The organism is Streptomyces sp. NPDC050287 (genome assembly GCF_044459385.1).
GTDB lineage: Bacteria > Actinomycetota > Actinomycetes > Streptomycetales > Streptomycetaceae > Streptomyces.
In genome coordinates, this window is record NZ_JBITIY010000002.1 from 748,691 (window position 1) to 973,054 (window position 224,364).

Annotated in this window: 209 protein-coding genes, 2 tRNA genes, 2 pseudogenes and 1 riboswitch (1 of these 214 running past the window's edge); of the genes and pseudogenes, 123 read left to right on the top strand and 90 right to left on the bottom strand. The window is 70.4% G+C overall.

Annotated elements, in window-relative coordinates:
* Positions 1 to 286: 286 nt before the first annotated feature.
* From ACIBK3_RS08750 to ACIBK3_RS08770, 5 genes are all read left to right on the top strand, one after another.
* Complete coding sequence (locus ACIBK3_RS08750; RefSeq protein WP_399363300.1) at positions 287 to 1,039, top strand: GntR family transcriptional regulator; 753 nt, start codon at positions 287 to 289, stop codon at positions 1,037 to 1,039.
* Positions 1,040 to 1,397: 358 nt separating this feature from the next.
* The gene (locus ACIBK3_RS08755; RefSeq protein ID WP_030666307.1) at positions 1,398 to 1,589 is read left to right on the top strand and encodes an SPOR domain-containing protein; all 192 of its coding nucleotides are present in this window, start codon (positions 1,398 to 1,400) and stop codon (positions 1,587 to 1,589) included.
* Positions 1,590 to 1,678: 89 nt separating this feature from the next.
* Entirely contained in the window at positions 1,679 to 2,089 is a 411-nt protein-coding gene (locus ACIBK3_RS08760; protein WP_399363302.1) for a (deoxy)nucleoside triphosphate pyrophosphohydrolase, read from the top strand.
* A 119-nt stretch (positions 2,090 to 2,208) separates the two neighbouring features.
* Positions 2,209 to 2,649: an ATP-binding protein gene (locus ACIBK3_RS08765; protein WP_399363304.1), complete on the top strand. Its 441-nt coding sequence runs from the start codon at positions 2,209 to 2,211 to the stop codon at positions 2,647 to 2,649.
* 296 nt (positions 2,650 to 2,945) lie between these two features.
* Entirely contained in the window at positions 2,946 to 5,570 is a 2,625-nt protein-coding gene (locus ACIBK3_RS08770) for a SpoIIE family protein phosphatase (protein WP_399363306.1), read from the top strand.
* Between the two features lie 41 nt (positions 5,571 to 5,611).
* On the opposite strand, the gene ACIBK3_RS08775 is transcribed toward ACIBK3_RS08770, so the two are convergent.
* Positions 5,612 to 5,833, bottom strand: a complete 222-nt coding sequence (locus ACIBK3_RS08775; RefSeq protein ID WP_399363308.1) for a DUF397 domain-containing protein — start codon at positions 5,831 to 5,833, stop codon at positions 5,612 to 5,614.
* A gap of 4 nt (positions 5,834 to 5,837) precedes the next feature.
* Entirely contained in the window at positions 5,838 to 6,689 is an 852-nt protein-coding gene (locus ACIBK3_RS08780; protein ID WP_399363310.1) for a helix-turn-helix domain-containing protein, read from the bottom strand.
* Between the two features lie 222 nt (positions 6,690 to 6,911).
* Between ACIBK3_RS08780 and ACIBK3_RS08785 the strand changes: the two genes are divergently transcribed.
* Both ACIBK3_RS08785 and ACIBK3_RS08790 read left to right on the top strand, forming a co-directional pair.
* The gene (locus ACIBK3_RS08785; protein WP_399363312.1) at positions 6,912 to 7,337 is read left to right on the top strand and encodes an ATP-binding protein; all 426 of its coding nucleotides are present in this window, start codon (positions 6,912 to 6,914) and stop codon (positions 7,335 to 7,337) included.
* Between the two features lie 71 nt (positions 7,338 to 7,408).
* Positions 7,409 to 7,882: a hypothetical protein gene (locus ACIBK3_RS08790; RefSeq protein WP_399363314.1), complete on the top strand. Its 474-nt coding sequence runs from the start codon at positions 7,409 to 7,411 to the stop codon at positions 7,880 to 7,882.
* Between the two features lie 9 nt (positions 7,883 to 7,891).
* On the opposite strand, the gene ACIBK3_RS08795 is transcribed toward ACIBK3_RS08790, so the two are convergent.
* From ACIBK3_RS08795 to ACIBK3_RS08810, 4 genes are all read right to left on the bottom strand, one after another.
* Positions 7,892 to 8,686: an immunity 49 family protein gene (locus ACIBK3_RS08795; RefSeq protein ID WP_399363315.1), complete on the bottom strand. Its 795-nt coding sequence runs from the start codon at positions 8,684 to 8,686 to the stop codon at positions 7,892 to 7,894.
* A 107-nt stretch (positions 8,687 to 8,793) separates the two neighbouring features.
* On the bottom strand, positions 8,794 to 9,651 hold the full coding sequence (locus ACIBK3_RS08800) for an immunity 49 family protein (protein WP_399363317.1): 858 nt from the start codon (positions 9,649 to 9,651) through the stop codon (positions 8,794 to 8,796).
* Between the two features lie 2 nt (positions 9,652 to 9,653).
* A complete protein-coding gene (locus ACIBK3_RS08805; RefSeq protein WP_399363983.1) occupies positions 9,654 to 12,545 on the bottom strand; it encodes a hypothetical protein in 2,892 nt (963 codons plus the stop codon).
* 169 nt (positions 12,546 to 12,714) lie between these two features.
* Positions 12,715 to 14,343 (bottom strand): hypothetical protein, encoded by a 1,629-nt coding sequence (locus ACIBK3_RS08810; RefSeq protein WP_399363319.1) that lies wholly within the window; start codon positions 14,341 to 14,343, stop codon positions 12,715 to 12,717.
* Positions 14,344 to 14,447: 104 nt separating this feature from the next.
* Between ACIBK3_RS08810 and ACIBK3_RS08815 the strand changes: the two genes are divergently transcribed.
* From ACIBK3_RS08815 to ACIBK3_RS08825, 3 genes are all read left to right on the top strand, one after another.
* A complete protein-coding gene (locus ACIBK3_RS08815; protein ID WP_399363321.1) occupies positions 14,448 to 15,617 on the top strand; it encodes a hypothetical protein in 1,170 nt (389 codons plus the stop codon).
* A gap of 170 nt (positions 15,618 to 15,787) precedes the next feature.
* Entirely contained in the window at positions 15,788 to 16,741 is a 954-nt protein-coding gene (locus tag ACIBK3_RS08820) for a class I SAM-dependent methyltransferase (protein WP_399363323.1), read from the top strand.
* 150 nt (positions 16,742 to 16,891) lie between these two features.
* The gene (locus ACIBK3_RS08825) at positions 16,892 to 17,122 is read left to right on the top strand and encodes a hypothetical protein (protein ID WP_399363324.1); all 231 of its coding nucleotides are present in this window, start codon (positions 16,892 to 16,894) and stop codon (positions 17,120 to 17,122) included.
* On the opposite strand, the gene ACIBK3_RS08830 is transcribed toward ACIBK3_RS08825, so the two are convergent.
* The 4 genes from ACIBK3_RS08830 to ACIBK3_RS08845 all read right to left on the bottom strand — a co-directional run bounded on the left by ACIBK3_RS08830 (position 17,103) and on the right by ACIBK3_RS08845 (position 21,103).
* Entirely contained in the window at positions 17,103 to 17,873 is a 771-nt protein-coding gene (locus ACIBK3_RS08830) for a succinate dehydrogenase/fumarate reductase iron-sulfur subunit (RefSeq protein ID WP_399363326.1), read from the bottom strand. The two genes, ACIBK3_RS08825 and ACIBK3_RS08830, sit on opposite strands and share 20 nt — an antisense overlap.
* The gene (locus tag ACIBK3_RS08835; RefSeq protein ID WP_399363328.1) at positions 17,870 to 19,804 is read right to left on the bottom strand and encodes a fumarate reductase/succinate dehydrogenase flavoprotein subunit; all 1,935 of its coding nucleotides are present in this window, start codon (positions 19,802 to 19,804) and stop codon (positions 17,870 to 17,872) included. The genes ACIBK3_RS08830 and ACIBK3_RS08835 overlap by 4 nt, the downstream gene beginning before the upstream one ends.
* Before the next feature lie 17 nt (positions 19,805 to 19,821).
* Positions 19,822 to 20,661, bottom strand: coding sequence for a hypothetical protein (locus ACIBK3_RS08840; protein ID WP_399363330.1), 840 nt, complete (start codon positions 20,659 to 20,661; stop codon positions 19,822 to 19,824).
* Between the two features lie 151 nt (positions 20,662 to 20,812).
* A complete protein-coding gene (locus ACIBK3_RS08845; protein ID WP_399363332.1) occupies positions 20,813 to 21,103 on the bottom strand; it encodes a hypothetical protein in 291 nt (96 codons plus the stop codon).
* Positions 21,104 to 21,473: 370 nt separating this feature from the next.
* Between ACIBK3_RS08845 and ACIBK3_RS08850 the strand changes: the two genes are divergently transcribed.
* From ACIBK3_RS08850 to ACIBK3_RS08880, 7 genes are all read left to right on the top strand, one after another.
* Positions 21,474 to 23,708: an ABC transporter family substrate-binding protein gene (locus ACIBK3_RS08850; protein WP_399363334.1), complete on the top strand. Its 2,235-nt coding sequence runs from the start codon at positions 21,474 to 21,476 to the stop codon at positions 23,706 to 23,708.
* Positions 23,709 to 24,096: 388 nt separating this feature from the next.
* Positions 24,097 to 26,004 carry a translational GTPase TypA gene (typA, locus tag ACIBK3_RS08855; RefSeq protein ID WP_399363336.1) on the top strand — a complete coding sequence of 636 codons (1,908 nt, stop codon included), beginning with the start codon at positions 24,097 to 24,099 and terminating at the stop codon, positions 26,002 to 26,004.
* 680 nt (positions 26,005 to 26,684) lie between these two features.
* Positions 26,685 to 28,310 (top strand): ABC transporter substrate-binding protein, encoded by a 1,626-nt coding sequence (locus tag ACIBK3_RS08860; protein WP_399363338.1) that lies wholly within the window; start codon positions 26,685 to 26,687, stop codon positions 28,308 to 28,310.
* 141 nt (positions 28,311 to 28,451) lie between these two features.
* Positions 28,452 to 29,384, top strand: a complete 933-nt coding sequence (locus ACIBK3_RS08865; protein WP_399363340.1) for an ABC transporter permease — start codon at positions 28,452 to 28,454, stop codon at positions 29,382 to 29,384.
* Positions 29,377 to 30,327, top strand: a complete 951-nt coding sequence (locus ACIBK3_RS08870) for an ABC transporter permease (RefSeq protein WP_399363342.1) — start codon at positions 29,377 to 29,379, stop codon at positions 30,325 to 30,327. The genes ACIBK3_RS08865 and ACIBK3_RS08870 overlap by 8 nt, the downstream gene beginning before the upstream one ends.
* 11 nt (positions 30,328 to 30,338) lie before the next feature.
* On the top strand, positions 30,339 to 31,388 hold the full coding sequence (locus tag ACIBK3_RS08875; RefSeq protein ID WP_399363344.1) for an ABC transporter ATP-binding protein: 1,050 nt from the start codon (positions 30,339 to 30,341) through the stop codon (positions 31,386 to 31,388).
* Positions 31,381 to 32,529 carry an ABC transporter ATP-binding protein gene (locus ACIBK3_RS08880; RefSeq protein WP_399363346.1) on the top strand — a complete coding sequence of 383 codons (1,149 nt, stop codon included), beginning with the start codon at positions 31,381 to 31,383 and terminating at the stop codon, positions 32,527 to 32,529. Before ACIBK3_RS08875 ends, ACIBK3_RS08880 begins: the two co-directional genes overlap by 8 nt.
* Positions 32,530 to 32,952: 423 nt before the next feature.
* Here the strand turns inward: ACIBK3_RS08880 and ACIBK3_RS08885 are convergent, their stop codons facing one another.
* Complete coding sequence (locus tag ACIBK3_RS08885; protein WP_399363348.1) at positions 32,953 to 33,249, bottom strand: DUF6247 family protein; 297 nt, start codon at positions 33,247 to 33,249, stop codon at positions 32,953 to 32,955.
* Between the two features lie 508 nt (positions 33,250 to 33,757).
* Between ACIBK3_RS08885 and ACIBK3_RS08890 the strand changes: the two genes are divergently transcribed.
* Positions 33,758 to 34,171 (top strand): VOC family protein, encoded by a 414-nt coding sequence (locus ACIBK3_RS08890; protein ID WP_399363350.1) that lies wholly within the window; start codon positions 33,758 to 33,760, stop codon positions 34,169 to 34,171.
* 132 nt (positions 34,172 to 34,303) lie between these two features.
* On the opposite strand, the gene ACIBK3_RS08895 is transcribed toward ACIBK3_RS08890, so the two are convergent.
* Together ACIBK3_RS08895 and ACIBK3_RS08900 are read right to left on the bottom strand one after the other, a co-directional pair.
* Positions 34,304 to 34,903 (bottom strand): DinB family protein, encoded by a 600-nt coding sequence (locus ACIBK3_RS08895; protein ID WP_399363985.1) that lies wholly within the window; start codon positions 34,901 to 34,903, stop codon positions 34,304 to 34,306.
* A gap of 74 nt (positions 34,904 to 34,977) precedes the next feature.
* On the bottom strand, positions 34,978 to 35,904 hold the full coding sequence (locus ACIBK3_RS08900) for a S41 family peptidase (RefSeq protein ID WP_399363987.1): 927 nt from the start codon (positions 35,902 to 35,904) through the stop codon (positions 34,978 to 34,980).
* Positions 35,905 to 36,133: 229 nt separating this feature from the next.
* On the opposite strand from ACIBK3_RS08900, the gene ACIBK3_RS08905 reads away from it, so the two are divergent.
* A complete protein-coding gene (locus ACIBK3_RS08905) occupies positions 36,134 to 37,273 on the top strand; it encodes a winged helix DNA-binding domain-containing protein (RefSeq protein ID WP_399363352.1) in 1,140 nt (379 codons plus the stop codon).
* Positions 37,274 to 37,430: 157 nt separating this feature from the next.
* Here ACIBK3_RS08905 and ACIBK3_RS08910 read toward each other — a convergent pair whose 3' ends face one another.
* Genes ACIBK3_RS08910 through ACIBK3_RS08930 form a run of 5 tightly spaced genes read right to left on the bottom strand, consistent with a single transcriptional unit; the run spans position 37,431 to position 43,257 of the window.
* Positions 37,431 to 38,426, bottom strand: coding sequence for an ABC transporter ATP-binding protein (locus ACIBK3_RS08910; protein ID WP_399363354.1), 996 nt, complete (start codon positions 38,424 to 38,426; stop codon positions 37,431 to 37,433).
* On the bottom strand, positions 38,423 to 39,421 hold the full coding sequence (locus tag ACIBK3_RS08915; protein ID WP_399363356.1) for an ABC transporter ATP-binding protein: 999 nt from the start codon (positions 39,419 to 39,421) through the stop codon (positions 38,423 to 38,425). Before ACIBK3_RS08915 ends, ACIBK3_RS08910 begins: the two co-directional genes overlap by 4 nt.
* Positions 39,418 to 40,341, bottom strand: coding sequence for an ABC transporter permease (locus tag ACIBK3_RS08920; RefSeq protein ID WP_399363358.1), 924 nt, complete (start codon positions 40,339 to 40,341; stop codon positions 39,418 to 39,420). The genes ACIBK3_RS08915 and ACIBK3_RS08920 overlap by 4 nt, the downstream gene beginning before the upstream one ends.
* Complete coding sequence (locus tag ACIBK3_RS08925) at positions 40,338 to 41,393, bottom strand: ABC transporter permease (RefSeq protein ID WP_399363360.1); 1,056 nt, start codon at positions 41,391 to 41,393, stop codon at positions 40,338 to 40,340. The genes ACIBK3_RS08920 and ACIBK3_RS08925 overlap by 4 nt, the downstream gene beginning before the upstream one ends.
* The gene (locus ACIBK3_RS08930) at positions 41,386 to 43,257 is read right to left on the bottom strand and encodes an ABC transporter substrate-binding protein (RefSeq protein ID WP_399363362.1); all 1,872 of its coding nucleotides are present in this window, start codon (positions 43,255 to 43,257) and stop codon (positions 41,386 to 41,388) included. The genes ACIBK3_RS08925 and ACIBK3_RS08930 overlap by 8 nt, the downstream gene beginning before the upstream one ends.
* 476 nt (positions 43,258 to 43,733) lie before the next feature.
* Here ACIBK3_RS08930 and ACIBK3_RS08935 point away from each other — a divergent pair, with 476 nt between their 5' ends.
* From ACIBK3_RS08935 to ACIBK3_RS08955, 5 genes are all read left to right on the top strand, one after another.
* A complete protein-coding gene (locus ACIBK3_RS08935) occupies positions 43,734 to 45,368 on the top strand; it encodes an ABC transporter substrate-binding protein (RefSeq protein ID WP_399363989.1) in 1,635 nt (544 codons plus the stop codon).
* Positions 45,369 to 45,374: 6 nt separating this feature from the next.
* Complete coding sequence (locus ACIBK3_RS08940) at positions 45,375 to 46,298, top strand: ABC transporter permease (RefSeq protein ID WP_399363364.1); 924 nt, start codon at positions 45,375 to 45,377, stop codon at positions 46,296 to 46,298.
* Positions 46,291 to 47,298, top strand: a complete 1,008-nt coding sequence (locus ACIBK3_RS08945) for an ABC transporter permease (RefSeq protein ID WP_399363366.1) — start codon at positions 46,291 to 46,293, stop codon at positions 47,296 to 47,298. The genes ACIBK3_RS08940 and ACIBK3_RS08945 overlap by 8 nt, the downstream gene beginning before the upstream one ends.
* A 137-nt stretch (positions 47,299 to 47,435) precedes the next feature.
* Complete coding sequence (locus tag ACIBK3_RS08950) at positions 47,436 to 48,437, top strand: ABC transporter ATP-binding protein (RefSeq protein ID WP_399363368.1); 1,002 nt, start codon at positions 47,436 to 47,438, stop codon at positions 48,435 to 48,437.
* Positions 48,421 to 49,464: an ABC transporter ATP-binding protein gene (locus ACIBK3_RS08955; RefSeq protein WP_399363370.1), complete on the top strand. Its 1,044-nt coding sequence runs from the start codon at positions 48,421 to 48,423 to the stop codon at positions 49,462 to 49,464. Before ACIBK3_RS08950 ends, ACIBK3_RS08955 begins: the two co-directional genes overlap by 17 nt.
* Before the next feature lie 241 nt (positions 49,465 to 49,705).
* Here ACIBK3_RS08955 and ACIBK3_RS08960 read toward each other — a convergent pair whose 3' ends face one another.
* Positions 49,706 to 51,823, bottom strand: coding sequence for a prolyl oligopeptidase family serine peptidase (locus tag ACIBK3_RS08960; RefSeq protein ID WP_399363372.1), 2,118 nt, complete (start codon positions 51,821 to 51,823; stop codon positions 49,706 to 49,708).
* A gap of 177 nt (positions 51,824 to 52,000) precedes the next feature.
* Here ACIBK3_RS08960 and ACIBK3_RS08965 point away from each other — a divergent pair, with 177 nt between their 5' ends.
* Positions 52,001 to 52,195, top strand: a complete 195-nt coding sequence (locus ACIBK3_RS08965; protein ID WP_030669123.1) for a hypothetical protein — start codon at positions 52,001 to 52,003, stop codon at positions 52,193 to 52,195.
* 26 nt (positions 52,196 to 52,221) lie between these two features.
* Here ACIBK3_RS08965 and ACIBK3_RS08970 read toward each other — a convergent pair whose 3' ends face one another.
* Both ACIBK3_RS08970 and ACIBK3_RS08975 read right to left on the bottom strand, forming a co-directional pair.
* Positions 52,222 to 52,431: a DUF397 domain-containing protein gene (locus tag ACIBK3_RS08970; protein WP_399363375.1), complete on the bottom strand. Its 210-nt coding sequence runs from the start codon at positions 52,429 to 52,431 to the stop codon at positions 52,222 to 52,224.
* Positions 52,428 to 53,306, bottom strand: coding sequence for a helix-turn-helix domain-containing protein (locus ACIBK3_RS08975; RefSeq protein WP_399363376.1), 879 nt, complete (start codon positions 53,304 to 53,306; stop codon positions 52,428 to 52,430). The genes ACIBK3_RS08970 and ACIBK3_RS08975 overlap by 4 nt, the downstream gene beginning before the upstream one ends.
* 154 nt (positions 53,307 to 53,460) lie before the next feature.
* On the opposite strand from ACIBK3_RS08975, the gene ACIBK3_RS08980 reads away from it, so the two are divergent.
* The 10 genes from ACIBK3_RS08980 to ACIBK3_RS09025 all read left to right on the top strand — a co-directional run bounded on the left by ACIBK3_RS08980 (position 53,461) and on the right by ACIBK3_RS09025 (position 63,565).
* On the top strand, positions 53,461 to 53,946 hold the full coding sequence (locus ACIBK3_RS08980) for an ATP-binding protein (protein WP_399363378.1): 486 nt from the start codon (positions 53,461 to 53,463) through the stop codon (positions 53,944 to 53,946).
* Between the two features lie 204 nt (positions 53,947 to 54,150).
* The gene (locus ACIBK3_RS08985; RefSeq protein ID WP_399363380.1) at positions 54,151 to 55,029 is read left to right on the top strand and encodes a helix-turn-helix domain-containing protein; all 879 of its coding nucleotides are present in this window, start codon (positions 54,151 to 54,153) and stop codon (positions 55,027 to 55,029) included.
* Between the two features lie 116 nt (positions 55,030 to 55,145).
* Positions 55,146 to 55,493 carry a hypothetical protein gene (locus ACIBK3_RS08990; RefSeq protein WP_399363382.1) on the top strand — a complete coding sequence of 116 codons (348 nt, stop codon included), beginning with the start codon at positions 55,146 to 55,148 and terminating at the stop codon, positions 55,491 to 55,493.
* A 163-nt stretch (positions 55,494 to 55,656) separates the two neighbouring features.
* On the top strand, positions 55,657 to 56,538 hold the full coding sequence (gene mshB, locus ACIBK3_RS08995) for an N-acetyl-1-D-myo-inositol-2-amino-2-deoxy-alpha-D-glucopyranoside deacetylase (RefSeq protein WP_399363384.1): 882 nt from the start codon (positions 55,657 to 55,659) through the stop codon (positions 56,536 to 56,538).
* Positions 56,535 to 56,948 (top strand): DUF6113 family protein, encoded by a 414-nt coding sequence (locus ACIBK3_RS09000; protein ID WP_399363386.1) that lies wholly within the window; start codon positions 56,535 to 56,537, stop codon positions 56,946 to 56,948. The genes mshB and ACIBK3_RS09000 overlap by 4 nt, the downstream gene beginning before the upstream one ends.
* 158 nt (positions 56,949 to 57,106) lie before the next feature.
* The gene (locus ACIBK3_RS09005; protein ID WP_399363388.1) at positions 57,107 to 59,926 is read left to right on the top strand and encodes a hypothetical protein; all 2,820 of its coding nucleotides are present in this window, start codon (positions 57,107 to 57,109) and stop codon (positions 59,924 to 59,926) included.
* 150 nt (positions 59,927 to 60,076) lie between these two features.
* Entirely contained in the window at positions 60,077 to 61,024 is a 948-nt protein-coding gene (locus tag ACIBK3_RS09010) for an ABC transporter ATP-binding protein (RefSeq protein WP_399363390.1), read from the top strand.
* On the top strand, positions 61,021 to 61,761 hold the full coding sequence (locus ACIBK3_RS09015) for an ABC transporter permease (RefSeq protein ID WP_399363391.1): 741 nt from the start codon (positions 61,021 to 61,023) through the stop codon (positions 61,759 to 61,761). Before ACIBK3_RS09010 ends, ACIBK3_RS09015 begins: the two co-directional genes overlap by 4 nt.
* Positions 61,762 to 61,766: 5 nt before the next feature.
* Entirely contained in the window at positions 61,767 to 62,954 is a 1,188-nt protein-coding gene (locus ACIBK3_RS09020; protein WP_399363990.1) for a sensor histidine kinase, read from the top strand.
* A complete protein-coding gene (locus ACIBK3_RS09025) occupies positions 62,951 to 63,565 on the top strand; it encodes a response regulator transcription factor (RefSeq protein WP_399363393.1) in 615 nt (204 codons plus the stop codon). The genes ACIBK3_RS09020 and ACIBK3_RS09025 overlap by 4 nt, the downstream gene beginning before the upstream one ends.
* Positions 63,566 to 63,644: 79 nt before the next feature.
* Here the strand turns inward: ACIBK3_RS09025 and ACIBK3_RS09030 are convergent, their stop codons facing one another.
* The gene (locus ACIBK3_RS09030; RefSeq protein WP_399363395.1) at positions 63,645 to 64,505 is read right to left on the bottom strand and encodes a tetratricopeptide repeat protein; all 861 of its coding nucleotides are present in this window, start codon (positions 64,503 to 64,505) and stop codon (positions 63,645 to 63,647) included.
* Between the two features lie 98 nt (positions 64,506 to 64,603).
* Positions 64,604 to 65,647, bottom strand: a complete 1,044-nt coding sequence (locus ACIBK3_RS09035) for a GNAT family N-acetyltransferase (RefSeq protein WP_399363397.1) — start codon at positions 65,645 to 65,647, stop codon at positions 64,604 to 64,606.
* A gap of 141 nt (positions 65,648 to 65,788) precedes the next feature.
* Here ACIBK3_RS09035 and fdxA point away from each other — a divergent pair, with 141 nt between their 5' ends.
* Together fdxA and ACIBK3_RS09045 are read left to right on the top strand one after the other, a co-directional pair.
* Positions 65,789 to 66,109 carry a ferredoxin gene (fdxA, locus tag ACIBK3_RS09040; protein ID WP_030669097.1) on the top strand — a complete coding sequence of 107 codons (321 nt, stop codon included), beginning with the start codon at positions 65,789 to 65,791 and terminating at the stop codon, positions 66,107 to 66,109.
* Positions 66,110 to 66,217: 108 nt separating this feature from the next.
* Positions 66,218 to 67,312: a bifunctional succinyldiaminopimelate transaminase/glutamate-prephenate aminotransferase gene (locus tag ACIBK3_RS09045; protein ID WP_399363400.1), complete on the top strand. Its 1,095-nt coding sequence runs from the start codon at positions 66,218 to 66,220 to the stop codon at positions 67,310 to 67,312.
* Positions 67,313 to 67,427: 115 nt separating this feature from the next.
* Here ACIBK3_RS09045 and ACIBK3_RS09050 read toward each other — a convergent pair whose 3' ends face one another.
* The gene (locus ACIBK3_RS09050) at positions 67,428 to 67,877 is read right to left on the bottom strand and encodes an ATP-binding protein (RefSeq protein ID WP_399363402.1); all 450 of its coding nucleotides are present in this window, start codon (positions 67,875 to 67,877) and stop codon (positions 67,428 to 67,430) included.
* A 271-nt stretch (positions 67,878 to 68,148) separates the two neighbouring features.
* Positions 68,149 to 69,168, bottom strand: coding sequence for a heavy metal transporter (locus ACIBK3_RS09055; RefSeq protein WP_399363404.1), 1,020 nt, complete (start codon positions 69,166 to 69,168; stop codon positions 68,149 to 68,151).
* A gap of 82 nt (positions 69,169 to 69,250) precedes the next feature.
* Between ACIBK3_RS09055 and dapE the strand changes: the two genes are divergently transcribed.
* Positions 69,251 to 70,330 (top strand): succinyl-diaminopimelate desuccinylase, encoded by a 1,080-nt coding sequence (dapE, locus tag ACIBK3_RS09060; protein WP_399363406.1) that lies wholly within the window; start codon positions 69,251 to 69,253, stop codon positions 70,328 to 70,330.
* Positions 70,331 to 70,452: 122 nt separating this feature from the next.
* Positions 70,453 to 71,211, top strand: a complete 759-nt coding sequence (locus tag ACIBK3_RS09065; RefSeq protein WP_399363408.1) for a TIGR00730 family Rossman fold protein — start codon at positions 70,453 to 70,455, stop codon at positions 71,209 to 71,211.
* A gap of 62 nt (positions 71,212 to 71,273) precedes the next feature.
* On the opposite strand, the gene folP is transcribed toward ACIBK3_RS09065, so the two are convergent.
* The gene (gene folP / locus ACIBK3_RS09070; RefSeq protein ID WP_399363410.1) at positions 71,274 to 72,134 is read right to left on the bottom strand and encodes a dihydropteroate synthase; all 861 of its coding nucleotides are present in this window, start codon (positions 72,132 to 72,134) and stop codon (positions 71,274 to 71,276) included.
* A gap of 123 nt (positions 72,135 to 72,257) precedes the next feature.
* Between folP and ACIBK3_RS09075 the strand changes: the two genes are divergently transcribed.
* Both ACIBK3_RS09075 and ACIBK3_RS09080 read left to right on the top strand, forming a co-directional pair.
* Positions 72,258 to 72,617, top strand: a complete 360-nt coding sequence (locus ACIBK3_RS09075) for a DivIVA domain-containing protein (protein WP_399363412.1) — start codon at positions 72,258 to 72,260, stop codon at positions 72,615 to 72,617.
* Positions 72,614 to 73,201, top strand: coding sequence for a DNA-3-methyladenine glycosylase I (locus ACIBK3_RS09080; RefSeq protein WP_399363414.1), 588 nt, complete (start codon positions 72,614 to 72,616; stop codon positions 73,199 to 73,201). Before ACIBK3_RS09075 ends, ACIBK3_RS09080 begins: the two co-directional genes overlap by 4 nt.
* Positions 73,202 to 73,237: 36 nt before the next feature.
* On the opposite strand, the gene ACIBK3_RS09085 is transcribed toward ACIBK3_RS09080, so the two are convergent.
* Entirely contained in the window at positions 73,238 to 74,041 is an 804-nt protein-coding gene (locus ACIBK3_RS09085) for an enoyl-CoA hydratase/isomerase family protein (RefSeq protein WP_399363415.1), read from the bottom strand.
* A gap of 68 nt (positions 74,042 to 74,109) precedes the next feature.
* On the opposite strand from ACIBK3_RS09085, the gene ACIBK3_RS09090 reads away from it, so the two are divergent.
* The gene (locus tag ACIBK3_RS09090) at positions 74,110 to 74,274 is read left to right on the top strand and encodes a hypothetical protein (RefSeq protein ID WP_399363417.1); all 165 of its coding nucleotides are present in this window, start codon (positions 74,110 to 74,112) and stop codon (positions 74,272 to 74,274) included.
* A gap of 146 nt (positions 74,275 to 74,420) precedes the next feature.
* Positions 74,421 to 74,588 (top strand): DUF3117 domain-containing protein, encoded by a 168-nt coding sequence (locus ACIBK3_RS09095; protein WP_003966491.1) that lies wholly within the window; start codon positions 74,421 to 74,423, stop codon positions 74,586 to 74,588.
* A gap of 284 nt (positions 74,589 to 74,872) precedes the next feature.
* Here ACIBK3_RS09095 and ACIBK3_RS09100 read toward each other — a convergent pair whose 3' ends face one another.
* The gene (locus ACIBK3_RS09100; protein ID WP_399363992.1) at positions 74,873 to 75,571 is read right to left on the bottom strand and encodes an O-methyltransferase; all 699 of its coding nucleotides are present in this window, start codon (positions 75,569 to 75,571) and stop codon (positions 74,873 to 74,875) included.
* 163 nt (positions 75,572 to 75,734) lie between these two features.
* Here ACIBK3_RS09100 and sigE point away from each other — a divergent pair, with 163 nt between their 5' ends.
* The 5 genes from sigE (at position 75,735) to ACIBK3_RS09125 (ending at position 81,204) form a co-directional block, all read left to right on the top strand.
* Positions 75,735 to 76,508: an RNA polymerase sigma factor SigE gene (sigE, locus tag ACIBK3_RS09105; RefSeq protein WP_399363419.1), complete on the top strand. Its 774-nt coding sequence runs from the start codon at positions 75,735 to 75,737 to the stop codon at positions 76,506 to 76,508.
* Positions 76,505 to 77,470 carry an anti-sigma factor family protein gene (locus tag ACIBK3_RS09110; protein WP_399363421.1) on the top strand — a complete coding sequence of 322 codons (966 nt, stop codon included), beginning with the start codon at positions 76,505 to 76,507 and terminating at the stop codon, positions 77,468 to 77,470. Before sigE ends, ACIBK3_RS09110 begins: the two co-directional genes overlap by 4 nt.
* 221 nt (positions 77,471 to 77,691) lie before the next feature.
* Positions 77,692 to 79,695 (top strand): trypsin-like peptidase domain-containing protein, encoded by a 2,004-nt coding sequence (locus ACIBK3_RS09115; RefSeq protein ID WP_399363423.1) that lies wholly within the window; start codon positions 77,692 to 77,694, stop codon positions 79,693 to 79,695.
* Positions 79,696 to 79,850: 155 nt separating this feature from the next.
* Complete coding sequence (locus tag ACIBK3_RS09120; protein WP_399363425.1) at positions 79,851 to 80,306, top strand: sec-independent translocase; 456 nt, start codon at positions 79,851 to 79,853, stop codon at positions 80,304 to 80,306.
* A gap of 241 nt (positions 80,307 to 80,547) precedes the next feature.
* Positions 80,548 to 81,204: a hypothetical protein gene (locus ACIBK3_RS09125; RefSeq protein WP_399363427.1), complete on the top strand. Its 657-nt coding sequence runs from the start codon at positions 80,548 to 80,550 to the stop codon at positions 81,202 to 81,204.
* A gap of 140 nt (positions 81,205 to 81,344) precedes the next feature.
* Here the strand turns inward: ACIBK3_RS09125 and ACIBK3_RS09130 are convergent, their stop codons facing one another.
* The 3 genes from ACIBK3_RS09130 to ACIBK3_RS09140 are packed head-to-tail and all read right to left on the bottom strand — an operon-like array spanning position 81,345 to position 84,438.
* Positions 81,345 to 82,478, bottom strand: coding sequence for an Mrp/NBP35 family ATP-binding protein (locus tag ACIBK3_RS09130; protein WP_399363428.1), 1,134 nt, complete (start codon positions 82,476 to 82,478; stop codon positions 81,345 to 81,347).
* Between the two features lie 42 nt (positions 82,479 to 82,520).
* Positions 82,521 to 83,135 (bottom strand): DUF1003 domain-containing protein, encoded by a 615-nt coding sequence (locus ACIBK3_RS09135; protein WP_399363430.1) that lies wholly within the window; start codon positions 83,133 to 83,135, stop codon positions 82,521 to 82,523.
* A complete protein-coding gene (locus ACIBK3_RS09140; protein ID WP_399363432.1) occupies positions 83,125 to 84,438 on the bottom strand; it encodes a magnesium transporter MgtE N-terminal domain-containing protein in 1,314 nt (437 codons plus the stop codon). The genes ACIBK3_RS09135 and ACIBK3_RS09140 overlap by 11 nt, the downstream gene beginning before the upstream one ends.
* Before the next feature lie 319 nt (positions 84,439 to 84,757).
* On the opposite strand from ACIBK3_RS09140, the gene ACIBK3_RS09145 reads away from it, so the two are divergent.
* Positions 84,758 to 85,513, top strand: coding sequence for a hypothetical protein (locus tag ACIBK3_RS09145; RefSeq protein ID WP_399363434.1), 756 nt, complete (start codon positions 84,758 to 84,760; stop codon positions 85,511 to 85,513).
* Positions 85,514 to 85,530: 17 nt separating this feature from the next.
* On the opposite strand, the gene ACIBK3_RS09150 is transcribed toward ACIBK3_RS09145, so the two are convergent.
* Complete coding sequence (locus tag ACIBK3_RS09150) at positions 85,531 to 86,043, bottom strand: hypothetical protein (RefSeq protein ID WP_399363436.1); 513 nt, start codon at positions 86,041 to 86,043, stop codon at positions 85,531 to 85,533.
* Positions 86,044 to 86,066: 23 nt separating this feature from the next.
* Positions 86,067 to 87,185 carry a magnesium and cobalt transport protein CorA gene (locus ACIBK3_RS09155; RefSeq protein ID WP_399363438.1) on the bottom strand — a complete coding sequence of 373 codons (1,119 nt, stop codon included), beginning with the start codon at positions 87,183 to 87,185 and terminating at the stop codon, positions 86,067 to 86,069.
* 498 nt (positions 87,186 to 87,683) lie between these two features.
* Here ACIBK3_RS09155 and ACIBK3_RS09160 point away from each other — a divergent pair, with 498 nt between their 5' ends.
* Entirely contained in the window at positions 87,684 to 88,268 is a 585-nt protein-coding gene (locus ACIBK3_RS09160; RefSeq protein WP_399363440.1) for a suppressor of fused domain protein, read from the top strand.
* Positions 88,269 to 88,348: 80 nt separating this feature from the next.
* Here ACIBK3_RS09160 and ACIBK3_RS09165 read toward each other — a convergent pair whose 3' ends face one another.
* On the bottom strand, positions 88,349 to 89,593 hold the full coding sequence (locus tag ACIBK3_RS09165; RefSeq protein WP_399363442.1) for an MFS transporter: 1,245 nt from the start codon (positions 89,591 to 89,593) through the stop codon (positions 88,349 to 88,351).
* Between the two features lie 172 nt (positions 89,594 to 89,765).
* Here ACIBK3_RS09165 and ACIBK3_RS09170 point away from each other — a divergent pair, with 172 nt between their 5' ends.
* The 3 genes from ACIBK3_RS09170 to ACIBK3_RS09180 all read left to right on the top strand — a co-directional run bounded on the left by ACIBK3_RS09170 (position 89,766) and on the right by ACIBK3_RS09180 (position 92,189).
* Complete coding sequence (locus ACIBK3_RS09170) at positions 89,766 to 90,407, top strand: DUF6758 family protein (RefSeq protein ID WP_399363444.1); 642 nt, start codon at positions 89,766 to 89,768, stop codon at positions 90,405 to 90,407.
* 222 nt (positions 90,408 to 90,629) lie between these two features.
* Complete coding sequence (locus ACIBK3_RS09175; RefSeq protein ID WP_399363446.1) at positions 90,630 to 91,487, top strand: PHP domain-containing protein; 858 nt, start codon at positions 90,630 to 90,632, stop codon at positions 91,485 to 91,487.
* Positions 91,488 to 91,583: 96 nt separating this feature from the next.
* A complete protein-coding gene (locus tag ACIBK3_RS09180) occupies positions 91,584 to 92,189 on the top strand; it encodes a MarC family protein (protein ID WP_399363448.1) in 606 nt (201 codons plus the stop codon).
* A 105-nt stretch (positions 92,190 to 92,294) separates the two neighbouring features.
* On the opposite strand, the gene ACIBK3_RS09185 is transcribed toward ACIBK3_RS09180, so the two are convergent.
* Positions 92,295 to 92,447 (bottom strand): hypothetical protein, encoded by a 153-nt coding sequence (locus ACIBK3_RS09185; protein ID WP_107055985.1) that lies wholly within the window; start codon positions 92,445 to 92,447, stop codon positions 92,295 to 92,297.
* Between the two features lie 242 nt (positions 92,448 to 92,689).
* Between ACIBK3_RS09185 and ACIBK3_RS09190 the strand changes: the two genes are divergently transcribed.
* The gene (locus ACIBK3_RS09190) at positions 92,690 to 93,583 is read left to right on the top strand and encodes an NYN domain-containing protein (protein ID WP_399363450.1); all 894 of its coding nucleotides are present in this window, start codon (positions 92,690 to 92,692) and stop codon (positions 93,581 to 93,583) included.
* Positions 93,584 to 93,631: 48 nt separating this feature from the next.
* On the opposite strand, the gene ACIBK3_RS09195 is transcribed toward ACIBK3_RS09190, so the two are convergent.
* Both ACIBK3_RS09195 and ACIBK3_RS09200 read right to left on the bottom strand, forming a co-directional pair.
* Complete coding sequence (locus tag ACIBK3_RS09195) at positions 93,632 to 94,528, bottom strand: alpha/beta fold hydrolase (protein WP_399363452.1); 897 nt, start codon at positions 94,526 to 94,528, stop codon at positions 93,632 to 93,634.
* Between the two features lie 166 nt (positions 94,529 to 94,694).
* Positions 94,695 to 97,307: a DEAD/DEAH box helicase gene (locus ACIBK3_RS09200; protein ID WP_399363454.1), complete on the bottom strand. Its 2,613-nt coding sequence runs from the start codon at positions 97,305 to 97,307 to the stop codon at positions 94,695 to 94,697.
* Between the two features lie 468 nt (positions 97,308 to 97,775).
* Here ACIBK3_RS09200 and ACIBK3_RS09205 point away from each other — a divergent pair, with 468 nt between their 5' ends.
* Entirely contained in the window at positions 97,776 to 98,534 is a 759-nt protein-coding gene (locus ACIBK3_RS09205) for a ferritin-like fold-containing protein (RefSeq protein ID WP_399363456.1), read from the top strand.
* A 224-nt stretch (positions 98,535 to 98,758) separates the two neighbouring features.
* On the opposite strand, the gene ACIBK3_RS09210 is transcribed toward ACIBK3_RS09205, so the two are convergent.
* From ACIBK3_RS09210 to ACIBK3_RS09225, 4 genes are all read right to left on the bottom strand, one after another.
* The gene (locus tag ACIBK3_RS09210) at positions 98,759 to 99,031 is read right to left on the bottom strand and encodes a hypothetical protein (protein WP_399363458.1); all 273 of its coding nucleotides are present in this window, start codon (positions 99,029 to 99,031) and stop codon (positions 98,759 to 98,761) included.
* Between the two features lie 216 nt (positions 99,032 to 99,247).
* A complete protein-coding gene (locus ACIBK3_RS09215; RefSeq protein WP_019754243.1) occupies positions 99,248 to 99,475 on the bottom strand; it encodes a DUF3107 domain-containing protein in 228 nt (75 codons plus the stop codon).
* Between the two features lie 230 nt (positions 99,476 to 99,705).
* Positions 99,706 to 100,347, bottom strand: coding sequence for a TetR/AcrR family transcriptional regulator (locus ACIBK3_RS09220; protein ID WP_399363459.1), 642 nt, complete (start codon positions 100,345 to 100,347; stop codon positions 99,706 to 99,708).
* A 230-nt stretch (positions 100,348 to 100,577) separates the two neighbouring features.
* Positions 100,578 to 100,826: a hypothetical protein gene (locus tag ACIBK3_RS09225; RefSeq protein ID WP_399363461.1), complete on the bottom strand. Its 249-nt coding sequence runs from the start codon at positions 100,824 to 100,826 to the stop codon at positions 100,578 to 100,580.
* A 164-nt stretch (positions 100,827 to 100,990) separates the two neighbouring features.
* On the opposite strand from ACIBK3_RS09225, the gene ACIBK3_RS09230 reads away from it, so the two are divergent.
* The 12 genes from ACIBK3_RS09230 (at position 100,991) to moeZ (ending at position 115,983) form a co-directional block, all read left to right on the top strand.
* Entirely contained in the window at positions 100,991 to 102,061 is a 1,071-nt protein-coding gene (locus ACIBK3_RS09230) for an alpha/beta fold hydrolase (RefSeq protein WP_399363463.1), read from the top strand.
* Between the two features lie 8 nt (positions 102,062 to 102,069).
* Positions 102,070 to 103,605, top strand: a complete 1,536-nt coding sequence (locus ACIBK3_RS09235) for a DUF3152 domain-containing protein (RefSeq protein WP_399363465.1) — start codon at positions 102,070 to 102,072, stop codon at positions 103,603 to 103,605.
* 56 nt (positions 103,606 to 103,661) lie between these two features.
* On the top strand, positions 103,662 to 103,754 hold the full coding sequence (locus tag ACIBK3_RS09240; RefSeq protein ID WP_399363994.1) for an Ms4533A family Cys-rich leader peptide: 93 nt from the start codon (positions 103,662 to 103,664) through the stop codon (positions 103,752 to 103,754).
* A 164-nt stretch (positions 103,755 to 103,918) separates the two neighbouring features.
* Positions 103,919 to 105,637: an ABC transporter substrate-binding protein gene (locus ACIBK3_RS09245; protein WP_399363467.1), complete on the top strand. Its 1,719-nt coding sequence runs from the start codon at positions 103,919 to 103,921 to the stop codon at positions 105,635 to 105,637.
* Positions 105,638 to 105,641: 4 nt separating this feature from the next.
* Positions 105,642 to 106,718, top strand: a complete 1,077-nt coding sequence (locus ACIBK3_RS09250) for an ABC transporter permease (RefSeq protein ID WP_399363469.1) — start codon at positions 105,642 to 105,644, stop codon at positions 106,716 to 106,718.
* A complete protein-coding gene (locus ACIBK3_RS09255) occupies positions 106,715 to 107,713 on the top strand; it encodes an ABC transporter permease (protein ID WP_399363471.1) in 999 nt (332 codons plus the stop codon). Before ACIBK3_RS09250 ends, ACIBK3_RS09255 begins: the two co-directional genes overlap by 4 nt.
* An 8-nt stretch (positions 107,714 to 107,721) precedes the next feature.
* Positions 107,722 to 109,428, top strand: coding sequence for a dipeptide ABC transporter ATP-binding protein (locus tag ACIBK3_RS09260; protein WP_399363473.1), 1,707 nt, complete (start codon positions 107,722 to 107,724; stop codon positions 109,426 to 109,428).
* Positions 109,429 to 109,642: 214 nt separating this feature from the next.
* On the top strand, positions 109,643 to 111,478 hold the full coding sequence (locus ACIBK3_RS09265) for a DUF3492 domain-containing protein (protein WP_399363475.1): 1,836 nt from the start codon (positions 109,643 to 109,645) through the stop codon (positions 111,476 to 111,478).
* Positions 111,479 to 111,747: 269 nt separating this feature from the next.
* Positions 111,748 to 112,803, top strand: a complete 1,056-nt coding sequence (locus tag ACIBK3_RS09270) for a hypothetical protein (RefSeq protein ID WP_399363477.1) — start codon at positions 111,748 to 111,750, stop codon at positions 112,801 to 112,803.
* Between the two features lie 235 nt (positions 112,804 to 113,038).
* Positions 113,039 to 114,001 (top strand): NAD-dependent epimerase/dehydratase family protein, encoded by a 963-nt coding sequence (locus tag ACIBK3_RS09275; RefSeq protein WP_399363479.1) that lies wholly within the window; start codon positions 113,039 to 113,041, stop codon positions 113,999 to 114,001.
* Positions 113,989 to 114,741 (top strand): spherulation-specific family 4 protein, encoded by a 753-nt coding sequence (locus ACIBK3_RS09280; RefSeq protein ID WP_399363481.1) that lies wholly within the window; start codon positions 113,989 to 113,991, stop codon positions 114,739 to 114,741. Before ACIBK3_RS09275 ends, ACIBK3_RS09280 begins: the two co-directional genes overlap by 13 nt.
* A gap of 63 nt (positions 114,742 to 114,804) precedes the next feature.
* Positions 114,805 to 115,983, top strand: a complete 1,179-nt coding sequence (gene moeZ, locus ACIBK3_RS09285) for an adenylyltransferase/sulfurtransferase MoeZ (protein WP_399363483.1) — start codon at positions 114,805 to 114,807, stop codon at positions 115,981 to 115,983.
* Between the two features lie 303 nt (positions 115,984 to 116,286).
* Here the strand turns inward: moeZ and ACIBK3_RS09290 are convergent, their stop codons facing one another.
* Positions 116,287 to 116,889, bottom strand: coding sequence for a TetR/AcrR family transcriptional regulator (locus ACIBK3_RS09290; protein ID WP_399363485.1), 603 nt, complete (start codon positions 116,887 to 116,889; stop codon positions 116,287 to 116,289).
* Between the two features lie 109 nt (positions 116,890 to 116,998).
* On the opposite strand from ACIBK3_RS09290, the gene ACIBK3_RS09295 reads away from it, so the two are divergent.
* The gene (locus ACIBK3_RS09295; RefSeq protein ID WP_399363487.1) at positions 116,999 to 117,796 is read left to right on the top strand and encodes an SDR family NAD(P)-dependent oxidoreductase; all 798 of its coding nucleotides are present in this window, start codon (positions 116,999 to 117,001) and stop codon (positions 117,794 to 117,796) included.
* Positions 117,797 to 118,241: 445 nt separating this feature from the next.
* On the opposite strand, the pseudogene ACIBK3_RS09300 reads toward ACIBK3_RS09295, so the two are convergent.
* From ACIBK3_RS09300 to ACIBK3_RS09310, 3 genes and pseudogenes are all read right to left on the bottom strand, one after another.
* Positions 118,242 to 118,325 (bottom strand): annotated as a pseudogene (locus ACIBK3_RS09300) (alpha/beta hydrolase); the annotation flags it as partial.
* A gap of 12 nt (positions 118,326 to 118,337) precedes the next feature.
* Entirely contained in the window at positions 118,338 to 119,888 is a 1,551-nt protein-coding gene (locus ACIBK3_RS09305; RefSeq protein WP_399363489.1) for an alpha/beta hydrolase, read from the bottom strand.
* A 67-nt stretch (positions 119,889 to 119,955) separates the two neighbouring features.
* Entirely contained in the window at positions 119,956 to 122,715 is a 2,760-nt protein-coding gene (locus tag ACIBK3_RS09310) for a lysylphosphatidylglycerol synthase domain-containing protein (RefSeq protein ID WP_399363491.1), read from the bottom strand.
* Between the two features lie 188 nt (positions 122,716 to 122,903).
* Here ACIBK3_RS09310 and ACIBK3_RS09315 point away from each other — a divergent pair, with 188 nt between their 5' ends.
* From ACIBK3_RS09315 to ACIBK3_RS09340, 6 genes are all read left to right on the top strand, one after another.
* Complete coding sequence (locus ACIBK3_RS09315) at positions 122,904 to 123,290, top strand: MGMT family protein (protein WP_399363493.1); 387 nt, start codon at positions 122,904 to 122,906, stop codon at positions 123,288 to 123,290.
* A 257-nt stretch (positions 123,291 to 123,547) separates the two neighbouring features.
* Positions 123,548 to 126,874 carry an ATP-dependent helicase gene (locus ACIBK3_RS09320; protein WP_399363495.1) on the top strand — a complete coding sequence of 1,109 codons (3,327 nt, stop codon included), beginning with the start codon at positions 123,548 to 123,550 and terminating at the stop codon, positions 126,872 to 126,874.
* 106 nt (positions 126,875 to 126,980) lie between these two features.
* Positions 126,981 to 130,562 (top strand): UvrD-helicase domain-containing protein, encoded by a 3,582-nt coding sequence (locus ACIBK3_RS09325; protein WP_399363497.1) that lies wholly within the window; start codon positions 126,981 to 126,983, stop codon positions 130,560 to 130,562.
* A gap of 47 nt (positions 130,563 to 130,609) precedes the next feature.
* The gene (locus ACIBK3_RS09330; RefSeq protein ID WP_399363499.1) at positions 130,610 to 132,022 is read left to right on the top strand and encodes a dipeptidase; all 1,413 of its coding nucleotides are present in this window, start codon (positions 130,610 to 130,612) and stop codon (positions 132,020 to 132,022) included.
* A 152-nt stretch (positions 132,023 to 132,174) separates the two neighbouring features.
* Complete coding sequence (gene nudC / locus ACIBK3_RS09335; RefSeq protein WP_399363501.1) at positions 132,175 to 133,119, top strand: NAD(+) diphosphatase; 945 nt, start codon at positions 132,175 to 132,177, stop codon at positions 133,117 to 133,119.
* A 32-nt stretch (positions 133,120 to 133,151) separates the two neighbouring features.
* Entirely contained in the window at positions 133,152 to 133,760 is a 609-nt protein-coding gene (locus ACIBK3_RS09340; protein WP_399363503.1) for a class I SAM-dependent methyltransferase, read from the top strand.
* A gap of 39 nt (positions 133,761 to 133,799) precedes the next feature.
* Here ACIBK3_RS09340 and ACIBK3_RS09345 read toward each other — a convergent pair.
* Positions 133,800 to 133,904: pseudogene (locus tag ACIBK3_RS09345) on the bottom strand (NrdH-redoxin); the annotation flags it as partial.
* Between the two features lie 44 nt (positions 133,905 to 133,948).
* Between ACIBK3_RS09345 and ACIBK3_RS09350 the strand changes: the two are divergent.
* The gene (locus ACIBK3_RS09350) at positions 133,949 to 135,652 is read left to right on the top strand and encodes a recombinase family protein (protein WP_399363505.1); all 1,704 of its coding nucleotides are present in this window, start codon (positions 133,949 to 133,951) and stop codon (positions 135,650 to 135,652) included.
* 660 nt (positions 135,653 to 136,312) lie between these two features.
* On the opposite strand, the gene ACIBK3_RS09355 is transcribed toward ACIBK3_RS09350, so the two are convergent.
* Both ACIBK3_RS09355 and ACIBK3_RS09360 read right to left on the bottom strand, forming a co-directional pair.
* Positions 136,313 to 137,125 (bottom strand): phosphotransferase, encoded by an 813-nt coding sequence (locus tag ACIBK3_RS09355; RefSeq protein WP_399363507.1) that lies wholly within the window; start codon positions 137,123 to 137,125, stop codon positions 136,313 to 136,315.
* A gap of 96 nt (positions 137,126 to 137,221) precedes the next feature.
* Positions 137,222 to 137,479, bottom strand: a complete 258-nt coding sequence (locus tag ACIBK3_RS09360) for a mycoredoxin (protein ID WP_399363509.1) — start codon at positions 137,477 to 137,479, stop codon at positions 137,222 to 137,224.
* 207 nt (positions 137,480 to 137,686) lie between these two features.
* Between ACIBK3_RS09360 and ACIBK3_RS09365 the strand changes: the two genes are divergently transcribed.
* From ACIBK3_RS09365 to ACIBK3_RS09385, 5 genes are all read left to right on the top strand, one after another.
* Entirely contained in the window at positions 137,687 to 139,885 is a 2,199-nt protein-coding gene (locus ACIBK3_RS09365) for an ATP-dependent DNA helicase UvrD2 (protein ID WP_399363511.1), read from the top strand.
* Positions 139,886 to 140,049: 164 nt separating this feature from the next.
* The gene (locus ACIBK3_RS09370; RefSeq protein WP_399363513.1) at positions 140,050 to 140,367 is read left to right on the top strand and encodes a hypothetical protein; all 318 of its coding nucleotides are present in this window, start codon (positions 140,050 to 140,052) and stop codon (positions 140,365 to 140,367) included.
* A 175-nt stretch (positions 140,368 to 140,542) separates the two neighbouring features.
* The gene (locus ACIBK3_RS09375) at positions 140,543 to 140,911 is read left to right on the top strand and encodes a WhiB family transcriptional regulator (RefSeq protein WP_030668930.1); all 369 of its coding nucleotides are present in this window, start codon (positions 140,543 to 140,545) and stop codon (positions 140,909 to 140,911) included.
* Positions 140,908 to 141,231, top strand: a complete 324-nt coding sequence (locus ACIBK3_RS09380; RefSeq protein WP_399363515.1) for a hypothetical protein — start codon at positions 140,908 to 140,910, stop codon at positions 141,229 to 141,231. Before ACIBK3_RS09375 ends, ACIBK3_RS09380 begins: the two co-directional genes overlap by 4 nt.
* A gap of 136 nt (positions 141,232 to 141,367) precedes the next feature.
* Positions 141,368 to 141,577, top strand: a complete 210-nt coding sequence (locus ACIBK3_RS09385; protein ID WP_399363517.1) for a hypothetical protein — start codon at positions 141,368 to 141,370, stop codon at positions 141,575 to 141,577.
* Between the two features lie 15 nt (positions 141,578 to 141,592).
* On the opposite strand, the gene ACIBK3_RS09390 is transcribed toward ACIBK3_RS09385, so the two are convergent.
* The gene (locus ACIBK3_RS09390; protein WP_399363519.1) at positions 141,593 to 142,972 is read right to left on the bottom strand and encodes an ABC1 kinase family protein; all 1,380 of its coding nucleotides are present in this window, start codon (positions 142,970 to 142,972) and stop codon (positions 141,593 to 141,595) included.
* Positions 142,965 to 144,179 carry a TOMM precursor leader peptide-binding protein gene (locus tag ACIBK3_RS09395; RefSeq protein ID WP_399363996.1) on the bottom strand — a complete coding sequence of 405 codons (1,215 nt, stop codon included), beginning with the start codon at positions 144,177 to 144,179 and terminating at the stop codon, positions 142,965 to 142,967. Before ACIBK3_RS09395 ends, ACIBK3_RS09390 begins: the two co-directional genes overlap by 8 nt.
* 387 nt (positions 144,180 to 144,566) lie before the next feature.
* Here ACIBK3_RS09395 and ACIBK3_RS09400 point away from each other — a divergent pair, with 387 nt between their 5' ends.
* From ACIBK3_RS09400 to ACIBK3_RS09415, 4 genes are all read left to right on the top strand, one after another.
* The gene (locus ACIBK3_RS09400) at positions 144,567 to 145,163 is read left to right on the top strand and encodes a M48 family metallopeptidase (RefSeq protein ID WP_399363521.1); all 597 of its coding nucleotides are present in this window, start codon (positions 144,567 to 144,569) and stop codon (positions 145,161 to 145,163) included.
* A gap of 135 nt (positions 145,164 to 145,298) precedes the next feature.
* Positions 145,299 to 146,936 (top strand): TerD family protein, encoded by a 1,638-nt coding sequence (locus ACIBK3_RS09405; protein ID WP_399363523.1) that lies wholly within the window; start codon positions 145,299 to 145,301, stop codon positions 146,934 to 146,936.
* An 11-nt stretch (positions 146,937 to 146,947) separates the two neighbouring features.
* Positions 146,948 to 147,628 carry an AIM24 family protein gene (locus tag ACIBK3_RS09410; protein WP_399363525.1) on the top strand — a complete coding sequence of 227 codons (681 nt, stop codon included), beginning with the start codon at positions 146,948 to 146,950 and terminating at the stop codon, positions 147,626 to 147,628.
* Positions 147,629 to 147,646: 18 nt separating this feature from the next.
* A complete protein-coding gene (locus ACIBK3_RS09415) occupies positions 147,647 to 148,402 on the top strand; it encodes an AIM24 family protein (RefSeq protein ID WP_399363527.1) in 756 nt (251 codons plus the stop codon).
* Positions 148,403 to 148,465: 63 nt separating this feature from the next.
* Here ACIBK3_RS09415 and ACIBK3_RS09420 read toward each other — a convergent pair whose 3' ends face one another.
* Together ACIBK3_RS09420 and ACIBK3_RS09425 are read right to left on the bottom strand one after the other, a co-directional pair.
* Entirely contained in the window at positions 148,466 to 148,987 is a 522-nt protein-coding gene (locus tag ACIBK3_RS09420) for an NUDIX hydrolase (protein ID WP_399363529.1), read from the bottom strand.
* Entirely contained in the window at positions 148,984 to 150,432 is a 1,449-nt protein-coding gene (locus ACIBK3_RS09425; RefSeq protein WP_399363531.1) for a zinc-dependent metalloprotease, read from the bottom strand. Before ACIBK3_RS09425 ends, ACIBK3_RS09420 begins: the two co-directional genes overlap by 4 nt.
* A gap of 192 nt (positions 150,433 to 150,624) precedes the next feature.
* On the opposite strand from ACIBK3_RS09425, the gene ACIBK3_RS09430 reads away from it, so the two are divergent.
* From ACIBK3_RS09430 to ACIBK3_RS09445, 4 genes are all read left to right on the top strand, one after another.
* Positions 150,625 to 151,737 carry an SDR family oxidoreductase gene (locus ACIBK3_RS09430; protein WP_399363533.1) on the top strand — a complete coding sequence of 371 codons (1,113 nt, stop codon included), beginning with the start codon at positions 150,625 to 150,627 and terminating at the stop codon, positions 151,735 to 151,737.
* 224 nt (positions 151,738 to 151,961) lie between these two features.
* Positions 151,962 to 152,423, top strand: a complete 462-nt coding sequence (locus tag ACIBK3_RS09435) for a molybdenum cofactor biosynthesis protein MoaE (protein WP_399363535.1) — start codon at positions 151,962 to 151,964, stop codon at positions 152,421 to 152,423.
* A 149-nt stretch (positions 152,424 to 152,572) separates the two neighbouring features.
* Positions 152,573 to 152,737, top strand: a complete 165-nt coding sequence (locus ACIBK3_RS09440; protein ID WP_399363537.1) for a hypothetical protein — start codon at positions 152,573 to 152,575, stop codon at positions 152,735 to 152,737.
* Positions 152,738 to 152,790: 53 nt separating this feature from the next.
* Positions 152,791 to 153,885, top strand: a complete 1,095-nt coding sequence (locus ACIBK3_RS09445) for a PDZ domain-containing protein (RefSeq protein WP_399363539.1) — start codon at positions 152,791 to 152,793, stop codon at positions 153,883 to 153,885.
* A gap of 40 nt (positions 153,886 to 153,925) precedes the next feature.
* On the opposite strand, the gene ACIBK3_RS09450 is transcribed toward ACIBK3_RS09445, so the two are convergent.
* Positions 153,926 to 154,468 carry a PPA1309 family protein gene (locus ACIBK3_RS09450; protein WP_399363541.1) on the bottom strand — a complete coding sequence of 181 codons (543 nt, stop codon included), beginning with the start codon at positions 154,466 to 154,468 and terminating at the stop codon, positions 153,926 to 153,928.
* A 163-nt stretch (positions 154,469 to 154,631) separates the two neighbouring features.
* Between ACIBK3_RS09450 and ACIBK3_RS09455 the strand changes: the two genes are divergently transcribed.
* The 4 genes from ACIBK3_RS09455 to ACIBK3_RS09470 all read left to right on the top strand — a co-directional run bounded on the left by ACIBK3_RS09455 (position 154,632) and on the right by ACIBK3_RS09470 (position 160,167).
* Positions 154,632 to 157,568, top strand: a complete 2,937-nt coding sequence (locus ACIBK3_RS09455; protein ID WP_399363998.1) for a UPF0182 family protein — start codon at positions 154,632 to 154,634, stop codon at positions 157,566 to 157,568.
* A gap of 79 nt (positions 157,569 to 157,647) precedes the next feature.
* Positions 157,648 to 157,721, top strand: a tRNA-Met gene (locus ACIBK3_RS09460).
* Positions 157,722 to 157,950: 229 nt separating this feature from the next.
* Positions 157,951 to 159,825, top strand: coding sequence for a tetratricopeptide repeat protein (locus tag ACIBK3_RS09465; RefSeq protein ID WP_399363542.1), 1,875 nt, complete (start codon positions 157,951 to 157,953; stop codon positions 159,823 to 159,825).
* A 268-nt stretch (positions 159,826 to 160,093) separates the two neighbouring features.
* Positions 160,094 to 160,167: transfer RNA gene (locus ACIBK3_RS09470), tRNA-Met, on the top strand.
* 63 nt (positions 160,168 to 160,230) lie between these two features.
* Here the strand turns inward: ACIBK3_RS09470 and ACIBK3_RS09475 are convergent.
* The 6 genes from ACIBK3_RS09475 to hisN form a co-directional block, all read right to left on the bottom strand.
* Positions 160,231 to 161,409 carry an ABC transporter substrate-binding protein gene (locus ACIBK3_RS09475; RefSeq protein WP_399363544.1) on the bottom strand — a complete coding sequence of 393 codons (1,179 nt, stop codon included), beginning with the start codon at positions 161,407 to 161,409 and terminating at the stop codon, positions 160,231 to 160,233.
* Positions 161,406 to 162,269 (bottom strand): ABC transporter permease, encoded by an 864-nt coding sequence (locus tag ACIBK3_RS09480; RefSeq protein WP_399363546.1) that lies wholly within the window; start codon positions 162,267 to 162,269, stop codon positions 161,406 to 161,408. The genes ACIBK3_RS09475 and ACIBK3_RS09480 overlap by 4 nt, the downstream gene beginning before the upstream one ends.
* Entirely contained in the window at positions 162,266 to 163,033 is a 768-nt protein-coding gene (locus ACIBK3_RS09485; protein WP_399363548.1) for an ABC transporter ATP-binding protein, read from the bottom strand. The genes ACIBK3_RS09480 and ACIBK3_RS09485 overlap by 4 nt, the downstream gene beginning before the upstream one ends.
* 140 nt (positions 163,034 to 163,173) lie before the next feature.
* A complete protein-coding gene (locus ACIBK3_RS09490; RefSeq protein ID WP_399363550.1) occupies positions 163,174 to 163,590 on the bottom strand; it encodes a Fur family transcriptional regulator in 417 nt (138 codons plus the stop codon).
* Positions 163,591 to 163,667: 77 nt separating this feature from the next.
* The gene (locus ACIBK3_RS09495) at positions 163,668 to 164,078 is read right to left on the bottom strand and encodes a cyclic nucleotide-binding/CBS domain-containing protein (protein ID WP_399363552.1); all 411 of its coding nucleotides are present in this window, start codon (positions 164,076 to 164,078) and stop codon (positions 163,668 to 163,670) included.
* A 148-nt stretch (positions 164,079 to 164,226) separates the two neighbouring features.
* Positions 164,227 to 165,027: a histidinol-phosphatase gene (hisN, locus tag ACIBK3_RS09500; protein ID WP_399363554.1), complete on the bottom strand. Its 801-nt coding sequence runs from the start codon at positions 165,025 to 165,027 to the stop codon at positions 164,227 to 164,229.
* 202 nt (positions 165,028 to 165,229) lie between these two features.
* On the opposite strand from hisN, the gene ACIBK3_RS09505 reads away from it, so the two are divergent.
* Positions 165,230 to 165,838 carry a TetR/AcrR family transcriptional regulator gene (locus ACIBK3_RS09505; RefSeq protein WP_399363556.1) on the top strand — a complete coding sequence of 203 codons (609 nt, stop codon included), beginning with the start codon at positions 165,230 to 165,232 and terminating at the stop codon, positions 165,836 to 165,838.
* Between the two features lie 252 nt (positions 165,839 to 166,090).
* On the opposite strand, the gene ACIBK3_RS09510 is transcribed toward ACIBK3_RS09505, so the two are convergent.
* The 4 genes from ACIBK3_RS09510 to ACIBK3_RS09525 form a co-directional block, all read right to left on the bottom strand.
* Positions 166,091 to 166,414: a DMT family transporter gene (locus tag ACIBK3_RS09510; RefSeq protein ID WP_399363558.1), complete on the bottom strand. Its 324-nt coding sequence runs from the start codon at positions 166,412 to 166,414 to the stop codon at positions 166,091 to 166,093.
* 129 nt (positions 166,415 to 166,543) lie between these two features.
* On the bottom strand, positions 166,544 to 167,554 hold the full coding sequence (rsgA, locus tag ACIBK3_RS09515) for a ribosome small subunit-dependent GTPase A (protein ID WP_399363560.1): 1,011 nt from the start codon (positions 167,552 to 167,554) through the stop codon (positions 166,544 to 166,546).
* Positions 167,555 to 167,570: 16 nt separating this feature from the next.
* Positions 167,571 to 168,887 carry a 3-phosphoshikimate 1-carboxyvinyltransferase gene (aroA, locus tag ACIBK3_RS09520; RefSeq protein ID WP_399363562.1) on the bottom strand — a complete coding sequence of 439 codons (1,317 nt, stop codon included), beginning with the start codon at positions 168,885 to 168,887 and terminating at the stop codon, positions 167,571 to 167,573.
* 108 nt (positions 168,888 to 168,995) lie between these two features.
* Positions 168,996 to 169,718: a M50 family metallopeptidase gene (locus tag ACIBK3_RS09525; protein ID WP_399363564.1), complete on the bottom strand. Its 723-nt coding sequence runs from the start codon at positions 169,716 to 169,718 to the stop codon at positions 168,996 to 168,998.
* 50 nt (positions 169,719 to 169,768) lie between these two features.
* Here ACIBK3_RS09525 and ACIBK3_RS09530 point away from each other — a divergent pair, with 50 nt between their 5' ends.
* From ACIBK3_RS09530 to ACIBK3_RS09575, 10 genes are all read left to right on the top strand, one after another.
* On the top strand, positions 169,769 to 170,584 hold the full coding sequence (locus ACIBK3_RS09530) for an SOS response-associated peptidase (RefSeq protein WP_399363566.1): 816 nt from the start codon (positions 169,769 to 169,771) through the stop codon (positions 170,582 to 170,584).
* 1 nt (position 170,585) lies between these two features.
* Positions 170,586 to 171,296 carry an alpha/beta family hydrolase gene (locus tag ACIBK3_RS09535; protein ID WP_399363568.1) on the top strand — a complete coding sequence of 237 codons (711 nt, stop codon included), beginning with the start codon at positions 170,586 to 170,588 and terminating at the stop codon, positions 171,294 to 171,296.
* Between the two features lie 257 nt (positions 171,297 to 171,553).
* A complete protein-coding gene (gene sigR / locus ACIBK3_RS09540; protein WP_399363570.1) occupies positions 171,554 to 172,237 on the top strand; it encodes an RNA polymerase sigma factor SigR in 684 nt (227 codons plus the stop codon).
* Entirely contained in the window at positions 172,234 to 172,536 is a 303-nt protein-coding gene (rsrA, locus tag ACIBK3_RS09545) for a mycothiol system anti-sigma-R factor (RefSeq protein ID WP_399363572.1), read from the top strand. Before sigR ends, rsrA begins: the two co-directional genes overlap by 4 nt.
* 131 nt (positions 172,537 to 172,667) lie before the next feature.
* A complete protein-coding gene (locus ACIBK3_RS09550) occupies positions 172,668 to 173,975 on the top strand; it encodes an HD-GYP domain-containing protein (protein ID WP_399363574.1) in 1,308 nt (435 codons plus the stop codon).
* Entirely contained in the window at positions 173,972 to 175,219 is a 1,248-nt protein-coding gene (locus ACIBK3_RS09555) for an HD-GYP domain-containing protein (RefSeq protein ID WP_399363576.1), read from the top strand. The genes ACIBK3_RS09550 and ACIBK3_RS09555 overlap by 4 nt, the downstream gene beginning before the upstream one ends.
* 104 nt (positions 175,220 to 175,323) lie before the next feature.
* The gene (locus tag ACIBK3_RS09560) at positions 175,324 to 176,307 is read left to right on the top strand and encodes a tetratricopeptide repeat protein (protein ID WP_399363577.1); all 984 of its coding nucleotides are present in this window, start codon (positions 175,324 to 175,326) and stop codon (positions 176,305 to 176,307) included.
* Positions 176,308 to 176,383: 76 nt separating this feature from the next.
* The gene (gene def, locus ACIBK3_RS09565; protein WP_399363579.1) at positions 176,384 to 177,034 is read left to right on the top strand and encodes a peptide deformylase; all 651 of its coding nucleotides are present in this window, start codon (positions 176,384 to 176,386) and stop codon (positions 177,032 to 177,034) included.
* A gap of 593 nt (positions 177,035 to 177,627) precedes the next feature.
* Positions 177,628 to 178,713: an epi-isozizaene synthase gene (gene cyc1 / locus ACIBK3_RS09570; protein WP_399363581.1), complete on the top strand. Its 1,086-nt coding sequence runs from the start codon at positions 177,628 to 177,630 to the stop codon at positions 178,711 to 178,713.
* A complete protein-coding gene (locus tag ACIBK3_RS09575; RefSeq protein WP_399363583.1) occupies positions 178,710 to 180,077 on the top strand; it encodes a cytochrome P450 in 1,368 nt (455 codons plus the stop codon). The genes cyc1 and ACIBK3_RS09575 overlap by 4 nt, the downstream gene beginning before the upstream one ends.
* Before the next feature lie 9 nt (positions 180,078 to 180,086).
* Here the strand turns inward: ACIBK3_RS09575 and ACIBK3_RS09580 are convergent, their stop codons facing one another.
* The 7 genes from ACIBK3_RS09580 to ACIBK3_RS09610 all read right to left on the bottom strand — a co-directional run bounded on the left by ACIBK3_RS09580 (position 180,087) and on the right by ACIBK3_RS09610 (position 188,543).
* Positions 180,087 to 181,085, bottom strand: coding sequence for a GlxA family transcriptional regulator (locus ACIBK3_RS09580; RefSeq protein ID WP_399363585.1), 999 nt, complete (start codon positions 181,083 to 181,085; stop codon positions 180,087 to 180,089).
* 247 nt (positions 181,086 to 181,332) lie between these two features.
* Positions 181,333 to 182,346 carry a ribonucleotide-diphosphate reductase subunit beta gene (locus ACIBK3_RS09585; protein WP_399363587.1) on the bottom strand — a complete coding sequence of 338 codons (1,014 nt, stop codon included), beginning with the start codon at positions 182,344 to 182,346 and terminating at the stop codon, positions 181,333 to 181,335.
* Positions 182,346 to 184,718: a ribonucleoside-diphosphate reductase subunit alpha gene (locus ACIBK3_RS09590; RefSeq protein WP_399363589.1), complete on the bottom strand. Its 2,373-nt coding sequence runs from the start codon at positions 184,716 to 184,718 to the stop codon at positions 182,346 to 182,348. Before ACIBK3_RS09590 ends, ACIBK3_RS09585 begins: the two co-directional genes overlap by 1 nt.
* Positions 184,719 to 184,839: 121 nt before the next feature.
* A riboswitch (cobalamin riboswitch) is annotated at positions 184,840 to 185,012 on the bottom strand.
* Positions 185,013 to 185,021: 9 nt separating this feature from the next.
* Positions 185,022 to 185,528 (bottom strand): GNAT family N-acetyltransferase, encoded by a 507-nt coding sequence (locus ACIBK3_RS09595; protein ID WP_399363591.1) that lies wholly within the window; start codon positions 185,526 to 185,528, stop codon positions 185,022 to 185,024.
* Positions 185,529 to 185,617: 89 nt separating this feature from the next.
* On the bottom strand, positions 185,618 to 187,246 hold the full coding sequence (gene mctP, locus ACIBK3_RS09600; protein WP_399363592.1) for a monocarboxylate uptake permease MctP: 1,629 nt from the start codon (positions 187,244 to 187,246) through the stop codon (positions 185,618 to 185,620).
* Positions 187,243 to 187,506 carry a DUF3311 domain-containing protein gene (locus ACIBK3_RS09605; RefSeq protein WP_399363594.1) on the bottom strand — a complete coding sequence of 88 codons (264 nt, stop codon included), beginning with the start codon at positions 187,504 to 187,506 and terminating at the stop codon, positions 187,243 to 187,245. The genes mctP and ACIBK3_RS09605 overlap by 4 nt, the downstream gene beginning before the upstream one ends.
* A 272-nt stretch (positions 187,507 to 187,778) precedes the next feature.
* Positions 187,779 to 188,543 carry a GntR family transcriptional regulator gene (locus ACIBK3_RS09610; protein ID WP_030668812.1) on the bottom strand — a complete coding sequence of 255 codons (765 nt, stop codon included), beginning with the start codon at positions 188,541 to 188,543 and terminating at the stop codon, positions 187,779 to 187,781.
* 382 nt (positions 188,544 to 188,925) lie between these two features.
* Here ACIBK3_RS09610 and ACIBK3_RS09615 point away from each other — a divergent pair, with 382 nt between their 5' ends.
* From ACIBK3_RS09615 to ACIBK3_RS09630, 4 genes are all read left to right on the top strand, one after another.
* Positions 188,926 to 190,212, top strand: a complete 1,287-nt coding sequence (locus ACIBK3_RS09615; RefSeq protein WP_399363597.1) for an extracellular solute-binding protein — start codon at positions 188,926 to 188,928, stop codon at positions 190,210 to 190,212.
* Between the two features lie 145 nt (positions 190,213 to 190,357).
* Complete coding sequence (locus ACIBK3_RS09620; RefSeq protein WP_399363599.1) at positions 190,358 to 191,341, top strand: carbohydrate ABC transporter permease; 984 nt, start codon at positions 190,358 to 190,360, stop codon at positions 191,339 to 191,341.
* Positions 191,338 to 192,216, top strand: coding sequence for a carbohydrate ABC transporter permease (locus ACIBK3_RS09625; protein WP_399363601.1), 879 nt, complete (start codon positions 191,338 to 191,340; stop codon positions 192,214 to 192,216). Before ACIBK3_RS09620 ends, ACIBK3_RS09625 begins: the two co-directional genes overlap by 4 nt.
* Positions 192,217 to 192,225: 9 nt before the next feature.
* On the top strand, positions 192,226 to 193,752 hold the full coding sequence (locus ACIBK3_RS09630) for a glycoside hydrolase family 3 protein (protein ID WP_399363602.1): 1,527 nt from the start codon (positions 192,226 to 192,228) through the stop codon (positions 193,750 to 193,752).
* A gap of 98 nt (positions 193,753 to 193,850) precedes the next feature.
* Here the strand turns inward: ACIBK3_RS09630 and ACIBK3_RS09635 are convergent, their stop codons facing one another.
* Positions 193,851 to 194,066 (bottom strand): hypothetical protein, encoded by a 216-nt coding sequence (locus tag ACIBK3_RS09635; RefSeq protein ID WP_399363604.1) that lies wholly within the window; start codon positions 194,064 to 194,066, stop codon positions 193,851 to 193,853.
* Positions 194,067 to 194,130: 64 nt separating this feature from the next.
* Positions 194,131 to 194,916, bottom strand: a complete 786-nt coding sequence (gene nagB / locus ACIBK3_RS09640) for a glucosamine-6-phosphate deaminase (protein WP_399363606.1) — start codon at positions 194,914 to 194,916, stop codon at positions 194,131 to 194,133.
* Between the two features lie 580 nt (positions 194,917 to 195,496).
* Here nagB and ACIBK3_RS09645 point away from each other — a divergent pair.
* Positions 195,497 to 196,972, top strand: coding sequence for a sensor histidine kinase (locus ACIBK3_RS09645; RefSeq protein ID WP_399363608.1), 1,476 nt, complete (start codon positions 195,497 to 195,499; stop codon positions 196,970 to 196,972).
* A 206-nt stretch (positions 196,973 to 197,178) separates the two neighbouring features.
* Here the strand turns inward: ACIBK3_RS09645 and ACIBK3_RS09650 are convergent, their stop codons facing one another.
* Together ACIBK3_RS09650 and ACIBK3_RS09655 are read right to left on the bottom strand one after the other, a co-directional pair.
* Positions 197,179 to 197,436: a WhiB family transcriptional regulator gene (locus ACIBK3_RS09650; RefSeq protein WP_006142322.1), complete on the bottom strand. Its 258-nt coding sequence runs from the start codon at positions 197,434 to 197,436 to the stop codon at positions 197,179 to 197,181.
* A gap of 320 nt (positions 197,437 to 197,756) precedes the next feature.
* Positions 197,757 to 198,725: a diacylglycerol/lipid kinase family protein gene (locus ACIBK3_RS09655; protein ID WP_399363610.1), complete on the bottom strand. Its 969-nt coding sequence runs from the start codon at positions 198,723 to 198,725 to the stop codon at positions 197,757 to 197,759.
* A 278-nt stretch (positions 198,726 to 199,003) separates the two neighbouring features.
* Here ACIBK3_RS09655 and ACIBK3_RS09660 point away from each other — a divergent pair, with 278 nt between their 5' ends.
* A complete protein-coding gene (locus ACIBK3_RS09660; protein ID WP_399364000.1) occupies positions 199,004 to 199,396 on the top strand; it encodes a hypothetical protein in 393 nt (130 codons plus the stop codon).
* 8 nt (positions 199,397 to 199,404) lie between these two features.
* Here ACIBK3_RS09660 and ACIBK3_RS09665 read toward each other — a convergent pair whose 3' ends face one another.
* From ACIBK3_RS09665 to ACIBK3_RS09675, 3 genes are all read right to left on the bottom strand, one after another.
* A complete protein-coding gene (locus ACIBK3_RS09665; protein WP_399363612.1) occupies positions 199,405 to 200,508 on the bottom strand; it encodes an RNA polymerase sigma factor SigF in 1,104 nt (367 codons plus the stop codon).
* 17 nt (positions 200,509 to 200,525) lie between these two features.
* Positions 200,526 to 200,939 carry a hypothetical protein gene (locus ACIBK3_RS09670; protein WP_003992877.1) on the bottom strand — a complete coding sequence of 138 codons (414 nt, stop codon included), beginning with the start codon at positions 200,937 to 200,939 and terminating at the stop codon, positions 200,526 to 200,528.
* A 252-nt stretch (positions 200,940 to 201,191) separates the two neighbouring features.
* Complete coding sequence (locus ACIBK3_RS09675; protein ID WP_399363614.1) at positions 201,192 to 201,452, bottom strand: UBP-type zinc finger domain-containing protein; 261 nt, start codon at positions 201,450 to 201,452, stop codon at positions 201,192 to 201,194.
* A 110-nt stretch (positions 201,453 to 201,562) separates the two neighbouring features.
* On the opposite strand from ACIBK3_RS09675, the gene ACIBK3_RS09680 reads away from it, so the two are divergent.
* Positions 201,563 to 203,158, top strand: a complete 1,596-nt coding sequence (locus ACIBK3_RS09680) for a Na+/H+ antiporter (protein ID WP_399363616.1) — start codon at positions 201,563 to 201,565, stop codon at positions 203,156 to 203,158.
* An 89-nt stretch (positions 203,159 to 203,247) separates the two neighbouring features.
* Here the strand turns inward: ACIBK3_RS09680 and ACIBK3_RS09685 are convergent, their stop codons facing one another.
* Both ACIBK3_RS09685 and ACIBK3_RS09690 read right to left on the bottom strand, forming a co-directional pair.
* On the bottom strand, positions 203,248 to 204,141 hold the full coding sequence (locus ACIBK3_RS09685; RefSeq protein ID WP_399363618.1) for a 1-aminocyclopropane-1-carboxylate deaminase/D-cysteine desulfhydrase: 894 nt from the start codon (positions 204,139 to 204,141) through the stop codon (positions 203,248 to 203,250).
* A 33-nt stretch (positions 204,142 to 204,174) separates the two neighbouring features.
* On the bottom strand, positions 204,175 to 204,765 hold the full coding sequence (locus tag ACIBK3_RS09690) for an N-acetylmuramoyl-L-alanine amidase (protein WP_399363620.1): 591 nt from the start codon (positions 204,763 to 204,765) through the stop codon (positions 204,175 to 204,177).
* Between the two features lie 376 nt (positions 204,766 to 205,141).
* Between ACIBK3_RS09690 and ACIBK3_RS09695 the strand changes: the two genes are divergently transcribed.
* The 3 genes from ACIBK3_RS09695 (at position 205,142) to ACIBK3_RS09705 (ending at position 208,637) form a co-directional block, all read left to right on the top strand.
* Positions 205,142 to 206,548, top strand: coding sequence for a family 2B encapsulin nanocompartment shell protein (locus ACIBK3_RS09695; RefSeq protein ID WP_399363622.1), 1,407 nt, complete (start codon positions 205,142 to 205,144; stop codon positions 206,546 to 206,548).
* Between the two features lie 112 nt (positions 206,549 to 206,660).
* Positions 206,661 to 207,740: a family 2 encapsulin nanocompartment cargo protein polyprenyl transferase gene (locus ACIBK3_RS09700; RefSeq protein ID WP_399363624.1), complete on the top strand. Its 1,080-nt coding sequence runs from the start codon at positions 206,661 to 206,663 to the stop codon at positions 207,738 to 207,740.
* Positions 207,741 to 208,031: 291 nt separating this feature from the next.
* Positions 208,032 to 208,637 (top strand): GNAT family N-acetyltransferase, encoded by a 606-nt coding sequence (locus ACIBK3_RS09705; RefSeq protein WP_399363626.1) that lies wholly within the window; start codon positions 208,032 to 208,034, stop codon positions 208,635 to 208,637.
* A 51-nt stretch (positions 208,638 to 208,688) separates the two neighbouring features.
* On the opposite strand, the gene ACIBK3_RS09710 is transcribed toward ACIBK3_RS09705, so the two are convergent.
* Entirely contained in the window at positions 208,689 to 209,279 is a 591-nt protein-coding gene (locus ACIBK3_RS09710) for a TetR/AcrR family transcriptional regulator (RefSeq protein ID WP_399363628.1), read from the bottom strand.
* Between the two features lie 132 nt (positions 209,280 to 209,411).
* Here ACIBK3_RS09710 and ACIBK3_RS09715 point away from each other — a divergent pair, with 132 nt between their 5' ends.
* Complete coding sequence (locus tag ACIBK3_RS09715; protein ID WP_399363630.1) at positions 209,412 to 209,996, top strand: dihydrofolate reductase family protein; 585 nt, start codon at positions 209,412 to 209,414, stop codon at positions 209,994 to 209,996.
* A gap of 26 nt (positions 209,997 to 210,022) precedes the next feature.
* The gene (locus tag ACIBK3_RS09720) at positions 210,023 to 210,235 is read left to right on the top strand and encodes a hypothetical protein (RefSeq protein WP_399363631.1); all 213 of its coding nucleotides are present in this window, start codon (positions 210,023 to 210,025) and stop codon (positions 210,233 to 210,235) included.
* Between the two features lie 189 nt (positions 210,236 to 210,424).
* Here ACIBK3_RS09720 and ACIBK3_RS09725 read toward each other — a convergent pair whose 3' ends face one another.
* The 3 genes from ACIBK3_RS09725 to ACIBK3_RS09735 form a co-directional block, all read right to left on the bottom strand.
* Positions 210,425 to 211,171, bottom strand: coding sequence for a VOC family protein (locus tag ACIBK3_RS09725; protein ID WP_399363633.1), 747 nt, complete (start codon positions 211,169 to 211,171; stop codon positions 210,425 to 210,427).
* Positions 211,172 to 211,214: 43 nt separating this feature from the next.
* Positions 211,215 to 211,625 carry a VOC family protein gene (locus tag ACIBK3_RS09730; RefSeq protein ID WP_030681365.1) on the bottom strand — a complete coding sequence of 137 codons (411 nt, stop codon included), beginning with the start codon at positions 211,623 to 211,625 and terminating at the stop codon, positions 211,215 to 211,217.
* Between the two features lie 261 nt (positions 211,626 to 211,886).
* On the bottom strand, positions 211,887 to 212,300 hold the full coding sequence (locus tag ACIBK3_RS09735) for a helix-turn-helix transcriptional regulator (protein ID WP_399363636.1): 414 nt from the start codon (positions 212,298 to 212,300) through the stop codon (positions 211,887 to 211,889).
* A gap of 102 nt (positions 212,301 to 212,402) precedes the next feature.
* Here ACIBK3_RS09735 and ACIBK3_RS09740 point away from each other — a divergent pair, with 102 nt between their 5' ends.
* The gene (locus ACIBK3_RS09740) at positions 212,403 to 213,557 is read left to right on the top strand and encodes an anion permease (protein WP_399363638.1); all 1,155 of its coding nucleotides are present in this window, start codon (positions 212,403 to 212,405) and stop codon (positions 213,555 to 213,557) included.
* A gap of 89 nt (positions 213,558 to 213,646) precedes the next feature.
* Complete coding sequence (locus ACIBK3_RS09745) at positions 213,647 to 213,880, top strand: hypothetical protein (RefSeq protein ID WP_399363640.1); 234 nt, start codon at positions 213,647 to 213,649, stop codon at positions 213,878 to 213,880.
* Between the two features lie 122 nt (positions 213,881 to 214,002).
* On the opposite strand, the gene sodN is transcribed toward ACIBK3_RS09745, so the two are convergent.
* Entirely contained in the window at positions 214,003 to 214,398 is a 396-nt protein-coding gene (gene sodN, locus ACIBK3_RS09750) for a superoxide dismutase, Ni (RefSeq protein WP_003992892.1), read from the bottom strand.
* 145 nt (positions 214,399 to 214,543) lie between these two features.
* On the opposite strand from sodN, the gene sodX reads away from it, so the two are divergent.
* Positions 214,544 to 214,978, top strand: a complete 435-nt coding sequence (sodX, locus tag ACIBK3_RS09755; protein WP_399363642.1) for a nickel-type superoxide dismutase maturation protease — start codon at positions 214,544 to 214,546, stop codon at positions 214,976 to 214,978.
* On the opposite strand, the gene ACIBK3_RS09760 is transcribed toward sodX, so the two are convergent.
* Entirely contained in the window at positions 214,882 to 215,511 is a 630-nt protein-coding gene (locus tag ACIBK3_RS09760) for a CGNR zinc finger domain-containing protein (RefSeq protein WP_399363644.1), read from the bottom strand. The genes sodX and ACIBK3_RS09760 overlap by 97 nt on opposite strands.
* 101 nt (positions 215,512 to 215,612) lie before the next feature.
* On the opposite strand from ACIBK3_RS09760, the gene ACIBK3_RS09765 reads away from it, so the two are divergent.
* Positions 215,613 to 216,425, top strand: coding sequence for a class I SAM-dependent methyltransferase (locus ACIBK3_RS09765; protein WP_399363646.1), 813 nt, complete (start codon positions 215,613 to 215,615; stop codon positions 216,423 to 216,425).
* 64 nt (positions 216,426 to 216,489) lie between these two features.
* Here the strand turns inward: ACIBK3_RS09765 and ACIBK3_RS09770 are convergent, their stop codons facing one another.
* The 3 genes from ACIBK3_RS09770 to ACIBK3_RS09780 are packed head-to-tail and all read right to left on the bottom strand — an operon-like array spanning position 216,490 to position 219,217.
* The gene (locus ACIBK3_RS09770; protein WP_399364002.1) at positions 216,490 to 217,242 is read right to left on the bottom strand and encodes an amino acid ABC transporter ATP-binding protein; all 753 of its coding nucleotides are present in this window, start codon (positions 217,240 to 217,242) and stop codon (positions 216,490 to 216,492) included.
* A 50-nt stretch (positions 217,243 to 217,292) separates the two neighbouring features.
* Entirely contained in the window at positions 217,293 to 218,225 is a 933-nt protein-coding gene (locus ACIBK3_RS09775) for an amino acid ABC transporter permease (RefSeq protein WP_399363648.1), read from the bottom strand.
* A gap of 35 nt (positions 218,226 to 218,260) precedes the next feature.
* Positions 218,261 to 219,217 carry an ABC transporter substrate-binding protein gene (locus ACIBK3_RS09780; protein WP_399363650.1) on the bottom strand — a complete coding sequence of 319 codons (957 nt, stop codon included), beginning with the start codon at positions 219,215 to 219,217 and terminating at the stop codon, positions 218,261 to 218,263.
* A 582-nt stretch (positions 219,218 to 219,799) separates the two neighbouring features.
* On the opposite strand from ACIBK3_RS09780, the gene ACIBK3_RS09785 reads away from it, so the two are divergent.
* The 4 genes from ACIBK3_RS09785 (at position 219,800) to ACIBK3_RS09800 (ending at position 223,136) form a co-directional block, all read left to right on the top strand.
* Positions 219,800 to 221,023: an NADP-dependent malic enzyme gene (locus ACIBK3_RS09785; RefSeq protein ID WP_399363652.1), complete on the top strand. Its 1,224-nt coding sequence runs from the start codon at positions 219,800 to 219,802 to the stop codon at positions 221,021 to 221,023.
* Positions 221,024 to 221,247: 224 nt separating this feature from the next.
* Positions 221,248 to 222,213 (top strand): zinc-binding dehydrogenase, encoded by a 966-nt coding sequence (locus tag ACIBK3_RS09790; protein ID WP_399363654.1) that lies wholly within the window; start codon positions 221,248 to 221,250, stop codon positions 222,211 to 222,213.
* Positions 222,214 to 222,363: 150 nt separating this feature from the next.
* A complete protein-coding gene (locus tag ACIBK3_RS09795; protein WP_232026758.1) occupies positions 222,364 to 222,573 on the top strand; it encodes a helix-turn-helix domain-containing protein in 210 nt (69 codons plus the stop codon).
* Positions 222,573 to 223,136, top strand: coding sequence for a Clp protease N-terminal domain-containing protein (locus ACIBK3_RS09800; protein WP_399363657.1), 564 nt, complete (start codon positions 222,573 to 222,575; stop codon positions 223,134 to 223,136). Before ACIBK3_RS09795 ends, ACIBK3_RS09800 begins: the two co-directional genes overlap by 1 nt.
* Before the next feature lie 72 nt (positions 223,137 to 223,208).
* Here ACIBK3_RS09800 and ACIBK3_RS09805 read toward each other — a convergent pair whose 3' ends face one another.
* Together ACIBK3_RS09805 and ACIBK3_RS09810 are read right to left on the bottom strand one after the other, a co-directional pair.
* Positions 223,209 to 224,285 carry a helix-turn-helix transcriptional regulator gene (locus ACIBK3_RS09805; protein WP_399363659.1) on the bottom strand — a complete coding sequence of 359 codons (1,077 nt, stop codon included), beginning with the start codon at positions 224,283 to 224,285 and terminating at the stop codon, positions 223,209 to 223,211.
* Position 224,286: 1 nt separating this feature from the next.
* Positions 224,287 to 224,364 carry the 3' portion of a DUF4097 family beta strand repeat-containing protein gene (locus ACIBK3_RS09810; RefSeq protein ID WP_399363661.1) on the bottom strand. 831 nt of this gene lie beyond the right edge of the window, so 78 of the gene's 909 nt are visible here — the last part of the coding sequence; its start codon lies beyond the right edge, outside the window; it ends in the stop codon at positions 224,287 to 224,289.

Genomic DNA, 224,364 nt, shown 5'->3' on the forward strand with positions numbered 1-224,364 from the left:
CAAGGGCCCCGCCCTGGACGAGTCGCGGTCCGCTACGCCGGGGCGGCGGCCTTCTCGGGCTTCGCCTCGGCGGGGATACGCGGTCGGCGCGGTGGCGATCAGGGCGGTGGTGCGGGCGACGCCGGTCTCGACGTGTGGTGGGCCCCTATAGCGGGGAGAAAGTGCCTGCGTAAAGCCCCCGGCGGCCACATGTCATCACATCGAGTGATTCTCTGGCCTTTGCTTGCCTGGCGCAACCTACGGTTGCGACGCTGTTGCTGTCCGTACAACCTGATGGGAGCGGCCAGTGACATTCGGTGAGCAGCCGGCCTACCTGCGTGTCGCGGGTGATCTCCGCAAGAAGATCGTCGACGGTTCGCTGCCACCGCACACCCGCCTTCCCTCGCAGGCCAGAATCCGACAGGAGTACGGCGTCTCGGACACCGTCGCGCTGGAGGCGCGCAAGGTGCTGATGGCCGAGGGGCTGGTCGAGGGCCGCTCCGGCTCCGGCACGTATGTGCGCGAGCGCCCCGAGCCCCGCCGTATCGCCCGCTCGGGATACCGCCCGGCGGGCGGCGCCACGCCCTTCCGGCAGGAGCAGGCCGACGGTGAGGCGCGCGGCACCTGGGAGTCCCGCAGCGAGCAGGCCGAGGCGGGCGTCGCTCTGGCCGAGAGGCTCGCCATCCGGCCCGGCGACCGCGTGATGCGCACGAAGTACGTGTTCCGGGAGGCCGGCGAGGCGATGATGCTCTCCACCTCCTGGGAGCCGCTCGCCGTCACCGGCCGTACGCCCGTGATGCTGCCCGAGGAGGGCCCCCTCGGCGGCATGGGCGTGGTCGAGCGCATGGCCGCCATCGACGTCGTCGTGGACAACGTCACCGAGGAGGTGGGCGCCCGCCCCGGCCTCGCGGAGGAACTGCTCGCCCTCGGCGGGGTCCCCGGCCATGTCGTCCTGGTCGTCCGGCGCACCTACTACGCCTCGGGCCGCCCGGTGGAGACGGCCGACCTGGTGATCCCGGCCGACCGCTACCAAGTCGCCTACCACCTGCCGGTGAAGTAGCGCGCCGGGCGTGATGCGGCGCACGTTTCCCCGGGAGCGGCGCACGCCCTTCTGGCAGTTGCCCCCGGCGAAACCCCAACCGGAGCCCCGTTGCCCGGCGTTGGAATCCAGCCGTTCTCGCAGGTCGGCGCGGGCGTGTGCCGGATGCCGCTGACCCGATACATCGACGCGGACCAGGGGCGCGTTCGACTCTGTGCGCCCCCTGGTGCGGTGGTCCGTCCTGGCTGGTTGCGTACCTCTTTGTGAAATTCCGTGTTCGCTGCGTGAAGGTTGGGCGTAGGGTCGGGCATATGCGGATCGCGGTTTCCTTTACGGGTGAGGCGCGGAGCAGGCCGAGGGCGGGAGGCGGAGGGGCGCGATGAACGACAGCACGATCACTCTTCCCTGGCTCGTCATACGACAGGACGACAACGGCAACCGGTACCGCGTGGGCAGGTACGCGACCCGGGCCGAGGCCCAGAAGATCGCGGACAGCCTCGACGGCCGTGGCCACAAACAGCTCTACTGGGTCGAGCGCATCGGTCCGAACGGAACCAGTTCGGCGGACTGAGACCAGGGGCGCGTCCGGCCCCGCCCCGATTCCCGCCCTGTGCGACCCACGCCCGCGCCGGTGCGCGTACCTCCCGTAGGCTCCGGCGCATGACGGAACCGATCGTGGTGGTGGGGGCCGCCCTCTTCGACGGCGGCCGCCTCCTCGCCGCGCGCCGCAGCGCACCGCCCGCACTCGCCGGGCGCTGGGAACTGCCCGGCGGCAAGGTCGAGCCGGGAGAGACACCCGAGGCCGCCCTCGTACGCGAACTGCGTGAGGAACTCGGCGTCACGGCGGAGACCGTCGCCCGCGTGCCGGGACAGTGGCCCCTGAAGGCGCCGTACGTCCTCCAGGTGTGGACCGCTCGTCTGCTCCCCGGCTCCGCCGACCCCGAGCCCCTCCAGGATCACGACGCGTTGCGCTGGCTCACTCCCGAGGAACTGTGGGACGTGGACTGGCTGGACCAGGACGTGCCCGCCCTGCGCGCGACGCTCGCGCTCCTCGACAGCGGTGCGCGCTGATCCTCGGGACACTGCCGGTGGATGTCCCCGCACCGTTTGTGCCACAGCGCGCCGGAGAGTACGGTACCCCGCCCTCAATATCGGGTATATGCCTATTAACCCCACGAAGCCTGGCATGGGTGAGTTCGCTGGCCGGGGATGTGATCGGCGTGATCGACACCGAGGGCGGCGACTTCGCCGAGTGGACCTTCCCCGCGGAACCGGACGCCGTGCGCGCGGCCCGTGCGGCTGTCCGCGGCCGGCTGCGGGCGTGGGACCTCGACGGCCTCGCCGACCTGGCGGCCCTGCTCGTCAGCGAACTGGTCACCAACTCGCTGCAGCACGCCACCGGCCCCATCGGCGTACGGCTGGTGCGTCCCGCGCGCGCCGCGCGCCTCGACGGCGTGCTGCTGGTGGAGGTCTCCGACCCGCTCCCGGACCCGCCCCGCGCGCGCGTCGCCCGTCCCGAGGACGAGAGCGGCCGGGGCCTGCAACTGGTCGCCCGCTCCTCGCAGCGCTGGGGCACCCGGCCCGGTGCCGCGGGCAAGACGGTGTGGTTCGAACTCGCCCTCCCGGGATGATGCAACTCCCCCTGCCGGGTGATCAGAAGGTGTACGTCCGTGACCGCGCCGTCGACGGACTGGTCCAAGCCGGTGGTGGTTGTCGAGCGGTTGGTGAGCGGTTGCCGAAGGGTGTGGTTCGATGCCGTGCCCGCTGGTTAGAAGACTGGGAGTGTTGTCGCGGCCGGGACCGAAAACCGTCGGGAACGTGCTGTGATCGTGAACACCGTGTTGTGCGGCGCCGTAGTGCTGGATACTGCGGGCAGCCGCCGCCGGTGACCGGTGCCGGACGCGGTGAGCTGGAGGGGACGGTTCGCGTGAGCGAGATACCAGCGAAGGCCACGGAGTCCGAGGACCCGTCGGACGGCGCGAGGTTCAGGGCTGCGGCTGACGCCGTGGCAGAGACCGAGCCGGGCGAGTTGCTGCCCGGTGACGCCATGTGGCAGAGCAGTCCGCCCGGCTCGATCTACGACTACATCAAGGTCGCCTCGTTCTCCATCGGCCCCGACGGGCTGGTCGACCAGTGGAGCCTGCGCGCCGAGCAGATCTTCGGCATCCCGGCCGAGCACGCCGTCGGCATGGACCCCATCGAGGCGTTCATCGACCCCGAGCTGCGGGAGCGGGGCCAGCGCAAGATGGCCGAGATCCTCGACGGCCGGGAGTGGACCGGGGTGGTGCCCTTCCGGATGCCGGGCGCGGAGCCCGGGGACGCGGGCCGGCAGGGGCTCGCCGAGGTGTACGTCATGCCGACCCGCACCGAGGACGCGGAGAAGGCCGCCGTCTGCATCGTCGTCGACGTGCGCACCCTGCGCAGCATCGAGACCGACCTTGCCGCCTCGCAGTCCATTTTCGGCCAATCTCCCTTCGGTTTCCTGCTCATCGACACCGATCTGCGGGTCCGCCGCGCCAACGAGCAGTTCGCCAACACCTTCGGCGGCACGCCCGACGACCACCGCGGCAAGGGAGTCCACGACTACCTGCAGCGGTCCGAGGCCGAACGGGTTGCCGCGACCCTGCGGCGGGTGCTGGAGACCGGCAACTCCATCACGGACATGCACGTCACCGGCTTCGTGCCGGGCTCCGACGAGCGCCGCCACTGGTCCGTCAACCTGTACCGGGTGCACAGCGGTTCCGGCCGCCCCATCGGCATCGCCTGGCTCGGCCTCGACATCACCGCCCGCCGCGCCGCCGCCCGCGAGGCCGCCTCCGCCCGGCGCAATCTCGCCCTCCTGAACGAGGCCGGCGCCCGCATAGGGAACTCCCTCGACCTGGAGACCACCGCCCGCGAACTCCTCGACGTCGTCGTCCCCGGCTTCTGCGACCTCGCCACCGTCGACCTCTACCAAGGTCTGCTGGCCGGCGACGAGACTCCGCCCGGGCTCGCCGACGGCAGCGCGGAACTGCGCCGGGTCGCCTTCGCCAGCGCGGTCTCCGACGCGCCCTTCGCCGGTTCCGGCAAGTCCGTCGAGGTCGGCGCGGTCCACCACTACCCGTTCAACTCGCCCTGCGCGGACGCCCTGCGCACCGCGCGCCCGCGGATCGTCCCCGCCGAGGAGGGCGGCCTCGTCCAGTCCACGATCGCGGTGCCGATGGTCGCCCACGACACCGTGGTGGGCCTGGCGCAGTTCGCCCGGACCAAGGGCAGCGAGCCCTTCGGCGACCGGGACCGGGACCTGGCGGTCGAGTTGGCGGCGCGCGCGGCCGTGTGCATCGACAACGCCCGGCTGTACCGGCGCGAGCACGAGCGGGCGCTGATACTGCAGCGGTCCCTGCTCCCGCCCGGCGACCCGGTCGCCTCCGGCCTCGACATCGCCTGCCGCTACCTGCCCGGCAACTCCTCCGCCGACCGGCCGAGCGAGGTCGGCGGCGACTGGTTCGACGTCATCGAACTGCCGGGCCACCGTACGGCCCTGGTGGTCGGTGACGTGATGGGCCGCGGCCTCAGGGCGGCGGTCGCGATGGGCGAACTCCGCTCGGCCGTCCGCACCCTGGCCCTGCTCGACCTCGAACCGGCCGAGGTCCTCTCGGCACTGGACGAGATCGCCCGCGGACTCGGGGCACCCGGCGGCGTCCAGCAGGCCACCCGCGCCGCCCGCCGCCCCCGCGAGGCCGACCTGTCCGAGGTGTACTTGGCAACCTGCGTGTACGCGGTCTACGACTCGGTGACGCGTCGCTGCACCTTCGCCAACGCGGGCCACCTCCCGCCCGTCCTGGTCGAACCCGGCGAGTCGGCCCTGATGCTCGACGTACCGCCGGGCATGCCGCTCGGCGTCGGCGGCGAACCCTTCGAGGAGGTCGAGGTCGAACTCCCCGAGGGCGCCCTGCTCGCGCTCTACACGGATGGACTGGTCGAAAGCCGCGACCACCCCCTCGACGAGGGCCTCCAGGCGTTCGTCGGCGCCCTCACCGACCCCTCCGCCCCCCTGGAGGACGTCTGCGACCACGTCCTCAACACCCTCGACACCCACCACGGCGAGGACGACATCGCCCTGCTGATGGCCCGTGTCCAGGGCCTGCCCGCGGGCTCGGTCGGCGACTGGACCCTGCCGCGCGAACCACGCAGCGTGGGTAAGGCCCGCGAGTACGCCCGCGGCCAGCTGCTCTCGTGGGACCTCGAACCCCTGGTCGACACCACGGAGTTGCTCGTCAGCGAACTGGTGACGAACGCGCTGCGGTACGGCGAGGGCGAGATCAGGCTGCGGCTGCTCCTGGACCACACCCTGGTCTGCGAGGTCTGGGACTCCGGCCTGGTCCAGCCCCGCCGCCGCCGCGCCCGCGACACCGACGAGGGCGGCCGGGGCCTGCAACTGGTCGGCCTGCTGAGCGCGGCCTGGGGCTCCCGCCGGACGCCGCGCGGCAAGACGGTCTGGTTCGAACTGCCGCTGCCGGACGGGGAGAACGGGGTGGCGGATCCGGCGGAGGCGTTGTTGAGCCTGTTCTGAGGGGCGGCGCCCCGGGGGTGTCGGGGGGTGTCGGCGAGTGTCTATCCAGCGGCGAGCGGATCGAGGACATCCCCTGACGAGGTGGTCTTCAGGGCTTCGATGAAGGGGGTGAAGGCGCCGGTGGGGAAGGTGAGGGTGGCGCGGGCGGGGGTTTTGGAGTCGCGGATGGATATGTGGGTGGGGGAGCCGGCGATCTCGACGCAGTCGTTGCCCTCACCTCCACCGGAGTAGGACGACTTCCGCCAGATGCAGGGGGTGACCATGGGCTCACAGCTCCTTCGCCATCCTGTGTATGAAGTCTCGCGAACGGTCGGGTTCGAGTGACACCTTCTCCAGCCTACGGAAGAGCGTTCGAAAGCGGCCGAGTTGGGCTTGGGCGTCGATGAACGCTGTGCCGTGAGGGCCGTCGCGTACCACTGTGTCCAGGTGGGGGACCGGGCCGCCGGCGTACACCATGGCGCTTCCGGCTCCGGCGAAGTCATCCAGTGCGAAGGGGATGACCCGAACGGTAACGTGATCCGCCTCGGACATCTCAAGGATGCGCCTCAGCTGGGCCTGGGACGCGGCGCGTCCGGCCACCTTGATCCGAAGCGCCGCCTCGTGGATCACGGTCTCGTACGGGATGGGGTCGGGGCCCTCGATGACCACCTTCCGTTTCATCCGGTGATCCACCCGGACCCGCACCTCGCTCTCGGGGAACTCCGGGTTCATGTAGGCGAAGAGGGCCCGTGCGTACTCCTCCGTCTGGAAGAGCCCCGGCACGTGGATCACCGCCACGTCGTGGCGGAAGGTGGCGTGGTGATCCAGTTCGGCGAGGTCCAGATAGGCGGACGGGAGCACGCCCCGGTACTCCTCCCACCAACCGCGGGTCCGGTCCGTAGCCATGGCCACCAGGGCGTCGATCAACTCGTCGTCCGCGCAGGCGTAGTTGGCGGCGAGACGACGCAGTCGCTTCTCGCTCACCCCCGTGAGTGCTGCCTCGATCTGACTGATCTGCGCGGAGCTCACCCCGAGCAGCCCCGCCGCATCGCGGGTTGTGAGGCCTGCCGCGTCACGTAGCCTCCGGAGCTCGACCGCCAAGCGCATCTGACGTGCCGTCGGCTCGCTCCTCAAGACCATGATGCTCCTCCCAACGCGCCTGGAGGCGCGACTCGTTCGGGGGCCACGTTACGCGATCAGCTTGCGGGACTTAAACGAATAGGTCTACCGTCGGTGACGCGACGCACACGCTGCGGATTGCCGGGATGACCGGAAGCGCACCGCCCCGCCCTGCCATGACGGCCGCGACACTGCCACCGCCCGCCGACCCGCAACCACCCACCACGTGAACGGAGTTGACGCATGCCCGAAAACGAGTCCGAACCCTGGGAGTACTCCCTCTACATCCCGAACGACCTCCGAGCCGTCACCGTGAGCCGCCGTACCCTCCGTCTGATCCTCACCATGCACGGACTGATCAGCCTGGTCGACGTCGCGGAGCTCCTCGCCGCGGAGCTGGTCTCCAATGCCGTACGGCACACCAAGGGGCCGGCTGCCCTGCGGGTTCGCTGGTCGGCGGGCGTGCTGCGGATCGGGGCGTGGGACGCGGACCCGGAACCGCCGGAGCCACCGCGGGCGTTGGAGCGGCTGGAGCAGTTCGGCGAGTTGGAGGAGGAGGGGCGGGGGCTGGCGCTGGTGCGGGCCTGCGCCGACCTGTGGGGCTGGCACCCGCTGACCAGACACGGCAACCGGGGCAAGTATGTGTGGTGCGAGTTGGCCTCGGCCTGACGCAGTCCGGGTGGTGCCGAGCTGCTGATCATGCCGTGGCCTCGTCACAGGCAGGCGATAGCGTCGGGACCATGGCTGACACCTATGAGATCTACATAGTGCTGAACCTGCGCGAGGGCCTGCCCGACGAGGAGCTCGCGGAGCTGCGGTGGCATCTTGGCCTGGGACCCAAGCCGGAGATTCTCCGCATCGTGTCCGAGTTTCCCGTCGTGGCGTTTGACGACGCCGGCGAACCTCTCATAGAGAACCATCCTGCGCCTCTTCTGGGGCAGCATGGCGATGCCTGGAAGGTGAATGGAGCACTCACTTCGGTACTGGTGCGGCCGGAAGGCCCCACGAACGGGGCGTGGGCTCTGACTGTTCGGCAGGAGATCCACCCGGACCAATTCGACAGCGTTGCCGAACTCCTCACCTGGCTGTCCACCAAGGCGGAAGACCGGCATTGCCTCAAAGCGGAGACGGTCCACCTGGGCTGGATCAAGTTCCATGAATCGGACGAGTTCGAGCCGCTGGTCGTTCGAGACGGCGAGGTCGGGTGGCCGTAGATCACGGCCTTACGTGGGGAACTCCCCGCACCAGTTGCGCCCCAGGAGGGTGGCGGGCAGGTAATCGGACTCGACCTCGATGGGGATGCCGGCGTCGTGGGCGAAGCAAGCGATGGCGAGCGGGGCGAGGGCGACAAGGCCAGAGATCATGTCGGCTCGGCTTTCTTCGGTCCAGTACTCCTTGTGCCACTGGAGGGCGGCGGAGAGGGTTCGCTGGAAGCCGGCCTCGTCCTTGCGGACGACGCGGTGAAACATCTCCATCGGTGGATAGAGCAGCTTGCCCGCCGTCTCCCGGTCGGTGACGGTTTCCGCCTCTGTGCCGTCAACGGCGGCTACGAGCTTGGAGCCGAGGTCGGGGCCGCCGAGCCAGTAGGTCTGGAGCGTGTCGATCCAGGCGTACTCGAACTCGTCGAACTGCGCACCATTTTCCCGGAGCAGAGACAGGGGGACGCGGCAAAGGGCAGTGATCCTGTCCCGCTCCCGGCACACCACAGCCAGGTAGAAGGCAGTGAGCCAGCTACCGGGGTGCACGTACCACTGCGGTCCGGTGGCCTGGAGTGTGCGGTCCTTGTGCGCGATGCGGCACTGCACCTGCTCCTCCGTCGTGGTCGCGGCGGCGAACACGGCGGAGCCGACCTGCATCACGGTGACCCAGGCGTCCCACGTGGGGAAGAATATCGATCCCCGTGGGTCCATCAGACAGTGCGCCTGCGCCAGCGTGAGCGTGGTGCTCAGCGCATCGCCCAGATCGGCGGAGCCCGCCTCCAGTCCGTCGATCAGCGCCTGCGCGTTCTCCTCGAGCACGGCGAGGCCTTCTTCCGCGTTCCCCGTGGGAAAGGGGTGACGAGGAACGGTCGAGGACAACGCGCTTCTCCTTGAAGGATCTCGAAGCAGTTGAGCTTGCAGCGTAGTTACGTGCGGAACTCGCCGACCCAGGTGCCCTTGAGCAGGTGTTTGGGGAGGTACTCCGACTCGACCTCGATGGGGAAGCCCGCGTCATGCGCCAGGCATGCCATGGCCAAGGAACCAACGGGGACCAGCCCTCGGGCGTCGTTGGTGCGGTCCTCGTCCGCAGTCCAGTACTGCTTGTGCAGATTGAGAGCGTTGGCCAGAGACTGGTTGAAGCGTTCATGGTCGGCCGTGACGAACCGGTGGAACAGGTCCACGACCGGCCAGAGGAGTTTCGTGGTCGCCTCGGGCCCCGCGATCGAAGCCGCCTCGGGCGCAAGACCTCGTGCCGCCTCGACCAGCTTGTCGCCGAGTTCCGGTCGGCTCAGCCAGTACGCCTGCAGTGTCTCCACCCACGGGTAGACATAGGCGTCATACTCGGCGCCCGACTCCCGCAGCAATGGGAGAGGAACCTGGCACAGGGCGTCCAGTCGGTCCTTGTCGCGGCAGATCACCGACAGCATGAAAGCGGTGAGCCAGTTCCCCGCATCCACCCAGGGTTGCGGTCCGGTAGCAGGAACGGACCGCACCTCGTGGTGGATGAGGCACGCCACGCTGGGTTCGGTCGTGGTCGCCGCGGCGAACATCGCCGAACCGGACTGCATGGCGGTCACCCACACTTCCCATGTCTCCAGCCACTCCGCCGTGGGGTCCGCCGCCGCTCGCTCCTGGGCAAGGAGCAGCGAGTCGGACATGGCGTCCCTGATTGCCATCGGGGACTCCTGCAGGTCCTCCAGGGCCCAGACGATGCCCCGGCTGAGCACAGGCTCACGACCCGGGATGTCGTCCCTGCCGAAGGCGTGCCGGGGCACAGAGAGCACCACTAGCGTCCTTCCCTGTAGAGATCGAAGTAATTGAGTTCCGCTCCAGCATAGGAGCCGGTGTGCTTGTTGGCCTGGATCATTACGTATTGAACCTTTTTGCGGCGCAGGGCCCGGGCCATCTCTTCGGCGAGACCCTTGTCCGTACCGCCACGGGCCTTCATCTCCTCAAGGATCGTGTGGACGTATTCGAGCGTGCCCTGCTTGACCCTCTTTCGAGCGTGGTCACCGGCGCCCAATCGCCAGTCGAGTTCACCACCCGGTGCCTTCGCCTCAACGATGAGGAAGTCGCCTCTCCCGTTGTCGAGGCGATACAACTGGTCAAATCTCCTGGCACCGTTGCCCGTCTCCATGAGGTCCACCCACTCGGCGCTGGCGAACTCCTCCGGAATGACGTGGAGCTTCGCCGCGCCCTCGCCGAGAGCCTCGCCGACCTTGGTGTTGTTGGCAAGGTCACCCATGGCGTCGCGAGCAGCCTGGAGTGCGTCCAGGTGCTCGGTCGTGGGTGCCTTGTCGTATGCCCGCTGAGCATCACCAAGATCGAGGTACTTCTTGTGCGCGTCGGCCAGTTCATCCAGCTTGGGACCGACGTGATGCTGCACTGAGTCCAAGCCCAGAGCCTTCGGCGGCAGGCGATAGTATTCGCGGTCCGCGGAGGGCAGGCTGTCGGTGGCCACCCACCTCGGGTTGGTTCCCTCCGTCAGCTTTGGTAGGAACTGACCATCAACGATCTCGTCCGCGGTCCTTCGGTGCCCGCGTATGTCGTAGTGCTCCTTGAACCAATCAGGGTTCTCGTTGGCCAGCCGGACGTGCTCGTCATGCCACCACTTCATCTGCTCGGGAGTGCGCTGGACCCACTCCTTGCTGCCGGCACCGGACTGCAGGTCATCCGAGTGCGGGGGTTCATTCGTGGGCACGTCGTCGCTCGCCTGGGCCGTGTCGTCCAGACCATCCGGATGGCTGCCCCCCGTCGACGGGGGTTCGTGGTGGCCGCCGCCCGTGCCTGGGTCGTCGGGATGGGTGCCGCCGGTACCCGCGCCGTCCGACTGTCCAGTGCCGTTGGGATGGTCGGTGGTGGACGGGGTGTCCGGGTGGGTGCCGTTCGTGGACGGGGTGTCGCCGTGGCCGGTGCGGTGTGGGGCGTTGAGGTCGTTCGTGGGCATGTGGTCGCCCACGTGGCCGCCGGGGAGGTGGTCCGCGCTGCCGCCGGGAAGGTGGTCGGCCACTCCGCTTCCGGGGAGGTCACCCCCTGCGTGGACGGTAGGCAGGTCGCCCCCCGCGTGGGCGCCGGCGGTCGTCGGTATGTCCTCGCCGACCCGGCCCACGTCGCCGAGGTTGGTGTCGAGGCTGTTGCCGAGATTGATGTGCTGAGCCGCGTTGTCGGCGGTGTGGGTGGCCACGCCCGCCATCGCCGGTTCCCTCGTCGGAGAGGGTGTGTGCGGCACATCCGACCCCGACGCTGGGGTGCCGGTGTCGGGCTGGTCGACGACGTCGCCGGGGCCGTCGTCGACCTGTTGCAGGACGTTGCCCCTCTCGTCGAGGAGGTTGCCCTCCGGGTCGTAGTAGCGGGCCGGGGCACCGTCCTCGGTGGGGAGTCTCGTGGAGCCTTCCGGCAGGGCCGGGGTGTCGTGCGGGAGTTGGTAGTTGCCGTCCGGGAGCTTCGTCGCGCCCTCGGGGATCGCGGTGCCCTCGGGGAAGTGGACAGTGCCGTCGGGGAGTTTGACCGTGCCCTCCGGCAGCGTGATCGCGGTCTCCGGAAGCTTGGGAATCTCGATGTTCCCGACGCCCTTCAGCGCCTTGGTGATGTCTCCGATCTTCGACAGGCCCGCGCCCGCGCCCTTGGCGATGTAGGTCATCGGGTCGATGACCTTCCCCGCCTTCCCGGCAACCGACAGCACCTTGGCCACCGCGCCCGCCTTGCCCGCGCCCGCCGCCGCACCCCCCGCGCCCCCCGTGAACACGGTCGTCAGGACGTTGAAGGTGACCGCGCCGGCCGCACGGCCGGGGTTCTTGCCCCACTCGTCCCAGGCGACCAGTGCCTTGCCGGTCTCCTTCATCGCGGTGCGTGAATCACGGATCCAGGAGGGGAGTTTGTCGTCCGGCAGGGTCCAGAAGAGTGTGCTCATGCCGGGGATGGAGGAGATCGCCAGGCCGGTGGCGAGTTGGGCGAGGCCCTTCCAGGCCTGGCCCATCGCGTCCCAGCCGCCGAAGCCGACCAGCGTGCCCAGGCCCTTGATGGTGCCCCAGATGCCGTCGACGATCAGGCCGTCCCAGACGAACGACTTCACCCAGTGGCCGACCTCGTACCAGTGGTGCTTCTCCTCCACCGGGTCACCCCAGGGAAGCTTCGCGTTCTTCAGATCGTCCGCGTTGAAGCCGTACTGGTCCTTCCGGTCCGATCCGTCCCCGGCGACCATCTGGGTGCCGCCCCAGATACTGGTGATCTTGTTGTGGCAGGTCCGCTCCGCCGCCCAGAACGCCGCCACCGTCGCGGTGATGTCGTCCCGGATCTGGTTGTGCTTGTCGACCTTGTCCTCGTCGTACTCCCAGTCGTCATCGTCCTTGACCGACGCGACGAAGGTGGTGGCGTCCGCCTTCAGCTGCTCCAGCTTGTCGACCAGCGGGCGGACTTCGGTGGCGTACGACGACAGCGCGCCCGACACCGTCTCCAGGTCCGTGGCGAAATCGTCCGCCCGTTCCTTCACCGGCTTCGTCGTCGCGAAGAGCTGTTCCGCCTCCGGAGCCGTGTAGTACGCCGACAGGCCCTGGAACTGGGAATGGACGTCCTCACCGGTCTTGCGGACGTCGCCCGCGTCCTTCTTCAGGTCCGCGTTATCCGTCTCCAGCAGCGTCAAGTTCCCCGTGAACTGGGGTATTTGATCCGGCTTGATCACGCTCAACTGCCCCCGCTCGTCCGCGTCCCCAACCAGGCCATCTCATCTGAGATCGCATCATCATACAAATCGGCGTGCGGGGTCTCGCGGTGTTTGCGGGTGTCTTGCGGGGGGTGTCCTGAGGTGAAGGAAGTTCCTTATCGCGAACGGACGTTACTCAGAAGGGACGTCACTGCGAAGGGACGCTGCGGCGCGCTCGGGTGCGCGGGCCGCCGAAGCTTGGCGGTGGGCCGTCCTTCTGGGCGCCGGTGAGCAGGATGCCGCCGAGGACCGCGCCGGCGACCCCGCTCTCGTGCCGCGCCGCTCCGGAGAGCGGGGTGCCGTGCAGGCGTACGTCCCGCTCGGCCAGTTCGCGGGACTCGCGGGCCAGGGTGTCGGCCGTGAGGTGATCCGGAGGGTCGGCGGTGAGCGCCCGGCCCGCCTCCGCCAGCCGGAGGCGGGCCTCAGCGCCCACGGCACTCCGATGTGTCTCGATGAACCCGTCCGCCAGGGCGATCGCACTCCGGGCCACGAGAAACCCGGCCGCCGACAGCACCCCGGCTTGCCCCAGCGCGAGCGGCTCGGTCGCCGCCATGATGCGTCGCAGGGCGTCGAGGGGGTCGTACGGGCTGCCGCCCGTCATGGCCTCTCGTACGGCGGCCAGGATCAGGTCGGCTCGCCGGACGCGGGCGTGCAGTTCGCCCGCTGGTGTGGCCTCGTCGTCCGCTGTCCGTCCCCGCACCCCTGCCAACTCCGCCTCCGCTCCCGTCAGCGCCGCCGGTAGCAGCGTCGTCGCCGTGCTGAGCTCGGCGGCCAGTCGGTCTACGGCTGTGAGCAGGACGGTGGCCTGGGACACTGCGGCCTCGGCGGCTCGCAGGTGGTGGGCCGTGCGTTCGGGGGCGGGCCAGTCAGCCCACTGGCGGGCCTGGTTTAGGTGAGTGGTCGCGAACACCAGGCGGTCCTTGGCCTGTTCGACGTACCCGGTGACCTGGGCGGTGGCGGAGTGCGGGTAGCGCTTGGCGAGGGCCGTGAGGGTTGCCTCCGTGGCTGACGTGTGCGCGGCCAGTTCCCGGAACCAGGTCTCCGTGACCGTGAGGGCCTCGCCTGACTCCCCTTCCAGCGCGCGGAGTCGGTCGAAGGCGGGAACCTCCGCGTCCAGTCGCCGCCCTGCCTCCTGGCACCGGCCCACGATCCCCGCGCGTACGTGCCGTCGGGATGCCTCGTCCGCCGGGACGCCGGCCTCGTACTGCCGCCCTATACGGAAGGCGGCGGAGAGTTCGGACTCCGCGTCCCGTACGGCCCGGGCGAAGGGGGCGACGGCCTCGGAGCCGAACCTGGCCTCGACCAAGCCGAGTTCCTCGCGGCTGGTGCGGACCCAGTCGTCCGCCTCGGCCAGGAAGGCGCGGGACTGTTCGTCCAGTTCGGTCGGCGGGTGCGGCGGGGCGGGTGCGGTGGGCGGGGCGGCGGGGGAGCCGCCGGGCGTGGTGCGGGTCCGGGCTCGGCGGGTGCGGCGCAGGTACCCGTAACCCGCCAGTGCACCTGCGGCGACCACCGCGACGAGCGGCAGGACGAGGTCGGCGGCGGACGCGTCGCCCTCCTTCGACACGGCGGCACCCGCACTCAAGCCGGAGCCGGCGGCCCGGGTGGCGGGGGCCGAGGGGGCGGTGCGCGGCGCAACCGGGACCTCCGTGTTGATCGTCATCCCCGGCAACAACAGCCACAGAACCCCGACCGCACCGCCCAGCACGGCATGCCACACCCGTACGGATATGTGCGCGGCGGCGCGTCGCGGCCGGCCTCGGATCAAGGAAGACGTCACATTTCGGAGCGTATGAGCAGGAATGCGGGGGCGCGACCGGGGTGGGGTGGGCGAGGTACGGGCGTCAGCACGGCAGCAGCAGGACGACAGTGGAGGGGAGCGGCATGGAGCGCACCGAGGAGACGGAGCCGGGGGCAAGGGCGACGGGGCCGGAGGAGTTACCCACGGTCAAGGAAGGCACCATCGAGGAGCCCCGACAGGCCACACCTGAGCCGAGCCCGAGCCCGAACCCGAACCCGAGATCCAGTCCTCCGGGATCCAGACCCCGCCCGTGGGTCCGCTGGACCCGCCGTGTCGCCCTCGGCCTGGTACTGATCGTCGTGCTTCCCGTCCTCGCCGCCGAGATCTCGCTCCGGGTGAACTACACCGGCGACCCGGCCGACGGGACGTACACCAGGAACAAGGACGCGATCTGGCTCGGCCACGCCTGGGTCGACGGGCGGAAGAAGGACGCCGACGTCACCGCGCTGGCCCGTGAGTTGGAGACCACCGGCATCCGTGACCTGTACGTCCACAGCGGACCGCTGGAGCACGACGGCACGCTCCCCGCATCGGCCTACCCCAGGGCGCGCTGGTTCATCGACGCCGTACACCGTGCCGCGCCCGGCATCCGCGTCCAGGCCTGGCTGGGCGACGTGCTGGCCACCGAGAGCCCGGACGGCATGCGGCTGGAGCGCCCGCAGACCCGCTCGGCCGTCGTCGAGTCCACCCGGCGGATCCTGGCGACCGGCTTCGACGGCGTCCACTTCGATCTGGAGCCGCTGCACTCGGGCGACCGGAACTACCTCACCCTCCTCGACTCCCTGCGCCGCGTCACCCGCGCCCAGGACGCGCAGTTGTCGGTCGCCGCCCACCAGATCGACCCGGTCCCGGGGTTCCACTCCTTCTGGGGGACCGTCGCCGGGCACCCGAAGTGGTGGTCGCAGAAGTTCTTCGGGCAGGTCGCTCGCCGGGTCGACCAGATCGCGGTGATGTCGTACGACACGATGCAGCCGCTGGAGAGCACGTACGGCGGCTATGTCGCCCAGCAGACCTCCCTGGCCCTGGAGGTCACCCCCCGGTCCACCGACCTGCTCATGGGCCTGCCCTTCTTCCACGAGAACCGGTTCGGCCACTGGAACCACGCCGAGACCGTTCCCGCCGCCGTACGCGGCGTCCGCCTCGGCCTGTCCCGCACGGACGCCGACCGCGCGAACTTCGGCGTCGCGCTGTACGTGGACTTCGCGGCCGAGGCGGGGGACTGGAGGGCGTACCGGGAGGGCTGGGTGCGGTGACCGATAGGCCCATGGGCGGCGACCGGCCACCGCGGCACCCTCGTCGCCGGGTCCTGGAGCTGGTCGGGCGGCCGGGTTAAGTGTCCCGTGGCCCAGACGTCATGCGTGCTTCGCTTTAAGGGGCCCTTCTGTTAGTTGTGGGCGGGCTGTGGGCGTCCTAGCGTCCAGGGATGCGAGCGCTACTCACCAGCAAGGCTGCCCGGCGCACTCTGCGCCCGATAGCCGACCTCATCGACCAGCGCATAGAGCGCCAGGTCCGCCGTTCCCTCCAGAACGGCTCGCCGGCCCAGCACACCACGGCTGCCGCAAGCGCCCCCGACGCGGCACTGCGGGAGGAAGTAAACAAACTGCGCAGCCGCCTGCGCCCCCTGGAGCTGTTCTTCGACGGCACCGGGCGCGGCATGGCCCGGCTGCCGTCCGGGTCCCACCTCGACAAGGCGATCGACCAGCTGGCGCGGGTCACCGGGGACAAGGACGGCGCCGAGCGCAATGTCGCCCAGGCGTTCCGGCTGCTCATCGCGATGGAGGCGCTCGGGGTCGGCCGGATCGCCGGCGGCACGATGAACATCGTCGGCAAGCTGTCCGCGGTACCGCTGCTGGACCCGCCGAACGACGAGGTCCTGGAGATCGGCACCCTGTACGGGATGTTCGGCGCTGCCCTGATCCGGATGCTGGAGCGCGCCGGACGGGAACCGAAGCTGACGATCGTCGATCCGCTCGCGGGCACCCAGTTGCAGCCCGGCGCCAGCATGCGCGACGACGCCTCGGGCACGCCCGTGCAGGGCGCCGCGGTGCGCGTCAACCTGGCGCTCGCGGGCGCGGCCGGTGCGGCCACCCGGATCCAGCAGGGTTTCTCCGAGGACCCGGAGGTGCGCGCGCTGGTCTCCGACCGGTCCTACGGCGTGGTCATCGTCGACGGCGACCACTCCGCCGCCGGTGTCGCGGCGGACCTGGAGTGGGCCGAGCAGATCGTCGCACCCGGCGGCATCGTGGTCCTGGACGACTTCGGGCACCCCAAGTGGCCCGGCATCAAGGAGGCCTTCGACAAGCACATGGCCGGGGAGACCCGGTTCACCTTCCTCGGCCAGGTGGCGCACTCGGGATATCTGCGGGCAGCGGCCTGACGGGGGCAGCGGTCTCAGGGCGCCTCAGCCCTGGTGCGGCGACGGCCCCAGTGGGACGATGATCGTCATGCACGTGTACCTGGTGGTCGCCGGCGCGCTGGCCGTGACGCTGATGGCGGGGTTCGGTATCGCGGGCTAACGACCGGCTGGGTGCTGCCGCTGGGCCGGCACCGGATCCTGCGGCCGAAGCTGTGGGGGTACGGCCAGTTGATCGGCGCGGTCGGCGCCACCCTGTGGATGTTCCTCGGCGTGTTCCCCGCCAGGCTCGACGTGCTCCCGCTCATCGGCTGGTTCGTGTTCATGGGGAGCCTCGGCCTCCAGATGCTGGCCCAGCGTCCCGGCCGTACCCCCGTACCGCCCCCTACGAACTCCGCCTCCTGATCTTCGACCCCAGCCACACCAGCGGGTCGTACTTGCGGTCGACGGCCCGTTCCTTCAGCGGGATCAGCGCGTTGTCCGTGATCTTGATGCCTTCGGGGCAGACCTCCGTGCAGCACTTGGTGATGTTGCAGTAGCCGAGTCCGTGTTCGTCCTGGGCGGCCTTCTTGCGGTCCAGGCCGGACTCGGCGGCCGCGTCCAGGGGATGCATGTCGAGTTCCGCGACCCGCATCAGGAAGCGCGGGCCGGCGAACGCCGTCTTGTTCTCCTCGTGGTCGCGGACCACATGGCAGGTGTCCTGGCACAGGAAGCACTCGATGCACTTGCGGAACTCCTGCGAGCGGTCCACGTCCTCCTGCATCATCCGGTACTCGCCGGGGCCGAGGCCCTCAGGCGGTACGAACGCCGGGACCTCGCGTGCCTTCGTGTAGTTGAAGCCGACGTCCGTCACCAGGTCCCGTACGACCGGGAAGGCCCTCAGCGGCGTGACGGTGATCGTCTCCTCGCGGGTGAACACGGACATGCGGGTCATGCACAGCAGGCGCGGGCGGCCGTTGATCTCCGCCGAGCACGAACCGCACTTGCCCGCCTTGCAGTTCCAGCGGACGGCGAGGTCGGGGGCCTGGGTGGCCTGGAGGCGGTGGATGATGTCGAGGACGACCTCGCCGTCGTTCACCTCGACCTTGAAGTCCTCCAGGCTCCCGCCCTTCACATCACCCCGCCACACCTTGAAGTGGGCGTCGTAGCTGCTCATTCGTACAGCTCCTCATCGGCGAGGTACTTGACCAGCTCCTCCTTGTCGAAGAGGGCGAGCAGGTCGGGGCGGATGGGTTCGGTGGTCTCACGGACGAGGTCGATCTGGCCGTGCACCGGGTCGGTGGCCGCCAGTCCGCCGGTCGGGTCCGTGAGCCGGCAGAGCAGGTTGATACGGCGCCAGTCGCGGTCCATCGCGGGGTGGTCCTCGCGGGTGTGGCCGCCGCGGGACTCGGTGCGCTCCAGCGCGGCCCGGGCCACGCACTCGCTGACCAGCAGCATGTTGCGCAGGTCCAGGGCGAGGTGCCAGCCGGGGTTGAACTGGCGGTGGCCCTCGACGCCGGCCCGGCGGGCCCGTACCCGCAGGTCGGCCAGTTTCTCCAGGGCCTGCCGCATCTCCCCCTCGCGGCGGATGATGCCGACGAGGTCGTGCATGTTCTGCTGGAGTTCCTGGTGGAGGGTGTACGGGTTCTCCGGCGGCCCGCCGGCGGGTTCCAGACCCTCCGCCGAGAACGGCCGCAGCGCCTCCGCCGCCGCCGTGTCTACCTGGGCGTCGTCGACCGGAGGGCGGTCCGCCGTGAAGCCGGTCGCGTACTCGGCGGCGTGCCGGCCCGCCCGGCGCCCGAACACCAGCAGGTCGGAGAGCGAGTTGCCGCCGAGCCGGTTGGAGCCGTGCATGCCGCCGGCCACCTCACCGGCCGCGTACAACCCGGGCACCCCGCGGGCGGCCGCCGTGTCCGACTCGACCGCGATACCGCCCATCACGTAGTGACAGGTGGGACCGACCTCCATCGCCTCCGCGGTGATGTCGACGTCCGCCAGCTCCTTGAACTGGTGGTACATGGACGGCAGACGGCGCCGGATGACCTCGGCGGGCATCCGCGTCGACACGTCCAGGAAGACACCGCCGTGCGGGGAGCCGCGGCCCGCCTTCACCTCGGAGTTGATCGCGCGGGCCACCTCGTCGCGGGGCAGCAGTTCGGGCGGGCGCCGGTTGTGGTCCGGGTCCTCGTACCAGCGGTCGCCCTCCTCCTCCGACTCGGCGTACTTCTCCTTGAAGACGTCGGGGATGTAGTCGAACATGAACCGCTTGCCCTCGGAGTTCCTGAGCACCCCGCCGTCGCCGCGCACCGACTCGGTGACGAGGATGCCCTTCACCGACGGCGGCCAGACCATGCCGGTCGGGTGGAACTGCACGAACTCCATGTTGAGCAGGGGCGCGCCCGCGAGCAGGGCCAGCGCGTGGCCGTCGCCCGTGTACTCCCACGAGTTCGACGTCACCTTGAACGACTTGCCGATGCCGCCGGTCGCGATCACCACGGCCGGGGCTTCCAGGACGAAGAAACGGCCCGACTCGCGCTCGTAGCCGAAGACGCCGCTCACCCGCGAGCCCTCCTTGAGGACCCGGGTGACCGTGCATTCCTGGAACACCTTCAGCCTGGACTCGTAGTCCCCGGTCTCCTTGAAGTCCTCCTGCTGGAGCGCGACGATCTTCTGCTGGAGCGTGCGGATCAGCTCCAGGCCGGTGCGGTCGCCGACGTGCGCGAGGCGCGGGTACTCGTGGCCGCCGAAGTTGCGCTGCGAGATCCGGCCGTCCTTCGTACGGTCGAACAGGGCGCCCCAGGTCTCCAGCTCCCACACCCGGTCCGGCGCCTCCTGCGCATGCAGCTCGACCATCCGCCACTGGTTGAGGAACTTGCCGCCGCGCATGGTGTCGCGGAAGTGGACCTGCCAGTCGTCGCCGGCGTTGGCGTTGCCCATCGCCGCCGCGATGCCGCCCTCGGCCATCACGGTGTGCGCCTTGCCGAACAGCGACTTGCAGATCACCGCCGTACGGGCGCCCCGCTCGCGTGCCTCGATGGCGGCGCGCAGCCCCGCGCCGCCGGCGCCGACCACGACGACATCCCACTCCTGTCGGTCGACCACGGTCATCAGAAGGCCCCACCCATCTAGAAGAAGCGCGGATCGTCGAAGACGCCGGACGCGACGAGGTACACGTAGAAGTCGGCGAGCGCCACGCTCACCAGCGACGCCCAGGCCAGCAGCATGTGGCGGGCGTTGAGCTTCCCGACCAGCTGCCACGCCTTGTACCGCACGGGATGCTTGGAGAAGTGCTTGAGCTTGCCGCCCACGATGTGCCGGCAGGAGTGGCAGGAGATCGTGTACGCCCAGATCAGCACGATGTTGACCAGGAAGACCAGGGTGCCCAGGCCCATGTGGCCCCAGGCGTAGTGCTCGTCGCGGAACGCGAGCACGGTGTCGTAGGTCAGGATCCCGGCGACGACGATCGCGGCGTAGAAGAAGTACCGGTGGATGTTCTGCAGCACCAGCGGGAAGCGGGTCTCGCCCGTGTACTTCTGGTGCGGCTCGGCCACCGCGCAGGCCGGGGGCGAGGCCCAGAAGCCCCGGTAGTAGGCCTTGCGGTAGTAGTAGCAGGTCAGGCGGAAGCCGAGCGGGAAGATCAGGATGATGATCGCGGGGGAGATGCCCCACCAGCTGCCGAAGAGATCCCAGTTGGGGCCGTGGCGCATGGTGTCGCAGTTGTCCGCGAGGCACGGGGAGTAGAACGGCGAGACGTACGGCGCCGCGTAGTAGTCGGCGTTGGCGAACGCGCGCCAGGTCGAGTACACGACGAACGCGAGCAGACCGGCGGCCGTGCAGGCGGGGGCCAGCCACCAGCGGTCGGTCCGCAGGTGCGGGGCGTCGATCGCGGCGCGCGTACGGGTGCGTACGCCGCCGCGCGACGGGAGGGGGTCTTCGGTGGCTGGGGGTTCCGTACCAGTGGCCAATGCATGACTCCGGTCGGGTCGGACTGCGGACGGTTCGGAGGGCTGACGGGCGGCTCAGGGGCCGACGGACGGCTCAGGGGCCGGCGGGTGGCTCGGAAGCCGACGGACGCCAGGTCTGGTGGGCTCAGGGGGCGGACTCAGGGGTGCGGACTCAGGGGGCGCGGCGGTCGCGGGCGCCGAGTCCCTCGTCGTCCGTGTCGATCCACAGCGAGTCGTCGTACGGGGTGTCGGGGATGGTGACGAGATCGGGGCGCTTCGGTGTGACGGGCGTGGATGCCGCGTCACGCAGCAGCGCGACGCTCTCGCGCAGGTGGTCGGCGTCGGCGCGGACGCGGCGCATCTCGAGCCCGCCCTTGCCGATCTGCTGCTCCAGACGTCCGACCGAGCGGGCCAGATCGTCGAGGCAGCGCTGGACTGACGTCAGTTCGTCGTGCACGGACATGGCGTGACCTCACTTCCGTGGGCGTCTGTGCCCTGGGCGCCAAACGTTCATGCGCCTGCGAGTGTTGCGCGTCACACCTCGCCATGTGAAGGGATGTGCAGCGATTGGCGTATTGCGAGCCTCCCGTGCGCTCCCGTGCACGCTCTTTGCGCGCGGGGTGTCGATGCGCGGCGGCCGGGGGCCGGCGTGCGGTGCGTTACGCCGCACGGGTGGCTTCCCGCCGTCTGCCGACGTGTCGCCGTCGGCTGAAGAACCCTTTCCTCTTCAGTGTCTGCGTACATCTGAATACATCTGATCAGCTCCATATACCCCCAAACGTGATCATAACTCGCAATTCGCGGAGGGGTCGGCTACCCGGAGGTACGCAGAGATGTCCCACGACGGCGTCGGCCTGCGCGCGGTCATGCGCTCGGTCGCCTTTCTCACCGCGGGTGCGCTCGCGGTCCCCCTGCTCGCGGGTTGCGGCTCCGAGGACCCGGCGGGCAAGCCGCTCGCCGGACCGGACATCGCGCCGGCGGCCCGCGCCGACATCGCCGACGGCGGCACCCTGCGCTGGGCGGTGGACGCCGTACCGGAGACCCTGAACACGTTCCAGGCGGACGCGGACGCCGGCACCACCCGGGTCGCCCAGGCCGTCCTGCCGTCGATGTTCCGGCTGGACAAGAACGGGCGGCCGGAGCGCGACCCCGATTACCTGGAGTCCGCCAAGGTCGTCGACACCGAGCCCAAACAGGTCGTGCTGTACAAGCTGAACCAGCAGGCGGTGTGGAGCGACGGCCGGGAGATCGGCGCCGCGGACTTCGCCGCGCAGTGGCGTGCCCTGTCCGGCAAGGACACCGCGTACTGGACCGCCCGCAACGCCGGCTACGAGCGCATCGAGAAGATCGAGCGCGGGGCGAACGACCTGGAGGTCAAGGTCACCTTCGGGCTGCCGTACGCCGACTGGCAGTCGCTGTTCTCGCCGCTGTACCCGAAGGAGGTCATGGGCAGCCCGGACTCCTTCAACGACGGGGCCCGGCGGAAGCTGAAGGTCACCGCCGGGCCGTTCACCGTGAAGAAGGTGGACAGCAGGGACGACGAGGTCACCCTCACCCGCAACCCGCGCTGGTGGGGCAGGCCCGCCAAGCTGTCCGAGATCGTGCTGCGGGCCGTACCGCGCGACCAGCGGACCGCCGCGCTGGCCGCCGGGGCTGTCGACGTCGCCGAGATCGACCCCGAGGCGGCCGGGCGCATCACCCTCGCCGCGCGCGGCAGGAGCACCCCCACCCCGCTCCAAGGGGCCGGCGGCAGGAAGAGCGCGGACGAGCAGACCGGGCCCGGCGCCGACGAGAAGGCGGGCACGGAGCAGAAGGACCAGCAGGAGCGCGGGGCGAGTACGAGGACCGAGCGTCAGCAGCAGCTGCTCCAGGGTTTCGAGGTACGCAAGTCGCTGGAGCCCGCCTACACCCAGCTCGCCCTCAACGGCGCCGACGGTCCGCTCGCCGACGAGCGGGTCCGCCGGGCAGTGGCCCGCGCCCTCGACCGGGGAGCACTGGCGAAGGCCGTCCTCAAGCCGCTCGGCCTGCCCACGGTGCCGGTGGGCAGCCACCTCGCGCTGTCCGGCCAGGCCGCCTACGCCGACAACAGCTCAGCGCTCGGCGGCCAGGACACCGCGCAGGCGCAGGCTCTGCTCGCGGACGCCGGGTGGGTGCCCGGGGGCCCGGTCAAGGAGAAGAAGGGGAAGGACGCGGAGAAGGCGGCCGGGCCGGAGGGCGGGAAGACCGAGAAGACCGAGAAGACTGAGAAAGCGGAGAAGTCCAGGTCGGAGAGGGACGGGGGGTCGGCGGGCGCTGACGAGGACGGCACGTACATCGTCGGCGAGGACAACAAGGCGCACCGCGAGGCCGGCCGGGAACAGAAGCAGCACAGCGGGGAGGACTCGACGCACCTCGCCCAGGACGGCAAGCAGTACGCGAACCAGCCGCACCAAGGCAGTGCGCCCGGCGCGTACGCCCCCAGGGGCACCGCCGCCCCGGCGGGCGCCGCGGCCGCGCCGCTCGCCAAGGACGGCAAGCCGCTCACGCTTCGCTTCGTGCTCCCCTCGGGCCCCGGCTCGCAGACGCTGCGGACCGTAGCCGACCGGATCACGCGGATGCTGGAGAAGGTCGGTATCCGCACCGAGATCTCCAAGGTCGCGGACGAGAGCTACTTCAAGGACCACATCGCGTCCGGCCAGTACGACCTCGCGCTGTACTCCTGGCCCGCGTCCGCCTTCCCCGCGACCGACGCCCGCCCCATCTTCGCCAAGCCGGTCCCGGCCGCCGACGGTTCCCTGAACGTCGAGCAGAACTACACCCGCGTCGGCACCGACCAGGTCGACCAGCTCTTCGACCAGGCCGCCGGCACGCTCGACCAGGACGAGAACCACAGCCTGATCCGCAAGGCGGACTCCCGCATCTGGGCGGCCGCCGGCTCCATCCCCCTCTACCAGCGCCCCCAGCTCACGGCGGCCCGCAAGAACCTCGTCAACGTGGGCGCCTTCGGCTTCCAGACACCGGTGTACGAGGACATGGGCTACCTGAAGAAGGGGGCGAAGCCGGCGGCGGGGGCGTCGGCCGGGCGGTGACGCGCGGGCAGGGCACCACCTGATCGGGTGGGGCCCTGGGCGGGCAGAGGGCAGGCCGTGACCGGGAGACGCTTCCCCTCCGGTCACGGCCGACGAGCCGCGGTGGCGGCGACCCGGGGCCGGGCGCCGGCACGGGCGGCCTTTCCCGCGACGAGTCCCTCTGAAGAACACCCGCGCCCTCAGGGCGCCCGCCGCTCCCGCGCGGCCGGATCCGCTGCCACGAACCACGCTGAGCTGCGCCTTCCCGCCCCCGTCCTGGCCCGGCACACCCCAGTGGCCGCGGCCCCGTACCATGGGGTGAGGCCGTGGCATGTTCCGCCCGGCAGGGTCCGCGTAACACAGACGTACGCGACGGCCCCTTCCTCACACTCCGGGAGTACGCCGCAATATGGCCACGCGCCACGACATCCGCAACGTCGCCATCGTCGCCCACGTCGACCACGGCAAGACGACACTCGTCGACGCCATGCTGAAGCAGGCCGGTGCCTTCGCCGCGCACGCCGCCGAGTCGCTCGACGACCGCATGATGGACTCGAACGACTTGGAGCGTGAGAAGGGCATCACGATCCTGGCCAAGAACACGGCCGTCAAGTACCACCCGAAGGATGGCAGCGACGTCATCACCATCAACATCATCGACACCCCGGGCCACGCCGACTTCGGTGGCGAGGTCGAGCGCGGTCTGTCGATGGTGGACGCGGTGGTGCTCCTCGTCGACGCCTCCGAGGGTCCGCTGCCGCAGACCCGGTTCGTGCTGCGCAAGGCGCTGCAGGCCCGCCTGCCCGTCATCCTGTGCATCAACAAGACGGACCGCCCCGACTCGCGCATCGACGAGGTCGTCAACGAGGCCTACGACCTCTTCCTCGACCTCGACGCCGACGAGGAGCAGATCGAGTTCCCCATCGTCTACGCCTGCGCGCGTGACGGCGTCGCCTCGCTGACCAAGCCGGAGGACGGCACCGTCCCGGCCGACAGCGACAGCCTGGAGCCGTTCTTCTCCACGATCCTGTCGCACGTCCCGGCCCCCGAGTACGACGAGGCGGCTCCGCTCCAGGCGCACGTCACCAACCTGGACGCCGACAACTTCCTCGGCCGTATCGCGCTGCTCCGCGTCGAGCAGGGCGAGCTGCGCAAGGGCCAGACCGTCACGTGGATCAAGCGTGACGGCACCATGGCCAACGTGCGCATCACCGAACTGCTGATGACCGAGGCGCTCACCCGCAAGCCCGCCGAGAAGGCCGGCCCCGGTGACATCTGCGCGGTCGCCGGTATCCCGGACATCATGATCGGCGAGACCCTCGCCGACCCCGAGAACCCGATCCCGCTCCCGCTGATCACGGTCGACGAGCCCGCGATCTCCATGACCATCGGTACGAACACCTCGCCGCTGGTCGGCCGGGGCGGCACCGGCAAGGGCGCGGAGAACAAGGCCGCGGTCAAGGACCGCAAGGTCACGGCCCGTCAGGTCAAGGACCGCCTGGACCGCGAGCTGGTAGGTAACGTCTCGCTGCGGGTGCTGGACACCGAGCGCCCCGACGCCTGGGAGGTGCAGGGCCGCGGTGAGCTGGCCCTGGCGATCCTGGTCGAGCAGATGCGCCGTGAGGGCTTCGAGCTGACCATCGGCAAGCCGCAGGTGGTCACCAAACTCGTCGACGGCAAGGTCTACGAGCCGGTCGAGCGCATGACGATCGACGTACCCGAGGAGCACATGGGCGCGGTCACGCAGCTCATGGGTGTCCGCAAGGGCCGGATGGACAACATGTCCAACCACGGCTCGGGCTGGGTCCGGATGGAGTTCGTCGTCCCCTCCCGCGGTCTCATCGGGTTCCGGACCGAGTTCCTGACCGGTACGCGCGGCACGGGTATCGCCCACTCCATCCACGAGGGCCACGAGCCGTGGTTCGGCACGCTGACGACCCGTAACAACGGCTCGCTGGTCGCCGACCGCGCCGGTGCCGTCACCGCCTTCGCGATGACGAACCTCCAGGAGCGCGGTGTGCTGTTCGTCGACCCCGGCACCGAGGTGTACGAGGGCATGATCGTCGGCGAGAACTCCCGCGCCGACGACATGGACGTGAACATCACCAAGGAGAAGAAGCTCACCAACATGCGGTCGTCCTCGGCCGACTCGTTCGAGGCGATCGTCCCGCCGCGCAAGCTCTCCCTGGAGCAGTCCCTGGAGTTCTGCCGCGACGACGAGTGCGTCGAGGTGACCCCGGAGGCGGTCCGTATCCGCAAGGTGAACCTGGACGCCCGCGAGCGCGCCCGCGCGGCGAGCCGCGCCAAGCACGGCTGACACGGCTGACTCCGGTCTTTCACCGGCCGTCCGGGCACTCCCGCTTCCTCGCGGGGGTGCCCGACGCCGTTCCGGAGGTCCTAGGGAAAACCCTCGATTTGCGGTGGAGAGTCCTCAAGGGTGTGCGGTGCGCACTACCCTGCTGGTGGAGTGGCCGGTCCGCCGTCCGTGGGGCATGAGTTCGTGGACGCGTTGTGCGGTCCGCGGCGAGTGTGCTCTCCCTCACAGAAGAACGGCTGTGTCGCGACGGCGTGTTGACAGTGCGTCACCCGCCGCCTCCGCCGCGCTCTCGGTGCGCGGGGCCGCCGAAAGGGTCCAGCACGGCGGGCGGGTTGTACGCAACACGTTTTTCGCACCCGCGCGTCCGGAATGCGGACACTCGCTTCCGATAGATGTGTAACAAGTCCGTTTCGCAGGGATCTTTCGGCAAACTGTTTGTCCGGATTTTGGAAGAAGTATGCGGCAGGTGTGATCGAACCGAGACCTTAGGGATGTGGTTCGGTCATGGCGCATGGCAGATAGTTAGGCGCGTAGAGCTCGGATCAACGGGTCACGCGCTGCAGACTGCGCCGACTCACGAGCGTGGGGGCATCTGGCTTTCTCCGGCACCGGTCAAGGTGGCGGATGTGTGTCATGTGCTCCCCCTTGCGGTGAACCAATGGACTCATGAGGAGGAACCCATGCGCGGTGCCAAGAGCGCCAAGTGGGTCGCGATAGCCGCGGCTGTGGCCCTGGGCGCGACCGCCTGTGGTGGTGGCAGTGGTGACAGCGGCAGCGACAGCAAGGCCGCGGTCGACCCGAACGGAAAGTTCTCGATCGAGGTCGGCGAGCCGCAGAACCCGCTGCAGCCGGCGAACACCATGGAGTCCAACGGCAGCATCGTCACGAAGGCCCTGTTCACCGGGCTCGTCGACTACGACGCCAGCGGCAAGATCGTCATGATGAACGCCCAGTCGGTCGACAGCACGGACAACAAGACCTTCACGGTCAAGCTGAAGCCCGGCTGGAAGTTCCACGACGGCACCCCGGTGACCGCCAAGTCCTACGTCAAGGCGTGGAACTGGGCCGCCGCCCCGGCGAACAAGCAGACCAACAGCTTCTGGTTCTCGGACATCAAGGGCTACTCCGACGTCGCCCCCGAGAAGGGCAAGCCGAAGGCCACCGAGATGTCCGGCCTGAAGGTCGTCGACGACAACACCTTCACCATCACGCTGAACAGCCCGATCCCGTACTTCGTGTACAAGCTGGGCTACGAGGTCTTCTCGCCGCTGCCTGAGTCCTTCTACAAGGACCCGAAGGCCGCCGGTGAGAAGCCGGTCGGCAACGGCCCCTACAAGTTCGTCAGCTGGAACCACAAGAAGTCGATCGAGGTCGTCCGCTACGACGACTACCAGGGTCCGAACAAGGCCAAGAACGGTGGTGTGATCTTCAAGAACTACACCAACCTGGAGACCGCCTACGAGGACCTGAAGTCCGGCAACGTCGACGTCCTGCGCCAGCTCGCGCCGAAGGACCTGCCGGTCTACAAGACCGACCTCGGCGACCGCGCGGTGGACCAGTCGTACTCGGCGATCCAGAGCATCGCCGTGGCCTTCTACACCAAGCAGTGGAAGGGCATCAACCCGAAGGTCCTCCAGGGCCTGTCGATGGCGATCGACCGTCCCACCATCACCAAGACGGTGCTCCAGGGCACCCGTGAGCCCGCCACCGGCTGGGTCGCCAAGGGCGTCCTCGGCTACCAGCCGAACGCCGCCGGCGACATCACCAAGTACGACCCGGCCAAGGCCAAGGCGCTCATCACGGAGGGCGGCGGCGTCCCGGGCAACAAGATCTCCATCCAGTACAACGCGGACGGCGGTCACAAGGAGTGGGTGGAGGCGGTCTGCAACTCCATCACCAAGGCCGTCGGCGTGGCGTGCACCGGCGACTCCAAGGCGGACTTCCAGGCGGACCTCAACGCGCGTGACGCGCACGAGGTCAAGTCGCTGTACCGCTCCGGCTGGGTGCTCGACTACCCGTTCATCGCCAACTTCATCCGCGACCTGTTCGGCACCCACTCGGACGGCAACCAGGGCGGCTTCTCCAGCAAGGAGATCGACACCCTGATCACCAAGGCCGACGGCGCCAAGTCGCTGGAGGAGTCGGAGAAGCTGTACCAGCAGATCGAGAAGGCGCTCCCCAACTACATGCCGAGCATTCCGCTCTGGTACTACAAGGTCAACGCGGGCTACTCGGAGAAGGTCAGCGGCGTCAAGTACGCGCAGGACGGTGACCCGATCCTGACCGGCGTTCAGGTCAAGAAGTAACCGCAACAGCCCGTTGACGCGGGCGCGGTGCGCCCGCGCCCGTGGGACGGCAGCGGCCGGGGGGCCCTTTCCACACGCATCTTCAGGTGATGCGCGGGGGAAGGGCCCGTCGGCTGCCGCCGTGACTGACATGGAGGCACGATGGGGCGCTACGTCGCACGGCGACTGCTCCAGATGATCCCGGTGTTCATCGGGACAACCCTGCTGATCTTCCTCATGGTCTACGCCCTGCCCGGCGACCCCGTGCGCGGTCTCTTCGGCGACAAGGGCGGCAGCCCGCAGGTCATCGCAGCGCTGAGACATGAGTACGGCCTGGACCAGCCGATCCTGGTGCAGTACTGGAACTACATGAAGGACATGATCCTGCATGCCGACTTCGGCACGCAGATCGCCAGTGGCCGTCCCGTCACCGATGTCCTGGGCGACGCCTTCCCGGTGACGCTCCGTCTGGCCTCCCTGGCCTTCCTGATCGAGGTCGTCGTGGGCATCGCCCTCGGCATCGCGGCGGGCATGCGGGCCGGCCGGCTCAGCGACAACGTGATCCTGCTGGTCACGCTGCTGCTGATCTCCGTCCCGGTCTTCGTCCTCGGGTTCATCCTCAAGGTCGTCTTCGCCTTCCAGTTGAACTGGCTGCCACCGAACGTCAACGACTCGACGAACTACAACGAGTTGCTGATGCCTGCCATCGTCCTGGCGGCGGCGTCACTGGCCTATGTGACCCGCCTGACCCGGACCTCGGTCGCCGAGAACCTGCGCGCCGACTACATCCGCACCGCGATCGCCAAGGGCCTGCCCAAGCGCCGCGTCGTGGGTGTCCACCTCATGCGCAACTCGCTGATCCCCGTGATCACCTACCTGGGCACCGACATCGGTGCGCTGATGGGTGGCGCCGTCGTCACCGAGGGCCTGTTCAACATCCAGGGCGTGGGCGGCACGATCTACCAGTCCATCGTGCGCCGCGAAGGGACCACTCTGGTCGGTCTGGTGACGATCCTCGTCCTGATCTACCTCCTCGCCAACCTGCTCGTCGACCTGCTCTACGCGGTCCTTGACCCGAGGATTCGCTATGCCTGACGTGACCAAGACCGACGTGAAGACCGGTGCGGCGGACCCGGTGGGCGGTGTCCCCACGGCGACTCCCCCCGCGGCCAAACCGGAGAAGGCCCGCAGTCTGTGGGGCGACGCCTGGGCGGACCTGCGCCGCAGCTGGATCTTCCTCGTCTCCAGCTTGCTGATCCTCGCGCTGCTGCTGATCACCTTCTTCCCCGGCTGGTTCACCAGTGAGGACCCGATCCTCGGTGACCTGGCCAAGCACTACCTGCAGAAGCCGAAGCTGAGCGAAGTCGGCTCGCCCGACTGGCTCGGCTACGACCAGCAGGGCCGCAGCGTCTACGCCCGAGTCATCTACGGTGCCCGCGCCTCCATCGCCGTCGGCTTCGGCACCACGGTCGTCGTCACGGTCCTCGGTGGTCTGGTCGGCATGATCGCCGGCTACTTCGGCGGCCTCGTCGACTCGATCCTGTCCCGGCTGACGGACGTCTTCTTCGGCATCCCGTTCCTGCTCGGCACCATGGTCATCCTGAACTCCTTCGCGGACCGCACGACCTGGGTCGTCATCGGCGCGCTGGGCTTCTTCGGCTGGACGCAGGTCGCCCGTGTGATGCGAGGAGCGGTGATCACCACCAAGCAGGCCGACTACGTCCAGGCGGCCAAGGCGCTGGGCGCGGGCACGCCGCGGATCATGTTCCGGCACATCCTGCCGAACACCCTCGCTCCGGTGATCGTCGTCGCCACCATCTCGCTCGGTGTCTACATCTCCGCCGAGGCCACGCTGTCCTTCCTGGGCCTCGGCCTCAACGGCGTCTCGTGGGGCAACGACATCTCCGACGGCGGCAACCAGATCCGCGTGGCCCAGTGGATCATGCTCTATCCGTCGATCATGCTCAGCATCACGGTGCTGGCGTTCATCATGCTCGGTGAGGCCGTACGCAACGCCCTCGACCCGAAGATGCGCTGAGGGAGGCGTACGTGACAGTCATCGAAGAAGTATCCGTGCCCTCGCCGCGCGACGGCGACGGCGGACCGCTGCTCGAAGTGCGTGACCTGCACGTCGAGTTCCACACCCGCGAGGGCGTGGTCAAGGCCGTCAACGGCGTCAACTACAGCGTGGACGCGGGCGAGACGCTCGCTGTGCTGGGTGAGTCCGGGTCCGGCAAGTCCGTCACCGCGCAGGCCATCATGGGCATCCTCGACATGCCGCCGGCGAAGATCCCGCAGGGCGAGATCCTCTTCCGCGGCCAGGACATGCTGAAGATGGCCGGCGAGGAGCGCCGCAAGATCCGCGGCCGGAGGATCGCGATGATCTTCCAGGACGCGCTGAGCTCGCTCAACCCGGTGCTCAGCGTGGGCTATCAGCTCGGCGAGATGTTCCGCGTCCACCAGGGCATGTCCAAGAAGGACGCCAAGGCCAAGGCGATCGAGCTGATGGACCGGGTGAAGATCCCGGCCGCCGCGGCCCGGGTCAACGACTACCCGCACCAGTTTTCCGGCGGTATGCGCCAGCGCATCATGATCGCCATGGCGCTGGCCCTGGAGCCGGACCTGATCATCGCCGACGAGCCCACCACGGCGCTCGACGTGACGGTCCAGGCCCAGGTCATGGACCTGCTCGCGGACCTGCAGCGCGAGTACAACATGGGTCTGATCCTGATCACCCACGACCTCGGTGTGGTCGCCGACGTCGCGGACAAGATCGCGGTGATGTACGCGGGCCGGATCGTGGAGCGTGCCCCGGTCCACGAGCTGTACAAGCGTCCGGCGCACCCGTACACGCGGGGTCTGCTGGACTCGATCCCGCGCCTGGACCAGAAGGGCCAGGAGCTGTACGCGATCAAGGGCCTGCCGCCCAACCTGCTGCGCATTCCGAGCGGTTGCGCCTTCAACCCGCGCTGCCCCAAGGCCCAGGACATCTGCCGTACGGACATCCCGGACCTGTTCCCGGTCACCGAGCCGGACGGCAGCGAGCTGGTCGGCCGCGCCTCGGCGTGCCACTTCTGGAAGGAGACGATTCATGGCTGAGCTCAGCAAGAACGACGAGCCGCAGGACGCCACGCCGAACGTCTCCGACGTCGAGGTCGTGGACGCCCACTCCGAGACCGAGGCGGTCGCCGCGATCGAGGCGCCCGTCGAGCGGGGCGAGCCGATCCTGCAGGTGCGCAACCTGGTGAAGCACTTCCCGCTCACCCAGGGCATCCTGTTCCGGAAGCAGATCGGTGCCGTCAAGGCCGTCGACGGTGTCTCCTTCGACCTGTACCAGGGCGAGACCCTGGGCATCGTGGGCGAGTCCGGCTGCGGCAAGTCCACCGTGGCGAAGCTCCTGATGAACCTGGAGCAGGCCACGGCCGGCGAGATCTTCTACAAGGGCCAGGACATCACCAAGCTGTCCGGCCGCGCGCAGAAGGCGGTCCGCCGCAACATCCAGATGGTGTTCCAGGACCCGTACACCTCGCTCAACCCGCGGATGACGGTCGGCGACATCATCGGGGAGCCGTACGACATCCACCCCGAGGTGGCCCCCAAGGGCGACCGCCGCCGCAAGGTGCAGGAACTCCTCGACGTCGTCGGCCTCAACCCCGAGTACATCAACCGGTACCCGCACCAGTTCTCCGGCGGCCAGCGCCAACGCATCGGCATCGCGCGCGGCCTGGCCCTCAACCCGGAGGTCATCATCTGCGACGAGCCGGTGTCGGCCCTGGACGTGTCCGTCCAGGCGCAGGTCATCAACCTGATGGAGCGACTGCAGGACGAGTTCAACCTGTCCTACATCTTCATCGCGCACGACCTGTCGATCGTCCGGCACATCTCGGACCGGGTCGGGGTCATGTACCTCGGCAAGATCGCTGAGATCGGCAGCGACGAGCAGATCTACGACCACCCGACGCACCCCTACACACAGGCGCTGCTGTCGGCGGTCCCGGTGCCGGACCCGGACGCGCGTGAGGGCCGCGAGCGGATCATCCTCACCGGTGACGTCCCGTCGCCGGCCAACCCGCCCTCCGGCTGCCGCTTCCGCACCCGCTGCTGGAAGGCCGAGGACAAGTGTGCCCAGGAGGAGCCGCTGCTGGCGGTCCCCGAGCGCTTCAAGAGCGTGGACACCCCGGCGGCACACGAGTCTGCGTGCCACTTCGCGGAGGAGAAGGACGTCGTGCACGCGGCGTGAGGACGCAGGGCAACACACTGTGCGGGGTGCCGGGAGCCGGGGGTTCCTGGCACCCCGCACACCGTTCCGCCCCTCGGCCGCGACAGGTGAACGCCGTTCGTGTTCAGAGAGAGTCGAACGGCGGAACCAAGCGGGTCCCTACTCCGCGGAAACGCCATCGTCCGGGGTCACTGCGACGATGGCGACTGTAGGAGGCGGCGGTGCAGGCGTGTACACGTACGCCACCGCCAGTCCCGGCACATTGCCCCGGGGCTCGATCCTCGTCTTGCGGATCTCCGTGCCGTCCTGACGGGGTGGCCCGAGCAGGACCCCGAGTCTGGGCACCTGCTCCAGCTCCTGCCGCAGCGTCTCCAGTGACCGCTCGGACTCCGAGGATTTTCGCCCGCTCGGTCGCCCGCACCGTCACGGCCGCGATCACGCCACTCATCCGCCCGGTGCCTCCCGCTTCAAAAGGGACGTGAGGTCTTTGCCCTCCTGTACGGCGATGTCGAAGTCGGGATCCTGGTAGAGCCGGATCCTGCCCCGGTAATCGACGATCACCGCGGCGACAGCATTGAGATCCGTCTCCGACGATGTCTCCAGCGCGCGCTGGAGATCTGCTTCGAACGACTCCCGGTCACCGGGAAAACCATGTCCGGACCGAAGAGCGGCTCGAATGTCCCCGATGTTTCTCAACGGCAGCGCCCCAGGTCCCGGCGTCTCCGCGTGCTGTGCGCTCACGATCCTCTACTCCTTGGTATCCGTTCGTCCGACGAGGAGTGTCCTACAAGCGGTACCAGCCCCGCTTCGGAAACAGCCCGTGCGTCTTCCGGGGTGCTGCTGGGTGTGACAGAGTCGCCGGACCTCCGGAGCCGGGGTGTGTGCGGCGGCGTTGATGTGCGCTCTCCTCGGGGCGGTACGACGCTCTGCGCGTCAGCCTACAGATGTCGGCGCCGTGGCCCCAGACCGTGAAGGTGAGGGCGTCCGGCGTGTGCTCGACGTTGACGTAGGCGTCACTGGGTGAGTGGCGGTAGGCGTGGTGATCAACTCGGTGGCGAGCAGTTCGACGGTGTCGGCCCAGCCACCGATTCCACGGGCCGTACTCACCCGTGCGAGAGTGAGGACCAGGCAACCACGACGGAGACGTCCGCCACCGCCCTCGGTGCTCTGCTCCGCGTTGTCAGGGATGGCGCGATAGGCAACGCTCAGGGCTGATGCCCTGCTGTGCATGGAGGAGAGGTCGCACAGTTTGCTGCATCACATAGAACTCTGGGTCCCGGACCTTCCCCGCGCGACCCGCGAATGGGGCTGGCTCCTTGGTCGGCTCGGCTACGACCCGTACCAGGACTGGGAGCACGGCCGCAGCTGGCGCCAGGGCCCGACGTACCTCGTCGTGGAGCGGTCGCCGGCGCTGACCGAAGACCGCCACGACCGACTGCGCCCCGGCCTCAACCACCTGGCGTTCCACGCCGGAGGCCCGGACGAGGTCGACGCCCTGGTGAACGAGGCCCCTGCCCACGGCTGGACGTCCCTGTTCGCGGACCGCTATCCCCACGCGGGCGGTCCGCGGCACTACGCCGCCTATCTCGCGAACATGGACGGCTTCGAGGTCGAGTTGGTGGCCCGGGGCGAGTCCGTGTCGAACGCCGAGAGACCATTCTGATCGGACACAGCCTCGATGCGGGCTCAGAGGGCGTTTTGGGGAGCTCTTTCAGGCATGCCGCTTGCCGCTGCGTCTGGCCACTGTCCGCCGGCAGTTCAGGAACCAGGCCAGGTCGACGACAGCAGAGTGAGGTCATCCGTTACGAAATTCCCGCGCCGTACGCTCCAGTCGGCTCCGGTGGCCTTCCCACCAGGCCTGATCACCTGATGGCAGGCTGTCCTTGTCCTGCAAGAACCCGACGGATCCGTCGATGAGCTCTCGCACGATGTCGGCGTGGCCGGCGTGCCGCTGCGTATCGGAGAGCACGCGCACCAGCATGTGGTGCAGTGTCACCTCCCGGCGTTCCTCCGGCCACCACGGGACGTGACCGATCGCGTCGAGAGCCAGCGTCGCGATCGTGCGGTCGGAGTGCTCCCACGCCTGGTGATACAGCCCCACGATGTGTTCGCGCGACTCGTCCGCGGTGGCCCACATGTCCGCATTGGGTTCCGGGTCCCGCGTGTACCACCAGGTCGGCGGCTCCTCTTCGAAGAACGGCCGCCCGAACGTGTCGCCGAAGTACCCCAGTTCCACGCCGGTGACGTGCTTGACCAGCCCCAACAGGTTCGTGCCCGTGGGGGTCAGCGGGCGGCGGATGTCGTACTCGGAGAGCCCGTCGAGCTTCCACAGCAGGGCGTCACGCGCCTCTTGCAGGTATCGGAGCAGGTCCGCTTTCGGGTTCGGTTCGATCATGCCGGGCAGTCTTCCAGCCGGCACTGACAGCCGGGCTCCGCGGAACAACACGGATGAGGCTTCGGGCAGTTGCCTCACGGGCGCCGGCAGGCAGCCTGCTCGAGCAGCCAGCTCCGCGCTCTTTCCAGGACTTCGTCCTGGTTGCGTGCCACTGGGCGCGGATCCTTGACGATCTCCTCGTCCGGAGGGATCGGCGCGTCGTACGCGCGGCCCGTCCGGTCCGCGTCCTTCACTTCCGTGAGGACCAGCACGGCTCCGTCGGAAAGGCGGTAAGTCTGGTTTCCCGTGGGGACGCCGGCAGTCTGCTCACCGAAGAATCGGGTGTCCGGGCGTCCGCGGAAGGCCACCACGACCGCTTCACCCGCGCTGCGTGTTCGTTTGCCGGTCAATACCGCAACCGGGGCGGCGCTCTTGGCGACTGAAGGGCCCGCGCCCCAGCCGGCCGACTTGCCGTCCAGGGACGGGCTGCCGCGCCGAATCGACCACGCGGACTTGTCACCGTCGGCATCCACGAACATGCCGACCTTGCCCTCCCCCAGGATCGGACCCACCACAGCGAGCATCGGCCACATGCCGCCCCCCGTGTTCGAGCGCAGATCCACCACCCAGCCGCAGGCTTCACTCCGGTCCGCCCTCGCCACGGCATTTCGGCCCTGGCGTACGTACCGGTCGTACGCCTTCTGAGACCCATCCACTCCAGGGAGAGAAAGGTAACCAAGGCCGCCCTGCAGCGATCGTCCTCGCAGGCCGTCGAAGGAGACCGCGGAGGACCCGAATCGCTCCTTGGCATCGTCCGGTTCCCAGAAGCTGCTGTGCCGGTCACCGAGGTCACTCACGGCCACGTTGATCGCCCCGTAGGTGTCCGCCGGCTTCCGCGCCCCGCCTGCCCGCGAGAAGGCCTTGCTCCGTAGCTCCGCCCAGTCGATCTGGTGACGGAGGAGAGAGCGGTCCTCCATGATGCTCAGCGCTTTCGACAGATAGATCCGTGCGTCGGGCGACATGTCGCTGCCCGATGGATCAGGTGAGCGGCTCGTGCATCCAGTCGCAGCGACCAGAACTCCCAGCAGCCCGGCACAGGCCGCCATGCGCAGTGACCGCCGCCGCTCCATCCATCCCCCAAGCTCTCGATGACGAGCAACCCTAACGCTGACGATCAACTGCCGGGGGGAGTGTCCCAGGTCAGGAACAGGTTCCGGCCAGGCCTCTCGGCAGTCGTGGCATGATCCGGTCATGAGCCTCACTGCGCGACAGCTCGCCCTGGCCACCTTGGAGCGTCAGCTGTTGCTCGAACGCCGGCGCATCGAGGTGACGGAGGCGGTTCGCCGGGTGTGCGCTCTTCAGGCGCAGACAGCGGCGTCGCCGTACCTGGCGCTGTGGAACCGTGTGCAGGACTTCGCGCCCGAGGATCTCGACGTGGCGTTCGCGCACGGGCGGATCGTGAAGGCAACCCTCATGCGTATCACGCTGCACGTCGTCCATGCCGAGGACTACGAGCCCTACCACGCTGCCATGCTGAGCAGCCTGCGGGCGTCGCGGCTGTACGACCGCCGTTTCACCGCGACAGGGCTGACCCCCGCCGACGCGGACGCGCTGCTCCCGGAGCTCGCCGGGTTCCTGAAGCGGCCCCGCACCGGCGCACAGGTGGAGGACGAGGTCACGGGGAGGCACGGCGAGCACGCACACCGCGTGTGGTGGGCGCTCCGCACGTTCGCGCCCTTGCATCATGTGCCGACCGGCGGCCCGTGGTCGTTCACCCAGCCGAACACCTACCGCGCCTTCGCGGCGGCCCCTGCGGCCGCGCCACAGGAAGCCGACGCCGGGGTGCAGCGCCTGCTGTCCGCCTACCTGCGCGCGTTCGGGCCCGCGTCGGCCCAGGACTTCGCGCGATTCACCCTGCTGACACGCACGGTGATAACCAAAGCCCTGCATGAGCTCGGCGACCAGGTGGTACGGGTGCCGGGCCCCGGCCGCGCGGCGCTGTTCGACCTGGCCGACGCCACCGTGCCCGCCGAAGACACCCCGGCGCCGCCGAGGCTGCTGCCGATGTGGGACAGCACGCTGCTGGCTCACGCCGTCCCCGGGCGAGTCATGCCCGCGGAGTACCGGCCTCTGGTCGTCCGGCGCAACGGCGACATGCTGCCCTGCCTGCTCGTCGACGGGCAGGTCGCCGGAGTGTGGCGCGCAGCCGACGGCGGACTGGAACTGACCGCCTTCCGCAAGCTCGGCAAGGTTGCGTGGCAAGGCCTGACCGAGGAGGCGGAAAAGCTGTCCGCGCTGCTCGCCGACCGCGATCCAGCCGTCTACCGGCGTTACGGCCACTGGTGGGACAAGGGGTTTCCCGCAGTCGAGAGGAAGATCGTCAAGGGTTGACCGCGCCCGGCGAGCACGGCCTCTTCGGTGGCTCCGAGGGCCGAGAGGCAGCCGGCCCAGCCGGCCTGGGCGAGCGTCGCCCACTGCGCTCGGGGCGGGCGCGGACCGACACCTAGGACGCGGACAGTCCTTCCTCCGCCAGTCCCGCTTGCGCCCGTCAAGATGCCCAATGACACGCCACCTGAGCCTGACCGCCGCCGTCCAGCACCCCCGGATCCACCCCCCGGCACGCCTCCGCGACCCCCGCCCGTTCCGCCTCGCCGCTGGCCAGCACCTGGCAACGGGCGTGAAAGCGGCAGCCGGAGGGGATGCGGGACGGGTCGGGGGGTTCGCCGGTGAGGACGACCGGATCCCCGGGCGCTTCCGGCAGTACCGACAACAGGGCCTGGGTGTACGGATGCCGGGGTGCCGTCAGCACCTGTTCGACGTCCCCCGTCTCCACGATCCGGCCCAGGTACATCACCGCCACCCGGTCCGCGATGTTCCACGCCAGCCCCAGGTCGTGGGTCACCACCAGTGCGGACAGGCCGAGTTCGTCCCGCAGGCGCAGCAGCAGGGCGAGGATCTCGCCGCGTACGGAGGCGTCCAGGGAGGCCACCGGCTCGTCGGCGACGAGGAGTTCCGGTTCGAGGACCAGTGCGCCGGCGATGACCACCCGTTGGCGCTGGCCGCCGGACAGTTCGTGCGGGTAGCGCAGGAAGAAGCGCTCGGGGGGCCTCAGGCCCGCCCTGGACAGGGCCGAGGCGACCGCCGCCCGCTCGTCACCGCCGTACCCGTGGATCCGCAGCCCCTCGGCCACCGCGTCGTACACCGTGTGCCGTGGGTTCAGTGAGCCGGTCGGGTCCTGGAGGACCAGCTGCACGCGTTTGCGGTACGCCTTCAGGGACCGGGAGGAGTACTCGAGCGGCTGCCCGCCGAAGCGGACGTGGCCCCGCGTCGGCCGGACCAGTCCCAGCAGGGCGCGGGCAAGTGTCGTCTTGCCGCAGCCGGACTCGCCTACCAGGGCCACGATCTCCCCTGGCCGGACGGCGAGTTCGACGCCGTCCACCGCCCGGGCGGGCGGGCCGCCGTGCCGGCCGGTGTAGGTGACGTGCAGGCCTTCGGCGCTCAACAGCGGTCGCCGGGCAGGCGGTTGGACTGTGGCTGCCGTCATGTGCCGCTCCTCGCGTCCTCGGCCGTGCCCGCGGGCCACGGCACCGTCGCTCCCACGTGCACGCAGGCCGCCCGCCGTCCCGCGCCCGCCTCCCGCAGTTCCTGGTCGTCCACGGCGCAGCCATCCAGCGCGACCGGACAGCGGGGGTGAAAGGTGCAGCCGGAGGGGAGGGCGGCCGGGTCGGGCGGGTCGCCGGGCAGGCCGCGCGGGGCGAACCGGGAGGCCGGGTCGCCGATGCGCGGGAAGGCGGCCGACAGGGCCTTGGCGTAGGGGTGCACGGCGTCCTCGTACACCTTCCGGGCGGGGCCCTCCTCGACGACCCGGCCCGCGTACATCACCGCGAGCCGGTCGCAGGTGTCGGCGAGGACCGCCAGGTCGTGGCTGATCATGACCAGGCCCAGGTCCTGCTCGGCGACCAGCTGTTCGATCAGCCGCAGGATCTGCGCCTGGATCATCACGTCCAGGGCGGTGGTCGGCTCGTCGGCGATGACGAGGCGTGGGGCGCAGGCCAGTGCCATGGCGATCATGACGCGCTGGCGCTGTCCGCCGGACAACTCGTGCGGGTACGCCGCCGCCCGTGCCGCCGGCAGGCCCACGTGCTCCAGCAGCTCCCCGGCCTGCTTCCTCGCCGCCGCCGGGGTGGCTCCGCGGTGCAGCAGGATCGGCTCGGCGATCTGGTCGCCGACGCGGTGCACGGGGTTCAGCGAGTGCATCGCGCCCTGGAAGACGATCGAGGCGCCCGCCCAGCGGACCGCCCGGACCTGCCCCCACCGCATGGTCAGCACGTCCTCGCCGTCCAGCAGGACTTCTCCGCCGACCCTCGTCCCGGCCGGCAGCAGCCGCAGCAGCGCGAGCGCCAGCGTGGACTTGCCGCAGCCCGACTCGCCCGCGACGCCGAGCTTCTGCCCGGCCGCGAGCGACAGGTCCACGCCCCGTACGGCGGCGGCTCCGCCCGGGTAGGTCACCTCCAGGTTCCGTACCTCCAGCAGGGTCAACGGTCCACCCCCAGCCGGGGGTTGAGCACCGACTCCACCGCACGCCCGCACAGCGTGAACGCCAGCGCGACGGCCGCGATCGCGATGCCGGGCGGCACCAGGTACCACCAGTCTCCGGAACTCACCGCACCCGCCTCCCGCGCCTCCTGGAGCAGCCCGCCCCACGACACCACCGTCGGATCGCCGAGACCGAGGAAGGCCAGGGTCGCCTCGGCGAGGATCGCGGTGGAGATTCCCAGGGTCGCCTGCGCCAGCACCAGCGGCATCACGTTGGGCAGCACGTGCCGGGACATGATGTGCCAGTGGCCGCCACCGAGCGCCTTCGCGCGTTCGATGTACGGCCGTGACTCCACCGCCAGTGTCTGCGCCCGAACCAGCCGGGCGGTCGTCGGCCAGGTGGTCACGCCGATCGCCAGGACGATCGTGCCCAGCGAGCGGGACATCACGGTGGCCAGCGCGATGGCGAGCACCAGCGTCGGCATCACCAGGAACCAGTCCGTGACCCGCATCAGCACGGTCGCGTACGCGCCCTTGAAGTGCCCGGACGTGATGCCGACCAGCGTGCCGATCGTCACCGACAGCACGGCCGCCAGCAGGCCCACCAGCAGCGAGACCCGTGAGCCCCACACCAGCAGCCCCAGCAGATCCCGTCCGAACCGGTCGGTGCCCAGCCAGAACGCGCCGCTCGGGCTCTCCATCGGCTGCCCGGGCGCGTCGGTCACACCGGCCACGTCGGAGCCGACGGTCAGCGGCGCGGTGAGCGCGACCAGCGCGAACACGAGGAGCGCGGCCAGGCCGGCCAGCCCGGCCCGGTGGGTGCGGTACCGCGTCCAGAACCGTACGGCGGACCGCCGGCGGCGCTGCCGGGCGAGCTTGCGCGGACCGGTCTCGGGGACCCGGGCCGGGGTGTCGGTCGTCATCGGCCCACCCGGGGGTCGAGGAACGGATAGACCAGGTCGGCCAGCGTGTTCATGATGATCACCGTCGCGGCGAAGAAGAGGAACAGACCCTGGACCAGCGGGAGGTCCGGCACGCTCAGGGCCTGGTAGAACAGCCCGCCCAGACCCGGCCAGGAGAACACCGTCTCGACGAGGATCACGCCCGCGACCGTCCGGCCCAGGTTGACGAAGATCAGCGTCACGGTCGGCAGCATGGCGTTGGGGACCGCGTGCCGGCGCCGGACCAGGTCGTCCCTGAGGCCCTTGGCGCGGGCGGTGGTGAGGTAGTCGCTGCCCATCTCGTCGAGCAGTGCCGAGCGGGTGACCAGCAGGGTCTGGCCGTACTCCACCGCGACCAGCGTGACGACGGGGAGGATCAGATGGTGGGCCACGTCGAGGACGTACGCGAAGCCCTCCTCGCCGCCCGACTCCATGCCGCCGGTGGGGAACAGCCCGGGGATCGGGCCGACGCCGACCGCGAACACGATGATGAGCAGCAGGCCCAGCCAGAACGATGGGACCGAGAAGAGGGTCAGCGCGAGACCGGTGTTGAGCCGGTCCCCGAGCCGGCCGTTGCGCCAGGCCGCGCGGGTGCCGAGGAAGATGCCGAGCGCGGTGTAGAGGACGAAGCCGGTGCCGGTCAGCAGCAGGGTGTTCGGCAGGGCCTCGCCGATCTTGTCGACGACCGGGGCGCGGAACTGGTACGAGGTGCCGAGGTCGCCGGTGAGCGCCTTGCCGCAGTAGTCGGTGAACTGCTGCCACAGCGGCAGGTCCAGTCCGAACTCCCGCCGGTATGAGGCCAGTTGCTCGGCGGAGACCGGGCGCCCGCCGGTCATGGTCTTGACCGGGTCGCCCGGGATCAGCCGGAACAGGAAGAAGCCGGTGACCAGCACGGCGAACAGGGAGACGGCGGCGCCGCCCAGCTTCCCGGCGCCGTAGCGGACGTACGCGGCGGTGGTGCGGGCTCGCGGGGCGCGGGACCGGACCGCCGGTCCGGCGAGGACCGGAGCGGCGGTCTTCCCGGCGCTACTCACGGTCGTCGGCGGTGGACCGGCGCCGCATCGCGAAGAACACCCCGGCGCCCACCAGGACCACGGCGGCCACCGCCCCGCCGATGACGATCCCGGTCGAGCCGGAGCCGTCGGAGGATCCGCCCGAGGCGGCCGGGACCGCCGACCACCAGCTCCAGTAGCCGTCCTGGCCGTAGATGTTGCCCGCCGCGCTCGGCATGGTCCGGATCGACTTGATCTGGTCGGTCCGGTACGCCTCCACGGCGTTCGGGTACGCCATGACGTTCATGTACCCCAGGTCGTACAGCCGCGACTCCATCTGCTTGACGATCGTGGCCCGTTTGGCGGGGTCGTACTCGGCGAGCTGACGCGCGTACAGGTCGTCGTACCGCTGGTCGCAGATGAAGTTGTCGGTGGCGCCGGTGTCCTTCGGGGTCGCGGGCAGGGCCGCGCAGGTGTGGATCGACAGGACGAAGTCCGGGTCCGGGTTGACGGACCAGCCGTCGAAGGCGAGGTCGTAGGTGCCCGCGAGCCACGGGTCGGTCACGTTGTCGAGGCAGTCGAGGGTGACGCCGATGCCGAGCTTGCCCCACCACTCCGTCAGGTACTGGCCGACCGCCTTGTCGTTCGGGTCGGTGGCGTGGCACAGCACGCGGTACGTGAGCGGCTTGCCGTCCTTGCCGAGGCGCTTGCCCGCGCTGTTCTTCCGGTAGCCGGCCTGGTCGAGGAGCCGGCCCGCCTTCCCTGGGTCGTAGGCCAGTTCCTGGCCGGCGGACGGCTTCCAGAAGTACTGCGAGAAGCGCGGCGGGATGTAGCCCTGGCCCTCGACGGCGTGGCCCTGGAACACCTTGTCGATGACGGTCTCCCGGTCGACCGCCATGAACAGGGCGTGCCGCACCCGCGCGTCCAGCAGGGAGGGGTCGCCGTCGCCGAACTTCTGGCCGTTCCTCGCCTTCGCGCCCGGGTTGGTGGCCAGGGCGTAGAAACGGCGGCCGGGGGCGTCGTTGACGCGGATGTTCTTCTCGTTCTTGAGGGAGGCCGCCTGAGCGGGGGTCAGTGACGGGGAGCCGGCCACGAAGGAGACCTCGCCCTTGCGCAGGGCGGCCACCGCCGCGTCCTGGTCCTTGTAGTAGCGGAAGACCAGCTCGTCGAACTTCGGCGCGCCACGCCAGAAGTTCTTGTTCGGCTTCAGGCGTACGTAGCTGTCGGGCTTGTAGTCGGTGAGGACGAACGGCCCGTTCCCGACGACGGGGAAGCTCTTGTCGTTGTTGAACTTCGAGAAGTCCCCGACCTTCTCCCAGACGTGCTTCGGGACGATCGGCACGTCGAGGGCGGTCATCGTGGCCTGCGGCTTCTTCAGCCGGATGACCAGCTGGGTGGGGCTGGGGGCGGTGACCTTCTCGAAGTTGCCGACGAAGCTGCCGTTGGTGGTGGCGGCGCCCTCGTCGGTCATCATCTTGTTGAACGTCCAGGCCGCGTCCTGGGCGGTGGCCTGCTGCCCGTCCGACCACTTCGAGTCGGAGCGGATGGTGTACGTCCAGGTCAGCTTGTCGGGGGACGACTCCCACTTGGTGGCAAGGCCGGGGACGGCGTGGTTGTCCTTGGGGTCGTAGTTGGTCAGGTACTCGTACATCAGCCGGTGGATGCTGGTGCTGACCAGCCGCTGCGCCAGGAACGGGCTCAGCGAGTCCACGCTCTGCGCGACCGCGACGGTCAGGACGCTGTCGCCCTCCGCGGCCGCGGCCCGCTGGGGCACCGGAGCGAGCGGGGTAGCGAGACCGGCCGAGAACACCAGGGCGGCCGCCCCGGCCGCGGCGACGAGCCTGCCGGCCCGGGGCCCTGATCGTCTCGGGCCCGGGAGCCCCCTGCCGTGGACTTGTGTGCTCATAGGTCGTGACCTCGCGTCATCACTCGCACAGGGACGGCTTGTTGGCCTGCCGGATCGGACCGGAGCAGGGGATGTCGGCGGAATGATGTGAGTGTCTATCAGCGCTGCTCGGCACCCGTCAACGGCGCGCGTACCCCGTGTGGCCTGCGGAAATAAACCTGAGACGGGAACGAGACAGCCATTGGTCCACGCCTGTGACGCTGCCCTGGTGACGGCCTGACGATGCTTCCCGCCCGTTTCTCGCCGCGGCACGCCGGAGTCTGTCCCTCCTGCCGGTGACCGCTCGGACTCCTGTGCGGCCGGTGACCCGTACGGCCTGTGCTCACGTGCGGTATGGGTTGTTTGTGCTGATATTGACCGGTAACGGTTCGTCATCCCGGCGTCGGCTGCACAGCGCACTGCACGGGGCGCTCAGGAGGAGGCACTCCATGCGTGGAGCCAGGCACCCGCACAGCGAGACGTGCACACACAGCCACATGCGCCCGCTCAGCCACCCGCGCCCCCACGTCAAGTGGGCCGCCTGCGCGGCCGCGGTCGCCCTCGCGGTGTCCGGCTGCGGCGGCGGCAGTGGCAGCGGGGACAGCGGCGCGGTGCTCAGCGCCTCCTGGGGCGACCCGCAGAACCCGCTGGAGCCGGCCAACACCAACGAGGTGCAGGGCGGCAAGGTCCTCGACATGATCTTCCGGAGCCTGAAGAAGTACGACCCGGAGACCGGCAAGGCCGAGAACATGCTGGCCCAGAAGATCGCCACCTCGGACTCGCGGAACTTCACCATCACCATCAAGAAGGGCTGGAAGTTCAGCAACGGCGAGGCGGTCACCGCGAAGTCCTTCGTGGACGCCTGGAACTACGGGGCAAGCCTGAAGAACAACCAGAAGAACGCGTACTTCTTCGGTTACATCGCCGGCTACGACAAGGTCCACCCGGACAGCGGCACGCAGACCGCCTCCACTCTCTCCGGGCTCAAGGCCGTCAACGCCACCACCTTCACCGTCAAGCTCAACCAGAAGTTCTCGACGTTCCCGGACACCCTCGGCTACCCCGCCTTCGCCCCGCTGCCCCAGGCCTTCTTCAAGGACCACGCCGCGTGGGTGAAGAAGCCGGTCGGCAACGGCCCGTACACCATCGAGTCGTACACCAGGGGCTCCCAGATGTCCCTGCGCAAGTGGGACGGCTACCCCGGCACGGACAAGGCGCAGAACGGCGGCGTGGACCTGAAGGTCTACACCGACAACAACACCGCCTACACCGACCTGATGGCCGGCAACCTCGACCTCGTCGACGACGTCCCCGCCGCCCAGCTCAAGAACGCCAAGAGCGACCTCGGCGGCCGGTACATCAACACCCCCGCCGGCATCATCCAGACCCTCGCCTTCCCGTTCTACGACCCTCAGTGGAACAAGCCCGGCATGGAGAAGGTCCGCACGGGCCTGTCCATGGCCATCAACCGCGACCAGATCACCGACACGATCTTCCAGAAGACCCGCACCCCCGCCACCGACTGGACCTCCCCGGTCCTCGGCGAGGACGGCGGCTTCAAGAAAGGCCTGTGCGGGAGCGCCTGCGCCTACAACCCCGCCGAGGCCAAGAAGCTGGTCAAGAAGGGCGGCGGCCTGCCCGGCGGCCAGATCAGGATCACGTACAACGCGGACACCGGCTCCCACAAGGAGTGGATCGACGCGGTCTGCAACTCCATCAACAACGCCCTCGACAACGACAAGGCGTGCGTCGGCAACCCGATCGGCACCTTCGCCGACTTCCGCAACCAGATCGGCCGGCACAAGATGCCCGGACCGTTCCGGGCGGGGTGGCAGATGGACTACCCCCTCATCCAGAACTTCCTCCAGCCCCTCTACTACACCAACGCCTCCTCCAACGACGGCAAGTGGAGCAACAAGGAGTTCGACCACCTCGTCGACCAGGCCAACGCCGAGACCGCCACGGCGAAGGCGGTCAAGAAGTTCCAGCAGGCCGAAGAGGTCCTCAGGGACAACATGGGCGCCATCCCGCTCTGGTACCAGAACGGCAGCGCCGGCTACTCGGACCGGCTCTTGGACGTCCGGCTCAACCCGTTCAGCGTCCCCGTCTACAACGAGATCAAGGTCGGCTGAGCGTTCATGGGACGGTACGTCGTCCGGCGACTGCTGCAGATGATCCCGGTCTTCGTCGGGGCCACCCTGCTGATCTTCCTCATGGTCAACGTGATGGGCGACCCCATCGCGGGCCTGTGCGGCGAGAGGCAGTGCGACGCGGCGACGGCCGCCCAGCTCAAGCGGGAGTTCGGCCTCGACAAACCGGTCTGGCAGCAATACCTGACGTACATGGGCAACGTCTTCACCGGCGACTTCGGCACCGCCTTCAACGGCCAGAAGGTCACCGAGCTGATGGCGACGGCGTTCCCGGTCACCATCCGGCTCACCCTCGTCGCGATCGTCTTCGAGATCGTCATCGGCGTCACCCTGGGCGTGATCACCGGCCTCCGACGCGGCCGGCCCGTCGACACCTCCGTCCTGATGTTCAGCCTCGTCGTGATCTCCGTCCCCGTCTTCGTCACCGGCCTGCTGCTCCAGCTCCTGCTCGGCGTCGAGTGGGGCTGGATCAAGCCGTCGGTGTCGACGGACGCCGCCATCGGGGAGCTGATCGTGCCGGGCCTGGTCCTCGCCTCGGTGTCGCTGGCGTACGTGACCCGGCTGACCCGGACCTCCATCGCGGAGAACCGGCGCTCCGACTACGTCCGTACGGCCGTCGCCAAAGGGCTGCCCCGGCGCCGGGTCGTCGTCCGGCACCTGCTGCGCAACTCCCTGATCCCCGTGGTCACCTTCATCGGCACCGACATCGGCGCGCTGATGGGCGGGGCGATCGTCACCGAGCGGATCTTCAACATCCACGGCGTCGGCTACCAGCTCTACCAGGGGATCCTCCGGCAGAACACCCAGACCGTCGTCGGCTTCGTGACGGTTCTGGTGCTGGTGTTCCTGGCCGCCAACCTGCTCGTCGACCTCCTGTACGCCGTCCTCGACCCCAGGATCCGCTATGCCTGAGCCGATGCCGCAGGAGCCGCACATGTCGGGCGGGGGCCGGGCCCCCGAGGACGGGGCGATCGCCGCGACCGGCATGGGCGGCGCGATGGACCTCGCGACCAGCGAGGGAGAAACCCTCGAAAGGCCACCGGGCCCCGGCCCCGGCCCCTATGACAAGCCCCGCTCCCTCTGGTCCGACGCCTGGCACGACCTGCGCCGCAACCCGGTGTTCGTCATCTCCGGCCTGGTGATCGCGTTCCTCGTCGTGATCTCCCTCTGGCCGTCCCTGATCGCCTCCGGCAACCCCCTGAAGTGCGACCTCGCCAAGGCCCAGGAGGGCTCACAGCCGGGCCACCCCTTCGGCTTCGACGGCCAGGGCTGCGACGTCTACACCCGCACCGTCTACGGAGCCCGTACGTCCGTCACGGTCGGCGTCCTGGCCACGCTCGGGGTCTCGGTCCTCGGCTCGGTGCTCGGCGGACTCGCCGGGTTCTTCGGCGGCACCCCGGACTCCCTCCTGTCCCGGATCACCGACATCTTCTTCGCGATCCCGGTGGTCCTCGGCGGCCTGGTCCTGCTGTCCGTCGTCACCAGCAACACCGTCTGGCCGGTGATCGGCTTCATGGTGCTGCTGGGCTGGCCGCAGATCTCCCGTATCGCCCGCGGCTCGGTCATCACCGCCCGGCAGAACGACTACGTCCAGGCCGCCCGCGCCCTCGGCGCCTCCGACTCCCGCATCCTCCTGCGGCACATCACCCCCAACGCGGTCGCCCCGGTGATCGTCGTGGCGACCATCGCGCTCGGCACGTACATCGCGCTGGAGGCGACCCTGTCCTACCTCGGCGTCGGACTGAAGCCGCCGACGGTCAGCTGGGGCATCGACATCTCCGCCGCCTCCGCCTACATCCGCAACGCCCCCCACATGCTCCTGTGGCCGGCCGGCGCCCTCGCCCTCACCGTGCTCGCGTTCATCATGCTCGGCGACGCGGTGCGGGACGCCCTTGATCCGAAGCTGAGGTGAGGGCGGCATGGCGCGGGTGCGGTGGTGCGCGGCGGCGCTCGCCGGGCGGTGGTGCGCCGCTCACCGTGCCCGCGTTCATCAAGCCCGGCGACGCCGTGCGCGACGCTCTCGATCCGAATCCGAGGTGAGCCGCCGTCATGTTGCTCGAAGTGCGTGACCTGCGTGTGGAGTTCCGGACCCGGGACGGCGTGGCCAAGGCGGTCAACGGCGTCGACTACGGCGTGGACGCGGGCGAGACGCTCGCCGTGCTCGGCGAGTCCGGTTCCGGCAAGTCGGTGACCGCGCAGGCCGTGATGGGCATCCTCGACATCCCGCCGGGGCGGATCACCGGCGGCGAGGTCCTCTTCCGGGGCCAGGACCTGCTGAGGCTCAAGGAGGAGGAGCGGCGGAAGATCCGCGGCGCCGAGATGGCGATGATCTTCCAGGACGCGCTGTCGTCCCTGAACCCGGTGCTGAGCGTCGGCGACCAACTCGGCGAGATGTTCGTGGTCCACCGGGGAATGTCCCGCAAGGACGCCCGTGCGAAGGCCGTAGAGCTGATGGACCGGGTCCGCATCCCGGCCGCCCAGGAGCGGGTGAGGCAGTACCCGCACCAGTTCTCCGGCGGTATGCGCCAGCGCATCATGATCGCGATGGCGCTCGCCCTCGAACCCGCCCTGATCATCGCCGACGAGCCCACGACCGCCCTCGACGTCACGGTCCAGGCCCAGGTCATGGAACTGCTCGCGGAGTTGCAGCGCGAGTACCACATGGGGCTGATCCTGATCACCCACGACCTGGGCGTGGTCGCCGACGTGGCCGACCGGATCGTCGTGATGTACGCGGGCCGGATCGTCGAGTCCGCGCCGGTCCACGACATCTACAAGGCGCCCGCCCACCCGTACACCCGCGGCCTGCTGGACTCCGTCCCGCGTCTGGACCAGAAGGGCCAGGAGCTCTACGCCATCAAGGGTTTGCCGCCCAACCTCATGAACATCCCGCCCGGTTGTCCCTTCCACCCGCGCTGCCCGATGGCCCGGGACGTGTGCCGCACCGACGTACCCCCGCTGTACGAGGTGACCTACGCCGGCGAGACGGACGCGGACCGGGGCAGCGCCTGCCACTTCTGGAGGGAGTGCCTGCATGGCCTCGACCACTGAGCCGATCCTGGAGGTCAGCGGGCTGGTCAAGCACTACCCGCTCACCCGGGGAATCCTGTTCAGGAAGCAGATCGGCGCGGTGAAGGCGGTCGACGGCGTCGACTTCACCCTGCACCGCGGCGAAACCCTCGGCATCGTCGGCGAGTCCGGCTGCGGCAAGTCGACGGTCGCCAGGTTGCTGGTCAACCTGGAGAAGCCGACGGCCGGGGAGATCCGCTACAAGGGCGACGACATCAGCACGATCTCCGGCCGTGCCCTGAAGGCGGTCCGCCGCAACATCCAGATGGTGTTCCAGGACCCGTACACCTCGCTCAACCCGCGGATGACGGTCGGCGACATCATCGGAGAGCCGTACGACATCCATCCGGAGGTGGCCCCCAAGGGCGACCGCCGCCGCAAGGTGCGGGAACTCCTCGACGTCGTCGGCCTCAACCCCGAGTACATCAACCGCTATCCGCACCAGTTCTCCGGCGGACAGCGCCAACGCATCGGCATCGCCCGGGGGTTGGCGCTGCGCCCCGAGATCATCGTCGCCGACGAACCGGTGTCGGCGCTGGACGTGTCCGTGCAGGCGCAGGTCATCAACCTGATGGCGGGCCTCCAGGACGAGTTCGACCTGTCGTACATCTTCATCGCGCACGACCTGTCGATCGTCCGGCACATCTCGGACCGGGTGGGCGTGATGTACCTCGGCCGGATCGTCGAGATCGGCACGGACGCCGAGATCTACGACCATCCCACCCACCCCTACACCCAGGCCCTGCTGTCCGCCGTCCCCGTGCCCGACCCGACGGCCAGGGAGCACCGGGAGCGGATCATCCTCGTCGGCGACGTCCCGTCCCCGACGAACATCCCCTCCGGCTGCCGCTTCCGCACCCGCTGCTGGAAGGCACGGGAGCGCTGCGCCCTGGAGGTCCCGGCGCTGGCGGTCCCCGCCGAGTTCAGGTTCCTGGCCGGCCCCGCGTCCCACGACTCGGCCTGCCACTTCGCGGAGGAGAAGCAGGTGGTGCCCGAAGGGTCGGAATAACCGTACAAATGCCCACCAATCGCGTTTACACGCAGGCAACTTCACCGACCCGATCTCGATATACGGACGCGTCAGTCTGAACGACGTACGGCCGTGCGGGTGCCGTAAACGGGCCGGGAGCGCCATGTCTCCCGGCCCGTTGCCCTTTTTGCGCCTAAGCCGGCGCCGCTCTCGCGGATGTGGCCGGCGCTTCGTCGTGGTTCCTCAATTGATGGTTGCGGTGCTCTGGGGAGTGTCGTTGTCAGCCGAGTTTGAGAGCGCGGCGGAGGAAGTCGACTTGGAGCAGGAGCAGGTTCTCCGCCACCTGTTCCTGCGGGGTCATGTGGGTCACGCCGGACAGGGGCAGCACCTCGTGCGGGCGGCCGGCGGCCAGCAGGGCGGAGGACAGCCGCAGGGCGTGGGCGAAGACCACGTTGTCGTCGGCGGTGCCGTGCACGATCATCAGCGGCCGGTGCGGCTCGGCGGGGGAGGACAGGCCGTCGTCCGTCACCAGCGAACTCTTCGCGTACGACTCCGGGTGCGCGGCCGGGTCGCCCAGGTAGCGCTCCGTGTAGTGGGTGTCGTACAGCCGCCAGTCGGTCACCGGGGCGCCCGCGATGCCCGCGTGGAAGACGTCCGGGCGGCGCAGCACCGCGAGCCCGGCCAGCCAACCGCCGTAGGACCAGCCGCGGATGGCCACCCGGGACAGGTCCAGCGGATACCGCTCGGCGAGCTCGTGCAGCGCCTCGACCTGGTCGTCGAGGGACACCGTGAAGTCGTGGTGGACCGCCTTCTCCCAGGCCGGGGAGCGGCCGGGGGTGCCGCGGCCGTCGGCGACGACCACCGCGAAACCCTGGTCGGCGAACCACTGCGAGGTGAGGTGCGCGTTGTGCGCGGCGACCACGCGGGGGCCGTGCGGACCGCCGTAGGGATCCAGCAGAACCGGAAGGGGAGTGTCGCCGGGGTAGTCCGTAGGCATAAGCACGGCGCACGGGATTCGCCGTGCGCCCCCCTCGGTGAGGGTCACGCGCGGGGACATACCGGGATCTTCGGCGTACGAGGCGACAAGTGCCGCCTGCTGCCCGTCGCGCAGGACCCGTACCCGGGCACCCGGCCGGTCCAGCGTCGAGGACACCAGCACCGTCGCGCTCCCGGCGCGCACCGCCGAGTGCACGCCGGGTTCCTGTGACACGCGCTCCGTGCCGAGCTCGTTCACCCGGTACACGTGGACCTCGCCGGTCTCCGGGACCTCGGCCTCCTCGCCCGCCGAGGCCGAGACCAGGACGTCACCGTCGGAGACGTCCAGCACCGCGCGGACATGCAATTGGGCCCCGGTGAGCGGTCGTTCGCCGACCGCCAGAACCCGTGCGCCGCCCTCGTCGGCGATCCGCACCAGTTGCCCGGACGGGCTCCAGCACGGCACCCCGGGAAAAAGATCAAGCCAAATTGGATCTTCGTCCGCGTGCACCATCCGGGTCGCGCCGGTCTCCGGATCGACCGCCAGATACAGCTGACTGCGCTGGTCGCGCGCCTGTACGAGCAGCAGCGGCGCACCCGCCGCTGACCAGTGCACATGCGCCAGATACGGATACCGCGCCCAGTCCCAGACGACCTCCGTGCGCACCCCGTCCAGACCGATCACGAACAGCCGCACGTCCGCGTTGTCCGTGCCGGCCGCCGGATACGGCACGTGGTGTGGATCACGCTCCGGATGGGCCGGGTCGGAGATCCACCACCGCCGCACCGGCGTGTCGTCGACCCGTGCCACCAGCAGCCGGTCCGACTCCGGCGACCACCAGAAACCCCGCGAACGGCCCATCTCCTCGGCCGCGATGAACTCCGCCAGACCGTACGTGACCTGCTTCGACTCGGGCTCCGCCAACGGCCGGTCGTCCTCACCCCCGGCGCCCGTCACCCGCAGGGCGCCCCGCGCGACGTACGCGATGTGCCGTCCGTCGGGAGACGGGCGCGGGTCGATCACCGTCTGGGCGACGGGGAGTTCACGTGCCGTACCGGCCCGCAGCTCCGCCGCGAAAAGCCGCCCCGACAAGGCGAAACACGCCAACTCCACGGCGGCGTCGGTGGCGTAGCCGACGATGCCCGCGCCGCCCTCCCGACTGCGCTCGCGCCGCGCCCGCTCCTCGGGCGAGAGGTGCTCCGTCGCACCTCCCAGCAGGGCGCGCGGGTCCGCCGCCACGCGCTCTCGGCCGTCCGGAAGGTCGAGCACCCACAGCGCGTTGGCCCGGTCGGTCCCCGAGCCCGAGCGCAGGAACACGACACGCGAACCGTCCGGCGCCACGGTGAACGCGCGCGGCGCGCCGAGCGTGAACCGCTGGGTACGGGCGTGCCGACGGGGGAAGGAGTCAGCCTCGGTCATCATGCCCCGACCATATTGGCCATGCGCCCCCTTGTGCGGCAGTGCGCCGATCGATGCGCGCGTGCGGATAGTTATGATCACTAGCGCATAGTGGGTATGAACCTGCTGGCTGCTTAATGGATTTATCTGCCCCCTTAGTCCGACCCCCCGCGCTCTAGGGACCTTTGGAGGTGAGCCGCCGTGGCACTCTCGATTTCGGCGGTGGTGCTGCTGGCGATCATCGTCTTCCTGCTGGTCAAGAAGTCAGGACTGAAGGGCGGGCACGCGGTCGTGTGCATCCTTCTCGGCTTCTACCTGGCCTCGTCGACGGTCGCTCCGACGATCAGCGAGCTGACGACGAACATCGCGGGCATGATCGGCAGCATCAAGTTCTGACCCGCCCGGTACTTACCTCGCCCTGGTCAGCCTTCGGCGGCATACGGCACGAAGGCCGACCAGGTGACGGGGGAGAAGGCGAGGCGCGGTCCATCCAGGTTCTTGGAGTCCCGGACGTGGATGGTGGCCGGCGTGGTGGCGAGTTCGACGCAGGAATTGCCGTCGGTGCCGCTGCTGTAGCTGCTCTTGAACCATGCCAGGTCGGAGCCGTCCTTGGCGGAGGCCTTGCGGATCATGTCTCTCCAAGCAGTTGCTCGATGAAGGCCAGTGACTCTCGTGGCGGAAGCGCTTGAGCCCGGATGGTGCCATACCGCAGTTCAAGGACGCGAAGCTGCCTCGGATCGGAGGCCGGCCGGCCGTTGAAGGCGCCGTCGGAGCGTCCCACGGCCGTACCGTCCGGGAACTTCAGCAACTCGATTCTGCCGTCGAGTCCCGGATGGGCATCGGTGTTCGTCGGCATCACCTGAAGTGTGACGGTGCGCAACCGTCCCACATCCAGCAAGCGTTCGAGCTGCCGCCGCCACACCATTGTGCCTCCGACCTGCCGTCGTAGCGGCGCCTCTTCCAGTACGAAGTTGATCGCGGGCGCCGGTTCCCTCCCGAAGACCGACTGGCGGGCCACGCGGGCGGCCACCATGCGCTCCACGTCGTCCTGCGAGTAGGCGGGCTGTGCTGCCTCGAACAGGGCCCGCGCATGCTCCGCCGTCTGCAGCAGCCCGTTAATGCTGTTGCACTCGTAGACCCCGATCTCAACGGCCTTCGCTTCCATCTGCGCCAGATCCCGCACCTTCTTCGGGTACCGGACCTTCTTCACGTCCTCCTTCATCGCCGCGAGCAGCCCACCCGCCCCCAGCACCTCGTCGGCCTTGTCCAGATACTCGGGCCGGGGGATCCGCTTGCCGGCCTCGATCTTGTAGACCATGTCCTCGCCGTACCCGACGCTCTCGCCGAAGTCGGCGGCCCGCATCGCCACCGCCTCGCGCCGCAGCTTGAGCTGCCGCCCCACGGTCGCGACCACCGCGACACCCCAGTCGTCGTCCGGGTCCACCTCCCAACCCGGCTCGTCCGCCTCGGTCTTCAGCCGTACCGCGCTGCCGTCCACCTGCTGCATCCCGCTCCCCTTGGTCGTACGCCCGTGCCGCGCGCCCCCTACCCGTACGGCCGGTTCCGACAGCCCGGACACGACCGGACAACACCCGGACAGTCACCGTACGCAACGGAGTCGTCACTGTTCACGGTAAGCGCGGGCGGCCACTCTGAGTCACGTGATCCAGAAATCCGCCGTCCCCCAGGCCCAGCCCGACCACCACATCCGCAACTTCAGCGTGCAACTGTCACCCACAACGCGCGGCGCCCGCCTCGCCCGGCTGCTCGCCACCGAGCAACTCCGTTCCTGGGACCTGCCGTTGGACCCGGCACGGCAGATCGTCGCCGAACTCGCGGCCAACGCGGCCACGCACAGCCGCATCCCTGGCCGCGACTTCCGCCTCACCATCTACGTCGTCGCGGGCACCCTGCGCATCGAGGTGACCGACACGTGCGGTGAACGCCTGCCCAGCCTCCAGAGCCCGGCTTCAGATGCCGAATCGGGCCGGGGACTCGTCCTCGTCGAGGCACTCGCCGACCGCTGGGGCGTCGCCCAGGGGCCGCACCCGCGCAAGGTGGTCTGGGCGGAGCTGAACCTGTCACCGGAGCATGGAAACGCGTGCTCCGGTGGCAGGGGCGACCTCCCCGAAGAACCGCGATGGTGAAAGCACCCCACCAAGCCCCACCCCACCCTCCCGCCGCCCCGAGCGCTGCTCACTCGCGTGGGTGAACATCGCCAACTCGACTGGATTCCGGAGCGGTTGCCTGCCCTACGCTCAGCGCAACAACCGCAGACATGCGACGGCCCCCGCCGGGACGGCAATCCCAGTGCGAGGGCCTGACCACCGAGGAAGAAGAAGGCCTTCCCGATGGATACGCAGAACCCTAGCGTGCCCCCGCACGCCCAGTCCCGGCATGCCGCCAACAAACACCCGAACCGGCGGCGCCCCCGCTCCGGCGACGCGAGCTTCGGCGGTCTCGACCACGACCACGCCCGCCACACCACCCGCTTCACGGTCGTCGGCAATCACCTCGCCCAGCACCCCGAGCTCTCGCTCGTGGCGATCGGGCTGGCCCTGCACATCCAGTCGCTGCCCAAGGGCGCCCGTGTCGACATCAAGACCCTCACCGCACGCTTCCCCGAGGGCGCGACCCGTATCGCCGCCGCCCTGCGCGAGCTGGAGGCACACGGATACCTGCGCCGCGAACGTCACCGCATCCCCGACGGCCGCATCATCACCCGCACGATCTCCTGCAACCGGCCCGGACACCAGCGCCAGGCAGCCGCCGAACCCAGCCCGGCGCCCCCGAAACAGCGCACGCCCCGCAAGCCGCTTCCCGCCGTACCCCGCCCCGCCCACCCGGCTCCCGCCCTCCTCCAGCAGGCCACCGACCTCCTCGCCGACCTTCGCCGCCACTCCCCGGACCTCCTCCTGTCCGCCTGCGACACGGCCCACCTCGCCCCCGGTGCAGCCGCCTGGCTGGAGCGGGACGTCAGCCCCACCGCCGTACGGCAGGCCCTGACCACCGACCTCCCACCCGAGGGCCTACGACGACCGGCGGCCTTCCTCGCCCACCGCCTTAGCGCGCAACTGCCACCCCCGCCACCGTTCCGGGCGGCCTCTCCCTCGCCGACGGCCCGACACCCCCTACAGACCTGCGACGGCTGCGATCGTGCCTTCCGCGCTCCCCAACCCGGCCGTTGCCGTGACTGCCGGAACCCGCGACCAGAAAGCCCCCGGTCATGACCAGCTCCACGCAGACGGACAAGCTCCGCACCGCCGTGTCATCTGCCGCGCTCGCAGCCCAGCCCTATTGCCTCCCCGCCCCGATACTCTGGCCAGCGCGCCCCCAGGAGGACACGGTGAGCACTCAGCCTGACAGCGGACGCGAGCGGATCCCCCGTCCCGAGCAGACCCCGGACGCCTTGCGTGCGGCCCTCGCTGTCGTCGATCCCGGTCGTCTGGGCGAGATGCAGGCGAGTAAGGACGACGCTTTCGCCAAGGCGGTCGAGTGGCAGTCGCTGAGTCCTGTGCAGAGCTGGGTCCTGACCTGGGCTCGCGACATCGAGATCGCCCGCCGCCCCGATCTGTCCGCCCGCCACGCACACGCGAAGGACAATCTGGAGCACGAGGACCCGGCCGTCGCGCGGGATGCACTGCGGGAGCTCAGTGCCGTCCTGGACGAAGCGATGAGAGCGGTTCGCGGGTGAGCTGGAGGTGGGAATACGCCTTCGGAGCGGAGGAGTCCGCTCGCACAGCGCCCGCCGACTTCTCGCCGTGCAGATCACCTACCTGGGCTTCTGAACCAAACTGCCGGTACGGCGAGAAGCGGCCCCTCGTGAGCGGAGGCCGTGGGCCTCGTAGGGTGGCCCCATGACGGAACTGCCCGCCCGGCGTCTGCTGCTGGTGCACGCGCACCCGGACGACGAGTCGATCAACAACGGCGCGACCATGGCCCGGTACGCGGCCGAGGGTGCCCGGGTGACCCTGGTCACCTGCACGCTCGGCGAGCGCGGCGAGGTCATCCCGCCCGAGCTCCGGCACCTGACCGGCACCGCCCTGGGGGAGTACCGGCTGCGCGAGCTCACCGCCGCGATGAAAGCGCTCGGTGTCGACGACTTCCGACTGCTGGGCGGACCGGGCCGGTTCCGGGACTCCGGGATGATGGGGCTCGCCGACAACGACGACCCCGCCTGCTTCTGGCAGGCGGACATCGACGAGGCCGCCGGACACCTCGTCGAGGTGATCCGCGAGGTACGGCCACAGGTCCTCGTCACCTACGACGAGAACGGCGGCTACGGCCACCCCGACCACATCCAGGCCCACCGCGTCGCCATGCGGGCCGTCGAGCTGGCCGCCGAGTCGGGACACGGGATCCCCAGGGTCTACTGGAACCGGGTGCCCCGCTCCGTCGCAGAGGAGGCCTTCGCCCGGCTGGAGCGGGAGCTGCCCGGCCTGCCCTTCACCAAGTCGGCCGCCATCGACGACGTACCGGGTGTCGTCGACGACGCGCGGATCACCACCGAGATCGACGGCACCGCGTACGCCGCCGCCAAGGCCGCCGCGATGCGCGCGCACGTCACGCAGATCACGGTGGCCGAGCCGTACTTCGCCCTGTCCAACGAACTCGCCCAGCCGCTGCTCACCGGCGAGTACTACGAGTTGGTGCGTGGAGAACGGGCAGGCGGCAGGGAGAGTGACCTGTTCGCGGGCATCGCGGGGACCGCGTCGGACGGCAGCGAGGAGGCGTCATGAACGGCCGGACGACTTCCCCCCTGGCCCAGCCGCTGCAACGGCCGTCCTTCGGGCGGATCGCCGTCTACCTGGGCCTCTTCGTGCTCGGCGGGATCGTCGGAGTGGCCGGGGCGCTGGTGCAGTCCGGCTGGTTCCCGGGCGGTCTGCTGCTCGCGCTGGCCGGTGAGGCGGGTCTGTGTCTGGGCGGGGCCCGCGGCGCCGGCAGCCGGGGCGGGGCCGTCGCTCCGGCCGCCGGGTGGATGATCGCGGTCGTCGTGCTCACGGCCAGCCGTCCGGAAGGAGACTTCGTCTTCGCCGCGGGAGGCGGCTCCTACCTCTTCCTGCTCGGAGGCATGGCTATGGCTGTGATCTGCGCCACCCTTGGTCCGGGGCGGCAACCGGGCGGCGACACCGCCCGACTTGGCAAGTGACGTACCACTTCGCCGTACGAAGTCGGTGGGAGTCCCGTGATGGTTTCCCCAGCGGTCGTGGGATACGCGCCAGGCGTGGCCAGTATGGTGGTGCGCGCCGCCGAGCCGCCCGAGAGAGGTCGTAACGCGGGCGGCGGAGCCAACCGGGAGAACATGCCTTGAGTCGTGAAACTGACAGTCCGTCCTCCGGGCCCAACGGGCGCGGCGGAGCCGCCTATCCCTCGGGCACCCCGCCGTACGGGACGCCCGCGGTGTCCGACGGCGGTCCGGACGCGGACCGTTCGGCCGCGCGGCCGGAGGAACGCAAGACCGAGACCACGCTGACGACCCGGATCCGGATCAACATCCCCGGATCCCGGCCCATCCCGCCGGTCGTCGTACGCAAGCCCGTCGGCGACACCGAGGCCACCGACGACAGCGCGGACGCCGGGTCGTCGGCGCGGGGCGCCGGGGCGTCCACGTCCACATCCACCGGCACGTTCGCGGGCATCGGCCCGGGCACCGGCACGGGCCCGGGCACCGGCACGGACGAACCGTCCGCCGAGTCCGGGCCGAGTGGTGAGGAGAAGGCCAGCGACTGGTTCGCGCCGCGCAAGTTCGGGCCGGCCAAGGGCGGTCAGGGCGGCGGCTCGACCAACGGGGCCGGTGTGCCGGGTGGTTCGGGCGCGGGCTCCGGGGCGAGCGCGGGATCCGGGTCGGGTTCCGGCTCGGGTCCGGGCGCCTCCGGCGGTGGTGGCGGTACGCGGTCCGGTGCCGGTCGGCCCGGTGGTGTGGTCGGCTCCATGAGCATGCCGGGCGGCCCCCGTTCCGGCGGTACGAACGGTGCCGGGCTGCCCGGTGCGACCGGTGGCCCGGTGGCCCCCGGCCACGGCGGCGGCACCGGTTCCTTCGACCTCACCGAGGCCCTGGCCGCGGGCCCGCTGGGCAACGGCTCCCGCTCCGGCGAACCACGCCGCGACGACCTGCCGTACTTCTCGGAGAACGGCGGCGGCCAGAACGGCGCGGGCGGGCAGAGCGATCAGCACGGCCAGAGCGGTCAGAGCGCCTTGAGCGCCTACGACGAGGACCTGAGCGGTTACGGCGGCCAGGGTGCCCCGGGCAGCCAGAACGGCCAGAGCGGCCAAAACGGTCAGGGCGCGTACGGCGGACCGGGCGGACCGGGCGACCCCAGTGGCGCGAGCGGCTTCAGCGGGCCGAACGGTCACGGTGGGCCGGGCGGTTCCGGCCGTCCGCAGGGCCCCGCGGGTCCGACCGGCGGTCCGGTCACCGGCGACGGCCCCCTGGTGCCGCCGGCCGGCCCGGGTGCCGACGGGTTCGACGGGTCCCGCGACTTCAACGCGCCCGACGGCTTCGGCCGTCCGGGCGGCTCCGGGTCGGCCAACGGGTTCGGTGGTCCGGGCGGGCCGGGTGGCCCGGGGGCGTCCGACCCCTTCGGCGGTCCCGGCGGGCCGGGTGGGCCGAGTGCGTCCGACGGGTTCGGTGGTCCCGGCGGCCCCGGTGGACAGGGGCGCCACGGCAACGCGCCCGGTCCCGGCGGCCCTGGCAGTTCATCCGGCCTCGGCGGCCCCGGCGCTCCGGGTGCTCCCGGCGGGCCCGGTGGCTCAGGTGAACGCCCCGGTCTTGGCGGACCCGCTCGTCCCGGCGGCCCCGGCAGTCCCTCCGGCCTTCGCGGGCCTGGTGGACCTGGAGGACCTGGTGGCGCCCCTGGCCAGGGCGGCCCCGGCGGTCCAGCCGGCCCCGGCACCCCCGGCGCCCCCTCCGGCCTCGCCGGCCCCGGCGGCCTGAGTGACGACACCGCGATCCTCACCCCGCAGAAGCCCGCCCCGGAACCCGGTGGCCCCGGCTTCGGCCGGGCGGCGGACAACGTGTCCGGGCACACCGTCACCAGCGGTATCCCCGTCGTGCCGTCCGACCGCACCGCGAGCTTCCCGCCCGGCGCGCACACCGGCGGCCCGGTCCCGCACACCCCGAAGCCGTCCGAGAGCGGTACGCAGAACGCGCCCGCGGCCTCCGCGCCGAAAAAGAAGAAGAAGGGGCGCAGCAAGCTGGTCCTGCTCGGTGTCGCCGTCTTCGTCATCGGCGGCGGTGCCTACGGCGCCGGGCTGCTGATGAACCACACCGACGTGCCCAAGGGCACCACCGTGCTCGGCGTCGACATCGGCGGCGGCACCCGGGACGACGCGGTCGAGAAGCTCAACAAGGCCTTCGACTCCCGGGTGAACAAGGATCTGAAGCTGTCGGTGGGCGGCAAAACCGTCACGCTCAAGCCGGAGCAGGCAGGGCTCCAGTTCGACATGGCGTCCACGGTGAGCGCGGCGGCGCACAGCGACTACAACCCGGTCTCCGTGATCGGCTCGCTGTTCGGCAACCACCGGGTGGTCGAACCGGTCATGCCGGTCGACGAGGAGAAGCTGCACGCGGAACTCCGGGACGCCGCCGGCGGCTCCGGCTCGGTCACCGAGGGCACGGTCAAGTTCGAGTCCGGCAAGGCCGTCGCCGTCTACGGCAAGCCGGGCAAGGGCGTCGACGTCGCCAGGTCGACCGAGGCGGTCGAGGAGGCGTACCGCACCCAGGTCCAGACGGGCAGCGCCGACCCGGTCGCCGTCCCGACGACCACCCAGCAGCCGAAGGTCTCGAACGCCGAGGTCGACCGGTTCATGAAGGCCTTCGCGGAGCCTGCGATGTCGGGCCTCGTGACGGTCAAGGCCGGCGCCGTGGAGGTCAAGTTCAGTCCCGAGAACTCCCTGTGGAAGTTCCTCGGGGCCAGGCCCGACCCCCAGGGCAAGCTGATCGAGTACTACGACACCGCCGCGCTGAAGGAGTTGTACGGCGGAGCCTTCGACGGCGTACTGATCACCCGGGGCAACGGCAAGAAGACGGCCGTGACGCCCCAGGACGTGATCGGCGCCATGCGCCCGGCGCTCCTCGGCAAGACACCGGCGAGCCGGGTCGGGACGATCGACACGAACCCGACGTAGCCGGCACACCGCTCAGTCACTCGCACACCGCTCAGCCGCACACCACGGGGGCGCCCGGTCATCACCGGGCGCCCCCGTGACATCTGTCATGCGGCAGTCGGGACCGCCGACACTGCCGGGCCCCCGGTCTCCGCGGCCATCCTGGACCACATGACGACGACGGCTGGGACCACGACCAGCACAGCCCAAACGCCCACCCCGGTGGTCGGGTTCGATCAGGTGAGCAAGACCTACGGGAACGTACGGGCCGTGGACGGCCTGACCCTGAGTCTGCGCCCGGGGGAGACCGTGGCGCTGCTCGGCCCCAACGGCGCCGGCAAGTCCACCACCCTCGACCTGCTGCTCGGCCTCAAGCACCCCGACAGCGGCACCGTCCGCCTCTTCGGCACCACCCCGCGCGAGGCGATCGTCGCCGGGCGGGTGGGCGCGATGCTCCAGAGCGGCGGCCTGATGGACGAGGTGACGGTCGCCGAACTGGTCCGGCTCGCCTGCGCCCTGCACCCGAAGCCGTACCGCCCTTCCGACGTCCTGGCCCGGGCCGGGATCAGCCGGCTCGCCGACCGCAAGGTCGACAAGCTCTCCGGCGGTCAGGCCCAGCGCGTCCGCTTCGCCCTGGCCACCGCCGGGGACAGCGACCTGATCGTCCTGGACGAGCCCACCACCGGCATGGACGTCACCACCCGGCAGGGCTTCTGGGCCACCATGCGCGAACAGGCCGACCAGGGACGTACGGTCCTGTTCGCCACCCACTACCTGGAAGAGGCCGACGCCATAGCCGACCGCGTCCTCGTCCTGCACCGCGGCCGGCTCCTCGCCGACGGCACGGCCGCCGAGATCAAGGCCAAGGCGGGCGCCCGCCGGATCTCCTTCGACCTGGGCGACGGCCCGATCGACGAAGCCCCACTGCGCGCCCTCCCCTTCCTGACCTCGATCGACGTCTCCGGCCGGACCGTCCGCATCCAGTCCTCCGACGCCGACGCGACCGTCCACGCCCTCTACGGCCTCGGCCTCTACCCCCGCAACCTCGAAGTCGCCGGCCTCGGTCTGGAGCAGGCCTTCGTCGCCATCACCGCCGCCGAGGAGGCGAAGTCGAAGTGAACAGCCTCATCAAGCTGGAACTCACCCGCGCCCTGCGCAACCGCAAGTTCCTGTTCTTCTCGGTGATCTACCCGTCGGTCCTGTTCCTGCTCATCGCGGGCAACGCCGACAGCACCACCAGGATCGGCGGCACCGGCCTGACCCTGCCGACGTACATGATGGTCTCCATGGCCTCCTTCGGTGCCCTCACCGCCGTCCTGATGGGCAACAGCGAGCGCATCGCCAAGGAGCGGGAGTCCGGATGGGTACGGCAGCTGCGGCTGACGACTCTGCCGGGGCGCGGCTATGTCCTCGCGAAGACGGCGAGCGCCGCGGTGGTCAGCCTCCCGTCCATCGTGATCGTCTTCGTGGTCGCCGCGACCGTGAAGGACGTACGGCTGGACGCCTGGCAGTGGCTGGCGCTGACCGGCGCCATCTGGGCCGGCAGCCTCGTCTTCGCCGCGCTCGGCGTCGCCATCGGCTACCTCGCCAGTGGGGACGCGGTCCGCCCGATCACGATGCTGACCTACTTCGGGCTGTCGATGCTCGGCGGCCTGTGGATGCCGACGACGACGTTCCCGTCCTGGTTGCAGGACATCGCGAAGTGGCTGCCCACCCACGCGTACGCTGCCCTCGGGCAGGCCATCGAACAGAGCCGCGCCCCGCACGTACAGGACCTCGCCATCCTCGCCGTCTCCTTCGCCCTGTTCGCGGGCGGCGCGGCCTGGCTGTACCGGAAGGACACCCTGAAGGCGTGAGCGCCATGAAGGAAGGCCGCGCGATCGAGGAGCTCCCGTTGATGCGCCTCGGGCAGGCACCCCGCAGCCGGGGTGAGCTGTTGCCCAAGGTGCTGTGGATCGGCGTCTGGCTCGTTTTCCTCAGCTCGCCGGTCACCGACCTCGCCTCCGGCGGCCACACCACCGGCGGCACGGTGGCCGGATGGCTGGGCCTGGCGGCCTTCGTCGGGACCTACCTGACCCTGGTGTTCCGGAACATCAGCAGGTCGGCGCTGCCTCCCCGGTGGCTGGGGATCCTGATCGTCGTCCTCGGAGCCCTCGCCGTCCTGCTGAGCTTCACCCTCGGCCGGCACTGGCTCGGCCTCTTCGTCTACGTCTCCGTCGCCTGCGGCGCCACGCTCCCGCTGCGGGCGGCGTACTGGACGATTCCGCTGACCGCCGCGACGATGCTCCTCGTCGGCCTGCACGTCGGCGAGGACGAGGCGCTCGACCTGCTCCTCCTGGTCCTGCTCATCGGGTTCGCGATGACCGGCGTACGCCAACTCGTGCGGACCACCGTCGAGTTGCGCCAGGCCCGCGCCACGGTCGCCCAACTCGCAGCGAACGAGGAGCGACTGCGCCTCGCCCGGGACCTGCACGACCTGCTCGGCCACTCCCTGTCCCTGATCACCCTCAAGAGCGAGCTCGCGGGCCGGATGCTGCCCGCCCACCCCGACAAGGCCGCCCAGCAGGTCGCCGACATCGAACAGGTCAGCCGGCAGGCCCTGGTCGACGTCCGGGAGGCCGTCACCGGCTACCGCCGCCCCCGCCTGTCCGCCGAACTCGCAGGCGTCCAGGCCGCCCTGACGGCGGCGGGCGTCATCGCCGACCTGCCCGCCGAACCCGACCTCACCGGCGTCCCCGAGGAGAGCGAGTCGGCCCTCGCCTGGGCGCTGCGCGAGGCGGTCACCAACGTCGTACGGCACAGCGGTGCCCACCGCTGCACGGTCGGCCTCGCACGGCAGCAGACCCTCGACGGCCCCGTCCTCGAACTCTCCGTCGAGGACAACGGCGCCGGCGGCTCCGGCACCGGCCCGGGCAACGGCCTGGCCGGTCTGACCGAACGCCTGGAGAAGGCGGGCGGGTCCCTCGACGCGACCGGGACCCGGCACGGTTTCCGCCTGGTCGCCCGCGTGCCGGCCGGCCCCGCGGCCGACGTAGGATCCGGCGCATGACCCGCACGATCAAGGTGCTGCTCGCCGAGGACCAGTCGATGGTCCGCGAAGCACTGGCCGCCCTGCTCGGCCTGGAGGACGACATCGAGGTCGTCGCCCAGGTGGCCCGCGGCGACGAGGTACTGGCCGCCGCCCGCGCCCACGCCGTGGACGTGGCCCTTCTGGACATCGAGATGCCGGGCGCGACGGGCATCGAGGCGGCGGCCCAACTCAGCCGCGAACTCCCCGAGTTGAAGGTGGTCGTCCTGACCACCTTCGGCCGCCCCGGGTATCTCCGCAGCGCCATGGAAGCCGGCGCCGACGCCTTCCTCGTCAAAGACGCTCCCGCCGCCCAACTCGCCGAAGCCGTCCGCAAGGTCCTGGCCGGCGAACGCGTCATCGACCCCACGCTCGCCGCGGCGGCCCTGGCGGACGGCGCGAACCCGCTGACGGACCGGGAGCGCGAGGTACTCCGAGCGGCGGCGGACGGTTCCACGAACGCGGAGTTGGCAGCGACCCTGCATCTCTCCCAGGGCACCGTCCGCAACTACCTCTCGACGGCGATCCAGAAGCTGGCGGTACGAAATCGCGCGGAGGCGGTGCGGATCGCGAGGGAGAAGGGCTGGCTGTGAACGCCGACCAGCCGCGGCGTCCAGCCCCGCACACGCGCGGCCGCTGGACAGCAAGTCCCCTGCGACGGACGGGCGGGCCTCAGTTCAACAAAGCCCGAGCCGCACGCGCCTGCTCCCGCACCCGCTCCGCGCCCGGCTCATCCACCGCGGCCACCACCTCCGCGTACGCCTCCAACTCCACCGCCCCCGCCACGAAGTCACCCCGCTGCACCAGCAACTGCGCCCGCTCGTACCGCAACCGAGCCGGATGAGAAGGCAACAACAGCGCCAGCTCGACGGCCCACATCGACACATCCGACCGCTCCGGCCGAGCAGCGGCCCACGCCCGCACGTTGTTCAGGATCCGCGACACCACCTCCAACGACGCCGCGGGCCGCAGCATCGACGGCTGCAACGCCGCCCCCGTGGCCCCAGCGACCAGCACCTCGGCGTCGGCCCCGGTCAGCACCCGCCCCCCGTCGAAGGGATCGGCGAGCACCTGCTCGTCCCGCTCCCCGAACCCGACGACGAAGTGCCCGGGCAGCGCCACCCCGTACACCGGCGCCCCCGCCCGCCGCGCCACCTCCAGCCACACCACCGACAGCAGGATCGGCAGCCCGCGCCGCCGCCGAAGCACCTCGTGCAGCAACGACGACTCCAGCCGCTGATAGTCCGCGGCGGCGCCGCGGTACCCGCACCGCTCCCCGAGCAGCTCGCACAGCGCCACCGCCCAGGACCGGGGCCCGCCCGGCCGGTACGGCAGCTGTCCGGCCAGCTCGTCCAGCTCGATCTGCGCGGCGTCCATACCGGCCTCGTCCAGCGTCCCGTCCGCCTCCGCGCCCACCAGCAGACACAGCGTGGACAGGTCGGGCCGCTCGGAGCGGGCCTCTTCGGCGAACCGCCGGCGCAGTTCCGCGGAACGTTCCGGGGGCGGCGGGTGGGGCGGGTAGGGGGGACGCATAGCAGGCTCGTGCCCTCTCACGGCGGTCAGTACCGCCCTTAGGGGTCCTCTCACTATGCCCGCCCGGCTCATCGGGCGCCCATAGTGAGAAGGACCCCTTACTCGACAGTTCCGGGGGCGCGGTAGTGGTGGTACGCGTGATGCGCCGCGAACCCCATCCCGGCGTACAACTGCCGCGCTCCCGCGTTGTCCGTCTCGACCTGGAGCCACGCGGCCGAGGCCCCCTCCTCCAGCGCCCGCCCGGCCAGCGCGGCCATCACGGTGGTGGCCAGCCCGCGCCGCCGCTGCTCCGGATCCACCTCGACGGCGGCGAAGCCGGCCCACCGCCCGTCGACGACACACCGCCCGATGGCAGCGGGGGCCGCGCCCTGGGACGCGCCCGGCACCGTGGCGAACCACACCGAAGGACCTCCCCCACTCCCGGCTTCGTCCGAACGGGGGGACCCCGATCCCAGCACCTTCAGGGCCACCTCACTCACTCCCTTGCGCTGATAGCGGGCGAGCCACGCCTCGTCCGCCTGGCGCGAGAGCACCACCCCTCCAGGCTCACCCCGGTCGGCTACCGGCGCGAGCGCCCCGGTCCACAGCTCGGCCGTCACCTCCCGCACCCAGCCCCGCCGCTCCAGCTCCGCGCACAGCAGCTCCTGCGTACCCTCCGCACCCGTCGCCGTCTGCACATAGGCGGGCAGGCCACGGTCGCCGTACCACTGTCGTACGACGGTCAGGGCCTCGTCGAGCGGCAGGCCCGGGTCGCCGAGCGGCAGCACCGAGTTCGCCCGCCGCGTAAACCCCTCTGCCGCCCGCAGCTCCCACTCGCCCAGCCGCTCGCTCTCCACCGGCCGCCAGGCCCGGGCCGCGACACGCGCCAGCTCCTCGTAGGAGGCCGCAGGGCCGCGCCTGCGGGCCGGGGCCGGCGGTACGACCTTGCCCGCGACCAGCGCGGATTCCGGAATGCGGACACTTTCGCCGTCCCGGCGCGTGATCAGCAGCACACCCTTGTCCCATGATGTGAGAACACCCACCGTGTCGGTGAACTTCTCGCCCGTGCCGCCGGGCTCGTCCAGGCGCCGGACGGACACCCGTTTACCCACGTCAGCTGCGGAGATACGGACCACGAGGCGTCCCGTCGCAGAGATTTCCACAGGTCAGTTCACCCCTCCTGTTCGGATCATGCCCAAGAACGGAGATACTAGGGGCGGGCATCGACGACGCCGCGCTCCCGCGCGCCAGGTGGCGGAGCCTGAAGACGGCTCGCCAGCGCCCTATCGAGGAGGAACGACAGCGTGACCTACGTCATCGCGCAGCCTTGTGTCGACGTCAAGGACAAGGCGTGCATTGAGGAGTGCCCGGTCGACTGCATCTACGAGGGCCAGCGGTCCTTGTACATCCACCCGGACGAATGCGTCGACTGTGGTGCCTGTGAGCCGGTCTGCCCGGTCGAGGCGATCTTCTACGAAGACGACACTCCCGAGGAGTGGAAGGACTACTACAAGGCGAACGTCGAGTTCTTCGACGAGCTCGGCTCGCCCGGCGGAGCCAGCAAGCTGGGTCTGATCGAGCGCGACCACCCCTTCATCGCCGCGCTCCCGCCGCAGAACCAGTAACAGCGGCCGGCACCCGTGCCGCCTCGGTCCCGTACGACCCGATCACTCGCCTGATCGCCGTACGGGACCGAGGCGTTTGCCGTACTGACGAAAGTGAGCCCGAGAACCGTGTCCGCAGTCTCCGAACGCCTGCCCGCCTTCCCCTGGGACAAGCTGGAGCCGTACAAGACGACGGCCTCCGCGCACCCGGACGGCATCGTCGACCTGTCCGTCGGCACCCCCGTCGACCCGGTCCCCGACCTGATCCAGAAGGCGCTCGTCGACGCGGCCGACTCGCCCGGCTACCCGACGGTCTGGGGCACCCCCGCGCTGCGTGACGCGATCACCGGCTGGCTGGAGCGCCGCCTGGGTGCCCGCGAGGTCACCCACCGGCACGTCCTGCCGATCGTCGGCTCCAAGGAACTCGTCGCCTGGCTCCCCACCCAGCTGGGCCTCGGCCCCGGCGACCGGGTGGCCTACCCGCGCCTGGCCTACCCGACCTACGAGGTCGGAGCCCGCCTCGCCCGCGCGGACCACGAGGTCTACGACGACCCGACGCGACTGGACCCGGCCGGCCTGAAACTGCTCTGGCTCAACTCGCCGTCCAACCCGACGGGCAGGGTCCTGCCGAAGGACGAGCTGACCCGGATCGTCGCCTGGGCGCGTGAGCACGGCGTCCTGCTCTTCTCCGACGAGTGCTACCTGGAGCTGGGCTGGGAGGCCGACCCGGTCTCGGTGCTGCACCCGGACGTGAACGGCGGCTCGTACGAGGGCATCGTCGCGGTCCACTCCCTCTCCAAGCGCTCCAACCTGGCCGGCTACCGGGCCGCGTTCCTCGCGGGCGACCCGGCCGTCCTGGCGCCCCTCCTGGAGATCCGCAAGCACGGCGGCATGATGACCCCGGCGCCGACCCAGGCGGCGGTCGTGGCGGCCCTTGGCGACGACACCCACGTCCACGAGCAGCGGGAGCGGTACACGGCCCGCCGCACCCTCCTGCGCGAGGCCCTGCTCGCGCACGGCTTCCGCATCGAGCACAGCGAGGCCAGCCTCTATCTGTGGGCCACGCGGGACGAGTCCTGCTGGCAGACCGTGGCGCACCTGGCCGAGCTGGGCATCCTGGTGGCGCCGGGCGACTTCTACGGCGAGGCCGGCGCGAGGTTCGTCCGGGTGGCGCTGACGGCGACGGACGAGCGGGTGCGGGCCGCCGTGGAGCGGCTGAAGTAGGCGCGACCGAAACGGCGGACACGCGCGAAACGGCGTCGGCGCACGCGAAACGGCGGGGCTCAGGTGGAAGACCTGGGCCCCGCCGTTTCGCGTGTACCGACGGGACGAGCCGATGTCAGCCGAGCGGGAGGCTCTGCACCGGCAGCTGGTCGGTCGCCGGGAGGCCGCCCTTGGCCAGGGAGTCCGTCGGCAGGCCGTCCTTCGTCGCGGTCTTCGACGCGGTGCCGACGACGTCCTCGGCGGAGCCCGCCGCGTCACCCGCCGCCTTCTGCACCGCGGGCGCCGCCTTCTTCACGGCCTTGCCGCCGGTCTTGCCCACAGTCGGCACCGCCTTCTTCACTGCCTTGCTGCCGGTGTCACCCGCGGTGCCGGTCAGCTTCTGCGCCGCACCGTCGACGGTGCTGCCGACGTTCGCCCCGTCCAGGGCGGTCAGCCCACCGAGGTTCGGGGCGGCGGGCAGCTCGGGGGCCGCACTGGCGGAGCCGGCCGCACCGACCCCGGCAGCCGCTCCCGCAGCGACGAGCAGCGCGGCACGGGCGATCCGTCGGGTCAGGGGGAGGGACATGTTGCTCCTTTGACGGGAGGAAACGATCTCGGACGCCGTGATTACCGCTCGAAGCCCGGGAAGGTTGCGGAGGGCCAACGTAAAGAGTTGGCAATGCGTCGCATTATCGGCTCGGGATAAAAACGGGCAAAGAGTACCTGGGCCGAAATCCGCCGAATCCTTACGGCCCTTTGCCCTCAAGGGTTTCCCCGACAGGGGGTGATGGGCGGAAAGCCCGCGCACACCGCCGCCTGAACCCGGCGGACGTGACCCGTCCGGGTGGGCCACCGCACTACTGTGCAGTCACGATCCGGACCGCGTCCGCATCCTTGTCCGCCGCCTTGTCCGGCTGCTTCTCCGCGTCGGCGGAGCCCGCCGTGTCCGTCGGACGCCACCGGCTGTCGGTGTTCCCGGCGACCCACTCCCGGCCGGCGTACGAGACGCGTTCGATGTGCAGGGCGGAGGCGTTGGCGACCGCCCAGTGGGCCAGCTGCCAGCCGCGCTCCCGCAGGCCGCGGCCGGAACCCCGGTCCGCCCGGTCGGCGGACTCGGTCACGGGCAGCGTCACGGTCCGCCCGTCCTCGCCGGTGGCGTTCGCGGAGGGCGCCGCCGAGGGCGACGGCCTCGACGCGGCGCCCACCTCGGCGGCGGCCGGCTCCACCACGTCCCGCCCGAAGTCCCGTACGAGGGCGGAGCGCACCGCGTCCGGACCGGCGGCCCGGGTGGCGGCCTGGATACCCTCACAGGTCAGGGTGGCCGCCGACCGCCCGGTGAGGGCGGCGGCGAGCAGGGTGGCGTCCGGCTCGTGCTTGGCGTACGCCGTCGGGAAGCCGCTGCGCTGCACGCGCTGCGCGGCGACCGTCAGCGGGAGGTCCGTGTAGTCCGGCACCTTCGCCAGGCGCTTGTAGAAGGCGCCCGCCGCGTACGTCGGGTCCATGATCTCCCGCGGGGCGCCCCAGCCCTGCGAGGGCCGCTGCTGGAACAGGCCGAGCGAGTCACGGTCGCCGTGGTCGAGGTTGCGCAGACCCGACTCCTGGAGCGCGGTCGCGAGCGCTATCGTCACCGCCCGCTCAGGCATCCCGCGGCCGGTACCCACGGCCGCGATCGTCGCCGCGTTCACCGCCTGCTCCGGGGTGAACTCGTACGCCGCCGCCGCGCTCCCGCCCGAGACGACCTTGCATCCCGGTGAGTCCCCGCCTCCGGTGACGTACTGCACCACGAGATAGCCGGCGACGGCGCACAGGACCATGAAGGCCGCCCCGCAACGGAAGAGGCGGCCGCGACGTCTGGGACGAGGGGACTGCTCTGGCATTCGCACAAGATACTGGAGAGTACGGTGCCCCGGTGCCGGCTGTGGACAGTTGGCCGATCACCCGGGCGTTAGGGTCGACAGCATGGCCGACACCCCACTTGACCTCACGCTGGACGCTGCCCGGCTCACCGCGCAGCTCGTCGACTTCCCCTCCGAGAGCGGCACCGAGAAGCCCCTCGCGGACGCGATCGAGACCGCGCTGCGCGCCCTGCCGCACCTGACGGTGGACCGGTACGGCAACAACGTCGTCGCCCGTACGAACCTGGGCCGGCCGGAACGCGTCGTCCTCGCCGGCCACATCGACACCGTCCCCATCGCGGGCAACGTCCCCTCGCGCCTCGACGACGAGGGCGTGCTGTGGGGCTGCGGCACCTGCGACATGAAGTCCGGGGTGGCGGTACAACTGCGCATCGCGGCCACGGTGCCCGCGCCCAACCGTGACCTGACCTTCGTCTTCTACGACAACGAGGAGGTCGCCGCGCATCTGAACGGCCTGAAGCATGTCGCCGAGGCCCACCCGGAGTGGCTGGAGGGCGACTTCGCGGTGCTGCTGGAGCCGACGGACGGTCAGGTGGAGGGCGGCTGTCAGGGCACGCTGAGGATGTTCCTGAAGTTCACGGGGGAGCGGGCGCACTCCGCGCGCGCGTGGATGGGCTCCAACGCGATCCACGCCGCCGCGCCGGCGCTCGCCAAGCTCGCCGCGTACGAGCCGCGCAAGCCGGTCGTGGACGGCCTGCGGTTCCACGAGGGCCTCAACGCGGTACGCGTCGAAGGCGGCGTCGCCACCAACGTCATCCCCGACGCCTGCACCCTCGTCGTCAACTTCCGCTACGCGCCCGACCGCAGCGAGGCGGAGGCGGAGGCCTTCGTCCGCGAGTACTTCGCGGACTGCGGTGTCGACGAGTTCGTCGTCGACGACCACACCGGCGGCGCCCGCCCCGGCCTCACCCATCCCGCCGCGCAGTCCTTCATGGCGGCCGTCGGCGGCGAGGCCCGCCCCAAGTTCGGCTGGACGGACGTGGCCCGCTTCAGCGCGCTGGGCGTGCCCGCCGTGAACTACAGCCCGGGCGACCCGCTCCTCGCCCACAAGGTGGACGAGCGGGTGCGGGCCTCGCTGATTCCGGAGGCGGAGGAGCGGCTGCGGTCCTGGCTGACGTCCTGAACGACGTCCCCACGGCCCGGCTGTGCCGCAGGGCGCTTCACGGCGGACATGCCCGCGTCCCCCGTCCGTAACCCGCGTAGATCTACGCTGAGGTGGAAACACCGCACGCGGAGGGAGCGCACATGGCTACTGGCAACCCCGAGGGCAAGAAGCAGCCGCCGGAGGAGCAGCGCCTGGGACCGGTGCTCCGCAGACGCGGCCAGGTCCAGGCGAGCACGACCGACCAGCGGCTGCTGGACGCGGGCGGCCCCTCGGACTGGGTCCACACCGACCCGTGGCGGGTGCTGCGCATCCAGTCGGAGTTCATCGAGGGCTTCGGCACGCTCGCCGAACTCCCGGCCGCGATCAGCGTGTTCGGCTCGGCGCGGACGCCGGTGGACTCGTCCGAGTACGACGCGGGCGTGCGGCTGGGGCGGGGCCTGGTGGAAGCGGGCTTCGCGGTGATCACGGGCGGCGGGCCGGGAGCCATGGAAGCCGCCAACAAGGGCGCCAGCGACGCGAACGGCATCTCCGTCGGGCTCGGCATCGAACTGCCCTTCGAGCAGGGACTGAACCCCTACGTCGATATCGGCCTGAATTTCCGGTACTTCTTCGTCAGGAAAATGATGTTCGTGAAGTACGCACAGGGATTCGTGGTCCTGCCCGGCGGCCTCGGCACCCTGGACGAACTCTTCGAGGCCCTGACCCTGGTCCAGACCCAGAAGGTCACCCGCTTCCCGATCGTCCTCTTCGGCACCGAGTACTGGGGCGGGCTCATCGACTGGCTGAAGAACACCCTGGTCGCCCAGGGCAAGGCGGCGGAGAAGGATCTGATGCTGTTCCACCTCACGGACGACGTGGACGAAGCGGTGGCGTTGGTGTCGAAGGAAGCGGGGCGCTAGCGCGGGGTGCGCGGAGGCCGGGGGTCCGGGCGGCGGGGCCCCGGCGGCGGCGGGGGAACGCCCTACGCCAACCCCCGCCGGGCCACCGCGGGGTCCCGGTGGCCCGCGATCGACGCCACCATGTCCAGCACCTGCCGCGTCTCCGCCACCTCGTGCACCCGGTACACCTGCGCGCCCAGCCACGCCGACACCGCCGTCGTGGCCAGCGTGCCGACCACCCGTTCCTTCACCGGCCGGTCCAGCGTCTCTCCCACGAAGTCCTTGTTGGACAGGGACACCAGCACCGGCCAGCCCGTCGCGACCATCTCGCCCAGCCGCCGCGTCGCCTCCAGACTGTGCCGGGTGTTCTTCCCGAAGTCGTGCCCGGGATCGATCATCACGGACTCCCGCGGCACACCGAGGGACACCGCCCGCTCGGCGAGGCCCAGGGTCACCTCCAGGATGTCGGCCATGACGTCGTCGTACGTCACCCGGTGCGGCCGTGTCCGGGGCTGGGCACCGCCCGCGTGCGTGCACACCAGCCCCACCCGGTACCGCGCGGCGACCTCCGCCAGAGCGGGGTCCACGCCGCCCCACGCGTCGTTCAGCAGATCCGCACCGGCCTCGCAGACCGCCTCGCCGACCTCGGCCCGCCAGGTGTCCACGCTGATGACGACGTCCGGGAAACGCCGCCGGACCTCCGTCACGAAGCCGACGGTCCGCCGCGCCTCCTCCTCGGCGGTCACCTCCTCGCCCGGCCCGGCCTTCACCCCGCCGATGTCGACGATGGCCGCGCCCTGAGCAACCGCCTCCTCCACGCGCGCGAGCGCGGGTTCGTCGTGGAAGGTGGCTCCCTGGTCGTAGAAGGAGTCCGGGGTCCGGTTCACGATCGCCATGATCACCGGCTCGTGCGGTTCGAATTCCCGCCTGCCCAGCCTGAGCATCCCCTGTGACCTCTCCTAGTTCGTCCGGCAACCGACCGCCTGCGACCCTAACTGTCAGCCTCGCATGGCACGATCGGACCCTGACACATTCGACACCGAGCTCAGACCGTGGGGACGTCAGCGATGGTTATGTTCTTGTTCCTGGTCATCGCGCTGGCCGTGGTGGTCGCCGCGGTGACGCTCGCCGTCGTGGGCGGCGGCGAGGGCGACGGCCCGCTGCCGGAGGCCGCCCCCGAGCGGCTGCGGGACTTCCTGCCGCCGGACCGCCCGGTGGGCCGCGCGGACATCGAGAGCCTGCGCTTCCCGCTGGCCGCCCGCGGCTACCGGATGGCGGACGTCGACGACGCGCTCGGCCGCGTCGCCGCCGAACTCGCCGAGCGGGACGCCCGTATCGCCGACCTGGAGTCCGCCCTGGCCGGCGCACGGGCCGCCGCGAGCCACCTGTCCCTGGACAAGCCCGCCCGGCAGGAGGACCAGCCGTGAGTGACGGCGCCGCCCTCGCCGGTCCGGACGGCGCCCCGCGCTGCCCCTGGGCCCTGTCCACCGAGGACTACGTGACGTACCACGACAAGGAGTGGGGCCGCCCGGTCCACGGCGACGACGCGCTCTTCGAACGCCTGAGCCTGGAGGCCTTCCAGTCCGGCCTGTCCTGGATCACGATCCTGCGCCGCCGCGAGGGCTTCCGCGCCGCTTTCGCGGGCTTCGAGATCGCCAAGGTCGCCACCTTCACGGACACCGACAGGGACCGCCTCCTCGCCGACCCCGGCATCATCCGCAACCGGGCCAAGATCGACGCCACCCTCGCCAACGCCCGCCTCCTGGCCGACTGGATCCCGGGCGAGCTCGACGACCTCATCTGGTCCCACGCCCCGGACCCGGCCACGCGTCCGGCTCCCCGGACACTTTCCGACGTGCCGGCGGTCACGCCCGAGTCCACGGCCCTGTCGAAAGCCCTCAAGAAACGTGGCATCCGCTTCGTGGGCCCGACGACGGCGTACGCGTTGATGCAGGCGTGCGGACTGGTCGACGACCACCTGGAGGCATGCGTGGCCAGGAGCGCTGGCTAAGGAGCGTCGGGGAAGGCCGGGTGAGGGGCGAGGGCGCTACCGCCCCAGGTACTTGGGCTTCTCCTTGTTCACGAACGCCTGCACCGCGATCGCGTGGTCCTGCGACGACCCCGCCCGCGTCTGCAGCTCGTCCTCCTTCTCCAATGTCTGAGCCAGCGAGTGCGACAGCCCGAACGCCACCGCCTCCTTGATCGCCCCGTACGCCACTGTCGGTCCCTCGGCCAGCGTCCGCGCCACCTTCTCGGCCTCGCCGCGCAGCGACGACGCCGGCACCAGACGGTTCGCGATACCCAGCTCGTAGGCCTCCTGCGCCTTGATGCTGCGAGGGAAGAGCAGCAGGTCGGCGGCGCGTCCGGGGCCGACGACCCGGGGCAGGGTCCACGAGACGCCCGAGTCGGCGGTCAGCGCGACGCCCGCGAAGGACGTGTTGAAGGCCGCCGTGTCCGCCACCACCCGGAAGTCCGCGGCCAGCGCGAATCCGAACCCGGCGCCGGCCGCCACCCCGTTCACCCCGGCCACCACCGGCTTGGGCGTCTCCGTCAACGCCCGTACGACCGGGTTGTAGTGCTCCCGGACGGTGCTCATGGTCTGCCCTGTGCCCGCCTCGCGGTCGGCCGCCAGCAGCCCGATGTGCTCCTTGAGGTCCTGGCCCACGCAGAACGCCCGGTCACCGGCGGCGGTCAGGAGCACGGCCCGTACGGCAGCGTCGTCCGCAGCGGAGCGCACCGCGTCCCGGAGGGCGACCTTGGTCTCGATGTTCAGCGCGTTCATCGCCTCGGGGCGGTTCAGCGTGATCGTCGCGAGTCCGTCGCTCACCTCGTACAGCACGGTGCCGGCCATGGCGTTGTCCCCTCCGGTGTCGCGGTCAGGACGTACCGGTCAGTACGTCCTGGTGTCCGAAGGACAGCATGGCGGAGATCATCGCCGGGGAGCCCGTGCGGACGTGTGACCTGCGTCAAAGAAATACGGACGGCATCCGGTCGGCCGATCTTCGTGCGGCGGCGCAGTATCGCAGCCACATCGCCGAATTGAGTGGTTTTGCTCGCGCGCGTTGCCCAAGCGATGCCGACTGATGTTGGTCATCGGGTCCTGAGATGCGGGATAATGGCTGGGAAGCAATGTGTTCGATGCCGGTGGCGCGTGTCCCACTCCAGGAATGCGCGTGCCCTCCAGGGCTGTCGGCTGTGGCGATGAGCTGGTTTCAGGAAGGGGAACGAGCATGGCGGCCATGAAGCCGCGGACGGGCGATGGCCCGCTCGAGGTGACCAAGGAGGGGCGGGGCATTGTCATGCGCGTTCCGCTCGAAGGCGGCGGTCGACTCGTCGTCGAGCTGACCCCTGACGAGGCCGACGCGCTCGGTGACGCCCTCAAGAAGGTCGTCGGCTGACGCGGAAGCGACCATACCCTTTCGGCTGCCCCGGCATCGCACACGGTGCCGGGGCGGCTTTTTCACCGGGGAATCGCCTCGGGACACGCCGAAAGGGTCACGGTTTGGCCGCGCTCCCCATGCCGCCCCGAACGTACCCGCCACCGCGCTCGTACCCGGCCCCGCTCATCCCGGCAGTGCGTTCATCGTTCGACGGCGTTCATCGTTCGACGGCGTTCATCGTTCGACGGCGTTCATCGTTCGACGGCGTTCATCGTTCGACGGCGCTCATCGTGCGGCGGCGCTCATCGTTTGACGGCGCACAGCAGTCCGTCGCCGACCGGAAGCAGGGACGGCACCAGCTCCTGGCTCTCGCGCACCGCGCGCAGCAGCTCCCGCAGCCGCAGGACCTCCGTGGGCTGCGGGCCCGAGTCCACGGTGCGGCCGTTGGCGAAGACTCCCTCGAAGACGACGAGGCCCCCCGGCCGGAGCAGGCGCAACGATTCGGCGAGATAGTCCAGGAACTCCTGGCGGTCACCGTCGCAGAAGACGAGGTCGTAGCCGGCGTCCGCGAGCCGGGGCAGCACGTCCAGGGCGCGGCCGGGGATGAAGCGGGCCCGGTTGCTGGCGAAGCCGCTGGCGCGGAAGGCCTGGCGGGCGAACTGCTGGTGCTCCGGCTCGGGGTCGACCGTGGTCAGCACACCGTCCGGGCGCATGCCGTTCAGCAGATGGATCCCGGACACGCCGGTCCCGGTGCCGATCTCGGCGACCGCCTTGGCGTCCACGGTGGCGGCGAGCAACCGCAACGCCGCACCCGTGCCGGGCGACACCGAGCGCAGCCCCGCCTCGCGGGCCCGGTCCCGGGCCCAGCGCAGGGCTTCGTCCTCGGCGACATAGGCGTCGGCGAACGCCCAGCTCGTCTGCCGGTTGCCGGTAATGACCCTCTCCTGTCCCCGTGGTTGCCTGGGCGTGACTGTATCCGTTGGCGCCGGGAACCCGCAGATGGGACCGGGCGTTTAGAGGGGTGGGAGACAGAGCGGGGGGACACAGTTGGATCACGGTGACGAGCGAGAGCTCGAGCAAGTGCTGACGCAGCCGGATGAGCCGTGTCAGCCCAGATCAATTTCTCGTAAAACCGCTTATCCGGAGCTAACGGGCGAGGTGGCTATGGTAGGGGCTCCAGTGGACACCCACAGAGCCGACAGGGGAGGTGCGGCCGTACCTGTGGATCGGGGAGGAGCGCTGCGGCGCTTCCTCGGATCGGCGGGCAGGCCGAAATCCGTGAACGACACCGCTGCTGACCCCAGCCACGCCGCTGAACACGACCGGACCGCGACCTTCTCCACCGACGCGGACGGGCAGGCGTGGACTCCGCCCACCTGGGAGGAGATCGTCAGCACGCACAGCGCCCGGGTCTACCGGCTCGCCTACCGACTGACGGGCAACCAGCACGACGCCGAGGACCTCACGCAGGAGGTCTTCGTCCGCGTCTTCCGCTCCTTGTCGACCTACACGCCCGGCACCTTCGAGGGCTGGCTGCACCGCATCACCACCAACCTGTTCCTCGACATGGTCCGCCGCAAGCAGCGCATCCGCTTCGACGCCCTCGGCGAGGACGCGGCCGAGCGCCTGCCCAGCCGCGAGCCGTCACCCCAGCAGGTCTTCAACGACGCGCACTTCGACGCGGACGTCCAGCAGGCCCTCGACACCCTCGCCCCGGAGTTCCGCGCCGCGGTCGTCCTGTGCGATATCGAAGGCCTGTCGTACGAGGAGATCGCCGCGACCCTGGGCGTCAAGCTCGGCACGGTCCGTTCCCGGATCCACCGCGGCCGCTCGCAGCTGCGCAAGGCCCTCGCGCACCGCTCCCCGGAGGCCCGGGCCGAGCGTCGGTCCTTCATGGCCCGTGTCCCCGCGCTGGGGGGAGGGGGCGCGACCGCGTGAGTGGATCACGGCCTACCCCGTCCGAACAGCACTTGGGAGACCGACTCGCCGCTCTTGTGGACGGCGAGCTCGGTCATGAGTCACGCGACCGCGTCCTCGCGCACCTGGCCACCTGCGCCAAGTGCAAGGCGGAGGCCGACGCACAGCGCCGGCTGAAGAACGTCTTCGCGGAGGCCGCCCCGCCCCCGCCCTCCGAGAGTTTCCTGGCCCGCCTCCAGGGGCTCTCGGCCGAGAGCGATCTGGCGGACGACGATCCGCCCTTCGGTGGATCAGGATTCACCGGAGGACTGTCCGGACGGCCCGGCGCCCCCGGGGTCTTCGGCCTGAAGCGCGGCGAGCGGTTCGAGTTCGACTACGTTCCGGCTCGTCCGCACGCCTCCGTGCTGCCGCCCTCCCCCGCGCACCGGGGCTTCCGCATCCATGACGTCAGCCGTCACGACGCCGATCGGTCGTCCTCGCGCGGGCTGCGGTTCGCGTTCGCCGCGGCCGGAGCGGTCTCCCTGGCCGCGATCGCGCTCGGCGGCGTCACCACGGTGACGCCGGGCGACACAGCCGTGGACGCGCGCGGTGGTACGGGGACGGGCAGCAATGTGACCCCGGCCCGGACCCAGGGCACGGGCGCCACCACGGCGCCCGAGAGCCAGCGGCGCCGCGGCACCGGCCCGCTGCTCGCGCAGGGCCAGGGAGCGCTCGGTGACACCCCGGTCGCCCCGACCACGGTGTCCGCGCCGCTGCTGCCCGGCGTGCCGTCGCCGGCGACGGGCGCACGCGAGGAGGTCGTGCACGCGCTGGCCGCGCCCATGATGGCCGGAGCGGCCGCGATGTCCCCGTTGATACGACCGCTCAGTGCCACCCCGCCGCTCTCCCTGACCGACTGGTCCACCGCCCCGGACCCCTCACCCGGTCTGCTCGCCGTACCCGTGCCGGACAAGACCTCCGCTCCCTCCAGCACCCCCCGCTGACCTGCCTGAGCGCCGGTGGCCCGCGAACCTGGTTGAATCCAGAGGAGTCGACGAACTTCGGCCACCGCCGACGAGCCGTGCGGGGGCCGGGGCCGGTCCGTCGCATCAGGTCACGGGAGCTGCCGCCACCCTCCGGACGCCACCCTCCGGGGGAGAGCCGGTGTCGCGTCCGGGGCCTGATCCGCCGGCCGGCCCCGGGAGGCCGTGACTGTGGGGAGAGCATGAATCAGGGGAAGCCCGCGGAGGCGAACGAACCGGCCCCGACGCCGGACGAGGCGACCGAGGTGAGCGGGGAGTCGGGGAACGGGTCGGCCAGGCCGGAACCGACCCCGAGCCGGACGGCCGACGCGGCACCGACCCACGCCGGGCCGGGTGCCCGCGCCGTCGGTTCCGACGGCGACTTCGAGCTCAGGGCACCGCACCCGTCGGCAGCTTCCGAGGGCGACTACGAACTGAGGCACCCGGACCCGGTTATCCCCGCGCCCGCTGAGGAGCGGCCCGTCGGTCCCTCAGCGGCGGACACCTCCGGCCCCGCTGCCGAGCGTCCCGGACCTCTCCACGACCCCGACCCCTACGGCACGCCTCCGTACGGCGAACCAGGCCCCTGGGCCCCCGCCCCACCCGTACAGCACCCGACCACCCCCGTCCCGCCGGCGGTGTCCGACGCCCGCGCCCAGCCCCCGATGCCCGCCTCGACCGCACAGACACCGCATCCGGTGCCCGCCCCCGCCGTACAGACACCGCCCGCGCCACCCGCCCCCGCGATGCAGGCACCACCGCCCGCGCCCGCGCCACCCGCCCCCGCGATGCAGGCACCACCGCCCGCGCCCGCGCCACCCGCCCCCGCCATACAGACACCACCGCCCGCCCCGGCGTCCGCGCTGTCGCCCCAGCACCCCGCTCCAGCGACCGCCCCGTGCCCGCCGCCCCCGCACCCCGCGTCCGCAGCCGACCAACAACCGCCGCTCCCGACCACCGCCGTCACCGCCCCCGTCACTGCCCCCGTCACCCCCGCCGACACCCCGCCGGCCGCCACCCCCTGGCAGAACTACGACCCCTGGGCCCCCGTCACCGCCCCGCTCCAGCAGACCGGAGCCGCCGTGTCGACCAAGGAGCAGCGGCGTAAGAAGGGCAGGAGGGTGCTTGTCGGGGCGGCTGTGCTGCTCGCTCTGGTGTCGGGGGGCGTGGGAGGGGCCGTAGGGGCCTATCTGGAGCGCAACGGGGGGATCGGGGAGGTGGAGCTGCCGCAGGTCGGCCCGGGGCCTTCCGGGCGGGCTCCGGACAGCGTGGCCGGGATCGCCGCGCGGGCCCTGCCCAGCGTGGTGACGTTGCACGTGACCGGGTCCGGGGAGCAGGGCACCGGTACCGGGTTCGTCCTCGACGACCGCGGTCACATCCTCACCAACAACCATGTCGTGGAGTCCGCCGGAGCCGACGGCGAGATATCGGTGACCTTCAACAGCGGCGACACCGCCAAGGCCACCGTCGTCGGCCGGGACAGCGGCTACGACCTCGCCGTCGTCAAGGTCAGGGGCGTCAGCGGCCTGGTGCCGTTGCCCCTCGGCAACTCCGACAACGTCCAGGTCGGAGACCCGGTCGTCGCCATCGGCGCCCCCTTCGACCTGGAGGGCACCGTCACCTCCGGCATCATCAGCGCCAAGGAACGGCCCATCACCGCCGGCGGCGCGAGCGACGTGTCGTACGTCGACGCCCTGCAGACCGACGCGCCGATCAACCCCGGCAACTCCGGCGGGCCCCTCCTCGACGCGCGGGCCCGCGTCATCGGCATCAACTCCGCCATCCGCTCCGCCGACGGCGGCAGCGACTCCGAGCCGGACAGCGGCAAGGCCGGCTCCATCGGCCTCGGTTTCGCCATACCGGTCAACCAGGGCAAGCGGGTCGCCGAGGAACTGATCAACACCGGACGGGCGACCCACCCGGTCATCGGCGTCACCCTCGACATGGACTACACCGGCGACGGCGCCCGCGTCGACGCCAGGAGCAGCGACGGCGGCCCCGCGGTCACCGTCGGCGGCCCCGGCGACCGGGCCGGCGTCAAGGCCGGCGACATCATCACCGAGGTCGACGGCCGGCGCGTCCACTCCGGCGAGGAGCTCGTCGTCAGGACCCGCGCGCACCGCCCCGGCGACCGTCTGGAACTCACCTTGGAGCGCGGCGGCGAACAGCGGACCATTTCACTGGTCCTCGGATCCTCCGGAGGCTGACAGCAACCTCACAGAAAAGCAGCCGGTCACATTCGGAAACCCCGGGACAGTACCGGTCGTACAGGATCGCCGGGTACCGTGGACCCGGCCCGGACCACGGAAGACCGCACAGACCACCGAGGGCCGAGGACCGAGGACATCGCAAGGAGCTTCAGGTGTTCAATGACATAGGACCACTCGAGCTGGTGACGCTCGTTGTCCTCGCCGTGCTCGTCTTCGGTCCGGACAAGCTCCCGAAGGTCATCCAGGACGTCACACGGACGATCCGCAAGATCCGTGAGTTCTCGGAGAGCGCCAAGCAGGACATCCGGCAGGAACTGGGCCCGGAGTTCAAGGACTTCGAGTTCGAGGACCTCAACCCCAAGACGTTCATCCGCAAGCAGCTGGACAACGACGATCTGGGGCTCAAGGAGATCCGCAACGGCTTCGACCTGAAGAAGGAGATGGCCGAGGTCACGGACGCCGTCCACGGCCGCGAGCCGGAATCCTCCTCGACCGGGTCCTCGTCGTCGGGGTCCTCGACCGGAACCTCCGGCGGCGCCATCGACATGACGAAGAAGCCGGAGAAGCCCGAAGACGACCGGCCGCCCTTCGACGCGGACGCCACCTGAGCGGCCACGCCGTGATCCCGTAGGCATGCACTGCCTTACGTGACGCGTTTCATACTCCGCCGTGCCGCTGTACGGTCTCAACGCGCCCCGAGAACGCCCCACGCGCCGGGCGCTTTCCCGGCTGCTCGCAGCGGTGTGGCTATGCTGCCGAGTTGTTGTGCGGGCCGTACGCGAACCAGCAACGCCGCCCGAAGGGGGGCGGGCCGTCCGGTCCGACGAGAGCGAGGAGGCGTCCGGGCACATGGAGACGACGAGTCGGGCAGTCGCGCAGACGCCGGCCGCGGAGGGCGGACAACCGGTCCCCTCCGCCCGGCGTACGGTCGACGGCTACCTGCTGGCGCCCTTCCCGTGGTACGGCCTCGACGAGGCCTTCACGGGACCGCGCTGGCTGATGCAGGTCGGGACGGCGGCCGACGGGGCCGTCGAACACGGTTCGATCGGACACGGCGACGAGCCCTCCGTACGGAACGAGTCGTCGGAGGACAAGGAGAAGTTCGCGGTGGTGGTGACCGTCGCGGCGAATCCCGTGCGGCGCAGCGCGGACGGTACCGGACTCCTGGAAGCCACGTCGGTGTCCTCGGCGGCCTGGCTCGCGGGGGTGGGGCTGCTGTCCTTCACCTGGCCCGGGCAGATGGACCACACGCTGCGGGACGACTGGCTGGAGCAGCAGACGGAGACGGCGTGGGCCCTGGCCGACGACCTCGACGGGTCCGACTGGTCGACGCTGTCCCTGCCCGTGGACGGCGTGCCGACGCCCTTCCACTACCGGGAGTCCGAGTTCGGCTGGGTTCTGGCCGGGTCGACCCAGCAGGGCGTGCACGTGGGGGCGTACGGGAGAGGCATGAGCGCGTACGGACTCGGGTTCGCGATGATCAAGGACATCTCGGCTTACGCCTAACCGGCTCTGCGCCTGCCGGTTCTACGCCTGCCGGTTCTACGCCCAGCTGGTTCCACGAGGATGGGGGCGCCGTCTCACGGACGGCGCCCCCATCCTCGTAGTAGGACCATGGAAAAGTCGTGGAGGACGCGGGAACCGATCTAGAACTTGTTCCTCGGAGTGATCCCCAAGGACAGTCCCGACAGGCCTCGTTGGCGCCCGCCGAGCTTCCCCGCGATCGCGCGCAGAGCCGCGCCCGCCGGGGAGTCCGGGTCCGTCAGGACGACCGGCTTGCCCTCGTCGCCGCCCTCGCGGAGGCGGACGTCGATGGGGATGGAGCCGAGGACCGGGACCGAGGCGCCGGTGGTCCGCGTCAGGCCGTCGGCGACCGACTGGCCGCCGCCCGTGCCGAACACGTCGACCATCTCGCCGCAGTGCGGGCAGGGCAGGCCCGACATGTTCTCCACGACGCCGACGATCTTCTGGTGGGTCTGGACGGCGATGGAGCCCGCCCGCTCGGCGACCTCGGCCGCCGCCTGCTGAGGCGTCGTCACGACGAGGATCTCCGCGTTCGGCACCAACTGGGCCACCGAGATCGCGATGTCGCCCGTTCCCGGCGGCAGGTCGAGCAGGAGCACGTCCAGGTCGCCCCAGTACACGTCCGCCAGGAACTGCTGGAGGGCGCGGTGGAGCATCGGGCCGCGCCAGACGACCGGGGTGTTGCCCGGCGTGAACATGCCGATCGAGATGACCTTCACGCCGTTCGCGGACGGCGGCATGATCATGTTCTCGACCTGGGTGGGAGTGCCGTCGGCGCCCAGCATGCGCGGCACGGAGTGACCGTAGATGTCGGCGTCGACCACGCCCACCTTCAGGCCGTCCGCCGCCATGGACGCCGCCAGGTTCACCGTCACCGACGACTTGCCGACGCCGCCCTTGCCGGAGGCGACCGCGTACACCCGGGTCAGCGAGCCCGGCTTGGCGAAGGGGACCTCGCGTTCGGTCTGGCCGCCGCGCAGCGCGGTCGCCAGTTCCTTGCGCTGCTCGTCGCTCATCACGTCCAGCGTGACGTCGACGCGGGTGACGCCCTCGAGCGCCGAGACCGCGTCCGTCACCCGCTGAGTGATCGTCTCGCGCATGGGGCAGCCGGAGACCGTCAGGTACACGGTGACCGCGACCGCCCCGTCCGCGCCGATCTCCACCGATTTGACCATTCCGAGTTCGGTGATGGGGCGGTTGATCTCGGGGTCGTTCACCGTCGCCAGTGCTTCGCGCACCGCGTCTTCCGTAGCCATATGGAGATGGTACGGCGCCGCACACGGGCCTCGGAAAGCCCGTCAGTGGTCGTCTGCGTCACGTCCCCGCGGCGGTTCCGCCGGAATCGCGTGGAATGCGCTGTGCTGCTGGGGGTGGTGGCCGTCGCGCCGCGCCTCCAGCTCCTTCACCATGTCCTGCAGCTCGGAGCGGATCCAGTCCCGGGTGGCGACCTCGCCCAGACCGATGCGCAGGGAGGCGATCTCCCGGGTCAGGTACTCGGTGTCCGCGATGGACCGTTCGTTCTGCTTGCGGTCCTGTTCGAGGTTGACCCGGTCGCGGTCGTCCTGCCGGTTCTGCGCGAGCAGGATCAGCGGGGCCGCGTAGGAGGCCTGGAGGGACAGCATCAGGGTCAGAAAGATGAACGGGTAGTTGTCGAAGCGCAGGTCGCGCGGGGCGAACACGTTCCACAGCACCCACACGATGATGACGACCGTCATCCAGACGATGAACCGCCCGGTGCCCAGGAACCGCGCGATGCGCTCCGAGAGCCGTCCGAAGGCCTCCGGGTCCCACTCGGGCAGGAACCGGCGCCGGGGCGGGCGCGGCTGGTCCAGGCGGGTCGTACGGGGGCGGGTGGTGGCGGTGGCGCCGGCCGGCGTACGCTCCCGGGCGCCGCTCTCACGCTCAGGCGTCACGGGAAGCCACCTCCTCGTCGTCGTCCTCGGTGTCGGTGTCGTCCTCGTCGAGGTCGTCGAACTCGGTCTCCCGCCAGTCGTCGGGCAGCATGTGGTCGAGTACGTCGTCCACGGTCACCGCGCCCAGCAGCGCCCCCGCCTCGTCCACCACCGGCGCCGCGACCATGTCGTACGTCGCGAAGAACCCGGCGACCAGGGGCAGCGCCGCGTCCGGGTCGAGGGGTTGCAGGTCGTCGTCGATGATCGAGCTGACCAGGGTGTACGGGGGGTCGCGCAGCAGCCGCTGGAAGTGGACCGTGCCGAGGTACTTGCCGGTCGGGGTCTCGTCGGGCGGTCGGCAGACGTACACCTGTGCGGCGAGGGCGGGGGAGAGGTCGGCGTTGCGGACGCGGGCGAGCGCGTCGGCGACGGTCGCGTCGGGCCGCAGCACGATCGGCTCGGTGGTCATGAGGCCGCCCGCGGTGTGTTCCTCGTACGCCATCAGGCGCCGCATGTCGGCCGCGTCGGCGGGCTTCATCAGGCTCAGCAGCCGCTCCTGGTCGTCCGTGGGCAGCTCGGCGAGCAGGTCGGCCGCGTCGTCGGGGTCCATGGCCTCCAGGACGTCGGCGGCACGTTCCTCCTTCAGCTTGCCGAGGATCTCGATCTGGTCGTCCTCCGGCAGCTCCTCGAGGACGTCGGCGAGGCGGTCGTCGTCGAGGGCGGCGGCGACCTCCGCGCGCCGTTTGGGGGAGAGGTGGTGCAGCACGTTGGCGAGGTCGGCGGGGCGCAGCTGCTCGAAGGTGGCCAGCAGGCTCTCCGCGCCCTGTCCGTGCTCCTCCAGCGAGAAGCCGGTGACGGCGGACCACTCGACGGTCAGGGTCTCCCCCTTGCGCCGGAACGCGCCGCCCTTGCCGCCCTTGCGGACGAACACCCGGTCGATCTCCCAGTCCCGGCGGGCCGGCAGCTGCTGCACCGACACGTCCAGGACCGTGATGTCCTCACCGGTCTCGACGAGGGTGACGCGCCGGTCGAGGAGTTCCCCGAAGACGAGCCGCTCGGTGGGCCGTTGCTCGAAGCGGCGGACGTTGACCACGCCGGTGGTGATGACCTGTCCTGACTCGATGCCGGTGACCCGGGTGATGGGCAGGAAGATGCGGCGGCGCGTGGCGAGTTCGACGACCAGCCCGAGCAGGCGGGGCGGCCGCCGTCCGACGCGCAGCATGACGACCATGTCGCGCAGCCGGCCGACCTGGTCTCCGGTCGGATCGAAGACGGCGACGCCGGCGAGGTGCGAGACGAAGATCCGGGGGGCGCCCGCTGCCATGGCTGTGCTTCCTTTTCGTGCGGGGTTCGAGCGGAGTTCCGGGCGGAGTTCCCCGCGGCATTCCGTACGGGGCTTCCTACGGGGTTTCGTACGGAGATCGACAGGGAGTTCCGCGCGGAGTTTCGTGCCGAGTTGTGTCCTGGGTGGCTGGGTGGGTCTCTTTTCCGGATTGCCCGCTCGGGTGGGCTTCAGGCTAGCCCGTCCCGATCGGACAGGCCCTGGTGAGCGGTCCGGACGGTCTGGCTCCGCCGGTGTGCCGCGGCCCCGGTACGCTGCCGTACGCCGCTGAAGGACCCTTGTCAGAAAGGCAGCCCCACCTGTGACTGCGATTCCCCGGCGACGTACCCCAAGGGCCGCACTGGTGGGCGCGATGTGCGCCCTGGCCGCGACGGGGACGGTCCTGACGGGATGCGGCGGAGAGGACCCGGACGAGGGCACCAACGGGGTGGGCAAGCTGCCACCGGAGCAGATCCAGTCCCGGACCCGCGGTGCCGCCGATTCCGCCCCGGCGGTGCGGCTGGCCGGGAACGTGGTCGCCGGCGGCCGTAGGTACAAGCTCGACATGCGTCTGAAGTCCGACGGGGGCGCCGGGTCGGTCACCGCGGAGGGGGCGACGTTCCAGCTGCTGCGGGTCGGTGAGGCACTCTTCCTGAAGGCCGGCGCGGACTTCTGGACCCACGCGGACGACGACAAGGGCGGCCCCTCCGACACCGCGGCGGCCGGCAAGCTCGACGGCAAGTACGTGAAGGTGCCGCAGCGCGACCCCTCGTACAAGAAGTTCAGCGGTTTCACGGACATGGACGTCCTCCTCGACGGTCTGCTGACCCTGCACGGCACGCTGGAGACGGTCGGCCACCACCAGCAGGCGGGCGTCCGCACCATCCGCATCACCGGCGACAACGGCTCCGGCGGCACCCTGGACGTCTCCCTGGAGGGCCGGCCCTATCCGCTCCGCCTGGTGCGGGCGGGCGGTGCGGGCACCCTGACCTTCTCGTCCTGGGGCACGAACTTCCCTCTGGCCGAACCGGAGAAGGACGAAACGGTGGACTACGGCAAGCAGCTGCCGACGTCCTAGCCTGATCGTCGAGGCCGTTACCGGCGCTTGCGCCGCTTCAGCAGCAGCCGCGGCAGCCCCGCCGGGATGGGTCGGCGGGTCGTCGCCGGGGTCGGCAACGGGGCCTCGGCCAGGTCACCGTCCGGCAGCGCCGCCGTCTCACCGGTCGGCTCCAGGCGCAGCACCCGGCATTCGCGGGCCCAGCGCTCCGGCATCGCCTCGCCGTCCGGCGCGTTCAGGCGCTTGCCCTTCAGCTCGGCGACCGTCGTCTCCCACGCGGGGGAACCGGGCGCCAGCTCCACGACCTTCGCCGTCCACGAGACCAGTCGGCCGCCCTTGTCCTTGCTGCGGACCGTGACCTCGGCCCCGGACCCGTCGACCAGCCCCGGCAGCGGCTGCTCGCCGGGCCCGTCCCCGACCAGACACGCCGCCCCCTCGTGCCAGACGTGCCACAGGGCGCGCGCCGGGGAGCCGGGGCCCCTGACCCAGACGAGGCCGGACTTCTTCGTGGCCTCCTCGACGAGGGCCTGGTCGAGCAGCTCACTTGTCATGGGCTCAGCCTAACCAGGCGCCTTCAGAGCCAGCCGTTGCGCTTGAGCGTGCGGTGGATGCCCACACAGAGGGCCACCGTGACCGACATGATCACGGGGTAGCCGTACCGCCAGTGCAGCTCCGGCATGTGGTCGAAGTTCATGCCGTACACCCCGCACACCATCGTCGGTACGGCGATGATCGCGGCCCATGAGGTGATCTTCCGCATGTCCTCGTTCTGCGCGACGGACGCCTGGGCGAGGTTGGCCTGGAGGATCGAGTTGAGCAGCTCGTCGAAGCCGATGACCTGCTCCTGGACGCGGGCGAGGTGGTCGGCGACGTCCCGGAAGTACTTCTGGATGTCGGGGTCGATCAGCCGCATCGGCCGCTCGCTCAGCAGTTGCATGGGCCGCAGCAGCGGCGACACGGCCCGCTTGAACTCCAGGACCTCACGCTTGAGTTGGTAGATCCGCGCCGAGTCCACACCGCGCGAGACCCCGCCCCGGCGGCCCGGCGAGAACACCTCGGTCTCCACCTCGTCGATGTCGTCCTGCACCGCGTCGGCGACCGCGATGTAGCCGTCGACGACGTGGTCGGCGATCGCGTGCAGCACCGCCGAGGGGCCCTTGGCGAGCAGTTCGGGGTCGTCCTGGAGGCGGTGCCGCAGCGCCCTGAGCGAGCCCTGGCCGCCGTGCCGGACGGTGATGAAGAAGTCCAGTCCGGTGAAGCACATGACCTCGCCGGTCTCGACGACCTCGCTGTTGGCGGTGAGCTGGTCGTGTTCGACGTAGTGGATGGTCTTGAAGACGGTGAACAGGGAGTCGTCGTACCGCTCCAGCTTGGGCCGCTGGTGGGCCTGTACGGCGTCCTCCACGGCCAGCGGGTGCAGCCCGAACTCGCTGGCGATGCCGGAGAATTCGGCCTCCGTCGGCTCGTGCAGCCCGATCCACACGAAGCCGCCGTCGCGGCGCACCCCACGCATCGCCTCGTGCGGGGTCAGAGGCGTGTCCTGCGGGACGCGGGTGCCGTCGCGGTAGACGGCGCAGTCGACGACGCAGGAGGGCGTCGAGGGGTCGCGGGTGGTGTCGTAGAGGCCGGTGTCCTTGCGCAGGGAGACACGGGACGGGCGGACGACGGCACGCAGGTCACGGATCATCGACATGGCTGGCTCCTTCGTGACAGGCAACGAAAGGCCGCCGGCGACGGGTGGAACTACCCGGAATGGGGACGTCCTGACAAGGGGTCTCCCGCCCTTCACGGCAGGGGATGTTTGGCACGTCCACAAAGCGGGGAGCACCGCACCGTCGCGGTGGCGAGCTTCGCTACTGATACAGGCACTGATTCAGGCAGGCAGATCAGACAGATCAGGTAAAACGAAACGAAGCGCTCTTCCGCGGTGCAGTGAGTGCGAGAGGTGGCAGTCAGCCAGAGCCGGAGCAGCTACATCAGCGGCGGGAAGAGCGGGTGCTACTGCACGGTCGACTTCGGTCCATTGCAGCCCCACCTCCTCCGGCCGGTCCCTCGTAAGGGAGATTCATCGGCGTCGGGGCTTGACTGCGACGCTTCTGCGTGCTGCCCCGAACCACCGGGCCAGAGTACCAGCCGACCGAACTGTCAAGGCGCTGCTTTGCCCCGTGGTGACGAGTTCTATGCTCGCCGCATGGCTGATGTTCTTCCTCTGGTCGAGGCCCGGTTGCGCACCGCGCTGGGCGAACCGGACGCGCGCGCGGCGGTCACGTTCCTGGGCACGGACCGCATCGAGGTGCTGCGTTTCCATGAGGGCGACATCGTCCGCTACGCCACGCTCGGCATGTCCGCGCAGCCGATGAGCGACCCCTCGGCCGTGCTCGCCGACCCGGTGAAGGGCCCGCGCGCCGAGCTGGTCCTCTCGGTCCGCTCCGGGCCGGCCGACACCGGCAAGGTGCTCCGCCCGCTCGCCGTGCTCGCCGCGTCCCCGCAGGTGGAGGGCGTGATCGTGGCGCCCGGCGCCTCCCTCGACGTCGGTGAGCCGCTGTGGCCCGGCGCCCCGTTCACCTCGGTGCTGGTCGCCGAGCCCGGCGGTCTGGTCGAGGACCTGGAACTCGACGAGCCCCTCGACCCCGTACGGTTCCTGCCGCTGCTCCCCATGACCCCGAACGAGGCCGCCTGGAAGCGGGTGCACGGCGCCCAGGCTCTCCAGGAGCGCTGGCTGACGAGCGGGACGGACCTCAGGGATCCCTCCCGGAAGTCCGTCCCGCTGGAGTGAGACCGGGTGAGGCGATCGGGTGACCGATCTCACCAACCGGTGGCTCGAAAACGTCAGTTGGCCTGCTCGGCGACGAAGCGTCAGTTGGCCTGCTCGGCGAAGACGCTGACGCCGTCCTCGGTCGCGTGCTTCGGCTGCAGTTCCGCAGCGTCGTGCGTGAGCGCGTTCCGTCGTACGAGGACCACGAGCGCGCCCACGGCGGCGGTGACCGCCGCGACCACGAACGGGATGTGGATGTCGGTCCACTCCTCGATCTTCGGCGCGAAGTAGGGCGCGGCCGCCGCGGCGAACCACCGTACGAAGTTGTAACCGGCGCTCGCCACCGGACGCGGCGCGTCCGACACGCCCAGCGCCAGCTCCGTGTACACGGTGTTGTTCACGCCGATGAAGGCACCGGACAGGATCGTGCAGACGATGGCCGTGGTGTGGTCGCCGTAGCCGAGGACGAGCACGTCGATGGCGAGCAGCACCAGTGAGCCGCCGAGCACCTTCAGCGAACCGAACCGCTCCTGCATGCGCGGTGCCACGATCACCGAGAAGACGGCGAGCAGCACACCCCAGGCGAAGAACACGGCTCCCGACTTGTACGGGGTCATGTTCAGCACGAACGGGGTGAAGGCCAGCACGGTGAAGAACGTGTAGTTGTAGAAGAAGGCCGAGACGGCGGCGGAGGCGAGCCCGCCGTGGCCGAGTGCCCTGACGGGGTCGAGCAGCGAGGTCTTGCGCGCCGGCTTCGGCTGCTCCTTCAGGAACGCCGTGATGCACAGGAAGCCGACCGCCATCAGGAACGCGGTACCGAAGAAGGGGTAGCGCCAGCTGGCGTCACCGAGCAGTGCGCCCAGCAGCGGTCCGCACGCCATGCCGAGGCCGAGGGCGGACTCGTACAGCAGGATCGCCGCCGAGCTGCCCCCGGCTGCCGCGCCGACGATGACCGCGAGGGCCGTCGAGACGAACAGTGCGTTGCCGAGGCCCCAGCCGGCCCGGAAGCCGACGAGTTCACCGACGGTTCCGGAGGTTCCGGACAGGCCCGCGAAGACCACGACCAGTGCGAGGCCGAGCAGCAGGGTCTTCTTGCCGCCGACGCGGCTGGAGACGAAGCCGGTGACCAGCATCGCGATCGCGGTGATCAGGAAGTACGAGGTGAACAGCAGGGAGACCTGGCTGGCGGTGGCGTGCAGGCCGGAGGCGATGGACGGCAGGATCGGGTCGACGAGCCCGATGCCCATGAAGGCGACGACGGACGCCCCGGCGGTCGCCCACACCGCCTTGGGCTGCCGCAGGATGCTGCCCGCTCCCGCGTCGAAGGGGTCCTGGCTGGCTCCCATCACGTTCTCCCATCCCGACGAAGGTAGTTGGTATATGCACATACTAAGTTAGGTCTGCTAAATAATGCAAGTTACATCTAGTTCTCCCTGGCGAACGGCTTGTGAACGGCTTCCCTCCGGACGGGTGATCGTCCCTTGACGTGGCGGGGCAGGGGTAGGACCGTGGGGCGCTATGAGGGGCGAACCCAGTTGCCCGAAGTGTGGTGGCCGGGTCAGGGCTCCCGGACTCTTCGCCGATACCTGGCAGTGCGATGCGCACGGCTCCGTGCATCCGGTGCAGCCCGTGATCCCGCCCAGCGTCGAGGCCCTCCAGGTCGTGGTGCACCGCACGCAGGTACCGGTGTGGATGCCGTGGCCCCTGCCGGTCGGCTGGCTGTTCACGGGCGTGGCCTGCGCGGGTGACGACCGCAGCGGCGGCCGGGCGACAGCGGTGGCCTGCACCGGCCCCGCACCACTCGGCGGCGTGGGCGAACTGATCCTGGTGGCCGAGGAACTCGGCGTCGGCCTCGGCGCGCGGTACGCGGGCATCGACGGGCCGGACCCCGGGCCGTACATGGACGTGGAGAAACCCCCGCAGGCCAAGGTGCTGGCCGCCGGCCGGCCGACTCCACTGTGGCTCGTCGCCGGTGCGCCCGGCGATCGCGCGGTCTTCGCGGGGGAGGCGCTGGGGCTGTGGCTGTGGGCGGTGGTGTGGCCCGAGCAGTCGGGGCTGCTGATGTACGACGAACTGGTGCTGACGGACCTGCGGGACGCGGGGGCCGAGGTGGACCTGGTTCCGTGCGGGGCGCTGTCGCCGCGGTTGCTCGGGCCGTAGGGGCTGCGGAGGTGCGCCAACACTGTCGCCACGGTCGCTGGGGCCGTAGGGGCCTGCGAGGTGGGCCGGCGCTGTCGCCGCGGTTGCTGGGGCGGTAATGCCTGCTGAGCGGGCCGGTGTCCGTAGGGGGCTCTCGGCTGTTGCGGGTGTGACGGCGGAGTCGAAAAGTCTGGTTATCCTTGAGCGTCCGCTTCCACCCGTCGACCGCCTGGAGTCCGCGCCGTGCGCATCGATCTGCACTGCCACTCCACCGCCTCCGACGGTACGGACAGCCCCGCCGAGCTGATGCGCAACGCCGCCGCGGCCGGTCTGGACGTCGTCGCGCTGACCGACCACGACACCACGCGGGGGTACGCCGAGGCGATCGGCGCGCTGCCGGAGGGGCTCACCCTGGTCACCGGGGCCGAGCTGTCCTGCCGTATCGACGGGATCAGCATGCACATGCTGGCGTACCTGTTCGACCCGGAGGAGCCGGCGCTGCTCGCCGAGCGTGAGCTGGTGCGGGACGACCGGGTGCCGCGGGCGCAGGGCATGGTCGCCCGGCTTCAGGAGCTGGGTGTGCCGGTGACCTGGGAGCAGGTGGCGCGGATCGCGGGTGACGGTTCAGTGGGGCGACCGCATGTGGCGACCGCGCTGGTCGAGCTCGGGGTCGTACCGACCGTGGACGACGCCTTCACCCCTCACTGGCTGGCCGACGGCGGCCGGGTCTTCGTGGAGAAGCACGAGACCGACCCCTTCGACGCGATCCGGCTGATCAAGGGCGCCGGCGGGGTCGCGGTGTTCGCGCACCCGGCGGCCGCCAAGCGGGGACGCACGGTGCCGGAGTCCGCGATCGCCGAGATGGCGGCGGCCGGGCTGGACGGCATCGAGGTCGACCACACGGACCACGACGCGGACACGCGGGCGCGGCTGCGAGGACTGGCCGGGGACTTGGGGCTGCTGGTCACGGGCTCCTCGGACTACCACGGCAGCCGCAAGACCGTCTCGCTCGGCGCGAACACCACCGACCCCGAGGTCTACGGGGAGATCACGCGGCGTGCCACGGGGGCGTTCCCGGTGCCGGGGGCAGGCGGAGTCTGACGCTCGGCTGTCTGAGGCCCGTCTGCCTGGCGCTCGGCTTCAGCGCGTTCCGCAACTCTCCCTCCTCCGCCCCGCCGTACTCTCCGCAAGGCCCTCATGTTCGACGTCGCCGTCTTCGGCTCCCTGTTCCTGACCCTCTTCGTCATCATGGATCCCCCCGGGATCACCCCGATCTTCCTCGCGCTGACCGCCGGGCGCCCCGCCAAGGTGCAGAAGCGGATGGCGTTCCAGGCCGTCTGCGTGGCCGGCGGTGTGATCACCGTCTTCGGGCTCCTCGGGCATCAGATCCTCGCCTACCTGCATGTCTCCGTACCCGCGCTGATGATCGCGGGCGGACTGCTGCTCCTGCTGATCGCCCTGGACCTGCTCACCGGCAAGACGGACGAGCCGAAGCAGACCAAGGACGTCAACGTGGCGCTCGTACCGCTGGGCATGCCGCTGCTGGCGGGGCCGGGCGCCATCGTGTCGGTGATCCTGGCGGTGCAGAAGGCCGGCGGGGTCGCCACCCAGCTGTCGGTGTGGACGGCGATCCTCGCCATCCATGTGGTGCTGTGGCTGGTGATGCGGTACTCACTGCTGATCATCCGGGTCATCAAGGACGGCGGCGTGGTCCTGGTGACGCGGCTCGCGGGCATGATGCTCTCGGCGATCGCCGTGCAGCAGATCATCAACGGGGTCACGCAGGTGGTCCGGGGCGGCTGACCCGGTGCGGGCGGTCCAGGGCGGCTGAGCCCTGGCGGAACGTGCAGAGCCCCCGCCGGCATCGGTGCCGGGCGGGGGCTCTGAAACCTGTAGAGAGATCCTGGATTACGAGGCCGAGGTCTCGGCCGGGCGGATCCACAGCCGCTGCCCGATCGCGGCAGCCTGCTGAACGATACGGTTGACGGAGGCGGCGTCCACGACGGTGCTGTCCACGGGCGTACCGTCGACATCGTCGAGTCGCATGATTTCGAAGCGCATCGGCTTCTCCCTTCGTCTGGTCATCCTCCTGAGGAGAACTACTTGGTGGGTGGTGGCCCACGGAGCGTCGGTGCCCCCTGTTCCATGAGTAGTCAACGCGATGGTTGTTACAAGCATTCCCTACGCTAAGGAAATTTTTCGAACGGCTAATTACTGACTGGTAAGCGGTGTGGAAGGGACCGTCAGGAGACCGACCGGGACCGGTTGTGTTCGCAGCGTGACCGCCGGGACAATGGGAGACGATGAACGACGACCTCGCGGCCCTCAGCGCCCGCATCGACCGCACCAACGAGCTGCTCCAGCGCATGCTCGCCGAGGTGGCGAAGACGCCCTCGACGCACGCCATCTTCGTCGACGCGGGATACCTGTACGCCGCCGCGGGACGCCTCGTCACCGGCACGGAGGACCGCCGTGCCTTCGACCTCGACACCGAGGGCCTGATCGAGGCGCTCATCGACCGGGCCCGCACCATCTTCGCGGACAGCCGCCTGCTCAGGGTCTACTGGTACGACGGCGCGAGACGCCGCATCCACACCGCCGAACAGCAGTCGATCGCCGAACTCCCGGACGTGAAAGTCCGGTTGGGCAACCTGAACGCCAACAACCAGCAGAAGGGCGTCGACTCGCTCATCCGCTCCGACCTGGAGTCCCTCGCCCGGCACCGCGCCATCAGCGACGCGGCCCTGCTCGGCGGCGACGAGGACCTGGTCTCGGCGGTGGAGGCGGCCCAGGGGTACGGCGCCCGCGTCCACCTCTGGGGCATCGAGGCGCCCGAGGGTCGCAACCAGGCCGAGCCGCTGCTCTGGGAGGTCGACAGCCAGCGCACTTTCGACCTGGACTTCTTCAAGCCGTACGTCTCCCGGCGCACGGTCCCCGCCTACGAGGCCGCGGTGGCCCGCCCCACCCGCGATGACGTCCGTTTCGTGGGCGCGCAGATCGCCGCGAAGTGGCTGGCGGCGCGCGGCCGCGAGTCCCTCGTCGAACTGCTGCCCGGGCATCCGTACCTGCCGGGGTCGGTGGACCAGGACCTCCTGGTGGAGGCGGAAGGCCTGCTGCAGTACTCGCTCCGCGGCCAGGCGGACCTGCGCCGCTCCCTGCGGGACGGCTTCTGGGAGCACCTGCGCACGCTGTACTGACCTTTCTCGACCCTTGCGTCAGCCCTTCTCAGGCGTCCTCGGACATCCTCAGGCGTTCTCGCGCCCGACGCCGTCCCAGAAGTCGGCGAGTGCGCGGGCCGTGCGGAGGGGCTGCTCGGCGTTGGGGGAGTGCTCGGCGCCGGGGACGACCGTCCGGTGCGCCCCCAGTCGTACGGCCATGTCGTCGAGGAGGGGCACCGGCCAGGTGTCGTCGCGGGCGCCGGACAGCACGTGGAACGGCAGCGGGACGGCGGCGAGTTCGGCGACCCGGTCGGGTTCCGTGCACAACTGGCGTCCCGTCGCGAGGAGTTGGGCGGGTTTGGTGCCCAGCCAGCGCCGACGCAGCTGGTCCGGGTCGCCGACGCCGACGGCGGGGCCGCCGACCTCCTCCGGCGGTCCCATGGCCTGGATGGCCTCCCACACCTCGGGCATGCTCATCACGGCGAGCGCGTCCCGCAGAAGCTTCACGCGCTGCTGCTGGGAGTCGGAGATCTGCGCCGGGCCGGAGGACATGAGCGTGAGCGAACGGAAGGGGGAGCGGTCGTGCAGGACGGCCGCCCGGGCGATCTGGCCGCCGAGGGAGTGTCCAAGCAGATGCACGGCTGTGCCGAGCGCCTCGACCTGCGCGAGCACGTCCCTCGCCAACTGGTCGCGGGCGTAGGCGGACTCGTCGTCCTCGGGCCCCTCCGACTCGAACTGCCCCCGCCCGTCCACGGCCACGATCCGGTACCCACGCGCCACGAGCGGCTCGTGCAACAGCGTGAAGTCCTCCTTGCTGCCGGTGAACCCGGGCAGCATCAGCACGGTCCCCTTCTCCTCGGCGCCATCGAGCCCCTCGCCACCGTCGGCCACGGGCGAGTCCACGACTGCGAACTCACCGCGTGCGGTGCGCAGATGGTAGGCGCGGGCGCCGGGGGGCGGGGTGAAGGAGACGCGGTGGCTCACGAGGAGAGGGTATCGGTGGGCCGGGCTCGTGGCGGGGTGCCGGCCGACCGGGACGGGCGGCCGGGTGGGCATGGGCCGCGGAACCAGGGGGCGGAGCCCGGGGCCGGGCGGGAGAGACGGCGACGGCCCGGTTCACCTCAGGTGAACCGGGCCGTCGAGCGAGCGATCAGCTGTCCGCAGGCTCCGTCGCGGCCGTGGCCTTGCGGGGCCGTCGTACCCTCGGCTTCGCCTCGACCGTCTCCGACGCCTGGGCCGGGATGTCGGCGGCGGCCTCGGAGGGAACGGCGGCCTTACGGGTCCGGCGCGCCTTGGGCTTCGTCTCGGCGCCCTCGGCCGTGTCCACGGCAGCCTCGGCCGACGCCGCGGTCTTGCGCGTACGACGCGGCTTCGCCTCGGGCGCCTGCGCCGTGTCCTCCGCCGTCGCCTTGGCCGCCGCGGTCTTGCGCGCCCGGCGCGGCTTGGCCTCCGCGCCCTCGGCGGTGTCCACGGCGGCTTCCGCGGCAGCGGCGGTCTTCCGGGTGCGGCGCGGCTTGGCCTCCGTGCCCTCGGCGGTGTCCACGGCAGCGGTGGCCTTGCGGGTGCGCCGGGGCTTGGTCTCGGCGCCTTCGGCGGTGTCCACCGCGGCCTGGGCCGTCGCCTTGGTCGCCGCGGTCTTGCGGGTCCGGCGCGGCTTGGTCTCGGTGGCTTCCGGCTCCTGGTCCGTCCGGGCCGGGATGTCGGCGGTGACGGCCGCGACCGGCTCGGCGGCCTTGCGCGTACGACGACGCGGCGCGGCCTCGGCCGCCTCCACGGTGTCGAGCGCGGCCTCGGCCGGAGCCGCGGCGGCCTTGCGTGTACGACGACGGGGCTTGGCCTCCGTGGCGTCCGCGTCCGCGGTGGACTCGGTCGTCCCCTCGGCGGTGTCGAGCGCGGCCTCGGCCGCAGTCGACGTGGCCGTGGTCGCCGTCGCCGCCTTGCGGGTGCGGCGGCGCGGCTTGGTGGCGGGGGCCTCGGGCTCCGGCGCCACCGGCGCCTCGGACACCGGCGTCGTCTCCGTGACCGTCTCCGCGGTCACCGGCTCGGCCGGCGTGACCGGCGACTGCGCCGACTCCGCGGACTTGCGGGTCCGGCGTCGGCGCGACTTCGCCGGGGCCTCGGGGGAGTCCACGACATCCGCCGTACTCTCGGCCGTCGCGACGGCCTCCTGCGCGGCCTCAGCGGCCACCTGCGGCACTACCGGCTCGGCGGCGACCGCAGCCGTCGGCGCGGCCTCGGCCTGCGCCCCGCCGCGCGTACGGCGACGACGGCGCGGGGTCCGGCTCGTCGCGGTCGTGTCCTCCGGCGTAACAGCCGAGGCCGGCTCGGTCGGCGACACCGCGGCGGTTGCCGCGGCGCTCTCCTGCGGCGCGATCGCCTCGGCCGCCCCGGAGGGCGCCGTGGCGTCCAGCGGCGTACCGCTGCGCGTACGGCGGCGGCGCCGCGGCGCAGGCGCAGAACGCTCGCGGTCGGCGGACGGGGTCTCGTCCCGGCGGTCCCGGCCGCCGCGACCGCCCTGGCCGCCGCGACCACCCCGGTCGCGGTCACCGCGACCGCGTGCACCGCGGCCACCGGTCTCGCCCAGGTCCTCCAGCTCCTCCGCGCCGAGCCCGGCCCGGGTGCGCTCGGCCCGCGGCAGGACACCCTTCGTGCCCGCGGGGATGCTGAGCTCCTCGAAGAGGTGCGGGGAGGTGGAGTACGTCTCCGGCGGGTCGCTCAGGCCGAGGTCCAGTGCCTTGTTGATGAGCTGCCAGCGCGGGATGTCGTCCCAGTCGACGAGAGTGATCGCGATGCCCTTGGCGCCCGCGCGGCCGGTACGGCCGATGCGGTGCAGGTACGTCTTCTCGTCTTCCGGCGACTGGTAGTTGATGACGTGGGTCACGCCCTCGACGTCGATACCGCGAGCGGCGACGTCGGTGCAGACGAGCACGTCCACCTTGCCGTTGCGGAAGGCCCGCAGCGCCTGCTCACGCGCGCCCTGGCCGAGGTCGCCGTGGACCGCGCCGGAGGCGAAACCGCGCTGCTGGAGCTGGTCGGCCAGGTCGGCCGCCGTCCGCTTGGTACGGCAGAAGACCATGACCAGTCCCCGGCCGTCGGCCTGCAGTATGCGGGCGACCATCTCGGGCTTGTCCATGTTGTGCGCGCGGTAGACGAACTGCGCGGTGTTGCGCACCGTCTGGCCCTCGTCGTCCGGCGCGGTGGCACGGATGTGCGTGGGCTGCGACATGTAGCGGCGCGCGAGACCGATGACCGCGCCCGGCATGGTCGCCGAGAACAGCATCGTCTGGCGGCGGGCCGGCAGCATGTTGATGATCTTCTCGACGTCGGGCAGGAAGCCCAGGTCGAGCATCTCGTCGGCCTCGTCGAGGACGAGCGACTTGATGTGCTTCAGGTTGAGCTTCTTCTGGCCCGCGAGGTCCAGCAGCCGGCCCGGAGTGCCGACGACGACGTCGACGCCCTGCTTGAGGGCCTCGACCTGCGGCTCGTAGGCCCGGCCGCCGTAGATGGCGAGAACGCGTACGTTGCGCACCTTGCCCGCGGTCAGCAGGTCGTTGGTGACCTGCGTGCACAGCTCGCGGGTGGGGACGACGACGAGCGCCTGCGGGGCGTCGGTGAGCGCCTCGGGCTTGGCGCGTCCGGCCTCCACGTCGGCGGGAACGGTGACGCGCTCGAGGAGCGGAAGGCCGAAGCCCAGCGTCTTGCCCGTACCCGTCTTGGCCTGTCCGATGACGTCCGTGCCGGTCAGGGCGACGGGGAGGGTCATCTCCTGGATGGGGAAGGGACTGGTGATGCCGACGGCTTCGAGGGCCTCGGCGGTCTCGGGAAGGATCCCGAGCTCTCGGAACGTAGTCAGGGTGCTGCCTCTTCTGTGTGGGCGGTGCGAGGCGAGCGCGGGGGTCGTCTGGGACCGTGCTGGGGACGTCGACTGCCTTACGGGCTGGCCGTATGGCACGGGACCACTGCCGACGCTCTAGCGCTCGTACCGCTGAGGGTCCCCCTCCGGATTCCGTACGCAGCGTGCCGTACGGACGAGGAGGGCTGTCGGGTCGGAGCCGATCGGGCCACCGACCGGGCATCCTCATTCGTGCGGCCCGTCGAGATACGTCAAAGTCCTCACCGGGCGCATTACCACCATACCCCGGAATCGCGCACATGCGATGGCCGATTTGGTCACGTAGTCGTCGTCACAGTGATTGACCAGGAACTTCCGTCGCGCGACGAGCGAGCTATTGTGCGCTTCATGACGACGCCTGACAACACCTCTGACGCACCCGCGGACGCTTCTCAGAAGGTCACCGCAGTCGCCGCCCAGGACTGGGCCCGGGCCTCCGCCGACCCGCACTACCGGGCGGCGGTCGTCGACCTGCTCGGCGCGCTGGCGTACGGAGAGCTGGCGGCCTTCGAACGGCTCGCGGAGGACGCCAAGCTGGCACCGACGCTGGCGGACAAGGCGGAGCTCGCGAAGATGGCGTCGGCCGAGTTCCACCACTACGAGAAGCTGAAGGACCGGCTCACCGAGATCGGCGAGGAGCCGACGCTGGCCATGGAACCGTTCGTCGCGGCGCTGGACGGCTTCCACAGGCAGACGGCGCCCTCGGACTGGCTGGAGGGCCTGGTCAAGGCGTACGTCGGCGACTCGATCGCCAGCGACTTCTACCGCGAGGTCGCCGCCCGCCTCGACGCGGACACCCGCGAACTCGTCCTGGCCGTCCTCGACGACACCGGGCACGCCGGCTTCGCGGTGGAGAAGGTGCGCGCGGCGATCGACGCCGAGCCGCGCGTCGGCGGACGGCTCGCCCTGTGGGCGCGACGGCTGATGGGCGAGGCGCTCTCGCAGTCCCAGCGGGTGGTCGCCGACCGGGACGCCCTGTCGACGATGCTCGTGGGCGGTGTCGCGGACGGCTTCGACCTCGCCGAGGTGGGCCGCATGTTCTCCCGCATCACCGAGGCGCACACCAAGCGGATGGCGGCACTGGGACTCGCGGCCTAGGACCTGTCCGGCGGATCATGCCGGCGTCGCGGGGCCTGGCACGCCCATCTGTGCCGATCAGTCACCGTTGCCTGCAGCCGGCCTGATCCGCCGGACAGGCCCTGGAGGCCGTTCGGCGACGCCGCGGCCTACCGTTCAACCACGCCGCGGCGTACCGGCCGGCCGGTCAACGAGGCCTGGCTACTTGGTCGTTCCTCGCCTCAGGTGCCGCGATCGGCGGTGGATCAGGCGGTCGCCGACCGGCGGCGGAGTCTTCCCGCGGGGCGCAGCAGCAGCGAGAGCGAGGCCGCGGAGACGACCACCGCGCCGACCAGGGTCACCAGAACGCCCCCGGCGTCCAGCGCGCTGTGCGTGACGAACGCGCCGATCAGCGCACCGGCGACACCGGTCGCGAGGACCAGGGAACGGGCCGGCAGACGTTCGGACAGCCGGTGGATCGCCACCCCGGCCAGCACGAGACCGAGCAGAGCGGAGCCGAGCGCTTCGAACAACATCATGGGGTCCCTCCCACACGGCCACACTGTGCTTCGCGGTCGTAGCCCGTCATACCCGTGACCTGCGGAATGCAATCCTGCTCTGTGTGCGACCTGTGCGCCGTACATGTGCCCCGCACGGGTGTCCGTATGTGGCGGAGACAAAACGGGAGGGGCCCGGCGCCACGTGGCCGCCGGGCCCCTCCCGTCGCGCGGAGTGCGCGCGTGACTCGCGTATGACTACAGCGCGCCGAAGCCCACCTTGCGGGGGGCCGGCTCACCCAGTTCGACGTAGGCGAGACGGTCGGCCGGCACGAGGACCTTGCGGCCGTGCTCGTCCACGAGGCTCAGCAGCTGAGACTTGCCCGCCAGCGCCTCGGACACCGCCCGCTCGACCTCCTCGGCACTCTGACCGCTCTCCAGAACGATCTCGCGGGGCGCGTGCTGCACGCCGATCTTGACCTCCACGGCTTTGTTCCCTCCGACGGTCAGTAAGTGCGCGACCTTCCGCGCCGTACCAGCACACATTAGCCCGGTGAGGGGACGTGCACGCTCCGCCCAAGAACGCCAGGAGCGAACATCGGGCGGGAACAAACGCCCCGCAGGCGCGCGGGCGGGGCGAGTGCACGCGCCGCCCACCCGCGCGTGCGGGGCGAGCGCACGCGCGGGTGCACGTGTTCAGTGGGGCCCCGGCGGACTCAGTGGTGGTCGGTGCCGTGCAGCGGGAAGCCCGCGATGCCCCGCCAGGCAAGGGACGTCAACAACTGCACCGACTGGTCGCGCGGCACGCTGCGGTCGCTGTGCAGCCAGGAGCGGGCCACCACCTGCGCGAGGCCGCCCAGACCGGAGGCGAGCAGCATCGACTCCGCGCGCGAGAGGCCGGTGTCCTCGGCGATCACGTCGCAGATCGCCTCCGCGCACTCGTTCGTGACCTTGTCGACGCGTTCGCGCACCGCGGGCTCGTTCGTCAGGTCCGACTCGAAAACCAGCCGGAAGGCGCCGCCGTCGTCCTCCACGTACGCGAAGTAGGCGTCCATGGTCGCCCGGACGCGCTGCTTGTTGTCGCTCGTCGACGCGAGCGCGTTGCGTACGGACTGGATCAGGGACTCGCAGTGCTGGTCCAGCAGCGCCAGGTACAGGTCGAGCTTGCCCGGGAAGTGCTGGTAGAGCACCGGCTTGCTGACCCCGGCGCGCTCGGCGATGTCGTCCATGGCGGCGGCGTGGTAGCCCTGCGCCACGAAGACCTCCTGGGCGGCGCCCAGCAACTGGTTCCGTCGGGCACGGCGCGGCAGGCGCGTGCCCCGCGGGCGTGCTGCCTCTGTCTGCTCGATGGCTGTCACGCCGCCTCCCAATGTCGTCCACTCGCGGTGTGCGCCGCGCGGCCATCGTACTTTTCGGTAACCGTGGTGTGCGCGGTGTGAGCGCAGAATTTCACGGACCGGACGGTGGTCGTAGCGGCACAAAAGGTTTCAAGACGGGATCTGCCGGGCATCAGCGCGCACCACTCCTGTTCAGCGGCGGTCTTTCCCGTGCGCCGCCGGTTGTGTCACCGGTTCTGTCACGGGTTCCGTCACCGGTAGTCGTCCTCGTCCAGGGAGACGATCCGGGCCTGTTCGATGAGATCGGCCTCGCTGGCGCGGTCCGGGTCGACGCCGGTCAGCGGGTCGTCGCGGTCCGGCTTGACCTCGGTGTGCTGCTCGGCCGCGTCCGCCTCGGGGGCCTCGACGTCGAATTCCGTGGTCTCGGCGCTCTCGGCGCTCTCGGCGGCCTCGGCGGTCTCGTCCACGAACGTCTCGGGGTCGGTGGGGTCGACGGTCATGAGGGGCTCCCTTCCTAGAACATCCCTGAGTGCAACAGGGGGCCACATCCGGGTGCCCTGCGTACGAGCCTAGGAGACACGCGATCTGTACGCCATCGATCCGGACACCTGTCTGTGACGGCGAACACATGAACCAGAGCGTGATCGTCTCGTAACATTGGCGCATGTCTTCGACCGAGCTGCCGTTCGTGCCGCCCGCCAACGTGCTCCCCAAGGTGGCGCCCGTCAGGGTCGCGGAGGGTGAGCGGCTGAGGTCGGTGGGGCTGCCGGGGATCACACTGACGGTCCGGTCGAGGCCGCCCGCGCGCGAGGGTCTGCCGCCCGCGCTGTCCGTCCACGGGCTGGGCGGTTCGTCGCAGAACTGGTCGGCCCTGATGGAGCAGTTGGAGCACGATGTCGACGGCGAGGCCGTCGACCTGCCGGGCTTCGGCGACTCCCCGCCACCGGACGACGGCGACTACTCGGTCAGCGGGCACGCGCGCGCGGTCATCCGCTATCTCGACGCGTCCGGGCGTGGTCCCGTGCATCTCTTCGGCAACTCCCTCGGCGGCGCGGTCGCCACGCGGGTGGCCGCGGTGCGGCCCGACCTCGTCCGCACGCTCACGCTCGTCTCGCCCGCCCTGCCGGAGATTCGCGTCCAGCGCACCGCCGTGCCGACGGCACTGCTCGCGGTGCCCGGTGTGGCCGCGCTGTTCACCCGGTTCACCAAGGAATGGACGGCGGAGCAGCGCGTCCGCGGGGTCACCGCGCTGTGTTACGGCGACCCCGGGCGGGTGACGCCCGACGGGTTCAGGAACGCGGTCGAGGAGATGGAGCGGCGGCTGCAACTGCCGTACTTCTGGGACGCGATGACGCGCTCCGCGCGCGGGATCGTGAACGCGTACACCCTGGGTGGCCAGCACGCGCTGTGGCGCCAGGCCGAACGCGTCCTCGCCCCGACACTCCTCGTCTACGGCGGCCGCGACCAGCTCGTCGGCTTCCGTATGGCCCAGAAGGCGGCCCGCGCCTTCCGCGACTCCCGCCTGCTCACCCTGCCCGAGGCGGGGCACGTGGCGATGATGGAGTACCCGCAGACGGTGGCGGCGGCGGTCCGTGACCTTTTCGCGGAGACGGACGCCTCCGGCTACGGGGGTGGCGACTTCGACGGCTATGGTCGTGGGGCGGGTGCCTCTGTCAGGGGCGCCGGGATGTCGAGTCCGTCGAGTACATCGAGTACCACTGGCGCGGGGAGCTGAGGCACGGCGTGGGACGCCACAGTCGACGTGGACCTGCCCCCAAGACCGCTCCCAAGGGCGACAGCGGCGACAACAACTCGGATGTGACGGGCGGCCGGAGCCGGACTCAGGTTCCGCCGCCCGGGTACGGGACGCCCCCGCGAGGGGGCCCGAGGGCGGCCGACGGGACGCCCGCGCGCGGGACGCAGCGCCTTCCGGACGGAACGCCCGCGCGCGAGATGCCGCGTTACCCCGATGGCACGCCCGCCCATGGGATCCCCAGGTTTGCCGACGGCACTCCCGCACACGGGGTCCCCCAGGTTCGTGGGGGGCATCCCGAGCAGCGGGAAAACGGCGGTGGCTGGGGCGAGCCGAGCGGGCGGCCCGGTGCCGGGCGCGGCGGGCGCGGGCCCGTGATACCGCGTCAGCGGCCCCCGGTGCAGGCCGGTTCAGGACCGCGGCAGGACTATCTGGACGCCTTCGAGGCGGACGCGGACGAGGACGTCTTCGTGTCGCGTACGCCCGCCGCAGGGCCGCCCACGCCTGCCGGAGGGCTCCGTAGGCCCGTCTCCGGGCCCCGTACGCCTGTCGCCGGGCCTCCGGCCGCTCCTGGGTCTCGGACGGCCTTCGCGACCGGCACGCAGACCGTCGTGCACGCCTCCGAACCGTACGACGCGGTCACCGTGTGGCCCGACGCGGCGGGCGTCGGCGGTGGCGATGACGACGACGCCGCCCCCACGGGCGAGCCCGCGGAGCCCAAGGGCGGCAAGGGGCGGACGTTCACCGGGATCGTGGCCGCCGCGGTCGTCACCGTGCTGGCGATCGTCGTGGCCGGCCAGGTCGCCGACGGTCGGGACGGCGGCGATGTCCGGTCCCGGTCCGCCACCGACCAGGCGCGGGACGACCGCGACTCCGCCTCGCGGGTCGGTGAGCGGCCGGTGCCCTCCGGAGCGGCCGCGGCGCCGCTGACGTACCAACAGAAGATGGACCGAACGTACGCGCTCGGCGCCACCCTCAAGGGCTCGGGGAAGTTCGACGCGATTCCCGGCTTCGCCAAGGCGCCCGGCAAGGGGCAGAAATTCACCTACCGGGTGGACGTGGAGCAGGGCCTCGGGCTCGACGGCGAGCTCTTCGCGGAGGCGGTCCAGAAGACGCTCAACGACGACCGGAGCTGGGCCCACAACGGTGCCCGTACCTTCGAGCGGATCTACTCGGGCAAGCCCGACTTCGTGATCACGCTCGCCAGCCCGGGCACGACGGCCGACTGGTGTGCCAAGTCCGGTCTGGACACCACCGTGGACAACGTGTCGTGCGACTCGGCGGCCACCGAGCGCGTGATGATCAACGCCTATCGATGGGCCCGGGGATCAACGACGTACGGTGATCACATCTATGCGTACCGGCAGATGCTGATCAACCATGAGGTCGGTCACCGGCTCGGCAACGGCCATGTCAGCTGCGACAAGGATGGCGAGCTCGCGCCGGTCATGCAGCAGCAGACCAAGTTCCTCGACCACGACGGAATCCACTGCAGGGCCAACCCCTGGCCGTTCCCCGGGAATTGACGGGCCGCATCGATGTCAAATTGACAGGCGCGGAAAAGTCTTACATATTGCTGCGCATGTCGCCCCGTCACGCCTCCGCCCGCGCAGCCATCGAGCTTGCGCTGATCGGTGTGACCCCGCTCTGCGTGGCCGACATTCTCTGTCGCTGACGCCCGCCCCCAGGCGTACGCGTCGCGACCTTCCTCTACGCCCGTGACCCCAGGTCACGGCTTTCCGACGACCTGACGCCGGGGCAGACGTCCGTTCACTTCTGTCTCACTCCTCGTCAATCCGTCTCGTGATCCGAGACACATTCTTCGAGAGGTCGTCTCCGATGCGTCATCCGTCTCTCAGAGCGCGCCGCGTGGCCGCGGTATCCGTAGGCCTGGTTCTGGCAGCGGGCGCCGCCGCATGCGGGCCCGAGGACAACGATGCCAAGGCCTCCGGCGGTGACTCCACGCCCCACAAGGGCGGCACCCTCACGGTGCTGAACTCCGACCCGCAGCAGGACTTCGACCCGGCCCGGCTGTACACCTCCGGCGGCGGCAACGTGCCGTCCCTGGTGTTCCGCACGCTCACCACCCGCAACCGCGAGAACGGCGCCCCCGGGGCCAAGGTCGTACCGGACCTCGCCACCGACACCGGGCGCCCCGACAAGGACGCGACCGTCTGGACGTACACCTTGAAGAAGGGGCTGAAGTACGAGGACGGCACCCCGATCACCTCGGCCGACATCAAGTACGGCATCGAGCGCTCCTTCGCGCCCGAGCTCTCCGGCGGTGCCCCCTACCTGCGGGACTGGTTGGTCGGCGCGGCCGACTACCAGGGCCCCTACAAGGACAAGAAGGGGCTCCCGGCGATCGCGACGCCCGACGAGCGGACCATCGTCTTCCATCTGAACAAGCCCGAGGGCGAGTTCCCGTACCTGGCCACGCAGACGCAGTTCACGCCCGTCCCGAAGAGCAAGGACACCGGGACGAAGTACGAGGAGCACCCGGTCTCGTCCGGGCCGTACAAGGTCGTCAGCAACGAGAACGACGGCGAGCACCTCGTCCTGGAGCGCAACACCTACTGGTCCGCCGCGACGGACGCCGAGCGCAAGGCCTACCCGGACAAGATCGACGTACGGTCCGGGCTGGACTCGTCCGTGATCAACCAGCGGCTGTCGGCGTCCCAGGGCGCGGACGCGAGCGCGGTCACCACGGACACCAACCTCGGCCCGGCCGAGCTCGCCAAGGTGACGGGGGACAAGAAGCTGGCGGCGAGGGTCGGCACCGGCCACTTCGGCTACACGAACTACCTCGCGTTCAATCCGAAGGTGAAGCCGTTCGACAACGTCAAGGTGCGGCAGGCGATCTCGTACGCCATCGACCGTTCGTCCGTGATCAACGCGGCCGGCGGGTCCGCGCTGGCCGAGCCCGCCACCACCTACCTGCCGAACCAGAAGTCCTTCGGTTACACGCCGTACGACCTGTTCCCGGCCGGCCGGACGGGCAATGCCGCGAAGGCGAAGGAACTGCTGAAGGACGCCGGGTACGCGAACGGGCTGACCATCACGCTGACCCATTCCAACAGCAAGGACTTCGAGACCAGCCCCGAGATCGCGACGGCGGTGCAGGACGCGCTGAAGAAGGCCGGCATCACCGTCAAGCTGCAGGGTCTGGAGGACAACGACTACTCCGACAAGATCCACAACGTGAAGACCGAGCCCGGTTTCTTCCTCGCCCACTGGGGTGCCGACTGGCCCTCGGGCGGCCCCTTCCTCGCCCCGATCTTCGACGGCCGGCAGATCGTCAAGGACGGCGCGAACTTCAACACGGGCTTTCTCGACGACAAGACGGTCAATGCCGAGATCGACGCGATCAACAAGTTGACCGATCTTGGCGCTGCCGCCGAGCGGTGGGGTGCGCTGGACAAGAAGATCGGCGAGCAGGCGTTGACCGTGCCGCTGTTCCACCCCGTCTACAAGAGGCTGTACGGCGAGAACATCAGGAACATCGTGATCAGCGACTGGACCGGGGTGCTGGACATCTCGCAGGTCGCGGTCAAGTAACGCGATGAGCGAGGCATTTGTCGCCGTCGAGGCCGCCGGTACGGGTACGCAGCCCGTGCCGGCGGCCTCGGGGGCCCGTCAGTTCTGGCGGCGGCTGCGGGCGCAGCGCGCCGCCCTCGTCGCGGCGGTCGTCGTCGCGCTGCTCGTCCTGGTCGCGCTCGCCGCACCGCTGCTCACCGCGATCGAGGGCCAGGACCCGACCACCTACCACCCCTCACTGGTCGACTCGGCGCGCGGCGGCGTACCCCTCGGGTCCTTCGGCGGCATCGGCGGCGACCACTGGCTCGGCGTGGAACCGCAGACCGGGCGGGACCTGTTCGCGCGCCTGGTGTACGGCGCCCGGGTCTCCCTGGGCGTGGCGCTGGCCGCGACCGTCGTCCAGGTCGCCATCGGAGTCGTGGTGGGCGTCGCCGCCGCGCTCGGGAACCGATGGGTCGATCAACTGTTGAGCCGGATCACCGACATCATCGTCGCCATGCCGCTGATGATCATGGCGTTGGCCCTGCTGGCCGTCGTGCCCGGCAGCTTCCCGAGGCCGGTGCTGGTCGCGCTCATCATCGGCTTCGTCGCCTGGGGCACCATCGCCAAGATCACCCGGGCCCAGACGCTCACCCTGAAGGAGCTCGACTACGTGGCCGCCGCCCGGCTCAGCGGCTGGGGCACCCTGCGGATCGCGCGCCGGGAACTGCTGCCCGGCCTCGCCGCCCCCGTCATCACCTACGCCGCGCTCATGGTGCCGGCCAACATCACCATCGAGGCCGCCCTGTCCTTCCTCGGCGTCGGCGTGAAGCCGCCCACGCCGTCCTGGGGGCAGATGCTCACCTCCGCAAACGTCTGGTACCAGGCGGCCCCGCAGTACCTCCTGCTGCCCGCCGGCGCCCTGTTCCTGACCGTGCTCGCCCTCACCGTCCTCGGCGACGGCGTCCGCACCGCCCTGGACCCGCGCGCGGTCTCCCGCCTGCGCGTCGGTACGGGGCGCAAGGGGGAGGCGAAGGCGGGCGCGGGTGTCGGGAAGGCCTCGAAGGCCGAGAAGGTCGCGAAGACGGCGGGCTCGGACGCCGAGAAGGAGGTGCGCTCATGAGTGGCTTCGGCGGCTTCGCGCTGCGCCGGGCCGCAGGGGCGGTGCTCACCCTGCTCGCCCTCTCGGTGATCATCTACGTGGTCTTCTACGCCACTCCCGGCAACGTCGCCCAGATCACCTGCGGCCCGCGCTGCTCGCCCGAACAGGTGCACCAGGTCGCCCAGCAGCTCAGGCTCGACGACCCGCTGTACCTGCGCTACTGGCACTTCCTGGAAGGCATCGTCGCCGGTCAGGACTACTCGACCGGCACGTCCGTCGAGCACTGCTCGGCACCCTGCCTCGGGCTGTCGTACCAGAGCGACCAACAGGTCATGCGGATCATCCTCACCAAGCTGCCGGTCAGCCTCTCGCTGGTGGTCGGCGCGATGGTGCTCTGGCTGCTGCTGGGCGTCGGCACGGGAGTGCTCTCCGCCTGGCGGCGCGGCCGGTTCACCGAGCGCGCGCTGACCGGACTCACCCTCGCGGGTGTCGCCACGCCCGTCTTCGTCATCGGTCTCGTCCTGATGATCGTGATCTGCGGGCAACTGGAGCTGCTGCCCTTCCCGGAGTACGTCTCCCTGTCCGACGACCCCGAGCAGTGGGCATGGGGCCTCCTGCTGCCGTGGTTCACCCTCGCCCTCGGCGAGGCGGCCTACTTCGCCCGCCTGACCCGGGCGTCCATGCTCGAGACGCTCGCCGAGGACCACATCCGCACCTTCCGGGCCTACGGCGTCAGTGAAGGGTCGATCGTCGGCCGGCACGCGCTGCGGGGCGCCCTGGCACCGATCATCGCCCTGAACGCCAACGACTTCGGCTCCGCGGTGGGCGGCGCCGTCCTCGTCGAGTCGCTCTTCGGCCTGCCCGGCATCGGGCAGGAACTGGTGCACGCCGTGAACGTCGTCGACCTCCCCGTGGTCGTCGGCATGGTCCTGGTCATCGGCTTCTTCGTGGTCGTCGCCAACGCCGTCGCTGACGTGCTGTACGCGGTGGCCGACCGACGGGTGGTACTGACGTGAGTACTGACATGAGTCTCGTCCAAATCACGGATCTGACCGTCGATTTCGGCGACCTGCGCGCCGTCGACGGGCTCTCCTTCCGGCTGGAGCAGGGCGCCGCCCTCGCCCTGGTCGGCGAGTCCGGTTCCGGCAAGTCCACGGTCGCCTCGGCCCTGCTGGGGCTGCACCGCGGCACGGGAGCGCGCGTCGGCGGCTCGGTCGAGGTCGCCGGCACCGACGTGGCGCGGGCATCGGAGGACGAACTGCGGCGGCTGCGGGGCGGAAAGGCCGCCATGGTCTTCCAGGACCCGCTGTCGTCCCTCGACCCGTACTACGCGATCGGGGACCAGATCGCCGAGGTGTACCGCGTGCACACGCGCGCCTCGCGCCGAGCGGCACGCGCGCGTGCGGTGGACGTACTGGACCGGGTGGGCATCGCGGACGCCCGGCGCCGGTCCCGGTCCCGGCCGCACGAGTTCAGCGGCGGCATGCGGCAGCGCGCCCTCATCGCGATGGCACTGGCCTGCGAACCCGAACTGCTGATCGCCGACGAGCCGACGACCGCCCTCGACGTCACCGTCCAGGCCCAGATCCTCGACCTGCTGCACACCCTGCGCGAGGAGACCGGCATGGGCCTGCTCCTGGTCACGCACGACGTGGGCGTCGCCGCGGAGAGCGTCGACGACGTCCTCGTCATGCGGCATGGGCGGGTCGTCGAGCACGGGCCGGTCGGTGCCGTACTGGGGGCGCCTTCGGAGTCGTACACCCGGGAACTGCTGGGGGCCGTTCCCCGGGTGGACGCTCCGCGCGCCCTGACCGGGGCATCCGAGGATGCCGTCTGGGAGGGGGGCGTCCTGGGGGAGGCCGCCGTGGAGGGGGCCGCCAAGGACGTCGTGAACGAGGTCGTCCTGGAGGCGGTCGGTCTGCGGCGCGAGTTCGGGCGCGGGAAGCGGGCGTTCGCCGCCGTGGACGACGTGTCGCTGACCATCCGCCGCGGTGAGACCCTGGGCGTCGTCGGGGAGAGCGGCAGCGGCAAGACGACCCTGGGTCGCATGCTCGTCGGCCTCCTGGAGCCGACGGCGGGGGAGGTGCGTGACGACGGGCACGCGCGCGTGGGCGTGAATCCGGCCGTACAGATGGTCTTCCAGGACCCCGTCTCCTCCCTCAACCCCCGCCGCAGCGTGGGCGAGTCCATCGCCGACCCGCTGCGCGCGCGGGGGGAGCGGGACGAAGGGCGTATCCGGGGGCGCGTACGGGAACTGCTGGAGCGCGTGGGGCTCGAAGCAGCGCACTACGACCGCTATCCGCACGAGTTCAGCGGCGGTCAGCGCCAGCGCGTGGGCATCGCTCGGGCGCTCGCGGCCGACCCGCACGTCATCGTCTGCGACGAACCGGTCTCCGCGCTGGACGTCACCACCCAGGCCCAGGTGGTCGCCCTGCTCGGTGAGTTGCAGCGCGAACTCGGGCTCGCCCTCGTCTTCGTCGCCCACGACCTCGCCGTCGTCCGCCAGGTCAGCGACCGGGTCGCGGTGATGCGCCGCGGGCGGCTCGTCGAGTCCGGGCCGGCCGACGAGGTGTACGACAACCCGCAGGACCCCTACACCAGGCAACTCCTCGCCGCCGTACCGGCACTGGACCCGCGGACCGCGGCCCGGCGCAGGGCGGCCCGGCGCGAATCGGCGCGGCACGAATCGCCACCGAGTGCCGCGGGCCGGCGCGAGTCGGCTGTGACGTGACACCCGGGCTCGGTCCGCCTGTGACGATCTGTGCGCACTCGATCTCTTAGCGCGACAGAACGCGATCCGCGCAGGAAAGTTACGACCGTTCACCCCTTTTGGTGGTGCGATGGACAACCGTCCGTCGCGCCACCGCCTTGTCCGCATACGTTCGTCCCGCTGCGAGTCGCCGGACCAACGGCGGCTCCCCAGACGGGAGATCGGGGGTGCGTTCGTGCGCATCGGACTGCTTACGGAGGGTGGCTATCCGTATGTGAGCGGTGACGCCGGGCTCTGGTGCGACCGGCTCGTGCGCGGGCTCGAGCAGCACGAGTTCGACATCTACGCGCTCAGCCGCAGCGAGCGCCAGGAGGACGAGGGTTGGATCCCGCTGCCGCCGCAGGTCAGCAGGGTGCGGACGGCGCCGCTGTGGATGGCCGAGGACGACGAGGTGGTGTACGGACGGCGCGCACGCCGGCGGTTCGCAGAGTGCTACGGCGAGCTGGCGGCCGCCCTGTGCGAGGGGAGCGCCTGGGAGGCCGCGGGTGAGTCGTCGGCCACTGAGGCGGACCGTTTCGCCGACGCGCTGTACGGGCTCGCCGAACTCGCCCGCGACGAGGGCGGCCTGGTCGGCGCGCTCCGCTCCGAGGCCGCCGTACGCGCCCTTGAGCGCGCCTGTCGTGCGCCCGGCGCCCCGCGCACGGCCCGTGAGGCGCGCGTCCCCGAGCTGCTCGCCGTCGCCGCGTACCTGGAACGCGCCCTGCGCCCCCTGTCGCTCGACTGGTACGAGGACGACGGCCTCGGCTCGGTCGACCTGTGCCACGCGGCCTCCGGCGGCCCGGCGGCCCTGCCCGGGCTGCTGGCGCGGCACTTCACCGGCGTACCCCTGCTGGTGACCGAGTACGGCGTGCGGCTGCGCACCCACTACCTGACGGCCACACAGTCCGCGCCCGCCGTACGGGCTCTGCTCACCGCCTTCCACGGCAGGCTCGCCGCGGAGACCTACCGCCGGGCCGCGCTCGTCACGCCCGGCAACGCGCACGCCCGCCGCTGGCAGGAGCGCTGCGGGGCCCAGCGCGACAAGCTGCGCACGGTCTACCCGGGCATGGAAGCCGCTCCCTTCGCGGAGGTCGGCGAGTCGCAGGAGTGCGCGGACCACGACACGCTCGTCTGGGTGGGCCGGGTGGAACCGGCCAAGGACCTGGTGTCGTTGCTGCACGCCTTCGCCGAGATCCGCAAGGAGGAGCCCAAGACCCGGCTCCGGATAATCGGCGTTCCCTCGGGGCCCGAGGGCGCGGCCTACCTCGGTCACTGCCGGGTACTGGCCGCACAGCTCTTCCCCGACGAGGCCGACGGACCACACGCCGTCGGCGACAACCCGGTGTCCTTCGAGGAGATCGGCGGCCCTGAGCTGCCGGCCCTCGCCGACGCGTACGCCGCCGGCGCCGTGACCGTCCTGTCCAGCGTGGTCGAGGGCTTTCCGGTCGGCCTGGTCGAGGCCATGTTCTGCGGCCGGGCGACGGTGTCCACGGACGTGGGCGCGGTCGTGGAGGTCATCGGCGGCACCGGGCTCGTCGTCCCCCCGCGCAATCCGCGGGCGCTTGCCGAGGCGTGCGTGGCGTTGCTGCGCGACCCCGAGCGCCGAGCGCGCCTGGGTGCCGCAGCACGCGCCCGAGCGCTCGAACTGTTCACGGTCGAGCAGAACATCACGGCATTTCACGGCATTTACCTGGAGATCGTCTCGCGCACCCCGGTCCGCCGGGTCCTCCTCGACGACACCGGCGAACCCCTGCCGTTCGCCGCCCCGGCTGAGTCCCACGTACCCGGCAGCTGGACCGAGCGCGGCGCTCGCTTCGTGGCCCACGGCGGACCCGGCTGGGCGGCGGGACCGCCGGTACGGGGCACGTCCGAGGGGACCTCGTCGCCGGGGCCTTCCTCGGTGGGGAGCACGTCGGTCGGTGCCTCGTCGGTCGGTGCCTCGTCGGTCGATACGCCGTCGGTCGGTACGCCGTCGGTCGATACGCCGTCGGTACGAGGCGCGACACCGGTGAGTGCGACGGAGGGGGCGTGATGAGCGGGCTTGGCGAGGTGGGTGAGGTTGGCGAGTTCGGCGAGATGGATGAGTCGGATGAGCTCGTCCGGGCTGGGAGGTCCAGCGGAGCCGATGCCTTCATTGGCGCCGCTGAGGCCGCTGAGGCGGCTGAGCCAACTGGCGCAGCTGGTGCGTTTGGCGCCTTTGGGACCGCTGAAGTGATTGAGGCGGCTGCTGGAGGGGCTCGGGCCGGGGGCCGTCGGCCCGTCACTGCCCGGCGCACGGGCGCGGACCCCGTGAAGGCCCTGATGCATCGTCACCGTGACCTGTGCGAACGGGCCGTGGACCCTCTGGAGATCGCGGCAGGTCTGGAAGCCCATGGCGTCACCGACCGCACCGCGGCCCGCTTCCGTCACCGCGATGTCTTCTCCCTCGCCGAGGAGATGTACGCCCGCGTCTCCCGTGACGGTGAGACTCCGCCGCGTCCCACCACTCAGGACATCCCGCGGGCCCGCGCCGACTGGACCTTGCTCTCCCTCCTGCCCGGTGCCCTCTGCTCGGCCATCGTGATCGGCTTGCACCTCACCCGCGGCCGAGCCCGCCTGACCGTCGCCGCCGTGGGTGTTCTGGCCCTGGCCCTGGGCATGCGCGCGGTCCTGACCCGCGGCCCGCTCGGCACCAGAACCGGCGCGCGCCCGAACGCCACCCGCACCTGGACGTACTGGCTCCTAGCCTGCGCACTCCTCGGCGACGGACTGCTCGGGGCGGCCTTGGCCAGCGGCCCCGACGGACTACCCGACGGCACCGCGAACGCCCCCTGGCCCATTGCTCTGCCACCCGTTCTGGCCCTGGCCTGGGCGTGCGCGCCCGCCGCCTGGAGCGCCCATCTCTTCGCCGTCCGCGCCCGTCGCAAACTGGCGGCCAGCCGAGGTCTGGAGGACTTCGCCGCCTCCGTACGCCCCCTCCTGCTGGGCACGTTCGCTCTTTTCCTCGGTGTCCTCACCGCCCTCCTGGCCGTCTCCGGTGCGGCCCTCGGCGAACCGTCGCCCTATGCCCAGACGATCACGCTGGGTGCCCTCCTGCTCCTCGCCCGCCTCCTCACCGTCCACGGCTTCACCCACGCTCCGAAGGTCGTCCTCACCGCCACGGCCGCGTCCCAAGCAGTGGCCCTGGCCTCGGTGTTCGCCGCCCGACTTCCCGGCTGGGACCTTCTCGCCACTCCCGTCCACACCCTCACCGACACCTGGGGCCCGGGCGGCATCCAGACCCTCACCTGCGGCCTGGGCGCCCTCACCCTCCTGCTCCACGCCACACGCACGCTGACCCGAGCGTCGGCCCATGCCCGACCGGGTGAGCCGACATGACGGCCACCGGTCAGCCCCGGACACCTGTCGCAGGGGCCGGCGCACGCGACCTCCGCCTCACCCGCTCGGGCCGCCTGCGGCACCTGGCCCCGGCCTCGCAGGGCTCCCCACCGTTCCGCCCAGGCCGGCCCAGGCATCCGGCCCCGGTCCCGCAGGCCCCAGTACCCCCCTTTCTCGAAGGAGACCGCCAAATGATCACCTCCCGATCCGACGCCTCGGCTCCGGGAGCCGCCCGATGAGAGTCCTGCTGATCGGAGCCAACGGCTACCTCGGCCGCTTCGTCGCCGACCGCCTGCTCGCCGACCCGGCCGTCCAGCTCACCGCCCTCGGCCGGGGCGACGACGCCGACGTCCGTTTCGACCTCGCGTCCGGCAGCCCCGGCGCCCTGACCCGCTTCCTCGACGCGGTCCACCCCGGTGTCGTCATCAACTGCGCCGGTGCCACCCGGGGCGGCGCCCGCGACCTCACCCGCCACAACACCGTCGCCGTCGCCACCGTCTGTGAAGCCCTGCGCCGCAGCGGCTGCGGCGCCCGCCTGGTGCAGATCGGCTGCGGTGCCGAGTACGGCCCCAGCCAGCCGGGCTCCTCCACGGCCGAGGACGCCGTGCCCCGCCCCGGCGGGCCCTACGGCGTGAGCAAACTCGCCGCCACCGAACTCGTCCTCGGCTCCGGCCTGGACGCCGTGGTCCTGCGGGTGTTCTCGCCGGCCGGCCCCGGCACCCCCGCCGGCTCCCCACTCGGCCGCCTCGCCGAGGCCATGCGCCGGGCCATGCAGTCCGGCGACGGCGAGCTCAAACTCGGCGGCCTCGGTGCCCAGCGGGACTTCGTCGACGTACGGGACGTGGCCCGCGCCGTGCACGCCGCCTCGCTCTCCGCCGCGCAGGGCGTCATCAACATCGGTTCGGGCCGCGCGGTGCGGCTGCGCGACGCCGCCGCGATCCTCGCGCGCGTCGCCGGATACGGCGGTGCCCTCCACGAACTCGACGGTCCGCCCAGCGCCCACCTCAGGCCGACCATCGGCCACCCCCGCACCGAGCCGGACCACGTGGCCCCGGCCGCGTTCCCGTACCCGGACGGCTGCGGCAGCTGGCAGCAGGCCGACGTGCGCACCGCACGCGACCGGCTCGGCTGGCGCCCGCGGATCAACCTCGAGGAGTCCCTGGCCGACATCTGGATGGAGGCGGCATGCCGCATCTGACCAGACTCACCCCCGGCACCGCGAGCACCGGCCTCCGGACGGGATTCGGCATCCCCGGCTTCGCGCATCCCCTGGTCGCCCCGGCCGAGTGGGCCGAGCTCACCCGCCCCGGCACCCCGCTGCACTGGGTCGTCCTCAACATCGCGGGCAACGGCCCCGGCGCCCGCCCCGACCCGCACTGTCTGGAAGCTGCCGGACGCCTGCGCAACGCGGGCGTCCGGGTCCTCGGTCACCTCGACGCCACCTACGGCGCCCGCGCTTACGGGGAGCTGGTCTCCGACGCGCACCACTACATCGACTGGTACCGGGTCGACGGCTTCCTCCTGGACCGCTGCCCGACCGAACGCGTCGCGCTCCCCGAGGTCCGGCGGACGGTCAGCACGCTCCGCGCGATCCATGGGGACCCGCACATCGTCCTCGGCCACGGCACCCACCCGTACCCCGGCTACCTCGAGCACGCCGACCAGCTGGTCACCTTCTCCGGTACCTGGAGCGACTACCGGTGGTCCCAGGCGGCCGAGTGGACCGCCGACCACCCGCCCGAGCGTTTCTGTCACTTCGTCCACGGTGTCCCGCGCGGCCACCTCGACGAGGCCCTGCGCATCGCCCGCTGGCAGGGCGCCGCGACGATCTACTTCACCGACCGCACGGACGGCTGGGGCCGCAGCGACCCCTGGGAGAGCATGCCCGGCTACTGGGACGACATCGTCTCGCGGATCGGAACAGGTGTCTCGGAATGAAGAAGCCCATGGCACTGTTACGAGGAGAACAACTGTAGTGATTGACCGACCAACGGAGTCCCCGTGTCGCTGCCACCCCTGGTCGAGCCGGCTTCCGAGCTCACCGTAGACGAGGTCCGCAGGTACTCCCGCCACCTGATCATCCCCGACGTCGGGATGGACGGGCAGAAGCGGCTGAAGAACGCCAAGGTGCTCTGTGTGGGCGCCGGCGGCCTGGGCTCGCCGGCGCTGATGTACCTGGCCGCCGCGGGCGTGGGCACGCTCGGCATCGTGGAGTTCGACGAGGTCGACGAGTCCAACCTGCAGCGCCAGATCATCCACAGCCAGGCCGACATCGGCCGCTCCAAGGCCGAGTCCGCCCGCGACTCCGTCCTCGGCATCAACCCTTACGTGAACGTGGTCCTTCACGAGGAGCGGCTCGAGGCCGACAACGTGATGGAGATCTTCAGCCAGTACGACCTGATCGTCGACGGCACGGACAACTTCGCGACCCGCTACCTGGTCAACGATGCCTGCGTGCTGCTGAACAAGCCGTACGTGTGGGGTTCGATCTACCGTTTCGACGGCCAGGCCTCCGTCTTCTGGTCCGAGTACGGCCCCTGCTACCGCTGCCTCTACCCGGAGCCCCCGCCGCCGGGCATGGTCCCCTCCTGCGCCGAGGGCGGCGTCCTGGGCGTGCTGTGCGCGTCCATCGGCTCCATCCAGGTCAACGAGGCCATCAAGCTGCTCGCCGGCATCGGCGAACCGCTGGTCGGCCGGCTGATGATCTACGACGCCCTGGAGATGCAGTACCGGCAGGTCAAGGTTCGCAAGGACCCCAACTGCGCGGTCTGCGGCGAGAACCCCACCGTCACCGAGCTCATCGACTACGAGGCCTTCTGCGGCGTCGTCTCCGAGGAGGCCCAGGAGGCGGCAGCCGGCTCGACGATCACTCCCAAGCAGCTCAAGGAGTGGATCGACGACGGAGAGAACATCGAGATCATCGACGTCCGCGAGATCAACGAGTACGAGATCGTCTCCATCCCGGGTGCCAAGCTGATCCCGAAGAACGAGTTCCTCATGGGCACCGCCCTGGAGACCCTCCCGCAGGACAAGAAGATCGTCTTGCACTGCAAGACGGGTGTCCGCAGTGCGGAAGTCCTCGCGGTCCTGAAGTCCGCGGGCTTCTCCGACGCCGTGCACGTCGGCGGCGGCGTGATCGGCTGGGTCAACCAGATCGAGCCGGACAAGCCGGTGTACTGATCGGCCCCTCCGCTGACCAGCAAGACTGAAGAAGCCCACGGCTCTGACCAGCTCAGATGCCGTGGGCTTCGGTCGTTGTCGGTCGACGTCGGCTGACCTTGGACGGCCCAGGGACGGCCCGGCGCTCGCGCTCCGGGGTGTTGGGTCGTCAGCGGAACAGCTCCGGCACCGGACAGATCTCCAGCGGATCGTCCGGCCGGTCGGCCCAGGTCCACCACACGTGCCGATCGGCACACCGAAACAGCGATCGACAAGCGCGCCGGCCGTCGTCCTCTCGCCGCGAGAGAACGAAGCCGCGGCGTCCTATGCGCGTACCGCGGCAACCGCCTCATCGAAGGCCCGCTCCATGTCGACCGCGCCGTTGCTGCGGACCCAGGTTTCCGTTGCGGCTTCGGAGCACGCCAGAGCGCAGGCGATGAGCGCGCGGGCCCGCAGCTCGTTCATGGTGTCCGCCGTGGCGCCCAGTCGTCTGGCGATGTCCGGCAGCAGTAGCTCCGTCCACTGCTGCCGTTTCTCCAGCTGACGCCCCCGGAGAGAGGGCGACGCGTGGAGCATGCTGGTGATCTTGAGGAAGTCCTCCGGTGTATAGGGAAGAGACTCGACGAGCGCCTTGAGGGCCGCCCGGAGTGCATCCCACGGGGGCTCGTCTGCCGGACGGGCTTCCAGCGCGGCCCGCAGGGTCCGGCCGCTTTCGGCGTGGTCGCCGAGCACGATGTCTTCCTTCGTGCCGAAGTAGCGAAACAGCGAGCGCCGCGAGATGCCGATCTCGCCGGCGATCTGTTCCATGGTGGTGGCTTCGAAACCGTGTTCGAGGAAGAGCCGCATCGCGGTGGCGGCGATCTCGGCCTGCACTGCCCGCCGGGTGCGCTGCCGTAGCCCGGACGGGCCGCCTTCGCGATCGTTCATGAGCCCCAGCCTACCGCGCTGTGCACCCAGTACCTTATTGGCACTGAGTGACAAGATAGGCTTACGGTGCCACAAATCGAGTGCAGCCGCCGTCTCCCGGGAGCAGCCCATGAACGCCGTCGACTACCGCGGCCAGACCACCCTCATCACCGGTGCCAGCGCCGGCATCGGAGCAGAGTTCGCCCGCCAGATCGCCGCTCGTGGCTCCCACGTCATCCTCGTCGCCCGACGCCGGGAACGGCTCGACAAACTGGCCGCCGAACTCACCGCGGCTCACGGCGTCCAAGCCACGGCCATCTCTCTCGACCTCAGCCGGCCTGCGGCAGGCCAGACCCTCGCTGAGGAAGTGGCACGGCGCGACCTGACCGTGACGAGCGTCGTGAACAACGCAGGCTTCGGCACCTTCGGGCCGTTCCACACCGAGGACCCGCTGCGCCTGCGGGAGGAGATCTCCGTCGATGTCGCAGGTGTGGTCGACATCAGCCGGGCGTTCATCGAGCCGCTGCGGACCTCCGGCACCGGGGTGCTGATCAATGTCGCGAGCATGGCCGCGTACTTTCCCACCCCGAACATGGCCGTCTACGCGGCAGCCAAGGCGTTCGTGCTGAGCTTCACCGAAGCCTTGTGGCAGGAGTCCCTGGACACCGGGCTGCGCGTGCTCGCCCTGTCCCCCGGCGCGACCAGCACCGAGTTCTTCGACGTCATCGGCACGGACTCCGCGGACGGCGGCACCAAACGCCAGTCCCCCCAGGAGGTCGTGACGACGGCACTGCGGACGCTCGACCGCCGCACACCACCACCGAGCGTCATCTCCGGCCGGCTCAACCGCATGATGGCGAGCCTGGGCCGGGCAGTCACCAGACGCCGCGCGGTCCTTCTCATGGGATCCATGACCGCAGCCCGCTAGAAACTGGCTTTTCGATCAGGCAGGTCGCTGTTGCGGTCATGCTCAGCAGGGGGGATCTGACCGACGAGGAGTGGGCGGCGCTGGAGCCGCTGCTGCCGAAGAGCAACAACCGGTGCGGCCGGTGGCGGGACCACCGGCAGGTGATCAACGGGTGGGGAGCCCGAGGAGAACCCCTTCACGTGCCGGTGAACGTAAACCTGCGGCTCGTGCGGGAAAGGCGGTGCGGCAGGCGAGAGCCTCGGCCGCTCCCGTGGCGGACTGACCTGCAAACTGCACCTGAGCGCGGAGGGCAGGTGCCGCCCACTGTCGCTCGTCGTCACGCCTGGGCAGCGGGCGGACCGCACTCAGTGCGAATCGGTGATGGAGAAGATCCGCGTCTCGGCCCGTCCCGGTCGGCTGGCGGCGGGGCTTCGGGTGCCACGGGTGCCCGAAGCCCCCGCCGTCGTCATGAACAGACCTTGCCGTTCCCCGGCACCGAGCCCCTCGGCAGATACGTGTTCACCGTGGAGTCCACGCAGTCGCTCCCACGGCCGTACGCACCTCAGGAGCAGACCGTCCCGGCCTCCGGCAGCTTCCCGTCCAGGAGATAGCCGTTCACCGCGTCCCGCACGCACTTGTTGTCGGTGTCGTAGGCGCCGTGCCCCTGCCCCTTGTACGTCAGCTCGATGCCGACGCCCTTGCCGAGCGCGTCCACCATTTTCCGCGCGCCCTCGTACGGCGTGGCGGGGTCGCCCGTGTTGCCCACGACGAGGATCGGCGCGGAGCCGGGCGCGCTCACGTCGGGATGGTCGGCGGCGCCCGGCACGGCCCAGTCGGTGCAGCTGACCATGCCCCAGGCGAGGAAGTCGCCGAACAGCGGCGACGCGGCCCGGAACGCGGGCAACTTCCGCTCGACGTCGGCGGCGGTGTAGCGGGGTTTGTCGTCGGCGCAGTTGATGGAGATGTTCGCCGGGGTGATGTTGCTGTACTCGCCGTTCTGGCTGCGCCCGTTCAGCGAGTCGGACAGCGCCATCAGAATCTGCCCGTTGCCGTCGTACGCCTGCTCCAGGCCCTCCGTGAGGTACTTCCAGAAGTCCTTGGAGTACAGGGCCTGCGCGATACCGCTGGTCGCCGCTGTCTGGGTCAGCCTGCGTGGGGCGATGCCGGGGATCGGCTTGCTGTCGAGGCTCTTGAGCAGTGCGGCGATACGGTTCTCCACGCCCTGCGCGCTGTCGCCGATCGGGCAGTCCTCGGCCTTCGAGGTGCAGTCCTCGGCGAAGTTGTCGAGGGCGAGCTGGAACCCCTCGGCCTGCCCGAGCGAGCCCTGTTCGAAGTTCTGGGTGGGATCGACCACCCCGTCGAACACCGCCCGGCCGACCCGCCGGGGGAACAAGTGGGCGTAGACACCGCCGAGTTCGGTCCCGTACGAGATGCCGAAGTAGTGCAGCTTCGCGTCGCCGAGGACCTGGCGCATCAGCTCCATGTCGCGGGCCGCGTCGGTGGTGCGCACATGCGGCAGCAGCTTCTTGGAGTTCTCCTCGCAGGCCGCGTTGAACTCCTTGGTGTTGTCCAGCAGCTCGGTGCGTTCGGCAGCGGAGTCGGGGGTGGCGTCCTGCTGGAAGTACACGTCGAGCTGCGGGTCGGTCAGGCACTCCACGGGGTCACTGCGGCCGACCCCGCGCGGGTCGAAGCTCACCAGGTCGTAGCGGGTGCGCAGGGTCGCGTAGTCCTGGCCGAAGGCGGGCAGGGTGGTCACGCCCGAGCCGCCGGGGCCGCCGAAGTTGAAGACCAGCGAGCCGATGCGCTTGCCCGCGGGCCCGCTCGCCTTCGCCCGGATCAGCGCGAGATCGATCGTGTCGCCCTTGGGCTTCGCCCAGTCCAGGGGCGCCTTCAGCGTGGCGCACTGCCACTCCTGGCCGCCCGGAAGGGGCGAGGGCGGCTCACCGCCGCCTTCCGCCGCGGACGGCGCCGGACAGTCCTTCCAGCTCAGCTTCTGCGCCGGCAGGTCCTGATCGTGGTCCTGGGAATCGTCGCCGCACCCCGCCAGTACGGTGGCCAGCAGCAGGGCGGCGGCGGTCAGGGCAACGGCGCGCGGCCGGGGCGGGTTGGGCATGGTCCCATCCTGGAGCTGTCCCAGGGCGGACGCTCGGGGCACGGGCCGTAAGAGGGAGCCGGGCACCCTAAAGCGCGCCCTTGCGGGTCAGGTGATTGAAAGCGAGCCAGCCCGGCAGCACCGGCAGCCACAGGGTCAGCAGCCGGAACAGCAGCACCGCCGGCGCGGCGACCTCCTTCGGGAGGCCGACGGCGATCAGACCCACGGTCAGGGTCGCCTCCACCGCGCCCACACCGCCCGGGGTCGGCGCGGCGGACCCCAGCGCGTTGCCCGCGAGGAAGACGACGGCGACGCTGGCGATGCTGAGTGAGGTCGTCTGGTCGCCGAACGCCCGGATCGAGGCGTCCAGGCACATCACGAAGCAGGCCGTCAGCAACAGCATGCCGCCGATGCCGGTGACCAGCTTCTGCGGCCGCTGAAGGACGTCGAGCATGCGCGGCACGACACCCGCGAACAGCGACCTCACGCGCGTGGCGACGAATTTCCGCAGGAACGGCACCGAGGTCACGACCAGCACGAGGACCGCGACCGTCAGCAGGCCCGCGATGACCGTTCTGGACGGCGACAGCGACGGCGTCTTCTCGGTACCGGTCAGATAGCCGAAGGACAGCAGCATCAGGATGTGGCAGCCGAGCCCGAACAACTGCGACGCCCCGACACTCGCCACCGCGAGCCCCGGCCGTACTCCCGACCGCTGCAGGAAGCGCGTGTTCAGGGCGACCCCGCCCACCGCGGCCGGCGCGACGATCTTCACGAAGGACCCCGCGACCTGCGCCGCGACGGCCCGCACGAACGGCACGCGCTCGGGCACGAAGCCCAGCAGGGCCATCGCCGCCGCGACGTAGCTGGCCGCGGAGAACAGCACGGCCGCCACGACCCAGCCCCACTCGGCGTTGGCGACGAGCGGGCCGAACTCGATGTGTGTCAGCTGCGTCAGCAGGAAGTACGCGCCGATGGCGCCGGCCATGAAACTGAGCAGCGTGCGCGGCCGCACCCGCTCCAGGCGGACCGGTTCGACCGGTGCCTGCGGGCGGATCAACAGCACCTGGTGACGGATCTGGGTGAGCAGATCCTCCTCCCGCGCCTCCTCCACCGCCTCGTCGATGGCCCGTTTCTCGGCCCTCGCCTCGGCTTTCACGGCCTTCTTGTCGGGCTTTTCGAGTACGGGCACGGTGTCGTCCGGCGCGGACTCCAGACGGGCCTGCTTGGCGTGCCGGGACGCCTCCAGGACCGCCTCGCGTTCGCGCTCGGCCCGCTCCCGCGCCATTCTCCGCAGCGTCGCGCGCGTGGAGCGGCTCAGCGCGATGGGCTGCAGCATCGGCAGACAGTCGGCCACGGCGTCGGGTCCGAGCACGCTCAGCGCGGCGGCCACCGCGCGCTCGGCCCCGACCCGCAGGCCGAGGGTCACCAGCAACTGGGAGATGTCCATGCGCAGCAGCAGGTCGCCCGCCGCGATCTCGCCGACCCGCAGGTCGGTGAGGATCACCGTGCCGGAACGATCCACCAGGATCGCTTCCCCCACCAGCCTGCGGTGCGCGATGCGCCGGGACTGCAGGGCCCGCACCTGGTGCCAGGTGTCGCGCAGCAGCTCGTCGGTGATCTCCTCGTCCGGGAGCGAGTCGAGGGTGCGTCCGCCGGTGTGCTCGTAGACGAGCATCACCGCGTCGGGGCCCAGTTCGGAGGTGGCGATCAGCTTGGGCGCGTTGGCGCCGGCCGCGATGGCCGCGTACGCGAGCAGAGCCTCCTGCTCCAGGGCCTGCCGCAGCGACGGGAGGCTGCTGCGGGTGGCCAGGCCGCGCAGCATCAGGTTGCGCCAGGCACGGTAGAAGAACCCCTGGGCCTGCTGCTCCCGGTCCACCACCGTCACGTCCAGGGGTGCGCCGTCCTCCAGGGTGACGAAGTAGCGTCTGCCGCGGTCGCCGTTCTCCGGGGTGTCGGGGGCCTCCTCGCGGGCGGCGCTCACCGGGCGGAAGCCAACGGTCCGCAGGCCCGCCATCAGAGTCCGCCCGGTGGGCCGGACGTTGGGCGAGCCGACCGCGTACAGCGTTCCGTAGGCAACGGTCCAGCCGATGAGCACCGTGAGAATGATCGAGAACGGTGTCGTGTAACCGGTGACCAGCATCGAGAAGGCGTCGAGCGTCAGCACGATCCACAGCACCGCACGCCAGCGGGGCCTTCGTGACATGCCGACTGCCGTCATGTAGGCGATCACGGGCGCCAGATAGCCGTGCACCGGGTCGGTGAGGGCGTGGATGTCGCCGGGGGAGGGCTGGGTGAGCGCCTCCTGGATCGAGCCGGGGGCGGCCTTGGCGACCCACAGGTCGGTGGCGAGGGTCACCCCGTGCGCCAGGACCGCCGCCAGCACGCCGTCCGCGATGCGCAGCCCGTCGCGTTTGATCAGCCGCTCGATCGCGAACGCGACCGGCACCAGGAGGATCGCGATGCTGGAGGCCAGCCCCGCGATCTTGATGAGCAGGTCGGGTGCCTGACCGGTGCCCTTGTTGATGTCCTGTTCGAGACCCGAGGTGGTGCCGTGCGCGAACGCGGCGACCGCGAGGAGCACGGCCACGGCCAGCACGCCGATCAGGAGCCGCATGAGATCGGAGGGCCGGTGCACGCGCGCGGGGAGCAGCGGTTCGTCGCCCTCCACCTCGTCCGCGTACACCTCGTCCGGTTCGTCGTCCGACGCGGGCCTGGGAGTCTCCTTCACGGCGTCCTTCGCGTCCGCGTCGCCGGTGTCCTGTCCGTCCGTTCCACCGGCGCCCGAGCGCGACGAAGCGTCAGAGGTGCTCTCCGCGTCCTCGGGGTGCACACCCTGCTGCTTCATCGCCTCTTCTTGGTCTCGTATCACCGGTCACCGCCCGCACGATGGTGGCATGCCCCACCGACACGCGGGGGTATCAGGGTGCACGTGCGGGGCGCACAGTCTGCCCGAAGCGCTGCCCCGGAGCGAGGGATACCACGCACGGTCACGACCGCGTCACGTTGTCGGTGGGGTGGGGCAGGATGGGACGGATGAGCGAGCAGAGCCTTCCGGACGACGTCCGCGCGGAGTGCGCCGACGCGCTGCCGGAGTACGCCGAGCGGGTCCTCGACGTCGCCGAACGGATCCCGCCGGGCCGCGTGATGACCTACGGCGACGTCGCCGAATGGCTGGAGGAGGGCGGCCCGCGTCAGGTCGGCCGGGTCATGTCGCTCTACGGAGGCGCCGTCCCGTGGTGGCGCGTCGTCCGCGCGGACGGCGTCCTGCTCCCGGGACACGAACTGGACGCGCTCGGCCGCTACCGCACGGAGGGCACGCCTTTGAAGGAGGCGAGCAGGGCCGCCGAGAACCATCTGCCACGGCTCGACATGAGACGGGCGCGATGGGACGGCGGCGAGCGCGCGGAGGGTCACACCTGACAGCTTCCGCCATCGGACCGGCCCAAGGGCACCCCAGGGCCCGTACGGGGGAAACACGGGACGTCCGAGGCATGCCGTACGTTCGTGGGACGAGGGGCGTACGTGACGCGAGTGCCTCACGGGAAGAAGGGGAAGCCCTGCTTCCGCACCACTCGTCGGCGTAGCGTCGGCTGCGCGCGTCCCCCTCATCCCGCGATCACCGTCCTCCCCGCGCGGAGGTCGGCCCCACTGCACACCCACCAGGACCGGCGAACCACGTGAGCTCCTCTTCCTCCACCAGGCGTCTGTCGCACACCCAGGTGCGACAGGGGAACCGTGGCGCTTACCGACTGGTGCGTACCCCGCCGGCCCGGGTGGATCCCCCTCGTCTTGACGCCGCACAACGTTCCGTGGTTGACCACCGGAGCGGCCCACTGCTCGTCCTCGCAGGTCCGGGCACCGGCAAGACCACGACCCTTGTCGAGTCTGTCGCGGCGCGGATCGCCCGGGGAGGGGACCCCGCGCGCGTCCTGGTGCTGACGTTCAGCCGCAAGGCGGCCGTCGAACTGCGCGACCGCATGGCGCTGCGCATAGGAGCCGCCAGCGCCCCCCAGGCGACCACCTTCCACTCGTTCTGCTACGCCCTGGTCCGCGCCCACCAGGACACCGACCTGTTCGTCGAGCCCCTGAGGCTGCTGTCCGGCCCCGAGCAGGACGTCGCCGTGCGTGAACTGCTCGCCGGCCAGCCCGACCTGGAGCGGCTCGGCCTGGCGCACGTGCGCTGGCCCGACGAACTGCGCGCCTGCCTGACCACCCGCGGTTTCGCCGACGAGGTACGCGCGGTCCTCGCCCGCAGCCGCGAACTGGGCCTGGGCCCCGGCACCCTGGACGCCTTCGCCCGCCGCAGCGGCCGCCCCGACTGGCGTGCGGCCGCCGCCTTCCTCGCCGAGTACCTCGATGTCATGGACCTCCAAGGCGTGCTCGACTACGCCGAACTCGTCCACCGCGCCGTCCTCCTCGCCCGCCGCCCCGAGGTCGCCGCACAGCTCGCCGCCCAGTACGACGCCGTCTTCGTCGACGAGTACCAGGACACCGACCCGGCACAGGTCAGGCTGCTGCACGCCCTCGCCGGCGACGGCCGCACCCTCGTCGCCTTCGGCGACCCCGACCAGTCGATCTACGCCTTCCGGGGCGCGGACGTGAACGGCATCCTCGAGTTCCCGCGTGACTTCCCGCGCGCGGACGGCCGTCCCGCGCCCGTGGAGGTCCTGCGCACCTCCCGCCGCTCCGGCGCCGCGCTGCTGGCCGCGACCCGGCTGCTGACCCAGCGCATGCCGCTGACCCGCCTTCCGGCCGACAAGGTGCGCGCCCACCGGGAGCTCACTGCGGTACGCGACGGTGGACGCGTCGAGGTGTACACGTACCCGACCCCCGGCACCGAGCTGGACAACGTCGCCGACATCCTCCGCAGGGCCCACCTGGAGGACGGTGTGCCCTGGGGCGAGATGGCCGTCCTGGTGCGCGCGGGCGCCCGTACCATCCCGACGGTCCGCCGTGCGCTCACCGCGGCCGGAGTCCCCCTGGACATCGACGGTGACGACCTGCCCCTGCGGCACGAACCCGCGGTGGCGCCGCTGCTGACGGCACTGCGGGCGGTGGCCGCGGCGGAGGCGGCACGCACCGACGAGGCGTTCGGCGACCCTGCCGCCGAGGAACCGGAACCGGACACCTGCTGGCTCGACACCGAGACCGCCCTCACTCTGCTCGCCTCCCCCCTCGCGGGCATGGACGCCGCCGATCTGCGCCGCCTCGGACGGGCCCTGCGCGACGAGGAGCGGGCCGCCGGCAACCCCCTGCCACCGCCCTCGGACGAGCTGCTCGCGCGGGCCCTGGCCGAACCGGAGCGGCTGGCCGTCCACGACCCCGGGTACGCGCGGGGTGCTCAGCGGCTCGGAGCGCTGCTCAGGAAGGCCCGTGAGCGCCTCGCCGGCGGAGGCACGGCCGAGGAGGCGCTGTGGGACCTGTGGGAGGGCACGCCGTGGCCCACGCGTCTGGAGCGAGCCGCCCGGCGCGGCGGCGCCGCCGGACGCAACGCCGACCGGGACCTGGACGCCGTCTGCGCGCTGTTCGCCACGGCCGCGCGCGCGGAGGAGCGCACCGGCGGCCGCGGTGCCCTGAACTTCCTGGAGGAGATCGACGCCGAGGACATCGCCGCCGACACGCTCACCCGGCGTGCCGTACGCCCCGACGCCGTCCGCCTGATGACCGCGCACCGCTCCAAGGGCCTTCAGTGGCGCCTGGTCGTCGTAGCGGGCGTCCAGGAGGGACTGTGGCCCGACCTGCGTCGCCGCGGCTCCCTGCTGGAGGCCGACCGCATCGGCCGCGACGGCCTCGCCGAACCGCTCACCCCGGGCGCGCTGCTCGCCGAGGAGCGCCGGCTGTTCTACGTGGCCGCCACCCGCGCGCGGGAGCGCCTTGTCGTCACCGCCGTGAAGGCGCCCGCGGACGACGGCGACCAGCCCTCCCGCTTCCTGCTCGAACTCGGCGTCGAACCCAGGGATGTCACGGGCCGTCCGCGCCGCCCTCTGGCCGTCGCCTCCCTCGTCGCCGAACTGCGCGCCACGACGGTCGACCCGCGCGTGTCCGACACCCTCCGGGAGGCCGCCGCCCGCCGCCTGGCCCGCCTCGCCGCCCTCGCCGACGAGGACGGCCGCCCGCTGGTGCCGTCCGCCCACCCCTACCGGTGGTGGGGCATGTTCGAACCGACCGAGAGCAAGGTGCCGCTGCGCGACCGCGACCAGCCCGTCGTGCTCTCCGGCAGCGCCCTCGACCAGCTCGCCAACACCTGCGCCCTGCAGTGGTTCCTGGGCCGCGAGGTCAAGGCCGACGCGCCCGCGACGGTCGCCCAGGGCTTCGGCAACGTGGTGCACGTCCTCGCCGACGAGGTCGCCTCCGGACACACCCCGGCCGACCTCGACGTCCTCATGGAACGCCTCGACTCCGTGTGGAACGCGCTCGCGTTCGACGCGCCGTGGAAGTCGGCGCAGGAGAAGCACAACGCGCGCGTGGCGCTCGAACGCTTCCTGAAGTGGCACGTCATGGACCGCACCGGGCGCACGCCGGTCGCCAGCGAGCACGACTTCGACGTCACCCTCGAAGCCGGTGACTACGAGGTGCGCATCCGCGGCTCCATGGACCGCGTCGAGGCGGACGCCGAGGGCCGTGCCTACGTCGTCGACTTCAAGACCGGCAAACACGCGCCCACCGCGAAGGACGTGGAGCACCACCCCCAGCTCGCCGTCTACCAACTCGCCGTCCGCGAGGGTGCGGTCGACGACGCCTTCGACGGCGTGCGCCCCGAACCGGGCGGCGCCGAACTCGTCCAGCTGCGTCAGGGCGCCGCCCGGCGGGACGGCGGCGAGACCCTGCCCAAGGTGCAGGCTCAGGAGCCGCTGGAGGGTGCGTGGGTCGGCGACCTGCTGGCCACGGCCGCCGGCAAGGTCCTCGACGAACGGTTCACGCCGAGCGCCGGCCAGCACTGCACGCACTGCGCGTTCCGGGCGTCGTGCAGCGCGCAGCCCGAAGGACGGCACGTGGTGGAGTGAGCGCACTGGTGTGATCCGTTCCACCACACGTGCTGACCTGTGCTTCTCCGGGCCCTGAGGGACGATGCGGCCTCCGCTGTCAGTGGCCGCCGCTAGCCTCTCCGACATGCCCGCCCGTATCACCGATCCCGATCAGCTCAAGGAGCTCCTCGGCATCCCGTTCACCCCGGAGCAGACGGCCTGCATCATCGCGCCGCCCGCCCCGCAGGTGATCGTGGCCGGCGCCGGCTCGGGCAAGACCACGGTGATGGCGGCTCGGGTGGTGTGGCTGGTCGGCACCGGCCAGGTCGCCCCCGAGCAGGTGCTCGGCCTCACCTTCACCAACAAGGCCGCCGGGGAACTCGCCGAACGCGTCCGCAAGGCACTGATCAAGGCGGGTGTCACCGACCCCGACGTCATCGACCCGGACAACCCGCCGGGCGAGCCGGTGATCTCGACGTACCACGCCTTCGCCGGCCGCCTGTTGACCGACCACGGCCTGCGCATCGGGCTGGAGCCGACCTCCCGACTGCTCGCCGACGCCACCCGCTACCAGCTCGCCGCGCGCGTGCTGCGCGAAGCCCCGGGCCCCTACCCGGCGCTGACCCGCTCCTTCGCCGACCTGGTCAGCGACCTCCTCGCCCTCGACGCCGAGCTCGCCGAACACCTCGTACGGCCGGAGGATCTGCGCGCGTACGACGCCGAGCTGCTGCGCACCCTGGAGGGCGCCAAGCTCACCAACGCGGACCTGCGCAAGGTCCCCGAGGCGGCCGCCGCCCGCCGCGAACTCGCCGACCTGGTGGTCCGCTACCGCGCCGCCAAACGGGAACGCGACCTGCTCGACTTCGGCGACCAGATCGCCCTGTCCGCCCAACTCGCCCAGATTCCCGAAGTGGGCCCGATCCTGCGCGACGAGTTCCGGGTGGTGCTCCTCGACGAGTACCAGGACACCTCCGTGGCCCAGCGCATCCTGCTCGCGGGCCTGTTCGGCGCCGGCACCGGCCACCCGGTCACCGCCGTCGGCGACCCCTGCCAGGCCATCTACGGCTGGCGCGGCGCCTCCGTCGCCAACCTCGACGACTTCCCCGAGCACTTCGCCCACCCTGACGGCCGCCCCGCCACCCGTCAGGCGCTCAGCGAGAACCGCCGCAGCGGCGGCCGCCTCCTCGACCTCGCCAACGGCCTCGCGGAGCCCCTGCGCGCCATGCACGCGGGCGTTGAGGCCCTCCGCCCGGCCCCCGGCGCCGAACGCGACGGCACGGTCCGCTGCGCCCTGCTGCCCACCCACGCCGAGGAGATCGGCTGGATCGCCGACTCGATCGCCCACCTCGTGAACACCGGCAAGGCGCCCGGCGAGATCGCGGTCCTGTGCCGTACGGCCACCGACTTCGCCGAGATCCAAGGCGCGCTCGTGGCCCGGGACGTCCCCGTCGAGGTCGTCGGCCTGTCCGGGCTGCTGCACCTGCCCGAGATCGCCGACCTGGTCGCTGTCTGCGAGGTCCTCCAGGACCCCGGCGCCAACGCCTCCCTCGTCCGGCTGTTGACCGGCCCCCGTTGGCGCATCGGCCCGCGCGACCTCGCCCTCCTGGGGCGGCGCGCCCGGCTCCTGGTGTCCCACGCGCGCGTGGACGGCGACGACGACCCGGACCGCCGGCTCGCCGAGGCCGTCGAAGGAGTCGACCCGTCGGAGGTGATATCGCTCGCGGACGCCCTCGACACGTTCCTGGAGACCCCGTTCGACGGGGACGGGGACGACGACGGGCTGCCCTTCTCCCCGGACGCCCGCGTGCGGTTCGCGCGCCTTGCCACCGAACTGCGCGACCTGCGCCGCTCCCTGGCCGACCCCCTGATGGACGTTCTGCACCGCGTCCTCGCCGTCACCGGCCTGGAGGTCGAACTCTCGGCATCCCCGCACGCGTTGGCCGCCCGCCGCCGCGAGACCCTGTCGAACTTCCTCGACGTCGCCGCCTCGTTCGCCGCCGGCGACAACGAAGCGAGCCTGCTGGCCTTCCTGGGATTCCTGCGCACCGCCGCCCAGTACGAGAAAGGCCTCGACAACGCCCTGCCCGGCGGCGAGAACACCGTCAAGGTCCTCACCGCGCACAAGTCCAAGGGCCTGGAATGGGACGTGGTCGCCGTCCCCGGACTGGTCACCGGCACCTTCCCCAGCAGCCAGGGCCGCGAGAAGTGGACCTCCCAGGGCAAGGTGCTGCCGCACGAACTGCGCGGCGACGCCGCCACCCTGCCCGACGTCGCCTCCTGGAACCCCCGGGGCCTGAAGGCCTTCCAGGAGGCCATGAAGGAACACCAGCACACCGAGGAACTCCGCCTCGGCTACGTCACGTTCACCCGCCCCCGCTCCCTCCTCCTCGGCTCCGGCCACTGGTGGGGCCCCACCCAGAAGAAGCCACGCGGCCCGTCCGGTTTCCTGCAGGCCCTCTACGAGCACTGCGCCGCCGGGTACGGCGACATCGAGGCCTGGGCGGAGGAGCCCGCCGAGGACGAGGAAAACCCCGTCCTGCACAGGGAGTCCGCCGACCAGGTGTGGCCACTGCCCCTGGACGAAAGGGCCCTGGCCCGGCGCCGGGCGGCCGCCGAGACCGTCCTGGCCCACCTGGAGCACCTCGCCGCCCACCCGGCGGCCACCCACGACCCGGAAACCTACGACGACCCGGACTGGCCGGCCCCGCCGGAGGAAGAGCCCTTCCCCGAGGACATCCCCTACGAGGACGCCCGCTACGAGGAGGGCCCCTTCCCCGACGAGGACCCGTTCGTCGAGGACGACCCCTTCACGGAGGACGACCCGGCCGCCTGGAACGGCTGGACCCCGGACCGCCCGACCGTCCCGCACCAGGCAGCAGCTCCGGACAGCGGACCGGACACCACGGAACACCCGCGCCCGGAATCCGCGCGCCTCACAGAACCCCCCCACACAGCACCCGCACGCCCCCACTCCGAGCCCGCACGCCCCCACCCCACCGAGCCCGGGCACGCGCCCCTCACCCCGGAGGAGGCCCGCACCATCGCCTCCTGGGACCGCGACCTCGATGCCCTCACCGGCGAACTCCTGCGCGCCCGGCACAGCGTCACCGACGTCCCCCTGCCCGCGTCGCTCACCGCCTCCCAGCTGATGCGCCTGGCCGCCGACCCGGACGGCCTCGCACAGGAACTGGCCCGCCCCATGCCCAGCCCGCCGCAGCCCGCCGCCCGCCGCGGCACCCGCTTCCACGCCTGGGTCGAGTCCCGCTTCGAGGCGCTCACCCTGCCCATGCTGGAGCCGGAGGAATTGCCCGGAAGCGACGCCGAGATCGCCGACGAACACGACCTGGAAGCCCTCAAGGACGCCTTCGAGCGCACCGACTACGCCCAGCGCACGCCCTACCGCGTGGAGACCCCCTTCCAGCTCGCGATCGCCGGCCGCGTGGTCCGCGGCCGCATCGACGCCGTCTACAAGGAGGGCGACGGCGAGGCAGCGACGTACGAGATCGTCGACTGGAAGACCAGCCGCACCCGCACCGCCGACCCGCTCCAGCTCGCGGTGTACCGACTCGCCTGGGCCGAGCAGCAGGGCGTCCCCCTGGAGTCGGTCACCGCCACCTTCCTGTACGTACGCGGCGGCGAGGTCGTACGACCGGACGACCTGCCGGACCGGGCGGCACTGGAACGGCTCCTCCTGGAAGACCCGGGACAGGAGGAGCCCGGGGGGTGAGAAACCGCACGACGAGGATGTCAGTGCGGGCCGATAGGCTCGTGACCATGAGCCAGCCCGTTGACAGTGCCGTCAGCGCCGTCCGTACGTACATCGAGCAGCACCGCGCCGTCTTCCTCGACGACCTGGCCGAGTGGCTGCGCATCCCGTCCGTGTCGGCCCAGCCCGACCACGCGCCCGACGTACGCCGCAGCGCCGACTGGCTCGCCGCCAAGCTGAAGGAGACCGGCTTCCCGACCACCGAGGTCTGGGAGACACCGGGCGCCCCGGCCGTCTTCGCCGAGTGGCCCTCCGCCGATCCCGCGGCGCCCACCGTCCTGGTCTACGGCCATCACGACGTACAGCCCGCCGCCCGCGAGGACGGCTGGGACAGCGAGCCCTTCGAGCCCGTCGTCCGCGACAACCGCCTCTACGCGCGCGGGGCGGCCGACGACAAGGGCCAGGTGTTCTTCCACACACTCGGTGTCCGCGCCCATCTCGCCGCCACCGGCCGCACCGCCCCCGCCGTCCACCTCAAGCTGCTCATCGAGGGCGAGGAGGAGTCCGGCTCCCCGCACTTTCGAGCGCTCGTCGAGGAGCACACGGACCGGCTCGCCGCCGACGCCGTGATCGTCTCCGACACCAGCATGTGGTCCGAGGACACCCCCACGGTGTGCACCGGCATGCGCGGCCTCGCCGAGTGCGAGATCCATCTGCACGGCCCCGACCAGGACATCCACTCAGGCGCCTTCGGCGGCGCCGTCCCCAACCCGGCCACCGCCGCCGCCCGCCTCGTCGCCGCCCTGCACGACGAGCACGCGCGCGTGACGGTCCCCGGCTTCTACGACGGCATCGTCGAACTCACCGACCGCGAACGCGAACTCTTCGCCGAGCTGCCCTTCGACGAGCGGCAGTGGCTGCACACCGCCAAGTCGTACGCCACCCACGGCGAGGCCGGACACACCACCCTGGAGCGCGTCTGGGCCCGCCCCACCGCCGAGGTCAACGGCATCGGCGGCGGCTACCAGGGCCCCGGCAGCAAGACGATCATCCCGTCCTCCGCGATGGTGAAGCTCTCCTTCCGGCTGGTCGCGGGCCAGGACCCCGACCGCATCGAGAAGATCGTCCGCGCCTGGGCCAAGGAACAGCTGCCCGCCGGGATCCGCAGCGAGATCACGTTCCTCGCCGCCACGCGCCCGTGCCTGACACCGCTCGACCACCCGGCCCTGCAGTCCGTCGTGCGCGCCATGGGCCGCGCCTTCGAACAGCCCGTCCGCTTCACCCGCGAAGGAGGCTCGGGACCGGCCGCCGACCTCCAGGACGTCCTCGGCGCCCCCGTGCTCTTCCTCGGCATCTCCGTCCCGTCCGACGGCTGGCACGCCCCGAACGAGAAGGTCGAACTCGATCTGCTCCTCAAGGGCGTCGAGACCAGCGCGTACCTCTGGGGCGACCTCGCGGAGCACTGGAGCCATGTGCCCTGACCGTCACGAGTCGTCCGGACCGGCATCGCGCACGCGGCACACTGGAAGAGCTGTCCCGTAGCCCCGCCCCGCCGGACCCGGCCGCCTCCCGCCGTACGTCCCGCTGAACCGCCCGCGAAACACCCTTTCCACCGGGGGAGTTGGAAGCACCCGTGACCACCTGGACCGACCACACCGCCGACCGCCCCATCGCGCTCACCGCCCCGAGCGGCATCGACCGCGCCGCCCATCACCGGCTCGACGAGGCCTGGCTCGCTGCGGCGTGGAGCCACCCCACGACCCGCTGCTTCGTGGTCTCCGACGGCCAGGTCCTCATCGACGAGACGGCCGACGGCCACACCGAACTCGTCATGACCCCGTCCTTCGAGGCGCCCCTCACCGAGGCGCACCGCTACTTCCTCGGCATCGACGAGGAAGGCGTGCGCTACTTCGCCCTCCAGAAGGACGCACTCCCCGGCCGTATCGACCAGTCCGCGCGCCCCGCCGGCCTGCGCGAGGCCGGTCTGCTCCTGTCGCCCCGGGACGTGGGCCTGATGGTGCACGCCGTCGGCCTGGAGAACTGGCAGCGCACGCACCGCTTCTGCTCCCGCTGCGGCGAACGCACCGTCATCGCCGCCGCCGGTCACATCCGCCGCTGCCCGGCCTGCGGCGCCGAGCACTACCCGCGCACCGACCCCGCCGTGATCATGGCTGTCACGGACGAGGACGACCGCATCCTGCTGGGCCGCCAGGTCCACTGGCCCGAAGGCCGTTTCTCGACGCTCGCCGGTTTCGTCGAGCCCGGCGAGTCCATCGAGCAGTCGGTGCGCCGCGAGGTCTTCGAGGAAGCCGGCATCGTCATCGGTCCGGTCGAGTACGTCGCCAGCCAGCCCTGGCCCTTCCCCTCCAGCCTCATGCTGGGCTTCATGGCCCGCGCCATCTCGACCGACATCAACGTCGACGGCGATGAGATCCACGAGGCCCGCTGGTTCTCCCGCGACGAACTGGGTGCCGCCTTCGAGTCCGGCGAGGTGCTCCCGCCGTACGGCATCTCCATCGCGGCCCGCCTGATCGAACTCTGGTACGGCAAGCCACTGCCGACGAGGAGCTTCATCTGAGGCGACCGAGGGTGAGGCGGCCCGGCGCGCGCATGACCGACCCGTACTGGAGCCACAACACCCACTACCACCGCGCAGTCCTCGACGCGGTGCCGGACGGCTGTGACGCGGCTGTGGACGTCGGCTGCGGCGACGGCCTGCTCGCGCGCAAGCTCGCCGCGAGGGCCGTATCGGTGACGGGCGTGGACCGCTCGCCGGAGATGGTCCGGCAAGCGAGCGAGAACGTACCCGCGAACGTCACCTTCCTGGAGGCGGACTACCTCGACAGCACCTCGCTCCCCGAGGGCGGGTACGACTTCGTCAGCGCGGTCGCCGTCGTCCACCACACGCGGTTCCAGGACGCGGTCGGACGGCTGGTGCGGCTGCTCGCGCCGGGCGGGCGTCTGGTGATCGTCGGGCTGGCGAGCAACCGGACCGCCCTGGACTGGGTGATCAGCGCATGCGGTGTGCCGGCGAACCGCCTCTACCAGTCACGCCGGGACGAGGGCGGCCCGGTCGGTATGCCCATCGAGGACACGACGATGTCCTGGGGCGAGGTCCGGCAGGCCGCGCACGCTCTCCTGCCCGGCTGCCGCTTCCGGCGCAGACTCCTGTGGCGCTACACGCTGGTGTGGGACAAGCCACAGGAAGGCGGCCCCTGAAGTACCAGGGACCGCCTTCCGGAACGCGTCCGCGAAGCGCTACGCGCCGATCTTCTGCCTGACCTGGGCCAGCGAAGGGTTCGTGAGCGTCGAACCGTCCGGGAACAGTACGGTCGGCACGGTCTGTAGACTTCCCTCCTGCTTGTGGCGGCCAGGGAGGGTCGCCCATGTCTTGGGGAGGGGCAAGGGTGAGCGACAAGCCCAGGGCGCTTGGCGTGGTCCGTCTGTCTGTAGGCAACGAGAACCAGACCGGCGAGGAAACGCAGCGGACCCGCATCAGCAAGCGGGCCGATGCCGAGGAAATGGAGCTGGTCGACTTTGCCATCGACATCGACGTGTCGGCGTCCATCTCGCCGTGGGTGCGCCCATCCCTGGGGGACTGGCTCAACAACAAGAAGGACCAGTTCGACCACATCATCATCCTGAAGATCGACCGCATCGCGCGGTCGGTCCGCCACCTCTCGGACATCATCGAGTGGTGCGAGGCGAACGGTAAGGGCCTCATCTCCTGCGAGGAGGGATTCGACCTCTCGAAGCCGTGGGGCAAGACCATCGCCAAGATCCTGGCCGTGGTGGCAGAGGCCGAGCTGGACGCCATCAAGGCCCGGAACAAGGCTTCCCGGGAGACCATGCGGAAGACCGGCCGCTGGCCGGGTGGCCTTGTCCCGTTCGGACGTAGAGCAGTGAAGGGCGACGCAGGCTTCACTCTGGAACTCGACCCCGAGTACGGCCCGACGCTGATCGAGATGATCCGGCGCTTCATCGAGAAGCCGAGCTTCTCGGCCGTCGCCGACTGGCTGAACGAGCAAGGTGTGCCCACGGCTCAGGACCTCGCCCGCATCCGCGCGGCGGCAGGCGAGAGCACGACTCGGCTGGCGGACCCGAAGCCTCGGGGAGCCAGGTGGACGCCGACCACAGTGCAAGCCGTACTGATCAGCCGCTCCCTGCTCGGGGAGTACGTACGCGCCAGTGGCGCCGTAGCCCGCAACGACGACGGCACACCCGTCATGCGCTCTGAGCCGGTACTGAACGAGGAGGAGTGGACGAAGCTGTCGGAAGCCGTCGCCTCGGTCAAGTACAAGAAGCAGAAGGGCTCTACGTCGCCGACGGTGGGCGTGACGTTCTGCCTGTTGTGCGGAAGTGCCCTCTACTTCGTGAAGGGCGACCCGGCCAAGGGCAAGCGTGAGCGATACCGCTGTCACGGCAACAAGAGCAAGGGCATCCAGGCATGCCCGAAGCAGAGGTTCTGGGCCGAAGACCTGTATCCCTGGCTGGAGTCGACCCTGCTGGGCGAGATCGGTCACTTGGAACGGATGGAGTCGAAGACGACCATCGACGACAGCCGTGCGGCGAAGCTCGCCGTGATCGACGGCAAGATGAACCAGCTCCTGAAGAAACTCCAGCAGGACGAGCTCAGCGCCGTCGCGTACGCCTCGCAAGTCGCCAGCCTTGCCCAGGACCGAGAGAAGGTCACCAACCAGGAGGGGCCGAAGCCGGTGACCGTGTGGACGGGTACGGGCGAGAGCTACGCGGAGTGGTGGGAGCGGTCGAGTGTCGACGAACGGCGTGAATGGCTGAAGAAGCACAAGGTCAAGGCGTACTTCGGACATGACGTACTGGCCGTCGATCCCGGCGACCTGATCGAGAACATCAAGCAGCAGGGCATCACGTACTGGGATGTGCCCTCCAGGTTTTCTCAGGTGCTCTCACCGATCACGCCGATCTCTTTGCCGGGAAAGCCGTACGAGAAGCCGAAGCCGCTTACGGGTGTGGAGTGGGAGATTGTCAGCCGCTGGGAGGACTTCGAAGCGGAACGGGCAGCGCAGCGGGCGAATGACCATGAGGAAGCCCAGGGAGCAGGGGAAGCCACGGTGGTTCCGGCGTCCGCCTGATGCAGGATGAGCAAGCGAGGAAGGCTCCCGACTTGGGGGCCTTCTGTCGTTCCAAGTTCAGAAGGGCGGCGGTTCGTGTTCTGCCTCGCGGAGCCGATTGGCCGAGTTGTCGTAGTCGAAGTCGGCTGGCAGGGGAGCTGTGGACGACTCGCCGAACCACTTCCGGCGGCGCTGCTCTTGCTTGACCGTCGCCAGGTCTACGAAGGACAAGGAGGGGGCCGAAGGCCCCCAAGGGAGCCAGCGCCTTCGTCTTCCTGCTGGGGGCCGCTCACGCGGCCCGCCTTGCCGGCTGCTTGCGCTCTTCGTCTTCGCTCTGTCGGCCCCCTGTCAGGGGCCGCTCTTCGCCTACCGGATTGCAGCCGTTCAGGGTCAGGGATCACGTAACCCTGCACCACGAAGTCCTTGCCGTCGTCCGTACCCCTCAGCGTGGGACACGTGCCGTTCTTGCACTCCGGGTCTCCCGACAGCTTCCGCAACGGTGCACCCCCGTCTTCCCCCCTCACGTCGACAGGCCTTGTCACGTTCGATGCTTTCGACCGGCGGACAGCAAGGTCAACATGCCCGGCTTTCCAGAACGGGAAAGTCGCACACTTGGCGTCCGGCATCGGTGTGGTCCCGGTGGTCCTCGGCAGGTATGAGGGGGATCAGCGCCCGCGCACCTCAGTCCAGCAGCGCGACAGTGAACGTCTCGCGGTGGTCGGTGAGCCAGGCCTGTATGCGGTCCCAGCCTTCCCATCCGCCACGGCCGGCCAGCGCTTGGCGGTAGACAGGATCACCGTCAGCCACGCGGCGGGCGACGAAGGCCCGGCAGATCTCCGTGGCCTGTTCGATCACGCCGGGCAATTCGGCGCGCTCTCCCCCCGAGAGGCCGTAGCCATCAGCGAGGATCCGCAGTCGTGCAGGCGCATCCAATCCGGCGGGATACAGGGCAGCTGCGGATACCGGATCAAGCATGGGAACCCAGTAGCGGGCGGCCATGGCTACGTCCCAGAGAGGACGGCCCGGAGCCGCCAGGTCGAAATCAATCAAGGCGGCGGCACGACCGTCGCGGAAGACGACGTTTTCCGGGCACACGTCGTTGTGGCACAACATCGTTCCTCCCTCCGGGTCGGCGAGGTCCTGGGACCACTCGACGTCTGTGTCGACCGCGATGGTCGCGCTGGCCTCATGAAGGCGGCGCAGCAGGATCCCCACCGATTCGAGAGCGGTTGTCGTCTGCACCCAGGGCGGGAACGGCGGCAGAGCCACGTTGCCAGGAACGAAGGTCAGCTGCTCACGACCGTCAGCAGTCAGACCCACGGGAGTCGGAGCCGCGTGGAAGCCGTGCTCTTTCAGCACGAGGAGGTGGGCATGGAGGGCGTGTGCGTTGTGCGGTGCCGGGCGTTCCACCAACGCACCCCGGCGGAAGGCCGCCCCCGCGTTCACCATGCCTCCGACCAGCGCCTCGCAGTCCGCCTCGTCCTCGGTCGTCATGTCGATCACCTACCGCCGAGCCGCCTCGTACAGGGTGGGCATACAAAACCCCCGATCCGGCGCCAGGCCGGTCGGGGGTCGTGTGCGTCATCTGGGTCAGGCGCCGAGCGCCTGCTTCACCTGGGCAAGGCTCGGGTTCGTCATGACGACCTCAGAGCCCCCCTGGGCGGGAACTACCAGAACCGTCGGAACTGTCTGGTTTCCGCCGTTCGCCTTCTCGACGAACGCGGCGGACGCCGGGTCCTGCTCGATGTTGATCTCCTCGTACGCGATGCCTTCGCGGTCCATCTGGCTCTTCAGCCGACGGCAGTAGCCGCACCACGTGGTGCTGTACATCGTCACAGTGCCCGGCATGTTTTCGCGCTCCTTCGGCGGCTCGGGGATACGTGCTCGCAGTGGTGCAACGTACTTGAAAGGGCCACCATTCCCGTCGGTGTGGTCAACCCGGAGTGACCCTCGCCGCACGGTCCGGAGATGCCGCCTGCCGCATTAGTACGACTGCGAGTGCCTGCCTGTGGACAACCGGCTCACCTGTCTCCGGCGACCTGGCAGCATGGCCGTGTGACAGCAGCAACGCATTCCCCCCTCTTCCCGCAGACACCGGACTCGGCCGACGCGGTGCTCGAAGGGCTCGACCCCGAGCAGCGCGAAGTGGCCACGGCACTGCACGGGCCGGTGTGCGTGCTGGCGGGTGCCGGCACGGGCAAGACGCGGGCGATCACCCACCGCATCGCCTATGGCGTGCGCGCGGGCATTCTCCAGCCGTCCAGCGTGCTGGCCGTCACCTTCACCAACCGTGCCGCCGGTGAGATGCGCGGCCGGCTCCGGCAGCTCGGCGCGGGCGGCGTCCAGGCCCGCACCTTCCACTCCGCCGCCCTGCGCCAGCTCCAGTACTTCTGGCCGAAGGCGGTCGGCGGCTCCATGCCCCGGCTCGTCGACCGCAAGATCCAGCTCGTCGCCGACGCGGCCGCCGCCTGCCGCATCCGCCTCGACCGGGGCGAGCTCAGGGACGTCACCGGCGAGATCGAATGGTCCAAGGTCACCCAGACCGTCCCCGCCGACTACCCGCTCGCCGCCGCCAAGGCCGGCCGTGAGGCCCCCCGCGACCCGGCCGAGATCGCCCAGCTCTACTCCGCGTACGAGGACCTCAAGCGCAATCGTGGGGTCATCGACTTCGAGGACGTTCTGCTGCTGACCGTCGCCGTCCTCCAGGACCGGCACGACGTCGCCGACCAGGTCCGCTCCCAGTACCAGCACTTCGTGGTCGACGAGTACCAGGACGTGAGCCCTCTCCAGCAGCGCCTGCTGGAGCTGTGGCTGGGCGACCGGGACAACCTGTGCGTGGTCGGCGACGCCAGCCAGACGATCTACTCGTTCACGGGAGCAACTCCCGACCATCTGCTCGACTTCCGCATCCGCCACCCCGGGGCCACCGTCGTCAAGCTGGTCCGCGACTACCGCTCCACACCCCAGGTCGTCCATCTCGCCAACGGCCTGCTCGCCCAGGCCCGCGGCCGCGCCGCGGACCACCGACTCGAGCTGGTCTCCCAGCGCGCCCCCGGCCCCGAGCCCGTCTACGCCGAATACGCCGACGAGCCCGCCGAGGCCGAGGGCGCCGCCCGCCGCATCCGCGAACTCATGGACGCCGGTGTACGGGCCAGCGAGATCGCCGTCCTGTTCCGCACCAACTCCCAGTCCGAGACCTACGAACAGGCCCTCGCCGACGCCGGAGTGCCCTACCAGCTGCGCGGCGCCGAACGGTTCTTCGACCGACCGGAAGTCCGCAAGGCAGGAATCGCCCTGCGCGGTGCGGCCCGCTTCGGCGGCAACGACTCCCTCCTCGATGACGCCGTCGACCTGCCCTCCCAGGTACGCGCCGTACTTTCCGGCGAAGGCTGGACCACCGAGCCCCCGGCCGGTTCCGGTGCCGTCAGAGAGCGTTGGGAGTCCCTGGCGGCACTGGTGAACCTCGCGCAGGACTTCGCCGCCGCCCGCCCCGGCGCCACCCTCGGTGACCTCGTCGCCGAACTCGACGAGAGGGCGGGCGCCCAGCACGCCCCGACGGTGGAGGGCGTCACCCTCGCCTCCCTGCACTCGGCCAAGGGCCTGGAGTGGGACGTCGTCTTCCTGGTCGGCGTAGCGGAGGGCATGATGCCGATCACCTACGCAAAGACCGACGAGCAGATAGAGGAGGAACGCCGCCTCCTCTATGTCGGTGTCACCCGGGCCAGGGAACACCTCCATGTCTCCTGGGCGCTCTCCCGTTCACCCGGCGGCCGTCCCAGCCGCCGTCCCAGCCGCTTCCTCGACGGACTGCGCCCCGGCTCGGCCGCCGCCGGCGCCGGACGGGCCGCGGCGGGCGGATCCGGCGGCGTCGAGCGGGGCTTCACGAGCAGACCGGGCGCCGCTCCTCGACGGCGGCAGCGCACTCCGGCCCGCTGCCGGGTGTGTGGACGCACGCTCACCGACGCGGGTGAGATGAAGCTGATGCGCTGCGAGGACTGCCCGTCCGACATGGACGAGGGCCTCTACGAGCGGCTGCGCGAGTGGCGTGCGGTGCAGGCGCAGCGCAGCGGACAGCCCGCCTTCTGTGTGTTCACCGACAAGACCCTGATGGCGATCGCCGAGGCGGCCCCGGACGACGAGGGGGAACTGGCGCGCATCCCCGGGGTCGGCATGCGCAAGCTCACCCGCTACGGAGCCGATGTCCTCGCCATCTGCGCAGGCCAGGACGCCGGGGAAGAAGAAGGCGCGAACTGATCCGAAGTCGTCGGAAAAATAGTTTGCGCATGCCCCAGCAATCCCCATAGGTTCTTAGCCACGGGGACGGAGGCCTTCTCGAAGGCCCCGATTCCGTGCTGTACTTGCATATCCGTCGGACTGGTTCACCCCGGTCCCGTAGACGCCGAGAGGAGGCGATTCCAGTGATCAGCATCATCAGCAGCTCCACCAGCACCGTCAAAATGACCGATCGCTCGGTCGTCTCCACGTGCATGCTCGGCGCCTCGATCCCGGGCACCGGTCTGTCCGGCATTCGTGCCGCGCGTCCGGCGTCCTCCGTGTCTCTGGCGGGTCTTCCCGTCCTGGCGCGCAATGAGCGACCGACCAAGGCACTGGAAGCAGTAGCGGCACAGGCGCAGGCCTATGCCTTTACGGCGGCCGGTGCCGGTAGCCGGAAGCAGACGCAGCACCACCTGATGTGGGCCTTCCGTGGGCCAGAACCCTGGAGTGATCCAGCCTGATCGACGATCAGGCCGGCGCCTTCAGGGCCGCGGAACCCCACCCGGGATCCGCGGCCCATTTGTTTGTCCCCGAACGGGGACGGCGGAGCGAAGGGGCCTCGGGACAAGAAAAGACTCCGGTACCAGCCGCAACCCGGTCCAACAGGACCGGAACGACAGACGAGGAAGACGAACCGTGCAACTAGAAGCGCACGCCCCGTCCGTACCGCCTTCCGAAACGATCCCCCCGCCCGGCCTCACGGAGGACTCCACCTTGATTCCGCTCACCGCGCTCACCGCGCTCGACGACGCCATCGAGAACCTCGGCGTGCCCGTCCCCTGCCGCTCGTACGACCCGGAGGTCTTCTTCGCCGAGTCGCCGGCGGACGTCGAGTACGCCAAGTCCCTCTGCCGCACCTGCCCGCTGGTCGAGGCCTGCCTCGCCGGCGCCAAGGAGCGGCGTGAGCCCTGGGGTGTCTGGGGTGGCGAGCTGTTCGTGCAGGGTGTCGTCGTTGCCCGGAAGCGGCCGCGTGGTCGCCCGCGCAAGAACCCGGTCACGGCATGAACACCGCAGGAACGATCGACCGCCCCCTCACGCTCGACCCCCAGAAGCAGGCCCCGATGAAGCCGTCTACCAACGAACCCGCAGGCGCGATGCCTGAAGACCTCACCAAGAGCGGTGCGATGGACTCGCGCCAGAACAGGACCCGAGAGATGCAACTCATCCCAGAAGCCCTGGCTCGTGCGCATATGCACGAACTTCTGCACGAGGCCGAGCGGGACCGACAGGCCGCGCGCCTGGCGGCCGCCCGCCGGATGCAGCGCCGGGCCGAGCGCGCCTCGCTGCGCGCCCGCCGTGCGCTCGCCATGGCCGTCATGCAGTGACCTTGGACACCTGAAGCGGTGGCCTCCCTGCCCGGGGAGGCGGAGCTCTCCTCGCGGGGGCCGGTCCGACCGAACGGACCGGCCCCCGCGGTGCGTTGTGTCCGCTGATCGCGGGCCGCGGCGATATCGTCGCCGGGTGACGAGTCTTTCCGGAGACAGCGACCACGGCGGTTCCGCCAGGCAGCCCCAGCCGCTCGTGTGCGCCCGCTGCGGCGCACGTGCCGAGGGGGCGCAGCCCACCTGGACCTGCTCCGTGGAGAACGGCGCTCGCCACTACTTCTGCGACCGCTGCTCCCGGGAGAACCTCAGAGCGATCGAGGGACGGTTGGACTCGGCCTGGTGGTGAGCCGGCCGAGGGACCTCATGCCTCCGCAGCCGACTCTCCCTCGTCCACGATCTCCACGTTCTTCTCCGGGACGAACCCCGGCAGCCACTCCTCCAGTTCCTCCCGCAGACGAACCGTCGAACCCAGCTGACACAGGACGCCGATGGTGCTCAAGGTCACCCGGTGGATCAGAAGGTAGGCCGGGGGCAGGTTGAGCTGCTTGCCCAACTGGTAGGCGGGGGAGCGGGGGTCGCCGATGCGGGCTGCCTGGCTGCGCATCCAGCCGCGGGTGAAGGTGAACTCGTCGGCCTGGGCCGGTTCGATGATCGGCAGGAGGTAGTCGAGCACGGCATCGGGGTCGAGCTCTATGGATTCCTTGACGAAGCCCTCGGCACACAGGAGTTCGTAGACGGCCTCCGCCTCGCCGTCGATCGTCATGCGCAAGGACCTGCCGATCGTGGTCGGCAGGCCGCCCGGGAGGCGGTCGACCGTGCCGAAGTCCAGGACCCCCAGGCGCCAGTCCTCCTCGCCGTCGGGGCCGCCGGGCAGCAGACGGAAGTTGCCCGGGTGCGGATCGGCGTGCAGCAGACCGGTGCGGGCGGGCCCTGAGAAGAGGAAGCGGGCCAGCAGCTGACCGGCACGGTCGCGCTGCTCCTGCGTGCCATGGGCGATCACCTCCGACAGTGGCACGCCGTTCATCCACTCGGTGACCAGGACCTGTTCGCGCTGGTGGACCACGCCGGGCACCACCACGTCCGGATCGTCCGCGAACTCCTCGGCGTGGGCGCGCTGGGCCTGCGCCTCCAGGCCGTAGTCCAGCTCCTCCGAGACGCGGTCCCGGAGCTCCGCGATCAGCGGCTTGATGTCCACGCCGGGGACGAGGGGGCCCAACAGGCGGGCGAACCGGCTCAACTGATTGAGATCGGACAGCAGGGCCTCGCCGGCGCCCGGGTACTGCACTTTGACGGCCACCTCGCGGCCGTCGTGCCACACCCCCCGGTGTACCTGGCCGATCGAGGCGGCCGCCGAGGGCTTGTCCTCGAACTCAAGGAACAGCTCGTTCCAGTTCTCGCCGAGCCGTTCCGTCAGCACCGTGTGCACGGTGCGGGTCGGCATCGGGGGCGCCGCCTCCTGGAGCTTCGTCAGGGCAGCCCGGTAGGGGCCGGCGACCTCCTCCGGGAGCGCCGACTCGAACACCGACAGGGCCTGGCCGAACTTCATCGCGCCGCCCTTGAGCTCGCCGAGCACCTTGAACAGCTGATCCGCCGTGCGCTGTTGCAGCTCGCGGCCGACGAGTTCCGCGGACTCGCCCACGATCCGCTTGCCGAGTCCCCAGGTCGCCCGTCCGGCGAAACCGAGCGGAAGCGCGGCCAGCTTGGCGGTACGGGTAACCGCCTTCCGGGGAAGATCAGACATGCGCCCTCCAGGTCCCAGCCAGCCCCGCCGCGTCTGCCCTGCGGCGCAACTCTGTCGACGGTCGTTGCTCCGCCATTGTCTCGTGCCCATCCTCGCCCTTGGAGGTGTGTTCCCCCTTACCTTTCTCCGCTGCACCGCACGGGCATGCGGAATGTGCCCATACCGGGCGCGCGTGCCAGGCCAGGGAAGGAAGCGAAATCTCCCAGCGTGCGCCCGCGCTCGACGGAACCCGGCCGTCCAGGAAGGTGAGCGCGTGCGTGGCCGCCAGGCCCGCGACGGTGGTGGCCAGCGCCAGGTCGCAGGGGCGGGTCCGGCGTGGTCCGCCGGAGCGCCACTGGGCGACCAGCCGGGGCCATGCCTGGTCCCGGTCGGCGCGTGCCTCGTGCAGACATCCCGCGCACCCCGTCTCGCCGGGCAGCACGAACGGGCCCACCATCCCGGTCCCCTCCACGACTCCGGCGTACAGATGAGGTGTCCCGGAGGCGATCAGGGGATCGGCGGCGGACGGCGCGGGCGCGTGCACGTCCACATCGTCCCGCGGGGCAAGGATCACCAGGGACAGGCCTGTGTCGTCACCCCCGGACGCGGTGCGGGGACCGCGGCGCGGCGGGCTGTCCGGGGCGGCTCGGCGCACGACCCGCCGGGCGGCCTCGTCCCTTCGGTCGCCGACGGACTCGGCGGGCAGCCCGCCCGGCGCGACGTCCCCTGGTTCGACGCGGCCGACATCGCGCACCTCGACCTCGCCGACCCCGGCCCCCGACAGCAGCGAGGCCAGGACGGCGCCCACCCGGCCCGCGCCTCTGACCTGGACCCGCAGCGAGCGGCGGGCGGCCAGCAGCCCGATCGCCTCACCCGGCTCGGACGCGGTCAGCGACAGTGAAGCGAGGTCGGGGCGCAACCGGTCAAGGACCTTCTCCTTCGCGCGCAGAGCCTCGGCGGCCGGTCCTCCTCCTCTCGCGTCGTCGACGAGTCCGGCCCGCGCCAGCCGCTCCACCAGGGCGTCCACATGACCGTCCGGCAGGTCCATGCGGCGTCCCTCCTCCCGCAGGAGAGGCAGCCCGCGGGTGCCGTTGAGCAGGTCCAGGAAACTGCCGGTCGCCGTGTCCATGGGCCCCAGCGTCATCGCGTGCGCCGGAGTCATCCCGAACTGCACGGTATTGAGGTCGCGCCAGCCGCGCCGGAGCGCCGGCTTCACGATCGGCACCATCGACTGCGAGATGGTCGCCTCCGAGATCGACGACTGCGAGATCGACGACGGGCAGGTCGTGGACCGCGCACTCGTCTTCTGCGTCATTGTCGGCTGCATGACAGGCCCCCGTAGCCCTCGTAGAACATCCCCGTTCGCCGGTGCAGGCCGGTCGGAGGTCCGGTCGGACATCCGTCGCAGCTGTGCCGGCGAGTGCCGACGTGATTCGCCGGCACTCGCCAGGATGCCCCGGCCCGGCGCGGGGCGCCGAAAGTTGTCCACAGGCGGTGGGTATTCGTCGTACAAGTCAGTCGTAGGAATCAAACGCATGTGGGGGATCGGAGCGCATCGGAACCCAACCGTCCCGGAGTCGGGACTTCCCGCGTGCGCAGCGGGTAACGTCGGGGCGTGTCCGCCGACCCACTGCACCGCGCCGGAACGCCACAGCGCAGCACGACGAGCCAGCCGCCGAGCGGCTCGGGGACGAGCGCGATCGAGGTCCGCAGGAGCGCCCGGCGACGCCGGACGGTCTCCGCGTACCGCGAGGGCGATCGCACCGTCGTACTCATCCCTGCCCGGATGTCGGAGGCCGAGGAGCAGCGCTGGGTGAGCGTCATGCTCGACAAGCTGGCCGCCCAGGAGAGCAAGCGGGTCCTCGGGGACGCGGAGTTGACGGAGCGCGCCGAGCGGCTCTCGGCCCAGTACTTCGACGGCCGGGCCCGGCCGAACTCGGTGCGCTGGGTCACCAATCAGAACACGCGCTGGGGCTCGTGCACCCCCGCCGAGGGCAGCATCCGTCTCTCGCACCGCCTTCAGGGCATGCCCGAGTACGTCGTGGACTACGTCCTCCTGCACGAACTCGCGCATCTGCTCGTGCCCGGACACGGACCGCGTTTCTGGCAGTTGCTTGAGACGTACCCGCGCACCGAGCGTGCCCGGGGCTACCTCGAGGGCGTGGTCGCCGCCGAACGGTTGCCCCATCTGCCGGGCGCCCGCGGAGAGTGACACCCGTCCGCGCGGTGCCGCCCGTGCGCGGAACGGGATTTTGTACCGGATCTGTACCGACCTCCGTCGGTGTCCGAGTTTGCCGTTAGCCTGTCGCGACGCACTCGCATTCGGGATGGGGGACGGTCGTTACGCATGGCCAGGGAATTTCAACGCGGCCACAAGGCCAAGATCAGTGACCTGACCGCGGGCAGGGATCTGTACGTGGGTGTACAGATCTCCGGCCCCGGGCTGACCTTCGACATCAGCTGCTTCGGACTGGACGCCGACGAACGGCTCTCGGACGACCGGTACTTCATCTTCTTCAACCAGCCGAAGTCTCCCGAGGACTCCCTTCAGCTCCTGGGCCCGCAGGCGGGCGACACCGAGTCCTTCCGGGTCACCCTCGATCAGATTCCGCCGCAGATCCAGAAACTGTCGTTCACGGCGACGATCGACGGCGCCGGCCAGATGTCACAGATCGCCCCCGGACACCTCCGGATCGTCGCCGGCGGTGAGGAGGTCGCCCGGTACTCCTTCGACGGCAGCGAGTTCTCCACCGAACGCGCGGTGATGCTGGGCGACTTCTACCTGAAGGACGTGTGGCGCTTCGCGGCGGTCGGACAGGGTTTCGACGGCGGCCTGGACGCGCTGCTGAAGAACTTCGGCGGCGAGGTGGAGGAGGAGGCGGCGCCCGCCGCCCCGCAGCAGCAGCCCCAGAGCGGTGCCGCCCCCGGCTTCGCGCCGCCCGCTTTCGGTGCCCCGGTCGCGCCGGCCCCCGCCCCGGCGCCGCAGGGCTTCGCGCCGCCCCCGGGAGCGACTCCGCCCCCGGCCCCCGTCCCGAACGTGCATGCCGCGCCCACCATCATCGCGCCGATGACCCCGCCCGTCGGCGGTCAGGTGCACCCGCCGGCCCCGGCCCCGGCGCCGTACGGTCAGCCGCCCCAGCAGCAGCCGTACGGTCAGCCTCCCGGCCAGACCGCCCCGCCGCCGCCCGGTTACGGTCAGCCCCAGGCACCGCAGGCCCCGGCTCCGCCGCCTGGTTACGGCCAGCAGCCCCCGTTCGGTCAGGTCCCCGGGCAGCAGGCCCCCTACGGCGCGCCGCAGGGCATTCCGCAGGGGGCGCCCCAGGACGCCGGTGTGACCGCCGCGCTGCAGAAGTTCAAGGAGACGCCCACCGGCCAGCGCTGGACGCAGCAGAACAAGAAGCTCGTCCGCGTCGACCTCGGCATCGGCGGCCAGCCCGTGCTCGCCCGGCAGGGCAGCATGGTGCTCTACCAGGGCAAGGTCGACTTCAGCTACAAGGGCGCCGGGTTCGCCGGACGGCTCGTGGGCAACGCGACCGGCCAGGAGATGCAGCTGATGCGCTGCACCGGCCAGGGCCAGCTGTTCCTCGCCGAGAACTCCACCCACCTGCACCCCATCGAGCTCCAGGGCGACGCCATCTGCGTCTCCGCAGAGAACGTCCTCGCCTTCGACGAGAGTCTCCAGTACGAGGTCCGCCGCATCGAGGGACACGGCATCCCCGGCGGCGCACTGTTCACCATGCAGTTCCAGGGCACCGGCACCATCGTCGTCAAGACGCACGGCACGCCCGTGGTCCTGCCGGTCACCCCGACCACCTTCGCCGACTGCAACGCGGTCGTCGCCTGGTCCGCCGCGGCCCAGGTGATCGTCTCCAGTCAGGTGCGGATGCGCCGCAACGCCTACCCGGGCGACACCGGGGAGAGCGTCAACCTGCAGTTCCGGGCCGCCCCCGGCAACTTCGTCGTCGTCCAGCCCTACGAGGTCTGAGGGAGCCCGTCATGAACCAGCCGCTCGCGGGCTACGCCCCCGCACCCGTCACGGCGCGCATGGAGAACCACGGCAACAACATGCTGAAGGTCGCCATGCAGACCGGAAACGACCTCCTCGCGCGCGTGGGGTCGATGGTCGCCTACGAAGGCTTCGTCCAGTACGAGCCCAACCCGCCGGCCGTGCGCCAGATCGCCCGTGACTGGATGACCGGCGAGGGCGCGCCGCTGATGATGTGCTCCGGCGACGGACTGCTCTACCTCGCCGACTACGGCGCCGACGTCGTCGTCATCAACCTCAACGGCGACGGCATCTCCGTCAACGCCACCAACCTGCTGGCCTTCGACGCGTCCCTCACCTGGGGCGTCGAGCGGGTGAAGGGCCTGGCCAAGTTCGCCGGGCAGGGCCTGTGGAACACCAAGATCTCCGGGCAGGGCTGGGTCGCGCTGACCTCCCGCGGCAAGCCCATCGTCGTCGACTGCGGCGGTGGCGACGACGAGACGTGCGTCGACCCGGACGCGCTCGTCGCCTGGTCCCCGAACCTCAAGGTGAAGGGCAAGCGCAGCTTCAAGGCGCAGTCGCTGATCGGCCGCGGCAGCGGTGAGGCCTACCAGATGGCCTTCTCCGGTCAGGGCATCGTCGTCGTCCAGCCCAGCGAGGACAGCACCGACCGCCTGCGGTTCCGGGGCTGAGGGGGAGCCAGAAACGCCATGCAGAGTCCGCTTTTCGCCTTCAACGACTCCCAGTCCCAGGAGCGCTACAGCCTGCAGAACAAGCAGATGCTGCGGGTCACCCTCGAGGGCCACGACGACATCCTGGCCCGCAAGGGCACCATGGTCGCTTACCAGGGCCTCGTCGAGTTCGACGCCGAGTACCAGAGCACCCAGCAGGCGTACGCGCGTGCGGCCACCGGCGAGGGCCTGAGCCTGATGCGCTGCCACGGGCAGGGCACGGTCTACTTCGCCAACCTCGCCCAGCACATCCACGTGGTGGACGTCGAACAGGACGGCCTGACCGTCGACAGCAGCTACGTGCTCGCGATGGACTCCTCGCTGCACCACGAGGTCATCGCCGTCGACAGCCAGTACGGCATCTCCGGCTCGGGCAAGTACCAGCTCAACATCACCGGCCGCGGCAAGGTCGCCCTCATGACCTCGGGCGCGCCGCTGATGATGCAGGTGACGCCCGACAAGTACGTCAACTGCGACGCCGACGCGATCGTCGCCTGGTCGACCGGCCTGCGCGTGCAGATGCAGGCCCAGACACACTCCTCCGGGGTGTGGCGGCGACGCGGCAGCACCGGGGAGGGCTGGGAGCTCAGTTTCATGGGCAGCGGCTTCGCGCTGGTCCAGCCCAGCGAGCTGCTGCCGCCGCAGAACGCCCAGATCGGACAGGGCTTGGCCGCCCAGTACGGCATGGGGCAGCACGGGGCCCGGGCGCAGAACCAGGGGAACGTCTGGAGCTGAGGGTCCAGCAAGCCGGCGTAAGGGGCGTCCGCAGTTGCGGGTGCCCCTTACTCATTGCCGAGCTCACAACCTGACGCGCGTCGCCTCCAGCAGTCGTACGACCGACTCGTCCGCTGCGTCCGCCACCTCGTCGTAGGCGAACCAGCGCAGGTCGAGGGACTCGTCGCTGATCGCTTGGACCGCTCCGGGCGGAGCCGCGACCGCGTACTGGACGTCGAAATGCCAGTGGCACGGCGCCGGGATCGGGTGCCGGTCGAGGCGCACCGGTCCGCCCGGCAGAAGCGTCAGTCCGGAGATGCCCGACTCCTCGGTGGCCTCCCGCACGGCCGCCGCCTCCAGGGAAGCGTCCTCCGGCTCGCAGTGGCCGCCCATCTGCAGCCACATCCGCAGCTTCCTGTGGAGGGTCAGCAGAACGCGGTCGCGCGACGGATCGATCACCAGCGCGCTCGCCGTGACGTGGCCCGCGTGGCAGGCCTTCCACATGCCGTCCGGGTGTGCCGCCAGGTGGTCCAGATAGGCCTGGCGCAGCTCTTCCTGGTCCTCGTACCCCTTGAGCACGAGGACCGCGTCGTCGTACAGGCTCACTCGGTGTCGTCGCCCTTGTCGTCCTCGGGCGCGTCGTCCTTCTTCAGGTCCGGCTTTCCGGCGGAGCCGGACGCCGCCTCGCCGAGCATCTTGTCCAGCTCGGAGAAGTCCAGCTGCTCGCGGTGTACGAAGCCGTCCGGGTCGTCCAGGTCGGAGGCGGTCGGCAGCATGTCGGGGTGGGCCCACACGGCGTCCCGGCCGTCGACACCCCGTGCGTCGGTGAGCGAGGCCCACAGACGGGAGGCGTCCCGCAGTCGGCGGGGGCGCAGTTCCAGGCCGATCAGTGTGGCGAACGTCTGCTCGGCAGGGCCGCCCGACGCGCGACGTCGGCGCAGGGTTTCACGCAGCGCGTCGGCGGAGGACAGGCGCGGTTTCGCGGCCGCGTGGACCACCGCGTCGACCCAGCCCTCGACGAGTGCGAGAGCCGTTTCCAGACGGGCCAGGGCCGCCTTCTGCTCGGGCGTGTCCTCCGGCTGGAACATGCCCTGCTGAAGGGCGTCCTGCAGCTGCTCGGGGTTCTGCGGGTCGAACTGGCCGACAACGTCCTCCAGCTTGGCGGTGTCGACCTTGATCCCACGCGCGTACCCGTCGACTGCTCCGAACAGGTGCGAGCGCAGCCACGGCACGTGCGCGAACAGACGCTGGTGGGCGGCCTCGCGCAGGGCGAGATACAGCCGCACCTCGTCCTTCGAGACGCCCAGGTCCTTGCCGAACGCCTCGATGTTCACCGGCAGCAGGGTCGCCTTGCCGGCCGGGCCGAGCGGCAGGCCGATGTCGGTCGAGCCGAACACCTCGCCCGCGAGCACGCCGACGGCCTGCCCGATCTGCGTGCCGAACATGGCGCCGCCCATCGAGCGCATCATGCCGATCAGCGGGCCGGCCATGGCCTGCATCTCCTCCGGCAGGACGTCACCCATGGCGGTGCCGACCCGCTCGGCGACCGGGTCCACGAGCTCCTTCCACGCGGGCAGGGTCGCCTCGACCCACTCCGCGCGGCTCCACGCAACCGCGGAGGCGGCACCGGACGGCAGGGAGGTGGCGTCGTCCAGCCACAGGTCGGCCAGGCGGACGGCTTCCTGGACCGCGTTGCGCTCGGCGGGGCCGACGCTCGCGTCCTTGGTGCCGTCGGCGGTGCCCTGGGAGACCGTCTGGCGCGCGATCTGCTTGGCCATGTCCCAGTTCACAGGACCGCCCTCGTACGAGAGCATCTGGCCCAGCTGCTGGAAGGCGGCGCCCAGGTCGGAGGGGTTCAGCGAACCGAACATGGCAGCGAGCGGATTGTCCGCACCGGGGCCGCCAAAGCCTCCGGCGCCGGGCATCCCGCCGAAACCGAACGGGTTGGCCGGTCCCTGACCACCGCCGCTCTGCGGGTCCTTCTTCTTGCCCTCGTCGCCGTCGTCCGGCTCCTCCGGCGGAAGGCCGAATCCGAATGGGGTGTCACTCACGGGATTCCTCGGCTGGTAAGGCCACCGGTTCTCTCCGGCGGCGCGGCTGCCCGACAACACCACCCAGCGTAGACACCATGGGCGCTTCGGGCCTCGATGCTTCGCCGACTGTCGGCCTGCGGCAGGATGGATGCCACCTGGTACGTACGCGTCACTCGCGTTCCTACTGAAGACAACCACTGGAGACGCCCGGTGAGTTCCCCAGATCCGCAGGTTCGCGCAGCGCGAAACCCGTCAACCAGTTCTGCCATCCGCGGGCCCGTCGTCGCCGTCACCGGTGCCGCGTCCGGCGTCGGCGCGCTGCTCACCGAGCGGCTCGTCGCGTCGGAGGAGGTCAAGCAGGTCATCGCACTCGACGAGCGGCGCGGCGAGTGCGCCTCTGCCCAGTGGCACATCCTCGATGTGCGGGATCCGGCCATCGCCGAGAAGCTGCGCGGAGCCGACGTGGTGGTCCATCTGGCTCTCGATCTCGACCTGGAGACCGATGCCGCCGCCCGGACGGCCTACAACGTGCGGGGGACGCAGACCGTGCTGACCGCGGCCGCGGCGGCGGGTGTCCACCGGGTCGTGCTGTGCACGTCCTCCATGGTCTACGGGGCCCTGCCGGACAACGAGCTGCCGTTGTCGGAGGACGCGGAACTGCGGGCCACGGCGGAGGCGACCGGCGTGGGGGACCTGCTGGAAATCGAACGGCTGGCCCGGAGGGCTCCGCGGGCCCATCCCGGACTCAATGTCACCGTGGTGCGGCCGGCCGTGCTCGTCGGAGGCACCGACACCGCGCTGACCAGATATTTCGAGTCGCCTCGGCTCCTTGTCGTCGCCGGCTCGCGGCCTGCCTGGCAGTTCTGCCACGTCGAGGACCTGTGCAGTGCGCTGGAGTACGCCGTCCTTGAGAAGGTCGAGGGGGAGTTTGCCGTCGGCTGCGACGGGTGGCTGGAGCAGGAGGAGGTCGAGGAGCTCAGCGGAATCCGGCGGATGGAGCTGCCGTCGGCGGTCGCGCTGGGGGCGGCTGCCCGGCTGCACCGGATCGGGCTCACGCCGTCTCCGGCGGGGGATCTGGCGTACACGATGTACCCCTGGGTGGTGAGCGGAAGCCGGCTGCACGACGCGGGGTGGCGGCCGCAGTGGACCAACGAGGAGGTGCTCGCGGAGCTCCTGGAGGAGGTCTCCGGGAGGCACACGGTGGCCGGGCGGCGGCTGGGGCGCAAGGACGCGACGGCGGCCGGGGCCGCGGGGGCGACGGTGGCGCTGCTGGGGGCGGCGGCTGTGGTGCGGCGGGCCAGGAAGGCGCGGCGGCGGATCTGAGTGGCGCGGTGCTGTCGGGGGCACTGTGCGGGCGGGTGCGGGTGCGGGTGCGGGTGCGGGTGCGGGTGCGGGTCCTGGTTCTGGTTCTGGTGGGGGTGTCGGGTTCGCCGTCCCGCCGCACGCCCCCGCCGTCCCTGGCCGGTCCCGTCCCTGCCGAACGGGCACGCGCGTGCCGGGCGACAGCGCTGTTCCCCGCCCGCGTCGGCGTGCGGCACGATGGGGGCATGGCACCCACATACGACCACCCCGGTGAGCAGGTCGCTCAGGATCCGATCAAGCTGCTCGCCATTCGGGAGACGGCACTCTCCCTGGACGAGGTCTTCCGGGCCGTCGGGGACGACGCCGCCGGGGGAACCGCGTTGTTCGTGGGGACCGTGCGGAACCACGACGGGGGCGCCGATGTCGAGGCGCTCGGGTATTCCTGCCACCCCAGTGCCGAGGCCGAGATGCGGCGGATCGCCGAGAAGGTCGTCGCGGAGTATCCGGTGCGGGCACTCGCCGCGGTGCACCGGGTCGGAGACCTCGGGGTCGGGGACCTGGCCGTCGTCGTCGCCGTTTCCTGCCCGCACCGGGGCGAGGCCTTCGAGGCATGCCGGAAGCTGATCGACGACCTCAAGCACGAAGTGCCCATCTGGAAGCACCAGAAGTTCTCCGACGGCACAGACGAATGGGTGGGGGCCTGCTGACCCCGCCGCCCACCCCGGACGCATCCGCTGAACCCTTCCTCCACCCCCTCCGGTTGCGTAACCGCACCCCTGGCATGAGCGTTGTCAGCGCGGATGGTTAATCTGCTGATCAGTCAGTTGTGATGGTTGAGGTGGGGTTGGAGGTCGGCATGGGGGCGCTCGTCTGGTTGCTGATTCCGCTGGTGGCTGCGATCGGCGCCGGCCTGTGGGGAAGCTGGGCCAACCGGACCCGCAAGACCCGGGGTGACGGGCCCGAGCTGGACGGATATGCCCGGTTCCGCGCCGCCATGGAGAAGTCCCACTCCCGCACATGACCCGGGCGCGGCCCTGACGGTGCGCTGACAGGACCGTCCCGTACTGTCGTGCCATGCCACGCCGCACCGCGACGATGCTCGCCTCCACTCTGATGCTGATCGCGCTCCTGTGCGCGGGAGTCTTCATCAACGTGCCGTATTCGGAGATGTCACCGGGTCCGACGGTGAACACCCTCGGGGACCACGACGGCGAGCCGGTACTGCAGATCTCCGGCCGGAAGACGTACGGGACGAGCGGGAACCTGAACATGACCACCGTCCGGGTCACCAGCGCCGACTACAAGATGAACCTCGTGGAGGCCGTCTACGGATGGCTCGCGCACGACAACAGGGTCGTGCCCCACGACACGCTCTACCCGGACGGCAAGACGGAGGAGCAGTCCACCCAGGAGAACGCCGAGGAGTTCAGCCAGTCCCAGGAGAGCGCCAAGGTCGCCGCACTGAAGAGGCTGGACGTCCCGGTGCGGTCCTGGGTGATCGTCTCGACCGTCGTCAAGGGCTCCCCGGCCGAGGGCCGGCTGCACGCCGGTGACGTGATCAAGGCCGTCGACGGTACGGCGGTGAAGGAGCCGGCCGATGTCGCGAAGCAGGTGACCAAGCACAAGCCGGGCCAGAAGGTCGTGTTCACGATCGTGCCGGCCAAGAAGCAGGCCGCCGCCGAGAAGGCGAACAGGACGGCGGCGAAGACGCAGAACGTGACCATCACCACCGCGACCTCCGACGACAGCGGTGAGAAGCGCGCCATCGTCGGGATCTCCGCGGGGACCGACCACACGTTCCCGTTCACCATCGACATCAAGCTCGCCGACGTCGGGGGGCCGAGTGCCGGTCTGATGTTCGCCCTCGGCATCTACGACAAGCTCACCCCGGGCAGCCTCACCGGGGGCAAGTTCGTCGCCGGCACCGGCACCATCGACGACAACGGCAAGGTCGGCCCGATCGGCGGCATCGAGATGAAGACCGTCGGCGCGCGCGACAAAGGCGCCCAGTACTTCCTCACCCCCGCCGACAACTGCGCGGCCGCCGCGAGCGATCCTCCGAGCGGGCTCACGCTGGTCAAGGTGAACACCATCGACGACGCGCTGGGCGCCCTGAGGGACATCCGCAGCGGCGACACCGCCGACCTGCCGAAGTGCACGACGAAGTAGCCCACAGGTCCTCCAGGGCTACTCCTGTCGATCGAGGGGGCTACTCCTCGAAGGTCGCCGCCAGCGCCTCCGCCAGACCGGGAACCAGGTCGGAACCCGTGAGGACCTCCGTCGGCGAGTCCTTCTCGCGCAGCCGCAGGGCCGACTCACGGGCGCCGTCGCGCAGCACCGCGACCGTCATCCGGACCTCCTGGCGGTCCGGGTGCTCGGCCACCCACTGGGCGAGCTTCTTCTCGCTCAGGCCCTCGGGGACCGTCGCCTCCGCGGACGGCGGCAGCATGAGGCGCTCCACGGTGAGCGCGCATCCGGCCACCGCGTCGGGCCAGGCGATGGTGCCCAGGAACTCGTCGAGCGGCTTGCCCGTCGGCACCTCGTCCTGCTCGATCGGGGTGAGGCCCGTGGTCTCCTGCTCCTCAGGGAGGTCGAGCTGGGCAGCGAGGGCGGGTTCCTGGACCCGCAGCCGGGCGGTGTCTACGAGGGCGAAGAGGCGGGCGGGCTGGTCCCAGCCGAGGCCGGAGGCGTACTCGTCGATCTCGAGGACCGCCCGGGTCAGCGGGCTCGCCGCCATGGGAGTGTTGGACATGGTCACAATCCTGCCTGGTTCCCCACCCGAATCGGGAACCGAGTAAAGCGTGAGTAAGTTGCATAGATGAGGGCCTACGATCACGTGGCCCATGGACGGCCCGTGACGACGCGGGCCTGACGGACCAACAGCGAACTTCGAGGTGCGCACCTTGGCTTTCCAGATGCCGGACCGCGGCGGAGGCCCGACGGGGCCACGGATCAGAGTGGGCCGCCCGTCCCGGCGCGTCCGGACCCTGCTCATGACGCTGGGCGTCCTTGCCGTACTCGGCATGGCGTTCACCATGTTCGCGGGATTCTGGACGGACTGGCTCTGGTACCGGTCGGTGAACTACTCGTCCGTGTTCACGACGACGCTGTGGACCAAGATCGGGCTGTTCTTCGTCTTCGGTCTGCTGATGGCCCTCGCGGTCGGTGTCAACATCTGGCTCGCCCACCGTCTGCGTCCTCCGCTGAGCGCCATGTCCATGGAGCAGCAGAGCCTCGACCGATACCGGATGGGCATCGCACCGTACAAGAAGTGGCTGCTGCTCGGGATCACCTCCCTGGTGGGCCTGATCGCGGGTGCCTCCGCCTCCAGCCAGTGGCGTACCTGGCTGATGTGGGTCAACGGTGTGCCCTTCCACCAGAAGGACCCGCAGTTCCATCTGGACATCTCGTTCTACACCTTCGACCTGCCCTGGTACCGGTTCCTGCTCGGCTTCGGCTTCGCCGCCGCGATCCTCTCCGTGATCGCCGCCGCGCTCACCCACTACCTGTACGGCGGCCTCAGGGTCACCTCGCCGGGCGCGCGTGCCACGGCCGCGGCGACCGGACACCTGTCGGTGCTGCTGGGCGTCTTCGTCGCCCTGAAGGCGGTCGCCTACTGGCTCGACCGGTACGGACTCGCGGTGAAGTCCAGCGACTTCAAGGCCACCGACAACTGGACGGGCCTCAGGTACGTAGACGCCAACGCCTATCTGCCGGCCAAGACGATCCTGTTCTGCATCGCCGTCATCTGCGCGCTGCTGTTCTTCGCCACCCTGTGGCGGCGCACCTGGCAGCTGCCCGTCATCGGCTTCGGCCTGATGGTGCTGTCCGCGATCCTCATCGGCGGCCTGTACCCGGCGATCGTCCAGAAGTTCCAGGTCCAGCCGAACGAGCAGGCCAAGGAAGCGCCGTACGTCGCGAAGAACCTCAAGGCGACACGTGAGGCGTACGGCATCGACGACGCCAAGGTCAGCGAGTACGAAGGCAAGTCCACCACGGAGAAGACCAAGCTGCGCGACGACGCCACCGATGCGGCCAGCATCCGCATCATGGACCCGAACATCGTCTCGCCGACGTTCCAGCAGCTCCAGCAGATGCGGAACTACTACGCCTTCCCGACCAACCTGGACGTCGACCGCTACAGCACCAAGGACGGCAACGACCAGGACACGGTCATCGGTCTGCGGGAGCTGAACCTCAACGGCATCCCGAAGAACAACTGGATCAACGACCACTTCCGCTACACCCACGGGTACGGCGCGGTCGCCGCCAAGGGCACCGAGGCGGACTCCCAGGGCCGCCCGGTCTTCACCGAGTCCGACCTGCCGTCCAAGGGCGACCTCAAGACGTACCAGCAGCGCGTCTACTACGGCGAGAAGACCAACACGTACTCGATCGTCGGCGGTCCCCAGAAGGAGATCGACTACTCCGACGACAGCGGTGAGAAGACCTTCAGCTACACCGGCAAGAGCGGGGTCAACCTCTCCAACCCGATCAACCGGGCCGCGTACGCGGTGGCGTTCAACGAGCCGCAGATCCTCTACTCCGGTGCCATCGGCGAGGGTTCGCGGATCCTGTACAACCGCACCCCGAAGGAGCGCGTCGAGGCGGTCGCCCCCTGGCTGACCATCGACGGCGACGCCTATCCGGCGGTGGTGAGCGGCAAGATCCAGTGGATCGTCGACGCGTACACGACGACCAACGGATACCCGTACGCCTCGCGGACGACGCTGGGTGACACGACGGCCGACTCGCTGACCGCGACCAACAACTCGCGTGCGGTGGTGGCCCAGCAGAACCAGGTCAACTACATCCGCAACTCGGTGAAGGCGACCGTCGACGCGTACACCGGTCAGGTCAAGCTCTACCAGTGGGACACCCAGGACCCGGTCCTGAAGACCTGGATGAAGGCCTTCCCGGGCACGGTCGAGCCCAAGGGGGACATCTCCCAGGCGCTGATGGACCATCTGCGGTACCCGCAGGACCTGTTCAAGGTCCAGCGCGAACTGCTCAGCCGCTACCACGTGGAGGACGCGCAGACGTTCCTCAGCGGCAGCGAGGTGTGGCAGGTGCCGGACGACCCGACCAACAAGTCGGGCAACGCGGTGCCGCCGTACTACCTGAGCATGAAGATGCCGGACCAGTCCTCGCAGGCGTTCTCGCTGACGACGACGTTCACGCCCAACGGCCGGGACAACCTCAGTGCGTTCATGTCCGTCGACGCTGAGGCGGGCACCAGCGACTACGGCAAGATCAGAATCCTGAAACTGCCGACGAACACCGCCGTCAACGGGCCCAAACAGGTGCAGAGCCAGTTCAACTCCAAACCGGACATCGCCGAGACCATCAGCCTGCTCAACCGCGGTGACTCCACCGTGGAGTACGGCAACCTGCTGGCGGTGCCTCTCGACGGCGAATTCCTGTACGTGGAACCGGTCTACGTCCGCGGTGGGGGCCTGAAGTACCCACTGCTGCGGAAGTTGTTGGTGACCTACGGCGGCAACACCGCCTTCGAGGACACCCTGGGCGCGGCCCTCAACAAGGTCTTCGGAGCGGACGTCTCGACGACCCAGCCGCCACCGGACCAGGGTGACACGACGAAACCGCCACAGACGTCCACCAACCCCACGGTCCAAGAGGCGTTGAACGACGCCCAGAAGGCCTTCGACGCCGGCCAGGAGGCGCTGAGCAAGCAGCCGATCGACTGGGAGGCGTACGGCAAGGCGCAGAAGGACCTGGAGGCGGCGCTGACGCGGGCCGAGCAGGCCCAGACCGAGGCCGGCAAGAGCGGCGGTAAGCCGAGCAGCAGCCCGAAGCCGTCCGGCAGTCCGTCCGCCAGTCCCAGCGGCTGATCAAGAGGCTGCCTCCAGCGGCTGGTCAAAAGGCTGATCAGAAGCCTCCCCGCGCCGTGATACGGTTGCAGAACAACGGCGCGGGGTGGAGCAGCTCGGTAGCTCGCTGGGCTCATAACCCAGAGGTCGCAGGTTCAAATCCTGTCCCCGCTACTGAAATGGACGACGCGAGTCGTTCGCCGCTGAAGGCCCGGATCCTGACAAGGATCCGGGCCTTTGTGGTGTGCGAACGGATGTGCCGACACAAGGGCGGCCGTGCCGCCGTGGGGAGTTGGCTGAGCCTGTGTTTGACTTGTCTCTCTGTGGGCATGTCGACAAAACGCTGTAGTGACCTCAATGGCTGCGGTATACCAGGTGTACCCAGGTTGCAGGTGGTGCGACGATGGACGTTATGGGGGACAAGGCAACTCTGTTCGAGACAGGGCGTTTTGTGCAACCTTCCGGGCTCGACCAGGCCGGGGAGGCGGCTGAGGATGCCGTCGAGGAGCTTCGCCGCAGACTCGCCGCCGAAGCGGGCGACGTCGAGGCGATGAGCGTCCTCGGGGCCATGCTGCTGCGCCGCGGAGACCTTGACGGAGCAGAGCCCCATCTGCGTGCCGCCACCGCGGCCGGTGACCGGGCCGCAGCCAACAATCTGGGAGTCCTTCTCCATCAGCGCGGGTACGCCGACGAGGCCGCCGGCTGGTGGCGGATCGCCGCCGTCGCCGGATCCGCCGCGGCCGCGCACGCGCTGGGCCGGCACCACCGTGAGCGGGGTGACGAGCCCGCCGCGGAGTACTGGCTGCGCCAGTCCGCCGAGCAGGGACACGCGCTGGGCGCGTACGCGCTCGCCGATCTGCTGGAGCATCGGGGGGACGCCGGGGCCGAGCGGTGGATGCGGGCCGCGGCCGAGCGGGGGCACCGGGAGGCCGCGTACCGGCTGGCACGCGCGCTGGATCGCAGAGCCCCGAATGAGGGACGCGAGGGACAGGATCGGCTTGAGGGGCACGAGAGCCGTGAGGGGCATGAGCAGGGCGAGGAGGAAGCCGGGGCCGACAACGGTGTCGCCGCGACGGACGAGGCCGAGCAGTGGTACAAGCAGGCCGCCGCGCGCGGGCACCGGCGGGCCGCGCTGCACCTCGGGGCGATCCTCGAGAAGCGTGGTGAGCTCAAGGAGGCCGGGCGCTGGTACCTGACGTCCGCCAAGGACGGTGAGGCGCGGGCCGCCTGCGCGCTCGGGTTCCTGCTGCGGGACGCCGGTGACACGGAGAGCGCGGCCGTGTGGTGGCTGCGGGCGGCGCAGGACGGTGACGGCAACGCGGCGAACGCGCTGGGCGCGCTGCACGCCGAGCGAGGCGAGCCGCAGACCGCCGAGCGGTGGTACCGGGCCGCGATGGACGCCGGCGACGACAACGGGGCGTACAACCTCGGGCTGCTCTGTGCCGAGCAGGGGCGGACCGCGCAGGCCGAGCAGTGGTACCGGCGGGCGGCGTACGCCGGGCACCGTGAGGCGGCGAACGCGCTGGCGATCCTGCTGCTGCAGGGCGGGGACACCGCCGGGGCCGAGCCGTGGTTCTCCAAGGCCGCGGAGGCCGGGAGCGTGGACGCCGCGTTCAACCTGGGGATCCTGTTCGCCGGGCGGGGCGAGGAGGCGGCCGCGCTGCGGTGGTACGAGCGGGCGGCGGCCGCCGGGCACACCGAGGCGGCGCTGCAGGTCGGGATCGCGCGGCTGCGGGACGGGGACGAGCCGGAGGCCGAGCGGCATCTGCGGTGTGCGGCGGGGCGGGGGAGCGCCGAGGCCGCGTACCGCCTGGCCACCGTGCTGGACGCGCGGCGGCCGCCGGAGCCCGCGCATGAACTCGGCGAGTCGGTGCACGAGAAGAGCGAGTGCGAGGAGTGGTACGAGCGGGCGGCGTCCCAGGGACATCGGCGGGCGCAGGTGCGGGTCGGGATGCTGGCGGCGGCCCGGGGGGACGTGATCGAGGCGGCTCGGTGGTACCGGGAGGCGGCCGAGGCCGGGTCCCGGAACGGGGCGTTCAATCTGGGGCTGCTGCTGGCCCGGGAGGGCAGCGAGCCCGAGGCGGCGGTGTGGTGGACCCGGGCGGCCGACGCCGGGCACGGGCGGGCGGCGTTGCGGCTTGCCCTCGTCTACGCGCGTCGTGGAGAGCTGGCGGAGGGGCAGCGGTGGGCGGATCGGGCGGTGTCGCTCGGACCGGCGGAGGTTACGGAACGGGCGGCCCGGTTGCGGGATGCCTTGCGGCAGGAACTGTCGGCGTGACGCTGCGCTGAGCGGGGGCAGGGCTTGGTCTGTGCTGTTGAGCGGTGAGGGCCGATGGACGCGGGGAGCTGGTGCCGGCGAGCTGGGGCTCTCGTCCCATTGCCCTCCCCGTGCCGATCGGCACGGGCGACTCGGCGCAGCGGGGGTCGCCGGTCTGGGCGGCGTCAGCGGGTGTGCCCGCGTGGGGGTCGGCTGACCTGCGGTGATGCCCGGGGCTTTAAGTGATTTGCCTCTGTGCGCGTCCTTGACGTAACGTTGCATTCATCGACGCGGGGTGGAGCAGCTCGGTAGCTCGCTGGGCTCATAACCCAGAGGTCGCAGGTTCAAATCCTGTCCCCGCTACTGAAGGCCGAGGGCCGGAATCCGAAAGGGTTCCGGCCCTCGGTCATGTGCGACTGTCGGCGGCTATGGGCCTTTGTGGCCTACCGCCTCCTCGTACAGCGATCTGTTCACCGTTTCCCGTTCCGGGAGCGCGTCGCCCTGTGTCACGCCCTGGGCGCGGTACGCCGACTGGAGGCGGTCCGTCGTGCCGGCGCGGATCTCCCAGTCCATGTGGAGGGACGGGGTGGAGCGGAGGGTTGCGTCGTCCGTCCCGAGCAGTTTGGCCACGTATGTGACGAACGTCGCGTTCCTTTTGTAGTCCGACGCGAAATACGTGTTGATCGTGCGGATGTACGCCCGGAGCAGCGCCACCCCCGCGTCCACGTCGTCGTCCAGCAGGTTCGGGCCGTACAGCATGCCGCCCAGGGGTTCCCCGAGGGGCTGGCCGCCGAGGAAGGCGTAGTCGGGCTTGTCGGCGACGCGGCGCCAGACCGGGTCGAGGAGCCAGGCCGAGTCGACGCCTCCGTTCTGCAGGGCCGTGAGGACGTCGGCCGAGCCCAGTTGCTGGTACTGGATCTTGTCGAGGCCGCCGCCGTGCTCGCGCAGCGCCTTCTCCATGGGGTACGCGATCACCGAGCCCTTACCGATCATCGTGCCCATCTTCCGGCCGGCCATGGCCACCCTCCCGACGCTCTCGCCCTCCTTCAGCCGCACCCACAGGCCGCTCTCGGACTTCGGGTCGGGGGAGAAGTTCCCCGCCACCCACCTGATGTCGAAGCCGCCGCGGACGCCGTTCATGACGGCCGCCTCCGGAGCCGCCCACAGCGCGTCCAGGTCCCCCTTGGCCAACAAGGGGAGGGAGTCCGGGGTCGGCAGGACCTTCAGGGTGACGTTCAAGCCCTCCTTCTTGAACTCGCCCTTGTCCAGGGCGACCTGGAGGGGAGCCACGTACTCGGCGCTCAGTGTTCCCGTCGCGATCGTCAGCGTCCGGGGCTGCCGCAAGGGGCGTGGGGCGGGGGCTCCGGGGCGGCAGCGGGCGGGGGTGCGGGTGGGTGCGAGGTCAGTCGGGTCCGTCCAGGACGTGGTGCCGCAGCCCTCCACCGGGCGGATCGCGCGTGTCCCCCGGTCCGCCTTCGGCTCCTGGTCCCCCGATGACGGTGACGAACATGCCGCCGACGCCAGCAGTACGCCGACGGCGACCACGGCGCCGTACGCGAATCGGGATCTGCTGACGACAGCCCTCGTCACGGCAGCCCTCGTCATGACTGCCCCCTTCCTCTGTCCCTCGGTGCCCACGGGGTGAGCAACCGGCCCACCAGGCGGATCAGTTCGGAGAAGAGCACGCCCAGGACGGCCACACAGACGATGCCGACGAACATCACGTCGTTCTGGAAGAGCGCGCGCGAGTCGAAGATCAGATGGCCCAGGCCGTTCGTCGCCGCGATCTGTTCCGATGCGACGATCACCAGCACCGCCACGCCCGCCGCTATCCGGGCGCCGACCAGGACCTGCGGAAGCGAGCCCGGCAGCAGGACGTGCCGGAACATCTGCCACGGCGAGGCGCCGAAGACGCGGCCCGCGTCGCGGTGGCCGGCCGGGACGGTGATCACCGCCGACATGGTCGAGATCCAGACGAAGAAGAAGACCGTCGCCGCCACCAGGGCCACCTGAGGTCCCTCGCCCAGCCCGAACATGTTGAGGAAGATCGGGAGGAGGGCCAGTTTCGGTACGACGTACAGAGCGTCCAGGAGCGGTTCGAGGGCGGCCCGCACCAGCGGGAGGGAGCCCATCAGGAGGCCGAGGGCGTAGCCGGCCGCGGTGCCCACGGCGTAGCCGGCCAGGACGCGTTTCAGGGTGGCCCACACGTCCGGCCACAGGTCGCCGGCCGCCGCCCGGTCCCAGCCGTCGGCCAGGATCGTGGACGGGGCCGGGTAGACGCGGTCGTCGATCCAGGCCCGGGAGGCGGCCAGTTGCCACAGGAGGACGAGCAGGAGGGGAACGGCCGCGGCGAGCGACACTTCCAGGGCGCGGCGGCGACGGTGGGTGCGTACGGGGTGGAGTTCCTGGGGGCCGGGGCGGCGCACCAGGAGGGATTCGGCGGAGGGCCTGGTGACCGTCGTCATGCCGGCACCGCCTCCTTCCGCAGGAGGGCCCACAGCTCGCTCTTGAGGGTCGTGAACTCCGGCGTCGAGCGGATGTCGCCGGTGCGCGGACGCGGGAACGGGGGACGGTGTTCGGCGATGATCCGGCCCGGGCGGGCGGACATCACCAGCACCCGGTCGCCGAGCACGATCGCCTCTTCCAGGCTGTGGGTGATGAAGAGCGTGGTGGTGCGGGTGGTCTGCGTCAGCTCCAGCAGCTCTTCCTGCAGGATCATGCGGAGTTGGGCGTCCAGAGCGGCGAACGGCTCATCCATGAGAAGGAGTTCGGGTTCGACGGCGAGGGCGCGGGCGATCGCCACACGCTGGCGCATACCGCCGGAGAGGGTCGCCGGGTAGGCCTGCGCGAAGTCGGCGAGGCCCATACGGGCCAGCCAGGCGTCGGCCCTGGCGTTCGCCTCACGGCGCGGGACACGCTGGATGTCCAGGCCGAAACGGACGTTGGCGCGGACCGTCTTCCAGTCGTAGATGCCGTAGTCCTGGAAGATCATCGCCGCGGGGCGGGGACTGCTGGTACGGATCTCCAGGCGGCCGGTGCTCGGGCGGAGCAGGCCCGCGGCGATGCGCAGGAGCGTGGACTTGCCGCAGCCGGAGGGGCCGACCAGGCAGACGAACTCGCCGGGGGCGACGGTGAGGTCGACAGGGCCCAGGGCCTCGACGGCTCGGGGCGCGCGGCCGAAGGTGCGGGTCAGTTCGGTGGCGTGGAGTTTTGGGTGCGGATCTCCCACGGTTGCTCCTTGCGGAGTTCGGTACGGGGTGGGGGGTGCCGCACGACGATATGACGACCCGTCAGATACTGGAAGTCCGCCGGCAGCACAAAGCCCCGGCACTCATCGGTGCCGGGGCCGTGTGCCGAAGCGAGGAAGTGCTACGCCGCCGCGCAGTTCGGGCACACGCCCCGGTACGTCACCTCGACGTCCGAGACGGTGAAACCGAAGCGCTCCGTGTCGGGGAGGTCGGCCAGCGGGTTGCCGGTGGGGTGCACGTCCCTGATGGCGCCGCACTGGGCGCAGACCAGGTGGTGGTGCGGCCGGTGCGCGTTCGGGTCGTACCGCTTGGCGCGCTTGTCGGTGGCGACCTCGAGCACCTCGCCGAGGGAGACCAGCTCGCCCAGCGTGTTGTAGACGGTCGCCCGGGAGATCTCGGGCAGCTTGGCGACAGCCCTCGCGTGGACCTCGTCGGCCGTCAGGTGGACGTGTTCGCCTTCGAGGACCTCGGCCACCACGCGCCGCTGCGCGGTCATCCGCCATCCGCGTCCGCGCAGCCGTTCCAGAAGGTCGCTCATGCATACCACCCTAACAGCAAACAGGACCAGGTCCCGAACAGGTGTGACTTTGGATCTTAGTTTGATTTGGAAATTGTCTAATGTCGGATCGGATTCGCCATGGCCAGTGTCTGCTGCCGGGCGGGGACCCAGCAGCGGATGATGTCGCGGACCGAGACGATGCCGACGGGCTCGCGGTCGAGGACGATCAGGTGGCGGAAGCCGCCGTGCGTCATGGCGCGGGCCGCCTCTTCAAGGGTCCAGGCCGGGGCGGCGAAGACGACGTCGGTGGTGGTATGGGCGTGGACGGGCTCCGTGTCGGGGTCCTGGCCGAGGCCCACGGAGTTGAGTACGTCGCGTTCGGTGAGGATGCCGATGCCGCCGGCGTCCGGATCGTGGACGATCGCGGCGCCGACGCGGCGTGCGGACATCAGGGCGGCTGCTTGGCGGAGGGTGTGGGCGGGGCCGATGGTGAGGACCACCGTGCTCATGGCGTCACGGACGAGCATGGCTGTGAGTCACCTCCTGGGAATCACCGCGACAGTTCAGTGATTCACAAGTTCACAAATGGGGGTGTCCTCAGGGTGGCAGGTAAAGCGGAGGTCAACAAGAGGGCGTGTGCGGCCAATTGAGGGCGCACGCGCTCATCCGTGCTCCTCAGGTGCGCTCGTTGAGATACCCGAGGAACTCGTCGTGCAGCAGGCCGTTCGACGCGGCCGCGTTGCCGCTGTGCGGGCCCGGGCGGCCGTCGAGGCCGGTGAAGGTGCCGCCGGCCTCCGTCACGATGATCGCGTTAGCGGCCATGTCCCAGAGGGAGAGCTCCGGTTCGGCGCACAGGTCCACCGAGCCCTCGGCGACCATCATGTAGGGCCAGAAGTCGCCGTACGCGCGCGTGCGCCACACCTCGCGGGTCAGGTCGAGGAAGCCGCCCAGGCGCCCCTGGTCCTCCCAGCCGGTCAGCGAGGAGTACGCGAAGGAGGCGTCGGAGAGCTTCGACACCCGGGAGACGCGCAACCGGGAGGCCGAGGAGAGACTGCGCCCGGAGAAGGCGCCGTGGCCCTGCGCGGCCCACCAGCGGCGGCCGAGGGCGGGGGCGGAGACCACGCCGACGACCGGCTGGAAGCCCGTCTCGCCCGCCTCCATGAGGGAGATGAGGGTGGCCCAGACCGGTACGCCGCGGACGTAGTTCTTCGTGCCGTCGATCGGGTCGATGACCCAGCGGCGCGGACCGGTGCCCTCCACGCCGTACTCCTCGCCGAGGATCGCGTCCCGGGGGCGGGCACGTTGGATCTGGCCGCGGATGAGTTCTTCCGCGGCCTTGTCCGCTTCGCTGACCGGAGTCATGTCCGGCTTCGTCTCCACCTTGAGGTCGAGAGCCTTGAAGCGGTCCATGGTGGCCGCGTCCGCCGCGTCCGCGAGGACGTGGGCGAAGCGGAGGTCATCGAGGTAGTCCGGCATGTAGGGCACGGTATCTGTCGTGGTGGGTACGGGCTACAGGGGGCCTTGCCGGCGGGGGCGCCCGTGGTGGTGCCGGAGGTGGTGCCCGCCGCGGCAGCTCGTATCGGCCGGCCGAGCGCCCCCGCGTGCCTTCGCGAACCCTTGACAGTGACTCTGTGCGCGTCAAATCTGGGCGCAGAGCCGATCGCCCCGGGAGGCGATGATGCCTGCAGCGCGGGAATCCCTGCTGGACGCCGCTTACAAGGCGCTGGCGCGCCGGCCGTGGTCCGCCGTGCGGATGGTGGACGTGGCCGCGGCGGCCGGAGTGTCCCGGCAGACGCTGTACAACGAGTTCGGGAGCAAGGAAGGGCTGGCCCGAGCGCTCGTCCGCAGGGAAGCGGACGGGTATCTCACGGGAGTCGAGCGGGCGCTGACCGCCCACGGCGACGCCCGGGAGTGCCTGACCGCGACCGCGGAGTGGACAGCCGCCACCGCCCGAGAGAACGCCCTGGTACGGGCCATGCTCACCGGCTGCTGGAGCGAGCGGCTGCCCTCGCCGACGCTGACGGCCGTGCCGTCCTCCTCGGCGGTGCCGGCGCAGCGCCGCGCGGACGGGCCGCTGCCGTCCCCCGGTGACCTGGTGGCGCTGGTCCGGGACCGGGCCGTCACCGTGCTCTCCGGGCCCGGCACGCCCCAGGCGGAGGCCGCCGAGCTGGCCCGCTCCTGCGAACTCGTCGTCCGGCTCGCACTGTCGTGCGTGGGGGCGCCGCCCGGCGATGGCGGCGTGGCGGATCTCGTACGCAGCGCGCTGCCGCGCCAGTTGACGCCGTAGCCGGCCGGTGCGGTAGTGGGCAGACGTCCTGGTCGGCTGAAGCCGTAGCCGGGTTGATGTCCTGGACGGCTGGGGCGCGGTAATGGGTTGACGCCCCTGGCCGGCCGGCGCCGTAGCCGGGGTGACGTCCTGGCCGGCTGACCCCGGGTCGGGGTGACGTCCTGGCCGGCTGACCCCGTAGCCGGGCTGACGCCATAGCCGGTGCGTCAGTGCGGCCGGCGCCGGGTGGCTCTCAGCGCGGTCGGCGCGCTCTCAGTGCGACGACCCCGACAGCTGGAGTCCGATCACGCCGATGATCACCAGGCTGATCGAGACGATCTTCAGGGTCGAGACGAGGTCGCCGAGGAAGACCATGCCGTAGATCGCCGTGCCGGCCGCGCCGATGCCCGTCCACACCGCGTACGCGGGCCCGACGTCGAGCTTCTTCAGGGACAGGGTCAGCAGGCCGAAGCTGCCGAGGGCGAATATGCAGAACGCGATCGTGGGCCAGAGCCTGGTGAAGCCGTGCGACAGCTTCAGACAGACGGCGAAACCGGTCTCCAGGAACCCCGCAACGACGACCAGCAGCCACGCCATGTGCTGTCCTCCCGTACGTCCACGGGTCCCGGTCTCGGGGACCCTTTTGTCTGGCTCTGGTCAGGCTTGGATCCGGCTCGGTGCGATTATGCCCTTACCGGACCTGGGTGGAGACAAACAACGCGGAGGTCAGTCGCCTTCCGTGCGTTCCCTCGTCGACAGCAGCCGGCGCAGTGAGTACAGGCGCGCCGGGTCCGCGTGGCCGTCGGCGACCCACTGGTCCAGCGCGCAGTCCGGCTCGTCGTGGCTGCACGCGCGCGGGCAGCCCTCGGTACCCGGCTCCAGGTCGGGGAAGGCGTGGATCACGCGGGACGGATCCACGTGGTGCAGACCGAACGACCTCAGGCCCGGGGTGTCGATCACCCAGCCCCCGTCGCCCGCCAGCGGCAGCGCCAGCGCCGAGGTGGTGGTGTGCCGGCCGCGGCCCGTCACCGCGTTCACATGGCCGGTGAGACGGCGGCGGTCCTCGGGGACCAGCGCGTTCACCAGGGTCGTCTTGCCGACGCCGGAGTGACCGACGAACGCCGTGATCCTGCCGTCCAGTTGCTCGCGCACCCGGTCCGCCGCGTCCCCGTTCTCCAGTTCCCCGCGGCTGGTGACGAGGTACGGGATGTCCAGGTCGCCGTACAGCTCAAGGAGCTTGTCGGGCGGGGCCAGGTCCGACTTGGTCATCACCAGCAGGGGTTCCAGGCCGCCGTCGAACGCCGCCACCAGACAGCGGTCGATGAGCCGCGGGCGGGGTTCCGGGTCGGCCAGGGCGGTCACGATCGCCAGCTGGTCGGCGTTGGCGACGACCACGCGCTCGTACGGATCGTCGTCGTCCGCCGTGCGCCGCAGGACGGAGGTGCGCTCCGCGATGCGGACGATCCGCGCGAGGGTGTCCTTCGTGCCGGTCAGGTCGCCGACGATGCCCACCCGGTCGCCGACCACCGCGGCCTTGCGGCCGAGCTCGCGGGCTTTCATCGCCATCACGATCCGGCCGTCGACGAGGCAGGTCAGACGGCCCCGGTCGACGGTGAGGACCATGCCCTCGACCGCGTCCTCGTGTTTGGGCCGGATGTGCGTCCGGGGCCGGTTGCCCTTGCGGTTCGGGCGGGAGCGGATGTCGTCCTCGTCGGTGTGCTTGCCGTAGCGGCGCATGTCGTTGTCTCCGGACCTACGCCCCGAGCATCCCGGTCCACAGGTCGGGGAAGTCCGGCAGGGTCTTCGCCGTCGTCGCCACGTTCTCGATCCGTACGCCCTTCACCGCCAGACCGATGATCGCGCCCGCCGTCGCCATGCGGTGGTCCTCGTACGTGTGGAAGGTCCCGCCGTGCAGCGGGCGCGGTCGGATGTGCAGACCGTCGGCCGACTCCGTGACGTCACCGCCGAGCTCGTTGATCTCCTTGGTGAGCGCGGCCAGCCGATCCGTCTCGTGCAGCCGGAGGTGGGCAACGCCCCGAAGGGTGGAGGGGGAGTCCGCGAGGGCCGCGACCGCCGCGATGCCCGGGGTGAGCTCGCCGACCTCGCCCAGGTCGACGTCGATGCCGTGGATGGCACCCGAACCGGTGAACTCCAGGCCGTACTCGGTCAGATCGCAGGAACCGCCCATTTCGGTGAAGATCTCGCGCAGCCTGTCGCCGGGCTGGGTGGTGCGGGCCGGCCAGTCAGGGATGACGACCTTGCCGCCGGTCACCAGGGCCGCCGCGAGGAACGGCTGGGCGTTCGACAGGTCCGGCTCGATCGTCAGGTCCCGGCCGAGCAGGGCGCCCGGGGTGACCCGCCAGACGTTCGGCTCACCCCCCGACTCCGGGCTGTCCACCTGGGCGCCGACCGCGCGCAGCATGTCGACGGTCATCCGGATGTGCGGCATGGAGGGCAGCGTGGAGCCGGTGTGGCGGACCTCGACGCCCTGGTTGAAGCGGGGGGCGGAGAGCAGCAGGGCGCTGACGAACTGGGACGAGGAGGACGCGTCGATCTCGACCAGGCCGCCGTCCAGGGCACCTGAGCCGTGGACCGTCAGCGGCAGCGCGCCGCGACCGTCGTCGTCGATGCGGGCGCCGAGGACACGCAGGGCGTCGATCACACCGGTCAGGGGGCGCTCGTACGACCTCGGGTCGCCGTCGAAGCGGATGGGGCCGTCGGCGAGCGTCGCGACCGGCGGCAGGAAGCGCATCACCGTGCCGGCGTTGCCGACGTCGACGGTGGCCGGGCCGCGCAGGCCGGCCGGCAGCACCCGCCAGGTCTCACCGGTGCCGTCGGGGCCGACGCCCTCCTCGATGCCGACGCCCATGGTGCGCAGGGCGCCGGCCATCAGAAGGGTGTCGCGGGAGCGCAGGGGACGGCGCAGCCAGCCGGGCTCGCTCGCGAGGGCGGCGAGCACGAGTGCCCGGTTGGTGACGGACTTGGACCCCGGCACGTGGACCGTCGCGTCGACGGCTCCGCTCGCGTGCGGGGCGGGCCAGAGGGCGGTGTGTACGTCGTTCGGGGCCATGGGTCCCACTTTATAAGGAGGCCGTGCGCCGGGTGCGGGAGCGTTGTGGCTGGTCGCCCCCGGGCCGGCGCCGCCTGTCGACACGGCCCCCGCGCGCGTGAGCGCTGGTCACACCTCCAGCAGCCAGCGGCCTCCGCCGATCAGCGAGCACAGGCTCACCGCATGGAACAGAAACAGCCACATCCCGGCCGGTACATGGGTCAGCCGGGACAACTGGTCCGCGTCCGAGTCGCCCGCGCCGCCCCGCGACCGCTTGGCCTGCAGTTCGAACGCCGGGCGTACGCCGCCGAGCAGCAGGAACCAGACCACCGCGTACGCGAACGCCGCCTGGACCTGGGGGCCCGTCAGCCAGGAGACGATCACGAACGTGCCGCCGGTGAGGAGCACCGTGAGGGCGCCGTAGGCGTTGCGGATCATCAGCAGCATCGCCACCAGGAGTGCGCTGGCCAGCCACAGCAGGGCCGTGATGTGGCCGGTGGCGAGCAGGGCGGCGCCGCCGAGTCCGAGGAGCGGGGGAGCGGTGTAGCCGGCGGCGGCCGTGAGGATCATGCCGATGCCGTGCGGCTTGCCCCGGCTGACGGTCAGCCCGCTGGTGTCGGAGTGCAGCCGTATGCCGGTCAGGGTGCGGCCGGTGAGCAGCGCGATCAGGCCGTGGCCGCCCTCGTGGGCGATGGTGATGGCGTTGCGGGCGACGCGCCACACGCCGTGCGGGACAACCACGGCGACCGCGGCGACGAGGGTCGCGAGCACCACCCACAGATCGGGGTCGGGCTGGCTGCCGAAGATCTCGTCCCAGAGGGAGGCGAGCGGTTCGGATGCGATGCTTTGCATGTTCGGCAGTGGCTCCCGTACGTCTCGTCGAATCTGGCAGTGTGGCACGTATGTGCGGACGGTATGCAGCCAGTCGTGGGCCCGAGGATCTCGCAGGAACCTTTGAGGTCGAGAAGTGGGATCCCGAGGAAACCCTGGCCCCCGACTACAACGTGGCCCCGACCAAGGACGTCTACGCCGTTCTCGACCGCCCTCTCAAGGACGCGGACGAGCCGAGGCCGGTTCGACAGCTGCGGAAGCTGAAGTGGGGTCTGGTGCCGAGCTGGTCGAAGACCCCCGAGGGCGGCGCCCGGATGATCAACGCGCGCGCGGAGACGGTGCACGAGAAGCCGTCGTACCGGCGGGCCTTCGCCGCCCGGCGCTGCATCATCCCCGCCGACGGCTACTACGAGTGGGTCACCGGCAAGCAGGAGCGGGAACTGGAGACGGAGGGCAAGAAGAAGCGGCCGCGCAAGCAGCCCTACTTCGTCCTCCCCGCCGACGGCTCGGTGTTCGCGATGGCCGGGCTGTACGAGTTCTGGCGGGACAGGACGCTGCCGGACGACCACCCGCAGGCCTGGTGGGTGACCTGCTCCGTGATCACCACCGAGGCGGAGAAGACACCGCTGGCCGTCGCGCCCGCCGAGGGTCCGTACACGCTGGCCGACATCCACCCCCGGATGCCGCTGATGCTCACGCCCGACCGCTGGGACGCCTGGCTCGACCCGGCCCGCACGGACCCCGAGGACCTGCGTGAGCTGCTCGACCCGCCGCCGCCCGGGCTGATGCGGGCGTACCCCGTCACGACCGCGGTCAGCAACGTCCGCAACAACGGGCCGGAGCTGCTGAAGGAGCTGGAGGGGCCCGAAGAGGGCACACTCTTCTGACGTGAGCAAAGACATCACCGAGTCCGCCGGGACCGCCGGGACCGCTGAGCCCGTCGAGACCACCGGGACCACCGGGACCACCGGAACGGCCGAGACCGTCGAGACGGACGCCGGGACCGCCCGCGTCACCTGGCACCGGGCGGAGAAGGCGCGGCTGGTCCTGGCCGTCAGTCACGGCGCCGGTGGCGGCATCGGGGCCCGCGACCTCCAGGCGCTCGCCCGGACCCTCCCGGCGCACGGAGTGACCGTCGCCCTCGTCGAGCAGCCGTGGCGGGTGGCGGGCAAGAAGGTGGCGCCCGCGCCGAAGACCCTCGACGTGGGCTGGCGGGGCATCTGGCCCGCCCTCGCCCGCCCCGGCCTGCCGGTGATCTCCGGCGGGCGCAGCGCCGGCGCCCGGGTGGCCTGCCGTACCGCCACCGAGCTGGGCGCGTACGCCGTCCTCGCCCTGAGTTTCCCGCTGCACCCGCCGGGCAGGCCGGAGAAGTCCCGCGCCGGGGAGCTGCTCGCGGCGGGGGTGCCCACCCTCGTGGTCCAAGGGGGGAACGACCCGTTCGGCAGGCCGGAGGAGTTCCCCGAGGGGGCCTACGACCTGGTCGAGGTGCCGTACGGAGATCATGGCTTCGGCGTGCCGAAGAAGGCGGAGCTCAGCCAGGAACAGGCAGTGGCGATCGTCACTGACGCGGTCGTGGAGTGGGCCGGGTCACTGGGGTGACGGCCCGGGAATGTTGCGGACAAGCCCTCTGTTGAGGCGGACAGAAGTGCTGAAACACCAGCACCTACCGTCGTGGAGAGGAAGTCCGCCGCATGGGTTCGACCTACTGCCCGAGTCGCAGCAGCCGCGCAGACTTGGACTGGACCGTGCTGCACGCGGCGAAGGCCGCCCCTATTCGGGCGGCGGCCGGACCGGATCGTCGTCTATCCTCCGATTCTGATGGGACCGGTCTCGGTCTCGTCCGCAATCTTGAGGAGGTGGGTCCGGTCACCGGTACCGACGCAGGGACCGAACACGGCCAGGCGGAGCAGCCCGAGGGCCGGGGCACGAGTACGGAGTCCACGGTCGAGCGCACCGCGCGCTTCGAGCGGGACGCGCTCGAGTTCCTCGACCAGATGTACTCGGCCGCGCTGCGCATGACGCGCAACCCGGCCGATGCCGAGGACCTGGTGCAGGAGACGTATGCCAAGGCGTACGCGTCCTTCCACCAGTTCCGCGAGGGCACCAACCTCAAGGCGTGGCTGTACCGGATCCTCACCAACACCTTCATCAACTCGTACCGCAAGAAGCAGCGCGAGCCCCAGCGCTCCGCGGCCGAGGAGATCGAGGACTGGCAGCTGGCCCGTGCCGAGTCGCACATGTCGACCGGTCTGCGCTCCGCGGAGACGCAGGCGCTCGACCACCTGCCCGACTCGGACGTGAAGTCAGCACTTCAGGCGATCCCCGAGGAATTCCGCATCGCCGTCTATCTCGCCGACGTAGAGGGCTTTGCGTACAAGGAGATCGCGGACATCATGGGGACACCCATCGGTACGGTGATGTCCCGGCTGCACCGGGGCCGCCGTCAACTGCGCGGCATGCTCGAGGACTACGCGCGTGAGCGCGGGCTGGTTCCGGCCGGCGCCGGAGAGTCGAACGAAGCGAAAGGTTCGGGCTCATGAGCTGCGGAGAGCCGCACGAGACGGACTGCAGTGAGGTACTCGATCATCTGTACGAGTTCCTCGACAGTGAGATGCCGGATGTCGATCGCGACAAGTTCAAGCAGCACTTCAAGGAGTGCTCGCCGTGCCTGGAGAAGTACGGCCTCGAGGAGGCCGTGAAGAAGCTGGTCAAGCGCTGCTGCGGACATGACGACGTGCCGAGCGACCTGCGTTCCAAGGTGCTGGGGCGGCTCGACCTGATCCGCTCCGGGCAGACCGTTCCCGAGCACGACGTGACCGCCGCTCCGCAGGAGTCCTGAACTCGCGACCGGACACGGGTGCGGGGCTGTCGTCACTCGAACGTGCTAACCCGCCGGTTATAAGCCCGCGCTTCCCCCTCCTGCCGTCCTAGGCTCCGGACCCTGAGCAGGCACGGCCGGGGAGGGGCGTGATGGAGGCGGTACCGGCACGGGCCCGTGCGTACATCGCCTGCGCTCTTGTCCTCGCGCTGCTCTGCCTGTCTCCGCTGCCGAGCGTGCGGACGTCCTGGTGGGCGGTGCTCCTGCTGGCCGGGCTGTACGCCGGCTGCGAGCAGGCCGCCGCCCGCTGGCGGTTCGCCGGCACTTTCTACCCCGTCCTGCTCGCCGGGGCCTTTCTGCTCCCCGCGTCGGCCGCCGCACTGGTCGCGCTGCCGGGGGCGCTGCTGTCCCCGGTCGAGGAGCGGCCGCGGTGGCTGCGGCGGGTGTGGCGGGCGGCGCAGCTCGTCGTCGGCGTGTGGGCGGCCGCGCGGGTGCACGGGGCGCTGGGCGGGCAGGACACCGTCGCCGACTCCGACTTCCCGTACGCGCTCGCCCCCGCCGGGGCCGCGGTGCTGGCGTTCTGCCTGGTGATGAGCGTGCTTGACGGGGGGATCCGGACGCTCGCCGAGCGCGTTCCCGTACGACGGGCCTGGCGCGGGCTCTTCCTGCGCTCCCTCGCCCCGGTCGCCGTGCACGGGCTGGCCGGGCTGATGATGGCCGTGCTGTGGCGCAGTCCCTACGGTCCGGTCGCCGCGCTGCTCGTGCTGCTGCCGATGTGTGTGTCCTGGTGGGTGTTCGCCCAGTACCACCGGGAGCGGGCCGCCCACCAGGCGACCATCCGGGCGCTCGTGCAGGCCGTCGACATCAAGGACGGGTACACCCGCGGACACAGCGAGCGGGTCGGACAGGCCTCGATGATGATCGGGCGGGAGCTGGGGATGCCCGAGGAGCGCGTCGAGACGCTGCGGTTCGCCGGGATCCTGCACGACGTGGGGAAGCTGGGCGTGCCCACGCGGCTGCTGCGCAAGGACGGGCCGCTGACCGCCGAGGAACGGCGGGTGATCGAACTGCATCCCGAGTACGGGCACGAGATGGTGCGCGGGATCTCCTTCCTCGGGGAGGCCCGGGCGGCCGTCCTGCACCACCATGAGCGACTGGACGGCAGCGGCTACCCGTACGGCCTGGCGGGCAGCCAGATCCCGGAGTCGGCGAGGGTGGTGGCCGTCGCCGACGCGTTCGACGCGATGACGTCCACCCGGTGCTACCGGCGGGCCCGGCCCGTGCCGGTGGCCCTGGAGGAGCTCCAGCGGTGCGCGGGTACGCAATTCGACCCGCTGATGGTGGAGGCCTTCGTCCGGGCGGTGGGCAGACACGGCTGGCACCCGGCCGTGACCGCCGACGAGGCCCACCCGCCGCCTCCCCGCCCGGCGCCCTCCAGTCAGCCGGAGGCGCGCCTGTGAACCCGCGCCGGCTCCTGCCGCTGCTCACCCTCGTCCACGCCGTCGCCGGCGTCCTCGTCACCGTCTCCCTCGCCGTCACCCTCTGGAGCGGCCTCGACGAACGCGGAGTCGCCCTCGCCTTCGGGGTACTGGTCACCGTCGGTGAGCTCACCGGGTGGACCGGCGCCCAGGCCAGGGAGCCCGCGCCGCTCGCCGCCGCGGGGGCGCTGTCGTACGCCCTGCTCGGGGCGGACGCGGGACAGCCGACGCGGCACGGTGTCTGCCAGGTCGTCGCCGTCGTCCTCGCGGCCGCCCTCCTCGGCAGCGTGCCGCACATCGCGTGCGGGCGGGGCCCGGCCCTCGACCATCTGGCCCGGCGGGTGCTCACCGTCGGATTCGCCGCCGTGTGCTTCCAACCCCTGTGCGGCCAGGGAGCGTTCCGGGAGTGGGGCGGTCCCGCGTACGCCCTGTTGCTGGTGGCGCTGCTCTCCCTCACCGCGCTGTGCGACGCCGTGCTCGCCGCCGCGCTGGCCCACTCCCGCACCCGGTGGCCGTTCGGCCCGTTGCTGCGGGACGAGCTGCGGGCGCTGCCCGGGATCGGGACCGCGGTGTGCGCGACCGGGGCCGTGATGGCGCTCGCGGTGGCCGTCGTCGGGCTGTGGGCGGTGCCCGTGTTCTCGCTGCCGCTGCTGCTCACCCAGCTCTCCTTCCGGCGGTACGCGGCCGTGCGGGCCACCTACCGGCAGACCATCACCTCCCTCGCCCGGGCCACCGAGATCGCCGGGTGCACCCCGACCGGGCACGCCCGCCGCGTCGCCGCGCTCAGCCTCGCCGTCGGCCGGGACCTGGGGCTGTCCGGGCCGGAGCTCACCGTCCTGGAGTACGCGGCCCTCATGCACGACATCGGCCAGCTGAGCCTCGTCGACCCGGTGCCGGCGGGCGCCACCGCCGTACTGCCACAGGCGGAGCAACGGCGCATCGCCCTGCTCGGCGGCGCCGTGGTCCGGCAGACCGGCGTGAACTCCCAGGTGGCGGCGGTCGTGGAGCGGCAGGCCGACCCCTGCGCCGAGCAACCGGTCGCCGCGCGGATCGTGCGGGCCGTCAACGCGTACGAGGAGAAGGCCCGCGACGCCGGTCCCGGCGGGCCGCTGACGGCTCTGGAGGAGCTGCGCCTGGCGGGGCCCGGGGAGTACGCCTCCGAGGTGGTCGAGGCGCTGGCCAGAGTCCTGTCACGGGACTGTCTGACCCCCGCCCAGGCTGGGTAACCCATGGGTAATGAGCGCCCTTCCGGCCCTACGTGGTTGGATGCGAAGGAAAGGGTGACCGGGGGCACAGCCAGCCCACTGAACGGAACTGGCAGGCGGGAATCGTGAGGATCTTCGGCAAGGGACGGCACCGGCCCTCCGCCTCCTGGCGGCAGGCCACAGACCGCGCGTTCACGCTGATCGGCGACGGCCGGTACGAGGACGCGGGCGCCCTGCTCACGCGGGCCGCCGATCTGGAGCCCTGGCTGTCGGAGTCCTGGTTCAACCTCGCCCTCCTGCACAAGTTCCGGCACGACTGGGAGCAGGCCCGGGCGGCGGGACTGCGCGCCGTCGCCCTGCTCGACCGGGAGACCGGGGCGCCCGACTGGTGGAACGTCGGCATCGCCGCCACCGCCCTGCAGGACTGGCCGCTGGCCCGGCGGGCCTGGCAGGCGTACGGACTGCGGGTGCCCGGTGGCGCCACGGCCAACGGCGAGCCGCTCGGGATGGACCTGGGCAGCGCGGCCGTACGGCTGTCCCCGGAGGGGGAGGCCGAGGTGGTGTGGGGGCGGCGGCTGGACCCCGCCCGCATCGAGGTGCTGTCCATCCCGCTGCCGTCCTCCGGGCGGCGCTGGGGCGAGGTCGTCCTGCACGACGGGGTCCCGCACGGCGAGCGGACCACCACCGCCGGGCACGCCTACCCGGTGTTCGACGAGATCGAGCTGTGGGCGCCTTCCCCCGTGCCGACCTGGGTGGTCCTGCTGGAGGCCGCGACCGAGGCCGACCGGGACGCCCTGGAGCAGCTGGCCGCGGACGCGGGTTTCGCCGCCGAGGACTGGTCGTCGTCCGTACGGCTGCTGTGCCGGATGTGTTCCGAGTCGCGGATGCCGTCCGACGAGGGTGACGGGGAAGAGCACCTCGATCCGCACGACCACAGCGAGCCGGGGCATCCCGGGCCGCTCGGGCACCGGACCGACGGGCAGCTGTGGGTGCCGGAGCGGGAGTGCGGGGTGGCCGCGCCGGCCTCGCTGGTGAGGGGGTTGCTGGACGGGTGGGTCGCCGACAGCCCCGATTCCCGGGACTGGCGGGACCTGGAAGAAGTCTGCTGAACGGATCCTGCCTCTCGGCTGCCTTTAGGCTGTACTCGCAGAATCTCCCAGGCTTGCAGGAAGGCATACGTCGGTCATGGCGCAGCAGGACACCGATCAGCAGCACGCGGGCGTGCTCCCCGTGGACGACGAGGGCTTCGTCATCGACACCGAGGAGACCGAGGAGCGCGAGAACGCCTGGCGTGAGCGCGGTACCTCGCGGCCGATCACGGTCGTCGGGAACCCGGTGCTGCACAAGGAGTGCAAGGACGTCACCGAGTTCGGCGCGGAGCTTGACCAGCTGGTCGCCGACATGTTCGCCTCGCAGCGCACCGCCGAGGGCGTCGGTCTCGCCGCCAACCAGATCGGCGTCGATCTGAAGGTCTTCGTGTACGACTGCCTGGACGACGACGGCAAGCGGCACGTCGGTGTCGTGTGCAACCCGAAGCTCGTCGACCTGCCCGCCGACAAGCGCCGGCTGGACGACAGCAACGAGGGCTGTCTGTCCGTGCCCACCGCGTACGCGCCGCTCGCCCGCCCGGACTACGCCGAGGTGACCGGGCAGGACGAGAAGGGCCACCCGATCAAGGTGCGCGGCACCGGCTACTTCGCCCGGTGTCTGCAGCACGAGACGGATCACCTCTACGGCTACCTCTACATCGACCGGCTCTCCAAGCGTGAACGCAAGGACGCGCTGCGGCAGATGGCCGAGAACGAGCCCCGCTATCCCGTGGTCGCCAACGACTGAGGACTCTCGCGTCCCTCAACTCCCTTCCTCGCGGCGTCTGTTCAGGAACCCCTTCCCGAACAGGCGCCGTTCGTCTGTCCGTCGCACGGGTTCTCTCAGCGCGTGGTGTCCCACCGTCTTCTTCCCGTTCGCATCCGCATTTCCGCCTCTCGGGACGCGCGATCACCAGCACTCCGTCCAGGTGGTCCACGGCCACCTGCCCGGCCGCGTCCGGCGCCGCGACTGCGGCCGGTCTCCCCCCGTGTGCACGGACTTGAGTACGGGCCTGCCGCAGTACGGTCAGCGCCCGCTTCCCGCCGGGCCGGCGCGCCGATCAGCCGGGACACCGCGGTCGCCGCCCAGCGCGACCGCGAGCGTCCCGTCCGGCCGGGACCTCACCTCTTCACCTGGAGAGTGCTTCTTTGATGGGACGACTGGTGATCCAGAACCAGTCACGCAAGGGAGAATCTCGGCACTGTGGGTTGGCGAATGGAGCAAATCCGTTCCCAGGACGGTCAGTTATGGTGCTGAATGGAAGTGCGGGGATACGCAACGGCGCACGCCCGGCACAGCGGAAGGGGTGTGCGCAACTGGCGGCTGGAAGGGGTTTGTTCGTGCCTGCTTTCCCACACAGCACCACATCATCGCCGACGGCGATCTCGGTTCCGCCGTCGCTCTCTCTCCCGGTGATCGAAGCAGCGTTTCCCAGGCAAGTGCACCCGTATTGGCCCAGGCTCCAGGAGAAGACACGTACCTGGCTACTGGAAAAACGGCTCATGCCGCCGGACAAGGTGGAGGAATATGCCGACGGTCTGTGCTACACCGACCTCATGGCGGGCTACTACGTCGGCGCCCCCGACGAGGTCCTCCAGGCGATAGCGGACTACAGCGCGTGGTTCTTCGTCTGGGACGACCGGCACGACCGCGACATCGTGCACGGCCGCCCGGCCGCCTGGCGGCGGCTCAGGTTCCGCTTGCACGCGGCTCTCGACTCACCCGGGGACCATCTGCATCACGAGGATCCCCTGGTCGCCGGGTTCGCCGACAGCATGGTGCGGTTGTACTCGTTCCTGCCGCGGACGTGGAACGCCCGCTTCGCGCGGCACTTCCACGAGGTGATCGAGGCGTACGACCGGGAATTCCGCAACCGCACCGAGGGCATCGTCCCGACCGTCGAGGAGTACCTGGCGCTGCGCCGCCTCACCTTCGCGCACTGGATCTGGACCGACCTGCTGGAGCCCAGCGCCGGCTGCGAACTCCCTGACCCGGTACGCAATCACCCGGCATATCGGCGGGCCGCACTGCTGAGCCAGGAATTCGCCGCCTGGTACAACGACCTCTGTTCGCTGCCCAAGGAATTAGCGGGCGACGAAGTGCACAATCTCGGAATCAGTCTCATCACGCACGAGGGACTGACCCTGGAGGAAGCGGTCGCGGAGGTCCGGCGACGCGTGGAGGAATGCATAGCGGAATTCCTCGTCGCCGAACAGGACGCACTGCGCCTCTCCGACGAACTCGCCGACGGCACCGTCCACGGAAAGGAACTCAGCGCCGCGGTACGGGCCTGCGTCTGCAATATGCGGAACTGGTTCAGCACCGTCTACTGGTTCCACCACGAGTCCGGCCGGTACCGGGTGGACAGCTGGGACGACCGGTCCACGCCCCCGTACGTCAACAACGAAGCGGCAGGTGAGAAATGACCGTCGAGTCTGTGAAGCCCGAGGCATCCCCGGCTCCGGAGCTGCGTGAGCCGCCCCTCGCGGGCGGCGGTGTCCCCGGCCTCGGTCACGGCTGGAAGCTGGTCCGCGACCCGCTGGGCTTCCTGGCCCGGCTGCGCGACGACGGCGACCTGGTCCGGCTGCGGCTGGGCCCCAAGACGGTGTACGCCGTCACCGCGCCGCACCTCGTCGGCGACATGCTGACGAGCCCCGGCTACGAGATCGGCGGGCCGCTGTGGGACACCCTGGACGTGCTCCTGGGCAAGGGGGTGGCGACCAGCAACGGGCCGCTGCACCGGCGCCAGCGGCAGACCATCCAGCCCTCGTTCCGCAAGGACGTCATCCACGAGTACGAGCGGGTCATGGTCGAGGAGTCGCAGGCCTTCGCCTCGCGCTGGCAGGCCGGGGACACCGTCGACGTCACCGCGGAGGCGTTCCGGGTGGGCGTGCGCATGACGGCCCGGTGCTTCCTGCAGATCGAGCACATCGACGACCTGGCCGAGCGGCTGAGCACCGCCCTCGCCACCGTGTTCGGCGGCATGTACCGGCGGATGATCCTGTCCTTCGGCCCGTTCTACCGGCTGCCGCTTCCCTCGCACCGTGAATTCGACCGCGCACTGGCCGAACTGCACCGCCTCGCCGACGAGGTCATCGCCGAACGCCGGGCCGCCGCCGAGAAGCCCGACGATTTGCTGACCGCCTTGCTCGACGCAAAGGACGAGAAAGGTGAACCGGTCAACGACCGGGAGGTGCACGATCAGGTCATAGCAATTCTCACGCCGGGCAGCGAAACCGTGGGGTCCCAGTTGATGTGGATCTTGCAGTTGCTGGCGGAACATCCGGAACAGGCCGACCGGGTGAGCGCGGAGGTGAAATCGATCGTGGGTGACCGCCCGCTCACATTCGGCGATCTCCACAAGCTGACCCACACGAACAATGTGGTCACCGAGGCGCTCCGGATACGCCCCGCCGTATGGATTCTGACGCGGCGGGCCATGGCCGAAACGCAACTGGGCGGGTATCGCATTCCGGCCGGAGCGGACATCGTCTACAGCCCGCTCGCCCTCCAGCGCGACCCCCGGTCCTACGAGCGGCACCTCGCCTTCGACCCGGACCGCTGGCTTCCGGGGCGCTCCACGGAGGTGCCGAAGTACGCGATGAGTCCCTTCAGCGCGGGCAACCGCAAATGCCCGGCCGACCACTTCTCGGTGGCCGAACTCGGCATGATCCTGGCCACCGTGATCCCGAAGTGGCGCTTCGAGCGCCTTCCCGAGGCCGACGAGTCGACCCGGGTGGGCATCACCCTGCGGCCGAAGCGGCTGCTGCTGAAGGCGGTGCCGAGGTGACGGGCCCGGTCAGGCGGCGTCCGTACCGGCTTCTGCTTCCGCCTCGGATCCGGCTTCCGGTCCTCTGAAGGCGCGCCGGTAGGCGTTCGGGGTGGTCCCCACCGCCCGGACGAACTGGTGACGCAGCGCGGCCGCGTTGCCGAACCCCGTCCGGCCGGCGACCGCGTCCACCGTCTCGTCCGTCGCCTCCAGCAACCGCTGGGCCAGCAGCACCCGTTGGCGCAGGATCCAGCGGTAGGGAGTCGTCCCCGTCTCCTGCTGGAAGCGACGGGCGAAGGTGCGCGGCGACATGTGCGCGAGCTCGGCGAGCTGCTCGACGCTGACCTCCTCGTCGAGGTGTTCCTGCATCCACACCAGGACCTCGCCGACCGTGTCGCAGGAGGAGGCGGGCAGCGGGCGCTCGATGTACTGCGCCTGACCGCCGTCCCGGTGCGGCGGCACCACCATCCGCCGGGCGATCTTGTTGGCGACCTCCGGCCCCTGCTCCTTGCGCACGAGGTGCAGGCAGGCGTCGATGCCTGCCGCGGTGCCGGCCGAGGTGATCACGGGGTCGTCGTCGATGTACAGCACGTCCGGCTCGACGGCCGCCCGGGGATAGCGCCGTGCCAGCTGCTCCGCGTCGCGCCAGTGGGTGGCGCAGCGGCGGTCGTCGAGCAGACCGGCCGCGGCCAGTACGAAGACCCCGGAGCACACGCTGAGCACCCGCGTGCCGCGGTCGACGGCGGCGCACAGGGCCCGCAACAGCTCGGGCGGGAAAGACCGGTGCTGGAAGCCGTCGCCCGCCGGTACGGCGATCAGGTCAGCCGTCTCCAGGCGCTCCAGCCCGTGGTCGACGGTCAGTGAGAAGCCCGCGTGCGTGCGCAACGTCCGGCCCTCCGCCGAGGCGACGGCGAAGTCGTAGACCGGCAGGCCTTCGTCGCTGCGGTCCGTACCGAAGACCTCGCAGACGACGCCGAGCTCGAAGGGATCGAATCCGTCGAGGAGGACGGCCACCACGTTCTTCAACATGCTGCCAGTGTGCCTCGGAACTGGCAGTAAATCGAGGGTGTGCGGCAGTCCTGCCACTGTCGGTAAGGAGTATCCGGCGTGACAGTGGTGTCATGACTACCGCGCAGACAGAAGGACTGACCGGAATGCTCACCGTCCTCGGGATCCTCGTCCTCCTGGCCCTCCCGTCAGTGATCGGCATCGTGCGCGACCGGCGCATCGACCGTCAGATCAGGGAGGCCCAGGGGGCCCGTGAGGCCTACGGGGCTCAGAAGTCCTCGTCCAGGTCCACGGTGCCCTCCACCGCGACCTGGTACGCCGACGGACGCCGCTCGAAGAAGTTGGTCAGCTCCTGAACCCCCTGCAGCTCCATGAAGGAGAAGGGGTTCTCGGAGCCGTACACCGGGGCGAAGCCGAGGCGTGTCAGGCGCTGGTCGGCCACGCACTGGAGGTACTGCCGCATCGAGTCGGTGTTCATGCCCGGGAGGCCGTCACCGCACAGGTCGCGCGCGAACTGCAGCTCGGCCTCGACGGCTTCCCTCAGCATGTCGGTGACCTGCTGCTGAAGCCGGTCGTCGAACAGCTCCGGCTCCTCCTTGCGGACGGTGTCGACCACGTCGAACGCGAAGCTCATGTGCATGGTCTCGTCGCGGAACACCCAGTTGGTGCCGGTCGCCAGGCCGTGCAGGAGACCCCGGCCGCGGAACCAGTAGACGTACGCGAAGGCGCCGTAGAAGAACAGGCCCTCGATGCACGCGGCGAAGCAGATCAGGTTGAGCAGGAAGCGACGGCGGTCGCCCTGGGTCTCCAGCCGGTCGAGCTTCTCGACCTCGTTGATCCACCGGAAGCAGAACTCGGCCTTCGCGCGGATGGAGGGGATGTTCTCCACGGCGTCGAAGGCCGCGGCCCTGTCCTCGGGATCGGGGAGATAGGTGTCCAGGAGCGTCAGGTAGAACTGGACGTGGACGGCCTCCTCGAAGAGCTGGCGCGACAGGTACAGCCGCGCCTCCGGGGAGTTGATGTGCTTGTAGAGGGTCAGCACCAGGTTGTTCGCGACGATCGAGTCGCCCGTCGCGAAGAACGCCACCAGGCGTCCGATCAGGTGCTGTTCGGCCGGTGTGAGCTTGGCGAGGTCGGTGACGTCCGAGTGGAGGTCGACCTCCTCCACGGTCCAGGTGTTCTTGATGGCGTCCCGGTAGCGCTCGTAGAAGTCCGGGTAGCGCATGGGGCGGAGGGTGAGTTCGAAGCCCGGGTCGAGGAGGTGGGTATTACGGCTGGTCATCACTGGCAGGCCTCGCAGGACTCGGGGTTTTCCAGGGAGCAGGCGACGGCATCGGGGTCTGCCGCCTGTGGCACGGGGACAGTTGCCTGTGCCGCGCGGGCGATGCGGGTCGCCGGGCGCGAGCGCAGGTAGTACGTCGTCTTCAGGCCCTGCTTCCAGGCGTACGCGTACATCGAGGAGAGCTTGCCGATGGTCGGTGTCTGGAGGAACAGGTTCAGCGACTGGGACTGGTCGAGGAACGGGGTCCGGGCGGCGGCCATGTCGATCAGGCCGCGCTGCGGGATCTCCCAGGCCGTGCGGTACAGGGCGCGGAGGTCCTCGGGGATCCAGGTGAACGCCTGCACCGAGCCGTTCGCCTCGCGCAGCGCCTCGCGGGTGCGGGCGTCCCAGACACCGAGCCGCTTGAGGTCCTTCACCAGGTACGAGTTGACCTGGAGGAACTCACCGGACAGGGTCTCGCGCTTGAACAGGTTGGAGACCTGCGGCTCGATGCACTCGTACACGCCCGCGATCGACGCGATGGTGGCCGTGGGCGCGATGGCGAGCAGGAGCGCGTTGCGCATGCCCGTCGTGGCGATACGGGCCCGCAGTGCCGCCCAGCGCTCCGGCCAGGCGAGTTCGGTGTCGTAGTGGTCGGGGTGCAGGACACCCTGGGCGGTACGGGTCTTCTCCCAGGCCGGCAGCGGGCCGTTGCGCTCGGCGAGGTCCGCGGAGGCCTCGTACGCGGCGAGCATGACGCGCTCGGCGATGCGGGTGGACAGCCGGCGGGCCTCGGGCGAGTCGAAGGGCAGGCGCAGCTGGAAGAAGACGTCCTGCAGGCCCATCACGCCCAGGCCCACCGGTCGCCACCTGGCGTTGGAGCGGCCCGCCTGCTCGGTCGGGTAGAAGTTGATGTCGACGACCCGGTCGAGGAAGGTGACGGCGGTGCGGACGGTCTCGTCCAGCCGGTCCCAGTCGATGTCTTCGCGGGCCGGGTCCACGAAGGCGCCCAGGTTCACCGAACCCAGGTTGCAGACCGCCGTCTCCCCGTCGTCCGTGACCTCCAGGATCTCTGTGCAGAGGTTGGAGGAGTGGACGACGTGACCCGGCTCGGCCGTCTGGTTGGCGGTGCGGTTCGCGGCGTCCTTGAAGGTCATCCAGCCGTTGCCGGTCTGGGCGAGGGTGCGCATCATGCGGCCGTAGAGATCACGGGCGGGCAGGGTCCGGCGTGCGAGCCCCGCCGCCTCCGCCGCGCGGTAGGCCGCGTCGAACTCCTCGCCCCACAGGTCGACGAGTTCCGGCACGTCGGCGGGGGAGAACAGCGACCACTGCTCGTCGGCGTCGACCCGGCGCATGAACTCGTCCGGGACCCAGTGCGCGAGGTTCAGGTTGTGCGTACGACGGGCGTCCTCGCCGGTGTTGTCGCGCAGCTCCAGGAACTCCTCGATGTCCGAGTGCCAGGTCTCCAGGTAGACCGCCGCCGCGCCCTTGCGCCGGCCGCCCTGGTTCACGGCGGCGACGGAGGCGTCCAGGGTCTTCAGGAACGGGACGATGCCGTTGGAGTGCCCGTTGGTGCCCCGGATCAGCGAACCGCGGGCCCGGATGCGCGAGTAGGCGATCCCGATGCCGCCGGCGTGCTTGGAGAGACGGGCCACCTGCTGGTAGCGCTCGTAGATGGAGTCCAGTTCGTCCTTCGGGGAGTCGAGGAGATAGCAGGACGACATCTGGGGGTGGCGGGTGCCGGAGTTGAAGAGGGTGGGGGAGGAGGGCAGGTAGTCGAGGCGGCTCATGAGCCGGTAGAGCGCGGCGACTTCGTCCACCGCCCGGCCGGAGTCGTCCTCGGCGAGGCCGCAGGCCACCCGGAGCATGAAGTACTGGGGCGTCTCGATGACCTTGCGGGTGATCGGGTGCCGGAGCAGATAGCGGCCGTACAGGGTGCGCAGGCCGAAGTAGCCGAAGCGGTCGTCGGCCGCCGGGTCGACCAGCGCGTCGAGACGGCCCGCGTGGAGGCGCACGAACTCGGCGGTGCGGTCGGCGATGAGCCCTTCCCGGTGCCCCACGGCGACGGACTCGGTGAACGACGTGACGCCCTGGGAGGCGGCCTCGGCGGTGATGCCGAGCGTCAACAGCCGGGCGGCCAGCCGGGAGTAGGCGGGGTCCTCGGAGATGAGGCCGGCGGCTGCCTCCGTGGCCAGCTCGCGCAGCTCCACAGCGACATCCGGCACGGCCCCCGGCGCGGACCGGCCGCGCAGCGCGGCGGCGGCGACCCGGCCGGGGTCGGCGTCGGGAAGATCGGCGGTCAGCTCGGTCAGATTCCGCAGCAACGCGGTCCCGGGACCGTCGGGTTCCGCCGGAGTCGTCGCTGTCGCCGGATCGGCTGGCGCGATGGTCACGTGGGGCTCTCCCTCGCTCGCAGGGGGCCTCAGGAAGGGCAGGGGGCAGCACACGAGCGCACACGGCGTCGCGTCCACCGGCCCACTCCACGAGGCCCGGACGTCAAGGCACCCGGGCCGGATGGCCGGGCGCACTGTCGGCAGGTCCTCGGACTGACTCTCATGTGGGCATAAGCGCGCATGAGTACACCGTTGCGGGACAGTTCCGGATTCGCACCGGATTCCCCTGCGACGACAGCGAGCATGAGCATACATCTTGTGTCGCGTGAAGGAACCACCCCCATATGTTGTGTCGCGCCGGTTTCACAGCGTCAACCCGTAGCTGAGGAGAGTGATGTCGTCGAGCTCCGGGACCGGGTTCCAGTCGCGTTCCGGGACGCGGACGAAGCCCAGACGTTCGTAGATGCGGTGGGCGGAGTGCATGGTGCGCTGGGTCGACAGGACGACGGCGGTACAGCCGGTCGTGCCCCGGGCGCGGTCGACGCACGCGCGTACGAGGGCCTCTCCGGCGCCCCGGCCGCGGGCCTCGCGGGCGACGGCGAGCATGCGGATCTCCGCCTCGCCGGGGCGGGCTATGTCGGCCATGGGGCCGCCGGACGGCACGAAGGTGACGCCGCCGAGGAGGTGGTCGCCCTGCATGGCCACGAGTACGTCCGCGGCGGCGGCCCGCTTGGCCACGTCCCTGAGTTCGCCGAGGTACGAGTCGCTCTCACCGAAGTCGAGGAGGCCGTCCTGGAGATAGGCCTGGGCGGTGATCTCGCCGAGGGCGTCGTACTCGGTGGGTGTCACTCGCCGGATACGGATGTCCATGCGGGGAGTGTGCACGACGGGTACGACAACGGGCCGCCGGTTTTCCACCGACGGCCCGTTCTCCGGTACGACTCTCTCTTCCGTACGACTCAGTGCGCGCTGCCGGCCGTCGCCGGCGGGAGCTCCACCTGGACGCCCGGGTCGCCCGCGTCGGCCGTGTAGTCCGCCGGCGACGTCTCGTCGATGCCTTCGGGGGCCTTCAGGGCCTTCAGGACGAAGGTCAGGACCACCGTCACCACCACGTTCATCACGAACGCCGTGAGGCCGATGTAGCCGATCTCGCCGATGCCGGGGATCTCCTTCGCGGAGCCGCCGAAGTGCTTCTGCGTCGGCGAGGCGACTCCGTACGCGGCGAGAGTGCCGTAGACCATGCCGACCGCCCAGCCGGCGAGCAGGGCCCAGCGATGGAACCAGCGGGTGAACAGGCCGCCGACCAGGGCCGGGAACGTCTGCAGGATCCAGATGCCGCCCAAGAGCTGGAAGTTGATGGCGACCGTCTTGTCCATGGTCAGGACGAAGGCCAGCGCGCCGACCTTCACCAGCAGGGACACGAGCTTGGAGACCCTCGTCTCCTCCTTCGGCGTGGCGTCCGGCTTGATGAAGTCCTTGTAGATGTTCCGGGTGAAGAGGTTCGCGGCCGCGATCGACATGATCGCCGCCGGAACCAGCGCGCCGATGCCGATGGCGGCGAAGGCCACCCCCGCGAACCAGTCCGGGAACATGTCCTCGAACAGCTGCGGGATCGCCAACTGCCCGTTGCTCACCTTGATCCCGGCCGCGATCGCCATGAAGCCCAGCAGCGCCAGCAGGCCCAGCATCAGCGAGTACAGCGGCAGGATCGTGGTGTTGCGGCGGATCACCTCACGGCTGCGGGACGACAACGTGGCCGTGATCGAGTGCGGGTACATGAAGAGTGCCAGCGCGGAGCCCAACGCCAGCGTGGCGTAGGTCCATTGACCGGCCTCGGCCGGGGCGAGCGCGCCGCGCGGCTTGCCCGTCGCCGGGTTGGTCTGGCTGAACGCCTCGCCCGCCTTGGCGAAGATGTCGTCGAACCCGCCCAGTTTGATCGGGATGTAGATGATCGCCACCGCGATGACGATGTAGATCAGCGTGTCCTTCACGAAGGCGATGAGCGCCGGGGCGCGCAGACCGGACGAGTACGTGTACGCCGCCAGCACGCCGAAGGCGATCAGCAGCGGCAGGTCCTTGACGAACCAGTTGGTGTCCTCGCCGCCGCCGACGCCCATCACGTCCAGCACGGCCTGGATGCCGACCAGTTGGAGCGCGATGTACGGCATGGTGGCGAGGATGCCGGTGACGGCGACCGCCAGCGACAGCCCCTTCGAGCCGAACCGGCCGCGCACGAAGTCCGAGGTGGTCACGTATCCGTGCTTGTGGGACACCGACCACAGCCGGGGCAGGAAGGTGAAGATCAGCGGGTAGACGAGGATGGTGTACGGCACCGCGAAGAAGCCGGACGCGCCCGCCGCGTAGATCGCCGCCGGTACGGCGACGAAGGTGTACGCCGTGTACAGGTCGCCGCCCAGCAGGAACCAGGTGATCCAGGTGCCGAACGACCGGCCGCCCAGGCCCCACTCGTCGAGGCTGTGCTCGTTGTCGGCCCTGCGCCAGCGTGCGGCCAGGAAGCCCAGGATCGTGACGGCCAGGAAGAAGAAGATGAAGACGCCGAGTGCGACGCCGTTGACGCCGTCGTTCACTTCGACGCACCGCCCTTCTTCGAGGAACGGCCGCGCTGGTCACGCTGCCACAGCTGGTACGCGGTCATCGTCAGCGCGGTGGAGATCAGCACCCACGCCATCTGGTACCAGTAGAAGAACGGGATGCCGATGAACGCCGGGTCGGTCTTGGCGTACGAACCGACCCACAGCATCGCCACGAACGGAGCGATCAGGCAGAGCGCGATGACCACGCGCACGGGTGTCACCGTCGGCGGTCTCACTTCGGGCGTGTCTGACATACGGCGGCTCCGTCCCCTCGCTGATCACCGGTGTAATGCGCAGGCAATGTAGGTCACGGCGTCCCGGGTGCGGAACCCCTCGTCCGCATATCGGTATGTGTCGGTTCCGTGTCCATCGCGAGGGGCGGGTTCAGCGGCAACGGAAGCCCTGCCGCGGTCAGTCGACCGGCCTGGTCGACCGGCCTCTTCAGCCTGGCCACGCTGTGTTGACCCGGGGGATGACCCCCGGACCCCCAGCCGGTCCGCCCCTCAACCCGGTCTGGTCGACCGGCCTAGTCGACCGGCCTCTTCAGCCTGGCCACGAACTTGTACCGGTCCCCCCGGTACACCGAGCGCACCCACTCCACCGGCTGTTCCTTCCGGTCCAGCGAGTGCCGGGAAAGCATCAGCATCGGCAGGCCGACGTCGGTGCCGAGCAGGCCGGCCTCGCGGGGGGTGGCCAGTGAGGTCTCGATGGTCTCCTCGGCCTCGGCGAGATGGACGTCGTACACCTCGGCGAGCGCGGTGTAGAGGGAGGTGTACTTGACCAACGACCTGCGCAGGGCCGGGAAGCGTTTCGCGCTGAGGTGGGTCGTCTCGATGGCCATCGGCTCGCCGTTGGCCATGCGCAGGCGCTCGATGCGCAGGACGCGCCCGCCGGCCGTGATGTCGAGCAGCCCGGCGAGCCGGTCGTCGGCGGTGATGTAGCCGATGTCCAGCAGCTGCGAGGTGGGTTCGAGGCCCTGGGCACGCATGTCCTCGGTGTACGAGGTCAGTTGGAGGGCCTGGGAGACCTTCGGCTTGGCGACGAAGGTGCCCTTGCCCTGGATGCGCTCCAGGCGTCCCTCGACGACCAGTTCCTGAAGTGCCTGGCGGACCGTGGTGCGCGAGGTGTCGAACTCGGCGGCCAGCGTGCGCTCGGGTGGAACGGGCGTGCCGGGAGACTGCGTCTCCGTCATGTCGAGCAGGTGCTTCTTGAGGCGGTAGTACTTGGGCACGCGCGCGGTACGGACACTCGCCCCACCCTCGTTCTCCGCACTGCTCACGTCGGTGGTCATGCTCTGCCTTCCCGGCTCCGGATGCGGCTCACATCGTGGCACGGCAGCGTACCGGGATGTCCTCCGCACGCTCCGTGATCCCCTCTGTATACCGCCGCCATATCTTTTGGTCTAGTCCACCACGTCAAGTGGTCCACCGGAAGCGTGCCCTCCGGCACTGGTGTTTTCGATGGGTTCTTACTTAAAGGTTCTTCCATATGTAGGTCGCATAACGGCTGGTCAGAGGCCATTCGTCACCCTTGACAGGGTCCTTGGTCTAAGCCAAGCTCCGGTTACTGGTCTACACCATTGGTCCAGGTCCCGGCCCCACGGGCGGTAGGTGCATTCGACGCCCTTCACCGCAGGGAGCAGGGGGGTTTGTGGCATCCCTGAGGAGGGTGGCGTGAAGCGCAAGCTGATAGCCGCGATCGGTATCGCGGGCATGATGGTCTCCATCGCGGCGTGCGGGGGCGACAGTGGCAGCGGGGACTCGGACAAGAGTGGCGCGGACGCCAAGGAGCTGACCGTCTGGCTCACCGTCGACGCGCAGAACAACTGGCCGCAGCTGGTGAAGGCGGCCGACGCCGCCGTCCAGAAGGCACACCCCGGCATCAAGATCAACCACGAGTACTACGGCTGGCCGGACAAGAACGCCAAGCTCGACGCCGTCCTCGCCACCGACAAGGTGCCCGACGTGGTCGAGATGGGCAACACCGAGATGCTGGGCTACATGGTCAAGGGCGCCTTCGCCGTCCTCGACCCGGCGAAGTTCACCAGCTCCTCCGCCTGGCTGGACGGCCTCAAGGCCTCGGTGACCTACGACGGCAAGACCTACGGCGTCCCGTACTACGCCGGCGGCCGCGTCGGAAACTGGCGCAAGGACCTGTTCGCCTCGGTGGGCGTCAAGTCCGCGCCGAAGACGTACGCCGAGCTGACCGCCGCCCTGGACAAGCTCCAGAAGAAGGAGGGCGGCAAGTTCTCCGCCTGGTACCAGCCCACCCGTGACTGGTACGCGGCCATGTCCTTCGTCTACGACGCCGGCGGCTCCATCGCCAAGGAGGACGGCGGCCAGTGGAAGGCCAGCCTCTCCTCGCCGGAGTCCGTCAAGGGCCTGACCGAGTTCAAGAACGTCGTCGACAAGTACATGCACGGCGACAAGACCAAGGACGAGTCCGACCGTTACATCGTCTACGGCCAGGGCAAGTCCGGCATGATCTTCGGCGCGGCCTGGGAGGGCGCGACCTCCGAGACGCCGGAGAACGACAAGACCGGCAAGCTCAAGGGCAACCTCGAGAACTTCGTGATGCCCGGCCCGTCCGGCAAGAACCTCCCCGTCTTCCTGGGCGGTTCGGACCTCGCCGTGCCGGTGAAGTCCGACGCGCAGGCCGTCGCCGCCGAATGGATCAACGCGTTCACCGGTCCCTCCGGCCAGAAGGGCCTGATGGCCAAGGGCAACCTGCCCAACAACAAGACCGACCTCGCCACCCTGAAGAAGGACCCGGCGACGGCGGTCCCGGCCACCGCGGCCGAGTCCAACTGGTTCGTCCCGATGGCACCGGGCTGGGGCCAGGTCGAGAAGGCCCAGATCCTGCAGACCATGCTGCAGGAGATCGGCACCGGCAAGAAGTCGGTCGAGGCCGCCGCGAAGGAAGCGGACGCCGCGATCGACAAGGTCATCAACAACAAGTGACGTGAGGGCGGGGCCCCGCCGAGCGCGGGGCCCTGCTTCCCGTACGACCTGCCCTTTCTCGTACGACCTGGCTTTTCCCGTACGACCTGCCCCGCGCGGGGCGTTTGCTTGCGTACCACCCGAGGGACCGCTGAGGAGCGCGCGGATGAGTGCCGACACGACCACCCCTGCCAAGGTGCCGCCGCCGCGGCAGGCACCGCCACCCCCCGTCGCGGACACCCCCCGCAGAAAGCGGACGTCGAGCGGAGCCGGCACCCCCTGGCTGCTGCTCGCGCCCTGCCTGCTGGTCCTCGGGCTCGTTCTCGGCTATCCGCTGGTCCGCCTGGTCACCCTGTCCTTCCAGAAGTTCGGCCAGTCCCAGCTGTGGGGCTTCCAGCCGGCCGAGTGGGTCGGGTTCGACAACTTCACGGGCATCCTGAACGACGGCGAGTTCTGGGCGGTCGTCGTGCGGACCATCGTCTTCGCGGCCGGCTGCGTCATCTTCACGATGGTCGCCGGCATGCTGATCGCCCTGCTGCTCCAGCGGGTCTCCGGCTGGGTGAAGATCCTGATCAACATCGCGCTGGTGGCCAGCTGGGGCATGCCGATCGTCGTCGCGACCACGGTCTTCAAATGGCTGTTCGACGCGGACTACGGCATCCTCAACGCGGTCCTCAGCAAGCTGCCCGGCGTCGACCTCATCGGCCACAACTGGTTCGCCAGTGGCCCGCAGGGCCTGGCCGTGATCATGCTGCTGGTGGTCTGGGGAGCCGTGCCCTTCGTGGTCATCACACTGAGCGCCGGTCTCACCCAGGTCCCCCAGGAACTGGAGGAGGCGGCCCGCCTCGACGGCGCCGGCGCCTGGAACGTCTTCCGGTACGTCACCCTCCCCATCCTCAAGCCGATCATCGTGATGCTCACGACCCTGTCGGTCATCTGGGACATGGGCGTCTTCCCGCAGGTCTTCGTGATGCGGGGCGGCCATCCGGAGGCCGAGTTCCAACTCCTCACCACGTACTCGTACGACCGCGCGTTCGTGGTCAACGACTACGCGCAGGGCTCGGCGATCGCCCTGGTGACCGTGCTGTTGCTGCTGGGCGTGGTCGCCGTCTACATGCGCCAGATGCTGAAGATCGGAGAGGTCGAATGAGCACCCTGACGACTCCCGCGCGGGCGGCCGGGGTGACTCCCGGGGCGGCCCCCGCGCGCCGGAAGCCGAAGGCCGGCTGGAACGTCCTCGGCCTCCTCGTCTTCGCCACCGCCGGCTTCCCCGTCTACTGGATGCTGAACACCGCGTTCAAGCCGGCCAAGGACGCCATCGACCCGGACCCGAGCCTGCTGCCCACGGGCTTCACGCTCTCCAACTTCGGCCGGGCGCTCGACATCGCGGACTTCTGGGGCCCGGTCGGCCGCAGCCTGATCGTGTCGCTCGCGGTGGTCGTGATCGGCATGGTCGTCGGCATGCTCGCCGCGCTCGCCATCTCCCGGTTCGCCTTCCGCGGCCGCAAGGTCGTGATCGTGGGCATCCTCGCCGTGCAGATGATCCCGCTGGTCGCGATGATCATCCCGGTGTTCCTGCTGCTCAACGACCTCGACCAGTACGACAAGCTCTCCGGCCTGATCATCACGTACCTGACCTTCATCCTCCCCTTCACGGTGTGGACGCTGCGCGGCTTCATCGTCAACATCCCGAAGGAACTGGAGGAGGCGGCGATGGTCGACGGCTGCTCCCGCACCGGCGCCTTCATCCGGGTCGTCTTCCCGCTTCTGGCCCCCGGCATGGTCGCCACCTCGGTCTACGCGTTCATCCAGGCCTGGAACGAGTACCTGTACGCCCTCATGCTGCTCAGCCAGAAGAACCAGACCGCGACCGTGTGGCTCGGCAACTTCACCACCAAGCACGGCACCGAATACGCCCCGATGATGGCCGGATCCACCATGATGGCCGTGCCGATCGTGGTCCTCTTCCTCCTCGTCCAGCGCAAGATGGCCGCGGGCCTGACCGCGGGCGCCGTGAAGGGATAACGCCCCCCGATGACGACACTCGCCCGCAGTACCACTGCGTTCGATCCGGAAAAAGACGGCCTCACGCGCGACGCGCTGACCGTCCTCCAGCCCGGCTTCCCGGGCACCACCGCCCCCGACTGGCTGCTCCGCCGCCTCGGCGAGGGCCTCGCCTCGGTCGGCCTGTTCGGCCGCAACATCGCTTCCCCCGACCAACTGGCGGCGCTGACCGCCCAGTTGCGCGCCGAGCGGGACGACGTGCTGGTCGCGATCGACGAGGAGGGCGGCGACGTCACCCGCCTGGAGGTGGGCACGGGCTCCAGCTTCCCCGGCAACAACGCGCTCGGCGCGGTGGACGACGTGGAGCTGACGAAAGAGGTGGCCCGCGAACTCGGCCGCCGCCTCGCCGCCTGCGGGGTGAACTTCAACTGGGCCCCGTCGGCCGACGTGAACTCGAACCCCGCCAACCCGGTGATCGGCGTACGCTCCTTCGGCGCCGACCCCGACCTGGTCGCCCGCCACACCGCGGCCTACGTCACCGGCCTCCAGTCGGCCGGAGTCGCAGCCTGCACGAAACACTTCCCCGGCCACGGCGACACGGCGGTGGACTCCCACCACACGCTGCCCCGCATCGACGCGGAGGCCGTGGTCCTGCGCGACCGCGAACTGACCCCGTTCCGCGCGGCGATCGCGGCGGGCACCCGCGCGGTGATGACCGCGCACATCCTCGTCCCGACCCTGGACCCGGACCGCCCGGCCACTCTGTCCCACCGGATCCTGACCGACGTCCTGCGCGGCGAACTCGGCTACGACGGCCTCATCGTCACCGACGGCATGGAGATGCGGGCCATCGCCGCCACCTACGGCATCGAACGCGGCAGCGTCCTCGCCCTCGCGGCCGGCGCCGACGCGATCTGCGTGGGCGGCGGCCTGTCGGACGACGAGACGGTACGCCGCCTGCGCGACGCCCTCGTCACCGCCGTACGCTCCGGTGACCTCCCCGAAGAACGCCTCACCGACGCGGCGGAACGGGTCCGGGCCCTGGCCCGCTGGACCGCTTCGGCGGGCGGCCGTGGGAGCGGGACGCAGGCTTCGTCGGTCGCCACCACCCTCGGCGACGTCGGCCTGCGCGCTGCCCGCCGTGCACTGCGCCTCACCCGGGCCGAGGACTTCACCCCGCTGACCGAACCCCCGTACGTCGCCGCGCTCACCCCGGTGGCGAACATCGCCGTGGGCGACGAGACGCCCTGGGGGTTGGCGGCGGAGCTGACCCGGCTGATCCCCGGCACGCAGACGGGCACCTTCAGCGACGAGCACGCCGGTGCCACTGCCCTGAAGGCGGCCGGCGGACGTCGCATCGTGGCCGTCGTCCGCGACGAACACCGTCACCCCTGGATGTCCGCGGCCCTCGACACCCTGCTGTCGTCCCGTCCCGACACCGTCGTCGTCGAGATGGGCCTCCCGCAGGCCACTCCCCGAGGCGCCCTCCACATCGCCACCCACGGCGCGGCCCGCGTCTGCGGCCGAGCGGCGGCGGAGGTCATCGCGGGGAGATAGCGCGTACGGTCCACACCGCCACGAAGGCGCCGGATCCCTTGAGGATCCGGCGCCTTGGCGTGTTCCGGTTGTGGGGGCCCGCCGGCCCCTGGGTGGGTCTACGGGCGGTAGTGATCGCTCATGGTGGGCGACGTACCGTCGAGCGCCCGCGCTGAGTAGGACGTCCGTTCCTCATGGGCCCGCACCCGACGCGCCTGTTCGACGAGGAGGCCGTCGGCGTTCTCGGTGGGGCTGCTCCGGCGGCGCAGCAGGACGAAGATCAGTCCCAAACACGCCCCCGCCAGCAAGCCGAACATCACGGCAATCTCGATCACGGACGACCCCCGTCAAGTGAGTGACACACGTGTACCGCACGGTAACGCTCGGCCCGTCCCTGAACTAGATCCCTTGCCACTCCGGCTTGTTGGCGAACGTGTACCGGAAGTAGTCGGCCAGCTTCAGCTTGGACGCGGCGGCCTCGTCGGCCACGACCGTGGCATGCGGATGGAGTTGGAGTGCCGAGGCGGGGCACACCGCCGCGACCGGCCCCTCCACGGTCGCCGCGACCGCGTCCGCCTTGCCCTCCCCGGTGGCCAGGAGGACCAGGTGCCGTGCCTCCAGGATCGTCCCGATGCCCTGGGTGATCACGTGATGCGGCACCTGCTCGATGTCACCGTCGAAGAAGCGCGCGTTGTCCACCCGGGTCTGCTCGGTCAGCGTCTTGATCCGGGTCCGCGAGGCCAGCGACGAACACGGCTCGTTGAACCCGATGTGACCGTCGGTCCCGATCCCCAGCAGCTGCAGGTCCACCCCGCCGGCCTCGGTCAGCGCCCGGTCGTAGGCCTGGCACGCCGCCAGGACGTCCTCGGCCGTGCCGTCGGGTCCCATGAACGCGTCCATCCCGATCCCGAGCGGCTCCAGCACCTCGCGCCGCAGCACCGAACGGTACGACTCCGGATGGTCGGCCGGCAGCCCCACGTACTCGTCGAGCTGCGCGATCCGCGCCCGGGAGGCATCCACGGCACCGGAGCGGACCTGTGCCGCCAGCGCCTCGTAGACGGGCAGCGGCGTCGAGCCGGTGGCCACGCCGAGCAGAGCGTCGGGCTTGCGCCGGAGCAGCTGGGCCATGGCCCCGGCGATCAGCTCGCCGCCCGCCTTGGCGTCCGGAACGATGACAACTTCCACGCTGGGCCTGCCGATCTGAGGAAACGGTCTGAACGGAGGGGACTCGACGGGGGCCCGGAACGGGCCTGTGTGGTTTAGACCAATCTAACAGAGGCGCCTCTTCCGGCCCAGGCCACCGTCTCACGCACGCGCGCGGCGCTCCCGGTCCCGTTCGCTGAAATTCTCGCGGCCATCCACCCCCGCACACGAACCCACACGGGTAGGCTTCTTCACGGATACCTGGACGTCCGAATAGGGCGGACGCGGCGGGGAAAGTCCCAACAACAAACAGCCTCCAACGCATGGACACACGTAGTGGTCTAGTCCACAATGCGGAGGACAGCTGAAAGCGAACAGGCTTCCGTCCTCCCCGCACAGGAGGGCGGACCGAGGAACCGTGGCTCTCTGCCCTGACTGCCCCGGGTCCTCATCCTTCGGCCGACCGGGACCGCACACCCCACGGCCGTTGTTGCTCCGGGCTGCGGTGCCGGGAGGGTTGAGGGTCCCTCCGGGCGCCGCGGCCCGCGGGTGTTTCCGGGGCCGGACAGCGCCGGACCCGCGGTCTCGGGGGATGTCCGTACCGCCAGGTACGCTCGCACATGTGCCCTCCATGAACGAACTCGTACGCCAGCACACGGCCCTCGGCGACTCCGACCTCGAGTGGCTGCACCTGCTGGTCTCGGAGTGGCAGCTGCTCTCCGACCTGTCCTTCGCCGACCTCGTGCTGTGGGTCCCGACCCGGGACGGCACCCGCTATGTGTCGGTCGCCCAGATGCGGCCCAACACCGGCCCCACCTCGTACCAGGACGACATGGTCGGCCACCACGTCCCACGCGGCCGCCGCCCCATGCTGGACGTCGCGCTCGACGAGGGCCGGATCGTCCGTGAGGGCGATCCGGAGTGGCGGGAGGAGGTTCCCGTCCGGATCGAGTCCATTCCGGTACGACGGGAGGGGCGGGTCCTCGGGGTCATCGCCCGCAACACCAACCTCCTCACCGTGCGCACCCCGAGCCGTCTGGAGCTGACGTATCTCCAGAGCGCCTCGGACCTCGCGCAGATGATCGCGGCCGGCTCCTTCCCCTTCGCGAACCAGCAGGTCGACATGGACGCCTCGCCCCGCGTGGGCGACGGACTGATCCGCCTCGACGCGGACGGCCTCGTCCAGTACGCCTCCCCGAACGCGCTGTCCGCCTACCACCGCCTCGGTCTCGCCTCCGACCTCGTCGGCCACCACCTCGGCAAGACCACCGCCGAACTCGCCCCGACCCACGGGCCGGTGGACGAGGCCCTCGCCAAGGTGGCCAGCGGCTGGGCGCCCCGTGAGTTCGAGATCGAGTCCGTCGACGGCGTGATCCAGTTCCGGGCGATCCCGCTCAAACCCAAGGGCACCCGCATCGGTTCCCTGGTGCTGCTCCGTGACGTCACCGAACTGCGGCGCCGCGAGCGCGAACTGATCACCAAGGACGCGACGATCCGGGAGATCCACCACCGGGTGAAGAACAACCTCCAGACGGTGGCCGCCCTGCTCAGGCTCCAGGCCCGGCGCATCGAGTCCGACCGCGGCCGTGAAGCCCTCGAAGAGGCGGTACGCCGGGTCGGGTCGATCGCGATCGTGCACGAGACGCTCTCCCAGAACCTCGACGAACGCGTGGAGTTCGACGAGATCGCCGACCGGGTCCTGGCGATGGTCGCCGAGATCTCCCCGGGCAAGGTCACCGGCCGGCGCACCGGCCGCTTCGGCATCCTGGACGCGGAGGTCGCCACCCCGCTGTCGATGGTCCTGACCGAGATCCTCCAGAACGCCCTCGAACACGGCTTCCGTGAGGGAGAGACCGGCACCGTCGAGGTCTCGGCCGTCCGCGGCGGCACCGCGAAGGAGGCCCGCCTTCTGGTCACCGTCCAGGACGACGGCGTCGGCCTGCCCGCCGGCTTCGACCCGCACACCTCGGGCAACCTGGGCCTGCAGATCGTACGGACCCTGGTCGAGGGCGAGTTGGGCGGCACCTTCGACATGGTCCCGGCGCCGGAGCGCGGGACCAGGGTGATCCTCGACGTTCCGGTGCGGGCGCAGAAATAGGGCGGCTGCGGGCGCGGAAACAGCGCGGCTGCGGGCGCACGGGCAGCACAGCAAAGAGCCCCGGACCGTTCAGGGGTCCGGGGCTCTGTGGCTCGTTGCCAGCATTCGCTGCGCATCGGGGGTACTGCGCGCTGCGGCTCGGGGGCGGGAGATGCGTACTCGCTGTACGCGCCGCCAAGCTCAGGCTGTTAGCGGGGCGGGTGTTGTCAGGCGGAGGCCTGACGGGCCCGGTTGCGGGCGGCGCGGCGCTTCATGGCGCGGCGCTCGTCCTCGCTGAGACCACCCCAGACGCCGGAGTCCTGGCCGGACTCGAGCGCCCACTGCAGGCACTGATCCATAACGGGGCAGCGACGGCAGACGGCCTTGGCTTCCTCGATCTGCAGCAGCGCAGGACCGGTGTTGCCGATGGGGAAGAAGAGCTCGGGGTCTTCCTCGCGGCAAACGGCGTTGTGACGCCAGTCCATGGCTGCTACCTCTCCTTGGTATTACATGCGGGTTGCTTGTGAATGTGAACGCTTTCACGAATCCCTCAACAAGTGAAGGGCCGATCGCCAGGTTCCCTGGCGTGGGTCCTGTGAGTTGAAGAGGGGTTCTGGTGATCAGTGGAGGCCGATGTTGCGGGCCGTCCCGATCGCCACGTAGAGACTCGCAAACCTCAGCGGCGGATACAACCCCTTCTGGAAAGTTTTTTTTGATTCCTCGGTGTCGACTAGGTCACAGCCGTACTTCCATGGGGTGGATCCTGGTCTAAACGTTCGAGTGAAAGGACTTTAGCCCCTTCTGCTCACACAATCACACGCAGTGCACGGCGTACGCCTGTGAACGTCACGCTCGTACGCAGCCCTAGGTGGTCACCGTCCATCTGGAGGGGGAGCGGCACCTTCGAATGCAAGGTGAACTGGTCCAGGTCGTGCAGGGAGACGGCGTGCTTGCCCTGTGGTCCACGATCGGGGGACGAAGTGAGCAACTGGGTGCCATACCGGGCAACCGCGGTCGTCGTCATACGGCTGAGTCCGAGTACGTCGAGGCCTTTATCGAACGAGGCCTTAGGTGACGCGTACATCGGGTGATTGCCCAGGAAGGTCCACGGAGAGGTGTTCGAGACTATGGACAGGACGAGATCGGGCACCGGCTCGGCGTCCGGCCGCTCCAGCGTGATGGTGCCGTGCCGGCGGTGCGCCTCGCCGAAGAACTGGCGCAGCGCCTGGCGGACGTAGAGCGCGTGAGTGGACCTCCGGCCGCGTTCGCGCTGCTGCTCGACCCGTCCGACCACGCCGGCGTCGAAGCCGAGCCCCGCGTTGAAGGTGAACCAGCGCCCCGGCACCGCTTCGTCCTCGGTGCCGGGCGTACCCGAGGCGAGGCCCAGGCCCACGGTGCGTTCTCCGCCGTCGCGCAGGGCGTCCAGCAGGGCGCCGGTCGCCTCCACCGCGTCGTTGGGCAGGCCCAGGGCGCGGGCGAAGACATTGGTGGAGCCGCCGGGGACCACCGCGAGGCCGGGCAGACGCTCCGGGGCGGGGCCGGCGTGCAGGAGGCCGTTGACGACCTCGTTGACCGTGCCGTCACCACCGAGGGCCACCACCAGGTCGACGTCCGTGCTCTCCGCCGCCTGCCGGCCCAGGTCGCGCGCGTGGCCGCGGTACTCGGTGGTGACCGCCTCCAGTTTCATCTCGCTCGCCAGCGCGTGAATCAGGACATCGCGCGTACGTGCGCTTGTGGTGGTTGCCGCCGGGTTGACCACGAGAAGTGCACGCATGGATTGCAGCGTACCTACTGGGTGGTACCGGGCACAGGGAGAGTTAGGGATCAAGTAAGACTTCGGGGCGTGAACCTCGACACGGCGGCGTACGGGGCGAGGGCTACGCTTCAGATGTGAGCGCTGAGCAGAACTCCACCCCCGAGACCCCGGGAGCCCGGGACACCGCGGGAAGCCCGAAAACGGCGGAAACTCCGGAAGCCCGGGACACCGCGGGACGCCCGGGAACTCCGGAAACGGCGGCGGCCGCCCACCAGGAGGGCCCCCGTCCCGGCCGGCTGACCGCCGCGGCGGCGCTGACCGCGCTGGAGGGCCTCGCCCTGGTCGTGGGCGGTGCCTGGATGCTCGTCGAGGGCCTTGTGGGCGACCCGGACGACCGGCAGTCGGCCGTCACCGGAGGCATCACCCTGATCGTGCTCGCGCTGCTCCCGCTGCTCGCCGCGCGCGGGCTGCTCGGCAGGCGCGGCTGGAGCCGGGGCCCGGCCGTGATCACGCAGATCATGGCGCTGCCGGTGGCCTACAACCTGCTCCAGGCCGACAGCGTGGCGATTCCGGCAGGGATCGCACTGGCCGTGGTCGCGGTCGCCGCGCTGGTGCTGCTGGTCAATCCGGCGACGACCCAGGCCCTCGGGATCAAGGGGCCGGGCCGTTCGCAGGAAGCCGGCAAGTAGCCCTTCGGCTACTCCTCCACCAGCAGCTTCTCCCGGAGCTGGGCGAGGGTGCGGGCCAGCAGCCGGGAGACGTGCATCTGTGAGATGCCGACTTCCTGGGCGATCTGCGACTGGGTCATGTTGCCGAAGAAGCGCAGCAGCAGGATCCGCTTCTCGCGCGGCGGCAGGTCCTCCAGGAGCGGCTTGAGGGACTCCCGGTACTCGACGCCCTCCAGCGCCTCGTCCTCCGCGCCCAGGGTGTCGGCGACCGCCGGGGACTCGTCGTCGGTGTCGGGGACGTCCAGGGACAGCGTGGAGTACGCGTTGGCGGACTCCAGGCCCTCCAGAACCTCCTCCTCCGAGATGGCCAGCTTCTCGGCCAGCTCGTGCACCGTCGGGGAGCGGCCGTGCTGCTGGGACAGCTCGGCGGTCGCGGTCGTCAGGGCCAGCCGCAGTTCCTGGAGTCTGCGCGGGACCCGCACCGCCCAGCCCTTGTCGCGGAAGTGCCGCTTGATCTCGCCGACGACCGTCGGGGTCGCGTACGTCGAGAACTCGACGCCGCGGTCCGGGTCGAAGCGGTCGACCGACTTGATCAGGCCGATGGTGGCGACCTGGGTGAGGTCGTCCAGCGGCTCGCCGCGGTTGCGGAAGCGGCGCGCGAGGTGCTCGACGAGCGGCAGGTGCATACGGACCAGCTGGTTGCGCAGCTCCGCGTACTCCGGGCTGCCCTCCTTCAGACCGCGCAGCTCGACGAACTTGGCTCGCGCCCCGCTGCGGTCCTGATGGTCGTGCCGTGTCGCCTGCACACGCGGCGCGCCTGTCGCGTCGTCCTCGGAGTGTCGCTCGTGCTCGCTCATCGTCCCGCCCGTCGCCCTTCCCCGAGCCCTCGCCTCGGCCCGGACAGGGGTGGCCTCGATCCCGCCGTCCAGAGGCGTGCTCTGCACGGCACCTTCCCGATCACGCTGCCCGTCGTCCAGGAGACCCGGCTCCGAGGAGTCGTCCTCCGGGTGCGGCCGGGCCTGCTCGGGGATGCCGTCGATGCCGTCCGCCATGCGTCGGGATGTGCTCGGACCGCCCGTGCCCGTGCCCGTGGCGCCCGGCAGCTCCTGTGTGCCGCGCTCTTCGTCCCGCACCGGCCCGTCCCCGTTCCTCACGCCGGCCCGGGGCCGGCGCCGCGCTGTTTGTAGAGGCTGATCGAAACGGTCTTGTCCTTGTCGACGGCCGACGAGACCTTGCCCGCGAGGGCGGACAGCACCGTCCACGCGAAGGTGTCCCGTGACGGAGCGTGACCGTCCGTGGTCGGCGCCGAGACGGTGACCTCCAGCGAGTCGTCGACAAGGCGGAACACGCAACTGAGGACCGAGCCGGGCACGGCCTGCTGGAGCAGGATCGCGCAGGCCTCGTCCACGGCGATGCGCAGGTCCTCGATCTCGTCGAGGGTGAAGTCCAAACGGGCCGCGAGGCCGGCCGTGGCCGTACGCAGCACCGACAGGTAGGCACCCGCGGCCGGCAGCCGGACTTCCACGAAGTCCTGGGTCGCGGGCTCGCCTGCGATCTGGGACACCCTCACCTCCAAGGTGGTACAAGCTTTTCGGGGGGCCGAGGGTCGCCCCCCGGGATAACGCGATACGTGGTTCAGCGGTGACGCTACCGCGCTCTGAACTTTCCTGTCCCCGGGACCCCAACCCCTTGCTGTCACTCATAGTAAACACACGGATACGCTCCGTGGCTAGGGGGTCTGCGGGCCCAATTGGGAAGAGCGGGCGCCGGGTTGACGTACCCACACGTCAGACGGTCGAACCGTCCGGATCGGAGGTCACACGAGGACGTGGTCGACGAAGCACCACCGCCACGCCTCGCCGGGCTCGAACGTCCGCATGATCGGGTGTCCGGAGTCCTTGTAGTGCTCGGTCGCGTGCCGCCCCGGCGAGGAGTCGCAGCAACCGACGTGACCGCAGGTCAGGCAGAGCCGCAGCTGTACCGGGTGGGTGCCGGCCGCCTGACACTCGAGACAGGTGTCGCTCAGCGGCCCGGGTTCGGGGTGCTGCAGCTCGTCGGCGTGCGTGCACTGTTTCATGATTGCCAGATTACGACGGGTGTGCGGAAGACCGCGCGGAAAACCGAGGGCGGGCGCATGAGGATGTACGGGGCCGGGTGCACCAGGACGGACGAGGGCGGGCGAGAAGCATGGACGTGATGCCACTGCTGTTGCTGGTGGCGGGCAGCGCGGCGGTCGCGGCGGCCGCCCGGCGGACCCCGGTGCCGGCGCCGCTGCTGCTGGTCGCGGTAGGCCTGCTGATCAGTTACGTCCCCGGAGTCCCCGGATACACCCTCGACCCGCACGTCGTCCTGCCGCTCGTGCTGCCCCCGCTGCTGTACACGGCGGCCACCGACAGCTCCTACCTCGACCTGCGCGCGCAGCTGAGGCCCGTGGCGCTGCTGTCCGTCGGATACGTCCTCTTCGCGACCTTCGCCGTCGGCTGGGCCGCCTATCTGATCGTGCCGGAGCTGCCGCTGACCGCCGCCCTGGTGCTGGGTGCGGTGGTGGCGCCGCCGGACGCGGTCGCGGCCACGGCGGTCGCACGCCGGGTCGGGCTGCCGTCCAGGATCACCACGATCCTGCAGGGCGAGTCCCTGGTGAACGACGCCACCGCGATCACCGCCTACCGGGTGGCCCTCGCGGCAGCCGTCGGTGAGGGTGCCACCTGGGCCGGCGGAATCGGTGAGTTCCTGCTCGCGGCGGTCGGCGGGGTCGGCTTCGGGCTGGTGCTCATGGTGCCCATCCACTGGATGCGCACCCACCTGAAGGAGGCGCTGCTGCAGAACACGCTCTCCCTGCTGATCCCGTTCGTCGCGTACGCGGCCGCCGAGCAGGTGCACGCCTCCGGTGTCCTCGCGGTCGTGACCGTGGCGCTCTATCTCGGCCACCGCGCGTGGGAGGTCGACTTCGCCACCCGCCTCCAGGAGGAGGCCGTCTGGAAGATGGTCGCGTTCGTTCTGGAGTCCGCGGTGTTCGCCCTGATCGGACTGCAACTGCCGGTGATCCTCACGGGCCTCGGGGAATACGAGGGGGGACGCGCCGCCCTGTACGCGGTCGCGCTCTTCCTCGTGGTCGTAGCCTCCCGCTTCATGTGGGTGTATCCGGCGACGTTCCTGCCCCGACGGCTGTCGGCGCGGATCCGGGAACGCGAAGCCACCCCCACCTGGAAGGGGCCGTTCGTGATCGCCTGGGCGGGCATGCGGGGCGTGGTCTCCCTGGCCATCGCCTTCTCCATCCCGCTGACCGTGCACGGCGGCGAACCGTTCCCGGATCGCAACCTCATACTGTTCCTGACCTTCACCACGGTCATCGGCACGCTGGTCCTGCAGGGGTTGACCCTGCCCCCGCTGATCCGCCTGCTGAAGCTTCCCGGCCGGGACGCGCAGGCCGAGACGCTCGCGGAGGCCAACGCCCAGGCGCAGGCCTCCCGGATCGCCGAGCAGCGCCTGGACGAGCTCCTCTCCGACGAGCGCAACGAGCTCCCGGGCCCTCTGGCGGACCGCCTGCGCTCTGTCCTGGAGCGCCGCCGCAACGCCGTGTGGGAACGCCTCGGCCAGGTCAACCCGCTCACCGGCGAGAGCGTCGACGACACCTACCGGCGGCTGTCCCGGGAGATGATCAGCGCCGAACGCGCGGTCTTCGTCAGGCTCCGCGACGGCCGCTACATCGACGACGAGATGCTGCGCACCCTGCTGCGCCGACTGGACCTGGAGGAGGCGGCGGCCTACCGGGAGGCGGTTTAGCGAGGTGGGGGAGCGACGCAGGAGGGCTACGGCAGGGGCGCGGGGGCTTACGGGAGAGACGCGAGGCCTTACGGGAGAGACGCGAGGCCTTACGGGAAGGGTCGGCCGGTGACGACGGCCGCGATCGTCGTCCCACGCGCGAAGGCGCCTTCTGCTGCCAGGGCGACCAGTCCATACAGCAATTTGGCGACATAGAGGCGCTCGACCGGGAGTCCGTGGCGGTCCTCGAAGTCGGCGGCGAAGTCGTCGAGCTCGGGAGTGGTGCGGGCGTAACCGCCGAAGTGGAAGCGCTCGTCGAGCCGCCAGGTGCCGCGTGGGCCGTCGAAGGCGCGGGCCTGGAGTGCCTGTATCCCGGCCGTCAGAAACCCGCCCCGTAGGACGGGGACGCCCAGAGCGCGCTGGTCCGGGGCCAGCCCGGCGGCCAGGCCCGCGAGGGTCCCGCCGGTGCCGCAGGCGAGCGCGACGACATCGGCCTGCCCGCGCAGTTCCTCCCCGAGGGCATGACAGCCGCGGACGGCGAGGGCGTTGCTGCCGCCCTCCGGGACGACGTATGCGCCCTCGGCGCCCGCGGCGCGCAGCACCGCGGTCAGCGTCTCCGGATCGGCCGCGAGGCGATACGTCGATCTGTCGACGAAGTGCAGCCGCATGCCGTCGGCCGTGCACCGGCCCAGCGACGGGTTCAGCGGCCGGTCGGCCAGTTCCTGGCCGCGGACCACGCCGACCGTGGGCAGGCCGAGCAGCCGGCCCGCGGCGGCCGTGGCACGCAGGTGGTTGGAGTACGCGCCGCCGAAGGTGACGACGGTACGGCCGGCCGCGGCGGCGAGGTTCGGCGCCAGCTTGCGCCACTTGTTGCCGATGAGCTCCGGGTGGATCAGGTCGTCACGCTTGAGGAGGAGACGGATGCCGCGTCCGGCGAAGCGGTCGTCCTCGATCTCCTGCAGGGGGGAGGGGAGCCGGGGGCGCAGGGCGGCGAGGCTGGTCACGGATCCATTGTCACCGCCGGGCGGGGGCGTCGGTCACTTCAGGCGGTCCCTGATCCGCTGCCGCATCGACGCCATCGTGAAGCCCCGGGGGTCCACCTTGCCGGGCTGCCACTCCAGGTGTCCGATGACCGACCGTTCCGTCCAGCCGTGGTGGCGGCAGATCGCGGCGGCCGCCTTCTCGATCGCCTCCAGCTGGGCCGCCGGCCAGGGGTCCTGCCCGTCGCCGAGGTTCTCGCACTCGAAGCCGTAGAAGTGGCGGTTGCCGTCGGTGTTGGCCTCGTTGTCGTGCGGCAGACCCTTCTCGGCGATCACCGCGCGCAGGACGTCGTCGTCGCCGAGGCCCGCGTGGTTGGCGCGGCCGTAGCCGACGAGGTGGACCCTGCCGTCCTTGGTGATGACGCCGTGGCACAGCGGGCCGGGCAGGTCCGCGTAGCCGTCGCGGCACAGCTTCACCGTCCGCGCGCTGCCCTTGGTCACCGTGTGATGGATCATCACGCCGTGTACGGGCCCCCAGGGGCCCTTGTGGTTGCGATTGTGATGCTCCCAGTCGCCCACCTCGACGACGGTGAGGCCCTCGGCCCTGAGACCTGCCAGGAAACTGCCCGCGGACATGGGTGAGGCCATGACCGGCTCCTTAGCGCTGCGCGCCGGCCGCCGTGCGCGGCCGTCTCGTACCGCTGCTTGTACCGGAAGCGCGCGGTCCGGACTACTTCTTCGCTCGGCGTGCGAGCCGATCCGGACAATGTCGTCCGGCTCGCAGGGACGGCTCGCTCAGGCCTCTCGTCAGGCCTCTCGCGCGGGCCCCCTGTCCGGACCGCCGCGTCGGCGGTGCCCGACCGTGCCCGACTGGACAAGAGCCTTCTGTGTGCCCAGCCCCTGATGATCCAATCCCGCTCTTTCGTGTAATAGCACCGGCACGCTCCGTGATGGAAGGCTGGTCCGGGCACATCGATGCGCGAGGCAGTCGCCTTCGCGCATGACCGCGGGAGGGCAATTCCTTATGTCGGTAGGCGAAGAGGTCCGCACCCAGCAGGACAGGCCGCAGCAGAGTCTCGGCACGGCGGCCGCGCGGAACCTGGCCACCACCACCAAGTCCGCACCCCAGATGCAGGAGATCAGCTCCCGCTGGCTGCTGCGCATGCTTCCCTGGGTGAACGTGCAGGGCGGCACGTACCGGGTGAACCGACGGCTGAGCTACGCCGTCGGGGACGGCCGGGTGACGTTCGTGAAGACCGGCGACCGGGTCGAGGTGATCCCCGCGGAGCTGGGCGAACTGCCCGCGCTGCGGTCGTACGAGGACGAGGAGGTGCTCACCGAGCTCGCCCGCCGCTGCGAGCAGCGGGAGTTCGAACCGGGAACCGTGATCGCCGAGTTCGGCAGCCCGACCGGCGAGGTCTTCCTGCTGGCGCACGGCAGGGTCGAGAAGGTCGGCACCGGGCCGTACGGCGACGACGCGGTCCTCGGGGTGCTCGCCGACGGCGCCTACTTCGGCGACCAGGCACTGCTCGACGCGGACGCCATCTGGGAGTACACGGCCCGCGCGGTCACCGCCTGCACGGTGCTGGTGCTGCCCCGCGACGCGGTCGAGCAGGTCGCGGAGCGTACCGAGTCGCTGCGCGCACACCTCCAGGAGCGGCGCTCCATCCCCGCGCAGCGCACCAACAAGTACGGCGAGAAGGAGATCGACCTCGCTGCCGGTCACGGCGGCGAGCCGGACATCCCGCACACCTTCGTCGACTACGAGGCCCGGCCCCGCGAGTACGAACTGAGCATCGTCCAGACCGTGCTGCGCATCCACTCCCGCGTGGCCGACCTCTACAACCAGCCGATGAACCAGACCGAGCAGCAGCTCCGGCTGACCGTCGAGGCGCTGAAGGAACGCCAGGAGCACGAGCTGGTCAACAACCGGGAGTTCGGGCTGCTGCACAACTGCGAGTACGACCAGCGGCTCCACCCGCACAACGGCGTGCCCGGCCCCGACGACCTGGACGAGCTGCTCAGCAGGCGCCGCGGCACCAAGCTGCTGCTCGCCCATCCGCGAGCGATCTCCGCGATCGGCCGTGAGCTCAACAAGCGCGGACTCGTCCCCGAGACCATCGAGGTGGCCGGCAACCGGATCCCGACCTGGCGGGGGGTGCCGATCTACCCCTGCAACAAGATCCCGGTCACCGATGCACGCACGACCTCGATCATCGCGATGCGTACCGGTGAGGCCGAGCAGGGCGTCATCGGCCTCCAGCAGGCGGGGATCCCGGACGAGATCGAGCCGAGCCTGTCCGTGCGTTTCATGGGCATCAATGAGCAGGCGATCATCAAGTACCTGGTGACCGCCTACTTCTCGGCGGCGGTGCTCGTGCCGGACGCGCTCGGTGTGCTGGAGAACGTCGAGATCGGCCGCTGGAGGTGACGTTCCGGCACGTGAGGGCCGTGTCTCCGGCCCGCGGGGCGGGTACGTCCCGGTCGTGCGTGCCCGGCCGCGGCGCGGGCGGCCGCGTCCGCGGACTCGCCGAGGGGCGCCCATGACCGAGTTCATGGCGGAGACGAAGCACCGCGCCACCGGGCCGCCTCCGCCGGCGGACGGGCACGAGGCAGGGGTGATCCTGGAGCGGGCCCGGGCCTCGGTCGACCCGCAGCTGCGCTCCGCGATCGATTCGCTGCCCGTCTCCATGCGCCGTGTCGCGCTCTACCACCTCGGCTGGGAACACGCGGACGGCACCCCGGCGGCGGACAACGCGGGCAAGGCGATCCGTCCCGCACTCGTCCTCACCGCGGCCGCCGCGCTCGGCGGACCGGAGGCGCGGGCCGACGCGGTGCGGGCGGCCGCCGCGGTGGAATTGGTCCACAACTTCACATTGCTGCACGACGACGTGATGGACCGGGACACCACCCGGCGCCACCGGCCCACCGCCTGGACCGTGTTCGGCGTCCCCGACGCGATCCTCGCCGGGGACGCGCTCCAGGCGCTGGCCCTCAGGCTGCTCGCCGAGGATCCGCATCCGGTCTCCGCGCGGGCCGCCGCCCGGCTCGCACACTGCGTCGTCGAACTGTGTGCGGGGCAGCACGCGGACACCGCCATGGAGGCGCTCGGCCCCCGTGACGTCACCCTCGACGAGGTGCTCGCCATGGCCGAGGCCAAGACGGGGGCGCTGCTCGGGTGCGCCTGCGCCCTCGGCGCGCTGTACGCGGGAGCGGAGGACGACGACGTCGAGGCGCTGGACGCGTTCGGCCGGGAGGCCGGGCTCGCCTTCCAGCTCATCGACGACGTGATCGGCATATGGGGCGACCCGCGCAGCACCGGCAAGCCGGCCGGCGCGGATCTCGCCGCCCGCAAGAAGTCACTGCCAGTGGTCGCCGCGCTCGCCTCCGGCACCCCGGAAGCCATCGAACTGGCTTCGTTGTACGAAGCCCCTTGTGCGGAGGAGGACCTGGACCGGACCGCGCTGGTCGTGGAGCGGGCGGGCGGACGCGACTGGGCGCAGGTCCAGGCCGCCGACCGGATGGCCCGCGCGATGCGGGAACTGTCCCGCGCGGTGTCCGACCCGGAAGCGGCGGGCGGCCTGCTCTCGCTGGCCGAGTTCGTGACCCGGCGCAGCAGCTGACGGAAGCCGGCGACAAACGTCACCGACAAATGTCATCAACGACCGTCACCAACGACTCACCGACGGGCGTCCACCAGGGGGGAGGGCGCCCAGGAGCCCGGAGTCCCCGCTGCCGTGCGGCTCCTGACCCCGCACTGCCGCGGGGCTCCGGCCCCGGCGGGTCCCGCACATCCCCACGGCGTGCGGGACCCGCCGCTTTCCGCCGCCTTCAGTCAGCGGGGCGATCGCGGACAGTCCGTATAGGCTCAACAGCCATAGCGGCACGATAAGTTGAAGTGAAGGGGCAGGGGCATGGGCGTGGCGATCCGGACGGCGGACGAGGGGGACCGGGAGCTGGTGGTCCGGCTGCTGGACGAGGCCTTCCAGGACGATCCGGTGAGCGGCTGGGTCTTCCCCGGTGAGGAGTACCGCCGTACGACGCACCACAAGTTGATGGCCGCGTTCACCGAGATCGTGCTCGCCGAGGGCCGCATCGATGTCACCGAGGACGGCACGGCGTGTGCGCTGTGGCTGTCCATGCCCGCCGACGACCACGGAGACGACCCGGCCGAGGACGACGGTCCCGCCCAGCTGCGAGCGGCCGTCGACCCGGACAACGAGCGCGTCGAGCTGATCGGCCGGCTCACCTCGCAGATCCACCCCTCGGGCCGGGCCCACGCCTACCTGTGGATGATCGGCGTGGCCCCCGGGCGCCAGGGCGAGGGTCTCGGCACCGCGCTCATCACCTCGGTCCTCGACCGCTGCGACCGCGAGGGACTGCCCGCATACCTGGAGGCCAGCAACGCCCGCAGCCGCACGTTGTACGAGCGCCTCGGCTTCCAAGTCCTGGGCCGCCCCCTCGACCTCCCGGACAGCGGCCCGCAGATGTGGCCGATGTGGCGCGAGCCCCAGCCATGAACCGGCCTGAACCGGCTTGAACCGGCTTGAACCGGCGGCAGGGCAGCGGTTCTAGCCCTCCGGTACGACCGTCGCGACGATCCGTTCCACCAGCCCGTCCGGGACGCTCACCCCGGACAGCACACCGTCCAGAACGCCCGGCAGGGTCAGGTGTTCCAGGATCAGCCCCAGCATCGCGAGATAGAGAACGGTGACGGTCTCGTCCCCGCCGGGCAGCCCCGCCTCGCGGTGGAACCGCATGCCGTACTCCAGGTCGCCGCGCACCGAGGTGGTGAAGGAGGCACGCAGTTCGGGACGGCGGGTGGCCTCCAGACGCATCTCCAGCAGTGCGAGATAGCCGGTGCGGTCGCGGGTCGCTCGGTCCATGAGGTCGTCCATGAAGGCGGTGACGAGCGAGCGGTCCCTCGGCCCCGCCAGCAGGGCGTTCATCACCTCGGGGTCGGGCGCGAGCCGCTCGTGCAGCCGGGCGTCGATCTGGCGCAGCAGGTCGTCCCGGCCGGTGAAGTAGTTCGAGGCCGTGCCCACCGGCACCCCGGCCTCCGCGTCCACCGCGCGGAACGTCAGCCCGCGCGCCCCCTCGTGCGCGAGCACCTCGATCCCCGCGTCGACCAGCGCGGCGCGGCGCTGCGGGTTGCCGGCCATCCGGAATCCCCTCTCCCAGTTGCTGTCGATGACGGAAATCCCCTTGCAACCACTACAAGTGAAGCACTACACATGAAGCACTACATCTGAAGTGGTTCATCGATGGACCGCAGCCTACGAAAAGAGACCGGATTGCGAAAGCTCACCTACTACATCGCCTGCTCGATCGACGGTTTCATCGGAGACGAGGCGGGTGACGCCTCGTACATGTACCCCTTCGTCGACGAGGAGTTCTTCGAGTTCCTCAGGGCCGAGTATCCCGAGACCCTCCCGACCCATGGCCGCCGCTCCCTCGGCATCGACGACCTGCCGAACAGGAAGTTCGACACCATCATCCAGGGCCGGGCCAGCTACGACGTGGCGCTGAAGGAGGGCATCACCAGCCCGTACGCCCATCTGCGCGAGTACGTCGCCTCCCGCACCCTGCAGGAGTCGCCCGACCCGCACGTCGAGATCATCGCGGACGACCTCGTCGGCAGGGTCCGTGAACTCAAGGCGGGGGACGGCGAGTTCGGCATCTACCTCTGCGGCGGGTCGAGGCTCGCGGGCGAGCTGCTCGACGAGATCGACGAACTCGTCATCAAGACCTACCCGGTCGTGCAGGGCTCGGGCATGCCGATGTTCGGGGCCGCGTTCGCGATCAGCGAGTTCGCGCTCGACGACGTACGCGCCTTCAAGAACGGCGTGCTGGTGCGCACGTACAGCAGGAAGCGCTGACGTCCCGGGCGCCCTACTCTGAAGGCATGGACAGCGATGCACATGCCTGTCCCGTCTGCGGACAGCCCGTCGACACGGTCGTGAGGCGTCACAAGACGCTCGGCGCGTGGGTACCGGTGTGGGTGGCCGGCCCATGCCGCAACCGCGAGTGCTCGGCGTACGCCGCAGAGGGCGCGGAGAGCGCCCGCGCCGACGCGCACGCCGACGCCGGCAAGAATCAACCGCCGAAGAAGCCCTGAGAACGTCCGGACAACCTCTCAGAAAAGTCCTGAGCCGTGTCGAGAGCCGCCGGCCGGCTCCGGCGTTCCCGGACCCGGCCCGCGGGTGCTCCCACCTGCCCGGTGGTGATCCGGCCCATCCTGGACCGTGCCGGGGACCTCAGGGCAGCGGGCGGAGCCCACCGTCGCCGGCGGCGATCGGCTGCATGGTCACCTGCGACCGGGCAGTCCACCCGTCTCCGGATCCCGGCCCGTCAGGCAGTACGTGCCGCCCGCCGGATCGCGCATCACCGTCCAGTGGCGGCCACGGGAGACCGCCGTCGCCCCGAGGCGTTCGTGCGCGGCCCGGGTCGCCTCGATGTCCGCGCAGGCCAGGTCGAGGTGGGCGGAGGCGGGCCGTTCCGCGCCGAGCCGTTGCAGGAGGATGCGGACCGGCAGCCCGGGACCGGGCTTGATCACATGGAACTCCGGCAGCGCGCCCGGCAGCGACTCCCAGTCGGACAGCAGGCCGCTCCAGAACGCGACTTCGGCGTCGTAGGACGAGGGCGCGAGGTCCAGGCACACCTGGTCGAGGCGGCTGCCGCGCACCACCGGCGGGCGGACCGACTCGCCGTGCCACGGCACCGCGCAGAACAACTGCCCGGCGGGGGAGCGCAGCACGACGAGCGTGCCGTGGTCGGCGACCGTGCTCGCGCCGAGGCGGTGCGCCGACGCGACGAACTCCGGTACGTCGGCCACGGCGAAGTCGAGATGGGCGCCGCCCTCGCCGTCCATCACCCCCTGGACCTTCACACAGGCGTCGGCGCCGTCCGCCAGCAGTGTCACGAATTCCCGCTGTTCTCCCCGGAGTTCGGACCGCCGGGTGTCCGTGACGGCGGTCCAGAAGTCACCGGCGCGACCGAACAGAGGGAGGGGGCGGTCGACGAAGGCGTAGGTCCACAGGACGGATCGGCTCATGGCGGTGATCGTAGAGCTCGACGGCCTGGGTGCCTCCGGAAATTCAGGCCCGCTCCAGGAACCGCAGCATGTTGCCCGCCGGGTCCCGGAACGCGCAGTCCCGCACCCCGTACGGCTGGTCCATCGGTTCCTGGAGGACCTCGGCGCCGGACTCCTCGACCCGGGAGAACAGGGCGTCGCAGTCGGCGGTGGTGAAGATGACCCCGCGCAGGATCCCCTTCGCCAGCAGCCGGGCCATCGCCTCCCGGTCGGCGGGCGAGGTGTCCGGGTTCGCGGCGGGCGGCTCCAGCACGATCTCCACGTCCGGCTGCAGCGGCGAGCCGACGGTCACCCAGCGCATCCCCTCGAACCCGACGTCGTTGCGGATCTCCAGGCCCAGTACGTCCCGGTAGAAGGCGATCGCCTTGTCATGGTCGTCGACGGCGATGAAGCACTGCTTGAGTTTCAGGTCCATATCCGCAGCCTAGGACGGCAGGGCCGGCTACGCCGCCCAGGACGTACCGGCCCAGAACGGCCTAGGGCCTGTTGCGAAAGTGGCCTCGTCGCCCGGAGGGCGGCCGCGCGGCGTCCGGTGCGTGCTCTGGGGGTCCCCCCGGCCGAAGGCTGGGGGAGTGCCGCCCGGAAGCCCTCGTACTGGGCGTACTCGGGCTTTCGGGCGGTGCGGCGAGAGTGCGTGCCGGGCGTCGCGCGGCAGAGGCCACTTTCGCAACAGGCCCTAGGCTCCCGACGGCCGCCGCGCCGCTCGTCTCGGCCGGGTGTACGTCCGGGCCACGCACGCCGGGATCACCGCGCCCGCCTCGTGCGAACGGGCCCGGTAGGCGCTCGGAGTCTCACCGACCAGTTCGGTGAAGCGGGAGCTGAAGGAGCCCAGCGAGGTGCAGCCGACCGCCAGGCACACCTCGGTCACGCTGAGGTCCCCGCGGCGCAGCAGGGCCTTGGCGCGTTCGATCCGGCGGGTCATGAGATAGCCGTAGGGGGTCTGGCCGAACGCCTCGCGGAAGCTGCGCTGGAAGTGGCCGGGGGACATCAGGGCGGTGCGGGCGAGGGCGGCGACGTCGAGCGGCTCGGCGTACTCACGGTTGATGCGGTCGCGGGCCTGCCGCAGCCGGACGAGGTCTTCGAGGGTCACGCCCCCAGGATCACACGGCCTCCATCACTTGTGCGCGCCGTCCTGGAACAGGCTTTCCCTCCAGTTCTCCGGGGATTGACCTGACCTTGCTTGCCTTGGGCAATGGACCACATCACGTTCCTGGTGGCCGTCGTCATCGTCACGGCGCTCGCCTTCGACTTCACCAACGGCTTCCACGACACGGCGAACGCGATGGCCACGTCCATCGCCACGGGGGCGCTCACACCGAGAACCGCCGTGCTCATCAGCGGGGTCCTCAACGTGGTCGGCGCCTTCCTGTCCACCGAGGTCGCCAAGACGATCTCCGGCGGCATCGTGGACGACACCCTGGTCTCCCCGGGAATGATCTTCGCGGGCCTGGTCGGGGCGATCCTGTGGAATCTGCTGACCTGGCTGGTCGGCCTGCCGTCCAGTTCGTCGCACGCGCTGTTCGGCGGGCTGATCGGGGCGGTCTGGGTCGGCGCCGGCTCCCATGGCGTGCACTTCGACAAGGTGGTCGAGAAGGTGCTGATCCCGGCGGTGGCCTCACCGCTGGTCGCCGGGGTCGCGGCGCTGATCGCCACCTACCTCGCCTACAAACTCACCGCCCGGGCCCGCAAGGAGTCGGTGACCAAGGGCTTCCGGCTCGGGCAGATCGCCTCGGCCTCGCTGGTCTCCCTCGCGCACGGCACGAACGACGCGCAGAAGACCATGGGCGTCATCACCCTCACCCTCATCTCGGCGGGCGCGCTCGGCCACGACGCCGGCCCGCCGGTGTGGGTGATCGCGTCGGCGGGGCTCGCCATCGGTCTGGGCACGTACCTGGGCGGCTGGCGGATCATCCGCACCATGGGCAAGGGCCTGACGGAGATCCAGTCGCCGCAGGGCTTCGCCGCGGAGACCGCCTCCACGACCGTCATCCTGACCTCCGCCCACCTCGGCTTCGCCCTGTCCACCACCCAGGTCGCCTCGGGCAGCATCCTCGGCGCGGGCCTCGGCCGGCGGCTGGCGGAGGTGCGCTGGGGTATCGCGGGCCGGATGGTGCTCGCCTGGCTGATCACGCTGCCCGCGGCCGCGCTGGCCGGCGGGGTCTCCGCGAGCGCGGTCAAGCACGGCGGGAACGTCGGCACGGTGGTCGTCGCCATGGTCGGCGCGGCCGTCGCCGCCGGCATCGTGCTCCTCTCGCGGCGCAACCCGGTGCACGCGGACAACGTCAACGACGCCCACGAGGTCGCCATCCGCGCCACCACACCGGCCGACGTCGGCACGGTGGCCTGAGCAGTGGCCCGACCCATCGCCCCAGCACTCGTCCCAGCAGTCGCCCGAGTAGCCATCCGAGTAGCCGTCCGAGTCACGGGAGTTCACACATGAGTCTCGACTGGAACGCACTGGGCCAGGTCACCGCGGTCAGCATCGGCGTCACCGTCGCCGTGGTCGCCGTCTTCGCCCTCGGCATCCTCGGCCTCGCCCGTTTCGAGGGCGCCCGCGAGGAGCACGGCACCACCCACACCGCGAGTCTCGCCCAGGCCGCCCTGTGCTTCACCGCGTGCGCGGCGGTGGTGGCGTACGGGATCTATCTGATCGTGCCGCGGTTCCACTGACGTGCACCCTGCGCGGACACGGCGAAGGGGCCCGGCCGGAGCATGTCCGGTCGAGCCCCTTCGGGTGCCCGCTGACCTGCGATGGTGCACCGATCGCCGGTCCGGGAGGCCGACTTGGGTGGTCAGGCCTTCTTGGTCTCCCAGAAGATCTTGTCGATCTGGGCGATGTAGTCCAGGGCCTTCTGGCCCGTGGCGGGGTCGGTCGAACCCTTGGCGGCCGAGAGGGCCTTCAGGGTGTCGTTGACCAGCTGGTGCAGCTCCGGGTACTTCTCGAAGTGCGGGGGCTTGAAGTAGTCGCTCCACAGCACGGAGACGTGGTGCTTCGCCAGCTCGGCACGCTGCTCCTTGATGACGGTGGCGCGTGCCTGGAAGTGCGGGTCGTCGTTGCCGGCCATCTTTTCCTGGACAGCCTTGACCGACTCCGCCTCGATGCGGGCCTGGGCAGGGTCGTACACGCCGCAGGGCAGGTCGCAGTGGGCGCTGACCTTGACCTTGGGGGCGAACAGGCGGGAAAGCATGAAGCATTCCTTCCTCGTGATCGTCTTCTCAGGTGCGACATTACTCCCCGGGGGAGGGGTTTTCGCGGGTGCCCCCATGGGCTTAGGACAAAAGTCCGGGGTCAGACTGAGACTGGTGGAGGATGGACCGGGGAGGTGCTGGGTGATGCCGGAACTGTCGCAGGAGACCGAGCGCAGAGGTGCCGTACTGCCGTTCGGGCTGGCCGAGGTGACCGGGCCGTCGATGGTGCCCACCCTTCGCCACGGGGACCAGCTCGTGGTGCGGTGGGGCGCCCGGATCAGGCCGGGTGACGTGGTCGTCCTGCGCCATCCGTTCCAGCAGGACCTGCTGGTCGTGAAGCGGGCCGTGGAGCGGCGTGAGGTGGGCTGGTGGGTGCTCGGCGACAATCCGTACGCCGGCGGTGACAGCACCGACTACGGCACAGTGCCGGACGAGTTGGTCCTGGGCAGGGTCCGCTTCCGCTACCGGCCGCCGAAGCCGGATCAGCGTTCGCCGTTCGCCGCGCTGCGCTGGGCGCTGTCGGCCGCCAGGCCCGTGCTGTCCGACCGGTCCGCCTCCAGGCGTTTGCGGGCCCGGTAGGCCGCCACGTTGGCGCGGGTGGCGCAGCGGTCGGAGCAGTAGCGCCGGGAGCGGTTGGTGGACGTGTCCAGGTAGGCGTTGCGGCACGGGGCCGCCTCGCACAGGCCCAAGCGGTCGACGCCGTACTCCGTGAGGTGGAAGGCCAGGCCCATCGCCGCTATGGCCGCGTAGCCGGCGGTCGCGTTGGACGGGTGGTCCGCCAGGTGCATGTGCCACAGCGGGCGGCCCTCGTCGTCCCGGTAGTCGTGACCGGAGATCTGCGGGCTCACCGGGAACTCCAGCAGCAGTGAGTTCAGCAGGTCCACCGCGAGGGTCTCGTCGCCGGTGTCCGCCGCCTCGAAGACCGCGCGCAGGCGGGCCCGCACCCCCCGGAACCGGGTGACGTCCGCGTCCGTGGCGCGCCGGGCCACCCCCTCGTTCCCGCCGAAGAGGCCGTGGATCGCCTCGACCGAGGTCAGCGTGTCCCTGCCCCGGGTCGGTTCCTCGCTGTTGACGAGACGTACGGCGTAATCCGAGTAATAGGCCAGTTCCACTTGTAGTCCTTACGGAGGCGCTCTATGGTCGTGGTGCGGTCGAGGTAACAGCCGGTCGTGGTTCCAGGGTATTACGTGGCGGTACGCGACGGAGGGGATCGATGACGGACACGCACGCGGGCACGGACAAGCGCACGGGCACGGATGCGGAGACGGGCAACACGACGGCCGGCGCCGACTGGTCGGCCTGGCAGGAGAGCTGGGACCGGCAGCAGGAGTGGTACATGCCGGACCGGGAGGAGCGCTTCCGGGTCATGCTCGACATGGTCGAGGCCTTCGTCGGCACCGCCCCGCGCGTCCTGGACCTCGCGTGCGGCACGGGAAGCATCACCGCCCGGCTCCTCGCCCGCTTCCCCGAGGCCACCAGTACCGGCGTCGACCTCGACCCGGCACTCCTCGCCATCGCCGAGGGCACCTTCGCGGGCGACGAGCGGGTCTGCTTCGTCACCGCCGACCTCAAGGACCCGCACTGGCGCACGAAGCTGCCGTACGACTCGTACGACGCCGTCCTGACCGCCACGGCCCTGCACTGGCTGCACAGCGAACCCCTCGCGGCCCTCTACGGTCAGGTCGCGGAACTCGTCCGCGACGGCGGTGTCTTCATGAACGCCGACCACATGATCGACGAGTCCACGCCCCGGATCAACGCGGCCGAGCAGGCCCAGCGGCGCGCCCGCAGGGAACAGGCCAAGCGGGACGGTGCCCTGGACTGGGCGGACTGGTGGCAACTGGCCGCCAAGGACCCGGTCCTCGCCGAACCCACCGCCCGGCGCTTCGAGATCTACGGCGAGCACGCGGACGGCGACACACCCTCCGCGGCCTGGCACGCGCGCGTGCTGCGCGAGAAGGGCTTCGGCGAGGTACGCCCGGTGTGGTGCTCGCCGACGGACGCGTTGGTGCTGGCGCTGAAGTAACGCCGGAGCGCGCGAAAGGGGCGGTACGGGAGTCCCGTACCGCCCCTTGTCCGTCCGGCTGTCGCTAGAGCACCTTCGACAGGAACGACTGCGTGCGCTCGTGCTGAGGGTTCGTCAGGACGTCGCGCGGGTGCCCGGACTCGACCACCACGCCGTCGTCCATGAAGACCAGGCTGTCGCCCACCTCACGGGCGAAGCCCATCTCGTGGGTGACGACGATCATCGTCATGCCGGACTCGGCGAGGTCCCGCATGACGTCCAGGACGTCGCCGACCAACTCCGGGTCGAGGGCCGAGGTCGGCTCGTCGAAGAGCATCAGCTTCGGGTCCATGGCGAGGGCCCGGGCGATCGCCACGCGCTGCTGCTGGCCGCCCGAGAGTTGCGAGGGGTAGCTCCCGGCTTTGTCGGCCAGGCCCACTCGCTCCAGGAGCTGCGTCGCACGCTCCCTGGCCTGGGCCTTGTTGGTGCCCTTGACCTGGATCGGTGCCTCGATGATGTTCTCCGCCGCCGTCATGTGCGGGAACAGGTTGAAGCGCTGGAAGACCATGCCGATGTCCCGGCGCTTCAGGGCGACCTCGCTGTCCTTGAGCTCGTACAGCTTGTCCCCCTTCTGGCGATATCCGACCAGCTCCCCATCCACGTAGAGCCGCCCGGAATTGATCTTCTCCAGGTGGTTGATGCAGCGGAGGAAGGTCGACTTTCCGGAGCCGGAGGGGCCGATGAGGCAGAACACCTCGCCGGAGTTGACCTCGAGGTCGATGCCCTTGAGCACTTCGACGGGACCGAAGGACTTGTGGACGCCCTCGGCCTTGACCATGGCGGTGGACGTGTCGCGCGGGGCGGCGTCCGTCTTGCTCAGCTTGTCGGTCATGCGCCCACGGCTCCCTTCGGCCGGCCCAGCGACAGCACGTTGGCCTTCACCTTCTGCAGCGGTGTCGGCGGCAGCTGGCGGCTGGAACCGCGCGCGTAGTACCGCTCGATGTAGTACTGGCCCACGCTCAGGACCGACGTCATGATCAGGTACCAGGCCGCCGCGAGGAAGTACATCTCCACCGGGGCACCGGAGTTCTGGCCGATGTCCTGGGCGTAGCGGAAGAGCTCCGGGTACTGGACGGCCGCCACGAGCGAGGTCGTCTTCAGCATGTTGATCACTTCGTTGCCGGTCGGCGGCACAATCACGCGCATCGCCTGCGGGATGACGATCCGGCGCAGCGTCTTGCCGTGGCTCATGCCCAGCGCGTGGGCTGCCTCGGTCTGGCCCTCGTCGACGGCGAGCAGACCGGCGCGGCAGATCTCCGCCATGTACGCGGCCTCGTTGAGACCGAGGCCGAGCAGCGCCGTCAGAAGCGGCGTCATGAAGTCCGACCAATAGTCCTTGTAGATCGGACCGAGGTTGATGTACTCGAAGACCAGGCCCAGGTTGAACCAGAGGAACAGCTGGACCAGGACCGGCGTGCCGCGGAAGAACCAGATGTAGAACCAGGAGATCGACGAGGTCACCGGGTTCTTCGACAGGCGCATCACCGCGAGGACGATGCCGCCCACGATGCCGATCAGCATCGACAGGACCGTCAGCAGGAGGGTCTTGCCGACGCCGGTCATGATCCGGTCGTCGAAGAAGTAGTCCGGAACGGCATGCCAGTTGATCTTGCCCTGGCCGAACGCGTAAATGATCGCGACGAGGATCGCGATGGCTATGACGGCGGTGACGTACCGCCCGTAGTGCCGGACCGGGATGGCCTTGATGGTCTCCGGTCCGGCCGAGGGGGTGCCCACCGTCTTGTCAATGTCAGCAGTCACGGGTGTTACCTCTCAGTGCCCGCTCGGATGCGCGGTCACTTGCCGCCGTTGATGGCGGACTCCTTGACGGCGCCGTCCTCCGCGCCCCACTTGTCGAGGATCTTCTGGTACTCGCCGCTCTTGATGATCGCGTTCATCGCCGCCTGCAGCGCGTCCCGCAGCTGGGTGTCCTCCTTGGAGACCGCGATGCCGTACGGGGCCGCTTCGACCTGGTCGCCGACGATCTGGAAGTCCTTGCCTCCACCGGACGTCTTCACCGCGTACGCGGCGACCGGGAAGTCCGAGGACGCCGCGTCCGCGCCGCCGGAGCGCAGACGGGTCTGAGCCTGCTGGTCGTCGTCGAAGGCCTCGATGGTGATCTTCTTGCCGCCCGCGCACTTCTTGGTCTCGGACTTGGCCAGGTCCTCCGAGACGGTGCCGCGCTCCACGGCAAGCTTCTTTCCGCACAGGTCGGACCAGGTGGTGATGCCACCCGTGTCGCCCTTACGCGTGTAGATCGAGACACCGGCGGTCAGGTAGTCGACGAAGTCGACACCCTCACCGACCTTCTTGCCCGTGTCGGGGTCGACGCCGTCCTGGCGGTTCTTGTTGTCGGTCATCGCGGACATGGCGATGTCGTAGCGGTTGGAGCGCAGACCGGTGAGCAGGGCGTCGAAAGTGCCGTTCTCGAATTGGAAGGTGACGCCGAGCTGCTTGCCCATCGCGGCCCCGAGTTCCGGGTCGATGCCGGCGACCTTGCCGGAGTCGTCCTTGAACTCGACGGGTGCGTACGCGATGTCAGAACCGACCTTGATGACGCCCTTGTCGCGGATCGCCTTCGGCAGCTTGGCCGCCAGTGGAGCCGAGCTCGCCGCCGAGCTGCTGCCCGAGTCCTTGTCCTTGGTCTGGTCACCGCAACCGGTGAGAATCAGCGCGCCTGCGACCGCGATCGCACCGACCGCTGCTAGCCGGGAGTGCGCGGCGGTCGGACGACGGGTGGAGCTTGCGGTCATGGTGGGTTCCTCCGGCGGATGGGTGGAGTTGCCGATGGGGCGGGCAGCCGCCGATGGGTTCGGCAGGTGCCTTGGACCCTGGCTTGGTCCTGGGTCGACGAGCGCACACGCCTTCGAGTGTCGCGACCTCGTGTGATGACGGCATCTTGCCATTCGGACGCAGGCAATCAGGGGACTACCCATGTCAAAATCGGATAACGGGCGATCCCCGAACCGCATCAGTTCGGTACATCTTGACCGCGCTGTGCGGCACTGTCCGGCACCATCTGCGGGAATCTGCGCCTCCGGCCGGAAGATCTTCGGCGGCTCCCGGCATGCGGACTGACGTGCGCCGTGGGATGTGATCTTGCAGGCCTTGTGCGGTATGGGGTCGTCCTCGGCGCTGTCCGTCGGGTAAGAAGGTTCTTTACACCCCTCATCCGGGGCTCAGGGCGCGTGTGCGGCGCGCCCGTCGCGTATGTGCCCGTACGTACCCCCGTACGCAGCATCACCGCAGCACCATCAGGGCCGTGCGCGGTGCCCGCCCACTTCTCAACCAGGAGTGGCCACCCTCAACCATGAAGACCTAAGGGGTAGAACAAAGTGGCAGCGGAGATCGTCAATCCTCGCAGCGACAGCAGTACGGACCAGGACGGTGGGGCAGAGCCCCTCGATTCCTTCGATCCGGCGTTCGCGCTGCACCGTGGCGGCAAGATGGCCGTGCGGGCCACCGTGCCCGTCCGCGACAAGGACGACCTGTCCCTGGCGTACACGCCCGGCGTGGCGAAGGTGTGCAGCGCCATCGCCGAGCAGCCGGAACTCGTCTACGACTACACCTGGAAGTCGTCCGTCGTCGCGGTCGTGACCGACGGTACGGCGGTGCTGGGCCTCGGTGACATCGGGCCCGAGGCCTCCCTCCCGGTGATGGAGGGCAAGGCGATCCTGTTCAAGCAGTTCGGTGGTGTCGACGCGGTGCCGATCGCGCTCGACTGCACGGGCGTGGACGAGATCGTGGAAACCGTGGTGCGGCTCGCGCCGTCGTTCGGTGGCGTGAACCTGGAGGACATCTCGGCGCCGCGGTGCTTCGAGATCGAGCGGAAGCTGCAGGAGCGGCTGGACATTCCGATCTTCCACGACGACCAGCACGGTACGGCGGTCGTCACGCTGGCGGCCCTGCGGAACGCCGCGCGGCTGACGGGGCGGGGCCTCGGGGATCTGCGGGCGGTGATCTCGGGTGCCGGCGCGGCCGGTGTCGCCATCGCGAAGATGCTGGTCGAAGCCGGGATCGGGGACGTCGCGGTCGCGGACCGCAAGGGAATCGTGTCGGAGGACCGGGACGATCTGACCCCTGTCAAGCGGGAACTGGCCTCCTTCACCAACAAGGCCGGGATCAGCGGGTCGCTGGAAGCGGCGCTGGAAGGTGCCGACGTCTTCATCGGGGTGTCCGGCGGTACGGTGCCGGAGCCGGCGGTTGCCTCGATGGCCCAGGGCGCGTTCGTCTTCGCCATGGCCAACCCCAATCCTGAGGTGCACCCCGAGGTCGCGCACAAGTACGCGGCCGTCGTGGCGACCGGGCGGTCGGACTTCCCGAACCAGATCAACAACGTGCTGGCGTTTCCGGGGATCTTCGCGGGAGCGTTGCAGGTGCGGGCGTCCCGGATCACCGAGGGCATGAAGCTCGCGGCGGCCGAGGCGCTGGCGGCGGTCGTGGGCGACGACCTCGCCGCGGATTACGTGATTCCGTCGCCGTTCGATGAGCGGGTGGCGCCGGCGGTCACGGCCGCAGTGGCCGCGGCGGCTCGGGCGGAAGGGGTTGCTCGCCGCTGAGCGTCCGGGCGTCCGGGCGTGTGTTTGAGTGGCCCCGTCTGTGGTTCGGGCGGGGGCACTTCTTTGCTCGGGGCTGGGATCTTCGGGTGGTGGTGCCTGCGGCGGCGGGGCGGGGGGCCTCGGAAGGGCGGACTACGAGGACTCACCCCCGGCTTTGACAAGAGGGCGTGTGTCACAGAGCTCCGTGGTTCCCCGTGGCCGCGGTGGAGCCTATCGTCAAGGTCATGTTCGCTGCCTACGCCGCCCGCATCGATCGCGATCAGCCCCTTTCCGGCCTGGAGGTGGGAGAGCGCCCCGCCCCCGAGGCGCGTGCCGGCTGGAGTGTCGTCAACGTCAAGGCCGCTTCCCTCAACCATCACGACCTGTGGTCCCTGCGGGGTGTCGGCCTCGCGGAGGACAAGCTGCCGATGATCCTCGGGTGTGACGCCGCCGGCGTCGACGAGGACGGCAACGAGGTCGTCCTGCACTCCGTCATCGGGCAGACCGGTCACGGTGTCGGTCCCGAGGAACCCCGCTCCATCCTCACCGAGCGCTACCAGGGCACATTCGCCGAACAGGTCGCCGTACCGGCCTGGAACATCGTGCCGAAGCCCAAGGAGCTGTCCTTCGAGGAGGCCGCCTGTCTGCCCACGGCCTGGCTGACGGCGTACCGGATGCTCTTCACCAACGCCGGCGTACGTCCCGGTGACTCCGTCCTCGTCCAGGGCGCCGGCGGCGGTGTCGCCACGGCCGCCATCGTGCTCGGCAAAGCCGCGGGGCTGCGGGTCTTCGCCACCAGCCGGGACGAGGCGAAGCGTAAGCGGGCCGTCGAGCTGGGGGCCGTCGAGGCACTGGAGTCGGGGGCGCGGCTGCCGCAGCGTGTGGACGCCGTGATCGAGACCGTCGGCGCGGCGACGTGGTCGCACTCGGTGAAGTCGCTGAAGCCGGGCGGGACGGTGGTGATCTCCGGTGCGACGAGCGGTGACCGGCCCTCGCATGCCGAGCTGACTCGGATCTTCTTCCTGGAGCTCAAGGTCGTGGGGTCGACGATGGGGTCCAAGGACGAGCTGGAGGATCTGCTTTCGTTCTGCGCCGCCACGGGAGTACGTCCTGTCATCGACCAGGTGCTTCCCCTGGACCGGGCCCGTGAGGGGTTCGAACGGCTCGAGTCCGGTGACCAGTTCGGGAAGATCGTCCTCACCGGGGACTAAGGGTTGGAGCTGCGGGAACGGTTCTGTCCCGCGTTTGCCTTTTTCTTGCGGCCGGTCCGGGTTTCGGGCCGGCCGTCGGCGTGTGCGGATCCGGCGGACGGTTTGTCAACTGAGGTTGACGCGCGGGAGGTGTCAACGTAGGTTGACGTCATGACCGAAGCTACGGATCTCGCCGAGCGGGCGGGTGACCGCGATCCACGAGTCGGACTGCGGGCCGTCGCCGCGCTGCGTCGGCTGCTGGAGCAGTTGGAGGCGGTTCAGGTGCGCGGTGCGCGCAATCAGGGGTGGTCGTGGCAGGAGATCGCCGCGGAACTCGGTGTGAGCAGGCAGGCCGTGCACAAGAAGTACGGGAGGCATTGATGTTCGAGCGGTTCACGAAGGACGCCCGGGACGTGGTGCGAGGGGCGGTCGAGCAAGCCGAGCGCTCGGGGGCGCGGTCCGTCGAGGCGGAGCACCTGCTGCTGGCGTTGCTCGACCAGGAGGCCGGCCGGGGTTGGTTCGCGCTGGCCGCACTCGGGCTCGCAGAGGACAGGGAAACGGTGCGCGCGGCAGTCGTCGAGGCCCGGCGCCGGGCCGGGTTGTCCCGGGCGGAGACCGATGCCCTGGCCGGGCTGGGGATCGACGTCTCGGAGATCGTCGCCCGGGTCGAGGAGGCGCACGGCGTCGGGGCGATGTCCGGTGACCGGCAGGACAAGGCGTGGTGGTCGGCACGCCATACCTTCGGGCGGGCCGCCAAGGAGGTCCTGGAGAAGGCTCTGCGCATCGCCGTCTCCCGTCGTGACCGTCACATCGGCGACGAGCACCTGCTGCTGGCCCTCACCGCCCGCCCCGGCGTCCCCGCCGAGGTCCTCGCCGACCACGGAGTGACGTACGAGACGCTGATCCGTGTCCTGTACGGCGGTGGAGAGGCCAAGGCGGGCTGAGGGCCGCGCGGTGGATGTCCTGCGGTGGTGCGGCCGGCCGCGGTGGTCGGCCGTGCCGTCGGAGAGTGTCGCTCAGGACTTCGGGGTGCTGCGCAGCAGTGCCCCGATGTGGGCCGCCGCGGTGGAGAGGTGGCGGCGGGTGTCGCGGAGTTGGTCGGCTGTCACTCCGTGGTCGCGGGCGGCGTCGCGGATGTCGTCGCGGAAGCGGTCGAGGAGGCGGTCCAGGTCGCGGGCCGGGTCTCCGGTGGAGTCCTCGTGAGCCCATGACGGTTCGTACTCGGCGGGGAAGTCCTCCGGGGTGTGCGAGTACTCAGGTGCCGGGGTGGCCTTCTCCGCGTTCCCGTGGGGCCGGCCGAAGCCGAAGTCCTTCCCGAACTCCTTGCCGTAGTCCTTTCCGAACTCCCCGAATTCTTTGGCCAGTTCGGTCAGGCCCTCGCGGACGCCCGTCGGCCAGTCGCCCCGCGCGAAGTGGTCCTGCACCTGTTCCTGGACGCGCCGGGCGATGCGCTGCACGTCCTCCTGGGCCTGGCTCCGGGCTCGCTCCTGGGCCTCCTTGGCCTGGCGGCGGGCCCGCTGGGCCTCCTCGCGGGCGCGCCGGCTCTCGTCCTTGGCGCGCCGGGCCTGTTCCTTCCACTCCTGCTTGACGCGGCGCATCTCCTCCTTGGCGATGCGCCACGCCTCGTTGTCGGTGTGGTCCGTGAAGTCTCCGAAGGGGCTGTCCTGGGCGCCGTCGGTCGTGGCGCCGGCGCTTGTGGAACCCCTGCGGGCCTCGGAGGCCGCCGCTCGCATCTCGCGGCGCAGGTCTCCCGCCGCGCCGCGCACGTCGGCCCGGATCTCCGCGGCCAGTTCCGCGACCGAATCGCGGATCTCCAGCTCCAGGTCGGCCAGTTCACCGCTGCGGTCGGCCAACTCGGCGCGGCCGGCGTCCGTGATGGCGTACACCTTGCGGCCGCCCTCGGTGGTGTGGGTGACCAGGCCCTCGGCCTCCAGCTTGGCCAGACGGGGGTACACCGTGCCCGCGGAGGGCGCGTACAGGCCCTGGAAGCGTTCCTCCAGGAGGCGGATCACCTCGTAGCCGTGACGGGGGGCCTCGTCCAGCAGCTTCAGCAGATAGAGGCGGAGGCGGCCGTGGGCGAAGACGGGAGGCATGTCAGAGCACCTTCTTGTCGGTCGTGCCCTCGGCCGGGGCGCCGGTCGCGGGGGCGGTGTTCGTCTGCGGTCCGCTCTC

What these genes read in the sequence shown, in the direction of transcription:
- ACIBK3_RS08755 (WP_030666307.1), top strand. Translation starts at nt 1,398, where the DNA reads ATGAACGACAGCACGATCACTCTTCCCTGGCTCGTCATACGACAGGAC.
- ACIBK3_RS08760 (WP_399363302.1), top strand. Translation starts at nt 1,679, where the DNA reads ATGACGGAACCGATCGTGGTGGTGGGGGCCGCCCTCTTCGACGGCGGC.
- ACIBK3_RS08775 (WP_399363308.1), bottom strand. Translation starts at nt 5,833, where the DNA reads ATGGTCACCCCCTGCATCTGGCGGAAGTCGTCCTACTCCGGTGGAGGT.
- ACIBK3_RS08780 (WP_399363310.1), bottom strand. Translation starts at nt 6,689, where the DNA reads ATGGTCTTGAGGAGCGAGCCGACGGCACGTCAGATGCGCTTGGCGGTC.
- ACIBK3_RS08785 (WP_399363312.1), top strand. Translation starts at nt 6,912, where the DNA reads ATGCCCGAAAACGAGTCCGAACCCTGGGAGTACTCCCTCTACATCCCG.
- ACIBK3_RS08790 (WP_399363314.1), top strand. Translation starts at nt 7,409, where the DNA reads ATGGCTGACACCTATGAGATCTACATAGTGCTGAACCTGCGCGAGGGC.
- ACIBK3_RS08815 (WP_399363321.1), top strand. Translation starts at nt 14,448, where the DNA reads ATGGAGCGCACCGAGGAGACGGAGCCGGGGGCAAGGGCGACGGGGCCG.
- ACIBK3_RS08820 (WP_399363323.1), top strand. Translation starts at nt 15,788, where the DNA reads ATGCGAGCGCTACTCACCAGCAAGGCTGCCCGGCGCACTCTGCGCCCG.
- ACIBK3_RS08830 (WP_399363326.1), bottom strand. Translation starts at nt 17,873, where the DNA reads ATGAGCAGCTACGACGCCCACTTCAAGGTGTGGCGGGGTGATGTGAAG.
- ACIBK3_RS08835 (WP_399363328.1), bottom strand. Translation starts at nt 19,804, where the DNA reads ATGACCGTGGTCGACCGACAGGAGTGGGATGTCGTCGTGGTCGGCGCC.
- ACIBK3_RS08845 (WP_399363332.1), bottom strand. Translation starts at nt 21,103, where the DNA reads ATGTCCGTGCACGACGAACTGACGTCAGTCCAGCGCTGCCTCGACGAT.
- ACIBK3_RS08850 (WP_399363334.1), top strand. Translation starts at nt 21,474, where the DNA reads ATGTCCCACGACGGCGTCGGCCTGCGCGCGGTCATGCGCTCGGTCGCC.
- typA (WP_399363336.1), top strand. Translation starts at nt 24,097, where the DNA reads ATGGCCACGCGCCACGACATCCGCAACGTCGCCATCGTCGCCCACGTC.
- ACIBK3_RS08860 (WP_399363338.1), top strand. Translation starts at nt 26,685, where the DNA reads ATGCGCGGTGCCAAGAGCGCCAAGTGGGTCGCGATAGCCGCGGCTGTG.
- ACIBK3_RS08865 (WP_399363340.1), top strand. Translation starts at nt 28,452, where the DNA reads ATGGGGCGCTACGTCGCACGGCGACTGCTCCAGATGATCCCGGTGTTC.
- ACIBK3_RS08870 (WP_399363342.1), top strand. Translation starts at nt 29,377, where the DNA reads ATGCCTGACGTGACCAAGACCGACGTGAAGACCGGTGCGGCGGACCCG.
- ACIBK3_RS08880 (WP_399363346.1), top strand. Translation starts at nt 31,381, where the DNA reads ATGGCTGAGCTCAGCAAGAACGACGAGCCGCAGGACGCCACGCCGAAC.
- ACIBK3_RS08895 (WP_399363985.1), bottom strand. Translation starts at nt 34,903, where the DNA reads ATGATCGAACCGAACCCGAAAGCGGACCTGCTCCGATACCTGCAAGAG.
- ACIBK3_RS08900 (WP_399363987.1), bottom strand. Translation starts at nt 35,904, where the DNA reads ATGTCGCCCGACGCACGGATCTATCTGTCGAAAGCGCTGAGCATCATG.
- ACIBK3_RS08905 (WP_399363352.1), top strand. Translation starts at nt 36,134, where the DNA reads ATGAGCCTCACTGCGCGACAGCTCGCCCTGGCCACCTTGGAGCGTCAG.
- ACIBK3_RS08910 (WP_399363354.1), bottom strand. Translation starts at nt 38,426, where the DNA reads ATGACGGCAGCCACAGTCCAACCGCCTGCCCGGCGACCGCTGTTGAGC.
- ACIBK3_RS08920 (WP_399363358.1), bottom strand. Translation starts at nt 40,341, where the DNA reads ATGACGACCGACACCCCGGCCCGGGTCCCCGAGACCGGTCCGCGCAAG.
- ACIBK3_RS08930 (WP_399363362.1), bottom strand. Translation starts at nt 43,257, where the DNA reads ATGAGCACACAAGTCCACGGCAGGGGGCTCCCGGGCCCGAGACGATCA.
- ACIBK3_RS08935 (WP_399363989.1), top strand. Translation starts at nt 43,734, where the DNA reads ATGCGCCCGCTCAGCCACCCGCGCCCCCACGTCAAGTGGGCCGCCTGC.
- ACIBK3_RS08940 (WP_399363364.1), top strand. Translation starts at nt 45,375, where the DNA reads ATGGGACGGTACGTCGTCCGGCGACTGCTGCAGATGATCCCGGTCTTC.
- ACIBK3_RS08945 (WP_399363366.1), top strand. Translation starts at nt 46,291, where the DNA reads ATGCCTGAGCCGATGCCGCAGGAGCCGCACATGTCGGGCGGGGGCCGG.
- ACIBK3_RS08950 (WP_399363368.1), top strand. Translation starts at nt 47,436, where the DNA reads ATGTTGCTCGAAGTGCGTGACCTGCGTGTGGAGTTCCGGACCCGGGAC.
- ACIBK3_RS08955 (WP_399363370.1), top strand. Translation starts at nt 48,421, where the DNA reads ATGGCCTCGACCACTGAGCCGATCCTGGAGGTCAGCGGGCTGGTCAAG.
- ACIBK3_RS08960 (WP_399363372.1), bottom strand. Translation starts at nt 51,823, where the DNA reads ATGATGACCGAGGCTGACTCCTTCCCCCGTCGGCACGCCCGTACCCAG.
- ACIBK3_RS08970 (WP_399363375.1), bottom strand. Translation starts at nt 52,431, where the DNA reads ATGATCCGCAAGGCCTCCGCCAAGGACGGCTCCGACCTGGCATGGTTC.
- ACIBK3_RS08975 (WP_399363376.1), bottom strand. Translation starts at nt 53,306, where the DNA reads ATGCAGCAGGTGGACGGCAGCGCGGTACGGCTGAAGACCGAGGCGGAC.
- ACIBK3_RS08985 (WP_399363380.1), top strand. Translation starts at nt 54,151, where the DNA reads ATGGATACGCAGAACCCTAGCGTGCCCCCGCACGCCCAGTCCCGGCAT.
- mshB (WP_399363384.1), top strand. Translation starts at nt 55,657, where the DNA reads ATGACGGAACTGCCCGCCCGGCGTCTGCTGCTGGTGCACGCGCACCCG.
- ACIBK3_RS09000 (WP_399363386.1), top strand. Translation starts at nt 56,535, where the DNA reads ATGAACGGCCGGACGACTTCCCCCCTGGCCCAGCCGCTGCAACGGCCG.
- ACIBK3_RS09010 (WP_399363390.1), top strand. Translation starts at nt 60,077, where the DNA reads ATGACGACGACGGCTGGGACCACGACCAGCACAGCCCAAACGCCCACC.
- ACIBK3_RS09020 (WP_399363990.1), top strand. Translation starts at nt 61,767, where the DNA reads ATGAAGGAAGGCCGCGCGATCGAGGAGCTCCCGTTGATGCGCCTCGGG.
- ACIBK3_RS09025 (WP_399363393.1), top strand. Translation starts at nt 62,951, where the DNA reads ATGACCCGCACGATCAAGGTGCTGCTCGCCGAGGACCAGTCGATGGTC.
- ACIBK3_RS09030 (WP_399363395.1), bottom strand. Translation starts at nt 64,505, where the DNA reads ATGCGTCCCCCCTACCCGCCCCACCCGCCGCCCCCGGAACGTTCCGCG.
- ACIBK3_RS09050 (WP_399363402.1), bottom strand. Translation starts at nt 67,877, where the DNA reads ATGTCCCTCCCCCTGACCCGACGGATCGCCCGTGCCGCGCTGCTCGTC.
- ACIBK3_RS09055 (WP_399363404.1), bottom strand. Translation starts at nt 69,168, where the DNA reads ATGCCAGAGCAGTCCCCTCGTCCCAGACGTCGCGGCCGCCTCTTCCGT.
- dapE (WP_399363406.1), top strand. Translation starts at nt 69,251, where the DNA reads ATGGCCGACACCCCACTTGACCTCACGCTGGACGCTGCCCGGCTCACC.
- ACIBK3_RS09065 (WP_399363408.1), top strand. Translation starts at nt 70,453, where the DNA reads ATGGCTACTGGCAACCCCGAGGGCAAGAAGCAGCCGCCGGAGGAGCAG.
- folP (WP_399363410.1), bottom strand. Translation starts at nt 72,134, where the DNA reads ATGCTCAGGCTGGGCAGGCGGGAATTCGAACCGCACGAGCCGGTGATC.
- ACIBK3_RS09075 (WP_399363412.1), top strand. Translation starts at nt 72,258, where the DNA reads ATGGTTATGTTCTTGTTCCTGGTCATCGCGCTGGCCGTGGTGGTCGCC.
- ACIBK3_RS09085 (WP_399363415.1), bottom strand. Translation starts at nt 74,041, where the DNA reads ATGGCCGGCACCGTGCTGTACGAGGTGAGCGACGGACTCGCGACGATC.
- ACIBK3_RS09090 (WP_399363417.1), top strand. Translation starts at nt 74,110, where the DNA reads ATGGCGGAGATCATCGCCGGGGAGCCCGTGCGGACGTGTGACCTGCGT.
- ACIBK3_RS09095 (WP_003966491.1), top strand. Translation starts at nt 74,421, where the DNA reads ATGGCGGCCATGAAGCCGCGGACGGGCGATGGCCCGCTCGAGGTGACC.
- sigE (WP_399363419.1), top strand. Translation starts at nt 75,735, where the DNA reads ATGGTAGGGGCTCCAGTGGACACCCACAGAGCCGACAGGGGAGGTGCG.
- ACIBK3_RS09115 (WP_399363423.1), top strand. Translation starts at nt 77,692, where the DNA reads ATGAATCAGGGGAAGCCCGCGGAGGCGAACGAACCGGCCCCGACGCCG.
- ACIBK3_RS09125 (WP_399363427.1), top strand. Translation starts at nt 80,548, where the DNA reads ATGGAGACGACGAGTCGGGCAGTCGCGCAGACGCCGGCCGCGGAGGGC.
- ACIBK3_RS09130 (WP_399363428.1), bottom strand. Translation starts at nt 82,478, where the DNA reads ATGGCTACGGAAGACGCGGTGCGCGAAGCACTGGCGACGGTGAACGAC.
- ACIBK3_RS09140 (WP_399363432.1), bottom strand. Translation starts at nt 84,438, where the DNA reads ATGGCAGCGGGCGCCCCCCGGATCTTCGTCTCGCACCTCGCCGGCGTC.
- ACIBK3_RS09150 (WP_399363436.1), bottom strand. Translation starts at nt 86,043, where the DNA reads ATGACAAGTGAGCTGCTCGACCAGGCCCTCGTCGAGGAGGCCACGAAG.
- ACIBK3_RS09155 (WP_399363438.1), bottom strand. Translation starts at nt 87,185, where the DNA reads ATGTCGATGATCCGTGACCTGCGTGCCGTCGTCCGCCCGTCCCGTGTC.
- ACIBK3_RS09160 (WP_399363440.1), top strand. Translation starts at nt 87,684, where the DNA reads ATGGCTGATGTTCTTCCTCTGGTCGAGGCCCGGTTGCGCACCGCGCTG.
- ACIBK3_RS09165 (WP_399363442.1), bottom strand. Translation starts at nt 89,593, where the DNA reads ATGGGAGCCAGCCAGGACCCCTTCGACGCGGGAGCGGGCAGCATCCTG.
- ACIBK3_RS09170 (WP_399363444.1), top strand. Translation starts at nt 89,766, where the DNA reads ATGAGGGGCGAACCCAGTTGCCCGAAGTGTGGTGGCCGGGTCAGGGCT.
- ACIBK3_RS09180 (WP_399363448.1), top strand. Translation starts at nt 91,584, where the DNA reads ATGTTCGACGTCGCCGTCTTCGGCTCCCTGTTCCTGACCCTCTTCGTC.
- ACIBK3_RS09185 (WP_107055985.1), bottom strand. Translation starts at nt 92,447, where the DNA reads ATGCGCTTCGAAATCATGCGACTCGACGATGTCGACGGTACGCCCGTG.
- ACIBK3_RS09190 (WP_399363450.1), top strand. Translation starts at nt 92,690, where the DNA reads ATGAACGACGACCTCGCGGCCCTCAGCGCCCGCATCGACCGCACCAAC.
- ACIBK3_RS09200 (WP_399363454.1), bottom strand. Translation starts at nt 97,307, where the DNA reads ATGACCCTCCCCGTCGCCCTGACCGGCACGGACGTCATCGGACAGGCC.
- ACIBK3_RS09210 (WP_399363458.1), bottom strand. Translation starts at nt 99,031, where the DNA reads ATGATGTTGTTCGAAGCGCTCGGCTCCGCTCTGCTCGGTCTCGTGCTG.
- ACIBK3_RS09225 (WP_399363461.1), bottom strand. Translation starts at nt 100,826, where the DNA reads ATGACCGTCGACCCCACCGACCCCGAGACGTTCGTGGACGAGACCGCC.
- ACIBK3_RS09230 (WP_399363463.1), top strand. Translation starts at nt 100,991, where the DNA reads ATGTCTTCGACCGAGCTGCCGTTCGTGCCGCCCGCCAACGTGCTCCCC.
- ACIBK3_RS09240 (WP_399363994.1), top strand. Translation starts at nt 103,662, where the DNA reads ATGTCGCCCCGTCACGCCTCCGCCCGCGCAGCCATCGAGCTTGCGCTG.
- ACIBK3_RS09245 (WP_399363467.1), top strand. Translation starts at nt 103,919, where the DNA reads ATGCGTCATCCGTCTCTCAGAGCGCGCCGCGTGGCCGCGGTATCCGTA.
- ACIBK3_RS09250 (WP_399363469.1), top strand. Translation starts at nt 105,642, where the DNA reads ATGAGCGAGGCATTTGTCGCCGTCGAGGCCGCCGGTACGGGTACGCAG.
- ACIBK3_RS09255 (WP_399363471.1), top strand. Translation starts at nt 106,715, where the DNA reads ATGAGTGGCTTCGGCGGCTTCGCGCTGCGCCGGGCCGCAGGGGCGGTG.
- ACIBK3_RS09260 (WP_399363473.1), top strand. Translation starts at nt 107,722, where the DNA reads ATGAGTCTCGTCCAAATCACGGATCTGACCGTCGATTTCGGCGACCTG.
- ACIBK3_RS09270 (WP_399363477.1), top strand. Translation starts at nt 111,748, where the DNA reads ATGCATCGTCACCGTGACCTGTGCGAACGGGCCGTGGACCCTCTGGAG.
- ACIBK3_RS09275 (WP_399363479.1), top strand. Translation starts at nt 113,039, where the DNA reads ATGAGAGTCCTGCTGATCGGAGCCAACGGCTACCTCGGCCGCTTCGTC.
- ACIBK3_RS09280 (WP_399363481.1), top strand. Translation starts at nt 113,989, where the DNA reads ATGCCGCATCTGACCAGACTCACCCCCGGCACCGCGAGCACCGGCCTC.
- ACIBK3_RS09290 (WP_399363485.1), bottom strand. Translation starts at nt 116,889, where the DNA reads ATGAACGATCGCGAAGGCGGCCCGTCCGGGCTACGGCAGCGCACCCGG.
- ACIBK3_RS09295 (WP_399363487.1), top strand. Translation starts at nt 116,999, where the DNA reads ATGAACGCCGTCGACTACCGCGGCCAGACCACCCTCATCACCGGTGCC.
- ACIBK3_RS09305 (WP_399363489.1), bottom strand. Translation starts at nt 119,888, where the DNA reads ATGCCCAACCCGCCCCGGCCGCGCGCCGTTGCCCTGACCGCCGCCGCC.
- ACIBK3_RS09310 (WP_399363491.1), bottom strand. Translation starts at nt 122,715, where the DNA reads ATGAAGCAGCAGGGTGTGCACCCCGAGGACGCGGAGAGCACCTCTGAC.
- ACIBK3_RS09315 (WP_399363493.1), top strand. Translation starts at nt 122,904, where the DNA reads ATGAGCGAGCAGAGCCTTCCGGACGACGTCCGCGCGGAGTGCGCCGAC.
- ACIBK3_RS09325 (WP_399363497.1), top strand. Translation starts at nt 126,981, where the DNA reads ATGCCCGCCCGTATCACCGATCCCGATCAGCTCAAGGAGCTCCTCGGC.
- ACIBK3_RS09330 (WP_399363499.1), top strand. Translation starts at nt 130,610, where the DNA reads ATGAGCCAGCCCGTTGACAGTGCCGTCAGCGCCGTCCGTACGTACATC.
- ACIBK3_RS09340 (WP_399363503.1), top strand. Translation starts at nt 133,152, where the DNA reads ATGACCGACCCGTACTGGAGCCACAACACCCACTACCACCGCGCAGTC.
- ACIBK3_RS09355 (WP_399363507.1), bottom strand. Translation starts at nt 137,125, where the DNA reads ATGACGACCGAGGACGAGGCGGACTGCGAGGCGCTGGTCGGAGGCATG.
- ACIBK3_RS09360 (WP_399363509.1), bottom strand. Translation starts at nt 137,479, where the DNA reads ATGCCGGGCACTGTGACGATGTACAGCACCACGTGGTGCGGCTACTGC.
- ACIBK3_RS09380 (WP_399363515.1), top strand. Translation starts at nt 140,908, where the DNA reads ATGAACACCGCAGGAACGATCGACCGCCCCCTCACGCTCGACCCCCAG.
- ACIBK3_RS09390 (WP_399363519.1), bottom strand. Translation starts at nt 142,972, where the DNA reads ATGTCTGATCTTCCCCGGAAGGCGGTTACCCGTACCGCCAAGCTGGCC.
- ACIBK3_RS09395 (WP_399363996.1), bottom strand. Translation starts at nt 144,179, where the DNA reads ATGGTGCCGATCGTGAAGCCGGCGCTCCGGCGCGGCTGGCGCGACCTC.
- ACIBK3_RS09405 (WP_399363523.1), top strand. Translation starts at nt 145,299, where the DNA reads ATGGCCAGGGAATTTCAACGCGGCCACAAGGCCAAGATCAGTGACCTG.
- ACIBK3_RS09410 (WP_399363525.1), top strand. Translation starts at nt 146,948, where the DNA reads ATGAACCAGCCGCTCGCGGGCTACGCCCCCGCACCCGTCACGGCGCGC.
- ACIBK3_RS09415 (WP_399363527.1), top strand. Translation starts at nt 147,647, where the DNA reads ATGCAGAGTCCGCTTTTCGCCTTCAACGACTCCCAGTCCCAGGAGCGC.
- ACIBK3_RS09435 (WP_399363535.1), top strand. Translation starts at nt 151,962, where the DNA reads ATGGCACCCACATACGACCACCCCGGTGAGCAGGTCGCTCAGGATCCG.
- ACIBK3_RS09440 (WP_399363537.1), top strand. Translation starts at nt 152,573, where the DNA reads ATGGGGGCGCTCGTCTGGTTGCTGATTCCGCTGGTGGCTGCGATCGGC.
- ACIBK3_RS09445 (WP_399363539.1), top strand. Translation starts at nt 152,791, where the DNA reads ATGCCACGCCGCACCGCGACGATGCTCGCCTCCACTCTGATGCTGATC.
- ACIBK3_RS09450 (WP_399363541.1), bottom strand. Translation starts at nt 154,468, where the DNA reads ATGTCCAACACTCCCATGGCGGCGAGCCCGCTGACCCGGGCGGTCCTC.
- ACIBK3_RS09455 (WP_399363998.1), top strand. Translation starts at nt 154,632, where the DNA reads ATGCCGGACCGCGGCGGAGGCCCGACGGGGCCACGGATCAGAGTGGGC.
- ACIBK3_RS09465 (WP_399363542.1), top strand. Translation starts at nt 157,951, where the DNA reads ATGGACGTTATGGGGGACAAGGCAACTCTGTTCGAGACAGGGCGTTTT.
- ACIBK3_RS09475 (WP_399363544.1), bottom strand. Translation starts at nt 161,409, where the DNA reads ATGACGAGGGCTGCCGTGACGAGGGCTGTCGTCAGCAGATCCCGATTC.
- ACIBK3_RS09480 (WP_399363546.1), bottom strand. Translation starts at nt 162,269, where the DNA reads ATGACGACGGTCACCAGGCCCTCCGCCGAATCCCTCCTGGTGCGCCGC.
- ACIBK3_RS09490 (WP_399363550.1), bottom strand. Translation starts at nt 163,590, where the DNA reads ATGAGCGACCTTCTGGAACGGCTGCGCGGACGCGGATGGCGGATGACC.
- ACIBK3_RS09495 (WP_399363552.1), bottom strand. Translation starts at nt 164,078, where the DNA reads ATGCTCGTCCGTGACGCCATGAGCACGGTGGTCCTCACCATCGGCCCC.
- hisN (WP_399363554.1), bottom strand. Translation starts at nt 165,027, where the DNA reads ATGCCGGACTACCTCGATGACCTCCGCTTCGCCCACGTCCTCGCGGAC.
- ACIBK3_RS09505 (WP_399363556.1), top strand. Translation starts at nt 165,230, where the DNA reads ATGCCTGCAGCGCGGGAATCCCTGCTGGACGCCGCTTACAAGGCGCTG.
- ACIBK3_RS09510 (WP_399363558.1), bottom strand. Translation starts at nt 166,414, where the DNA reads ATGGCGTGGCTGCTGGTCGTCGTTGCGGGGTTCCTGGAGACCGGTTTC.
- rsgA (WP_399363560.1), bottom strand. Translation starts at nt 167,554, where the DNA reads ATGCGCCGCTACGGCAAGCACACCGACGAGGACGACATCCGCTCCCGC.
- aroA (WP_399363562.1), bottom strand. Translation starts at nt 168,887, where the DNA reads ATGGCCCCGAACGACGTACACACCGCCCTCTGGCCCGCCCCGCACGCG.
- ACIBK3_RS09525 (WP_399363564.1), bottom strand. Translation starts at nt 169,718, where the DNA reads ATGCAAAGCATCGCATCCGAACCGCTCGCCTCCCTCTGGGACGAGATC.
- ACIBK3_RS09530 (WP_399363566.1), top strand. Translation starts at nt 169,769, where the DNA reads ATGTGCGGACGGTATGCAGCCAGTCGTGGGCCCGAGGATCTCGCAGGA.
- rsrA (WP_399363572.1), top strand. Translation starts at nt 172,234, where the DNA reads ATGAGCTGCGGAGAGCCGCACGAGACGGACTGCAGTGAGGTACTCGAT.
- ACIBK3_RS09550 (WP_399363574.1), top strand. Translation starts at nt 172,668, where the DNA reads ATGGAGGCGGTACCGGCACGGGCCCGTGCGTACATCGCCTGCGCTCTT.
- def (WP_399363579.1), top strand. Translation starts at nt 176,384, where the DNA reads ATGGCGCAGCAGGACACCGATCAGCAGCACGCGGGCGTGCTCCCCGTG.
- ACIBK3_RS09575 (WP_399363583.1), top strand. Translation starts at nt 178,710, where the DNA reads ATGACCGTCGAGTCTGTGAAGCCCGAGGCATCCCCGGCTCCGGAGCTG.
- ACIBK3_RS09580 (WP_399363585.1), bottom strand. Translation starts at nt 181,085, where the DNA reads ATGTTGAAGAACGTGGTGGCCGTCCTCCTCGACGGATTCGATCCCTTC.
- ACIBK3_RS09585 (WP_399363587.1), bottom strand. Translation starts at nt 182,346, where the DNA reads ATGACCAGCCGTAATACCCACCTCCTCGACCCGGGCTTCGAACTCACC.
- ACIBK3_RS09595 (WP_399363591.1), bottom strand. Translation starts at nt 185,528, where the DNA reads ATGGACATCCGTATCCGGCGAGTGACACCCACCGAGTACGACGCCCTC.
- ACIBK3_RS09605 (WP_399363594.1), bottom strand. Translation starts at nt 187,506, where the DNA reads ATGTCAGACACGCCCGAAGTGAGACCGCCGACGGTGACACCCGTGCGC.
- ACIBK3_RS09610 (WP_030668812.1), bottom strand. Translation starts at nt 188,543, where the DNA reads ATGACCACCGACGTGAGCAGTGCGGAGAACGAGGGTGGGGCGAGTGTC.
- ACIBK3_RS09620 (WP_399363599.1), top strand. Translation starts at nt 190,358, where the DNA reads ATGAGTGCCGACACGACCACCCCTGCCAAGGTGCCGCCGCCGCGGCAG.
- ACIBK3_RS09625 (WP_399363601.1), top strand. Translation starts at nt 191,338, where the DNA reads ATGAGCACCCTGACGACTCCCGCGCGGGCGGCCGGGGTGACTCCCGGG.
- ACIBK3_RS09630 (WP_399363602.1), top strand. Translation starts at nt 192,226, where the DNA reads ATGACGACACTCGCCCGCAGTACCACTGCGTTCGATCCGGAAAAAGAC.
- ACIBK3_RS09650 (WP_006142322.1), bottom strand. Translation starts at nt 197,436, where the DNA reads ATGGACTGGCGTCACAACGCCGTTTGCCGCGAGGAAGACCCCGAGCTC.
- ACIBK3_RS09655 (WP_399363610.1), bottom strand. Translation starts at nt 198,725, where the DNA reads ATGCGTGCACTTCTCGTGGTCAACCCGGCGGCAACCACCACAAGCGCA.
- ACIBK3_RS09675 (WP_399363614.1), bottom strand. Translation starts at nt 201,452, where the DNA reads ATGAAACAGTGCACGCACGCCGACGAGCTGCAGCACCCCGAACCCGGG.
- ACIBK3_RS09680 (WP_399363616.1), top strand. Translation starts at nt 201,563, where the DNA reads ATGGACGTGATGCCACTGCTGTTGCTGGTGGCGGGCAGCGCGGCGGTC.
- ACIBK3_RS09690 (WP_399363620.1), bottom strand. Translation starts at nt 204,765, where the DNA reads ATGGCCTCACCCATGTCCGCGGGCAGTTTCCTGGCAGGTCTCAGGGCC.
- ACIBK3_RS09695 (WP_399363622.1), top strand. Translation starts at nt 205,142, where the DNA reads ATGTCGGTAGGCGAAGAGGTCCGCACCCAGCAGGACAGGCCGCAGCAG.
- ACIBK3_RS09700 (WP_399363624.1), top strand. Translation starts at nt 206,661, where the DNA reads ATGACCGAGTTCATGGCGGAGACGAAGCACCGCGCCACCGGGCCGCCT.
- ACIBK3_RS09705 (WP_399363626.1), top strand. Translation starts at nt 208,032, where the DNA reads ATGGGCGTGGCGATCCGGACGGCGGACGAGGGGGACCGGGAGCTGGTG.
- ACIBK3_RS09710 (WP_399363628.1), bottom strand. Translation starts at nt 209,279, where the DNA reads ATGGCCGGCAACCCGCAGCGCCGCGCCGCGCTGGTCGACGCGGGGATC.
- ACIBK3_RS09720 (WP_399363631.1), top strand. Translation starts at nt 210,023, where the DNA reads ATGGACAGCGATGCACATGCCTGTCCCGTCTGCGGACAGCCCGTCGAC.
- ACIBK3_RS09725 (WP_399363633.1), bottom strand. Translation starts at nt 211,171, where the DNA reads ATGAGCCGATCCGTCCTGTGGACCTACGCCTTCGTCGACCGCCCCCTC.
- ACIBK3_RS09730 (WP_030681365.1), bottom strand. Translation starts at nt 211,625, where the DNA reads ATGGACCTGAAACTCAAGCAGTGCTTCATCGCCGTCGACGACCATGAC.
- ACIBK3_RS09740 (WP_399363638.1), top strand. Translation starts at nt 212,403, where the DNA reads ATGGACCACATCACGTTCCTGGTGGCCGTCGTCATCGTCACGGCGCTC.
- ACIBK3_RS09745 (WP_399363640.1), top strand. Translation starts at nt 213,647, where the DNA reads ATGAGTCTCGACTGGAACGCACTGGGCCAGGTCACCGCGGTCAGCATC.
- sodN (WP_003992892.1), bottom strand. Translation starts at nt 214,398, where the DNA reads ATGCTTTCCCGCCTGTTCGCCCCCAAGGTCAAGGTCAGCGCCCACTGC.
- sodX (WP_399363642.1), top strand. Translation starts at nt 214,544, where the DNA reads ATGCCGGAACTGTCGCAGGAGACCGAGCGCAGAGGTGCCGTACTGCCG.
- ACIBK3_RS09765 (WP_399363646.1), top strand. Translation starts at nt 215,613, where the DNA reads ATGACGGACACGCACGCGGGCACGGACAAGCGCACGGGCACGGATGCG.
- ACIBK3_RS09770 (WP_399364002.1), bottom strand. Translation starts at nt 217,242, where the DNA reads ATGGTCAAGGCCGAGGGCGTCCACAAGTCCTTCGGTCCCGTCGAAGTG.
- ACIBK3_RS09780 (WP_399363650.1), bottom strand. Translation starts at nt 219,217, where the DNA reads ATGACCGCAAGCTCCACCCGTCGTCCGACCGCCGCGCACTCCCGGCTA.
- ACIBK3_RS09790 (WP_399363654.1), top strand. Translation starts at nt 221,248, where the DNA reads ATGTTCGCTGCCTACGCCGCCCGCATCGATCGCGATCAGCCCCTTTCC.
- ACIBK3_RS09795 (WP_232026758.1), top strand. Translation starts at nt 222,364, where the DNA reads ATGACCGAAGCTACGGATCTCGCCGAGCGGGCGGGTGACCGCGATCCA.
- ACIBK3_RS09800 (WP_399363657.1), top strand. Translation starts at nt 222,573, where the DNA reads ATGTTCGAGCGGTTCACGAAGGACGCCCGGGACGTGGTGCGAGGGGCG.
- ACIBK3_RS09805 (WP_399363659.1), bottom strand. Translation starts at nt 224,285, where the DNA reads ATGCCTCCCGTCTTCGCCCACGGCCGCCTCCGCCTCTATCTGCTGAAG.